Origin of the sequence: Salipiger sp. H15, from assembly GCF_040409955.1 — a bacterium.
Lineage (GTDB): Bacteria > Pseudomonadota > Alphaproteobacteria > Rhodobacterales > Rhodobacteraceae > Salipiger.
The window spans coordinates 1,807,501-2,032,636 of record NZ_CP123384.1; the positions used below are offsets into that span (position 1 = coordinate 1,807,501).

The window sequence follows — 225,136 nt, forward strand, 5'->3', positions numbered from 1 at the left end:
CAGGAATTTCCGAATGGGGCAACCCACCTGAAAGTTCGTTATAATTGCTTCGGCACTTTATAACGGGCTTAAACAGGTACTTTTAACCTGAATACATAGGGTTTTAAGAGCAAACCCGGGAACTGAAACATCTAAGTACCCGGAGGAAAGGACATCAATAGAGACTCCCTAGTAGCGGCGAGCGAACGGGGACCAGCCGAGTCCTGAGAGTGAATAGAATGGTCTGGAAAGGCCAACCATAGCGGGTGACAGTCCCGTATATGAAGCTCGATGGAACGTATCAAGTAGGGCGGGACACGTGAAATCCTGTTCGAAGATCGGAGGACCACCTCCGAAGGCTAAGTACTCCTTACTGACCGATAGCGAACCAGTACCGTGAGGGAAAGGTGAAAAGCACCCCGACGAGGGGAGTGAAACAGTACCTGAAACCGAACGCCTACAATCAGTCGGAGGGACCTCGAGTCCTGACGGCGTACCTTTTGTATAATGGGTCATCGACTTGGTCTATCTAGCAAGCTTAAGCCGTTAGGTGTAGGCGCAGCGAAAGCGAGTCTTAATAGGGCGTCGAGTTAGATGGATCAGACCCGAAACCGAGTGATCTAGGCATGACCAGGATGAAGGTTGGGTAACACCAACTGGAGGTCCGAACCCACACCTGTTGAAAAAGGTCGGGATGAGTTGTGCCTAGGGGTGAAAGGCCAATCAAACTCGGAGATAGCTGGTTCTCCGCGAAATCTATTTAGGTAGAGCGTCATCCGAATACCCCGGGGGGTAGAGCACTGGATGGGTAATGGGGCCCCACAGGCTTACTGATCCTAACCAAACTCCGAATACCCGGGAGTACTAGATGGCAGACACACTGCGGGTGCTAACGCCCGTAGTGGAGAGGGAAACAACCCTGACCTCCGGCTAAGGCCCCCAATTCATGGCTAAGTGGGAAAGCAGGTGGGACGACCAAAACAACCAGGAGGTTGGCTTAGAAGCAGCCATCCTTTAAAGATAGCGTAACAGCTCACTGGTCTAATCAAGTTGTCCTGCGGCGAAGATGTAACGGGGCTCAAGCCATGAGCCGAAGCCGAGGATGCGCATAGCGCATGGTAGCGGAGCGTAGTGTGACATAGCACCTATCCTCTTCTGCATCCTTCGGGATGCAATGGAGGACAAGGTGCTTTCTGTGAAGCCGGGCTGTAAGGCATCCGGTGGAGAGATCACTAGCGAGAATGATGACATGAGTAGCGACAAAGAGTGTGAGAGACACTCTCGCCGAAAGTCCAAGGGTTCCTGCTTAAAGCTAATCTGAGCAGGGTAAGCCGGCCCCTAAGGCGAGGCCGAAAGGCGTAGTCGATGGGAACCAGGTCAATATTCCTGGGCCATGTGGTGGTGACGGATCGCAGGGGTAGTTCTTCCTTATCGGATTGGAAGGGCTGCTGAGCGGTTCCTGGAAATAGCCCCACTTTTAGACCGTACCCTAAACCGACACAGGTGGACTGGTAGAGAATACCAAGGCGCTTGAGAGAACGATGTTGAAGGAACTCGGCAAAATACCTCCGTAAGTTCGCGAGAAGGAGGCCCAGTTTCAACGCAAGTTTTGGCTGGGGGCACAAACCAGGGGTGGCGACTGTTTACTAAAAACACAGGGCTCTGCGAAGTCGCAAGACGACGTATAGGGTGTGACGCCTGCCCGGTGCCGGAAGGTTAATTGATGGGGTTAGCGTAAGCGAAGCTCTTGATCGAAGCCCCGGTAAACGGCGGCCGTAACTATAACGGTCCTAAGGTAGCGAAATTCCTTGTCGGGTAAGTTCCGACCTGCACGAATGGCGTAACGACTTCCCCGCTGTCTCCAACATCGACTCAGCGAAATTGAATTGCCTGTCAAGATGCAGGCTTCCCGCGGTTAGACGGAAAGACCCCGTGCACCTTTACTACAGCTTCACACTGGCATCAGGCCATGCATGTGCAGGATAGGTGGTAGGCTTCGAAGCAGGAACGCCAGTTTCTGTGGAGCCTCCCTTGAGATACCACCCTTGCATTGCTTGATGTCTAACCGCGGACCGTTATCCGGTTCCGGGACCCTGTGTGGCGGGTAGTTTGACTGGGGCGGTCGCCTCCTAAAGCGTAACGGAGGCGCGCGAAGGTTGGCTCAGAGCGGTCGGAAATCGCTCGTTGAGTGCAATGGCAGAAGCCAGCCTGACTGCAAGACTGACAAGTCGAGCAGAGTCGAAAGACGGCCATAGTGATCCGGTGGTCCCAAGTGGGAGGGCCATCGCTCAACGGATAAAAGGTACGCCGGGGATAACAGGCTGATACTGCCCAAGAGTCCATATCGACGGCAGTGTTTGGCACCTCGATGTCGGCTCATCTCATCCTGGGGCTGGAGCAGGTCCCAAGGGTATGGCTGTTCGCCATTTAAAGAGGTACGTGAGCTGGGTTTAGAACGTCGTGAGACAGTTCGGTCCCTATCTGCCGTGGGTGTAGGATACTTGAGAGGAGTTGCCCCTAGTACGAGAGGACCGGGGTGAACGATCCACTGGTGGACCAGTTGTCGTGCCAACGGCAGTGCTGGGTAGCTATGATCGGACAGGATAACCGCTGAAGGCATCTAAGCGGGAAGCCCCCCTCAAAACAAGGTATCCCTGAGGGCCGTGGAAGACCACCACGTCGATAGGCCGGAGGTGTAAGTGCAGCAATGCATTCAGCTGACCGGTACTAATGGCCCGATAGGCTTGATCCGATCCAGGAACAGCAAGGCTGTTCCGATCAGACAAAAGCATACAACCCCTACATTTACTTGACTTGGAAATCGCTGCATCCAGCACGTGAGACGTGTCGGCCCGCAACCTGCTTCGCAGGTCGCTTCCGCCGACCAGACCCACTTGCTGCCTGCAGCAAGTGGGTCTTTCTCGGTTTGGTGGTCATAGCGCAAGCAAAACACCCGGCTCCATTCCGAACCCGGCCGTTAAGTGCTGCCGCGCCAATGGTACTGCGTCTCAAGACGTGGGAGAGTAGGTCACCGCCAAACCTAGCAAGACCCACAAAAACCGTATCTCTCAAAACGATCTCCCGAGCCCATGCCAAACGCGTCGCACCTCTGGTTGCGGCGCGATTTTGCATTTGTGGCGCGGCGCGACCTGCGCCGGTTTCCCCGGAACATCAGAACCTGTCGGGGAAATGCTGCATGAAGCTCTGCACGTCCTGCGCGCCGGAAAAGGCGTCGGGGCTGCGCGCCAGCATCTCCTGGATGAAGTCCCTGCGGGCGCGGTCCTCCTCGCGCGACAGGTCCGCCCGGGTGGTCCACCGGAGCCAGCCGGGGGCAGGGTGGGGCAGGCTGGAGGCGAGGCCGGTGACAAGACCTGCGATCAGCCCCGAGAAGGGAACGGGGCGCGACGGAGCGGGGAAAGCCATGGCGGTGATCCTTTCATCCTTGGTTTGGCAAGAAGGGTAGGCCCGCGCGGCTGACGCTGGTATCGGGCGCGGCGTTGTGTTGCTCTACAGAAATGAAGAGCCGATTCCGCAGCTGGACGGACGTGCGGACCTTCCTCGCGGTCATGCGGGAGGGATCGACCCTCGCCGCGTCGCGCCGGCTGGGGATGGCGCAGCCCACCGTGGCGCGGCGCATCGCGGCGCTCGAGCACGAGCTGGGTCTGGTGCTCTTCGAGCGGGACACGAGGGGCTTCCGCCCGACCGAGGCCGCGCGGTCGCTGCTGCCGCTGGCCGAGCGGCTCGAGGCCGCGGCGGCGGAGTTCGGGGCCCGGGCACATGAGCTGACCCGGCCGCGACCGATCCGGGTGACCGCCTTTTCAAAGAATTTCTCGCCCCGCGTCGCGCAGGTCTTCAGCGACTTCTCGGTGCTTCACCCGGAGGTGCGGTTCGAGTTCCTGCCCGGGGTGCGTCCGCTCGACCTGCTCGCCGGCGAGGCGGACGTCGCGCTGCGGATCACCCGCGCCGCGCCCGACCCGGCGCTCATCTGCCGCAGGATCAGCACCGCGCGCTTCACCGTCTTCGGTGCGCCGAGCTATGCCGCGCGCCACGGGTTGCCGACCTCGCCCGACGCGATGCGGGGCCATGTCTTCGTCACCTACGAGCCGGGGGACATTCCCGCGGTCTACCACGACTGGCTCGCGCCGCATGTCGCGCCCGAACAGATCGTCATGTCGGTGGGCGAGATCGGGCTGCTGGAGGCGGCGATCCTGTCGGGCCGCGCGCTCGGGGTGCTCAACCTGCGCATGGCCGAGGCGGACGAGGCCGCGGGCCGGTTGATCCGCTGCTTCCCGCCGCCCGAGGAGATGTCGGCCGACCATCTTCTGCTCGTCTCGCCCGAGGCCTGGCGGCGGCCCGAGGTGAAGGCCTTCGTCCGCTTCTTCGCCCCCCGCTACGCGGCCTTCTACCGCTAGGGCGCGTGCGTGGCGCGCCGCGGAGCCGGGACCCCGCCTGTGCTATACTGGCGCCATGGTTTCTCTGAAGGGAGGAGGAGATCATGGGCAAAGAGGTGGAGGACGCCGCCAGGGGCCAGATCACGGCCGAAGCGGCGCGGGTCTACGAGGCCTGTTTCGTGCCGGCGCTCTTTGGACAATTCGCACCCTGGCTGGTGGAGGCGGCGGGGCTGCGCGGCGGCGGGCGGATGCTGGACGTGGCGACGGGAACCGGCGTCGTCGCCCGCGAGGCGCTGCGCCACGGCGCGAGCGTGACCGCGGTCGACATCAACGAGGGGATGCTGACGGTGGCGCGGGAGCGTGCGCCCAAGGCCACGTTCCTGCAGGCCGCGGCCGAGGCGCTGCCCTTCGACGACGGCGCCTTCGACGCGGTGACCTGCCAGTTCGCGTTGATGTTCTTCGAGGACCGCGTGGGCGCCCTGCGCGAGATGGCGCGGGTGTGCCATCCCGGCGGGCGCGTGGCGGTGTCGATCTTCGCCGGGTGGGAGGCCTCGCCCGGCTATCGCGATCTCGTGCCCCTTCTGGCCGAGATCATGGGACCCGGGGCGGCGGAGGCTCTCAAGGCGCCGTTCTGCCTTGGCGGCGAGGGGGTGCTCGGGGCGCTGATGGGGGAGGCGGGGCTGGGTGATGTCCAGGTGAGCCGCCGGACCGGCCAGGTGCGCCATGCCTCGCTGGAGACCTGGCTCGACACCGAGATCGGCGGCTGGACCCTTGCCGGGACCGCGACTCCCGAGTCCATGCGCGCGTTGAAGGACGCGGCGGCGGAGCGACTGTCCCAGTACCGCAATTCCGATGGCACGGTGTCCTTCGAGGCGCCGGCGCTCTTTGCCGTCGCGCGGATCTGAACGCCGCGCGGGGACGGGGCAGGGCGGCCTCAGATCGCGGCCCAGTCGGTGAACCTCCACGGAATCGACTTCCTGGGGTCGGGCTGCGGGCGGGTCCAGCGCTGCGGTGTCTCTTCCCTGGTCATCTGTCCTGCCTTTCGGAAAGTGTTTCGCTGGGATCACTCTCGCCGATGCCGGTTTCAGCCCCATTTCGGGCGATGTTTCAATTGTTTCTCCCGAGTGCGGAGCCGGGCGCGCGGCGCCTGCCGATCAGGGTTTATCCCGGTCCCGTGAAATCAAACACTGCTGCAACAATTGCCTGACCATTTTCCGGATGAGCGGCGACGAGATTGATCGGTGCGCCGGATCAATTCCCGCATCACCCCTTCGCGGCGGATATTGGAGAGGCCATCATGCTGAATAAAATCCAATTCGACGGAGCCGGAAAGGAGATTTCGTCCCCCCGGGGCGAGGCCTTTCGATTGGGCATGCCGCACATGGGGGCCTCGGGGCTGCGCCGGTCCTGGCTCCTGCGCGAGGCCTGTCACCGCCACTGGCTGGCGATTGCGGAGCAGGCGGGGGTGAAGCCTTCGGAACTGCGCGACAGGTCCGGCGCGCGGGTGATGGCCTCGGTGGTCGCCTGCACGGTCAACGGTGACGCGCGGGCGTTCCGCGAGGACGACGAGTGCCAGCTGCTGATGACCGAGGTGCCACGCGCGCAAAACGGCTGGCGCAGCCAGTGCGACCTCAGCGCCCGCGGGAAATCGCTGCGGGTCGAGATCATGACCAGCTTTGCGCGCCGCAACGGCCGGTCCAATGCCGAACTCGGCGCCCCCGATCTCGGCGGCGCGTTCCGGGCCGAGCGCGACCATGCCGATGCGCGCAGGACCTGCCTCATCCGGACGCTCGGGCACCATGACCGCGCGCGGGCGGCGCAGGACGACGCGCCGCCGCACCTGTCCTTCGAGATCCAGGAGGACACCCATCTGAACGGCGTCGGCCTCGTGTATTTCGCGATCATCCATGACATGATCGAGCAGGCTGAACGGAATGCCGCGCCGGAATTCGTCGGCCGCTTCGGGATGCGCGACAGGCGCGCGCATTTCTTCGGCAACCTCGACGTGGGCGACCGGCTCGACATCACCGCGCGGGCCAGCGCCAAGGCGCTGTCACCGGCTGCCTGCGTGCTCGTCCGCAGCCATGCCAGGCGCGCCAGCGACGGCCGGGTCATCGCCTGCGCCGAGAGCATCTACGGAGCCTGACCGCCTCCCGCGCGTCAGGTCTTTGCCAGCCGGTAGATCGCCGGGATCACCAGCACGGTGAGCGCGGTCGAGGTCAGCAGCCCGAAGAGCAGCGAGATCGCCAGCCCCTGGAAGATCGGGTCCATCAGGATCACCGCCGCGCCGATCATCGCCGCCAGCGCGGTCAGCAGGATCGGCTTGAACCGTGTCGCCCCGGCCTCGATCAACGTCTCGACGTCGAGCGGCTTCTCGGGGCCCGCGTGGCGGATGAAGTCCACCAGCAGGATCGAGTTGCGCACGATGATGCCCGCGAGCGCGATGAAGCCGATCATCGACGGCGCCGAGAAGGGCGCGCCGAAGAGCCAGTGCCCGAACATGATGCCGAGGAAGGTGAGCGGCACCGGGGTCAGGATCACCAGCGGCAGGCGGAAGCTGCCGAACTGCGCCACGACGAGGATGTAGATCCCCAGAAGCGCCACGCCGAAGGCCGCGCCCATGTCGCGGAAGGTGACCCAGGTGACCTCCCATTCGCCATCCCACAGCAGGCTCGGGCTGCTTGTGTCCTGCGGCTGGCCGTGCATCGAGATGGTGGGTTTCTGCCCGTCGGGCCAGTCGAGACCGTCCAATATGTCAGACGTCGCCAGCATCCCGTAGAGCGGCGACTCGAACTCACCCGCCATCTCGCCCATGACCATGATCGTCTCGATGCCGTTGTGGCGGAAGATCGGGTAGGAGGTGAGCTCGTCCCTGAGCGTGACCACGTCGCCCAGTTCCACCACGCCGCGCCCGCCGGGCAGGGCGTCCGCCGGGACGGGGGTCGAGAGCGCGGTGGCGTCCATCACCCTGTCCGAGCGGTTGCGCGACAGCACGATGGGAATGGGCCGCCGCTCGCCACCGCGATGCGAGTAGCCCACCGTGCCCTCGCCATAGAGCAGCGCCAGCGTGTCGAGCGCGTCGGCCTCCTGCACCTTGTAGAAATCCAGCGCAGAGGGGTCGAGCACCACGCGGCGGCGCGGTGCCTGCACGCCGTAGCTGTCGTCGACATCGACCACGTAGGGGATCTGCACGAAGGCGGCGCGGACGCGCTCGGCGACGCTGCGCCGGGTCTCGGCGTCGGGGCCGTAGACCTCGGCCATCAGCGTCGAGATCACCGGCGGGCCGGGCGGCGGCTCGACCGTCTTCAGCACCGTGCCCTCGGGCAGGTCGAGCGCCTTGAGCTTCTCGCGCAGGTCCAGAGCGATCTCGTGGCTGGTGCGGTCGCGCGCGCCCTTGGGCGCGAGGTTGATCTGCACGTCGCCCATCTCGGGCAGCTGGCGCAGGTAGTAGTGCCGCACCAGCCCGTTGAAGTTGAAGGCCGAGGCGGTGCCCGCATGGGTCTGGGCCGAGAGTGCCTCGGGCAGCGAGAGCGCCACGCGCGCCACCTCCTGCGCCACGGCGGCGGTGGTCTCGAGCGCGCTGCCCTCGGGCAGGTCGATGACCACCGAGAGCTCGGACTTGTTGTCAAAGGGCAGCAGCTTCACGGTCACGTCGCGGGTATAGAGCGCGGCGAGCGAGCCGAAGGACAGCACCGCCACCGCCAGCAGGAAGAGCGCGGCGACCGACTTTCGGGCCAGCAGCGGCCGCGCCACGGCGGCATAGAGCCGCCCCAGCGTGCCGCCCGCCGCGCCGTGCTCGGCACCGTGGTGCAGCGGCGCGCGGCCGGCGATCTTCAGCATTAGCCACGGCGTGATGATGACCGCGACGAAGAAGGAGAAGATCATCGCCGCCGAGGCATTGGCCGGGATCGGGCTCATGTAGGGGCCCATGAGGCCCGAGACGAAGAGCATGGGCAGCAGCGCCACCACCACCGTCAGCGTCGCCACGATGGTCGGGTTGCCGACCTCGGCCACTGCCGCGACCGTGGCGCCGAAGCGGCTCTGTCCCTCGCGCTTCATCGCCCAGTGGCGCGCGATGTTCTCGATCACCACGATGGCGTCGTCGACAAGGATGCCGATCGAGAAGATCAGCGCGAAGAGCGACACACGGTTGAGCGTGTAGCCCATGATCCATGCCGCGAAGAGGGTCAGCAGGATGGTCACCGGGATGACGATCGCCACCACGAGCGCCTCGCGCCAGCCGATCGCCAGCAGCACCAGCACGACGATCGACAGCGTTGCGAGCCCGAGGTGGAACAGCAGTTCGTTGGCCTTCTCGTCGGCGGTCTCGCCATAGTCGCGGGTGACCTCGGTGGCGATGGAGGAGGGGATGATCTCGCCCTTCATCGCCTCGACCCGGTGCAGGATCTCCTCGGCCACCACCACGGCGTTCGCCCCGGCGCGTTTCGCCAGCGCCAGCGTCACGGCGGGGCGCGTCTCGATGCCGTCGGGCCCGTGGGTGACGGTGCTGACGTAGTCCGAACCGGTGTCGGTCTCGAGCGTCACCTCGGCCACGTCGCGCAGGTAGACGGTGCGCCCGTCGCGGGCGGTCAGTTCGAGGGTGCCGATCTCCTCGGCGGTGGTCAGCGTCTCGCCGACCACGAGGCCCACCTGCCGGCCGCCCTCGCGCAGGGTGCCGAGCGGCAGCGAGGTGTTGGCGCCCTCGATCTTGCCCCAGAGCTGCTGCAGGGTGATCCCGTAGAGCGCCAGCCGCGCCGGGTCGGGGTTCACCCGCAGCTGCGGCTCGGTGCCGCCGATGACATAGCTGAGGCCGACATCCTCGATCGCCGCCAGCCGCGCCTCGACCTCGCGCGCGACGCGGGTGAGGTCGGCGGGGGTGACGCCGGTCTGCCCCTCGGCGGGCGAAAAGGTGAGCGCCACGATGGCCACATCGTTGATGCCGCGACCGACGATCAGCGGCTCGGGGATGCCGACGGGGATGCGGCCCAGATTGGCAAGGATGCGGTCGCGCACGCGCAGGATCGCGGTGTCGGACGAGACGCCAACGTTGAAGCGCGCGGTGACCATCACCGCGTCGTCGCGGGTCTCGGAATAGACGTGCTCGACCTCGTCGATGCCCTTGACGATGGTCTCGAGCGGCTCGGTCACCAGCTTGACCGCGTCCCCGGCGCGCAGCCCGTTGGCCTGCACGTGGATGTCGACCAGCGGCACCGAGATCTGCGGCTCCTCCTCGCGCGGCAGGGCGGCGAGGGCGATGAGCCCCACGGCCAGCGCAGCGATCAGGAAGAGCGGGGTCAGCGGCGAGGTGAGGAAGGCGCGGGTGAGGTGCCCGGCCAGTCCGAGGGCCCCGTCGGGGGCGCTTCCACGCTCACTCATCGGACAGGATCACCGTCTCGCCGGGCGTCAGCCCGGTCAGGATCTCGCGCCATGCCGCACCGTCGCGGCGGACCTCGCGGCCCGGCACGACGATGCGCTGCACGGGGCCCGCCGGGGTCTCGACGGTCACCATGTCGAGCCCGGCGCCGCGCGTGAGCGCCGCCTCGGGCACGAGGATCGCCTCCTGCGTGCCGACGGGCAGCCGCACCGGCAGGCGCAGGCCGACGTAGCGCTCCTCGAGCCCCTCGACCTCGACATCGGCCTGCAGCCGCCCGCCCTCGATCTGCGGGTAGAGCTTGGCGATGGTGCCCTCGCCGCCGTCCATCTCGATCCGGTCGCCCTCGGCCAGCGTCCCGGCGAAACGCTCGGGCACCGACAGGCGCAGGAAGGCGCCGCCACTGCCGATCAGCGCGACCGCCTCGCCCTGTCCCACGAAGGAGCCGCGCGAGACCGGAACCGAGAGCACGATGCCCGCCTCGGGGGCGGTGACGCTGCCCTCCTCGATCTGGCGCTGGATCACCCGGCGCTGCGCCTCGGTGGCGGCGATCTGGTTCGTCAGCACGTCGACCGAGGTCTGCAGCGCGTCGAGACGCTGGGCCGAGATCGTGCCGCTGCGCTGCAGGGCCTGGCCGCGCTCGAGATCGGCCTGCGCGTTGGTCAGCTGCGCGCGCAGCGCCTCGGCCTCGGCCGCGAGCGCGTCGATCTGAACCGAGAGCTTCTCGTCCTCGATGACCGCGACCGCCTGTCCGGCCTCGACCCGGTCACCCTCGGTGACCGAAAGCTCGACCAGCGTGCCGGCGATGCGGGCGCGGGCCGGTAGCTCGTTGCGGGTCTGGACCGTGCCGTAGACCGGCTTCCAGTCGGTGATCGGCTCGGTGGCCACGATCTGTCCTCCTGCCGACGCGGCGGCGCCGATGCAGAGCAGGACCATCGTCAGGGCGGAAATTCGCATGGCAGTCCCTCGAATGCGGGTGTTACATATTCTGTAAATTGAATTTGTGAAAAGGTCCAGAAGTTCTTGCCGCACAGGATGGGGAACCCGACGGGCCGGTCAAGAGCGCGGCGCGCCCGGCGCGGGCTGGCCGATCCTTGCGCGCCCGGGCGGGGCAAAGGCGGCCAGAGGCTGCTTGGCCCGCGTCCCCGGAGATTCTGGGCTTGCAAAAATGCCGATCGTTCCGTGCAATCATCGCGGCACCCGAGGGCAGGGCGGCGGATCGCGCGGAGGAGGGACGGAAAGCCATGTCGGACGACTCCCGGACCCTGCCGGATCCCGTGCCCCTGCCGCCGGCGCTGCGGGCGCTCGCGCAGGGAGGCTGCGGCGTCTCGGTGGCAAGTTGCGGGCCCGGGGGCCTGCCGCTGCTCGGCCTCGGCGTCGGCTGCCGCATCGGGGCGGAGGGGCGGGTGCGGGTGCTGCTGCCCCAGGGGCCGAACCACGCTCTGCTCGAGGCGCTGGCCGGCGGCGCGCCGGTCGCGGTGACCTTCACGGCGACCCGCGATCACAGCTCCTTCCAGATCAAGGCACGCGGGGTGCGCCTCTCCCCGGCCTGTTCCGACGACCTGCCCGAGATGGACCGGCAGAATGCGCTCTTCGAGGACGGGCTGGTCGAGATCGGCTATTCGCGGCGTCAGGCCGCGGGCTATTGCGCGCACCAGAAGGCGGATCTCGTCGCGCTCGAGCTCAGCCCCGAGCGGGTGTTCACCCAGACCCCGGGGCCGGGCGCCGGGACGGAGCTCGGGACATGACCGCGCTCTGCCTCGACGGGCTGCGCCCGGCGCTCGAGGGGGTGATCGCCTCGGTCCTTGCGACCTGCGACGCGGCGGGCACGCCGAACGTGTCGATGATCAGCCAGGTGCATTACGCCGGGCCGGGCGAGGTCGCGCTGTCCTACCAGTTCTTCAACAAGACCCGCCGCAACATCATGGAGACCCAGCGCGCGACGGTGATGGTGACCGACCCCGAGACGCTGGCGCATTACCGGCTGCAACTGCGCTACCTCGACACCCGCACCGAGGGGCCGCTCTTCGAGAGCATGAAGGCCAAGCTCGCGGGTATCGCCTCGCACCACGGGGTTGCCGACGTCTTCCGCCTGCTCGGCTCCGACGTCTTCAAGGTCGAGGGCATCGAGATGGCCTCGGCCCCGGTTGCCGCGCCACCGAGCCGGCCGTCGCTGCTGGCCGCGACGCGGCGGGTCTGCGCGGCGCTGGCCGCCTGCGACGACCTCGAGGGGCTCTTCGATGCGCTCACCGGCGGGCTGGCCGCGGATTTCGGCATCGGCTGGTCGATGGTGCTGATCGCCGAGCCCGCCACCGGCCGGCTCTACACGGTGGCGACGTATGGCTACCCGGTGACCGGGGTCGGGGCCGAGGTCGCGCCGGGCGAGGGGGTCATCGGCGTCGCCGCCCGCGAGAACGCGCCGATCCGCATCGGCCACATGACGCGCGAATACCGTTACGGCGCGGTGATCAGCGACGGCGCGCGGCGCAGCGGGCTCTTCAGCGACGCGCCCCGGCTCATTCCCTTTCCCGGCCTTTCCGCGCCGCGCAGCCAGATCGCCCTGCCGATCGCCGAATGCGGTGAGGTGGTGGCGGTGCTCTTCGCCGAATCCGATGAGATCAACCGTTTCGGCTACGAGGAGGAAGACGCGCTCGCGCTTGTCGCGGCGCATCTCGGCGCGCGCATGTCGCTGCTGCGGCAGGAGGCCAGCGACGAGGCGTCCGGGATCCCCGCGCCAGAACCCGCCGGGCAGGACGAGGTCGCGGTGCGGTTCTTCCAGGCGGACCAGAGCGTGTTTCTCGGCGACGACTACCTGATCAAGGGCGTGGCCGGGGCCATCCTCTGGCGGCTCCTGCGCGAATACGACGCGCGCGGCCGGACAGAGTTCACCACCCGCGAGCTGCGGCTCGACGCCAGCCTGCGCCTGCCGACCGCGGCCGAGAACCTCGATGCCCGGCTGATCCTGCTGCGCAAGCGTCTCGACGAGCGCTGCGCCTGGCTGAAGATCGAGAAGGCCGGGCGCGGCAGGTTCCGCCTGCTGCCGAGCTGCCGCCTGATCCTCGAGGAGCCGGGCGCGGCCTCGCCCCCGGCTTAGTGGAGTTTTAGCATTTCTGAGCATTCGGCGAGGGATCACTTAGCATGCCGCCCTTGCCCGCGTGGGGTATCACTCTGGTCACGGACGCACCGGCCGCTCCGACGAAGGAACGCCCCGGCCGTCCGATTTGAACGTCACCGAAGCGAGCGCGGGGGACCCCGGTCCGGCGCGCTCCGAGACACCGAAAAGATTTGCAAGATGACCTATGACATTCTCAAGTCCCGCCTGCGCGGGACGATGATCACCGTGTTCGACCCCGCCCATGCCGAGGCCTGCGACGCGCTCATCTGGAACGGTCGCAAGCCCGCCCGGATGGCCAAGGTGATCGTCCGCGCGGCCGATGCCCGGGACGTGCAGGAGGCGGTCCGCTACGCCGCCGCGAACGGCATGACCGTCTCGGCCCGGGGCGGCGGGCACCAGTTCACCGGCATCGCCGCCCGCGCCGACATGGTGATCGACCTCGGCGAGCTCGACACGCTGCGCATCGACGTCGCCGGGCGCAGCGCCCTCGTCGGACCGGCGGTGACCAACACGAGGCTCGCCTCCGCGCTCGAACGGCACGACCTCGGCTTTCCCGCCGGCCATTGCGGCGACGTGACCGTCAGCGGCTACCTTCTGGGCGGCGGGCTCGGCTGGAACTCGGGCAACTGGGGCATCGCCTGCCATTCCGTCCTGTCGGTCGAGGTGGTGATGGCCGACGGAACCCTGCTGACGGCGAGCGCCGAAGAGAACCCCGATATCTTCTGGGCGGTGCGTGGCGCCGGCCCGTCCTTCTTCGGCATCGTCACCGCCTACACGCTGCGGCTGCACGAGGCGCCCCGCGCGCCGACCTCCTGCGTCCGCCTCCATTCCGCCGATCAGGCCGAGGCGGTGGCCGCATGGGCCGAGCGCGCCGTCGCCCGCGCCCCGGCGCTGCTGGAGTTCGCCGTCAAGATCGGCGCGGGTCCAGAGGGCCCGGTGATCGCCGCCGTCGCCAATGTCTTCGCGGCAAGCGAGGTGGAGGCGGCGCAGGTGCTGGAGGAGTTCTTCCGCGATGCCCCCGAGGCGACGCTCGGCATCGTCGGGCCGATGCCGACGCCGATCGTGGCGCTCTACCAGATGACCGGGGAGTCGACGCCGAAGGGCGCGCGTTACGCCGTCGATTGCCTCTGGTCGGACGGCTGCTTCGAGGAGGCGCTCCTGCGCGCGGTGGCCTCCATAGCGGCGGCGCCCTCGGCCCTCAGCTTCGTGCTCGTGGCGCTGCGCTCGAACGCGCGGCCCATCCCGGCGGACGCAGCCTTCTCCCGCGCCGGGCGGGTCCTGACCACCTTTTACGGGATCTGGACCGACGAGGAGGCGGACGCGGAGAACCGCGACTGGCTCGGGGCTTCGATGCACCAGTTCAGCGGCGTCGCGACCGGGACCTATGTCGGCGAGTCCGAGCTCGAGCGCAGCGGCCTCGCGCTGCCCACCCTGTCAGAGGCCGCCCTGCGCCGGGTCGAGGAACTGCAGCACCGCTACGATCCCGCCGGGCTCTTCCGCATCGCGGATCCCATGGCGGCGCGCTCGGTCGCCTGACCCGCTGCCATTCGACAGGCTGACGTCGGCCGGTTCGATCGAATGCGACAGGGGCCGGCTCGACAACGAGCTGGCCCCGACACTGCGTCCCGGAGGAGCCGCGCGAAAGTCAGGACGGGGAGGGGGCTCGCGGCGCGCATGACGTAAGGACCCAGACAGGCACGCGCACGACCGGACGGACTTGTCCGACGCGCAAGGCGATCGCCTAAGTCACTGTCATCACTATCTTTTGGGAAGAAGTGGTGCCCGGGGGCGGAATTGAACCACCGACACGAGGATTTTCAATCCACTGCTCTACCCCTGAGCTACCCGGGCACGGGAGAAGGCATCGCCTTCGGGTGAGGCGGGATTTAGCGGAGCGGGCAGGGAGTGTCCAGAGGCTTTTGCGGAAAAAGTTTGCATGCCCTTGCGTCGCCCGAGATCGCGCTTTCTTCGCCGTCTCGGGCGCGGTACCAAATGCGCCATGCCACGCAAGATGACACAGCTTTCCGACTTCCTCCGCCATGGGTGCGACACCGTCATCGACGTGCGCAGCCCCGCGGAATTCGCCGAGGACCACGTGCCCGGCGCGATCAACCTGCCGGTTCTCGACAACGAGGAGCGGGCGCGGGTCGGCACCATCTACAAGCAGCAGTCGCCCTTCCTGGCGCGCAAGCTCGGCGCGGCGCTGGTGTTCCGCAATGCCGCCGCCCATATCGAGGGGCCGCTGGCGCATCACGAGGGCGGCTGGAAGCCGCTGGTCTACTGCTGGCGTGGCGGCCAGCGCTCGGGATCCTTCGCCTGGATGCTGCAGCAGATCGGTTGGCGGGCCGAGGCGGTGGAGGGCGGCTATCGCACCTACCGCAGGCTGGTGACCGCGGCGCTCTATGATGCCGAGCTGCCGTTCAAGCTGATCCAGTTCGGCGGGCACACCGGCACCGCCAAGACCGCGCTGCTGCCGCGTCTCGCGGCGCGCGGGGTGCAGGTGATCGACCTCGAGGGGCTGGCGCGGCACCGCGGCTCGCTGCTCGGCGACATGCCCGGCGGCCAGCCGAGCCAGAAGTGGTTCGAGACCGCGCTGGTGCAGGCGCTCGACGCGCTCGATCCCTCGCGCCCGGTGCTGGTCGAGGCCGAGAGCAGCAAGATCGGCCAGCTGCTGATTCCGCCCGCGATCTGGGAGGCGATGAAGGTTGCGCCCTGGGTCGAGGTCACCGCACCGCTGGACGCTCGCGCGGGCTACCTGAACGCCGCCTATGACGACATCCTCTCGGACGGCCCGGCGCTGAAGGAAAAGCTCTCGCCGCTGCGCTACCACCGCGGCCACGAGCTGGTGGAGCGCTGGAACGCGCTGATCGACGCGGGCGCGCGGCTCGAGCTCTGCGCCTCGCTGGCGGCGGACCATTATGACCCGGCCTACGCCAAGTCGATGCGGGCCATGTCGCCGCAGGTGATCGAGCGTTTCGAGACCTCGGCGCTGGACGAGGCCGCGCTCGACGCGCTGGCGGACCGCATGGCCGAACGGCTTCAGACGATCTCGATCTGACCGCGCCTGTCGGTGATCTGGCCGACGGCGACCGCCGGGAAACCCGCGGCGCGCAGTTCGGCGAGGGTCCTTTCGACGTCGCCCGGGATCGCCGCAAGCAGCCCGCCCGCGGTCTGCGGGTCGAACATCAGGTCGGGCCTCGGCCCCATCGGCTGGAAGGGCAGCGCGGCGCGGTTCTTGGGGTAGAGGGTCGAGGCATGGCCCGCCGCCGAGAGCGCCTCGGCCCCGGGCAGCAGCGGCACCTTCTCGACCTCGAGCCGCGCGCCGACCCCCGAGGCGGCGCAGATGTTCAGCAGGTGCCCGGCCAGCCCGAAACCCGTGACGTCGGTCATCGCGTTTGCGTGGCGCAGGACCCGCGCGGCGCTGCCCTGCGGCGTGGTCATGTGCCGGAGCGCGGCCGCGACCCACTCGCCCTTCGCCGCGCCGGCCATCTCGGCCGCCATGATGACGCCGGTGCCGATGGGTTTCGTCAGGATCAGCGTGTCGCCCGGTTTCGCGCCGCCAAGCGTGATCGGGGCCGCGTCGCAGAGCCCGGTGATCGTCAGCCCGATGCTCAGCTCGTCGCCCATGGCGGAATGGCCGCCGACCAGCTCCGCCCCCTCGGCGCGCAGGATCCCGGTGATCGCGCCGAGGCATTCGGTGAGCGTGCGCTCGGCCAGCGGCTCGGACATACGCGGCAGGGTGAGGCTGGCGACGGCCGCCTGCGGGGCGGCGCCCATCGCCCAGATGTCGCCAAGCGCGTGGATGCAGGTGATCCGCGCCATGACCTCGGGGTCCTCGACGAAGGCGCGCAGGTGATCGACGGTCATCACCTGCCGCGCGCCGCCCGTCAGCAGCAGCGCCGCGTCGTCGCCGGGCAGGGCGGTGACGTCGGCGCGGGCCGGCGCGGGCAGGGTCGAGAGCGCCGAGGCCAGCGCGTCGCGCCCGACCTTGGCGCCGCAGCCGCCGCACATCGGCTTGGTGCCGAGCGCCTCGGCCATGCCCGCCGCGTGGTGGCGCGGCAGGGGCGGCGGGCTCATCTGCGGCAGCTCGGTGAACTTGCGCATGAAGGTGCGGTCGATGTGGTCCTTCCAGCGCCACATGAGCGGACCCGAGAGCGCCAGCCCGGCCTTGTCGGCCAGCGCCGATTTGCGGCCCAGCGAGATCAACTTGAGATAGTCGCGCTGCGGGCGGTAGGGGCGCAGATCGGTCCGCCCCTCGAGCGCAGCGCGCAGGTTGTGCAGCAGGATGGGCGCCTCGCGCACGGCGAAGACCCCGGCCTTGGGGCGCGGGCTCTCGGCAAGATGCGCGCAGTCCCCGGCGGCGAAGATGGCGGGGTCCGAGCTCTGCAGCGTCGGGGAGACCGCGATGAAGCCTTCGTGCAGCTCCAGCCCGCTGCCCTCGAGCCAGTCCTGCGCCCGGGCCCCGGCGGCGCCGGTGACGAAGGCGGCTTCGATCTCGCGGCCATCCGCAAGGCGCAGGCCCTGCGCGGTGACCTCGGTGATCTCGGCCCCTTCGATGAGGGTGACCCCCTGCGCGGCGAGCGCGGCGCGCAGCTTGGCCGCAGCACCGGGGCGGAGGGCGGTCAGCGCCGTGCCGCGCTCGACGAGGTGCACCTGCGCCGGGCGGCCCCGGTCCCTGAGCGCGTAGGCCATGGCGCAGGCCAGCTCCGCCCCCGCGACGCCGCCGCCGATCACCGCCGCCGAGGCCGGGCCCGCGCCCTCGCGGTAGCGCGCCCAGGCCGAGGCGAAGGCGCCGAGCGGCTTGGCGGGCAGGGCGTGCTCGGCAAAGCCCGGCAGGTCGGGCATGGCCGAGGTCACGCCGATGTTCACCGAGGCGACGTCGAAGCCGATCGGCGCGCGCCCCTCGACGTTCACTTGCCGCCCCGCGCGGTCGAGGCCGGTCACCGTGCCGAGGATCACCCGCGCCCCGGCAAAGCGCGCGAGCCGCACGAGGTCGATGTCGAGCTCGTCGCGCGCGTAGTGCCCGGCGACGAAGCCGGGCAGCATGCCGGAATAGGGGGCGGTGGGGCCGGGATTGATCACCGTCAGGCGCGCGCCGGGCAGCGGGTTCATGCCCCACATGCGCAGCAGCAGGGCATGGGCATGGCCGCCTCCGACGAGGACGAGGTCGCGGGTGAGGGGCAGGCTGGGCGCGCGCATGGACATCTCCGGCTGGTCGGACCGGGGTGTAGCACGGCTTGACGGGAAAGGGGGAGGGGGCGCCGCCCCCTCTTGGCCTGCGGCCAATTCACCCCCGGCGTATTTTCAAAGAGAAGAAGGGAGGGGTTGGTAAAGGGGGGCGGCGCGCGTTCAGGAGAGCGCCGCCTGGGCGCGTGCGATCTCGGCCTCCAGCGCCGCGGGGCCAGCGGGGACGATGCGGGGCGGGTTGAGGGCCTTGATGCCGTAGTAGCCCGCCTTGATATGCGCGAGGTTCACCGTGCCGGCGATGCCGCCGGTGGTCAGCATCCGCAGCATGTGGGCCTGCAGGAAGGGATGGTCCTCAAGCCGCCGGATGTTGCACTTGAAGAGCCCGTGGTAGGCGGCGTCGAAGCGGATCGAGGTGACGAAGATGCGGATGTCGGTCTCGGTCATCTTCTCGCCGAAGTAGAAGGGGCGACCGTCCGAAAGCCGGGCCTCGAGCCGCGCCATCTCGTCGAAAAGCTGGGTGACCGCCTCGTCATAGGCCTCCTGCGTCGAGGCGAAGCCCGCCTTGTAGACGCCGTTGTTGTAGAGCCGGTAGATGCGGGCGTTCTCGGAGTCGATCTCGTCCAGCATCACGGCCGGCGCGAGGCGCAGCTGCGAGGGGGCGAGGCCCTCGAAGGCGCTGTCGAGCATGCGCAGGATGTCGGCGCTTTCGTTGTTGACCATGACGCCCTGCTGCATGTCCCAGAGCACCGGCACCGTGGCGCGGCCCGAGACATGCGGATCGGCGCGGGTGTAGAGCTCGTGCAGGTGCTGCGCGCCGTAGAGCGGATCCTCGTCCGCGCCCGGGAAGCCGCCGAAGCTCCAGCCCTGGTCGTCGAGCCGCGGGTTGACCACGGTGACCGGGATGATCTTCTCGAGCCCCTTGAGCGTGCGGGCGATCAGCGTGCGCGAGGCCCAGGGGCAGATGAGCGCGACGTAGAGCCGGTAGCGCCCGGCCTCGGCCTTGAAGCCGCCGGTCCCGGTGGGGCCGGCGCTGCCGTCGGGGGTGATCCAGTTGCGGAAGCTCGAGTCCTGCCGCACGAAGCGGCCCTTCTCGTCGGCCTTCTGCACCGGGTGCCAGTTGGCGGTCCATTTCCCGTCGATCAGCATGGTCTCAGTCCTTCCGCGTCAGGGTGAAGATGGTGCCCCAGGGGTCCACCAGCGGGGTCCCGGCCGGGGCGCGGCCGCGGATCGCGGCGATCTCGTCCGCCGTGCCGCGCAGCTCGATCTCGGTGAGGCCGGTGGCCGGGCCCTTGCGCGGGCCGGCGCCGCGGCTGTTCCAGATGTTCGAGGCGAGGTGGTGGTGATAGCCGCCCGAGCCGTAGAAGGTGGCGCCCGGGTAGTGGTTCGTCACCGCCATGCCGAGCGTCTCGGCGTAGAAGGCCTCGGCCGGGTCGAGCCGGCCGACCTGCAGGTGGACGTGGCCGACGACGGTGCCCTCGGGCGCGCCCTGCCAGGCGGCGGTGGCGCTGCCTGCGACGTCCTGCAGGTCGAGGTGGTTGGTGGCCATCTCGATCTCGCCGTTTCTGTGGGTCCAGGTCTCGCGCGGGCGGTCGATGTAGATCTCGATGCCGTTGCCTTCGGGGTCGGCGAGGTAGAGCGCCTCGCTCACGAGGTGGTCCGAGGCGCCCTGAAGCGGGATGCGGGTCTCGGCGGCGTGGCGCAGCCAGGCGCCGAGATCGGCGCGCGCGGGCAGCAGGAAGGCGGTATGGAAGAGCCCGGCCTCGCGCGGGGAATGGCGCGGCGCCGCCCTGTCCTGGCGCAGCGCGATGAGGCTGCGGTCCCCGGCGCCGAAACGGGCCTCGGTGCCGTCGTCCGACAGCTTCTCGAGGCCAAGCGCGGATTGGTAGAAGTCGCCGACCTTCGCAAGGTCGTTCACGGTCAGGCTCACCTGGCCGATGTCGAGCGGGGCGTCACTGGTTGCCATGATGTCTCTCCGTCTGCGGTCCCCGCGGGGCGGGGAAAGGGGGTGGCCGCTTTCGCTGCCGTTGCGGGGAATATGCGGGCTGGTCTTTCGGAAAGAAATGGCGAGGATGTGGTAACACTATCCACGCAGCGTTCGGAATTGCCCATGGACCTCGTCGACCAGATCCGCGCCTTTGTCGCCACCGCGCAGACCGGCTCCTTCACCGCCGCCGCCGAGCGCATGGGGGTGTCGAACCGGCTGACCTCGAAATACGTGGCCGAACTCGAGGCCAAGCTCGGCACGCGGCTGCTGCAGCGCACCACGCGGCGCGTCGGGCTGACCCCGGCGGGGGAGAAGCTGCTGGCGCGGGCGCCGGCCTGGCTCGAGGAACTCGAGGACCTGCTCGGCACGGTCGAGGACGAGTCGCGCGGCTTTTCCGGCGTGCTGCGGGTGGCGGCGCCGGTGACCTTCGGCGAGATCTACGCCGCCGACCTGCTCAGCCGTTTCGCGGCGGCGCATCCGGATCTCACGGTGGAGTTGCGCCTGTCCGACGCCTACACCGACCTTGCGCTCGAGGGCATCGACCTTGCCTTCCGCATCGGGCGGCTGACCGACAACACGCTCAAGGCGCGGCGGCTCTGCCGGTTCGGGATGCGGCTGGTGGCCTCGCCGGGCTACATCGCGGCGCATGGCACGCCGGAAACGCCCGAGGCGCTGGGCGCCCATGCCTGCATCCACGACACCAACCAGCGCAGCGCGCAGCGCTGGCGCTTCGGCCCGGAGGAGGCGGTGCGCGAGGTGCAGGTGCGGGCGCGCCTGCTGGTCAACAGCGCCCGCGTCGCCCGCGACCTGGCAATGGCGGGGCAGGGCATCGCCTATTGCCCGGAATTCGTGGTGACCGGCGATCTCGAGGCCGGGCGGCTGGTCGAGGTGCTGGCCGATGTCGAGAAGCCGCAGCACGACCTCAACGCCGTCTACCTCGAGGGGGCGATGCTGCCGCGCAAGGTGCGCGCGCTGGTGGATTTCGCCGCCGAGGACGTGAAGACCCGGCTGCTGGGGCGCTGAGTCAGATCTCTTCGGACAGGGCGCCGAAGGTCAGATCGAAACTGCGGCGCAGGGCGACGTCGAGGTCGTCCATGGTGACCGGCAGGCCGAGATCGACCAGCGAGGTCACGCCGTACTCGGTGATGCCGCAGGGCACGATGCCGTCGAAATGGCCGAGCTCGGGCTCGACGTTGATCGAGATGCCGTGGAAGCTCACCCACTTGCGCAGGCGGATGCCGATGGCGGCGATCTTGTCCTCGGTCACGCGCCCGTCGGCGAGGCGCGGCTTGTCGGGGCGCTCGACCCAGACGCCGACGCGGCCGTCGCGGATGTGGCCGGTGATGTTGAACTCTGCCAGCGCCGCGATCACCCAGGCCTCGAGATCCTGCACGAAGCGGCGCACGTCGTGGCCGCGCCTGCCGACGTCCAGCATGACGTAGACCACGCGCTGTCCGGGGCCGTGGTAGGTGTACTGCCCGCCGCGCTTGGTCTCGAAGACCGGGAAGCGGTCCGGGTCGCGCAGATCCTCGACCTTGGCCGAGGTGCCGGCGGTGTAGAGCGGCGGGTGCTCGACCAGCCAGACAAGCTCGTCCGCCTCGCCGGCGGCGATCGCCGCGGCGCGGTCTTCCATGAAGGCAACCGCCTCGTCGTAGCCGGTCAGCCCGTCTGTCGTGATCCATTCAACCATGCCCGATCCGATAGGGTCTAACGCTTGACAGGTCAATACGCCGGGGCGGACACTCCGAGGCGCATTCATTTCCACGTCCTTTCCGATTGCGGCGTTTCAATTCTGAAACCCGGGAATTCGCCAATCCGAATAAATTGGAGGAAATTCAGTATGAAGCGAAATTATATTGTCAGCCTGATTTGCATGAGTCTCGCGGCGGCCCCGATTCCGGCGCTTGCGGACAATGCCTTCGTCGGGGGGCTGGTCGGCGGCTTCATCGGCAGCGCCATCGCCAACCAGCCAAGAAAACAGGTCGTCACGCGCAAATACGTGGCGCCGAGCCGGAGCACGGCGAGCCAGGGCACGGGGGTTTCCTCGGCGACGCGGGAAATGAACCGAAGCACGCAGACCGCGCTCAATTATTTCGGCTTCGACGCCGGAACGCCGGACGGGATCATGGGTGGCCGTTCGCGCTCGGCAATTTCCGCCTACCAGGCGCATATGGGATATCCGCCCACCGGGCAATTGACCGAATACGAACGCGATTTTCTCGTCAGCTCCTATCGGCGGGCGCAGGCCGGGGGACCGGCCACGGCGCAGATGATCGCGTCGAACCCGCAGGGCGTGCGCGGGCTGCTCACCTCCTTCCGCGACGGGCAGGTGACCGGCCCGGAGCAGCCGTCCGCGAGCGCGATCGCCGGGCATTACGGGCTGCCGGAGGTGGTGGCAGAGGCGGTGAACGAGATCGCCCGAAGCTCGGATCCGTCGGCGGAGCAGCTGGTGCAGCGCTCGGGCTTCATCCAGCTTTCGGACATCAATGGCGACGGGCAGACCGACTACATCCTCGACACATCGGTCACCGGCTCGGCCTTCTGGTGCAACGCGCAGAGCTGCGCGGTGCGGGTCTTCGCCTCGACCCCCGACGGCTACGAACGCAACGATTTCCAGGCCTTCAACGTGACCCCGGCGATGTTCACCTGCCAGCGCGGTGCCTGCGCCAAGACCGGCGCGCCGCAGCCGCAGATGGCCTTCGTGCCGGTCCAGCCGTCCCAGCCCCAGTCTCCCGAGCCGCAGACGCAGATGGCCTCCGTGGCGACACCCGTGCCGACGGCGCAGCCGGTCGTGCAGGGCGCGGGAGCCCCGGCCGCCCCGGCGATTCCGAACTTCTTCGGCGAGGCCCCCGCCCAGGCCTCGCTGCAGTCGCAGTGCAACACGCTCGGCCTCATGACGACCACCAACGGCGGCTACATCACCGAGTCGACGATGACCGATCCCTCGGCAGCGCTGGCCGAGCAGCTCTGCCTCGCGCGCAGCTATGCCATCGCGCAGGGCGAGGCGCTGATGGCCAAGGTGCCGGGCGCGACCCCGGCGCAGATCACCGACCAGTGCGGCGGCTTCGGATCGCTGCTGAGCGAGCAGGTGGCGGCGATCTCGGTCAAGCCGCGTGACGAGGTGCTCTCGGACGTGAACGGCTTCATCCTCGCCTCGGGGATGCAGCCGGCGCAGCTCGAGAAGACCGCGCAGATCTGCCTCGCCGCCGGGTACAAGAGCGATGACCTCGACGCCGCGCTCGGCTCGGCGCTGCTGCTCGTCGCGCTGGGGCAGGCGCCCTACGCGGAACTCGTGGGGCACCACCTGAGCCAGGGCTTCGGCGCGGCGCAGCGGGCGGATCTCTCGCTTGCCTGGTACGGGCAGGCGCTCGACGCGCTCGAGGCCGGGGCGCAGCCGGTGTTCTCGCCGGGAATGCCCGAGCGCGCGGGGCTGCTGCGCAAGGCGTCGATGCTGCTGGGCGGCGCGGCACCCGCCGCATCGGCCCCGGTGGTCACCCAGGCGGGGGCGCAGATTCCGACCTTCACCCTCAGCAAGTGAGGGGGAGCAGGGCTTTCCACGGCAGGGCCGGGGGTGTTCTTCCGGCCCTCGGCGAAGTTGCCGTAAGGTCGTGCAAACTTTTCGCAGAAAGGTTCAATTTTCCTCTTCACATCCCCCGCGGGCTTCGGTAGAGACCGCTTCACCAAGTCAAGACAGTGCGGTCGTGGCGGAATTGGTAGACGCGCAGCGTTGAGGTCGCTGTGGGGTAACTCCCGTGGAAGTTCGAGTCTTCTCGACCGCACCATTTATCTTCAAAAAGCCCCGTGATTTCACGGGGCTTTTTGATTTTTAGGCCTCGGATTTTCAGGCTTCCCGGGGACCCGGGCTTGCGCGTGGCGCGACCTTTGGGCGCCCCCTGTAGAGCAGGGCGGGACGCCCGTTCAGGACTTCAGCAGCGCCGCGTATTTCGGATCGAAGTTCCGCGCGATGGGCTCGGCGGCGGCGCCCATGGCGACGACCCAGGGGTCGGCATGGCCGACCAGCAGCGGCGCGTTGGCCTCGGCGGCGAGGCGCTCGAGCAGGCTGCGCGGGGCGGTGCCGCAGAGGATGATCGCCTGAGGGGCAAGCACGAGGCCGAGCATCCGCGCCACCCAGCCGAGCCGACCGGCGGCGGTCGCGATCCAGCGGTCGAGATCCGGGCCCCCGGCGGCAAGGACCTTCTCGATCTCGTCGCACATGCGCCCATCGTCGAGCGGCACGCCGAAGCGCTCGCAGAACCCCGCCAGCGCCACCTCGTGTTCGAGAAGCCCGTCGTCCGAGGGGGAGAGGGGGATCATGCCGATCTCGCCCGCGTCGCCGTGGCGCCCGCCGTAGAGCTCGCCCTGCAGGATCAGGCCCGCGCCAAGCCCGTAGCCGAGGTATAGGCAGACCGCGTCGCGCAGGCCGTGGGCGCGGCCGGTCAGCTTCTCGGCGATGGCGGCGGCGGCGGCGTCGTTCTGCAGCGCGACGTCGAGCCCGGTGACCGCGCCGAGATGCGCGGTGAGGTCGACATCGCGCCAATGTGCCATGGTGTAATCGTCGCGGGGGGTGGCACCGCCCGGGCCGAACGGGCCGGGCATGGCAATCCCGAGCCCGACGATGCGCTCGCGCGCGCCGGGGGTGGTCGCTGCCAGCGCCTCGGTGGTCCGCTCGAGCAGGGCCTCGAGCGCGCCGAGGCCCGCGACGGGATCGCGGCTGCTGAGCGGCGCGTCGCAGCGGAGCACCACGGCGCCCTTGAGGTTCATCACCACCGTGCGCGCGACGCTCCGGTCGATCTGCAGGCCGATCGACAGCGCCCCCATCGGCGCGAGGTCATAGGGGGTCGCGGGCTTGCCGCGCCCCTCGGGAACGGGCTGTCCGGGCACCAGCAGCCCGCCCGCCTCCAGCTCCTCGACGATGTTCGACAGGGTCTGCTTGGCGAGTCGCGTCGCGCGCGCCAGCGACGCCCGGCTGAGCGGGCCGTTGACACGGATCGCGTCGATCACCGCCCGGCGGTTGTGCGCCGCGGCGGCGCCGAGGCCCGAGCCAAGCACTGCGCGAATGGGGTTCTGGGTGTCCGTCATAGAAACATATTGACAGCTCGGAGGTGGCTCGACAATCATTTAGTCCACCAACTGGACTAAAAACAAGAACAGGTCCGGAAGGCGAGTGTCCGGTATCCGCAGCCGTGGGTGCCCCAGCAGGAGAGACTGAAATGAACACGACCCTGAAGGCGGCGCTTCTGACCGCCACCGCGCTCACCGGCACCGCCGCGTGGGCCGAGACCGAGCTCAACGCCCTGTTCATGGCCCAGGCGGCCTACAGCGAGGATGACATCCGGGCGATGACCGCCTCCTTCGAGGAGGCCAATCCCGACGTGAAGGTGAACCTCGAATTCGTCCCCTACGAGGGCCTGCACGACAAGACCGTGCTCTCGATGGGCTCGGGCGGCGGCTACGACGTCGTTCTCTTCGACGTGATCTGGCCCGCCGAATACGCGCAGAACGGCGTGCTCGTCGACGTGACCGGCAAGATCACCGACGAGATGAAGTCGGGCATCCTGCCGGGCGCCTGGACCACCGTCGACTACGAGGGCGCCTCCTATGGCATGCCGTGGATTCTCGACACGAAATACCTCTTCTTCAACAAGGAGATGCTGTCCAAGGCGGGCATCGACACGCCGCCCGCGACCTGGGCCGATCTGACCGCGGCGGCGCAGAAGATCAAGGACGCGGGCATCGTCGAGTACCCGATCGCCTGGAGCTGGGCGCAGGCCGAGGCCGCGGTCTGCGACTACACCACGCTGCTCTCTGCCTTCGGCGGCGAATTCATCAAGGACGGCGCGCCGGCCTTCCAGAGCGGCGGCGGTCTCGAGGCGCTGGACTACATGGCGGCGAGCATGGAGGCCGGGCTCACCAACCCCAACTCCAAGGAATTCCTCGAGGAGGACGTGCGCGCGGTGTTCCAGAATGGCGACGCGGCCTTCGCGCTGAACTGGACCTACATGTACAACCTCGCCAACGCCTCGGACGAAAGCTCGGTCAAGGGCAAGGTCGGTGTCGTGGCCGCGCCCGGCGTCGAGGGCGTCTCCGAGCACAGCGCCGTCAACGGCTCGATGGGGCTCGGCATCACCGCGACCTCGCAGCACCCCGACGAGGCCTGGAACTACATCGTCCACATGACCTCGCAGCCGGTGCAGAACGCCTACGCGCGGCTCAGCCTGCCGATCTGGGCGTCGTCCTACACCGACCCCGAGGTCACCGCGGGCCAGGAAGAGCTGATCAAGGCGGCGGGCGAGGGCCTTGCCGTGATGTATCCGCGCCCGATGACCGCGAAGTACCAGGAGATGTCCATGGCGCTGCAGCAGGGCATCCAGGAGGCGCTGCTCGGGATGGCCACGCCGCAGGAGGCGCTGGAAGCCGCGGCCGAGAACAGCGGGCTCTGATCCCCGGGGCGGGGCGCGCCTGCGCCCCGCCACCTTTCGACTGTCCCCAACAACCGCCGGGTCCCGATGTTCACAGACCGCCTCACCTTCCGGGCGTGGCTGCTCATGCTGCCGCTGGTGGCCGTCATGGTCGCCGTCGTCGGCTGGCCGCTGGTCGACACGCTGCGCCTGTCCTTCACCGACGCCCGCCTCGTGGGCACCGGCGGCGAGGGCGTCGGGCTCGAGAATTACGCCAGGATGCTGGGCAGCCGGAACTTCCGCAGCGCGCTCTGGGCGACGCTGACCTTCTCGGTCTGGTCGGTCGGCGCGGAACTGGTGCTGGGGGTGCTGGTCGGCCTGCTGCTGAACCAGCGCTTCTACGGGCGCACGCTGCTGCGCGCGCTGATGATCCTGCCCTGGGCGCTGCCGACGGTGGTGAACGCGACGCTTTGGCGGCTGATCTACAACCCCGAATACGGCGCGCTGAACGCCGCGCTGACGCAGCTCGGCCTGATCGACGCCTACCAGAGCTGGCTCGGCCAGCCCGGCACGGCGATGACCGCGCTGATCGTCGCCGACGTGTGGAAGAACTTCCCGCTGGTGGCGCTGATCTCGCTGGCCGCGCTGCAGGCGGTGCCGCGCGACATCCAGGCGGCGGCGGTGTCGGACGGGGCCAATGCCTGGCGGCGCTTCCGCCACGTGACGCTGCCCTACCTCGTCGGCCCGCTGATGGTGGCACTGGTGCTGCGGACCATCGAGGCCTTCAAGGTCTTCGACCTGATCTGGATCATGACCCGCGGCGGCCCGGCCAATTCCACGCGCTCGCTGTCGCTGCTGGTCTACCAGGAGGCCTTCGCCTTCCAGCGCGCGGGCTCGGGCGCGTCGCTCGCGCTGATCATCACGCTGATCATCACCGTCCTCGCGATCGGCTACCTCGCGCTGATGCGCCGCGCCGCGGGGCAGGGGAGCTGACCATGGACCACCGCTCGCCGCTCTTCACCGTCTTCATCCACGCCGCGGCGCTTCTCGTCGCGCTCGCGGTGCTGGCGCCGCTGGCCTGGCTCTTCGTCATGAGCGTCTCGTCCAACGCGGACCTCTCGGCCAAGCCGCTGCACTGGTGGCCCGAGACTTTCGATCTCTCGCGCTACCGCCAGCTGCTGAGCGTCGAGACCGGCGCGGCCTTCCTCGCCGCGCTGCGCAACAGCATCGTGGTCGCCGGCATGGCGACGCTGGCGGCGCTGAGCGTGGGGGTCCCGGCGGGCTGGATCGCCTCGCGCAAGCCGCAGCTGGGCTGGACGCTCGGCGCGGTCATCGCCACCTACATGCTGCCGCCGGTGGCGCTTTCGGTGCCGCTCTACATGATCCTCGCGCGCTTCGGCCTTCTCAACAACGTCTTCGGCCTCGCGCTGGTCTACCTGAGCATCCTCGCGCCCTTCGTCACCTGGCTGCTGAAGGCGGGCTTCGATCCGATCCCGCGCGACCTCGAGAGCGCGGCGGCGATCGACGGCGCCCGGCTCGACCAGCTCCTGCGCATCGTGATCATGCCGCTCGCCCTGCCGGTCGTCGCGACGGCGCTCATCTTCGCCTTCCTGCTCGCGTGGGACGAGTTCTTCTACGCACTGCTCTTCACGTCCAACCAGGACGCCAAGACGCTCTCGGTCGCCATCGCCGACCTCGCGGGCGGGCGGGTGTCCGACTACGGGCTGATCGCCGCCGCCGGGGTGATTGCCGCCCTGCCTCCCGTGGCCGTCGGCCTTCTCATGCAACGCGCCCTGATCTCGGGGCTGACCAATGGAGGTGTCAAGGGATGACACAGCTCGCAACGCCGCTCGAAAAGCTCCAGCCGCTCTACGACGAGATGGCGCGGCAGATGCACGACAGCCGCGCGTCCATCGCCGGCAACGCCGACCGCGCCGCCGAGATCGCCGCGGCGATCCGGACCGACGGGCAGCTGGTGCTGCTGGGCATGGGCGGCTCGCACGCGGTGGGCCGGATGCTCGAGCCCTGCTACCGCGCGCTCGGCATCGACGCCGTGGCGCTGCCGCTGTCCGAGCAGCTCGACAAGCCGCTGCGCCTGGCCGGCCGCACGGTGATCGTGACCTCGCAATCGGGCGAGAGCGCCGAGGTCCTGCGCTGGTTCCGCGACGGGCTGAACCCGGCGCACACCTTCGGCCTGACCATGGAGCCGGGCTCGTCCCTCGCCGGGCTCGCGCCCTGCCTGATCGGCGCGGGGGGCTCCGAGAAGCCCTTTGCCGCCACCCGCTCGCTCACCGTGACGTTGTCGCTGCACGCCGCCGTGCTGGCCGAGCTCGGCGCCGACCTTGCCGCGGTGCTCGAGGTGATCGACGGCGCCTCGGTCGCGGATGTCTCGGCGGCGATCGAGCATCTCTCCGGAACCCGCTGCCTCGTCACGTCGGGCCGCATGGCGCAGGGGGTGGCCGAGGCCATCGCGCTCGGGCTGACCGAGCTGTCGCGGCTGCCCTGCTTCAGCCTCGAGGGCGGCCAGCTGCGCCATGGCCCGGTGGAGATGCTGGCCGAGGACGTGGGGGTCATCATGTTCCGCGACGCGGATCCCTCGTCGCGCCTTGTCACCAGCCTTGCCGAGTTCGTGCTGACGAGCAGCCCCTCGCCGGTGGTGATCTTCGACGCCTCCGGCCTGCCGCCGGTCGAAGGCGCGCTCACCGTCCCCTGCCAGGCCGCCGCCGGGCTCGCCGGGGCCTTCTCGATGCTGCCCTCGGCGCAGCGCTTCATGGTCGATTTCGCGGCCTCGCGGATGCCCGATGCCGGCACGCCGCTGCGCTGCACGAAGGTGACGAAGGTCGAATGATGTCCCGCCCGCTCGCCACCGTCGGCAACGTCAACGTCGATCTCATCCTCGGGCCGCTCGCGCCCTGGCCGCAACCGGGGACCGAGGTGCTCTGCGCGCAGGATGAAACCCGCGTCGGCGGCGCCGCGGGAAATGCCGCGCTGGCCTGGCAGGCGCTGGGGGTGCCCTTCCAGATCGCCGCGACCACCGGTGACGACCATTACGGCGACTGGCTGCGGGCCGGGTTCGCGGACCTCTCGGCGGGCTGGCCGCGCACCGCGGGGCACACCACGATCTCGGTCGGGGTGACCCATCCTGACGGCGAGCGCACCTTCCTGACCACCGCCGGACACCTTCCCGACTTCTGCTGGGAGGATGTCGAGGCCCAGATCGACTGGCAGGCCCTCGCGGGGGGCTACCTGCTGCTCTGCGGCTGCTTCCTGTCGCCGCGCCTGTCGGCGGCCTACGACCGCCTCTTCGAGCGCGCCGAGGCGCGGGGCATCACGGTGGCGCTGGACACCGGCTGGCCGCTGCAGGGCTGGACCGAGGAGACCCGGGCGCAGACCCTGCGCTGGATCGCACGCTCGGGCGTGGTGCTGCTGAACGAGATCGAGGCGACCAGCGTCACCGGCTGCGCCGAGGTCGGGGCGGCGCTGGCCGAGCTGTCGCGGCGGATGCCCGAGGGCGGCACCGCCGTGATCAAGCGCGGCCCGCTCGGGGCGGTGGCACGCCATGCCGGGCAGGACCACGCCGCCGCCGCGCCGCAGGTCGACGTCATCGACACCATCGGCGCAGGCGACACGTTCAACGCGGCCTTCCTCGCCGCGCTCGCGGAAGGCGTGCGGCTCGGCCCGGCGCTGGCACGGGCCGTGGACTGCGCATCGCGGGCGGTGTCCACCCAGCCGCGACAGTTCACGCCGGAAGGGGTCTTTGCATGAGCACGCTCGAGATCCGCAACATCACCAAGAGCTTCGGCACGGTCCAGACGCTCAAGGGCATCGACCTGACGCTCGAGGAGGGGGAATTCCTCGTGCTGCTCGGCGCCTCGGGCTGCGGCAAGTCCACGCTGCTGAGCATGATCTCGGGGCTTTCCGAGCCGACCTCGGGCGAGGTGGTGCTGAACGGGCGGGCGCTGAACGGCGTGCATCCCAAGGACCGCGACATCGCCATGGTGTTCCAGAGCTACGCGCTTTACCCCAACCTGAGCGTGGCGCGGAACATCGGCTTCGGGCTCGAGATGCGCGGGACGGCAAAGGCCGAACGGGAGGCGGCGGTCGCCGAGGCCGCGCGGATGCTCAAGATCGACCACCTGCTCGAGCGCAAGCCCGGCGACCTCTCGGGCGGGCAGCGCCAGCGGGTCGCCATCGGCCGGGCGCTGGTGCGCAAGCCGCAGCTCTTCCTGTTCGACGAGCCTCTCTCCAACCTCGACGCGAAGCTGCGCATGGAGATGCGCAGCGAGCTGAAGCGCCTGCACCAGATGCTCGGGGTGACGGTGGTCTACGTGACCCACGACCAGATCGAGGCGATGACGCTGGCCACCCGGATCGCGGTGATGCAGGGCGGACGGATCGAGCAGCTGGGCACGCCCGAGGACATCTACAACCGCCCGGCCACCCGTTTCGTCGCCGAGTTCATGGGCGCGCCGCCGATGAATCTGCTCGCCGCCGCGCCGGTCGCGGGCGGGCTGCAGATCGAGGGCACGGGGCAGGTGCTGCCCTGCACCCCCCGCGGCGCCGCGCTGGTCGGCATCCGCCCCGAGGCGCTGAAGCTCGCGCCGATGGACGGCGCGCTGAGCCTTGCCGGCACCGTGGACCTGATCGAGCTGACCGGCCCCGAGAAGATCGTCTCGGTGGCGCTCGGCGGGCGCAGCGTCACGATGACAGTCCCCGCCGAGACGCCGATCGCGCTGGGGCAGGCGGTGACGCTCTACGCAGACATGAGCCGCCTGTCGGTCTTCGATGCGGAAAGCGGGGCGCGGATCGAGCTTCCCGGCCTCGCCGCCGCTATTCGGACAGGTTGAGTTCCTCGTTGATCGCGTCCAGCGTCGCGATGCGCTGGGTGACCGCGTCGGCATTCTGCCCGAGGTAGGAGAGGGCGAGCAGCCGCAGCATCGAGATCATCGTCGCGTGGGTCGGCACGATGCCGTAGCTCGCGGTGTGGCAGGGCAGGACGCAGTCCGAGAACCGCCCGGCTTGGGCCGCGTAGGCGTGATCGGTGATGGTGATGATCCGCATCCGCGTCGTGCGGGCGTGGTTCAGCAGCACCGGCAGCAGGCGGGGGCGGGGCTCGAAGGTCAGCAGGATCAGCGCGTCGCGCGGCCCGGTCATCGACAGTTCCGACGCCCAGTCCTGGCCCGAGCCCTCGATCTGGTGCACCCCGTGCCGCAGCCGCGTGAACATCGTGCGGCCGAGCCGCGCGATGCCGTATTCATCGCCGAACCCGAGGAACCAGACGCGCGGGGCGTTCTTGAGGATGCCCGCGATCTCGGGCAGCAGGTCGGCGCGGATCTCCTCGAAGGTGCGGGTCAGGTTGCGCTGCTCGAGATCGAGGTGCTCGGACAGCGTGCGCCCGAGCGAGCCCGTTTCGGGCATCGCGTCGAATCGCACGAAAGGCTCGCGGCTGTTGCGCTCCTCGCGGGCCTGGATGCGCACCTCCTCGAAGTCGGCATATCCCAAACTGCGGAAAAAACGGGCGGTCGTCGCTTTCGAGACCCCCGCCAGCGCGGCCAGTTCCGTCGCCTTGTGCGTTTCCACAAGTCCTTGATTCTCGATGAGAACGGTTGCGATCTTCTGCTCGCTCGACGTCAGGCGGGAGTATTTCTCCTGGATGCGGAGGATCAGTCTGGACGCCATGCCTAATGCTTTTCCCTTGACGAGTGAAACTCAGGTTTCAAAACAATGAAACACTGAAACGGTAAGGGCAGCAAGATGACTTCCTCCAGGATGATCCGCGAAAGAATATGGACGAGGCTTCATGACGTGGCGAGGCCGGATACCCGCTTTCACATGAACTTCGCCGAGGTCATCCCGGATTTCGAGGGTTCGGACATCGCCACGGACCGCCTCGTCGAGGACCCTGCCTACCAGAACAGCAGCTTTGCCTTCATCACGCCGGACAACTGCCTCGTCGACCTCCGCCGCCGGATGATCGAGGCGGGGAAACCCTTCGTCATGTCGACCTACGGCATCTACCGCGGGTTCCTCTATCTCGATCCCGCGGTCGTGCCCGAGGGGGCGGCGCTCTATGCCGCCTGGCTCGACGGGATGGAGCATTTCGGCACCCCCGTGACGCTCGAGGAGATCTCGAAGCTGGGCCGTTTCGACTACCTCGTGACCGGCGCCTCGGCGGTGTCGATGAACGGCGTGCGCTTCGGCAAGGGACACGGCTTCTTCGACCTCGAGTGGGGCATGTTCACCGACCTCGGCTTCGTCGACGAGACGACGCCGGTGCACGCGGTCGTGCATGACATCCAGCTGATCGAGGAACAGCTCCAGCCCTCCGAGACAGACATCCTCGTGGACAAGATCTTCACCCCCGGCGGCACCCATGTCGTCAAGCGCCGCGCCAAGCGTCCGAGCGGCGTGAAATGGCCCTTGCTGGCCCCCAAGCAGATTGCCGAGACCCCGCCGCTGCAGGAGCTTCGGCGCCTGCAGGGGCTTGCCTGACACCTCCAACAGAAAGGAGTTCTCATTCATGACCGCTTCTCTCAACCGTCGCGCCTTCCTCGGCACCGCCGCCGCGGGGCTCGCGACCGCGACGCTGCCGCGCCGGGCTCTTGCCGCCACCGCTCCGCTGACCATGCAGGCCGCCTGGATCAACGACGCGGAGTTCACCGGCTACTTCCTCGGGCTGGACCAGGGCTATTACGCGGAGGCCGGGCTCGAGCTCGAGTACCTGCCGGGCGGGCCCGACGTGATCCCCGAGAGCACGCTCATCGCCGGCCGCGCCGACCTGGCGCTGACCACGCCCGACACTACCATCAAGGCGATCGTCGAGCAGGGCGCGCCCTTCAGGATCATAGGCGCGCAGTACCAGAAGAACCCGATCGGCATTGTGTCCCTTGCCAAGGCGCCGATCCGCGAGCCCAAGGACCTGATCGGCAAGACGCTGGCGGTGCCGCCGGTCAACGTGATCTCGGTCGAGGCGATGCTGAAGATGAACGGGATCGAGCCCGGCCAGGTCAACATCGTGCCCTACGCCTACGATCCGACCCCGCTGGTCAAGGGCGAGATCGACGCGAGCCTCGATTTCACCACCAACGTTCCGTTCACCATCCAGCAGGCGGGCGAGGAGGCGAGCTCGTTCCTGCTCTACGATTTCGGCTACACGATCTACAACGACACCGTCGTGGTCACCGAGGCCGTGCTGAACGAGAAGCGCGACCTGCTGGTGGCCTGGCTCGCAGCCTCGCGCAAGGCCTGGGCCGAGAACCTGGCCGACCCCACCGTCTGGCCGCCGAAATTCGCGGACAGCCACTTCATGGGCACCGGGCGCTCGATCGAGAACGAGGTCTATTTCAACACCGCCCAGAAGCCGCTGATCGACTGCCCCGAGGGCTGCTTTGCGCTGACCGAGGACGGCATCGAGAAATGCCTCAGCGCGCTCGGCGAAGTTGGGATCGTCGGCAGCGCCGAGATGTTCGACACCTCGCTGCTTGCGGAGATCTGATGACGCGGCCTGACGGGATTTCATTGTCCGGTGTGAGCAAGACCTTCACCGGGCGGGGCAAGGTGGTCGAGGCGCTGCGGGAGGTCTCGCTGGCCTGTCCGCCGGGGTCTTTCACCTCGATCATCGGCCCGTCAGGCTGCGGCAAGTCCACGGTGATGCGCATCGCGCTGGGGCTCGAGAGCGCAGACGCGGGCGAGGTGCGGGTGGCGGGCAGGCCCTCGCTCGAGGCCGCGCGCGACGGGGTCACCGGGGTTGCCTTCCAGGACGCCGCGCTGCTGCCCTGGCGCACGGTGCGGCGCAATGTCGAGGTGCCGCTCGAGGTGCTGGGACGCAGGCCCGGGGCCGAGGCCGCGCAGGTGCAGGCGATGATCGACCTCGTGGGGCTGAAGGGCTACGAGAATTCCCTGCCCGGCGAGCTGTCGGGTGGGATGCGGCAGCGCGTCGCCATCGCGCGGGCGCTGGTCACCCGGCCGCAGGTCCTGTTCATGGACGAGCCCTTCGGCGCGCTCGACCAGATCCTGCGCCGCCAGATGAACGTCGAGCTGCAGCGCATCTGGTCGGAGACCGGCTCGACCGCGCTGCTGGTCACCCACGGCATCGACGAGGCGGTGTTCCTGTCGGACCGGGTGGTCGTGATGCATTCCGGGCCGGGGCGGGTGGTCGACGTTATCGACGTGCCTTTCGAGCGCCCGCGCAAACCGCCGCTCTTTTCCGATCCCGCCTTCCACCGGATCTGCGACCACGTGGCCGAGGTCCTGCATGGCTCCTGAAAGGCTCCGGCACCGCGCGGGGCTGGGCACCGCGCTGATCCTGCTGCTGGCCTGGGAAGTCGTCGGGCAACTCGGTCTGGTGGCGGGCGGCGCATTGCCGCCGCCGAGCGACATCCTCCTGCGGCTCTGGCAGGATCGCGCGGACTATCCCCGCCACATCGGCGCGACGCTCTTCGCCTCGGTCTTGGGCTTCCTGATCGGGAACGCCGTCGCCGTCGCCGGCGGCATGGCCTTTGCCCTCTCGCCGCCGCTGCTGCGGCTCTTCCGCGGCATCAACATCGCCGCCTTCGCGCTGCCGCCGATCGCAATCGCGCCGATCCTTGCGCTGACCCTGTCGGGCATGGCGCCGCGCATCACCCTCGCGGCGCTCGGCGTCTATTTCGTCACCATGACCTCGACGGTGATCGGCCTCTCGCAGGCCGACAGCCGGGCCGAGGACGTGGTGCGCGCCTATGGCGGAAGCCGCTGGACGATCCTGCGGCTGGTCCAGTTCCGCGGCGCGGTGCCGGCGATCCTTGCCGGTCTGCGCGTCGCCGCGCCCAACGCCGTTCTGGGCGCGATCCTGGCCGAGTTCGGCGGTGGCGGGCGCTGGGGGCTCGGCGCCTACCTGCTCGGCTCGCTCGGCCGGGGCGAGCCCGACCGGCTGTGGGGCATCGGCCTTGTCGCGACGCTGATCGCCGGGCTGAGCTATGCCGGCTTCGCGCTGCTGTCGCGCCGCCTGCTCGGCGCGACGCGGGCGGTGACGCTGAACACCGCCGTGCCGACGGGCAGGGCCGAGACGGGGAGCGCCGCGCGCCGCATCGCCATGGCGCTTGCGACGCTGCTCCTGCCCTTCGCGCTCTGGTGGGGACTGATCCGCCTCAGCGGCGCGCCCGCGATGATCGCCAAGACCCCGGGTGACGTACTGGCCTACCTCTTCCAGTCGCCCGGCGCCGCCGCGGCGCAGGCAAAGCTGCTGGTGGCACTGGGGCAGACCCTGCCGATCACCTTCGTCGGCATGGCGGCGGGGCCGGCCTTTGCCTTCCTGCTGGCGATCCTCTCCCGGCTCGTGCCGCGCTTCGTCGAGGGCTTCCTGCCGGTCGCGCTGGTCACCCAGACCATGCCGCTGGTGGCGCTGACGCCGCTGCTGGTGCTGATCCTCGGGCGGGGCACGTCGCTGACGCTCTGGGTGACGATCTCGGTGACCTTCTTCCCGGCCTTCGTGACGCTGGCGCAGGGCATCGCGCTGGTGCCGCGCAGCGCCGAGGAATTGCCGCGGGCCTATGGCGCCAGCCGCTGGACCGAGATGCGCCTCGTGACGATCCCCGCCTCGCTGCCCTATCTCTTCGCCGCGACACGCCTCACGGTGCCGCGCGCGCTGCTGGGGGTGATGATCGCCGAATGGCTGGCGACGGGGCGCGGGCTCGGCAACCTGCTCAACCAGTCGCGCGGCTATCTCGACTACGGCATGATCTGGTCGGTCGCCGCGGTCTCGCTGATCCTGTCGGTGACCTTCTACCAGCTGGTGGTGATCGCCGAGCGCCGCGTGCTCGGACGCCTCGGGATGAGCACGTCCGAATAGCGGTGCCTTTGCCGGAAAGCTGGGTAATTCGATAAACGTGGAAATAGCTGTTGACGCCGCGAGCCAACGGCGCGCAACTATTTCCATGGATATCGAAACAGCGTCCCGACAACTCGATGCGATCGGCAATCCGACCCGGCTGAGCATCTACCGCGCGCTGGTGCGGGCGGGCGATGCCGGCCTGCCGGTTGCCCGCGTGCAGGAGGCGATCGGCCTGCCGGCCTCGACCCTGTCGCACCACCTGAAGAAGCTGCTGGAAGTCGGGTTGATCCGGCAGGAGCGGGAGGGGACCATCCTCAACTGCCATGCCGAGTATCCCGCCATGCGCGCGCTCATCGGCTTCCTGGTCGACGAGTGCTGCGCGGATGACCGCGGCGAGACCGGGGCCGCGGCGGACCGCGCTCGATGACCCGCTCCCGGACCCGCGTGGTGTCCGCCCTCGGCATCGTCCAGATCTTCGCCTGGGGCAGCAGCTATTACCTGATCGCCCCGCTCGCCGCAGCGATCGCGGCCGACACCGGCTGGAGCCAGGCGCTGATCTCGGCCGGGGTTTCGGTCGCGCTGCTGATGTCGGGCCTTGCCGCGCCCATGGTCGGCCGCCGGATCGGGCTCACCGGGGGGCGGGGGACGCTCTGCGTCGGGATGGTGCTGATCGCGGCGGGTCTCGTCCTGCTGAGCCTTTCGCAGGCGCCCTGGGCCTACCTGCTGGCCTGGGGCGTGCTCGGCCTCGGGATGGCGGCGGGGCTCTACGATGCCGCCTTCTCCGTCCTCGGTGCCGCCTTCGGACGCGAGGCGCGCGCGGCGATCACCCAGCTGACGCTCTGGGGCGGCTTCGCGAGCACCGTCTGCTGGCCGCTCTCCGCCTGGCTGGTCGAGGCGATCGGCTGGCGCGAGACCTGCCTCGTCTACGCGGGCCTGCACCTCTTCGGCACGCTGCCGCTCTGCTGGTGGGCCCTGCCACGCAGGCCGGAGGCGACGCGGCAGGAGCCGGGGGCAGGGGGCGCGACCCGCGCCGCCCCGACCCGAGCCGCCGATGTCAGGTTTCTCTGCATCGCGGTGGCGGGGGTCACGCTGACCCTTCTCGCGACGATCTGGTCCGTCCACATGGTCACGCTGCTGGCGGCCGGAGGTTACACCTCCGCTGCCGCGATCGTACTCGGCACCCTGATAGGTCCATCGCAGGTGGGCGCCCGCGTCATCGAGATGATGGGGGGCGGCCGACATCACCCGGTCTGGACCATGCTCGCGGCGACCGCGCTGGTGTTCCTCGGCTTCATCGGCCTGACGCTCGGCCTGCCCGCCGCGGCCGCTCTCGTCGCCTATGGCGCGGGGAACGGGCTCTGGTCCATCGCGCGCGGCGCGCTTCCCCTCGCGCTCTACGGAGCGAGCGCCTATCCGGCGCTCATGGGCCGCCTGGCGCGCCCGATGCTTCTCGCCGGAGCCGCCGCCCCGACGGTGGGCGCGTTTCTCATAGAGACGCTCGGCGCGGGAGCGACGATGACGCTGCTTGCCCTGCTGGCCGCCCTGCCGCTGACGCTGGCCCTCGTTCTCCAGTCCGACCTGACACGCGAGCGCAGCGGTGTCGGGTTCAGGTAGCGGGGGCGGCGGGGAAAGAAGGTGCTGCGGGGATTGGGGCCGGTTCTCCTGGGGAAGGAGGCCCTCGGGGCGGTGTATCCCGACATGGCGGGGCGGCTTGGAAGACGCTGCGCAGCGTCCAGCGGCACGCTCTAAGTGGAGGACGAGGGTTGGAATCGTGGGGAGTGCGGCGCGCAAAGCGGGAATGAACTACAGCTTCCGACCGCGATCAAATCCACAAATGAGGGCGGTCCCGAGAGCTCCAATCTGCGCATCCGTGCCTCACCAGTTCGGGGCACCCCGTCGCTCGGTGCACGTGGCGCGGGTCGGGGAGGAGCAGCCCTCGGAGACCGTCGAAGCTGAAACAGAAGCGCCGGACGGCAGCCGGGCGCATCGAGATCGGCAAGCGGAGTGGCAGCACGACCGATCGCCGGTTCTCGCGCGTAAGCCACAGTTCTTCATCTGAGGAATGGCGGAGACGAAGGGATTCTAACTTCTGTCTCGAAATGCAGAAAATGCCTCAATTATTTGAACATTCTGCCACCATCCGGCTTCATGGATGAACCCGAATGTGTAGCAAAATGTGTAGCAGGTCGGCAAGGCCGCTCCGCCGGGACCAACCAAGAAAAGCAGGTGTCAGGAATGGCAGGACTGATCAAGCGCGGACAGACATGGCATCTGCGCATGCGGGTGCCGAAGCGATACCTCGCGGTCGCGGGGCGCAACGAAATCCACCGCAGTCTGCAGACAGACAGCGAGCGCCGGGCACGCGAGCTTCTGCCTGACATGGAAGCCAAGCTCCTCGCAGAGCTCGAGGCAATGAAGGCCATCAGGGAGCGCCCCGGCGAGGCCGATGCCTATCGAGCGGCGACGAAGATTGCCCAGGCGCGCGGTTTCACCTATCGGCCGCTTTCCGACCTCCTGGAGGCGCCGCTGGACGATATCTTGGAGCGCGTGGAGGTCGTGAAAGCGGATACGTCGCCAGAGACCGTGAGGGCGCTCCTTGGAGGACTGGAAGGCCCAGCTGTGCGTCTCTCTGCGCTCGTCGATGAGGTCGAACGCGTGGCGGCGCATGAGAACCGCTACAAGAGTGAGAACCAGTTGCGGCTGTGGCGCAACCCGCGCAAGCGCGCCGTGGCCAATCTCCAGGCGGCGCTTGGCGGGCGAGATGCGTTGGTCTCGGAAATCGACCATGCCGCGGCGCTCAAGCACAAGGCGTGGTGGCAGAAGAAGATTGCCGCCGAGAACCTTTCCATGGAAAGCGCAAACAAGGACTTCGCCAACATGGCAGGAATGTTAAGGCGCTACTACGAGAGCATTGCGCTACCGGACCCGCCGGAGCCGTATCGCCGGGTAACGCTGAAGGATCGGCATAAGGTAGAAAGCCGAAAGCTCGAAATTCCCGTGGAGTGGATCAAGGAGAAATGGTTCGCCCCGGGCGCTTTTGACGGCACCAACGACCAAGCCAGAGACATCTTGCTCATCTCGATCGAGACCGGTTGCCGACAGTCGGAAATCCACGATCTGCCTCCAGGCGCGTTCATCCTCGACGCTCCGATCCCGTATTTCGAGGTCAAACTTGAGGAGGGCAATATCAAGCGGGAGATCAAGAACACCGCTTCCAAGAGAAAGGTGCCGCTTGTGGGCGTCGCGCTTGCGGCCGCGAAGCGTCATCCTGACGGTTTCCCGCGCTATCGCGGAAAAAGCAGCTACTCTGCTGCGATGAATAAGTTTATGCGCAGCAACGGCCTTTTGCCGTCACCGAACCATACGATCGGTGGCATTCGCCACTCATGGGAAAGCCGCATGAAACGCGCCGGGATCGCTCTGGATGTCCGAGGAGTGATGATGGGCCACAGCGTCAAGGCAATCCTTGAGCGCGCGGTCTATGGTGATGAGATGCCATTACCCGAGAAACTGAAGTTGGCCATGAAGGTCGTCCTCGATGTACCGGACCACCTGAAGTAGATCCCCGGCTACCCGGACGACGCTTGCAGTTCTACTATCCCACAGCACTCGGTGCTCAATCTCTCGAAGGCTGTCTCTGCAGGGGTCACGCCGCCCGGTGAAGGGCGGCGCTGTTGACTATTTCGGCGGCTTCGAGTGTCAGGTCGCGCTCTTCTTCGAGTGTCGCGAGTTCGGCTTTGAAGCGTTTCAAGAGCGGCCGCAACCACACTTCCCCGTTGGTGATCCGCTGCGCGATCTCGAGCCGGGCTCTGACCAACCTGTCGACCTTGGCCTGCAGCTCACCCAGCGGGCTCTTGCAGTCTTGGGCGATTTCAGCTGCCGCTGCCCGTGCGGCGTGTCGTGGCGACATAGCGCTCCATACCCCACCACCGCACATACGCGGCTGGTTTCGGGGGGAGGTGGCTGCTTGCTTACATGTCGCGTCTCCGTTGTGCGGACGCCCGATATATCGAGCGCGGCCAGGTCTGGACATTTGGGATTCGGGAAACACTGCGTTCTCGTACATGTGCGGATGTCCGCCCCGCGCGCGCACTTCGCGCGGGGCTGAGGTTTCACGCATTGGCGTCAGCGGATTCTTGATTCTGCGCCTCAAGCGCGGCCGCCTCTTTCACCTCCGCCTCTTCGATCTTCCAAAGCTCGACCTGTTCCTGAACCTTCTCGACAACGCCTTCCGGTGCCTTGGCATGCTTGAAGATGCGCCGGCGGTTGGTCGCGGTCGCGAAGCAGCCGAGCTCGAAGAAGACCTCTTCGACCTGCTCGGGGGCGCTCTCCTGCAGCCAGTCGAGCCAAGCGTCGAAGGTGTCGGCGATTGCCGCGCGGGCTTCCCGCTGGACTTTGTCGTCCTTGCGGGCCTCCTTGTCGGCGAGACGACCAATCGTGGCCATGGTTTTTTCCATGCGGTCGCGCATGGCCTGCGACATCTCGAACTGGGGCTTGGCGGATTTCCGGGCGGGTTTCTTGGTCAGCGATTTCTTCATGTATTGGTGCTCCGAGATTGGATTTGCGGTGTCACCGGAGCCTCGGGATTTCGCCCGCCGTCTCCGGCTTGGGCAGGAATTGGATATCCAAAAATTTTCGCCGCAGCGGCGGAGCCAAGAAAATGTCGCGCAGGCACCTAGGGTTATGATTTTACGACAAATATTACAAAATCCGCCGTTCTCGAAATCTTTCATATGAAAAATTTCGCCGTTTTCCTTTCCTCATCGCGGCGCCTCGGAGCCTGTATCTGGACCGCGCGAACGACCCTTCTTGCGCGTATCGAGGGCCATGAGCCGCGCGGTGAGGCGACGCCGGATTCCAGCAATCCGCGCGCGCTGCTGCACGGGAAGGGACTGCGCGATCTCGACGATCAGCTCATCAGCTTTCTCGATTTCAGCGATATCTGCATCGACCAGTTTCCGCGCCTTGCGCAGTGCATAGGCCTCGGCACCCGCCCTGATCCGCTTTGCGGCCGCACGGAATGCTTTGCGTGCGGCTACGAACCCGAAGGACGTCTTGCCGCCGGGCGGGATGGAACTCGGATTGTCGCCACGACTGTCGGGATCGATGGGCCGACCGTTCTCGTCGATCTCACCCGCCGAAACGGCGTCGGCATATGCCAGAACGGCCTCTGCGTCTTCCTCTCGCGCGGCCACATCGCGTTCGCGCACCTCGAGGCGCGCGGCCTTCTCGGCGAGGCGCCTTTCCTCACGCGCTCTCCATTCGGCGGGACGCACATGGCGTCGCTTCGCGGGGGGCGTCCGACCGTCGTTCAGCGCGTCGCGGATCGCCTGTTTGCGACGCTCGCCCCGGACCAGACCAATCTCGCTGAACCAATCGCCGACGCTATCCTGCGCTGCCTCGTAGTCCTTGATGAGCGGGTGCACTGATGGCTGAAGCACGGCGCACTGCTTCCCATATTTCTGCACCGTCGCGCGTGGCATGATGACGGCATGGATGTGAAAGGCTTGTTCGTCCAGGTCGGCACGGGCATGGATCACGTCATCACCGAAGTTCTCGCGAAGCCAGGCGACGGCGAGCTCTTCGAACCGCCGCTCCCGCGCCGTACTGAACAGCTCGTCGCTGCTCTGCGTGTGTTCGAACCATTCCTTGTTGGCGGTGAGGATGAGTTCTCGCATCGGGCCATGGCGCGAGGCGCGCCACGGATCGCGCGGCCCCTCGATCCGCCGCTGGCGGATCTCCTTTCTGCGTTTGCGCCGATCGAGGTCGGTGAGCTCGGCGGCGAAACTCTCGAACTTCATCAGCTCGATTTCCGCCAGCGCCTCTTGGGCCCAAGTCTCGCTGCCGATGAGGCGTCGCGGTTTCGGCCGGTCCGGGAGAATGTGCCCGAGATCGCCGCCCTTGCGGTAGCGATGCGCTTCGTAGCCGGCGATGTCGCCCGGCATCATGCCCTCGAACCGCAGAACGACCGGGTGGTTTTTTCTGCCATAGCTGACCTCCAGAGGTTGAGGTCAGAAAATGGGTCGATCTGTTTCTGCGCCGCAGGAATTGGCCAACGCGCGCGCAAGGGACTGTGCAGGACCATTACTCACTAAACAGCCCGCACTTCTGCACCTTCGGTGCCTGCGTTCGGCCTGCCGTTCGCCGGGGGCTCCGCCCCCGGACCCCGGCGGCGCTGACGCGCCGCGCGGGAGGCGCTCCACCCTCCCGCACCCGCCCGGGGCCTTCAGCCGGACCGGAGGGTCATCGTTCCGCACTCCCCCTCCGGCCACCCCCTGCTCGCAGGGGCGTCGTTCGCCACTCCCTCTGCACCCCCTGGCAGCCTTCGGCTCGACGAGGGGGCACGCCATCCCCCTCGACCCCCAGGGCAGGGAACACTCGCCGTCTTTCCCTGCACCCTGTCCGGCGCCTCCGGCGGGTCAGCGCGATTTGCGAGAGGCCCCGCCGATGGGCCTGCCCCCACACCCCCTTTTGACGCATTCGCCGCTCAAGCCTCTGGATACCGCTTGCGCTCTCGACCGCCGACGGTCGGGGCGTGGGAGGAATGTTGGCAGGGTTGTTGTTGCTTGGGGCTGCGCGGTCCGGGTGACGCGCAGCCCCAAGCAACAACACCCTTCATGCGCGAAGGGCTGGGTGTCTCACACAAACCCATCAGGAGACACATCATGTTTCATCCAGCCTCAGCCTTCGAAGGCCTTCCCGTGTGGCAAGCCGAACTGCAGCGCGGCGATATCGTTCTGTTCCGCTTTCCCGCTGCGGAGGGCAGCCAGGCCCCGCTTTCGCCGAAGCGACGCCCTTGCCTCGTTCTCGAGGTGCACGACCGCCTCGGTCGTCGCGCCGCGACCCTCGCCTACGGCACATCGTCCAGCGGCAAAGCGAACAGCGGATACAACGTCGTCGTTTCCGGCCAGAACTCCATGGAGCACGCTGGCCTGAAGCAACCGACCCGTTTCGTTGGCGTTCGCCGGATCACCGTAAGCCTGGACCACAGCGGTTTTGAACTCGCTGACATCACGGCATCCCCGGTCATCGGGCGCCTCGATGACGCGTTGGCCGAACGGATGAATGCCGTGCGCGCTCGCATCCAGGCCGAGGCCGACATCGCGCGCGAGATCCGTCGTGAAAAGCGTGAGGAACAGCGCCGCTGGCAGCAGGAAGGCCGCGGTTTCCTTGGGCGGAACCGCAGCCTCCTTGCGGCCAGCAATGACATGAAAGTGTCTTCCCATGACTGACCTCCTCCCCATCACCTACGACAACATCGACGCACTGGCAGCCTTGGCCTTCGCGAAATCGCGCCTCGTCGCGACCGCGCTCCGCGAAGATGTCCTGCACAATCTCGAGCCCCTCGACCGGCGCGATCCGGAACGGCTTCTTGATCGCATCGCTCGGAGACGCATCTTCGACGAGGAGGCCCTGGCCGAGATCGACGGACTCAGTGACCGCATCGTCGGCCTGATCCAGGCCGGTACGACCGAGGTCGCCCACTACGAGAACGACGAGTGCAATGTCTCCCCTGCGTACTGGACGAGCCAGCGGCGCACCCGCGCCGCTGACGAACTTGGCCGAGCGCTGATGGTCCTCTTCGACCTGCAGGAGACGCTGCTCGCCGTGCATGACCTGATGCACGCTGAACGAGCCATCGTGGCATTGCGCATGGCATCATAAACGAGACACGCGGGCCAGGAACGCCCGCGTCAGGACGCGCCAGAGACTTCTGCTGCTACCCGGCTGGCGCGTCCGCATTTCTGCCTTGGAGCGCTCAGAGCAGCCAGCGCTACCGTTCCTCGCAATGCGAAGAAGACTCTGCTCCACTTCATACTGATAGGCGCGCGCGAAAGAGAGTATCCAAACTTCATAGAGATTCCGCAATGACACCAGACACTATCTAGATCGGAGGAACGTCCCAGAAATCCCTTCGCGAGGAGAAAAGATCCAGTGAGAAGATGTTATGGTGATCGTAGCTCTGCCGCTTTCTAGCCAATGCTTGAGTGGCCCGCTGTCAACGTCCGAGCGAACTGTGGCCACGGCGCCACGGCGTCAGAATCTGATGTTGATCTGTCACCCGCATAGAAATATCAAAGAATGAAACTAAGCTTAGGAAGTGAACGTGGCACGCATCCAGATCGTTGATTTTTCCTGTATATCTCACGCAGATATGGATATAACAGATATAAATGTTATTATAGGGCCGCAAGGATCCGGAAAGAGTGTTACGACAAAGCTATTCAATTTCTTCACAGAAATTCTTTCGGATTTTCAGCGATCGGCAGAAGACGGCTTGACCGTTTCAGATTACAAGAAGCAACTCCACAAAAGATTCGTTATGTGGTTCCCCCCTGCCGCATGGGGGAGTAAGAGATTCAACATTTCGTACACATCTGGAGACTTTTCCATTCGAATTCTGCGCAGGACGATTAAAAAGCAGTTATCGGATGAGGTGAGCATCACCACTTCGAAGTGGTTTGATTCCATATATGACTTTGCTTTGAAATCGCATAGAGAAATCGCGGCTAGCCGAGTGGAGCTTCAAGCATCTGATGAGTACAGCGCCGCCAACGCGCTTGAAATGAGTTGGCAGGTTCGATCGAAAGTGAATGCTAAAATATCTCGCGAAATAAAGGAAGTCTATTATCTACAACAGACTTTTATTCCCGCTGGTCGCGCATTCTTTACGAGCATTGGTCGGCTCGTCGCCGGTATCGAGCATGCGGGATCACTAGACCCCGTCACCCTAAAGTTCGCACGAGTATTTGCGAATTGGCGTGATCGATCCGAATCTCATTTTTTGCATGGATTGGCAGATGAGGCGTTTGCGACTCGACGGAATGAAATGATGATGTCATTGTTCGGTGGGCGCGTTTCAACCAAAAGAGAATCGGAATATATAGAAATGCAAGATGGGCGAAAAGTGCCCTTCTCTTCTTTGTCAAGCGGTCAGCAAGAGTTGATGCCGATATGGTACTTCTTGGAAAATATAATGCTGAACGATGCGCTCGAGAATAGACGCAAGCGCATAGGGGCATCTGCCAAAAACAAACAGCTGATATACATCGAAGAACCTGAGGCGCACCTTTTCCCTAGCGCGCAAAGTGCGCTGATGGATGCGCTAATTGGGACCATTCTGGGAGAGAAGTCGCGCCGGAGCTTAATTCTAACCACGCACAGCCCTTATATCATGACAAAGCTGAATGTTTTTCTAAAGGCAGGTCAGATATCCCGGAGAAAAAAGAAGAACTCCGACCTCAATGATATAATTGGGCGCAGCTGTTGGATTAGACGAGATCAGCTTTCCGCTTGGTGCATTAGGGATGGTGAAGTGGTGTCAATTATAGATGAAGAAGAAGGCCTGATTGACGCCCAGTACCTCGACTCCATATCCGACACGTTATCCGATGAGTTTAATGCTCTCCTGGATTTGGAGGAGACGATATGACGGGGTGCATTAATGTCAGGAAAGATCCGCTTATCCCGGTGGGCGAAAACAAAAGAACTGCGACGATTGAAAATCCGGACAGAGTCGAGCACTCAGTGGGGCAGGTTGATAATTGCCTCGTGAAGGAAGGTGTAAGATGTGATTGCTTTGTCTCGAACGACGAGCATTTCTCGCTTATGGAATTCAAAGGTTCCGATATAGATCACGCATGCGAGCAACTTTTCGCATCAGTGAAACACCCTTCTATCACGCCACATATCGGCCACAGGAAGATGTCATTTTTAATAGTGTGCTCTCGGTTCCCCAGAAATAACACGTCCGTTCAGAGGTTCCAAGCCAAGGCTAGACGTGACCATAAGGCGAAACTTAAGGTGGTCTGTAATAAGGTCAAGCTGCGCCTCGGGGACTTCTGATGGAGCATAAATCCCTGCATCTCTAAGTTTAGTGGAAGTCACTCCAATTCCTTGGTGATGGCGGGAACCTAAGCTTCCGCTCTTTGAATAATTGGATCGTGCCTCAGCGTTAAGTTCCACGCTCAATGAGCGCTTATGGTTACTGGTTTAGTGATCTTGGTCGCAATTGGGAGGGGCAACGCGATCGAAGCGCGCCGTTCAGGCAATTCAACCTAGAATCTGAGTCGGTTTGATGGGAATGCATTAGCCATCAGCGCGACGAACGACGACGTGCCATGGACACAAGCCTGAAGCCTGGTGTCCTGAGTTTCTAGTTCGTGGCGGCAAGGCGCGCCATCGGTTTCCTCGCTACTTCTCGCGCGCGAAATCTAATACAGGGATTTGAAGCCTTCATCCTGCACGGTTCTACGGGACAGCGGCTTTGCGGAATTTTGGGTGGGATGTGTAGCAAAATGTGTAGCAAATTTGACCGCTATCACATTCGCAAAACGCCGTATGACATTGAAATATTTTATATTTTTCACGCGCAAAGCGCGAAAAAATGGCGGAGACGAAGGGATTCGAACCCTCGAGACGGTTTCCCGTCTGCACCCTTAGCAGGGGTGTGCCTTCGACCACTCGGCCACGTCTCCGCCGACCCGTTTAATGAGGAGTCGGGAGGGAAACAAGGCGAAAGTGGAGGTTCCGTGGGGAAAATTCCCGGTGCGGGAATCTTCCGGCTCGGCGCATATTTGGGCGCCTTTCCGGGCGGTTCCGAGAGACTCTTCCGCACCCTCGCGGCCCAGTTCCCGCGCACGTCTTGCCCCGAAGATTCGCGCTCCTTGCGACCGGGCACCGCGGGCGCTCGCGGGTCGCAGGCCCGAGCGGCGTGGAGTCGGAAGGGCGGGACGAAGTCACCTCGACCCGGCAAGGGCTGCCCCGGCATCGCGCCGCGCAGCGCCCGCGTTTTCCCTTCGAAAACAGCTTTGAGGCCGGGCAATCCGGTGCCAGTATCCGGCTCACGCGATTTTTCTACAATCTATTCAATCCAAGGAGTTTGCGATGGGACAATCCCGAAAATACGCGGCCGAGCTCATCGGTACGTTCTGGCTGACCTTCGGCGGCTGCGGCTCGGCCGTGCTCGCGGCGGCCTTCCCCGAGGTCGGCATCGGTCTGCTCGGGGTCTCGCTCGCCTTCGGGCTCACCGTTCTGACCATGGCCTATGCCATCGGCCACGTCTCGGGCTGCCATCTCAACCCGGCGGTCACCGTGGGGCTCGCGGCGGGTGGCCGCTTCCCGGCCTCGGACATCCTGCCCTACATCGTCGCGCAGGTGGTGGGGGCGATCCTCGGCGCGGCGGTGCTCTACGTGATCGCGAGCGGGGTGCCGGAGTTCGACGTGGTCGCCTCGGGCTTCGCCGCCAACGGCTATGCCGAGCACAGCCCGGGCGGTTACTCGCTGGTCTCGGCCTTCGTTGCCGAGGTGGTGCTGACCATGATGTTTCTCTTCATCATCATGGGCACGACCCATGGACAGGCGCCGGTGGGCTTCGCGCCGCTGGCCATCGGCCTTGCGCTGACGCTCATCCACCTGATCGGCATCCCGGTCACCAACACCTCGGTCAACCCGGCGCGCAGCACCGGGCCGGCGCTCTTCGTCGGGGGCTGGGCGCTGGGGCAGCTCTGGCTCTTCTGGCTGGCGCCGCTGCTCGGAGGCGCGCTCGGCGGGCTGCTCTACAGCTGGCTGAGCCCGACTCCTACAGGCATCGTCGAGGGCGGCGTGCCGAGCAGGTAGCCGCAGCAGAAGGGCGCGGCCCCGTCCGGACCGCGCCCCTTTCATCTTTCTTCAAATACTCCCGCCGGAGGCGGCTCAGCGCGTGCCGGCGAAGCGCTGCTGCCAGTCGGCGCGCTCCTCGTCGGTGATCTTGCGGAAGGTCACCTCGGGCACCTCGAAGACATGGCCGGCGGGCAGGGTCGAGAGCGCCGCATCGAGATCGCCCGGCCAGCCGTCGTCCTCGGTCTTCAGCGCGGCCAGCAGCTGCGCCGAGGCGTCGGGGATGAAGGGCGCGGAGATCACCGCGTAGAGCCGGATCATGTTGAGCGCGAGGCGCACCTGCATCGCCGCAGCCTCGGGGTCGGTCTTGAAGGTCGACCAGGGCGCGGCCTCCTGCAGGTATTCGTTGCCGAGCACCCAGGCGGCGCGCAGCGCACCGGCGGCCTTGCGCACCTCGTGCGCCTCCATCTGCGTCTCGTACTCGCGGATCTTCTCCGCGAGGTCGGCGATCAGCCTGGTCTCGAGCGGGCCCATGGCGCCGCCCTCGGGCACCACCTCGCCGAACTTCGAGCGGCAGAACTTGGTGACGCGCGAGGCGAAGTTGCCCAGCACGTCGGCGAGATCCTTGTTCACCGAGGCCTGGAAGTTCTCCCAGGTGAACTCGGAATCCGAGCTTTCCGGCGCGTGGCTCAGCAGCCACCAGCGCCAGTAGTCGGCGGGCAGGATTTCCAGCGCCTGGTCCATGAACACGCCGCGGCCGCGCGAGGTCGAGAACTGGCCACCGTCGTAGTTGAGGTAGTTGAACGACTTGATGTAGTCGACCAGCTTCCACGGCTCGCCCGAGCCGAGGATCGTCGCCGGGAACGACAGGGTGTGGAAGGGCACGTTGTCCTTGCCCATGAACTGGGTGTAGGTCACGTCCGCCGCGCCCTTGTCGGTGCGCCACCAGCGCTCCCAGTTGTCGCCCTTGCCGGCGTCGACCCATTCCTGGCTGCAGGCAATGTACTCGATCGGCGCGTCGAACCAGACGTAGAAGACCTTGCCCTCCATGCCCGTCCACTCTTCCTCGCCCTTCTTCACCGGGATGCCCCAGTCGAGATCGCGGGTGATGCCGCGGTCCTGAAGCCCGTCGCCGTCGTTCAGCCATTTCTTGGCGATCGAGGTGGTCAGCACCGGCCAATCGGTCTTGCTGTCGATCCAGGCCTCGAGCTCGTCCTTCATCGCCGACTGGCGCAGGTAAAGGTGCTTGGTCTCGCGCATCTCGAGGTCGGTCGCGCCCGAGATCACCGAGCGCGGGTTGATCAGGTCCACCGGGTCGAGCTGCTTGGTGCAATTGTCGCACTGGTCGCCGCGGGCATCCTCGAAGCCGCAGTTGGGGCAGGTGCCCTCGATGTAGCGGTCCGGCAGGTAGCGCCCGTCGGTGGGCGAGTACATCTGCGTCTCGGACACCTCGCGGATGAGGCCGCGCTCGGCCAGCACCCCGGCGAAATGCTGGGTCAGCTTGTGGTTCTGCGGGCTCGACGAGCGGCCGAAATGGTCGAAGCTGAGGCGGAAGCCCTCGGCGATCTTCGACTGCACCTCGTGCATCTCGGCGCAATACTCGGCGACCGGCTTGCCGGCCTTGGCGGCGGCGAGCTCGGCCGGCGTGCCGTGCTCGTCGGTGGCGCAGAGGAACAGCACCTCGTTGCCGCGGGCACGCTGGTAGCGGGCATAGAGGTCGGCCGGCAGCTGGCTGCCCACGAGGTTGCCGAGATGCTTGATCCCGTTGATGTAGGGGATCGCCGAGGTGATCAGATGACGTGCCATGTTCGTCCCGCGAATGATAGTGGAGTTGTCGCGCTCTTAGCGGATGTTGCGCGGGCTTGCCAGTGCGGCGGCGAGGGGGCCGTCTGCCCCCTCGCGCTCCCCCGAGGATATTTGAGACATGCGGAAGGAGGGGTCAGTCGCGCTCTTCGCGCTGGCGCGAGAGCAGCCGTCCGATGGTGAAGCTGGTGCGCGGCGCGTAGACGTAGGGCGTGCGCCGCGCCGCCGGGCGGGCGCGCATGCGGACAAGGCCGAAGACCACCAGCACCACGTGCCCCGCGCCGATCAGGGCAAAGAGCGAGGCGGGGCCGAAGGCGGCCATGAGCAGGGCCGCGCCGTAGGGCGCGGCGATCGCCCCCACCGCGTACCAGAACATCAGCGCCGCCGAGAGCTCGATGCGTTCCGAGCTGTCGGCGAAGTCATGGGCATGGGCGGCCGAGACCGAGTAGATCGGGTAGGTGACCACGCCGAAGAGCGCTGCCATGGCCATCACTCCGGCCGGTGACAGGCCGGTCATGGTGGCGGTGGCCACCGAGACGAGGATCGAGCCGATCGAGAGCCAGATCAGCACGGTGCGCCGGTCGAAGCGGTCGGCGAGCCAGCCGACGGGGTATTGCGCCGCCGCGCCGCCGGCGATGTAGGCGGCGAGGAAAAGGCCGATCTGGTCGGGCTGCAGCCCGACGCCGGCGCCGTAGATCGGGCCGACCATGCGGAAGCTCGCGCCCGAGAGCGCCGAGACGATCACCCCGGCCACCGCCAGCGGCGAGCGCGCGCCGGCAAGCCCCGGGCGCAGGCGCGGCGCGGCGGGGGTGGCGGGCTGGGCGCGGCGGGTGAGGGTGATCGGCAGCATGGCGGCGCAGCAGAGCAGCGCGAGGAGGTTGTAGCTGACGTAATGCGCCGGCTCGAGCACGCCGATCAGCATCTGCGCCACCAGCGCCGCGCCCATGTCGGCCATGCGGTAGGCGGCCATGGCGCGGCCGCGGGTCTCGTTGGTCACCTCGGCCTGCAGCCAGGCCTCGATCACCGTGTAGGCCCCGGCCACCGAGAGCCCCGTCGCCATTCGGAAGAGCGCCCAGGCCTCGGGGGTGGTGACCAGCGGGTGGGCGATGAGCCCGATCACCCCGGCCACGGTGAAGGCGGCATAGGCGCGGCTGTGGCCCACCGTTCCCATCAGGCGCGGCGCCCACCAGCAGCCCACGAAGAAGCCGATGAAATGCGCCGAGCCGAGGAAGCCGATCTCGGCGGTGGTGAAGTGGAGCGCGAACCCCGAGAGCGCATCCAGCGGGCCGACGCCGCCGGAGGAAAGCTGCTGCAGGATGACGGAGAGGAAGAGGGCGGCGAAGGAAAGTGGCAGGCGCATGGGACGGTTAGGGACATGTGGCCCGGGCGCTGTCGCGGCGATATGCGACAGCGGCGGGTCGTTTTTGGATCAACTGTGGAATCTGTGATCACATGGCCTGCGCCAGGGTTCGCGCCCGCGGCCCGCGCCGGGACCGCCTGCCGCTTGGGCGTCCGCGGCTGCCGCCGCGGCGCCGGGGTGCTTCGGGTCTTGGCATCCCGGCTGAGACCACTAGTGTCGCGCCGAGCGCTAACAGGAGATTCCCGATGAAGAAAAACCCGCTGGGCCGGACCGGCATGCAGGTCACCGAGCTCTGCCTCGGGACCATGACCTATGGCAACCAGACGCCGCCGGAGGATGCCTTTGCGCAGATCGAGCGCGCGCTCGACGCCGGCATCAACTTCATGGACACCGCCGAGATGTACCCGGTGAACCCGGTCCGCGCCGAGACCGTCGGCCGCACCGAGGAGATCCTCGGCGACTGGTTCGCCAGGACCGGCCGCCGCGGCGAGTGGATCCTCGCCAGCAAGCACACCGGCCCGTCGAAGCTCGTGCGTGACGAGGCGCCGATCAGCTCTGCGACCATTCCCGTCGCCGTCGAATCCTCGCTGAAGCGGCTGAAGACGGACTACATCGACCTCTACCAGTTCCACTGGCCGAACCGCGGCAGCTACGCCTTCCGCCAGAACTGGACCTTCGCGCCCTGGAAGCAGGACCGCGAGGAGACCCGGCAGCACATGGCCGACGCGCTCGGCGCGCTGCAGCGCGAGGTTGACCGCGGCACGATCCGCGCCTTCGGCCTGTCGAACGACAGCGCCTGGGGCACCGCCGAATGGCTGCGCATGGCGGCGGAGGTGGGCGGCCCGCGCGTCGCCTCGGTGCAGAACGAGTACTCGCTGCTCTACCGCATGGCCGACACCGACCTTGGCGAGCTGATGGTCAACGAGGACGTGGGCCTGCTGCCCTATTCGCCGCTCGGGGCGGGGCTGCTGACCGGCAAATACCAGGACGGTGCACTGCCCGAGGGCTCGCGCATGGCGATCAACGGCGATCTCGGCGGGCGCAAGTCCGAGCGGGTCTTCCCGGCGGTCGCGGCCTACCACGCGCTTGCCGCGGAGTTCGGGCTCGACCCGATCCACATGGCGCTGGCCTGGTCGGCGCGGCGGCCCTTCGTCGCCTCGTCGATCTTCGGCGCGACCACGATCGGCCAGCTCGAGCACCTGCTCGGCGCGGCGGAGGTGACGCTTTCGGACGAGCTGCTCGAGCGGATCGACGCCACCCACAAGCAGCACCCGTTCCCGTACTGAGGCACCTGCCTCCGGCTGCCACGCGGCCGGAGCCTTGCAAAAAGGGCGCGGAAGTGATTGCTCCGCGCCCGCTTCGCCGCTAAATCGCGGCGCATGACCAGCTCGAACAAGCATCCCGACGCCCCCTGGCGCAATTTCTACGGCCGCGTGAAGGGCAAGACCCTGCGCCCGAGCCAGGAGACCTACCTCGAAGAGGACCTGGCGAAGCTTTCGCCGGGCGCGGTCGACTGGGAGGTGAACCCCGAGCGCGAGAAGCTCGACATGCAGGCCATGTTCGGCGGCAAGCCGGTCTGGCTGGAGATCGGCTTCGGCGGCGGCGAGCACCTCGTGCACCAGGCGGCGACCCATCCGCACATGGGGATCATCGGCTGCGAGCCCTTCATCAACGGCGTAGCCATGCTGCTGGGCAAGATCCGGCAGGCTGGGGTCGAGAACCTTCGAGTCTACCCCGGCGATGCGCGCAACCTCTTCGACGTGCTGCCGGACGAGAGCCTCGACAAGGCCTTCCTGAACTACCCCGATCCCTGGCCCAAGACGCGCCACCACCGCCGCCGCTTCGTGACGCAGGAGCATCTCGAGCCGCTGGCGCGGGCGTTGAAGCCGGGCGCGGAATTCCGCGTCGCGACCGACATTCCCGACTACGTGCGCCAGACGCTCGAGGAAGTGCCGAAGGCCGGGTTCGAGTGGCTGGCCGAGGGGCCGGGCGACTGGCGCGAGCCCTGGGGCGACTGGATCTCGACCCGCTACGAGCAGAAGGCGCTGCGCGAGGGCCGCACGCCGCACTACCTGACCTTCCGCAAGCTCTGATCCGGCCCGGTGCCGCGGGTCAGTCCGCGGCGCGCGCGGCCTCCAGGTCGCGGAACTGCCGGGTGACCAGCTCCTGTGCCTCGCCGATGTGGTAGCGCAGCGCCGCCTCGGCGGCGTCGGCATCGCCGCGGCGGATGGCGTCGAGGATCGGCTCGTGGGTCTCGGCGATCTTGTGGGCGTCGTCGTAGAGCCGCCCGATCACCATGATGGAAAACTCGGTCTCGGCGGCGATCTGCTCGAAGACATGCAGGAACTTGGGGTTGCCGCTGCCGGCGCAGAGCAGCCGGTGGAACTGCATGTCAGCCTCGACCTGGGTGAGCATGTCGGCGTCCTGATCGGCGACGCGGTGCAGCTCGGCGATCTGCGCGGCGAGCTTCTCCACGGTCTCCGTCAGTCCCAGCCGGATCACCCGGCGCGCCGCGGCCACCTCGATCACCATGCGCAGCTCGTAGAGGTCGTTCAGCGCCTCGGCCGAGGTCTCGCGCACGAAGAAGCCGCGGTTGGCGTGGTAGGTCACCAAACCCGAGTTCTCGAGCAGCCGTGCCGCCTCGCGCACCGGAGCGCGGCTGAGGCCGAGCTCGCGCGCCACCACGGATTCCGAGAGCCGCGCGCCGGGGGCAAGCTGGCCGGTGACGATCGCCTTGGTGAGCAGCACGGCGACGCGCTGCACCAGCCCCTCGCGGTCGAGCGGCTGGAAACCGGGCTTTTGTGGAGATTTCGCCATGCCGTCATGCGCCTGAATTTTCTCCAGGATACGGGTCATTTTGACGATTGTCGACAATTCCCTTGACCGGGGCAGGGGGGCTGCCCTTACCATGGGGCAAGACAATGCACGGTGCTTGCCCCGGCGGCGAGCCAATCCGAGGAGAGCCAAATGCCCGACGGCGCGACCGCTTCCGCAGTCCAGAACCTCCGCCGCGACCTTGCCGCCGCCTACCGGCTGATCGCCCTCGAGGGGATGGATGACGGCATCTACACCCATATCTCGGCGCGCCTGCCCGATGGCCCCGGCGGCGAGAAGCGCTTCCTGTTGAACCCCTTCGGCCTGCGCTTCGACGAAGTGACCGCCGCCAATCTCGTGACGGTGGACGAGACCGGCGCGGTGATCGACGATCCCTACGGCGCCGGGGTCAATGCCGCGGGCTTCACCATCCATTCCGCCGTGCACATGGCGCGGCACGACGCGGCCTGCGTGCTGCACACCCACACCGTCGCGGGCGTTGCCGTCTCGTCGGTGAAGGAGGGGCTGCTCAGCCTCAACCAGTGGTCGGCGCAGTTCCACGGCCGCATCGCCTACCACGCCTACGAGGGCATCGCGCTCGACCTCGCCGAGCGCGAGCGCATCGTCGCCGACCTTGGTGATCGGCAGGTCATGCTGCTGCGCAACCACGGCACGCTGCTGCTCGGCCGCTCGGTGGCCGAGGCGGTGAAGCTGGCGCTGAACCTCGAGCGGTCGTGCAAGGCGCAGGTGGCGGCGCTCGGCATGGGGCTCACCGCCGACGTGCTGCCGGACGATGTCGCAGAGCACACCGCGCGCCAGTACCAGCACGCCTACGATTCCGTCGAGCTTCGCGGCAAGCCCGACCCCGAATGGGCCGCGCAGCTGCGCCGGCTCGAGCTGCATGCCCCGGGCTACCGGGGTTGAGCGCCAGCCCGCCCCGGGCGACTGCCGGGGCCTGACTTTCGAAGAAAAGCAGAAAAGCCAACCGACAGGGACCCCCATGACCAGACTCAGAGCGACCACCTTCCTGATCGCCGCCATGCTCGCCGCGCCGCTCGCCGCGCAGCAGTCCGGCGGCCGCCTCGACATCGTCGTGCAGCCCGAGCCCCCGGGGCTGATGATGGGCCTCGTGCAGAACGGCCCGACCCAGCTCGTGGCGGGCGACATCTACGAGAGCCTGCTGCGCTACAACGCCGATCTCGAGCCGCAGCCGAGCCTCGCGAAAAGCTGGGAGATCTCCGAGGACGGGCTCACCTACACCTTCCACCTGCAGGACGGGGTGAAATGGCACGACGGCGCGCCCTTCAGCGCCGATGACGTGGTCTTTTCCGCCGATGTCTTCCTGCGCGAGACCCACGCCCGCCTGCGCGCCTCGCTGGCCTATGTCGAGAGCATCACCGCGCCCGATCCGCAGACCGTGGTCTTCAAGCTGAAGGAGCCCTTCGGCCCGTTCATCAACGCCTTCGAGGCCGGCACCATGCCGATCGTGCCCAAGCACCTCTACGAAGGCACGGACTACGCCACCAACGAGATGAACGCGACGCCGATCGGCACGGGCCCCTTCAAGTTCGAGAAGTGGGAGAAGGGCAGCTACATCCACCTCGTGAAGAACGAGGACTATTACATCGAGGGCAAGCCCTACCTCGACGAGGTCTTCTACCGGGTGATCCCCGACGCCGCCGCCCGTGCCGTGGCCTTCGAGACCGGCGAGGTCGATGTGCTGCCCGGCGGCTCGGTCGAGAACTGGGACGTGCCGCGCCTGACCGAGATGGACGGCGTCTGTTCGACCGGCAAGGGCTGGGAATTCTTCGCGCCGCTGTCGTGGATGTGGATGAACAACCGGCAGGGTCCGACCGCCGACGTGCGTTTCCGCCAGGCGGTGATGTTCGCCATGGACCGCAACTTCGTGAAGGACGTGGTGTGGAACGGCTTCGGCAAGGTGGCGACCGGGCCGGTATCCTCCTCGACCAACTTCTACAGCGCCGACGTCCCGCAGTATGACTACAACCCCGACAAGGCCAAGGAACTGCTGGCCGAGATGGGCTACGGCGGCGAGACCGTGCGCATCCTGCCGCTGCCCTATGGCGAGACCTGGCAACGCTGGGCCGAGGCGGTGCGCCAGAACCTCTCGGAGGTCGGCATCAACGCCGAGATCGACAGCACCGACGTGGCGGGCTGGAACGAGAAGACCTCGCAGTGGGACTATGACCTCGCCTTCACCTACCTCTACCAGTACGGCGACCCGGCGCTCGGCGTGTCGCGCAATTACGTGGCGAGCCAGATCAGCAAGGGCAGCCCCTGGAACAACGTCGAGGGCTACGAGAACCCCGAGCTCGACGCCAAGTGGACCGCTGCCGCGGGCATGGTGACCCCCGAGGAGCGCGCCGCCGCCTATGCCGAGATCCAGAAGGAGATCGTCGGCGACGTGCCCGTTGCATGGCTGCAGGAGCTCGAGTTCCCGACCATCTACCGCTGCGGCGTGCAGGATCTGGTGACCACGGCCATCGGCATCAACGACGGCCTGCGCGACGCCTGGGTCGAGGAGTAAGCCGAAGCCACGGGGCGGGCCGGTCATGGCCCGCCCCTCAGCCGTCCTCCGGCGGAGGGCAGGAACCAACCGGACGACCGGGGGCCAATGACCATACTCACCGCTATCCTGTCTCGGGCGTTCAAGGCGTTCCTGACACTCCTGGCCATCGCGGTCCTCAACTTCTGCCTGCTGCACGCGGCGCCGGGTGACCCGGCGGTGGTGCTGGCGGGCGAGGCGGGGGCCGCCGACGCGCAGATGATCGAGCAGTTGCGCGAACGCTTCGGCCTCGACCAGCCCTTCCACGTGCAGCTTGGCAAATACGTCGGCAGCGTGCTGACGCTGGACCTCGGCTATTCCTTCCGGCAGGGCGCGCCCGTGGCGCAGCTGATCGCCGAGCGCTTGCCCGCGACGCTGCTGCTGACGCTGACCGCCTTCGTCATCTCGCTGGTGCTGGGCATCGCCTTCGGCGTCGCCGCCTCGGCGCGGGTGGGCAAGCCATCGGACAGCTTGCTGACCACGCTGGCGCTGCTCTTCTACGCGACGCCCCTCTACTGGGCGGCGCTGATGGCGGTGCTGGTCTTCTCGGTCTGGCTCGGCTGGCTGCCCGGCTTCGGCTACGAGACGGTGGGCGCGGGCTACACCGGGCTGGCGCGCGTCCTCGACATCGCCAAGCACCTCGTGCTGCCGGCGCTGACGCTCGGGCTCTTCTTCATGGCGGTCTACATGCGGATGACCCGCGCTTCCATGCTTGAGGTCAGCCAGCTCGATTTCGTCAAGACCGCCAAGGCCAAGGGCCTCTCGGGTCCGGCCATCCGCCGCCGCCACATCCTGCGCAACGCGATCCTGCCGGTGGTGACGCTGGCGGGCCTGCAGGCGGGGCAGCTGGTCGGCGGCGCGGTGCTGACCGAGACCGTCTTCGCCTGGCCCGGCATCGGGCGGCTGATGTTCGAGAGCCTTGCCGCGCGCGACTACAACACCATCCTCGGCGTGTTCCTCGTCTCGGCGGCGATGGTGATCCTCTTCAACATCGTGACCGACATCGTCTACCGGCTGGTCGATCCGCGCATCGGGGCGAGGGCGTAACGCATGTGGAAACGCTTCTCTTCCAACATCGGGGCGATGATCGGCGTGGCGCTGCTGCTGGCGGTGATCCTCATTGCCCTCTTCGCGCCTATGCTCTTCGCGCACAGCCCGTGGCAGATGGTGCAGCGGCCGTTCCTCGCGCCCTTCACTATGGACGGGCTGCCGCTCGGCACCGACACGCTGGGCCGTGACGTCGCCTCGCAGCTGGCCTACGGCGCGCGGGTGTCGCTGCTGGTCGGCCTCGTCTCGACGCTGGTCGCGCTGCTGATCGGCGTGCCGCTCGGCGCGCTCGCGGGCTTCTACGGCAACTGGGTGGACGAAGGTGCCATGCGCTTCACCGAGTTCTTCCAGACCATCCCCAACTTCGCGCTCGCCATCGTGCTCGTTGCGATCTTCGAGCCCACTTTGGTCTCGATCACCATCGCCATCGCCATCGTCTCCTGGCCACCGGTGGCGCGGCTGGTACGGGCCGAGGTCATGTCGGTGCGCAAGCGCGAGTTCGTCGACGCCGCGCGCCTCGCGGGCCTGTCGCGCCCGCGCATCCTGCTGACGCAGGTGCTGCCCAACACCGTCTCGCCGATCATCGTCATGGCCTCGCTGATGGTGGCCACCGCGATCCTTTTGGAAAGCTCGCTGTCCTTCCTCGGGCTCGGCGATCCCAACGCGATGAGCTGGGGCTACATGATCGGGGCTGCGCGCACGGTGATCCGCAGCGCCTGGTGGCTCAGCTTCTTCCCGGGCATCGCCATCGTGATCACGGTGCTGGCGCTGAACCTCATCGGCGAGGGGCTGAACGACGCCCTCAACCCGCATCTCAGCCGGAGGGGCAAGGCATGAGCGCGCTGACGATCGACCACCTCAGCATTGCCCTGCCGAAGGGGGCCGACCGGGACTTCGCCGTCGAGGACATCTCCTTCGCCATCGAGAAGGGCGAGATCCTCTGCGTCGTGGGAGAGAGCGGCTCGGGCAAGTCGATGACCGCCAACGCACTGATGGGGCTGCTGCCGCCCGGCGTGACGGTGCAGTCCGGCCGCGCCATGTTCGAGGCGCGCGACATCCTGCGCCTGCCCGAGCCCGAGAAGCAGGCGCTGCGCGGCGCGCGCATCGCGATGATCTTCCAGGAGCCGATGACCGCGCTCAACCCGCTGATGCGCATCGGCGAGCAGATCGCCGAGGTCTTCGCCGCGCATGACCGGTTCAGCCAGCAGGAGCGGCGCGACAAGGCGCTGACCCTCGTGCGCGAGGTCGGCCTGCCGGACCCCGAGAAGATCATCCGCGCCTATCCGTTCCAGCTTTCGGGCGGGCAGCGGCAACGTGCGATGATCGCCATGGCGCTGGCGCTCGAGCCGAAGCTGCTGATCGCCGACGAGCCCACCACGGCGCTCGACGTGACGACGCAGGCGCAGATCCTCAAGCTGATCCTCGATCTGCGCGACAAGCGCGGCATGGCGGTGATGTTCATCACTCACGATTTCGGCGTGGTGGCCGAGATCGCCGACCAGGTGATCGTCATGCGCGAGGGCAGGGTGGTCGAGCGTGGCAGCGCCGCGTCGGTCCTGACCGACCCGCAGCACGACTACACCCGCCGCCTGCTGGATGCGATCCCCACCGGCAAGCTGCCGCCCGCCCGCGCCCCGCGCGAGGTGCCGGCGCTCGAGATCAAGGGGCTGCGCAAGGTCTACCGCACCGGCGGCGGCTTCTTCCGCCCGGTGCGCGAGGTGCGCGCGGTGGACGACGTCTCGCTCAGTGTCGGGCGCGGCGAGGTGCTGGGGCTGGTTGGCGAAAGCGGCTCGGGCAAGTCGACGCTCGGTCGCACCGCCGTGCGGCTGGTCACCCCGGACGGCGGGCAGGTGCTGGTCGGCGGAACCGATCTGGCGGCGCTATCCGAGGAGGAACTGAGAAAGCAGCGCCACAAGGTGCAGATGATCTTCCAGGACCCCTATGCCTCGCTCAACCCGCGCCAGCGGATCATCGGCGCGCTCACCGACGGGCCGATCACCAAGGGCGTGCCGAAGGCCGAGGCGCAGGCCCGCGCGAAGGAGCTGCTGGAGATCGTCGGCCTTGGCGCCGATGCCGCGAGCCGTTTCCCGCATGAATTCTCGGGCGGCCAGCGCCAGCGCATCGGAATCGCCCGGGCGCTCGCCATGGACCCAGAGCTGATCATCGCCGACGAGGCGGTCTCGGCGCTCGACGTGTCGATCCAGGCGCAGGTGCTGGACCTTCTGCGCGATCTGCGCGAGCGTTTCGAGCTGTCGATCCTCTTCATCACCCATGACCTGCGGGTGGCGGCGCAGCTCTGCGACAGGATCGCCGTGATGCAGAAGGGCAGGCTGGTGGAGATCGGAACCGTGCACGACATTTTCCTCAGGCCGCGCGAGGAGTACACGCGCCAGCTCTTGGCCGCCGTGCCGGGCGCCGACTGGGCGAAGGCGGGCGCCGCGTGAAGGGGGTCATCTCGACGACCGGCAGCATCGACCTCTGGTCGCTCTATCGCGATGTCTTTGCCGCGCATGCGCCGGGACTGACCGTGCTGCGGCGCGAGGACGTGGGCGACAGGGCCGAGGTGGACTTCGTCTTCACCTTCATCCCGCCGCCTGACCTCTTCGAGGGGATGACGGGCCTCAAGGCGATCTTCTCGGCGGGCGCCGGGACCGATGCGATCATGGCCTGCCCGTCGCTCCCCGCGCATGTGCCGGTCTTCCGGGTCGAGGATGCGGACCAGGCGCTGCAGATGGCGGGCTTCGCCGCCTTCCACGTGCACTGGCACCACCGCGACATGGGCCGCTACATCGCCCAGCAGGGCCGGGGCGAATGGGCGCGCACGGTGACCGGGCTCTCGCCGCTCTACCGCCGTGTCGGCGTGCTCGGCTTCGGCCACATGGGGCGGGCGATCGCCCGAGGGCTCATGGGGCTCGGCTACCCGGTTGCGGGCTATTCGCGTCGCGCGCCCGAGCCGCCCGAGCCCGGCGTGCGGCATTTCCACGGCGACGGGCTCGGGGCCTTCCTCGCCGAGACCGACATCCTGATAAACGTGCTGCCGCTGACCGAGGCCACGCGCGGGCTGATCGACGCCGCCTTCCTCGCCAAGCTGCCGCAGGGCGCGGCGCTGGTGCAGATGGGGCGCGGCGGGCAGGTGGTCGAGGACGATCTTGTCGCGATGCTGGACAGCGGGCATCTTTCAGGTGCCTCGATGGACGTCTTCGAGACCGAGCCGCTGCCCGCCGCCCACCCGCTCTGGTCGCATCCCCGCGTGCTCGTCACCCCGCACATCGCCTCGATCCCCGAGCCGCGCTTCGTCGTCGAGGCGATCCGCGACCGGCTGTCCTCTCTCTGATCCCGGACCCCGCATCATGACTGATCCCAACGATCTTTCCGCCCGCGAGCTTGCCGCCCGCGTCCGCAGCGGCGCGCTGAAGGCGGCCGGGGTGACGCGCGCGACGCTCGACCGCGTGGCGCGGCTGAACCCGGCGATCAATGCCATCGTGCAGGACACCGGCGAGGAGGCGATGCGCGACGCCGAGGCGCTCGATGCCCGCATCGCGGCGGGCGGGGACGGCGGCGCGATGGCGGGCGTGCCGGTGACGGTCAAGGTGATCGCCGATCAGAAGGGCTATGCCACCACCAACGGCACCACGCTGGCCAAGGACCTCATCGCCTCCGAGGACAGCCCCTTCCTGCGCAACATGCGCGCGCAGGGGGCCATCGTCGTCGGGAGGACCAACTGCCCCGCCTTCTCCTACCGCTGGTTCAGCTCCAACAAGCTGCACGGCACGACAAGCAACCCGCACAACCCCGCGCTGACCCCCGGCGGTTCCTCGGGCGGGGCAGGGGCGGCGACGGCGGCGGGACTTGGGCACATCGCCCATGGCACCGACATCGCCGGTTCGATCCGTTACCCGGCCTATGCCTGCGGCGTGCAGGGCCTGCGCCCGACGCCGGGCCGGGTGCCGGCCTTCAACCACTCCGGCCCCGACCGCGCGATCGGGCCGCAGCTGATGGCCGTGGCCGGGCCGCTGGCGCGACGGGTCGACGACCTGCGGCTGGGGCTCGAGGGCATGGCGGGCTATGCCCATGACGATCCCTGGAGCGCCCCGGTGCCGCTGACCGGCCCTGCCGTCCCGCGCCGCGTCGCGCTGGTGCGGCGCCCCGGTGGTATCGATACCAACCCGCGCATCCTCGCCGATCTCGACTGCGCCGCCGCGATCCTGCGCAAGGCCGGCTGGGAGGTCGAGGAGCCCGAGCAGGTGCCCGACCTCCGCGAGCCGGTGGAGCTGCAGATCGACCTCTGGCTCTCGGACGGGCACGCGGCCAAGATGGCCACGGCGCAGCTCGAGGGCGATCCCGGCGCGCTGGCGCTGCTCTCCTTCTACGAGGAGCGGGCCAAGGGCATCGACCTTGCGAGATTCAGCGACCTCTTCGTCCGCCGCGCGCGGCTGATCCGGGCATGGCGGGCTTTCCTCGTCGACTACCCGCTGGTGCTGATGCCGGTCTCGGCCGAGCTGCCCTTCGCGCAGGACGACGACCTGAACGGCCCCGAGGCGCTGGCCCGCATCTGGGAGGCGCAGGTGCCGCAGATCGGCATCCCGCTGCTGGGGCTTCCGGCGCTCTCGGTCTGTTCGGGGGTCGAGGCGGGCGTGCCCTGCGGCGTGCAACTGGTCGCGCCACCGTGGCGCGAGGACCTCTGCCTCGCGGCGGGCGAGGTGCTGGAACAGGGCTTCGGCCTGCATCCGCCGTACTGACAGGCGGGGCCACGCAGATCGTGAAGGGCGCGCCCGCCGATTTGCCGGCGCGTGAGGCTCAGGCGTCGGGCGCCTCCTTGCGGAATGCCGAAAGGCGCTGGCGAAGGCGCTGGCGAAGGAACCCGTAGGAGCCCGGCCGCAGCGGGTGCACCAACTGCCCGACGAGCCCCGGCTCCATGCGGTCCGACACGCCGAGCGGGATGTCGCAGCGGCCGGGAACCCGGAACGTGCCGAAGACCCCGTCGAAGAGCGAGAACACCGTCGCGTAATTGGTGTTGTAGGCCGCCGGATCGTTGGCGTGGTGCCAGCGGTGCATGGCGGGCGAGACGACCACCCTGCCGAGCGGACCATAGGTCCAGGGCAGGTCGGCATGGATGAACGCGCCGTAGAAGTGACGCACGAAGGAGTTCACCAGCAGCGCGTAGGGCGGCAGCCCGAAAAACAGCAGGAAGGTGAAATCGACCAGCGTCGTCGAGAGCCGGTTGATCGGGTGGAACCTGAAGATCGCGAGCCAGGTCATCTCGGTGTCGCTGTGGTGAACCGCGTGCGACGGCCAGAACAGCGGCAGGTGCTCGAGGCGGTGGCGCCAGTAGCCGATGAAATCCCCGAGGAAGACCGCGACGAACCCGACGAGCACCGGCGGCAGGCCGTCCCAGGCTCCGGGCGGAACGAGCGTCAGGTCGTACTCCCTGAAGAGGGCGCCGACGCTCAGCGCCATGGCGGTCAGGATCGGCGCGACCAGAATCGCGTCGACGACATGGATCAGCAGGTTCGTGCGGGTTTCGGGCAGCGCCCTGCGGAGGTCGGTGAAGAGCGTCCGGCGTTTCACCGCGACGCCCAGCAGGGCGAAGAACGGCAACGGCAGGAGAATGGCCCGGGCCGCGCTCTGAAGCGACGGCAGGACGTTTTCAATCAGGAACGAAATCACACCATACCTCCGCAACCGGCCACGCAGACCCCTGACATTTCAGGATGATACCGCTGCACGGGTCCGGGGCCCAAGAAAATATTCGGCTGTCCCTTCGCGTGGGTGTCATTTGCGGATGGGTGAGATGGAAGGCGCACAGGTGCCGCCGTGCCTGCGGGACGATTTCGCGCAGCGCGCTCGGGCGTCAAGGGCAAGGCTCGGAGCCGTACCTGCGCTGGCGGCAGGTTCGCAAGGCCACCGGCTGGACGGGTATCGCGTTCGTTCCGATGTGGGGGGACTTCTGGTAGCGGAGGAGGGACTTGAACCCCCGACACGCGGATTATGATTCCGCTGCTCTAACCAACTGAGCTACTCCGCCAAGAAGTGAGCGCTGAATATGGTTATGGGCGGGGAGGGTCAAGCGGAAAAATCACCTGCCGTGGCGGAAATTTCGCACCCCCTCCCGCGGCCTCATTTGACGATGGTCTCGTCACGCACGAAGAGGTTCGCCCAGGCCCGGTCGACCAGTTCGGGGGTCATCTTGTGCGGCCAGCCCTCGAAGTCGCAGATCGCCTTCATCTGGTCGATCAGGAACACCGGCTGGTAGTTCGCGTAGACGTTGCCGACGGTCGGGTACTTGCTCTTCAGCAGGTGCACGAGCGAGGCCTCGTCGAGCACCATCTGCTTCTTGCGCGCGACCATGGCGAAGATCTTCAGGAAGTCCTGCTGGTTCGGCCCGTCGATCTTGATCTTGAAGAAGATCCGGCGCAGCGCCGCCTTGTCGAAGATCTCGTTGGGGTGGAAGTTGGTCGAGAAGATCACCAGCGTGTCGAAGGGCACCTCGAACTTCTCGCCCGACTGCAGGGCGAGGATGTCCTTGTTCTCCTCGAGCGGCACGATCCAGCGGTTGACCAGCTTCTGCGGCGGCTCGGCCTGGCGGCCGAGGTCGTCGACGATGAAGAGCCCGCCGGTGGATTTCAGCTGCAGCGGCGCCTGGTAGGTGCGCGCGGTGGGGTTGTAGACCAGATCGAGCATGTCGAGCGACAGCTCGCCCCCGGTGATCACTGTGGGCCGGTCGCAGAGCACGTAGCGCGAGTCGAAGCGGGTGGTGCGGCGCAGGCGGGTGGGATCCTCGACCTCGGCCTCGGCGGCGCTGTGCACGATCGGGTCGTAGACGGTGATCACCTGCCCGGAATACTCGATGGCGCGGGGCACGTAGATCTTGTCGCCCAGGGCCTCGCGGATGCCGTTGGAGATCGACGACTTGCCGTTGCCGGGCGGTCCGTACATCAGGATCGAGCGCCCGGCGCTGACCGCAGGTCCGAGGTGCGAGAGCAGCTCGTTCGGCAGCACGAGATGGCCCATGGCCCCGGTCAGCGCCTCGCGGGTGACCTGGATGTTGCGGATCGACTGGCGCTTCACCTGCTCGCGGTAGATCGGCAGCGGCACCGGCATGGGGCCGAAATACTCGGACTGCGACAGCGCATCCAGCGCGCGCGCCTTGCCGCTGTCGGTCAGCTGGTAGCGCATCTCGCTGTTGAGCTCGTCGCTGCGCGTGCCCATGGCCTCGATCAGCCCCTGCGAGCGGGTGTAGTCGACGATCTCCTGCGTGATGCCGATCGGCAGGCAGATGGCCTGGGCAAGCTGGGTGACGCGGTTGGTGTTCTTGCGGAACAGCGTCTTGAGCACGATGTCGCGCATCATGGTGCGCGGCAGCGCCATGTCTTCCAGCCGCTTCGGGGCAGGGGGGGCGATCACCCCGGTGCTCTGCATGTTCATCAATGCTCTGCCTTTTCTCTGGCGCATCCCGGCTGCGGGCCGGGGCGCGCGGGTGGCGCCAGTCCTGCCGTCCGGGCCGGGTTGTTGCCGTGCAGGAAACTCCAGCATTGTGGCAAGAGCTTGTCTCGGCGCGGGAATTGCCATGGCGGGTTGCGCGAAAGCCGCGGGTGTCGGAGGCTGCCGGGAAAGAACGGGGAGACGCGCATGTCGACGGGGATGACGGTGGGGGTGATCGGCGGCACCGGGATGTTGGGCCGGAGCCTGGTGGCGGCGCTGCTCGACAGCGGTGTGGTGCGGCCGGAGCACCTCTGGGTCGCCAACCGCTCGGGCGCGCGCGGCGATCTGCCCGAGGCGGTGCGGGTGACGGCGCGGGCGCAGGAGCTGGCCGATGCCTGCGACGCGGTGATCCTGTCGGTGCCGCCCGCGCTCTTTGCCGCGCTCGAGCTGCGGGCGCCGGACGCGCTGGTGATCTCGGTCATGGCCGGGGTGAGCCGGGCGCGGATCGCTGGGCAGACCGGGGCGCGGCGCATCGCCCGCGCGATGTCGAGCCCGGCGGCGTCGCGGCGTCGAGCCTTCTCGCCCTGGTGCGGCGATCTGCCTGCCGAGGACCGCGCGCTGGTCGAGACCCTGCTCGGCGCCTGCGGAAGCACCGCCGAGGTCGCCGACGAGGCGCAGATCGAGGTCTTCACCGCGATGACCGGGCCGGTGCCGGGGTTCGTGGCGCAGTTTGCCGCCTGCATGGCGGATTACGCGGCACGGCGCGGCGTGGCGCCGGAGGTCGCCGAGGCGGCGGTCCGGCAGCTTTTCCTCGCGGCGGGGGAGATGCTGGCCTGGGACGGGCCCGCGCCGTGCGAGCACGTGCGCGAGATGGTCGACTATGCCGGGACCACGGCGGCGGGGCTGCTGGCCCTGCAGGAGGCGGGCTTGCAGCGGGTGATCGACGACGGGCTCGACGCGGCGGTCGCCCGCACCCGCGCGATCGGGACCTAGGGCGACAGCGGCGCGCCGTAGAGCGCGCCGAGCAGCAGGTAGAGCCCCAGCGTGCCGGCGAGCGCGAGCCCCATGGGGAAGCGGCTGCCGCTTTCCCAGCTCTTCCAGTCCGGCGCCAGCCTGCGCAGCGGAGAGGCGCGCACCAGCCGGTGCGTGACGAAGGCCGCGAGCAGCGTCGCGGCAAAGAGCGCCATGACGAAACGCAGGTCGCCAAGGTGGATGAATGGCGCGGCGGCGGCGGCGAATTTCGCGTCCCCCGCGCCGACCGCGCCGCCGGCGTTGAGCGCGATGCCCGCGACCAGCACGGCAAGCATCTGCACGTAGCGCCAGGCGTAGTCGCCGAGCGGCAGGACGAACGGGCCGAGGATCACGAAGATCGCGAAGAGGGTGACCACCGCCTTGTTCAGGATCCGCATGTACTTCATGTCGGTGAAGCAGACCCAGAAGCAGACCAGCAGGGTCGGCGGGAGGAACCAGAGCGCGGCGGATGCGGGGATCACCAGCATGGCCTCCGCCTCAATTCGTTACCGTGCCTTCCAGCGCGTCGAGGGCGCGGGCGGCGGCTTCGAAATGCTGCGGGTGCGTCTCCAGCGCGTCGCGCAGCAGCCCCTTGCCGATCTCCACGTCGCCGCGCTTGACCGCGGCCAGCCCCAGCGTCTGCAGGAGCTCGGCGCGCTCGATCTGGGTCATCTGCATGACCGGCAGCGTGTAGTTCCCCTGCGCGCCGCGGGCGAGCACGAGGTTGTTCTTGGCGGTGAAGAGCTTCGGGTCCTGCCGGATGGCGTCGGCGAAGAGCTTCTCGGCCTCGGCGTAGTCGCCGCGCGAGAGCTTCGAGTAGCCCCAGTTGTTCAGCACCGAGGCGGGCTTGCTGGTGAGCCCCGTGGCGACCTCGTAGAAGCTGTCGGCCTTCTGCCATTCCTGGTGGCTGTCGGCGATCATCGCCTCGAGCCGGTAGCGCTGGAAGGTCTCGTGGGTGGGCGGGATGCCGTCCAGCACCTGCTCGGCCCGTTCCCAGTTGTTGTTGCGGATCAGCGCGTCGGCGAGCGAGACCCGGTCCTCGTTGGTCGAGCCCTCGTGGGCGATGACCTGGGTCCAGGCGGCGGTGGCCTCGGGGTAGCGCTTGGCGCGCACGAGCGACTTGGCAAGGCCGCGCTGGAAGTCGATGCGGGCGGGGTCCTGCTCGGCGCTGCGGGTGAAATAGGCCACGGCCTCGTCGGGATCGCCGGCGCTGAGCATCACCTCGGTCAGGCCCGCCCCGTCGATCGCGTTCACGTTGGAAAACTCGCGATCCACCGCGTCCTTGTCGATGTCCTTGCCGCAGGCGGACAGGGCGAGAAGGCCCGCCGCGAAGGCGATCAAAACATTCGGGTGGCGCATTTCCTGCGTCCTTTTGCTGCTCTTGCCTCTTGCGCTGGCCCCTGCGGCACCCCTCTGCGGAGGCAATCTCAGGACGCGCGCCGGATCAGGAAACTGCCGCTGCCCCGGCGAACCAGCCTATAGTCTTGATTTTGCGCCGGATCATACCCGGTGTCGTCGAGTTTTGCGAGCGCCAAGCGCAGATTGTCGCGAATTGCGTCACTTTCGCCATTGTCGAGCCCGTAGGCCCTGCGGAAGATCTCGGCGGCTTCGCCGGTCTGGCCGCTCTCGATCAACACCACGCCGAGATTGTTCCACGCCTCGGGCCAGGTCGGTTCGACTTCGACGGCGCGGCGCAGCAGCGTCTCGGCCTGGCCCAGCCGCCCCAGCGCGAGGTTGGCCGAGCCGAGCGAGCTCAGCACCTCCGCGGTGAGCCCGTCGCGGCCGGCGGCGCGGGTGTAGGCCTCGAGCGCCAGCTCCGCCTCGCCCGCCTGCATCAGCCGGTGGCCGACGAGCAACTGGTCGACATCCTCGCCGCGCGGATCGAGCGCCGGGGCATAGGGCGTGCCGCTTTCCTGCCGCAGCGTGTCGGGGGCGCCGAAACCACCAAGGCCGCCCGAGGAACAGGCGGCCAGGCAGAGCAGTGCGGCGATGGCCCGGACCGGGCGTGAGGACATTCGGTCATTTCCCCATGGTTGCAAGCTTTCCGAGGCCGACGAGCGACGGACCGACCAGGATGATCATCAGCGGCGGCACGGTCAGCATCATAGTGGTGAGCGTCATCTTTGTCGGCAGCTTGTTCGCCTTTTCCTCGGCGCGCATGACTCTTTTGTCACGCATCTCGCCGGCGTAGACGCGCAGCGCGTCGGCGATCGAGGTGCCGAAGCTGGCCGCCTGGTTCAGCACGACGACGAAGGACGAGACGTCGTGCACACCGCAGCGCTCGCCCATGTCGAGCAGCACGGCCGATTTCTCCTTGCCCGCCTTCAGTTCGTTGCAGACGATCTCGAACTCGTCGGCCAGCGCGGCATAGGAGGCGCGCAGCTCGCGCGCGACGCGGTTGATCGACTGGTCGAGCGACTGGCCGGCTTCGACGCAGACGAGCATCATGTCGAGCGCGTCGGGGAAGCCTTCCTCGATCTGCTGGTGACGCTCGGCGATGCGGCGGGTGATCCAGTATTTCGGCGCCATGTAGCCCGCGGCGCCGGGGCCGAGGATCCACATAAGCTTCTGGTGCAGCGGCGTGTCGGGCGTGTCGAGCACCGTCAGGTAGTAGACGGTCCCGATCGCCAGCAGGCCGAGCCCCAGCACCATCTGCGCGAGGTAGTAGATCCGCACCGCATCGCGCGAGCGGTAGCCGGCCTGCAGCAGCTTCTTGCGGGCCGCGCCGAGTTCCTCCTCGGTGCTGGGCTCGAGGTACTGGGCGTACTTGTTCAGCTTCTCGTTGCGCCGGGTGTCGCGCAGCACGGCGCGCGTGTCCTTCTCCATCTTCTGGCGCGCGGTCTCGCGCAGCTTGTCCATGGGATCGGCGCGCGAGCCCAGCATCAGCGGAATGCTGGCGAGGATCATCACGAAGGCAAGTCCGGCGATCACCATCAGCGGGCCGGCCGGGCCGAGCTTCGCGATGATCAGGCTGTTGAGCGTGTCGAGCATGGCGGCGTCCTCAGACCTTGATGTTCACCAGGATGCGCATGACGATCAGGTTCAGGACCAGGAAGATCGCCACCGCGAAACAGGCGGGGATGAAGAAGGGGTGGTCGATGACCTCGTCGTAGTAGTTCGGGTCGAGCACCTGGATCGCGAGCAGCACGAAGACCGGGAACCCCGACAGGAACTTGCCGGACCATTGCGCCTCGGCGGTGATCGCCTTGACCCGCCGGAACAGGCGGAAGCGCGCGCGGATCACCTTGGCGAGGCCCTCGAGGATCTCGGCGAGGTTGCCGCCCGACTGCTGCTGGATGCTGACCGCGACGGCGAGGAAGCGCAGGTCCTGCATGTCGAGCCGCTCGGCCATCTGCTTGAGCGCCTCGCCGATGTCGCGGCCATAGGTGGCCTCGTCGGAGATCACCCCGAACTCGGTGGCGAGCGGGTCCTTGATCTCCTTCGAGACGATGCTGATCGCCGAGCTGAACGGGTAGCCCACGCGCAGGCTGCGCACCATCAGCTCGACGGCGTCCGGCAGCTGCTCCTCGATCAGGCCGAGGCGCTTCTTGGCCTTGCCGTTGACCCACATGTAGACGCCGCCGACGCCGATCCCGATCCCCATCACGATGCGCACCGGCAGCGAGGCCTGCGTGCCGAGCGACAGCGCGAAGAAGGCGAAGACGCTGACGCCGCCCATGATCATGATCAGCTGCCGGGGGGTGAAGGCGAGCGCCGCCTTCTGCGCCCGGTCGGCGAGCAGCGAGTAGAGCGGGATCCCCCGGTTGTTGCGGTGCTGGTCCATCTCCTTGCGCAGCGTCGCGAGGACGTCCTCGCGCGAGGCATTCTTGTTCAGCATCTCCAGCCGGCGGTTCACCTTGCTGTTGAGGCTGATCGACTTGCCGAAGGCCACGAGGTAGATGCCCTCGACCAGGACCAGGACCCCGATGAAGATCAGGCCGTAGATGATCGGTTCTGCGCTGAGCATGGCTTACTCCGGGCGGAAGGGTTCGTAGATCGAGGGCGGGATGTCGTAGCCCCACATGCGGAAGCGCTCCGAGAAGTGGCTGCGCACGCCGGTGGCGGTGAAATGCCCGAGGATCTTGTTGTCCGGGGTCAGGCCGACGCGCTGGTAGCGGAAGATCTCCTGCATCGAGATCACGTCGCCCTCCATGCCGGTGATCTCGGTGATCGAGGTCATCCGGCGCGAGCCGTCCTGCAGGCGGCTGGCCTGCACGAGGATGTTCACCGCCGAGGAGATCTGGCTGCGCATCGCCTTCAGCGGCATCTCGACCCCGGCCATGGCGATCATGTTCTCGAGGCGCGAGATGGCGTCGCGCGGGTTGTTGGCGTGGATCGTGGTCATCGAGCCGTCGTGGCCGGTGTTCATCGCCTGCAGCATGTCGATCACCTCCTCGCCGCGCGTCTCGCCGACGATGATGCGGTCGGGGCGCATCCGCAGCGCGTTCTTGAGGCAGTCGCGCGGGGTGACCGCGCCCTTGCCCTCGACGTTCGGCGGGCGGCTTTCCATGCGACCCACATGGGTCTGCTGGAGCTGGAGTTCGGCGGTGTCCTCGATGGTCAGGATGCGTTCGCTGTCGTCGATGAAGGACGAGAGCGCGTTGAGCGTGGTGGTCTTGCCCGAGCCGGTCCCGCCCGAGACGATGACGTTGAGGCGCGTCGCGACGGCGGCCTGAAGGTAGACGGCCATCTCCTCGGTGAAGGCGCCGAACTGCACGAGGTCGTCGATGCCGAGCTTGTCCTTCTTGAACTTCCGGATCGACACCAGCGAGCCGTCGACCGCGATCGGCGGCACCATGGCGTTGAAGCGCGAGCCGTCGGCGAGGCGGGCGTCGACATAGGGGTTGGATTCATCGACCCGGCGGCCCACGGCCGACACGATCTTGTCGATGATCCGCATCAGGTGGCGCTCGTCCTTGAAGGTCACGTCCGAGAGCTGCAGCTTGCCGCTGCGTTCGACGAAGATCTGGTGCGGCCCGTTGACGAGGATGTCCGAGACCGTTTCGTCCTTGAGCAGGGTCTCGAGCGGACCGAGGCCCTTGACCTCGTCATAGAGCTCCTGGTTGAGCGTGCCGCGTTCCTCGCGGTTGAGCACGATGCCCTTTTCCTGCAGCGATTCCGAGGCGATGGCGGCGATCTCCTCGCGCAGCTCGCTTTCGCTCGCCTGGTCGATGGCAGCCAGGTTCAGGTTGTCGAGCAGGGCGCGGTGCAGCTCGAGCTTGATCTCGCCCATGCGCTCCTTGCGCTTCTTCTCGCGGTCCTGCGGCGTCACCTCGGCGGCCCGTTTCGGGGCGGGCTTGCGCATCGACTGCGCCCGCGCGGCGGTGTCGACCGGAACCATCTGCGGCTTCGGCGCCTCGGCCGGCGCGGCGGCGGCGGTCGGGGCGGGCTGGGACGTGGGTTTCTTGTAACGCGAGAACATTGCGGGCTCCTATCACGCGGCTTCCGCAGCCGACTGGCCGATGGCGTAGAGCTCGGCGGCCAGCTTGGCGATTTCCTTGCGCAGCGGGTTCTTGCCCGCCTGCCTGGCCAGCGGCAGACCATGGTCGCCGGCCATCTGGACCTGCTTGCCGCCGTCGGGCAGGTACAGGCCGATCTCGATGCCGAGCCCCTCGGCCATGCGCTTGGCGCGGGCCTTGCCCTGGAGGTCGGTGAACTTCGGCGCGCGGTTCAGCGCGAAGCGCAGCTTGTCGAAGGGCAGGTCCTCGGATTGCAGCGCGCGCTTCAGGCGGATGGCGTTCTGCGCCGAGCGCATGTCGAGCTCGACCAGCGCGAAGTAGACCTGGGACTCGGTGAGGACCGTGTCGGTCCAGTGGGTGATCGCCTTTGGCAGGTCGACCACGACGAAATCGTAGTGCTCGCGCGCGGTGTCGAGCAGGCGCTTCACGTCCTCGGGCGAGAGCATGTCGAGCGGCAGCATGTCGGGCGGCGCGGTCAGCACGTGCAGACGGTCCTCGTAGGGGGTCAGCGCCTGGCCGAAGCTGTCGCCGTCCATCGAGGGGATGTCGCTCAGCAGCTCGAACACGGCGTCGCGGCGGGGCAGGTCGAGGTAGGTGGCGATCGCGCCGAACTGCAGGCTGAGGTCGATCAGGCACACGCGGGGGCCGCCCTGCTTGAGCACCGTGGCCAGCTCCCAGGCGAGGTTCACCGCAAAGGTCGTGGTGCCGCAGCCGCCGCAGAGGCCCTGCGCGGCGATCAGCACGCCGTCGCCGCCGCCCTTGAGCTTGACGCGCGCCTCGGCGGCGGGAACGGGGTCGAGCGCGCGGGCCGCGGCCTCGGCGCGGGCACGGAAGCGCGCGACCGCGGCGGCCAGCTCGCCCTCGGGCAGCGGGTAGGGGGCGAACTCGTCCGCGCCGCCGCGCAGCAGCTTGTGCAGCGCCGCCGGGGTCACGTCCTCGGCGATCAGCACCACCTTGATGCCACGCTCGGTGGCGCGGGCGATGATCTGGCCGAGCAGGGGAAGCGTGTCCTCGTCCTCGCTGTCGATGGCGAGGGCGATGAATTCCAGAGAGGCGGCGTCGGGCTGCCCGAGGAAGGTCAGCGCGTCGTCGAAGCCAAGGTCACCCCAGGCCTCGCCCATCAGCGCTTCCATGTCCTCGATGAGCAGGTCGAAGTTCTGCACGTCCCGGCTCACGGTGCAGGCCAGGATCGGCGCTGGGGCGGACTGCCGCTCGGGAGTTGTGGTCATTGTTCTTGTCCTTTGCCTCTCGCGGAAGGCTCAGGCCAAGGGCATGTCTCACGCGTTGCCGCCCCCTTGCCGCCCTTCGTTCACCCGACTCGGAAACCGCGCCGGGAACGATCCGCTGAAGGAGAAGGTGTCGGTCAAGTGGGGCAACATTTTGTCCGAAAAATCGTAATTGTACGGAATTGTCGGACGATCGGGGGTCGGTCTCAGCCGCCGCTACCGGCCTCGGTGATCGAACCTCCGGTCAGCACAGTCTCGGGTTGAGCGCTGCGGACGTATTCGCGGTAGATCACCTGCGCGTATTTGCCGTCGAGCAGCGCCGGGTGGCCGGCGACGAATCCCGAAACCTCGGTGATGGTCCGCCGGTTGCGCCGCTCGCGGCCCTCGGTGACGATGAGCGGCTGTGTTTCCCCGTAGGAAACGACGGCCTCGAGCCGCGAGGTGCTGATCCCGAGCGTCGAGAGGTAGCGCACCACGGCCTGCGCGCGGCGCAGGCCGAGCGACTGGTTGTAGCTGGCGCTGCCCACGAGGTCGGTGTGGCCGTAGACGCGGAAGCGGATCTCGGGGAACTGGCGGATCCAGTCGGCCTGTCGGCGCAGCACGGACTGCGCCTCGGCGTCGAGCACGCTGCTGTTGAAGGCGAAGGTGACCATGCTCGGCACCTCGGCGGCGAAGCGGGTCGAGAGGTCATGCACGTAGCCCTCCTGACCGGTCATCACCAGCGTGTTGGTCATCGTGGCATTGCCGAAGCTGCCGTCGTCGACGCCCGAGCCGCTCTCGTGGGTCGAGCAGGCTGCAAGCAGCGCGAGGCCGAGGGCCGCGGTTGCGGTGCGGACGGTCGCGGGGCCGGTCAGTCGCTGTCGTGCCTGCATCGGATCAATCCATCACATAGCCGTAGGAGCCGCTGAAGTCCTGCTTGGCGACCTCGCCCGCCGCGCCCTTGACCGGGCGGCTGCCCTCGGCGGCGGTGCGGCCGTAGAGGAAGAGGTCGCGTTCCGAGGGCGGCTTCACCCGGTCGGTGGGCAGCGCAAGCGCCTGTCCGCGGGTCGGGGTCACGAGATGCGGCGTCACGATGATCACCAGCTCGGACTGCTTGCGGCTGTACTCGGCGCTGCGGAAGAGCGCGCCCAGCACCGGCACGTCGCCGAGCCACGGCACTTGGCCGTTCACGTCGGTGAAGTCGTCCTGCAGCAGGCCGGCGATGGCAAAGCTCTCGCCGTCGCGCATCTCGACCGTGGTCGAGGTCTCGCGGCGGCGGAAGGCGTCGATGCGGATCTCGTCCTGCTGGAAGCCGTTGGTGGTGTCGATCGACGATACCGCCGCCTTCAGCTCGAGGTTGATGAGGTCGCCGTCGACGACGCGGGGGATGAAGTTGAGCTCGACGCCGAAGGGCTTGAACTCGACCGAGATCGTGCCCTCCTGCTGCGCCACGGGCACCGGGTATTCGCCGCCCGCGAGGAATTTCGCCTCCTGCCCCGACAGGGCGGTGAGGTTCGGCTCGGCCAGCGTGCGGACAACGCCCTTGGATTCCAGCGCCTCGAGCAGGATGCCCACCTCGAGCCCGCCGGCGTTGAAGCCGAAGACCGCGGCGCCCTCGGTGTCGGTGGCCACGGTCACCGGCGAGCCGAGGGTGTTCTCGCCGTCGAGCCAGCTGCCGGTCTCGGACGAAAGCCCGAGGTCGCCGCCGAGCAGGTCGCCGCCCAGCGACAGCGAGCTGCGCAGGGTCTTGGCGACCGAGCGCTGCATCTCGGCGAAGCGCACCTTCAGCATGACCTGCTGCACGCCGGCCACCGAGAGCAGGTTCGAGACCCGCTCGGGCGCGTAGCGCTCCGCGAGATCGAGCGCGCGGTCGAGCTTCTGGCTGCTCGACACGGTGCCCGAGAGCACGATGCCGTCGTTGGCGGTGCGCACCTCGATGTTCTCGCCCGGCAGGATCTGCTTCAGGCGCTCCTTGAACTCGGTGACGTCGGCGGCGACGCGCACGTCGACGTTGGTGATCAGGTGGCCCGACTCGTTGAGGATGGTCAGCGTGGTGGTGCCCGGCGTCTTGCCCAGCACGTAGATCGTCCGGTCCGACAGCGACGAGATGTCGGCGATCGCGGGGTTGGCGATGGAAAGCTCGGCAAAGGGCGTGTCGCTCTCGACCACGACGGCGCGGTTCATCGGCACGTTGAGCGTGCTCTCGGTGCCGGTGCGCACGACGCGCAGGCTCTCCGCCCGCAGCGGGGCGGGCAGGGCGGTCACGCTCAGCGCCAGCCCCAGCAGGGCCACCTTGAGGAAGCTGTCAGGTGTCATGTGACCTGCCTTTCGATCACGCCTCGGGAGCGGGTCGTGGCGCCCGCCTTTCGGGTACTCTGCGCGCAATCCCGTTTCCATGCAAGAATCAATGGGTTCGCAGCCGAGCCTGCTGTGGATCCGGGGCAACAACGGCGCCCGGACCCTAAAAAGGCAAAGGGGCGCCGTGCTGGCGCCCCTGGGTCAAGCCGTTGATTCCGGTTCAGTTCGTGCAGGGGATCGGGATCTCGGCGACTTCGCCGCCGCGGCGCACGCGGGTCTTGCAGGTCTCGGCGATCGCCTCCTTTTTCCGCTCCTCGGGCAGTTCGAGCCCGAGCATGACGCGCTGGTCGACCTCGATCACCTCGGCCACGGTGGTGTCGTTGGCGTTCATCAGCGACAGCGACAGCCGCCCGGTGCTCTGCGCCTGCGCAAGGCCGGCGATCTGCTGCGGGGTCGCCGCCACGGTCACCGAGCGGGCGATGTTCACGTCGGCATCCTCCATGTCGGCGGTCTGGTCGATGGCGATGAGCCGCACCCCGGCCTGGATCAGCTTGGTGAACTCGCCGCGGGAGCGGTCGGCGTCCTCGGTCGGCATGCGGCCGGTCCAGTAGACGTCGACCCGGTCGCCGGGGCGCAGGAAGCCCGACACGCCGGTGTGCACGTCGACCTTGATGGCAAAGGCGCGCTGGCCGGGCTGCAGTCGCGAGGTGAGGCCGGCATCGCCGCCGGGCTCGCTCACCTTGGAGGGCACCACCGCCTCGAACTTCTCGAGCGGGCGCATGGCGACGCGCGGCGCGTCCCCCTCGGCAAAGAGCGGCATGCTCTCGTCGAAGGCGTTCTCGGGGAGGATCTCGACGGGCCAGGGGGCAAGCCGGACATCCTCGGCGGTGACCATCTCGCCATGCGCGATGGCGCGGGTGGTCACGTAGATCTGCTTGGTCGGCACCGCCTTGACGGCCTTGGCGCGCTCCTGATCCAGCGCCGTCTGGTAGGCGCCGATGTAATTCTTGGCCAGGTGAACGGCGAAGCCGGCAAGGCCGAGCCCCGCGATCAGAACCAGTCCGAATACCAGTCGCATGTCTGTCCCTCTCGATAGGAGGCCGGCCCGGCCCCGCTCGCTGTTGCACGGGTTTCCCGCGCGCGTCCAATGGTCTTGTTACGCGCCGATTGTGGTGAAAGAAGGCCGGTTCTGGGCCTTCACGGCGGCGCATTCCCGGGTTTCCCGCGGATCGCGCGGTGCCGGGAAAGGGCTCCGCGGCTCCGTCTCAACCAATGAAGAAGACCGCCGCCGGGCTGCAGCCTGGCGGCGGTCCAATGTCACGTGGTGATGTCCCTGCCGTGCCGGCAGAGGCCGATCACTCGCCGGCGACTGCGGTGCCGAGGTTGGTGCCGACGGTGCCGAGCGCCGAGGTCAGGTTCTCGTCGATCAGCGAGTAGGCGCCAGCGGCCATGGCCACCACGGCGGCGGTCAGCACAACCCAGTCAACGGTGACTGCGCCGTCGTCGTTCTTGCGGAAGGTTTTGATGAATTTCAGCATTGTCTCTCTCCGTTAATCCAATTTTGCCCATTCTCAACCGCTTCGGGACTGTGTGGTGGGCCTCTCTCATTGCCCTGTCCCTTGCGGCCTGACACCAATAAAGCCCCCCGAATGAGGCGGGACTTTGGCGCAATCGGATTGTTTTTGCAGTACGGAAAGAATTTTGCAGTCCATGGGTAACATGTTGACAACAAACAGATTTGATGGGGGATTTCCCGGCATTCTGGCAAAACCGCGCCACGCTGTGGGGTTCGGGACGCATATTTCTGCGCGTATCGCGGACAATCTTGGTTGACAGCACAATCTGTGCGAGACTCGGCTTCACGTCGTCGACAAGGGCCGCAGGCGATCGGCCCTTCGGACACAACGAGTCGGCGGGCAGCGATCCGGCGAAGACCGGATGGATGAAGGCCGGCCATGAGAAGACCGGCCATGAGAAGACCGGCGACTAGAAGACCGGGCAGATGAGGCGAGCAGTGACCGCAGGCGCGATCCGACCCACCATGCTACGCGCCTCCGTCGCGGCGGCGGTGCTGGTGCTCGGCCTGCTCGCGGCGCCCGCCCCGGCCGAGACGCCCGCGCCCTTCCCGGATTTCTCGGCAAAGCGGGTGACCCCGCCGAAGCCCGGCACGAAGAAGCGCATCACCGTGCAGATCGTCGCGCCGCCGCCGAAACCCGTGCCGATCGCGCCCGCGCCCGCCCCGGACACTCCGGCACCCGGATCCGGGCCGGGCCGGGCCGAGGGCACGGGCAGCTACGACTGGTTCTGGCAGGCGGTCTCGCCGGCGCTCTCGGCCTCGGGCCCGGGCCGGCTCGAGCCGGCGCTGCTCAAGCTCGGCAATCCACCGCAGGGCGGGGGGGTGCGCACGCCGCGGCTGCAGCAGCTGCAGGACATCGCCGCGCGCCACGGCATCGAGCTGCTCAAGGCCACGGTCGGCACCCGCGTCTCGCCCGCGCTCGCGCTCGCGGTGATGGCGGTGGAATCGGGCGGGCGCAGCGATGCGGTCAGCCGGGCCGGGGCGCAGGGGCTGATGCAGCTCATGCCCGCCACCGCCGCGCGCTTCGGCGTCGCCAACGCGCTCGACCCGGTGCAGAACATCCGCGGCGGCGTCGCCTTCCTCGATTTTCTCATGGAGCGCTTCGACGGCGATCCGATCCTCGTGCTGGCGGGCTACAACGCCGGCGAGAACTCGATCCCCCAGTACCAGGGCGTGCCTCCCTATGCCGAGACCCGCGACTACGTGCCCAAGGTGCTCGCCGCCTTCACCGTCGCCAAGGGGCTCTGCCTGACCCCGCCGCAACTGATCTCCGACGGCTGCGTCTTCCGCGTCGCCGCCCGCTGAGCCCTTCTTCTTTTCGAAAATACGCCGGGGGAGGCGCGCGCAGCGCGGCGGGGGCGGAGCCCCCTTGCGGCTCATACCCCACGGCTCGCCTGACCACTCGACCTGCGCGCCGCGATCCCGCATAACCGCGCGCATGGATCACCTGCCCATCGACGCCGCCCTTCCCGAGCTTCTCTCCGCCCTGCGCGCGCGCGGCCGCGCCGTGCTGCAGGCCCCGCCCGGCGCCGGCAAGACCACCCGCGTGCCGCTGGCCATGCTCGAGGCCGGGCTGACCCCGGGACGCATCGTCATGCTCGAGCCGCGCCGGCTGGCCGCCCGCGCCGCCGCCACGCGCATGGCCGAGACACTGGGCGAGGCACCGGGCGAGACCGTGGGCTACCGCATCCGGGGCGAGAGCAAGACCTCGAAGGCGACCCGCATCGAGGTGGTGACCGAGGGCATCCTCACCCGCATGATCCAGTCCGACCCCGAGCTCGCGGGCGTCGGCGCGGTGATCTTCGACGAATTCCACGAACGCTCGCTCAACGCCGATCTCGGCCTCGCGCTCTGCCTCGAGATCGCCGGGGCGCTGCGCGACGACCTGATCCTGCTCGCCATGTCCGCGACGCTCGACGCGGGGCCGGTGGGCGAGCTGATGCAGGCCCCGGTGGTGACCTCCGAGGGCCGCAGCTTCCCGGTCGAGCCGCGCTGGCTCGAGCGCTCCGTGCCGAAGACCCAGCGCTTCGAGCAGGCGATGGCCGATCTCATCGCGCAGGCGGCGGCCGAGACCGAGGGGGGAATCCTCGCCTTCCTGCCGGGCGAGGGCGAGATTCGCTGCGCCGAGTCGCTGCTGAAGACCCGCCTGCCGAAGGACGTCACCATTCGGCCGCTCTTCGGCGCCATGGATTTCGCCGCGCAGCGCGCCGCGATCCGGCCCGAGGGGCAGGGGCGCAAGCTGGTGCTCGCCACCTCGATCGCCGAGACCTCGCTCACCATCGAGGACATCCGCGTGGTGGTCGACGGCGGCCGCGCCCGGCGCGCGCGCTTCGATCCCGGCTCGGGCATGTCGCGGCTGGTGACCGAGAAGGTCACCCGCGCCGAGGCCACCCAGCGGGCCGGCCGCGGCGGGCGCGTCGCCCCGGGAATCGCCTACAAGCTCTGGACAAGGGGCGAGGAGGGCGCGCTGCAGGCCTTCCCCCCCGCCGAGATCGAGACCGCCGACCTTGCCGGGCTGGCGCTGGAGCTGGCGCTCTGGGGCGCGACGCCCGAGGACCTGCCCTTCCTCACCCCGCCGCATCCCGGCGCCTTCGCCGAGGCACAGGCGTTGCTCGCGATGCTCGGCGCGCTGGGTGGGGACGGGCGCATCACCGCCCACGGCCGCAGGCTTGCCCGCCTGCCGCTGCACCCTCGGCTCGCGCACATGCTGAGCCTCGCCGGCCCCGAGGCCGCGCCGCTCGCCGCGCTTTTGGCCGAGCGCGATCCGCTGCGCGGCGCGCCCTCCGACCTCGGCTTCCGGCTCGAGGCGATCCGCGACCTGCGCCGCTTCACCGAGACCCGCCCCTACGAGGTCACCCGCGCCGCGCTGGAGCGCATCAAGCTCGAGGCGAAGCGCCTCGCCCGCGCCGCCGGGGAGGGGCAGGGCGAGCGGCTCTCGCCCGCCGCGCAGGCGGCGCTCGCCTATCCCGACCGCATCGGGCTGCGCCGCAAGGGCGATGCGCCGCGCTACCAGCTCTCGGGCGGCAAGGGCGCGGTGATGGACGAGGGCGATCCGTTGGCGCAGACCCGGCTCATCGTCGTCACCGACACCGACGGCAACCCGCGCGAGGCGCGCATCCGCCAGGCCATCCCCATCGCCGAATCGGAGCTGCGCGCGCTCTTCGCCGAGCAGATCGGCTGGCACGAGCTCTGCGAATGGTCGAAGCGCGACCGCCGGGTCATCGCCCGGCAGCAGGAGCGGTTCGGCGTGCTCGCCCTCGATGACCGGCAGTGGAAGGACGCGCCCGCCGAGGCGATCTCGCGCGCCATGCTGGATGGCGTGCGCGAGCTCGGCATTTCGCTCTCGGACGCCGCCCGCCGCTTCTGCGCGCGGGTCGAGATCGGCCGCGCCGCCGGGCTCGACCTGCCGGACATGGGGCCGGAGGCGCTGATGGCCGGGATCGACGACTGGCTGCTGCCCTTCCTCGGCGGGGTGAAGAGCGCCGAGGACTGGAAACGCTTCGACCTGCTGCCCGCCCTGCGCGCAAGGCTCGACTGGGGCCAGGCGCAGGCGCTCGACGCCTCGGTGCCGGGCCGGTTCACCACGCCGCTCGGGCGCGAGATCCCGATCGACTATTCCGGCCAGCACCCCGAGATCACCCTGCGCATCCAGGAGATGTTCGGCCAGCGCACCCATCCCATGGTCGGCAGGGTGCCGCTGCGGGTCACGCTGCTCTCGCCGGCGCAGCGGCCGGTGCAGACCACCATGGACCTGCCGGGCTTCTGGGCCGGCTCCTACGCCGACGTGCGCAAGGACATGAAGGCGCAGTACCCGCGCCACCCCTGGCCCGAGGACCCGCGCGAGGCCGACCCCACGCTGCGCGCCAAGCCGCGCGGCACCTGAGCCGCCGCCGCTTCTTCTCTTTCCAAATACGCCGGGGGTGAATTGGCCGAAGGCCAAGAGGGGGCAGCGCCCCTTCCTGCAATCCGCGAGACGGCCGATGACTCGAAGAGGGGGCTCCGCCTCCGCCGCGCTGCGCGCGTCTCCCCCGGGATATTTCTGACATATGGAAGACCCTCCGGGTGGACATTGCGCGCGCGGGCGGCGCAAATCGGGGCAAACATTGCGAGGTGGCATGGATATCGAGGATCTGGCGGCGCGCATCGAGGAGGGCGAGCGGCGGGCGCTGGCGCGGGCGATCACCCTCGTCGAGAGCGCGCGGGCCGATCACCGGGCGCAGGCGACGGCGCTGCTCGAGCGGTTGCGGGCCAAGGGGCGCGAGGGGCTGAGGATCGGGCTTTCGGGCACGCCCGGGGTCGGCAAGTCGACCTTTATCGAGGCCTTCGGCATGATGCTGACCGCGCAGGGGCTGAAGGTGGCGGTGCTGGCGGTGGACCCGTCCTCGGCGCGCTCGGGCGGATCGATTCTCGGCGACAAGACCCGCATGGAGCGGCTCTCGCGCGATCCCTCGGCCTTCATCCGCCCCTCGCCGTCGCAGACGCAGCTCGGCGGCGTCGCGCGGCGCACGCGCGAGGCGATCGGGCTCTGCGAGGCGGCGGGATTCGACGTGATCCTGATCGAGACCGTGGGGGTGGGCCAGTCCGAGACCATGGTGGCCGAGATGTCCGACCTCTTCCTGCTGCTGCTCGCCCCGGCCGGCGGCGACGAGCTGCAGGGGGTCAAGCGCGGCATCATGGAGAGCGCCGACATCATCCTCGTCAACAAGGCCGATGGCGAGCTGAAGTCCGCCGCGACCCGCACCTGCGCCGATTACGCCGGGGCGCTGCGGCTCCTGCGCAAGCGGCCGCAGGATCCCGAGGGCTTTCCCAAGGCGCTGACCGTCTCGGCGCTCGAGGAGGCGGGGCTTTCGAAAGCCTGGGAGGAGATGCAGGCGCTGGTCTTCTGGCGGCGCGAGAGCGGGCAGTTCGAGGCCCGCCGGGCCGAGCAGGCGCGGCACTGGTTCGAGGCGGAGGTGCGCGAGGGGCTGCTCTCGCGGCTGCGCCAGGAACCGGTCCGGGGGGCCATGGCGGCGCTGGCGATCCGGGTCGAGGAAGGCTCGCTCAGCCCCGCCCGCGCGGCGGAGGAAATCCTTCAGACCTATCTGCGCGGCTTTGCCGGGAAGGGCCCTTGACGCCGGTGGGGCTTGGGTCTAGAGAAGCCCGACCAGATTCCGGGCGCTGTGCAAGCGGCGCCCTTTGATATTGGCGGAAGGCCCGCTTTCGCCCCGAGACATGAAGGAATGGACCCAATGTCGCGCGTATGCGAACTGACCGGCAAAGGCCCGATGACGGGCCACAACGTGAGCCACGCTAACAACAAGACCAAGCGTCGCTTTCTGCCGAACCTGAATGATGTGACCCTGCAGTCCGAGACCCTCGGCCGCGGCGTCAAACTGCGCATCTCGGCTTCGGCCCTGCGTTCGGTCGACCACCGTGGTGGCCTCGACAAGTTCCTCGCCAAGGCGAAGGATGTCGAACTCAGCGCCAATGCCCTGAAAGTGAAGAAAGAAATCGCGAAGGCACAGGCCGCTCAGGCCTGATCCTGCCCACAGAGATTTCCACAGCCCCGGAGCAGCCCGCTCCGGGGCTGTTTTCTTTTGTTTTCATGACTTTACTCTTCCCAGCCCGTGCTGCGGCGCGGCAATCCCTCGGATGTTATCCCCACGGCATGCCCTTGCGGGAGGCTTGTGGATGGTCCACGAATTTCATGGCAACACCATGACTTGGGGAGGATTTCTGAGAATGAGCCTGAAGACTGTCGCGGCGCTGGCGCTGATGCTGTCCACAGCGGGATTTGCCCGCGCGGACATCCTTGTCGAGGATGCCTACGCCTGGCTCGCCATTCCCAACGCGCAAAGCGGCGCGGTCTACATGGTGCTGCGGAACGACGGGCCGGAGGAGGACCGGCTGGTCTCGGCCAGCTCCGAGGCCGCCGCGAAGACCATGCTGCACGGCAGTGCCGAGGGCGCGGGCGGGGTCATGACGATGCACGACCACGCGCAGGGGGTGGTGATTCCCGCCGGCGGCAGCCACGCCTTCGCGCGTGGCGGCGACCATGTCATGCTGATGGGGCTCTCGCGGCCGCTCGAGCAGGGTGCGACCCTCGGCCTCACCCTGACCTTCGAACATGCCGGGGAGATTCGCCTCGAGGTACCGGTCGAACTCGGGCGCTGAGCCTAGCGCGCCAGCAGCTCGTCGACCCAGAGCGGCACGATCCGGCTCGCCGGGCCGACCCGGTGCTCGGCGAAGCTGCGCGAGGTGTCGCTGTCGCTGAGGTTGAGCTCGACCGTGTGCGCGCCGGCATAGGCCGCCTCCTGCACGAATCCCGCCGCCGGGTAGACCTGTCCCGAGGTGCCGATGGCGGCGAAGAGGTCGCAGGTCTCGAGGTGCTCGGCGATCTCGTCCATGAAATAGGGCATCTCGCCGAACCAGACGATGTCTGGGCGGGTGGCGGCGCGGGCGCAATGGGGGCAGGGGTCCGCGGGCGCCATGACCAGCGGCGCCTGCCAGCGCGTGCCGCAGGCGGCGCAGAGCGCGCCTTCGAGCGCGCCGTGCATGTGGATCGCCTCGGCGCCGGCCTTCTCGTGCAGCCCGTCGACGTTCTGCGTGACGAGGATCACCTCGCCGGGATGCTCCTTCTGCAACCGGGCCAGCGCGGCATGGGCGGCGTTGGGCACGGCCTCGGCGGCCTGCGCCCGGCGCGCGTTGTAGAAATCATGCACGAGGCGCGGGTTGCGGGCGAATCCCTCGGGCGTGGCGACGTCCTCGATCCGGTGCTGCGCCCAGAGCCCGCCCTCGTCGCGGAAAGTGCCGAGCCCGCTTTCGGCGGAGATGCCCGCGCCGGTGAGAATGACGATCTTGTCCCGAGCTGCCATGCGGCCCCCTTCCTGTGCCGCGGCCTTTGTGCCCGCGGCGGCTTCGCGTTAGAACGGGCCCCGAAGGAGACCCGCATGACCTACCGTATCCTCTTCGTCTGTCTGGGCAATATCTGCCGCTCGCCCTCCGCCGAGGGGGTGCTGCGCGCGATGGCCGCGGCGCGCGGCCTGCCGCTCGAGATCGACAGCGCCGGCACCGGCGACTGGCACGTCGGCAAGCCGCCCTACGGGCCGATGCAGCAAGCTGCGCGGGCGCGGGGCTACGACCTCTCGGCCTTGCGGGCGCGGCAGGTGGCGCCGGAGGATTTCCATCACTTCGATTTGATCCTCGCCATGGACGGCGAGAACATGGCCAACCTCGAGGCGATCCGGCCCGTAGGCGGCAGGGCCGAGCTGGCGCTCTTCACCGACTATGCGCCCCGCAGCGGCGCGACCGAGGTCCCCGACCCCTATTTCACCCGCGATTTCGACGGGGCGCTCGACCTCATCGAGGCCGCGGCGGAGGGTCTGCTCGAGCGGCTTGCCCGCTGAGCGCTGTTGCGCGAGGGTGGCGCCAGCCGCGCCGGCCCGCGCTGCGGGTGGACAGGACGTCATTCCTGCGCCATGCAAGCGCCATGAAGAAGACGGCGCGGCAAGCGCCGGGGAAGACAGGAGAGCAGAATGGCCAACGGAACCTTTGCGGTGCTCATGCTGATCGGTGGTCTCACCGACATGGGCATGAACCACTGCGGCACGGCAGGCGGCTGCCTTGGTCCGACCGAGACGCCCTCGCGGGTTGCCTTTTCCATGGGGCAATGGGTCGAGCGCGACGCCGAGACCAAGGGCGAGGCCTATCTTCGCTATGACTTCGGCCGCAAGTACGGCCCCTTCGGCACGGCGATGGGCGTGTCGGTGAGCGAGGATGGCGAGGGCTGGATCGGCTACGGCGCGACCTATGCGACCAACATCGGCCAGAGCCCCTTCTACGCCGAGCTGCACGCGATGCCGGGTCTCTACTTCGACAACGGCGGCTTCGACCTCGGCGGGCCGATCGAGTTCCGCTCGGGGATCGAGCTCGGCTACGAGACCAGGATGGGCTGGCGCGTCGGCCTCAGCTTCGACCACCGCTCGAACGCCAATATCTACGGCGAGAACCCCGGCGTCGAAACGGTGCAGCTGCGCGTCAGCATCCCGACGCGCTGAGCCGCGCCGCGCTGGCTTGAAGGGGCGCCCCGGCCGGGCGCCCTTTTGCCTGTCCGGCCCGCGCGGTCAGGCGGCGGGGGCGGAGTCCCGCACCAGCAGCGCGACCAGCGTGCCGCCGCGCTCCAGCCGGTCCACCTCGCGATAGCCGAGCCGCTCCGCGAGGCGTTGCGAGGCGTCGTTGCCCTCGGCGATCAGGCAGGCGCTGCGACCGCCCACTGTCCGGTCGAAATGCCCCAGCGCCAGCGCCGCCGCCTCGCGCGCGTAGCCGCGGCCGTGGAAGGCCGCCTGCAGCGTCCAGGTGATCTCGACCGCGGTCGCCGCCTTGGGCCCCAGATCCCGCTCGAACTTCGCGAGGCCGGTCTTGCCGACATAGGCGCCGCTCGCCCGCTCGAGGATGGTGAACTGCCCGAAGCCCTCCAGCGCCCAATGGCCGCAGTCGCGCAGGAAGCGCGCCCAGGCGTCGCTGCGGGCCTGGACGCCGCCGATGTGGCGGGTGACCCCGGCATCGGCGAACATGGCCGCGAAAGCCTCGAAATCCCCGGCCAGGGGCGGCCTCAGGATCAGGCGCTCACTCTCGATCATCCATGCTCCTCCCGGCGCCCGCCGCGCCCCGTGGAAAGGGCCGGGGCGTTTCCCACCCCGGCCCTTTCATCTTTCTTCAAATACTCACTGCCGCGCCGGGGACACCGCCGCGACGCCGGGCAGGGGCGCTTACCCCAGCGCCTCGTCGCAGCGCGCGCAGGTGCCGGCGTGGGCGTGGGTGCCGACGTCGGGCAGGATCTTCCAGCAGCGCTGGCACTTCTCGCCCTCGGCCTTCTCGAAGACCACGCCCACGCCCGGCACGTCGGCCATGCGGAAGGCCTCGGCCGGGGCCGGGTCGGCGGTCAGCGACACTTCCGAGGTGATGCAGATGTCCTCGAAGGCCACCGACTTCAGCGCCGCGAGCATGTCCGCGTCCTCGACATGCACCACCGGCGAGGCCTCGAGCGAGGCGCCGATGACCTTGTCGGTGCGCTGGATTTCCAGCGCCGCGGTGACCGCGCGACGGGCGAGGCGCACCTTGCCCCATTTCTCGGCCAGCGCGGCGTCGCGCCACTCGGCCGGGGTCTCGGGGAAGTCCATCAGGTGCACCGAGCTGTCGTCGCCCGGGAAGCGGTCCAGCCAGACGTCTTCCATGGTGAAGGGCAGCACCGGGGCGAGCCAGGTGGTCAGCCGGTGGAAGAGCAGGTCCATGACCGTGCGCGCGGCCTTGCGGCGGGCGGTGTCGCCGTCGCAGTAGAGCGCGTCCTTGCGGATGTCGAAGTAGAAGGCCGACAGGTCCACGGTGCAGAAGGTGAAGACCTGCTGGAACACGTGCTGGAAGTCGAAGCTGCGGTAGCCCTCGCGCACCACTTCATCCAGCTCGGACAGGCGGTGCAGCACCCAGCGCTCGAGCTCGGGCATGTCGGCGGCCGCGACGCGGTCGCTCTCCTCGAAGTGGCCGAGCGCGCCGAGCAGGAAGCGCATGGTGTTGCGCAGGCGGCGGTAGCTGTCGGCCACGCCCTTGAGGATCTCCGGCCCGATCCGCTGGTCGGCGGTGTAATCGGTCTGGGCCACCCAGAGGCGGAGGATGTCGGCGCCGTACTGCTTGATCACCTCGTCCGGCACGATGGTGTTGCCGAGCGACTTGGACATCTTGTTGCCCTTCTCGTCCAGCGTGAAGCCATGGGTGACCACGTTGCGGTAGGGCGCGTGGCCGGTGGTGCCGACCGATTGCAGCAGCGAGCTGTGGAACCAGCCGCGGTGCTGGTCGGTGCCTTCCATGTAGACGTCGGCGATTCCGTCCCTGGTGCCGTCGGCGCGGTCGCGCAGCACGAAGGCATGGGTCGAGCCGGAATCGAACCACACGTCGAGCACGTCGTAGACCTGCTCCCATTCGTCGGCGTTGTAGCCCGCGCCGAGGAAGCGCTCCTTGGCGCCCTCGGCGTACCAGCAATCGGCGCCCTCGGCCTCGAAGGCCTCGCCGATGCGGGCGTTGACCTCCGCGTCGCGCAGCAGGAAGTCCGCGTCGGTGGGCAGGGCGCCCTTCTTGGTGAAGCAGGTCAGCGGCACGCCCCAGGCGCGCTGGCGCGACAGCACCCAGTCGGGACGCGCTTCCATCATCGAGTAGAGACGGTTGCGGCCCGACTGCGGCGTCCATTCCACCTGGTCGATGCAGGTGAGGGCGCGCTGGCGGATGGTCTTGCCGTTCTCGTCCTGCCCGTCGTTCACGTCGCGGTCGATCGAGGCGAACCACTGCGGCGTGTTGCGGAAGATCACCGGCGCCTTGGAGCGCCAGCTGTGCGGGTAGGAGTGGGTGACGCGGCCGCGGGCGATGATGCCGCGGGCCTCGACGAGCTTGTCGATGACGGCGGCGTTGGCCTTGCCTTCCTTGCCCTTGTGGTCGAACACGGTCAGCCCGGCGAAGAACGGCACATGCGGCAGGAACTCGGAGTCCTCGCCGACGTTGTGGGTCATCCGGTCGATCCAGTTGCGCTTGACGAAGCACTCGTAGTCGTCGGCACCGTGCGAGGGCGCGGTGTGCACGAAGCCCGTGCCCGCGTCATCGGTCACGTGCTCGCCGTCGATCATCGGCACCTCGTAGTCCCAGAAGCCCTCGGCGCCGTCCAGGCCGGCGAAGGGGTGGGCGAGGGTGAGGCTCGACAGTTCCTCCGCCGAAACGCCGCGCTTGCGGGTGAACATCTCGGGCGCGAGGCGGGCGGCCTTGAACACGTCGCCGGCCAGCTTGTCGGCCACGACGTAGAGATCGCCCTTCGAGACCCAGGATTCCTCGGGCGTGTCGGTGACCTCGTAGAGCCCGTAGGCGATGCCCGGGTTGAAGGCGACGGCCTTGTTCGAGGGGATGGTCCAGGGGGTGGTGGTCCAGATCACCACGCGCGCCTCGTGCAGCGCCTCGGCCAGCAGCTCGGTGTCGGCGCCGGCGTAGTCGTCATCCTCGCCCTGCGGCAGCGCGATGTGCCCGCCCGAGACGATGCGGAACGGCACCCAGATCGTGTGCGACTTGTGGTCGTGGTATTCGATCTCGGCTTCGGCCAGAGCGGTCTTCTCGACCGGCGACCACATGACCGGCTTCGAGCCCTGGTAGAGCGTGCCGGTCATCAGGAACTTCATGAATTCCTCGGCGATCACGCGCTCGGCGTGGAAGGCCATGGTGAGGTAGGGATCGTCCCAGTTGCCGGTGATGCCGAGGCGCTTGAATTCCTCGCGCTGGATGTCGACCCAGCCCTCGGCGAACTTGCGGCACTCCTGCCGGAAGTCGATGACCGGCACCTCGTCCTTGTTCTTGCCCTTGGCGCGGTACTGCTCCTCGATCTTCCACTCGATCGGCAGGCCGTGGCAGTCCCAGCCCGGCACGTAGCGCGCGTCATGGCCCATCATCTGGTGCGAGCGGACGATCATGTCCTTGATCGTCTTGTTCAGCGCGTGGCCGATGTGCAGGTGACCGTTGGCGTAGGGCGGGCCGTCGTGCAGCGTGAAGGGCGTGCGCGAGCCGTCCCTTGCCTTGTCGCGGAGGCGGTCGTAGACGCCGATCTTCGCCCAACGCTCGAGCCACTGGGGCTCGCGCTGGGGCAGGCCCGCGCGCATCGGGAAATCGGTTTGCGGAAGGTTCAGCGTGTCCTTGTAGTCAGGCGTCTGGCTGGTGGTGTCGGCGCACATGTTCTGCGGTCCCGGAATATATGTCGGATGTCTGAGAAAGGTCGGCGCGGCGGTCCATACGCCTTGTCCCGGCGGCTCTATTGATCAGAGCGCCGGGCATGTAATTCGAATGATGATCGCATGGCGTGGCATCATGCGCGCCTTATAGGCATCCGACTCGCGATGGTCCAGTGGTTGCGGCAGGCTGCCTGCCGTCCGGGCAATGGGCGGAAATCCACCTCACGCGGGCGTGAAAAGCGGCGCGCCGCCGCCTGTCGTCTCCGGCTGCGGCGGGGGTCGGCCAATGTGGCGGGACCGGCTGGCGGCGGCGCGCCGGAAAACCCGCGCCGAGCCATTTGCCCGCGACCTTTCCCGCCGGATCGGGTTGGATGCTTGAAACCTCGCGCCACTCCCGACCTTCCCGCCCGGATCCCAGCCGATCCCCGGCGCGAGCACATCGAACCCATGGAGGCTTCATGGCCTATCGTGACAGCGGGCTGCCGCAGCGCGGCCCATATGGCTCGACCCTGCGGTCCGAGCCGCCAATGTACCTGCCGGAGTCGCCCCAGGCAGCAACCGCCGGAGCGTTCACCGGCGGGCTGCTGGTGGCCGTCCTGCTGGTCCTCGGCCTTCTGGTCGGGGTTGGAACCCTGAGCGTCGGCAGGGTGGGTGAGACCCCTGCCGCGACTGGGAGCGGGGCCGTCGGCTCCGCGATCGGGAGGAGCGGTGGGACCATACCCGCTTCGCCCTCGGTGGCGCCGGGCAATTAAGCCCGGCGTTCTGTGCCCCTCGCCCAGAAAGCCGGACCTGCTACCACTCACGGATGGTCCGGGCGAGGGTTTCCTCCCCTAGAAGGCCCAGTGTTTCAGGGCAAGTCCCGGGTCAGCGCCGTGCGAAAGCGCCTTGCGCGGCGCTGGCCCCCCCTTCCGGTCCGGCGGCTTCCGCCGCTCCATAAGGGCCGCGGCGCGCGTCAGAGCGTGAACATCCGCCCCACCACGAAGGCAAGGCCGGCGGCGATGCCGCCGATGGCCATCGTCTCGAGCCCCGAGCGCCACCACGGCGTCAGCGACCAGCGGCTCTTGTAGGCGCCGATCGCGAAGAAGCTCGCCAGGGTGAGCGCCGTGGCGACCTCAAGCGCCTTCTCCAGCGACAGCACGAAGGGCAGCAGCGGCACCAGCCCCGCCGCGAGGAAGGCCGCGAATGTGGCGAGCGCCGCGCGCAGGGGCTGCGGGTCGACGTCCGACAGCCCATGCTTCCCGGCAAGCAGCTGGCGGCTCCAGTGGGCGGGATCGGCGGCGATCTGGGCCGCCGCCGCCTCGAGCACCTCGCCCGACAGACCCTGCCGCGCCAGCTGCGCGCGGAGATCTCGCCGGGCGGCCTCGGGGTCGGTCGACAGCCGCCCGCGCTCGAGCCGCTGCAGGCGGCGCAGGTCGTCGAGCTCGGCCTTGGTCCCCGCGTAGTTGCCCGCCGCCATGGAGAACCCGTCGGCAAGGACGTTGGCGAAGCCGAGCGCGAGGATGATGAAGGGCGAGAGCTCGGCCCCGGCGACCCCCGCGACGATGGCGAAGGTCGTCACCGATCCGTCGAGCGCGCCGTAGATGATGTCGCGCAGGCGACCGTGGCCGCCCGGCGCGGGAAGATCTCTGGCGCTGTCGGTCGGGCGGGTCATCGCGCGGGCTCCTGCTGGGGCCCCGAGCCTCGCGCGTTCCGGTCCCCGGCGCCTTGTCCCGGATCAAGTCGCCCCGGGGCTCAGCCCTTGCCGCTGTCCTTTATCACGAAGCCCGCGAGCGCGGTGCGGACGATGTCGCGGACCGAGGGGCGCTTGCGGCGGATGAAGGGCAGCGGGCGGCAGACCTCGATCGCCGCGACGCCGACCCGTGCGGTCAGCGCGCCGTTCACCAACCCCTCGCCGAAGCGCCTCGACAGCTTGCCGAGCAGCCCGCCGCCGAGCACCGGCTCGAGCATGTCCTCGCCCACCGCCACGGCGCCGGTGGCGACGAGGTGGGACATCACCGCCCGCGTCAGCCGCCAGCTGCCGAGCGTGCCCGAGCGCCCGCCGTAGATCTCGGCGATGCGGCGGATCATGCGGATGTTGGACGAGAGCGCCGCGATCACGTCGGCCAGCGCCAGCGGCACCAGCGCGGTGACCGTCGCCACCTGCCGCGCCGAGGCCTCGACCTCGCGCCGCGCGGCGGCGTCGAGCGGGGTCAGCAGTTCGGTCTCGGCAAGGCCGATGAGCCCGGAGGCGTCGAAGACCTCGGCGCTGCGCTCCTTCAGCCGCTGGCGGCCCCAGCGCGTGTCCTCGCGCCCGGCGTAGAGCGCCGCAAGCTCGTCGACCAGCTTGCGCGCGGCCTTCAGATCCTCGGTCGCCAGCGCCGCGTCGGCGGCGCGGTGCAGCGCGTCGACCTTGGCCAGCCGCGACATGGCGGCAAGCTCCTTGACCACGATGGCAAGGCCGACAAGCACCAGGAGCCCGATCAGCACGGTGATCGCGAGGCCGAGCAGCGGCACCGAGGCGATGAGGTCGGTGACGAAGCGCCAGGCGGCGATCGAGATCAGCGCCGACAGCAGCGTGCCCGCCAGCGCCCAGAACCAGCGCGCCAGCTTCGAGGGGCGGCGCGCGGCCAGCGCCGCGGCGGTGGTCATCGCCTGCCCCTGCGGGCCCGGAAGGTCGGGCTCGGGCACCGGTGGGGCATCCGAGGGCGTCAGGCTGGGCTGGTCCCCGTCGAGGTCGATGAGGATCGGGCCCTTGCGCGGGCCATCGTTGCGGGGCGCATCGCTCATGGGCGGGCCTCCCTGTTGCGGAAGGCGGGGGCCTCCCAGACATAGAAGAGATCGGGCAGGCCCTCGGCATTGGCCGAGCCGTCGCCGCGGCGGGAGATGGCGAAGCCCGCCCGCTCGTAGAAACGCTGCGCGCGGGCATTGGCGAGGAAGGTCCAGAGCTCCAGCCGGCGCGCGGCGCGCTTGGCATCCTCGAGCAGCGCGTGGCCGATGCCGCGGCCCTGCACCGCCTGCGCGACGAAGAGCGCGTGCACGTAGCTGCCCTCGCGCGCGAGGAAGCCGAGCAGCGTGCCGGCGCGATCCTCGGCCACCGTGACCCAGCCGCGCTCGATCATCGTGCCGGCATGGGCGATGTCCTCGGCGCCGCTGTGCAGCAGCGGCTTCCAGTCATGCGCCTCGACGGCGGCAGTGATCATCGCGCCGAGGCTGCCGGCGTCGGTGGGGCGGGCGGGGCGCAGGTGCGGGCTCACAGCCGGTCTCCGACAAGGAACTGCGCGGCGCGGTCGAGGCGGATGTGCGGCGGGCCCTCGCCGGGCTTCAGCGTCAGCGGCGCGGGGGCGAAGCGCATGATCTCGTAATCGGCGCCAAGCCAGCCGGTCGCGCCCTCGCGCGCCGGGGTCAGCAGGTGCGCCGGATCCTCGGGCAGGGCGCCGGGATAGAAGGCCGCCTGCCGCCCGCGCGTGCCGTCGGGGTTCAAGAGCGTGCCGCGCACGCAGTCGAGCTCGGTGCCCTCGTGCGGCAGCGTCTGCTCGACCGTGGCGCGCAGCGCGGCGATCGACATGGCCGCGGTCTCGGCCCCGGCAAAGCGCGCCCGGTCGCGCGCCTCGCGGGTCAGCGCCTCCATGATCGCGGTCAGGGCGTGGTGCTGCGTGTGGTGCAGGTGGTCGGCCTTGGTCGCGGCAAAGAGGATCTTCTCGACCCGCCGCCCGCGCAGCATCTGCGTCAGCCAGGCGTTGGAGCCGGGGCGGAAGGCCTTGAGGATCGCCGACATGGTGCGCCGCAGGTCGTCGAGCGCCGGCGGGCCGGCATGGATCGCGCCGAGCGCGTCGACCAGCACGATCTGCCGGTCGATGCGCGAGAAGTGGTCGCGGAAGAAGGGCTTCACGATCTGCGACTTGTAGGCCTCGAAGCGCCGCTCCATCTCGCGCCAGAGCCCGCGGCGGGAGGGGATCGCGGGTTTCGGCATCGGCGCGAAGGTCAGCGCGGGGCTGCCTGCCTTCTCGCCCGGCAGCAGGAAGCGCCCGGGGGTGCAGTCCGAGAACCCCGCCTCGCGCGCCTCGTGCAGCGCGGCGGTGAAGACCTCGGCGAGGGCCTTGGCCCGGGGCTCGCTGAAGGCTTCGTCGGGATCGGTCTCGGCGAGCAGCGCAAGGAAGGCTTCGGAGCCGGGCCGCTGCGGCAGGCGCCGGAGCGTCTCGTCCGTCCAGTCCTCGAAGCTCTGATCGAGCAGCCCGAGATCGAGCAGCCATTCGCCCGGGTAGTCGACGATGTCGAGATGCACCGTCCGCGGCCCCTGCAGCCCGGCGAGCAGCCCTGTCGGCCGCACCTTGAGCGAGAGCCGCAACTGCGAGACGGCCCGCGTGCTCTCGGGCCAGCGCGGCTCGCGCGCGGTGAGCGCGGCAAGATGCGTCTCGTAGTCGAACCGCGCCACGGTGTCGTCGGGCTGCGGCTGGAGATAGGCGGTGAGAATGCGCGATTCCGCCTCGGCGGCCAGCTGCGGCATGCGCCCGCGGTCGAGCAGGTTGGCGACCAGCGAGGTGATGAAGACGGTCTTGCCCGCGCGCGAGAGCCCGGTCACGCCAAGGCGCACGACCGGCTCGAAGAAGGTTTCCGACAGCGTGTCGGTGACGTTTCCGACCCCGCGGCTGAGCGTGTCGGCGATGGTTCCGATGACCAAGGCGGCGTCCCTCGTTCTGCGTTTCCCTAGAGATAGACGCGCCGGGCGCGGGTTGCCAGTGCCGGGGAGGGGCGGCGTGGCGTTCTCTGCGGGCCGCTGCTGCGCCGCGTGGCAGGTGGGGCAAGGGGGCGCTGCCCCCTCGGCGCTGCGCGCCTCACCCCCGGGATATTTTCACCATGTGGAAGACGGGGGCGGCGCGCGCGGGCGGCGCCGGGAGGCGTGCCGGGGGGATTGATGGGGACGCGGCGGCGCGCTAAGGGGCGGTCATGCCCAGATATGCGCTCTTGGTGGAATATGACGGCGGGCCCTTCGCGGGCTGGCAGCGTCAGGCGGATCAGCCCTCGGTGCAGGGCGCGATCGAGGCTGCGCTGGCGAAACTCGAGAAGCGCGAGCACACCATCGCCGCCGCCGGGCGCACCGATGCGGGCGTGCATGCGCGCGGGCAGGTCGCCCATTGCGACATGGAGAAGGACTGGGACCCGTTCCGCCTCGGCGAGGCGCTGAACTTCCACCTCAAGCCCGAGCCCGTGGCGATCCGCGCCTGCGCCGCCGTCGCGGATGACTGGCACGCGCGCTTCTCGGCTCTGGAGCGGCGCTATCTCTTCCGGGTGCTGGTGCGCCGCGCACCGTCGACGCTGGAAAAGGGGCAGGTCTGGCGGGTGCTGCACCCGCTCTCGCTCGCCGCGATGCGCGAGGGGGCGGCGCATCTCGTCGGGCTGCACGACTTCACCACCTTCCGATCGACCATGTGCCAGTCGGCCTCGCCGGTGAAGACGCTGGACGAGTGCCGGATCGAGGAGGTCGAGACCGGGGCGGGGACGGAATACCACTTCCACCTGCGCGCGCGCAGCTTCCTGCACAACCAGGTGCGCTCGATCGTCGGCACGCTCGAGCGGGTCGGCGCGGGCAGCTGGGCACCCTCGGAGGTGAAGGCCGCGCTCGAGGCCGCCGACCGCGCCGCCTGCGGGCCGGTGTGCCCGCCGGACGGGCTGTACCTGATGGGCGTCGGCTACCCCGAGGACCCCTTCGCGGCGTGATCCGCGCAAGGTGCTTGATTTACGCCGGGAAACCCGGCAATAGCCTGCGCATGACGCAAGCGATCCGAATCCGACGAGCCTGAGCTCTTCCTTCCGTGCCCCTTTCGGGCGCGTCCGATCGTTTGTGCGTCGCACATCCCCTTTGAAAACTTGACTTGGCCCCGGGCCCTTGGCACCAATCGGGCCTCATTGCAGAGGAAGACCCCATGATCCCCTCCGTCCTGCCGACCTATTCGCGCGCGCCGCTTCACTTCGTGAAGGGCGAAGGCTGCTGGCTGATCGAGGAGGACGGACGACGCTTTCTCGACCTCGGCAGCGGCATCGCGGTGAACGCGCTCGGCCATGCGCACCCGGCGCTGGTGGCGGCGCTGACCGAGCAGGCGCAGAACCTCTGGCACGTGTCGAACCTCTACGAGATCCCGCAGCAGCAGGCGCTCGCCGACAAGCTGGTCGGGGCCACCTTCGCCGACACGGTGTTCTTCACCAACTCCGGCACCGAGGCCTGCGAGCTCGCGGTGAAGATGGCGCGCAAGTACTGGTACGAGAAGGGCCAGCCCGAGAAGACCGACATCCTCGCCTTCACCGGCTCGTTCCACGGCCGTTCGTCGGCGGGCATCGCCGCGGCGGGTTCGGAGAAGATGGTCAAGGGCTTCAGGCCGATCCTGCCGGGCTTCAAGCACCTGCCCTTCGGCGACATGGCGGCGATCGAGGCGGCCATCGACGCGCACACCGGCGCCATCCTGATCGAGCCGATCCAGGGCGAGGGCGGCATCCGCCCGCTGCCCGACGACCAGCTGAAGGCGCTGCGCAAGCTCTGCGACGACAAGGGCATCCTGCTGATCCTCGACGAGGTGCAGTGCGGCATGGGCCGGACCGGGCGGCTGTTTGCGCATGAATACGCCGGGATCACCCCGGACATCATGATGGTCGCCAAGGGCATCGGCGGCGGCTTCCCGCTCGGCGCGGTGCTGGCGACCGAAGAGGCCGCCTCGGGCATGACCGTCGGCACCCACGGCTCGACCTACGGCGGCAACCCGCTCGGCTGCGCCGTCGGCGGCGCGGTGATGGACGTGCTGACCGGCGAGGGCTTCCTCGAGGAGGTCGGCCGCAAGGCGGGGCTGCTGCGCCAGAAGCTCGAGGGGCTGATCGCCGCGCATCCGGAGATCTTCGAGGAGGTCCGCGGCACCGGGCTGATGATCGGCCTCAAGACCAAGGTTGCCCCGGCCGATTTCGTCAAGGCCGGCTATGACAACCTGGTGATCACCGTGCCCGCGGCGGACAACGTCGTGCGCCTTCTTCCCCCGCTCACCATCACCGAGGAGGAGATCGCCGAGGCGGTCGCCCGTCTCGACGCCACCGCCACCGCGCTGGAGGTCGCAGCCCAGCTGACCGCCTGAGCCACGTCTAGGCCACTATGTCCCGGGGGAGTCCGCGCGCCGCGCGGGCGGGGGCGGCGCCCCCACCCCCCGGCCCAACAAGAAGACCCGACAGATGAACCATTTTCTCGACATTCACAAAACCGACCCGGCAGAGCTGCGGGGGATCATCGACAGCGCCAAGGCGATCAAGGAGCGCCGAAACGGCCGCCCCAAGGCCATGGCGGACGACGAGACCCCGCTCGACGGGCGCATGGTGGCGCTGATCTTCGAGAAGCCCTCGACCCGGACCCGCGTCTCCTTCGATGTCGGCGTGCGGCAGATGGGCGGGCAGACCATGGTCCTGTCGGGCAACGACATGCAGCTCGGCCACGGCGAGACCATCGCCGACACCGCCCGGGTGCTGTCGCGCTTCGTCGACATGATCATGATCCGCACCTTCGACGAGGCGGTGCTGACCGAGATGGCCGAGTTCGCGACGGTGCCGGTGATCAACGGGCTCACCGACCGCACGCACCCTTGCCAGATCATGGCGGATATCCTGACTTTTGAAGAGCATAGAGGCCCGATCAAGGGCAAGAAGGTGGTCTGGTGCGGCGACGGCAACAACGTCTGCGCCTCGTTTCTGCATGCCGCCGGGCGGTTCGGCTTCGACTTCACCTTCACCGGGCCGGTGCAGCTCGACCCCGAGATGGAATTCGTCGGGCTGGCGCGCAACGAGGGGGCGAGCATCACCATCGAGCGTGACCCCTACAAGGCCGTCGAGGGCGCCGATCTCATCGTTGCCGACACCTGGGTGTCGATGCATGACGCGCAATCCGCCAAGGAGCGTCGCCACAACATGCTGCGTCCCTACCAGGTGAACGAGCAACTGATGGAGGCCGCCGGCAAGGACGCGCTCTTCATGCACTGCCTGCCTGCGCACCGCGGCGAGGAGGTGACCTCGGAGGTCATGGACGGGCCGCAGTCGGTGATCTGGGACGAGGCCGAGAACCGCCTGCACGCGCAGAAGGCGATCATGCGCTGGTGTCTCGGCGCCTGACCCGCGTGGAGGGGGCGCTGCCCCCGCCCGCCTCGCGGCGGGCCCCCCGGAGTATTTCGGGAAAGATGAAAGGCCGGGCGGCAGCGCCCGGCCTTCGTCGTTTTCGGGGATGCACAGGGGATGCACATCCGATGCACGGCGCCTGTGCATCCGCTGCGGCGGGCGGCGGCTTGCCTTGGGGGCTGTTATCGCTACCTTCGGCGGCAGGACGCACAGGAGGCTGCCATGGCGGAACCGCGGATCGGGATTTACGGACTGGGCACGATGGGCGCGGCGCTGGCGCTCAACATGGCCGAGAGCGGCATCGACATCGCCGTGTCGAACCGCAGCGAGGGGGCCATCGCCGAGTTCATGGCGCGGGCCGAGCCCTTTGCCGATCGCGTCACCGCGCAGGCCACGCTCGAGGCGCTGATCGCGGCGCTGCCGACACCGCGCCTCTTGCTGGCGATGATCCCCTCGACCGCGCCGATGGATGGCTTCCTCGAGCAGGTGATCCCGCTGCTGGCGCCGGGCGACACGGTGATCGACGCGGGCAATGCGGATTTCCATGCCACCCGCGCCCGCAGCACGCGGCTCGCGGAGCACGGGCTGCATTTCGTCGGGCTCGGTGTCTCGGGCGGCGAGGAGGGGGCGCGGCACGGCCCGTCGATGATGTTCGGCGGCTCGGAGGAGAGCTGGGCCGGGCTGAAGCCGATCCTGTCGCGGATCGCCGCGCAGTTCGACGGCGCGCCCTGCGCCGACCGCATGGGGCCCGACGGGGCCGGGCATTTCGTCAAGACCGTGCACAACGGCATCGAATATGCCGACATGCAGATGATCGCCGAGATCTACGACCTCTTGCGCCATGGCGCTGGGCTGGCGCCCGCCGCCATCGGGCAGCAGTTCGCGCGCTGGAACGACGGCCCGCTCGAGAGCTACCTCTTCGAGATCACCGGCAAGGTGCTCTCCTACGACGACCCGCTCGGCGGCGGGCCGATGGTCGATGCCATCCTCGACCGCGCCGGGCAGAAGGGCACCGGCCGCTGGACCGCGATCGAGGCGGTGACGCTCGGCCAGTCGGCGACGATGATCGAGGGCGCGGTGGCGGCGCGGGCCTGGTCGGCGGAGAAGGCGCTGCGCGAGGTGGCGGGCGGCGCGCTGGGCTCGGAGCGGGCGGGCTTTGCGCCGGACATGGAAGAGCTGGAGGCGGCGCTGCTGGCGGCGCGCATCCTCGAATATGCGCAGGGCTTCCGCATCCTTGCCGCCGCGTCCGAGGAATACGGCTGGCAGCTCGACTTCGCCCGCATCGCCGAGATCTGGCGCGCCGGCTGCATCATCCGGGCGCGGCTGCTCGACGACATCTCCGGCGCCTTCCGCGAGAGCCCGCCCGAGGGGCAGCTCTTCCTTGCGCCGCGCTTCGCGCCGGTGCTGGCGCGCGGCATCCCGGCGCTGCGGCGGCTGGTCTCGGAGGCGATCGCGGCGGGCTACCCGCTGCCGGTGCTGGGTGCGGCGCTCGGCTTCTGGGACACGCTGCGCCAGCCGCGCGGCACGGCGGCGCTGATCCAGGCGCAGCGCGACTTCTTCGGGCGGCACGGGTTCGACCGGGTCGACGGCAGGGACGCGCATCACGGGCCCTGGTGGGACTGAAGGCGGGACTGAGGGCGGGACTGAGGGCGCCCCCGCCTGGGGGGCTTGCCTTGATCGCGGAACCCGCGCAGCATTCGCGGTGTTGGAAAGCCTGAGACAGGTGGGGCATGCCGCGATGCGGTCGATGAAATACGAGCTCCTCGGGGGACTTGGCATGCTGGGCGCGCTGGCCGTGCTGCTGGCCATGCCCGGGGGCGCGGAGGATCGCGAGATCCTCCAGTCGACCGTCGAGACCGCGCGTGAGCGTGTCTCCGCCGATTTCTTCGGGCCGCAGTGAGCGGCGAGGGGCCGGCGCTGGCGGCGGGGCCCTTCCGAAGGTGAGTGATGACGACGAAGCGAGACAGAGGCGATGATGAGTGACCCCCTTCCGATCCGCGCGGCGGCCCGCCGTGCCGGTGCCGCCCTTCTCCTGCCGCTGCTGCTGGGCGCCTGCGCCGCCGAGGTCGCGCCGGTGACCGCCGTGACCCCCGAGAGCTTTCCCGAGTCGACCGAGCTTGCGATCGCCTGCCGGCACGACGAGGCGCTGGCGGCGCTCGACCGCACCGAGGCGGCGCGCGGCGGCGCGACCAGCGCCTCGGAGCTGCACCGGGTGGTGCTGCTGCGCGATGCCGGGCGGGCGCTCGATGCCGAGCGGGTGCTGCGCGAGCGCAACTCCCGGCCCGATGTCAGCGCCGATGACGCGGTCTATTCCGGCAATGCGGTGGTCGAAGGGCTCGACAGCCTGCGGGCCGCGCGCACGGCGCGCACGGGCCGTCCCCACTGCGGCTGACGCGCGGATCCGGGCTCCGGGCAGCGCGGTTTCGCGCCGGGGCGCGGACTGTGGTATCATTGCGGCAGGGAGGATGCGGGCCGGACCGGCCTGCGTGGTGCAGAGGACGTCCCGAGGGTCCTTCCCCGGAGGATTCGATATGCCGACTTTCATCGTGACAGGGTGCTACACGGCGGCGGCCTTGAAGGGCATGATCGCCAATCCCAGCGACCGCGCCGAGGGCGCGCGCTCGGTCGTCGAGTCGGGGGGCGGCAAGATGCTGGCCTATTACGCCACGACCGGCGCGACCGACTGGATGGTCATCGCCGACGTGTCCGACGTGCATGACCTCTTGGCCAGCATGATGGCCGTCGGGGCCTCGGGCATGGTGAGCAATGTCCAGACCGTGCGGGCCTTCACCGCCGAGGAGCTTCTGGAGATGCAGAAGCGGGCCGGAAAGGCGGCGCAGGCCTACAAGGCGCCCGCCTGAGGCGGGAGGGGGGCGGCGCGCTGCCGCCCCGACACGTTTGGCGGCGGGGGCTCAGGCCCGGATCACCGCGCCGGGGTTCATGATGCCGACCGGGTCGAGCGCGGCCTTGATCGCGCGCATCGCCGCCAGCTTGGCGGGGTCGGAGTAGCGCTCGAGATCGTCCACCTTCAGCCGGCCGATGCCGTGCTCGGCGCTGACCGAGCCGCCCATCTCGTGCACGAGGTCATGCACGCAGCGCTGCACCTCGGCGCGGATCTCGACGTAGTCCTGCTTGCGGCGGCCCTTCGGCGGGAAGACATTGTAATGCAGGTTGCCGTCGCCGAGATGGCCAAAGCAGTTGACGCGGAACTCGCCGAGCCGCGCCAGCCGGTCGATCCCGGTGTCGATGAACTCGGGCAGGGCGCTCAGCGGCAGCGAGACGTCGTGGCTGGCGATCGCGCCGATGTGGCGGTTGGCCTCGGGGATCTGCTCGCGCAGCTCCCAGAACTGGTGCGCCTGCGCCTCGGACTGGGCGAGCAGCCCGTCGCTGACCAGCCCGGCCTCCATGCCGGCGGTGAAGAGCGTCTCGAGCGCCGCCTCGGGGTCCATGCCCTGCGCGAGGCCGAGCTCGACCAGCACGCACCATTCGGGCGGCTCGGCGAAGGGCTGGCGGATCACCGGCAGCGCCTCGGCGAGGAACTCGAACCCGGTGCGGCCGATCAGCTCGAAGGCGCTGACCATCTCGCCGAGCTGCTCGCGGGCGATCGCCAGCAGGCTGAGCGCGGCGGCGGGACTTTCGACGGCCAGCAGCGCGGTGGCGGTGGCGGCGGGGACGGGCGAGAGCTTCAGCGCGGCGGCGGTGATCACCCCGAGCGTGCCCTCGGCCCCCAGCAGGAGCCCGCGCAGGTCGTAGCCGGTGTTGTCCTTGCGCAGCCGTTTCAGCCCGTGCCAGACCGTGCCGTCGGGTAGCACCGCCTCGAGGCCGAGCACCTGCTCGCGGGCGTTGCCGTAGCGCAGCACGTTGACGCCGCCGGCGTTGGTCGAGAGCAGCCCGCCGATCCGCGCGGTGCCCTCGGAGGCCAGCGAGAGCGGGAAGAGCCGGCCCGCATCCCTGGCCGCCGCCTGCACGTCGGCGAGGATGGCGCCGGCCTCGGCGACCAGCACGTTCTCCTCGGGATAGACGGCGCGGATGCGCGACATGCGCTCGAGCGAGAGGATCAGCGGCGCGGGGCCCTCGGGGGCGATCTGCCCGCCGACAAGCCCGGTGCCGCCGCCGTAGGGCAGGAGGCCGACGCGCGCCGCGCTGCAGGCGCGGACGATGGCGGCGACCTCTTCCACGTCGCGCGGCAGCGCCACCCAGCCCGAGATGCCCTGCCAGCGACCGCGCGGCTCTTCGAGGTAGCGCGGCTCGGCGCGGCGCAGCGTGCCCTCGGGCAGCGCGCGGCTCAGGGTTTCGGCAAAGGCGTCATCGGCGGGATTGAGGGGCATTGCAGTCTCCGTTGTCTTTGCCCGTGATAGCGCTCCGGCCGGCGATGCCAAGTCCCGCGGCACGGGCGTGGCAGCGGCGGTAGAGCGGCGTCATCACGAGGGGGGTGAGGAACATCGGAACCTGGTAGCAGCCGATGAAGAGCAGCAGCGGGTCGGTGACCCCGGCCGGCAGCGCCACGAGGAAGAGCCCGATGTTGCGGTTTCCGGCGATCATCGCCAGCGCCTCCAGCGCCTCGGGGCGTCCGCCGCGCGACCGCAGCCAGAGCGTCAGCACCTGCGGGCCGAGGTTGGCGGCGAAGGCCAGCGCCATCCAGCCGAGCAGCTCGCCGGGGCGCTCGATCAGCGCGGGGCGGATCTCGGAGGTGAGGGCGAGCACGATCACCGTCATCAGCAGCGCCGAGGCGCCGTCGAGCTGGGCAAAGGCGGCGGGTCCGGGGCGCGGCAGGAGCAGCGGGCGCAGCGCGAAGGCAAGCCCGGTGGCGGCGAGGATCACCAGCAGCAGCTTCGCCGCGGCATCGAGGATCCCCGCCGCGCCGCCGAGCGCGGGCAGCAGCGCAAAGACCGGCAGCGTGGTCGCGGGCAGGATCACCATGCCGAGGATCAGCATGCGCAGCGCCGGGGCGGGATCGCCGCCGACCATCAGCGTCAGGTTCGGGCTGCTGGCAAGCGGCGCGGCGGCCATCAGCAGGATCAGTGCCAGCGCCGGCGGGCTGTCGAGCAGGCCGAAGGGGGCGGCGAGGGCGATCAGCGCCAGCGGGCAGATGAGCTGGAAGACCAGCAGCGCGCCGAGCGTGCCCCTCAGGTGCCCCATGGCGCCGAGCGCGGCGCGCGGGCCGATGCGCAGCGCCGCGGTGAAGAGCATCGCCGCCACCAGCTCCGACAGCCACGGCCGCACGAATTGCGTCACCTGCGGCACGGCGATGCCGAAGGCGAGGCCGATCAGCATCAGCCAGCGGGCGTGGCGGGCCAGGAAGGGCAGGAGCGTCATCGCCGCCGTCCGGTCAGGCGAAGCGGCGCGGCGAGAAGGGGGTGACGTCGATGTTCGGGCTCTGGTCCGAGATCATCTGCGCCAGCAGTCGCCCGGTCCTCGGCCCGGCGGTGAGGCCGATGTGGTCATGGCCGAAGCCGACGTAGGCACCCTTCAGCGCCGGGGCCGCGCCGATCACCGGCAGCGAGTCAGCGATCGAGGGGCGGTGGCCCATCCATTCGACCTCGCGTTCCCAGGTGAGCTCCGGCATGGCGGCGCGGATGGCGCGGCGCAAGAGCTCGAAGGGCGCGGCCGAGGGCGGCGCGTCGAGCCCGCCGAACTCGACGATCCCGGCAAGCCGCAGGCGGCCCTCCATCGGGGTGGCGACGAATTTCTGCGCGGCGAACATCACCGGCGACCGCGGCATGACCGAGGGCTCCCAGAGCTCGAGGTGATAGCCGCGCTCGCTTTCCAGCGGGATGTCGAGGCCGAGCCGCTTCGCCAGCGGGCCGGACCAGACGCCGGTGGTCAGCACGGCGGCGTCGCAGGGCAGGGTCTCGCCGCCGATCCTGAGGCCGGTCAGCCTGCCGTTCTCCTGCGCGATGTCCTGCACCTCGCCGATCACCAGCCGGGCGCCGAGGCTCTGGGCGTGGGTCGCGAGATCCTTCACGTACTGGCCCGGGTCGGTGATCCGGCCATGGTCCGGCTGGCGCACGCCGAGGCCGAAGGCCGGGCTCATCGCCGGGTCATAGGCCTGGAAGGCGCCGTGCTCGAGCAGCTCGTGGGTGAAGCCGAGGCTGCTGCGGGTCTGCCAGCCGAAAGCGTCGGCCTCGAAGGCGGCGCGGTGCGGATAGGCGAAGACATAGTCCGAGGGCACGATCCACTTCTCGGCCGGGGTGCCGCCGGCGAGCGCGAGGTGATCGGCGAGGCTGTCGCCGATCAGCGGCGCGATGGCGCGGGCGCGGGTCAGGGCAGCCTCGGCATTGGCGTGGGACATGTAGCGCATCAGCCAGGGGAGCAGCTTCGGCAGGTAGGGCCAGCGCAGGAACAGCGGCTGGTCGGGGTCGAGCAGCATCTTCGGGGCCTTCGCCCAGAGCCCCGGGCCGGTCACCGGCAGCACCGCCGCCGCGGCCAGAACGCCGCCGTTGCCATGGCTGGTGCCCGAGGCCGGGCCCCCGCGGTCGACCAGCACCACCTCGTGTCCCGCGCGGAGAAGCTCGAGCGCCGTGCTCACCCCCACGATGCCCGCACCGATCACCGCCACCGTCTTCGTCATCTGCCGTTCCCCGTCCGAATGTCGGCGCCATAAGGCGACGTCGGGGCAGCATGTGCAAGGGGGCGCGGGCGGATCAGTGCGGGAACCACGCCCGGGCGGAAGGGACGCGGCCGTATTCGAGGTAGAAGTCGTCGAGCTGCGGCGGGGCGTAACCGGCCTCCTGCAGCTGCACATGCGCCTGCCCGCGGTGGTGGACCTGGTGCTGGAAGAGGTGCAGCAGCAGCGGCTCGACCTTCTCGTGCACCGGGCCGGAGGTGCGCTGGGTGAGCCGTTCCTCGTGCATCATGGCGGGGGTGAGCGACTCGCAGAAGGCCAGCAGGCGCAGGTCGCTCTCGGCCTGCAGTTTCGCCAGCGCGGCCGGGTCGTCGATCTGCGCGCGATTGCGCAGCGACAGGCCCAGCCCGCCGCGCACCAGCGCGTCGATGTAGTAGAGATCGACCAGCAGGATGTGGTTCATCGTCAGGCTGAGCGAGGGGAAGAAGCCGGGGCGCGGGTCGGTGAACTCTTCCTCGGTGAGCGCGGCGAGCACGGTGTAGAGCGTCTCGTTCGCCCAGGCATTGTTGCGGGCCATGAGGGTGTAGGGCGTGGGCGCGTGCATGGGGGTCCTCCCGGTGGGTTGCGGGAGTGTAGCCCAAGCGGCGGGAGCGGCGAAGGGGGGCTGGGGGCGGCTTCTCCTTTGTCATGCAAACAAAAAGGGCCGGGGCTTTCGCCCCGGCCCTCTGTGCTCGATCGGAACGACTCACATCGCGGCGCGGAACAGCGCCTCGAGGTTCTCCTCGGTCAGTTCGACCGGGTTGCCGCCGCAGGACGGGTCCTTGATCGCGCCGCGGACCAGTTCGGGGATCGACTCCTCGGTGACGCCGAGCGCACGCAGCCCCTTGGGCACGCCGAGGCTGTCGTTGAACTCGTCCACGAAGGCGCAGAAGCCGTCGAAGCCGCCCTCGATGCCGAGATAGCCCGCCGCCTTGTCGAAGCGGTCGCGGATCGCGTCCGCGTTGAACTTCAGCACGGCGGGCATGCAGACGGCGTTGGTGGTGCCGTGGTGCGTGCCGAAGACCGCGCCGATGGGATGGCTCATCGAATGGATTGCGCCGAGACCCTTCTGGAAGGCGGTGGCGCCCATGGCGGCGGCGCTCATCATCTGCGCGCGCGCCTCGAGGTCGGTGCCGTCGGCATAGGCGCGGGGCAGGTACTCGATCACCAGCCGCATGCCCTCGAGGGCGATGCCCTGCGACATCGGGTGGTAGAAGGGCGAGGAGAAGGCCTCGACACAATGGGCAAAGGCGTCGAGCCCGGTGCCGGCGGTGATCGCCTTGGGCATGCCGACGGTCAGCTCGGGATCGCAGATCACCACGGCGGGAAGCATCTTGGGGTGGAAGATGATCTTCTTCTCGTGGGTCTCGGAATTGGTCAGCACGCCGGCGCGGCCGACTTCCGAGCCGGTGCCCGCGGTGGTCGGCACGGCGACGACCGGGGCGATGGCCGAGGCGTCGGCGCGGGTCCACCAGTCGCCGATGTCCTCGAAGTCCCAGATGGGCCGCGTCTGCCCGGCCATGAAGGCCACGCATTTGCCGAGGTCGAGCCCCGAGCCGCCGCCGAAGGCGATCACGCCGTCATAGCCACCCGCCTTGTAGGCTGCGACGCCCGCCGCGAGGTTGCGCTCGTTGGGGTTGGGGTCGACGTCGGCGAAGAGGCCGCATTCGAGCCCGGCCTTCTCGAGGATGGCGATGGTGCTCTCGGTGATCGGCAGGGTGGCAAGGCCGCGGTCGGTGACCAGCAGCGGCTTGCTGATGCCGGCCTGCGCGCAGGCGGCGGGAAGTTCCGCGATGCGGCCCGCGCCGAACTTGATGGCGGTGGGGTAGGACCAGTTGGCGGTGAGGCTCATTTCGTCACCTTCTTGAGATGGTAGGACTTGGGACGGGTAAGGTTGTGATAGCCGATGACCGACAGGCCGCCGCCGCGCCCGGTCTGCTTGCAGCCGGTCCAGCAGAGCCCCGGATCGAGGTAGTCGGCGCGGTTGAGGAACACGGTGCCGGTCTCGATCTGGTCGCCGACCTCCTGCGCGCGCGCGACGTCCTGCGTCCAGAGCGAGGCGGTGAGGCCGAAGGGGCTGTCGTTCATCAGCGCGATGGCCTCGGCGTCGTCCTTCACCTTCATGATGCCGACGACCGGGCCGAAGCTCTCGTCGCGCATGACGCGCATCTCGTGGGTCACGCCGGTGAGGATCTGCGGGGTCAGGTAGGCCGCGCCGTCATCCTCGGGGAATGTGTCGATGTGGGCGGTGGCGCCCATCTCCAGCGCCTCGGCGATCTGCGCGCGCACCTCGTCGGCGAAGCGGACGTTGGCCATCGGGCCGAGCGTGGTCGCCGCGTCGAGCGGGTTGCCGAGCTTGTAGGTCTTGACCAGCGCCACGGCCTTCTCGACGAAGGCGTCGTAGAGGCTTTCGTGCACGTAGATGCGCTCGATCCCGCAGCAGCACTGGCCGGAATTGAACATCGCGCCGTCGATCAGCGTGTCGACCGCGGCGTCGAGGTCGGCGTCCTCCATCACGTAGCCCGGGTCCTTGCCGCCGAGCTCGAGCCCGAGCCCGGTGAAGGTGCCCGCCGCGGCGCGCTCGATGGCCTTGCCGCCGCCGACCGAGCCGGTGAAGTTGACGAAGTTGAAGGCGCCCTCGGCGATCAGGGCCGAGGTGGTGTCATGGTCGAGGTAGAGGTTCTGGAACACCGCCTCGGGCACGCCGGCCTTGTGGAAGGCATCGGCAAGCCGCTCGCCGACGAGCAGGGTCTGGGTCGCGCCCTTCAGTACCACGGTGTTGCCCGCGATGAGCGCGGGGGCCACGGTGTTGATCGCGGTCATGTAGGGGTAGTTCCACGGCGAGACCACGAAGACCACGCCATGCGGCACGCGCCTGATGTAGCGCTTGAAGGTGGCGTCCTCGCCGACCTCGATGTCGGCGAGCGCGCCCGCGGCGATCTCGGACATGTAGGAGGCGCGCTCGTTGAAGCCGCGGAACTCGCCGCCGTAGCGCACCGGGCGGCCCATCATCTGCGCCAGCTCGGGGACGATCTGGTCATTCTGCGCGCCGATCTCGGCGACGCCCTTCATGACGAGCTCGATGCGCTCGGCCAGCGGGCGGGCGGCCCATGCGGCCTGCGCGGCGCGGGCGGAGGCGACCGCCTCGCGCGCGAGGTCGAGCGGCAGGGTCTCGCGCGAGGCGAAGGCCGAGCCGTCGATGGGGGTAATGCAGGTGAGGGTGGTCATCAGTGTCTCCTCAGGCGCGCTCGAAGCCGCGCGCCAGCTCGTAGTCGGTGACGGTGCGGTCGAAGTCGGCCTGCTCGACCCGCGCGGCATGGGTGTAATGCTCCATCACCGCGTCGCCAAGCGCCGCGCGCAGCATCTTCGACCCGGCAAAGGCCTCGATCGAGGCGCGCAGGGTGCTCGGCACGTCCGGCACGTGGTCCATGCCGTAGATGTCGCCCTTCACCGGGTCGGAAAGCTCGAGCTTCTCCTCGATCCCGGCGAGGCCCGCGGCGAGCTGCGCGGCGCAGGCGAGGTAGGGGTTCATGTCCGAACCGGGGATGCGGCACTCGATGCGCACGCCCTTGGTGTGCTCGCCGACGAGGCGGAAGCCGGCGGTGCGGTTGTCGACCGACCAGGCGGTCTTGGTCGGGGCGAAGGTGCCCGGCACGAAGCGCTTGTAGCTGTTGACGTAGGGCGCCAGCAGCAGCGTGACGTCGGGGGCGTATTTCAGCAGGCCCGCCACGTAGTGCCGCATGGTCTGCGACATGCAATGCGCGCCGTCCTTGTCGTAGAAGGCGTTCTCGGTGCCGCGGAACAGCGACTGGTGGATATGCGCGGCGCTGCCCACCTTGTCGGCCTGCCACTTGGCCATGAAGGTCGCGCCGTGGCCCTGCTGGTGGGCGATCTCCTTGATCGCGTGCTTGGAGATGACGTGGTGGTCGGCGCAGGTCAGCGCGTCGGCGTAGCGGATGTTCAGCTCTTCCTGGCCGGTCTCGGCCTCGCCCTTGGTGCATTCCACCGGCACGCCCATGGCGTAGAGGTGGTTGCGGATCGGCCGCATCACGTATTCCTCGCGGCTGGTCATCTGGATCGAGTAATCCTGATTGTAGGGCGAGAGGGTTTCGAGGTCGCGCCAGCCGCTGTGGCGGATCTCGTCGTAAGAGCGGGCGTAGAGGAAGAATTCGAGCTCGGTCGCCATCATCGGAGAGAGGCCCATGGCCTCGGCGCGGGCGATCTGCTTCTGCAGGATCTGGCGCGGCGATTCCGACACCGGGTGGCCGTGGTGGTCGAGCACGTCGCAGAGGATCATCGCGGTGCCCTCGAGCCAGGGCACGCGGCGCAGCGTCGCGAGGTCGGGCTTCATCACGTAATCGCCGTAGCCCGAGGCCCAGCTCGTCGAGGCGAAGCCCTCGGGGGTGCTCATGATGACGTCGGTGGCCAGCAGGTAGTTGCAGCAATGGGTCTCGACGACCGCATGCTCGAGGAAGTTGGAGACGTGGAAACGTTTGCCCTGCAGACGGCCCTGCATGTCCACGATGCACACGAGGACGGTGTCGATCTCGCCGGTTGCGGCGGCGGCTGTCAGGTCGTCTAGGGTCAGGGGGGCGGTCATTCCGCGTGCTCCTTGCTGGGCTTGTCCGTGTCGCCGCGCGGGGAGGCGCGGAGATTTGATCAAATTATTCTACAGGCTCGGCCCCCGCAATAGCTCTGCGGGGGCCAAATGTCGCTGCGGTGGCACGGCTCAGAAGTTGTAGGGCGGGCCGGCCTGGTTGATGACGCCGTTGTACTCCTCGAAGATCGAGACGACCTTGGCGTGGATCTCGCTTTCCTGGGCGATCTCCTTCCAGAAGGCCTTGGCGGCGTTTTCCACCTCGGCCCACTCTTCCGGCGGCACCGAGCGCAGCTGCAGCTTGTCGCCGGTGGCGCGCAGCTTGGCCTCGCCGCCCCAGTACCACTGGTTGCGGTAGGTGTCGGCGGCCTTGATCCCGGCCATCACCAGCGTCTTGAGATGCTCGGGCAGGTCGGCCCAACGCTGCTGGTTGACGAAGATCGAGCCGATCCAGGCGCCCGAGATGTTGTTGGTCAGGAAGTAGTCGGTGACGTTCGCCCAGCCCACCGTGTAGTCCTCGGTGATGCCCGACCAGGACATGCCGTCAAGCTCGCCGGTCTGAACGGCGACTTCCGCATCCTCGTAGGGGATGTTCACCGGCACCACGCCGAACTGCGCGAGGAAGCGCCCGGCGGTGGGGAAGGTGTAGAGCTTCAGCCCGTCGAGGTCGGCGAGGCTGGTGATCTCTTTCTTGGTGTTGAAGTTGCACGGGTCCTGACCGGCGGCGGAGAGCCAGGTCACGCCCACCTTCTCGTATTCCGAGCGCCAGATGTCGGCGAGCCCGTATTGCTGGAAGAGCACCGGCACGTCGAGGATGTGCTTGGTGGCAAAGGGGAAGTAGCCGCCGAAGACCCGCATCGGGGTGGGCGAGGCCATCGAGTCGTCGTCCGAGTGCACGGCGTCGATGGTGCCGCGCTGCAGCGCCTGGAAAAGCTCGCCGGTGGGGACGATCTGGTCGGCGTAGTAGAGCTCGATCTCCAGCTCGCCCTGCGCGGCGTTGTTGATGTAGTCGACGAGCGGCTTGGTCACCTGCTCGCCGAGGGCGGCACCCGCGTAGGTCTGGAAGCGCCACTTGATCGGCTCCTGCGCGCGGCCGATGGACGGCGCCGCGAGCGCAGCCGGAGCGGCCAGTGCGGCACCGCTCAGGATCTTGCGTCGTGTCAGGGTCATCTTGTCTCTCCTGTTGCGTGGTTGGGGGGTAGCGCCCCTCTTTGCGGGGGTCTCGTTGTTAGTTGTCGTAGACGAGGTTCGGCAGCCACAGGGCCAGATCGGGGAAGATCATGATGATCGCGAGCACCAGGACCATCACCGCCACGAAGGGCACGATCGAGGTGTAGATGTCGCGCAGGCCGATCTCGGGCGGGGCCATGGCGCGCATCAGGAACAGGTTGTAGCCGAAGGGCGGCGTCATGTAGGCGATCTGGCAGGTGATGGTGTAGAGCACGCCGTACCAGACGAGGTCGAAGCCGAGATGCCCGACCAGCGGCACGTAGAGCGGCGCCACGATCACCAGCATCGCCGTGTCGTCGAGGAAGGTGCCCATGACGATGAAGCTCAGCTGCATCAGCACGAGGATCATCCAGGGGCTGAGGCCCAGCTTCTCGGTGAACAGCTCCTCGATGGCGCTGACCGCGCCGAGCCCGTCGAAGACCGCGCCGAAGGCGAGGGCGGCGAGGATGATCCACATGAACATGCACGACACGCCGAGCGTCTGGCGCACCGAGGTCTCGAACACCTCGCGGGTCATCCGGCCCTTGATCACCGCGGCAAGGAAGGCGGCGACGGCGCCGATGGCCGAGCTTTCCACCAGCGAGGTCCAGCCGCGCACGAAGGGCACCATCATGACGAAGAAGATGACAAGCGGCAGCAGCCCCGCGCGCAGCAGGCGCAGCTTCTCGGACAGCGGAATGTCGCGGTCGGCCTTGGGCAGGATCGGCCCCAGCTCGGGGTTCAGCTTGCAGCGGATGATGATGTAGATGATGAAGGCCGCCGCCATGACGAGGCCCGGGATCACCCCGGCGAGCCAGAGCTGCCCGACCGGCTGGCGGGCGATCATCGCGTAGAGCACCAGCACCACCGAGGGCGGCACGAGGATGCCAAGGCTCGATCCCGCCTGGATCACCCCTGTCACCATGCGCTTGTCATAGCCGCGCTTCAGCAGCTCGGGCAGGGCGATGGTGGCACCGATGGCCATGCCGGCCACGGACAGCCCGTTCATCGCCGAGATCAGCACCATGAGCCCGATCGTGCCCACGGCGAGCCCGCCGGAAAGCCCGCCCATCCAGACGTGGAACATCTTGTAGAGATCGTCGGCGATCTTCGATTCCGACAGCACGTAGCCCATGAAGATGAACATCGGCAGCGTCAGCAGCGGGTACCACTTCATCAGCTTGATCGAGGCGGCGAAGCCCAGATCGAACCCACCCCGGTCTCCCCAGAGGCAGAGCGCGGCCACGACGGCGACGAATCCGATGGCGCCGAAGACGCGCTGCCCGGTCAGCAGAAGGCCGAGCATGCCCGAGAACATGACGATTGCGATCAGGTCCTGGGACATCAGATTTCCTCTCCGCGGATGCGGGCGATGTCGCGGAAGAACTCGGCGACGCATTGCAGGATCATCAGCGTGACGCCGAAGCACAGGATGACCTTCACCGGCCAGACATAGGGGCGCCAGGCGCTGGGGCTGCGCTCGAGATGGCCCATGTGCTCGGCCGCGGCGCCGGGTCCGCCGGTGACGAAGGCCCAGAAGAGCTCGCCGAAGAACTTGAAGGGCTCGGTGCCGAAATAGCCGAAGCTGTAGGCGGTCGAGCTGATCGCCCCCCAGAGCAGCACGCCGAGGTAGAACATAAGGAACCAGATGGTGATGACATCGACGATGGCGCGGCGGCGCGGCGACCAGTCGCCGTAGAAGAAGTCCATCCGCACGTTCGAGCCCATCTGGATCGAGTAGGGCCCGCCAAGGACGTAATAGGCGACCATGATGAACTGCGCGGTTTCCAGCGTCCACAGCGTCGGCGTGAAGAAGGTCTTCGACACCGAGGACCAGACCAGCACGCCGATCAGCGCAAAGAGCAGGTACATGGCGAAACGCCCGATGGCGCGGTTCATCCGGTCGATGATCCGCACGTAACAGATCATGGCCTCAGGCATTGTCCGTCTCCGTCAGTCCAAGGCCTGCCAGCGCCGGGCGCAGCAGGGTCAAGAGTTCGCCGGCGATCGTCTCGATCCCGGTCTCGTCGGCGAGCAGGTCGTTGCGCACCTCGATCATCACGTTGGGCAGCTCGTTCCCGATGCCGTGCAGCTTCAGCGAATGGGTCACGCCGTCCTCGGGCCCGTAGGGGTCGTTGCGGGCGATGCGGCGGCCGGGCAGGCGGGACGCCTCCTCGAGCATGTAGTCGGCAAGCCGGCTGTCAGCGTCGTGCAGGATGCCGATCTCGACCGCGCGCGGCTTGCCGAACCACGTCGGGGTGAAGCTGTGCACGGTGACGAGGGCAAAGGGCGTGCCGAGCGTCTTGCGGGTCACCACGGTGCCGGTGACCGCGGCGCAGAAGGGATCGTAGATGTCGCGGGTGCGCTGGGCGCGCGCCTCGGGCGAGAGGCCGGCGTTGCCGGGGATGGCGACGGTCTCGGTCTGCACGGGCATGGCCGAGGCGGCCTCGGGCGGGCGGTTGAGGTCGTAGACGAGGCGCGACACGGTCCCGGCCACCAGCGGCGCGTCGAGCGCCTCGGCGAGCCGCTTCGCCAGCGCCAGCGCGCCCGGGTCCCAGGCGGCGTGGCTTGCCCGGTCCTCGTCCCGCAGTCCGAGCCCGGCGTAGCGCGCGGGGATGGCGTTCGAGGCATGTTCGCAGAGGAAGAGCGCCGGGCCGCGGCCCATGGCTCTGCTCACTTCGAATGCGCTGGCGTCGTCCTGCGGCACGTCGGTCCCCCTGACTTTGGAAAAAGCTTTCCACGAGGCTTCCGATGCGTCAATATTTTTCCAGAGCGATTTCGGGCAGATGCGGGTCACCGCCAAGTGCGCCCCGAAATTGCCCATTTTTTGCACCCGTCACGAAAGGCAGCCCGTGGAGACCAGCCCGTCCGGCACCGTGCGCCAGCTCATCCGCGAGCATTACGCGCAGCTCACCAATTCCGAGCGCAAGTTCGCGCAGGCCCTGCTCGACGATTACCCCGGCGCGGGAATCGCCTCGATCACCGCGGCCGCCTCCAATGCCGGGGTCTCGACGCCGACGGTGGCGCGGATGGTGCAGAAGCTGGGGTTCAAGGGCTACCCGGCCTTCCACGCGGCGCTCTTATCGGAGCTGCAGGCCAAGGTCTCGGGCCCCGAGGCGCGGCGGGCGGTCTGGGCCTCGGAGGCGCCGGAATCGCACCTGCTGAACCGCTTCGCCGAGGCGGTGACGCAGAACCTGCGGCAGACATTCACCAACATCGACGCGGCCCAGTTCGACGCGGCGGCCAAGCGGCTCGCCTCGACCGACGGGCGGCTCTACGTGGTCGGCGGGCGGATCACCCGCTCGCTGGCGGAATATGCCTTCACCCATTTCCAGGCGATCCGGGCGCGGGTCACCTACCTGACCTCCTCCTCGGCGACCTGGCCGCATTACGTGCTGGACATGGAGGAGGGCGACACGCTGCTGATCTTCGACATCCGCCGCTACGAGGACAACCTGCAGCGGCTGGCCGAGATCGCGGCGGGGCGGGGGATGCACGTGATCCTGATCACCGACCAGTGGTCGAGCCCGATCGCCAGCCTTGCCGAGCACGCGTTCAACTGCTGGGTCGAGATCCCCTCGGCCTGGGATTCCAACATCTCGACCCTGTCGCTGGTCGAGGCGCTGATCGCCGCGGCGCAGGAGGAGCGCTGGCCCGACGCCCGCGAGCGCTTCGAGCGGCTGGACGCGCTCTTCGAGCTGACGCGGCTGTTCAGGAAGCCGTGAGGCGCAAGGGGTGCAACGGGAGCCGGGCGCGCGCCGGCCCGTGGGGTGGCGCTGCAACGATTGTGGTCAGCACTTTATGCCCGCCAAGTTCGCGTGATACTCGAACGTCGTGCGTCGTGACCAAAGCGCCAGCCCGCCGGGACGGGCCGGCGCCCGCCCGGCGGCTTCGCCTTGATTCCGGGCGGTTGAGCTCCCCAACCCAGCCAAAAAGAAGCCCCCGGCGCCATGAGGGGGCGACGGGGGCCAGTCTGGGAGCATTCTCTCCCGAGGGGATTTCGTGCGGGGCGGGGCCTAGAAGCCGACCGCGTCCGCGCCCTTGGTGTCGAGGATCTCGCGCGCCTCGTCGGGCGTGGCGAGCTCCAGCCCCAGCCCCTCGATGATCTGCCGCGCCTTGCCGACCTGCTCGGCATTGCTGCGCGCCAGCTGGCCGGGCCCGGCCCAGAGCGAGTCTTCAAGCCCGACGCGCACGTGCCCGCCCATCGCGGCGGCCATGGCGGCGATCGGCAGCTGGTTCCTGCCCGCGCCGAGCACCGACCAGCGGTACTGGTCGCCGAAGAGCCGGTCGGCGGTGCGCTTCATGTGCATGACGTCGTCGGGATGCGCGCCGATCCCGCCCATCAGGCCGAACACGGTCTGGATGAACAGCGGGCCCTTCACGAGGCCCTGATCGAGGAAATACTTGAGGTTGTAGAGATGCGCCGTGTCGTAGCACTCGAACTCGAAGCGCGTGCCGAGCGCGCCGAGCGTGGTGACGATGTGCTCGATCTGGCCGAAGCTGTTGTTGAAGATGATGTTCTTGTTGCCGACGTAGTCCCGCTCCCACTGGTGCGCGAGGTTCGGGAAGCGCTGCAGCATCGGGAAGAGGCCGAAGTTCATCGAGCCCATGTTGAGCGAGGCGATCTCGGGCCGGTGCGTCTGCGCCGGGCGGATGCGCTCCTCGATGGTCATGGTCGGCGCGCCGCCGGTGGTGATGTTGACCACCACGTTCGAGGCCTGCTTGATCACGCCGAGGAAGGGGGCGAAGGCCTCGGGCGTCTGGTCCGGCCGACCGTCCTCGGGGTTGCGGGCATGCAGGTGCACGACGGCGGCCCCGGCCTCGGCGGCACCGATCGCGGCCTCGGCGATCTCGGAGGCGCTGACCGGCAGGTACTGCGACATCGAGGGAGTGTGGATCGCGCCGGTCACGGCGCAGGTGATGATCACCTTGCGGGTCTTGGCCATGGATGCCGGGCCTCAGGTCTGCCCGGCGCGGCGCGCCGGACGGCAAGTCTTGGTGGTTTTCGGCTGCATCGCGGTCCTCCCCGGGGCTGGTGCCAGAGATCACACCAGATTCTGGTGACCCGTGTTCCCGTGGCAGCGTTTCCTCCCTTGCCGCGGGATCAGCAGTTGCGGTCTTGTCCGTTCTGGTGTGATCTGAGATCACAGTTGCAGAAGGACTCGGAAAGAGTCAACGGGGAGAAACGGGGATATGAGCGGAAATGACGAGGCGTCACGGGACGCGCGGCCGCGCACGCTGTCGGAACAGGTGCATGAAACTTTGTGCGAGATGCTGCTCTCGGGTCAACTGAAGCCGCGGGACCGCATCTCGCTGCGCGACCTCGCCGAACGGCTGGGCGTGTCGATGATGCCGGTGCGCGAGGCGGTGAGCCGGCTGGCCGCGGGCGGGGCGCTGCTGGTCGAGCCCAAGCGCGCGGTGCAGGTGCCGCTGATGAGCGCCGAGGAATTCGCCGACCTGACCGAGATGCGCGTGCTGACCGAGGCGCAGGCCGCCCGGCTGGCCGCCGAGCGGGCGACGCCCGGGGAGATCGACGAGATCCTGAAGCTGGCCGAGCGGTTCGAGACCATCCTCGATTCGGCCTATGGCAGCCCCGAGGCGGTGGCGGCCAACAAGGACCTGCATTTCGCGCTCTACCGCGCGGCGGGCTCGCGGGTGCTGATGGACGTGATCACCATGCTCTGGCTGAAGGCCGGGCCGATCATCAACTACGACATCGGGGTGAAGGCGGCCCTGCCTCTGGAGGAGGAGATCGGCCGCTCGCGCACGCACCATTCGCGTGCCCACCACCGCCAGCTCTGCGATGCCCTGCGCGCCCGCGACGGCGCGGCGGCGGCGCAGGCGGTGACCGAGGACATCCGCGTCGCCTCGGAACTGATCCGGGCCTATGGCGCGGAGGAGATGGAAGACAGCAGGAGGAGGATTCTGCCGTGAACTTGGAACTGGAAGGCGCGCGGGTGATCGTCACCGCGGGCGCGCAGGGCATCGGGCGGGCCATCGTCGAGGGTTTCCTCGCCGAGGGCGCGCGCGTCGCGACCTGCGACATCGACGAGGCGGCGCTGGCGAGCCTGCCGGCAGAGGTCTGGCGGCAGCGCTGCGACGTCGCCGACGCGGCGCAGATCGGGGCCTTCATGCAGGGGGCGATTGCCGAACTGGGCGGGCTCGACGTGCTGGTCAACAACGCCGGGATCGCCGGGCCGACCGGGCCGGTCGAGGAGATCGACCCGGCGGAGTGGGAGCGGTGCCTCGCGGTCTGCCTCAGCTCGCAGTTCCACTGCGTGCGCCACGCCGTGCCGGCGCTGCGGGACAGCAGCAATGCCTCGATCCTCAACCTCTCGTCGATGGCCGGGCGGGTGGGCTTTGCCCTGCGCACGCCCTATGCCGCGGCGAAATGGGGGGTGATCGGCTTCACCAAGTCGCTGTCGATCGAGCTTGGCCGCGACGGCATCCGCGCCAACGCGATCCTGCCGGGCATCGTCGCCGGCGACCGCCAGCGCCGGGTGCTCGAGGCCAAGGCGCAGCGGCTCGGCAAGAGCTTCGACGAGGTCGAGGCGGCGGCCTTCTCCTACACCTCGATCAAGGACTACGTGACGCCGCAGCAGATCGCCGACCAGATCCTCTTCCTTGCCAGCCCGCGCGGGCGGACGGTTTCGGGGCAGGCGGTGTCGGTCTGCGGCGACTGCCAGATGCTCGCCTGAGCGGGCCGGTCCGGCTCAGCCTTTCGGCTGGGCCGGGTCGTTGGCAGGGAAGGGCGCGGTGGCCTCGTCGGTGCGCTCGAGCACCAGCAGGGTCATCATCCCCACGGGCGGAAGGGCGCGGCGCTCGACCAGCTTCAGCCCGGGCGTGTCCAGCACCACCGAGATGTCGAAATCCGCGTGCCAGCCGATCCGGTCGGCGAAGCGGGCGGTGCGGCGCGAGATATGCGCGAGCGGCCCCTGCTTCCGGGCGAAGTGGTTCGACATGATGAGCTGACCGCCCGGTTTCAGCACCCGCACCATCTCGCGCATCACGCGCTCGGGCTCGGGCACCACCGAGATCATGTGCATCGCCACCACCACGTCGAAGCTGGCATCGTCGAAGCCGAGGCTGCGCGCGTCCATCCGCTGCAGCGATTCCACGTGCGGCAGCTCCATGCGGGACACGCGGCGCTCGGCCTGCGCCAGCATCTCGGCGCTGTAGTCGACCCCGGTGACCTTCATGTGCCGCGGCATCAGCGGCAGCGAGAGCCCGGTGCCGACCCCGACCTCGAGCACCCTTGTGCCATCCGGCCCGGTCACCCGGCGCACGGCGGCGCGGCGGGCGGCCTGGGTGATGGCCCCGAAAGTCTGGTCGTAGATCGGAGCCCAACGGGCGTAGACGGCGGTTGCTGCGCGTGGATCCAAGATGCCCTCCCTGCATCGGCGACCCGGACGGACCGGGCCTTCCGAGCCGTACCATGGACTCGGAGCCGATGCGTGAAAAGGGCTCCTTCCGGAGTTCGCGGTATTTCGCGATCAGTTGATGCCGAGGATCTTCATCGCCTCGGCCAGCACGTCGACCGATTGCTGGTGCTGGCCGGCGGCGTGGTACTTCTCGCCCTCGGCGCGGAGCTCCTTGACCTTGGCGAGCTCGGCCGCCGAGAGGTTCGGGCCGCTGGCGAGGGCGGCGTCGATCTTCGCCATGTCGGCGGGGCAGTGGAAGGCGAAGGCGGGGGCGGCGGCAAGGCTGAGTGCCGCGGCAAGGACAAAGCGTTTCATCGTGTTTCCTCCCTTGGGTGCGCCGAGTGTAGCACGAAAGGGGCGCTCACGCCGGGGTGATCCTGCAGGCGCATCCTTGCCCTTTCGGGGGCTCCGGCCCGGCGATGTTCCGCGGGCCCGGCTTGACGCGCGGCGCGCCGCCGCCCTGCGGGGGCCGTCCCGGCATGTCCCCGCTCGCGGCGCGCGGATCACCCGGTGCTGCGTTGCGGCGAGCGCGCGGCGGGCCTAGCTCTCGGGAGAAGCCGCGGGATGCTCCCGCGCATTTCCATACGGGAAGGAGACTTCTATGAAACTCAACGGCACGCTTCTCAAGTCGACCGTCATCGCCGCGCTGATCGCGGCCCCGCTCGCCCCGGTGATGGCGCAGACCGCCGCGCCCGAGGCCCCGGCGACGCCGCCCGCGGCAGAGGCCCCGGCGATCCCCTCGGTGGAGTTCAGCGAAGAGCAGCTGACCGCCTTCGTCGACGCCGCCGCGCAGGTGCAGGCGGTGCAGGAGGACTACATGGCGCAGATCGAGGCCGTCGAAGAGCCCGAGGGCAAGCAGGCCCTGGTCGAGGAGGCGCAGGTCGAGATGGCCGACGCGGTGAACGAGACCGAGGGCATGGACGTCGACACCTACAACCAGATCGGCCAGGCGGCGCAGGCCGACCCCGAGCTCAACCAGCGCATCATCGCGATGCTGCAGGAGCGCGCGCCCGCCGGCCCCGAGACGATGACCGAGTGATCCCCCTCAACAAGGTCATCGCGGAGCCGCCCCCTCGGGGGCGGCTCTTTTCATGTGGGGCTCCCGCCCGCCTCACTCCGTCGCGGGCGCGGCGGGAGCCTCGATGGCCGGGGCCGCAGGGGCAGGAGTCGGGGTGGCTGCGGGCGCGTCCGCGGCGGGTGCGGCGGGCGCTTCGGTCGCCGGGGCCATCTCGGTCGGGGTCGGCAGCTCCTGCACCGCGCCCTCGGGCAGGACTTCGGTCGGCGCGTCGGAGGGCACGAAGACCACGCGGCCGATCTTGCGGTTCGGGCCCCAGCTGCGGTGCTTCAGCATCCCGTCGACGATGTAGAGATCCTGCACGCGGTAGGTGGCGCGGGTGCCGGCCTCGTCGTGGATCTCGATGAACGGGTTCAGCGTGTCCTCCTCGAGGCGGAAGAAGCGCGGGTCCGAATGCGCCTCGAAATCGCGCATGATCATCAGCACGCTGTCGTAGTCGGTGATCCGCTCGTCGACGAAATAGGCGCAGGTGGCCTCGTAGCCCGCGCCGCCCGCGCCGAGGATCAGCGCCGGCACCCAGACCATCGGGTTGGCCATGGCGGCCGCCGCCGCCGCGCCGCCGCCCTCGAGCAGCCCCGCCGCGCCGCCCGAGGCGGCGAGCTTGCCGCCAAGCAGCGTGAGGCCGCTGGTGGCATTGACCAGCGTGTAGAACCCGCCCTGGCCCTGCTGCACGCCGGTGGCGGCGGCGACGGCCCCGGTGGCAGCCGCGGCCGCGCCGGTCACGGTGTCGCCGACCAGCCGGCTCGGCCGGTAGTCGCAGATCGCGGCGGAGAGGGAGGTTGCGGAAAGAAGCAGCGCCAGCGTGGCGGCGAGGGGCTTCAGGGGCGTCTTCGGTGCGGGCATCGGAAAGCTCCCATGCAGGATAGCGTTGAAGAGGGGGGAGGGGAGGTCACGGGGCCCGCTCGGGGCCCCCAACGTGAAAGGCCGGGACATCAATGCCCCGGCCTCCTGGTGTGGTGCTGGCCGGGATGTCCCGGATCAGTCGTCCATCTTGAGCGCGGAGATGAAGGCCTCCTGCGGGATCTCGACCTTGCCGAACTGCCGCATCTTCTTCTTGCCGGCCTTCTGCTTCTCGAGCAGCTTCTTCTTCCGGGTCGCGTCGCCGCCGTAGCACTTGGCGGTCACGTCCTTGCGCATCGCCGACAGGGTCTCGCGCGCGATCACCTTGCCGCCGATCGCGGCCTGGATCGGGATCTTGAACATGTGGCGGGGGATCAGCTCTTTCAGCTTCTCGCACATCGCCCGGCCGCGGGTCTCGGCGCGGTCGCGGTGGACCAGCATCGAGAGCGCGTCCACCGGCTCGTCGTTCACCAGGATCGACATGCGCACGAGGTTGTCCTCGCGGTAGCCGATCATCTGGTAGTCGAACGAGGCGTAGCCCTTGGTCACCGATTTCAGGCGGTCGTAGAAGTCGAACACCACCTCGTTCAGCGGCAGGTCATAGACCACCATCGCGCGGTTGCCCGCGTAGGTCAGATCGAGCTGCAACCCGCGACGGTCCTGGCAGAGCTTCAGCACGTCGCCGAGGTATTCGTCGGGCACCAGGATCGTCGCCTTGATGCGCGGCTCCTCGACGTGGTCCACCTTAGACATGTCGGGCATGTCGGCGGGGTTGTGCAGGTCGATCTTGGTGTCGTCCTTCATGTAGATATGGTAGATCACCGACGGCGCGGTGGTGATCAGCTCGATATCGTACTCGCGCTCGAGACGGTCGCGGATCACCTCGAGGTGCAGCAGCCCGAGGAAGCCGCAGCGGAAGCCGAAGCCGAGCGCCGCCGAGGTTTCCATCTCGTAGCTGAACGAGGCGTCGTTCAGCGCCAGCTTCTCGATCGCGTCGCGCAGGTCCTCGAACTCGGCGCTGTCCACCGGGAAGAGACCGCAGAACACCACCGGAACCGAGGGCTTGAAGCCCGGCAGGGGCTTCTCGGCGCCCTTCTTCTCGTGGGTGATCGTGTCGCCGACCTTGGTGTCGCGCACCTGCTTGATCTGCGCGGTGAGGAAGCCGATCTCGCCCGGGCCCAGCTCGTCGACGTTCTGCATCGCCGGGCGGAAGACGCCGATCCGGTCGACCGGATAGGTCGCGCCGGTCTGCATCATCTTGATCTTGTCGCCCTTCTTCAGGACGCCGTCCATGATCCGCACGAGCACGACCACGCCGAGGTAGGAATCGTACCAGCTGTCGACCAGCATCGCCTTCAGCGGCGCGTCGCGCTCGCCCTTGGGGGCGGGCAGGCGGTGCACGATGGCTTCCAGCGTTTCCTTGATGCCGAGGCCGGACTTGGCCGAGACCAGCAGCGCGTGCTCGGCGTCGATGCCGATCACGTCCTCGATCTGCTCCTTCACGCGCTCGGGCTCCGAGGCGGGCAGGTCGATCTTGTTCAGCACCGGCACGATCTCGTGGTCGGCGTCGATGGCCTGGTAGACGTTGGCGAGGGTCTGCGCCTCGACGCCCTGGGTGCTGTCGACGACGAGCAGCGAGCCCTCCACGGCGCGCATCGAGCGCGACACTTCATAGGCGAAGTCGACGTGGCCGGGCGTGTCGATCAGGTTGAGCACGTAATGCTCGCCATTGTCGGCGACGTACTCGATCCGGACGGTGTTCGCCTTGATGGTGATGCCGCGCTCGCGCTCGATATCCATCGCGTCGAGCAGCTGCTCCTTCATCTCGCGTTCCGAGACGGTGTTGGTGGACTGGATCAGCCGGTCGGCCAGGGTGGATTTCCCGTGGTCGATGTGGGCAACGATGGAGAAGTTACGGATATGCGCGAGATCGGTCATGATTGGCCCGATATGTAAGGGTTTTGGCCCCCGGTCAAGCCGGATCGAAGGGCAGGTGGCGCTGCTGCGCCGATGCGCCTCACCCGCCGGCAAATGCTGACGCGGGGGAGGTCCGGCAAAGCCCCGCCACGTGCCGGTTCCCGGGATCGCGGCGGCGTCTGCCCGCGGGTCCGGATATCCCGGCACGGGGTCGGCGCCGTTGCGGTCACCTAGCGTTGCGGCAAGCGCTGTCCAGCAACGATTCGGTGAATTGAAACCGCCGCGCGCTTCGGGCATCCTTGCGGAAACTCCGGTGTGACGGGCGCAAGACCCGTGGAGCGAAGGGCAGTTAAGAGAGCAGGCGGATGAAACCGATTTACCTGGTGACGATTTTGGCGCTGGTGGCAGGCTGCGGTGGCGGCTCGGGCACGGGCTACCGATATTATGCGAACGGTCCGGTCAGCAATGCGTGCATGAGCTCGGACCGCAAGGCGCGCAATGACGCGCTCTGCGGCTGCGTGCAGGCGGCGGCCAACGACGAGTTGAGCTCGGGCGACCAGCGCCGGGCGGTCCGCTTCTACCGCGACCCGCACGAGGCGCAGGAGGTCCGCCAGTCGACCCGCCGCGGCGACAAGGAATTCTGGACCCGCTACTCGGCCTTCGTGACCCGCGCCGAGCGCATGTGCACCGGGCTCTGAGCCCGGCACCCGCGGCAGACGCGATCCTCCCTCATCCCGCCGCCCGGCACTGACCGGGCGCCAGCCGCGCCTCGGCGCTGCGGGCATGGCCTTCCATGCCCTCGGCACGGCTGATCCCGGCGCTGGCCCGGGCAAGCTCGGGCAGCGCCTCGGGCGCGGCCTCCTGCCAGGTGACGCACTTGAGGAACTTGTGCACCGAAAGCCCGCCGGTATGCCGCGCGGCGCCGCCGGTGGGCAGCACGTGGTTGGGCCCGGCGGCCTTGTCGCCGAAGGCCACGGTGGTCTCTGCACCAAGAAACAGCGAGCCGTAGCTGCGCAGCCGCTCGCGCCACCACGGCAGGTCGCGCGCCATGACGTGCAGGTGTTCGGGCGCGTAGCGGTCGGCGAGCGCCGCCATCTCCTCGCGCGTGGTGCAGAGCATGACCTCGCCGAGCTGCGCCCAGGCCTCGCGCGCCGCCGAGCGGTTGGGCTCGGGCAGGGTCTCGGCTAGCTGCGGCAGCCGCGCCAGCACCGCCTCGGCGAGCGGGCGGTGATCCGTCGCCAGCCAGACCGGGGAGTTGCCGCCATGCTCCGCCTGACCCAGCAGGTCGAGCGCGACGGTCTCGGGATCGGCGCTGGCATCGGCAAGGATCATCACGTCGGTCGGCCCCGCCACCATGTCGATGCCCACGGGTCCGTAGAGCTGCCGCTTGGCCTCGGCGACGAACTGGTTGCCCGGCCCGGCGAGGATGTCGGCCCGCGGCAGGCCGAAGAGGCCGAAGGCCATGGCCGCGATCCCCTGCACCCCGCCGAGCGCCATCACCTCGTCGGCGCCCGCGACATGCAGCGCGTGCAGCAGGGCGGGCGGAATGCCGTCTCGTCCCGGCGGCGCGCAGGCGATCACCCGGGCGACCCCGGCAGCGCGGGCGGTGGTCACGGTCATCAGCGCCGAGGCGATGTGCGCGTAACGCCCGCCCGGCACGTAGCAGCCCGCGCAGCCGACCGGGATCAGCCGCTGCCCGGCGCGCAGCCCGGGGCGCAGCTCGATCTCGAACTCCTGCACCGAGGCCCGCTGTGCCTCGGCGAAGGCGCGGATATTGGCATGGGCATAGGCGATGTCCTCGACCAGCGTCACGGGCAGGGCGCGCTGCGCCTCGGCCAGCCGCGCCGCCGGCAGGACGATCTCGCCCTCCCAGCCGTCGAGCCGGGCGGCGTAGTCGAGCGCCGCCGCCTCGCCTTCGGCGCGCAGCCGGGCGAGCATGATCTGGACGATGTCTGCGGTGTCGGCGGCGGCCTGCGGCGGCAGGCCGGGCGCGGGCTTGAGATGGGTCACGGGCATGGGGGAAGGTTCCGGCCTGTCGTTGGGGAGTTTCGGAATTCGTGAATCTGTGCCACGCTCCGCCCAAAGCGGTGCGGGACGGAACCCGGCGCGTGAGAGGGATGGACGGGATGCTGATGAAGGGGATCAGCCTGCGCGGCCTCGAGGTGTTCGAGGCGCTCGCGGCCAGCGGATCCGTGGCACAGGCGGCCGAGCGCACGGGGCTCAGCCAGCCGGCGGTGAGCCAGCAACTGCGCAATCTCGAGGCGGCGCTCGGCACCGATCTCGTCGACCACGCCCGGCGGCCGATGCAGCTCACCCCGGCGGGGCGGTCGTTCCTGCTGCGCACGCAGGCGGTGCTGAGCCAGCTGCGGCTGGCGCAGAACGAGCTGACGGTGATGGACCTCACGCACCTGTCGCAGCTCAACCTCGGGGTGATCGACGATTTCGACAATGACCTCACGCCGCAGCTGGTGACGATCCTCGCCGAGAACATGACGCGCTGCCGCTTCAAGCTGGTCACCGCGCCGAGCCACGAGATCATGCAGTCGATGGTCGACAGCCACCTGCACATCGCCATCGCCGCCAGCCCCGGCACGGCCTCGCCGGGGATCATCGAGTATCCCCTTGTCCGCGATCCGTTCCTTCTGGTGGCGCCGCGCGGCAAGGCGCGCGAGGCGGGCGGCACCGAGGCGCTGATGTCGGCGCTGCCGATGCTGCGCTACGACCGCGACCAGATGATCGGCCGGCAGATCGAGACGCACCTGTCGCGGCTCAAGCTCGACTTCCCCGAACGCTTCGAGATCGGCGCGCACCTGTCGCTGATGACGCTGGTGGCGCGCGGTGTCGGCTGGGGCATCACCACGCCGCTCGGCTTCATGCGCGCCGCCCGCGTGCATGACCGGATCGAGGCGCACCCGCTGCCGATCCGCCCCTTCGCCCGCACCATCTCGCTCTTTGCCGCCGCCGACTGGGCCGACCGCGTGCCGCGCGACGTGGCGCGGACCATGCGCCAGCTGGTGTCGGATCTCGTCATCACCCCGGCGCATCGCCAGCTGCCCTGGCTCGAGGGCAAGCTGCACCTGCTCGAAGGGGACTGACCCGGAACGACCGGGGGCTGCGGCACACATGGGACGGATTTCCGGAACTTAAGAGTTTCGGAAACTAAGGGCCCGGGCCGGGCCTCGCGCAAGGGGGCGCGGGGGCGATTTCGAAAGAGGAATGCGCGGTTTCCGAAAAGCCGAATCCGCGCGCTGGGACGCCCGCCAAACGGGCGCCCGCGAAACCTGGGGGATCAGGCGGTCAGGTCGAGGAAGGCGCGGACGGCGGCCTCGAACTCGCGCGGCTTCTCGGCGTGCAGCCAGTGACCGCAGCCCGGCAGCTTGGCGAATTTCGCGCGCGGGAAGAGCGCGCGGATCCGGTCCCGGTACTCGGGACGCAGGTAGGTCGACTCGGCGCCCGACAGGAAGAGCGCGGGCCCCTCGAAGCGGCTGTCGAGCTCGGGGAAGTCGAGGATCTTCGGCATCTCCGCCTCGAGCACGTCGAGGTTCAGCTTCCAGCGCCGCTCCTTGAGGTCGAGCGACTGGGTGAAGAAGCTGCAGAGCGTCGGGTCGTCGAGCACGCGGGCGAGCTGGTCGTTGGCGTCCGAGCGTTTCTCGATCGCCGCGAGGTCGACGGTGCGCATCGCCGCGATGTTCTGGTTCTGGTCATGGCTGTATTTCACCGGCGCGATGTCGGCGAGGATCACCCGGTTGACCAGCTCGGGCCGGGTCAGCGCCAGCACCATGCTCGCCTTGCCGCCCATCGAATGGCCCAGCACGTCGGCGCGCCCGCCAAGGCTCTCGATCACCTCGGCGATGTCGCCGGCCATGTCGAGATAGCCGTGGCTGTCGCTCCACGGGCTGTCACCGTGGTTGCGCTGGTCCACCGCGATCACCTCGCGCTGGTCCGAGAGGCGCTTGGAGATCACCCCCCAGTTGCGCGCGGAGCCGAAGAGCCCGTGGACGATGACGAGCGGCGGTTGGTCGGTGGCGGAGCCGTGGCGGATCATGTTCAGCATGGCGCCTGTCTAGGACGCTGCCGCGGGACGGAAAAGCGCAAAACGCGCGGCGCCGGGGCAAATCTCTTCGAAGAAATTTGCAACCTCCTTGGAAGGAGGTTGGCGGCGCCCCGCCGTTGCGGCTTGCGCGCGGGCGGCAAATGCCCGAGGTTCGCGCCATGGATCAGGACCCCAAGATCGGCGCGCGGCTGATGCCGCTCTTCGAAAGCCGCCTCGGCCTCGGCAAGGGCGGGTTCGAGGCGCGGGCCAGGCGCGCGGCCAACCAGTTGCCGCGATGGGCGCGGCGCGACCTGCGCGCGCTGCGCGACGCGCAGGGCATGGCCGGGCATCCCAAGCTTGCCATGCGGCTCGACATGGCCGAACTCGACCGCGCCGAGGCGCGCGTCGCCCGCCATCTCGAGACGATCGACGTGAAGGCGCGGCGCAGCCACCGGCGGCTCGGCGTGCTGGCGGGGCTGATGTTCAACCTCCTGCTGCTCGCCGCGCTGCTGGCCGGGGCCTATTACCTCCTGATCCGCAGCTGACGCTTCGGGCGCGTCTCGTCGGGCGCGCCGGGGGCGCGGCCGTTGAGGCGCAGGAAGAGGCTTTCCTCGTCGTCGTTGCGGAAGAAGGGCACCGAGCTCGGGGCGCGGCGGTCGGTGACCCGCGCGGCGATCTCGGCCAGCACCACCTCGGTGATGAAGGGCAGATCGAAGCTGCGCACCTCGTCGAGCGGCACCCATTGCAGGTGCGACAGCTCGTCCGAGGCGGCGGAGAAATCGTCCGGGTCGCTCTTCAGCGCCTCGGCGTCGACGAGGAAGAAGCGCGCGTCGAAGCGGCGCGGGCGGCCCGGCGGGGTGATCGCGCGGAAGACGAACTGCAGCGCCGAGGCGTCGGGGCGGTGGCCGGTCTCGGCGAAACTTTCCCAGCCCTCGGGCGCGCCCGGCCACTTGCCGGGCCAGCCGAGCACCTGCCCGGTCTCTTCCCAGAGCTCGCGGATCGCCGCGGCGGCCAGCGCGTTGGCGCGGTCCGTGGGTGCGTCCTCGGCCAGCCGCGTCGCGCAGACCGCGGGCAGGGGGGCGGCGAGCTTCACCTCGGCGTCGGCCTCGTCGACGGCGCCGCCGGGGAAGACGAACTTGTTGGGCATGAAGGCCGCCCCCGCGCCGCGCTGGCCCATCAGGATGCTCGGCCGGCTGTCACGGTCGCGCAGCACGATCACCGTGGCTGCGTCGCGGATGGCGGTCTTGTCGGTGCTCATGCGCATTCCCCTGCGTCTTGTGATGCCTCGCGGGGAGCGTGTCCGGGTGGGCTCAGCGGCTGCGCGCGAAGCCGTGCATCTCGCGTGCCCACTGGAAGCCCACGATTGCCCCCTTCAGTCGCGGCAGAAGGTAGAGGGAAAGTCCGATGCAGCCAACAAGGAAGATGGTGACGAGGATCAGCGGCTCGGGCCGCCAGGTGGTGAACACCCAGAGCAGCGCCGGCGCCATGATGTGCCCGACGATGAGGATCGTCAGGTAGGCGGGGCCGTCGTCGGCGCGGTGGTGGTGCAGCTCCTCCCGGCAGACCGGGCAATGGTCGCGCACCTTGAGATAGGAGCGCAGGATCGGCCCGTTGCCGCAGTTGGGACAGCGGCCGCGGAAGCCGCGCCAGACGGCGGGCCAGGTTTCGCGCTCCGGCGACAGGTCGGACATGGGGTGTACCTTAGAAGTCATGCGCCCAAGGTGGCGCAAGCCCGCGCCCAATTAAAGAGGACAGAGCGGCGCAGCGGCGTGATGTCGCAAAGGCGCGTGTTGCATGCAGCTTTGCGGGCTTGGCGGGGGCTGCCGCGCGGGCCGCGGAAAAAAATATCGCGGTCCGGCGACGGAAGTTTCCGCGCCGCGCGTGGAAGCTTGTGATCGGACGGCGAGGATGCCGCCGGCAAGACCAGCGATGAATGAGGAGATCGCAGCGATGAAACGCATGACCAAACTGATGACCGGCGCCGCGCTCGTGGTTCTGGGCACGGCGAGCCTTGCCCTTGCTGCAACCGACACCGCTCCGGCGGCGCCCCGGGCCGATCGCCCGGCGCCCATGGCGCGGATGTTCGAGCAGTTCGACGCCGACGGCAACGGCTCGATCAGCCGCGAGGAATTCGAAGGGCACGGCCCCGCCGCGGGCTTTGCCGAGGCCTTTGCCAAGGCCGATGCCGACGGCAACGGGCTGCTCGAGGGCGACGAGCTGATCGCCTTCGCCGATGCCCGGCAGGCGGCGCGCGAGGCGGAGCGGCTGGCGATGCGCAAGGCGCGCATGCAGGAGCGGATGCTCGAGCGCTTCGACGCGGACAAGGACGGCAAGCTCACCCTCGAGGAGATGCAGGCGCAGGGGCCGATGGGCTTCTTCGACCGCTTCGACGCGGATGATGACGGGCAGGTGACGGCGGACGAGCTGGCCGCGGCGCGGCCGATGCGGCAGGATCGGCGCGACATGGACATGGGCCAGCGCGGCGACCGGATGATGCGCCACGACGGCGGCGACCGCCCGTGGCACGGCGACCGCGACCATGACCACGACCGCGACGGCCGGGGCTTCAAGCGCGGACCGCAGGACGGCGAAGGCCCGCGCGGCGGCGGCATGATGGACTTCTGGCAATACTGAAGGCCCGAGGGCCGGGCCGCTTCGCGCGGCCCGGTTCTTGCGCGGCCCGGCCCTTCGGGCTAGCGCAGGGGAATGGACCGGATGCCCTATGACGCGATGAGCACGGAAAGCGACGAGACGTTGCTCGCGGCCTATGCCGCGGGCGACCAGGCCGCGGCGCGGGCGCTTGTCGGGCGGCTGGGTCCGCGCGCCTTCGGCCATGCCGTGCGGATGCTCGGCGACCGGGCCGAGGCGGAGGACGTGGCGCAGGAGGCGCTGCTGCGGCTCTGGCGCGCGGCGCCGGGCTGGCGCGAGGGCGAGGCCAAGGTCTCGACATGGCTCTACCGGGTGGTGTCGAACCTCTGCATCGACCGGATGCGCCGGCGGCGCGGCGGCACGGTGGACCTTGGCGAGATCGCCGAGCCCGCCGATCCCGCCCCGGGTGCCGAGGCCGCGATGCAGGGGCGCGCCCGCGAGGGGGCGCTGCAGGAAGCACTCGACGCGCTGCCCGAGCGGCAGCGGCAGGCTGTGGTGCTGAGGCATCTCGAGGGGCTGTCCAACCCCGAGATCGCCGGGATCATGGACTTGGGCGTGCGGGCCGTGGAAAGTCTCACGGCGCGCGGACGCAAGGCGCTGGAGGCCCTGCTGTCAGGGCGGCGCGCAGAGCTGGGGTATGACGATGACTGATCAGCGCAGGACGGAAGAGGGGAGCCTTGCCTCCCTGTTCGAAGCGGAGCGGCAGGATGCGCCGCTGCCGTCGGGCGACTGGATGGCCCGGATGGAGGCGCTGGCGCTCGCCGAGCAGCCCGCCCCGCGTCGCGCGCCGCTGCCCGCACCGGCGCCGCGCCGCGCCGGATGGCGCGAGGCGCTGCGGGCCTTCGGCGGCTGGCCGGCGCTGGCCGGGCTTGCCGCGGCCTGCGCGGCCGGGGTCTGGATCGGTGTCGCCTCGCCCGAGATGATGACCACGCTGCTCTCCTCCGACGGCAGCAGCCTCTCGCTCTCGGCCGTCGATCCGGCGAGCGGCTTCGATTACGCGATGTTGGGACTTTGACCATGACGAACGACGCTTCCCAAACGCCGGACCAGGGGCCCGTGGCCCCGAAGGCGGGACGCTCGCCGCTCTGGATGCGCGGGCTGCTGCTGGCCTCGCTGGCGCTGAACCTCGGCGTGGCCGGGGTGGTGGCGGGCGGGCTGCTGCGCCACGGCGGCCCCGAGCATGGCGGCCCGCCGCGCGGGCGCGACTTCATCACCCCCTACACGCAGGCCTTCTCGCAGGACGAGCGGCGCGAGCTGGGGCGCAAGCTCTTCAGTTCCTTCGAGGGTCGGCAGGGCGAGCGGCCGCGGCCGAACCCGTTCAGCTCGTACCGCGGCACGCTGGACCTGCTCCGCGCCGAGCCCTTCGACAGCGCTGCTTTCGCGGAGGTGCTGACCGCGCAGGACGCCCGCGCCGCCGAGCGGCAGAAGGTGGGCCAGCAGGTGCTGGTCGACTACGTGTCCTCGATGACGCCCGAGGCGCGTGCCGCCTACGCCGACCGGCTCGAGCTGGAGCTCGACGAGCTGGCACGCCGCCTGCCGCGCAAGCCGCCGCGGGACTGATCCGCGGCCGCGGGCTCCGGCCCCTCGTCGCCGGACCGCGCGGCAAGCTCCGCAGCGGGCTGCGGCGGAAGCACGGCCGGGTCCGACAGGTGCGCCCGGTTGCGCCCGGCCTTCTTGGCCGCGTAGAGCGCGGCATCGGCCCGGCGCAGGGCGGTCTCGACCGTTTCCATCCCCGGGGCGATCACGGTGAGACCGATGCTGATCGTCGGGGCGGCGGTGCGCCGCCCGCCGAGACCGTCGGGCAGCCGCAGCGACTGCCGGGCCACGGCATCGCAGAGCGCATGGGCGCGGTTCCGCGCGGCCTCGGGCCCGGTGTCGGCCAGCGCGATGAGGAACTCCTCCCCGCCGAGCCGGGCGACGAGATCGCAGTCGCGCAGGCCGCGCGACAGGGTCTGCGCCGTGGTGGTCAGCACGTGGTCTCCCACCGAATGCCCCCAGAGGTCGTTGACCTGCTTGAAGTGGTCGAGATCGGCGACCAGCAGCGCCAGCGGCCGGCCGAGCCGCGCCGCCTGCTGCGCCATGCGCGCGAGCTGGGGCAGGGCGTAGCGCCGGTTGTAGAGCCCGGTGAGCGGGTCGATCACCGCCGCCCGCAGTCCGGTGCGCAACGCCGCGCGGTGGCGGTCGGCGCGCCGGGCGAGGTTGACCAGCCGCGGCAGCCGCAGCTCGAGCTCCAGCGGATCCGCGCCGTTGCGCAGCAGGTCGTCGGCGCCGAGGTCGAGGGCGCGGGCGGCGATCTCGTCCTGGCCGGGAGCGGTGACATAGACCAGCGCGGCGCGGCGCTGCGCGCGGGCCGTGCGCAGCTGGGCGAGCAGCGCGAGGCCGCTGCCCGGAGCCGCGCCGGTGTCGACCAGCACCACCACCTCGGCCGCGGGGGCGGCGTGGTGCAGCAGGCGCCCGGGCTCGGTGATCTGGACCTGCGCGCCGAGCCCGATCCGCAGCCGCGCCGCAAGGCCGCCGGGGTCGAGCGCCGGGTCCAGCGAGATCATCGCGACGCGCGCCGGGCGCTGGAATCCGCGCGGCGATTCGGACAGCCCGAGCGCGCGCTTGGTGTCGTCGCGCAGGCGCAGCTCGTCCTGGGCGTGGCTGCGGCCCATCAGGCTGCGCAGGCGGGCGAGCAGCAGGATGTCCTCGACCTGCCGGGCGATCACGTCATCCGCCCCGACGGCGAGCAGCGCGAGCCGCTCGTCCTGCCGGTCCTCCTCGCTCAGCAGCACCAGCGGCGTTTCGGCATGGTCCGGCAGCGCGCGCAGCCGGGTGCAGAAGCTGCTGCTGCACATGTCCGGAAGATCGGCGGCGGCGATCACGAGGTCGGGGCAGCGGTCGGCGATCAGCCGCAGCGCCTCGGCGCCGCTGTCCGCGGCGGCCACCCGGTAAAAGGCCGAGGTCAGCCGCGCGCGCAGCAGGATGCGCTGGCCGGCGGTGCCTTCGACGATGAGGATGCGTCCTGCCATGTGTCCTTCCGCACTGGGGCCTTCACGAGGGGCTGTTCATCAGGGATCTTTGAACAGGTGTCTTTGTTCAGGCGTCTTTGTTCAGGGGTCTTCAATCAGGGGTCTTCCACCCCGGGAGGGTCCGGGCTGGGGTGTCCGGGTCGGGGCTTCCGCAACGGGCCCGCCGCGGGGTCGCCGCGCGGGCTTGCATCCGTTTCGTCGCTCAGTCTTTATGAAAATCAGTTAAGAAAGCCTTTCTAATTGCAGGGAGTCGCAAAGATGATCGGGCGTGACGAGGCGGAGTTGATCGGGTTGCAGGCCACGGCCTGGCTGGCCGCGAACGACGAGCTGCTTCCGGTCTTCCTCGGCGCCACCGGCGCCTCGGGGGACGATTTCCGCACGGGCCTGTCGGACCCGGGCTTCCAGGGCGCGGTGCTCGATTTCCTGCTGATGGACGACGCCTGGGTGCGCGGCTTCTGCGACACGGCGGGGCTGGCCTACGACCTGCCGTTCCAGGCGCGCCAGCACCTGCCCGGCGGCGGCGAGGTGCACTGGACATGAGCCCGGTCCTGCGCGCCGACGCGGTACTGTTCGACAAGGACGGCACGCTCTTCGATTTCACCCGCACCTGGGGCGCCTGGGCGCAAGAGGTCATGCACGACCTTGCCGGCGGCGACGCGGCGCTGGTCGCGGCCATGGCGCGCGAGCTGCGCTTCGACCTCGCGACCGGGAGCTTCCTCAAGGACAGCCCGGTGATCGCCGGCACCAGCCGCGAGGCGGCGGACTGCCTGGCCCGCGGCCTCGGCAGGGCGGATTCGGCGGCGCTCGAGGGCTACCTCTCCGAGGCGGCCGCGCGCGCGCCGCTCGCCGAGGCAGTGCCGCTGGCGCCGCTGCTCGACGCGCTGCGCGGCGCGGGGCTGCGGCTCGGCGTGATGACCAACGACAACGAGGCCGTGGCGCTCGCGCACCTGCGCCAGGCGGGGGTCGGCGATCGGTTCGACTTCGTCGCGGGCTTCGACAGCGGCCATGGCGCCAAGCCCTCGCCGGCGCCGCTGCTGGCCTTCGCCGAGGCGCTCGGCCTGCCGCCGGGGCGGGTGGTCATGGTCGGCGACAGCACCCACGACCTGCAGGCCGGGCGTGCGGCGGGGATGATGACCGTCGCCGTGCTGACCGGCCTGGCCGGAGCGGAGGAGCTGCGTCCCCTCGCCGATGCGGTGCTGCCCGACATCGGCCACCTGCCGGACTGGTTGTCGGCGGTGCCGGCCTGAGCGCGGGCGCCGCTCCATTCCCTCGCCCCTTGCGGAAATCTTAACCCCCGTGCCCTAGCCTGGCACGAGGGCGCCGCGGGCTGCCCGGGAAGGAGATGCCATGCGCAGCGGGATTTCGAGGAACAGGCGTGTCGCGGCGCGGGTCGTCCCCGGGGGTGCCGCCCCGATGGCCGGCTCGGCGGCGGGACCCTGATGGGGTGCGGCGGATAGGGCGGGGCGCCCGGCGTGGAGCGGCGGATGCACGGACTGGTCGCGCGCACCCTGCAGGGCTTCGTGCTGGATACCTATGGGCGGGAGTGCTGGGACAGGATCGCCGAGGCCGCCCGGCTCGACTTGCCGGGATTCGAGGCGATGCTCGACTACGAGGCGCAGCTCATCGGCCGCGTGCTGGCGACCGCAGAGGCAGAGCTGCACAAGCCCCGCGCCGCCATGCTCGAGGACATCGGCACCTACCTGATGACCCATCCCCACAACGAACGCCTGCGGCGGCTCATGCGCTACGGCGGCGAGGATTTCATCGACTTCCTGCACTCGCTCGAGGAACTGCCCGGACGGGCGCGGCTCGCGGTCCCCGATCTCGACCTGCCGCCGCTCGAGTTGACCGAGGCTGCACCGCGCCGCTTCTCGCTGCTCTGCCGCTGCGGCGGGCCGACGCGCCGGGGTTATTCCCATGTGCTGGCGGGGGTGCTGAGGGCGATGGCGGACGATTACGGCGCGCTGATCCTGCTCGACCTCGACCTCGACCCCGACCAGGGCGACGGGCCGGCGGGAGCCGAGCTGATCCGGATCACGGTGATCGAGACGGCCTATGCCGAGGGTCGGAGCTTCGATCTCGGGGCGCATGGCGCGGGGCGGCGGAAATGACACCGCTGGTCCTGCCGCAGGCGACGCTCGACGCGCTCTGCCCGATGCACGCGCGCATCGACGCCGAGGGCAGGGTGCAGGCGCTGGGTCCGACGCTGCAGCGGGTGCTCGGCACGCGCGACGGCGGCGGGCGCCCCCTTTCCGAGGTCTTCGAGATCTTCCGGCCGCGCCTTGTCACCGACCTGCCGGACCTGCTGAACCTCGCGGGGCGGCGGCTGCAGCTGCGGCTCGCGGGGCGGGGCGGCGACACGCTGCGCGGGCTTGCCCAGCCGGACGCCTCCGGCGGCGCGGTGCTCGACCTTTCCTTCGGCATCGGCATCGTCGAGGCGGTGCGGGACCACGCGCTTACCAGCAGCGATTTCTCCCCCACCGACCTTGCCATCGACATGCTCTATCTCGTCGAGGCCAAGTCCGCCGCGATGGACGCGTCGCGCCGGCTGAACCGCCGCCTGCAGGGCGCGATGCTCGCCGCCGAGGAGCGCGCCTATACCGACCCGCTCACCGGGCTACGCAACCGCCGCGCGGTCACCCAGGCCCTCGCCGGGCTGCTCCGGCGCGACGCGGCCTTCGCGCTGATGCACGTGGACCTCGATTTCTTCAAGCAGGTCAACGACACGCTCGGCCATGGCGCCGGCGACCGTGTGCTGGAAACCGTGGCCCGGATCATGCTCGAGCTCACCCGGCGCGAGGACACGGTGGCGCGGATCGGCGGCGACGAGTTCGTGATCCTGCTCGTCGGCCTGACCGAGCGCGGGCGGCTGGCCGATCTGGCAAGGCGACTCATCGCGCGGCTCGAGGCGCCGATTCCCCTCCGCGTCGCGACGCCGGAGCCGGCCCGCGTTTCGGCGAGCATCGGCATCGCGGTGCGCGCCGCGGGAGACGCGGTCTCGGCGCGCGGGGCCGAGACGCTGCTCGAGGACTCCGACCGCGCGCTCTACGCCGCCAAGCGCGCCGGGCGCGGGCGCTACGCCTTTCACGCCCCCTCGGCGGTCGCCGGAGCCTCGGATCGCAGGCCGGGCGCGGCGGTCCGGGAGGACCCTGAAGAGGGTTCCGCAAGGTGATGGGAAAAACTCCGAGATTTTTTCCGGAAGGGGGGTTGCGCCCTCCCGAAGGCTGGCGTAAATCCCGCGGCACGGTTGGGGCGTAGCCAAGTGGTAAGGCACCGGTTTTTGGTACCGCGCACCGTAGGTTCGAATCCTACCGCCCCAGCCAATATCTCCTAACATACCGAAGTTACGAGACTTCCGGCCCGAGAGCGGTAGAAATGCCCCCGTAAGTGCCCCACCTATCGCCCCCTGTTTTGCTGACAGCTTCCCGCATGCGCTGAGCATGATGACGGGGTTATATGGCGTGCAAGCTCGGGCGGTACTTTGGTCCGTCAGGCAGGAGGATGGAGGGGGAAGATTACCTAAGGGAAATAGGTATTAGTAATGGATAACCTAGTAAGCATGAGAAGGAAGACGACCCCCTAGGAAGAAGACCCCCTAGGAGGATGATGTATCTACCTTACCTCCCCTACCTCTGGTGATAGGTAGCCTGCCGCAACGTCATGGTGATGTGGGTAAGTCAGGGTGGTAAGGCTAATAGGTATTAGTAATGGATAAAGAAAGTAGTATTCGCCTCCTGTATGTGGATAATTATTAAGTTAAAATAATTACTTAGATGGTACTTTAAGCTCTCCTCCAGGTTCCTACATAGACCCTACCTGATCCTGACGAAGAGGACCCATGCCCCAGATCGAAGACCCTCGAAATTCACGCCCCCTCGATGTTCATCGTTGGTCTGACCACCCCGAGGTGAAGGGGTTGGTGGATGACCTCTGGGAGGGAGGTTTGAAGGAGCACTTCGAAAGCAAGACGAATGGGAAGAGCAAGCCGAGAGTTTCGCCTTCCGGCGCTCTAGCATGCTCTGGGTCAGCGATTTCACCTACGTCGTTACCTGGAGAGGCTTCGTCTATGTGGCTTTCGTGATCGACGCCTACGCACGCCGGATCGTGGGCTGGTGGGCGAGCTAAACAGCCCACGCAGGGTTCGTCTTGGATGCCCTCGGTCTGTTCACGATTGACGCCCGGTCAAGGTTGCGGCGCTCGTCCACCATTCCGACCGCGGGTTCAAATACCTGTCTATTCGCTACACCGAGCGGTTGGGCGAGGCCGGCATCGAACCATCCATGGGGAGCTTCGGTGACAGCTACGACAACGCTCTCGCCGAGACTATCAACGGGCTCTTCAAGGCCGAATTCTTCCATCGCCGCGGGCCCTCGGGCAACTTCGACGCCGTTGAGTATGCCACCCTCGAATGGGTCGACCGCCTCAATGACCGCCACCTTCTCGCACCGATCGGGAGCATCCCGCCGGCGGAAGCAGAGGCAAACTCCTACGCCGCTCTGGAAACTGAAGACATGGCCGCGTAACTAGGGTCAGGATGCATTGATTTCGCTCGAACAGCATGATTCACGGCTTCGAAAACGGAGCGGTGACATGAGCGATCTCTTCTGGCTGACCGACGCGCAGATGGCACGCCTGGCCCCTTTCTTCCCCAAGCCTCATGGTAAGCCTCGGGTCGATGATAGACGGGTTTTGAGTGGGATTATCTTCATCAATCGCAATGGCTTGCGTTGGCGAGATGCGCCGATTGAGTATGGTCCGCACAAGACGCTTTACAGCCGGTGGAAGCGGTGGAGCGAGAAAGGCATCTTCGCGCGGATGATGGCAGGTCTGGCCGCTGAGCACGGCGAAGAGAAGACCGTGATGATCGACGCGACATATCTCAAGGCCCATCGAACGGCGACCAGCATGGCCGCAAAAAAGGGGGGCGCGGTCGCCTGATCGGTCGAACCAAAGGCGGCATGAACACCAAGCTGCACGCCATCTGCGACAGTCAGGGGCGACCGATCGACTTGTTCGTCACCGCCGGACAGGTCAGCGATTACATCGGCGCGCGCGCGTTGCTCAGCGGCCTACCAAACGTCAAATGGCTGATCGGGGATCGTGGCTATGACGCTGATTGGTTCAGAGAAGCGCTGCAGAACAAAGGGATACGCGCCTGTATCCCAGGCCGAAAGAAACGCAAAAAGCCGGTCAAATACGACAAACGCCGATACAAGCGGCGCAATCGCATCGAGATCATGTTCGGAAGGCTCAAGGACTGGAGGCGTGTGGCCACCCGATATGACCGGTGCCCGAAGGTCTTCCTTTCGGCCGTCGCCCTAGCCGCCCTCGTCATCTACTGGTTATGAATCCTGACCCTAGGTAATCTCCCCCCCTCCATCCTCCTGCCTGACGGACCAAAGTACCGCCCGAGCTTGCACGCCATATAACCCCGTCATCATGCTCAGCGCATGCGGGAAGCTGTCAGCAAAACAGGGGGCGGAAAGTGGGGCACTTACGGGGGCATTTCTACCGCCCTCGGGCCGGAAGTCTCGTAACTTCGGTATGTTAGGAGATATTGGCTGGGGCGGTAGGAAACCCAGCCTTCCGATACTCTTCTTCGGCTTACGTCCTGAGAGCCGCGGAGTGGGGCATTTCTGGGGGCTTTCGGTCCAGGTGGGGGCATTCCAGGAGGATGTCGACGTGGCTCTGTGCGGGCCTCTCTGGGGCTCTGGTGGGTAGGAAGTGACAGGCAAAAAAATAGGGGATGAGACCCCCGCCCGAACACCCATGAGGATGCCCGGACGGGGAGAGGTTCAGAGGGTGGTTAGCGGGGTCATGCGGCCCTGGACTGAGGGTGTCCGCCGATGGGGTTCACAGATGCCGGTCGGAAGGGGATGATCTCCGCTCCTGTTGCCTGCTGACAGAAGCCAGCCATCTCGTAAAAGATGACCTGCTTCCGGGCTCGGGTGATGGCCATTTAGAGGAGCCGCTTGTGGTCCCTGGGAGAGAGCCAAGAGGGGCGCTTCAGGACCGAGGCTGTGTCGATGTACACGGTGTCTACCGAGCGTCCTTGGCTCTTATGCACGGTGGAGAGGGCTGAGAGCTCGAAGCTGTTGATGCTGTCCAGTCAGTCGAGGATGCGGGCGGCGTCGGCGTGGGGAAGATAGTCGGTGTGGTGGAGGTGGCGGATGTGCTCCTCTAGTTCTTTCAGCTGCTGGTCGCCCTCTACGATGAAAGCTTCTCGCTCAGTCTCCCGGAATGTGAGCCTGTAGCCGGAGATGGCTAGCGTTCGGTTGTGACTGACGCAGGTCGGAACGTCGGGCAGGTAATTTTTGTCAGCCTGCACCGAACTTACCGTAAACTGCTCGCCATTGAGAAAATGCCCATCCGTTTGCTTGCTTACCACAGCATCACCGGCAGCAAGGCGACTGTGCCCGGCACTACGCAGCTTTTTCCGCATCCGTCGCAGGTAGTCGTTCTGCGAGGAGACCGCCAGAAGGCTTTCGTGGTTACGGTACCCATCAGTGAGGCGCGCTATCCACTCATTGCCTGAGGCGACCCGTACGCTCGGAAAGGAGTAGAGCATGGGCAGCTCTCCGTCAGGGTCGTACTCAATCGCATGACGCAACAGTTCGCCAAGCCGGAATATGTCGCTGTCTTCGGGAAAGCGTATGCTTCTTCTTAGCGTGATGGTCTCGAAGCCCTGATCCATGATCACTTCGCGGTCGCTAACGGGCGGCACCTGAAGGTGATCCCCGCTGTAGACGACAGGAAGGTCGAATGCATGCGCGTAGTCCTCGATGGCGCGGAACAGGAATGAGCCAACCATCGAGAACTCATCGACGATTATTATGTCCGCACGCGAGAAGGGGCAGGCATCTCTCTTCCCTCTTCGCTCAGCTCGACGCCGAGCTTCGTTTGCTGTGACCTGCTCCCCGTGGAGTCCGCGGTTATTAGTTCGCTCTGTTCAGGGTTTGGTCCTTTACTGACCGTTGGTGATACTCCCACGGGGTGAGCCCGTCGAGGCTCGTGTGGGGGCGGTGGTGATTGTAGTCGTCGCGCCAGGCCGAGATCAGCTCCCGGGCGTGGCGCAGGTTTGCGAACAGGTGCTCGTTGAGGCACTCGTCTCGCAGGCGGCCGTTGAAGCTCTCGACGAAGCCGTTCTGCATGGGCTTCCCAGGCGCGATGTAGTGCCACTCGACCTTCCGGTCTTCCTGCCAACTCAGAATGGCATTAGAGGTCAGCTCCGTGCCGTTGTCGCTGACCACCATGCATGGATAGCCGCGCACCCGAGCGATGCTGTCGAGCTCACGGCCAACGCGCAGCCCAGACAGCGAGGTGTCCACGACCGTTGCCAGGCATTCCCGGCTGTAGTCGTCGATGACGCACAGCACACGGAACCGGCGCCCATCCGACAGGCTGTCCGAGACGAAGTCCGGGGACCATCGCTGGTTCGGCCCCTGCGGGATCGCCATCGGCGCCCTCGTTCCGATCGCGCGCTTGCGACCGCCGCGCTTGCGCACTGTCAGGCCTTCTTCACGGTAGATCCGATAGAGCTTCTTCCAGTTCACCTGCCAGCCTTCTCGGCCCAGCAGGAGGTGCAGTCGCCGATAGCCGAAGCGCCGCCGTTCGCCGGACAGCTCCTTCAACCTCTCTCGCAACTTGATGTCTGCAGGCCTGGTTGATCCACGCCGATAGACACGCGGGTCGATCCCGGCCAATGCACAAGCCCGCCGCTGGTTGTAGTTCTTCTCTTTCATGGCCCAGTCCACAGCTCGCCGCCTTGCACCGGGCTTCAGAAGTTTTTTCCCAGCATCTCCTTGAGCGTGGCGACATCGAGCATCTGCTCCGCCAGCATCTTCTTCAGCTTCGCGTTCTCGGCCTCAAGCGCCTTCAGCCGTCTGGCCTCCGACACTTCCATGCCCCCATACTTCGAGCGCCACTTGTAAAATGTGCCATCGCTGACGCCGTGCTTCCGGCACAGCTCCTTGGCTCCCATGCCGGCTTGGTGCTCCTTCAGGATGCCAATGATCTGCTCTTCGCTGAAACGGCTTTTCCGCATCGTCTGTCTCCTCGTGTGGAGAACAGGCTAACCTCAAACCGCGGACTTTTCAGGGGAGCAGGCCAGCTGGCAGATATCCACTCGAGCGGTTGAGTGCTTCATCTCGGCGTGGGTACCCGCTGATCGCGCTATGGATCGTCATGACATGGTGCCTGGTGCCTGCGAGTTCACCTTCGAGGACGAAGCGCGCGGGATGGGTGGGTGTGAGGAAGAGAGCTTTCCGTCCTTCGACCGAGTGCGCGATGGCGTAGGTCTTACCGGATCCCGCTCTGCCGGAGACCACGAGCCGGTCTCCTGGCCGCATGGCCTTGATGCGTTTCGCTACTTCTTGCTGTTCGTGATTCAGTTGGTGCATGCACACTCCTTTTGGGCGCGGTACCGGTCGTGAAGGCCGTCGCGCGATATGATTTACGTTGGGGAAGGTTTGGGGGCGGAGAGCGCCAAACTTGGCCCGCTCAGAGGGGCAGAATTCGGGTGTGCTCTTCCTATTAGCGTCCCCTAACGGTAACCCATTGAAAATTATGGAGTGCAACTTTGGGTGGTAGTCGGTCGTATTTATGCACCTAAGTGCTCCGCCCGAGCGCCAAGAAGGCACCCGGACGGGGCTTGGTTTAGGAAGGTGGAACCTTCGTCAGCACGTACTCTGCGAGCCACTCCCAGTAGTGCTCAGCATCTCGGAAGCCCTGGCACCTTGCAGCGACGTCCTCCGCCTCAGAACGAGAAAGGCCGCCATCGTACTCAGCGATAGCGGCCCTCTCCTCGAAATCGTAGATGTCAGGTATGACTGTCATGGGACGCACCCCGCTGGCAGTCTGATCTGATCCACGATGTTCCGCTTCTGCTCGTCGGAGATACCTGCGGAGTAGATGCCGTAGGTGATGCCATTCTCCGATCGGGCTGACTTGTGCCCAACGATGCTGACCGTGAAGTGCTCAGGCACCCCCGTCCGCTCGCACTGGGTGATGAACCACTTCCGGGTGGAGTGGAGCACGAGCCCTGGACGTTCGAGGTCCAGCTTCTTCCGCATGACTGCGAACCGCTTGGTGATGTCGTTCACCGTCAGGGTGGGGAATAACGGGCCAGCAGAGGGAAGGTCCGTGAGCACCGGCTGAAGGGCCGGGTGCATGGGCACCATCCGCTCAGCAGACGCAGTCTTCAGGAGCCGTTGCTGGTTCGGTCGGACATGGAAGAACCAACCAAGGTTCCCCTTGGAGCGGAGGTCATCCCGTAGAAGCCCAGCGGCCTCCCCGGCACGCATCCCTGACAGCAGGCAGATCTGCAGCACCTTGTCGATGACGGGGTCTCGCCAGCCCAAGAGCTTTTGCACCTAGGCATCCGTGGGTACCGCGTAAGGCTTCGGCTGAACCTTGGCTTCGAAGCGCACAGAGGTGAAGGGGTTGCTGTCCACCTCCGCCTCGTAGACGCACCAGTCGAGCCAGTGGTTCACCTGAGACCATATCCGGCGCTGGGTGCGACCGCAGATCCTGGCACTGCCCTTTCGAGACCACGTGACCAAGGCATCCAAGGAGAGTCCGCGCGTGTGCTCTGACTTGCCGACATAGGGGCTGAGCCCCGAGATCAGCGAGAGGAATAGACGACCCTCAGCCCTGTACAGCTCGGTCAGCTTCAAGTCCCCGAACTTCGACTGGAAGAGCTCCAGGGAATACCGGACGCTCTTGAAGCCGCCGTGTCTGAGTTGACCCTGCCGCAGCATGAGGTACCGCCGAACACTGTTCTCGACAGTGGGGCTGATCCGATCCTCCTCCACGTAGCTGCTTGGCTCAACGCATAGCAGAGCGGCCCGGAGCTTCGCGAGGGCGGCCTCTGTGGGTCTTGCCCAGTCACCACTGCCCGCTTTGCTGACCGGCAGAGCTGAGGCGCCAGATATGGCCGCCTGGACCATCTCGTCGTAGCGGGCATTCACCTCGGCAGCCCGTTGGCGAGCGACCTTGACGTCCCCGGTCTTCAGGGACTGCTTGAGCGCTTGCTGCCCGAGCAGGACAGCGACTTCCTTGGGATAGTTCCGCCTGTAAAGCCAAGTCTGACCCTTGAGATAGGCATAGCGAATTCGAGCAGACATGCGTCTGTTTCTTTCGTGTAACGATGTATGGGGGGTTAGCGGATGACCCGGAGGATCATCTCGAAGTCCGGCTCGCCGTATTCGCCAGCGAGCGGTCCAGTTCGGGAGTAGCCGCCTACGCAATCCTCAAAGACTTCCTGCACTTCGAACTTGTGCTCAGGGATGTCCTCGAAGGCGCAGATCACGACCAGTGTGCCGGGCGTAAACTGCCGGGCTTGCTCTGCATCCACAGGCATCAGCCCACCCTCAGAAGAAGGATGTCAGGCAGCAGCAGTCCGAGCATGAGGCCGAGCGGAAGCGGAAATGCCAGCGGCGAAAGCCAGCCAGGAAGGAGGGCCAAAAGTAAAAGCCCGCCAGTGATGACCGGCGGGACTGATAGCGTAAGGCCGAACCTGATCTGTAGGGCTCTGCTTAGCAGCGCTCGAAGCACTGCGCCTGCTGCTACGAGCAGGATGAAGGTTGTCGACATCTATACATCTCTATGAAGGTTTCTTTGTATAGATGATTGTTAATTATCGATTTTTTCAGCTTCCACCTTAGGAAACGGACTTCAGCTTCTCGGTAACCGCTTGGAATTCCCGTTTCAGCTCGAGATTTTCAAAGGGCACCAAGGAGGGCGTCTGCAACTGCATGACTTCATCGTATAGCCCTTGCGAGTCTTTCATGAGCGAGACCAAGTCAGAAGCTACCTTCACCGTTTTCAGTGTGTTCTCTGCAAGCCTCAGAAGGTTTCTGACGATTTCTCTGGCCTGTACCGCCCTTGCTCTGTCCTCAAGCAACGCATCCTCATAAATGGAGGCAACCTCGAGAGTGAATTCTTGCGACTGAAGATTATGCTCATAGGATCTCAGATGATCTATGGGCATGTTCTTCATGAGAACTTGCGTCTCAGCAATTAGTTGCTCAGCTGTTCTCTTGATCTCGGAAATCCCCGGAAGGTACGATTTGTCCATCCGACCGATGTATTCCGACTGCACGAGCTCCTGCAGTTCAAGAAGGCCGATGTACATCGCATAGTATTTTTGGGCCGTGGACGTATTTTCGCCGCTGGCTTGTTTCGCCTCGGCAAACTGCGCTGTCAGCTGAGCAACAATGGCGAAGACGGAAGTCATTCGCGTTACGTCACCCGAGTCAATTCTCGACAGAAGGACCTCAGCCTGATCGGTGCTGATATTCGCGTTGTAGACTGAGAAACTTTGAACGAAATCAACAAGAAGTTCTTTTCGCCGTCTCTTCAGTTGCTGAAGGAGGGCCCGCGCGCGTTCAAGCTTCTTTTCGACCTTGTTCCTGTCGCTCTCGCCGACCAGAGCAGAACGTGCGATCAGATCAGAGATGGCCCCCTCCGCCTCCTTGATCGCCGTGAGGCACTTGAGGTACTCCCCCCTCAGTTTCTCCAGATTGTCGTCGTCAAACTCAAGCTGCAGCCTTCTGAGGATCGAGTTCATCCGTCGATCGGCAAGTGAGAAGCTGGACTTCTTGGCCAAAGAATTCCCCGCATCCACCTTTCCTCTGATCGAGGTGGAGAGCTTTTCCAAATCACCGCTCTTGCGGCGCCAGACCTCGGCGACACGGCTCTCTAGAGCAGGGACCTCTTTGGCTTCCTTCCCGCGCGAACCGAAGAGTGCTAGGAAATCATGGATGTCGATTTTGCCGTCGCCATCAACATCTAGCACGCTCAGATAGGATGAGCTCGCCTTCGGTTCTTCCATTCACATTTTCCTGTACCGACAACTTCCTAAGTTTACGATAGGCGAGGACTTTCTGGCTTGCTAGCGTTCTCAGGCTACTAGCCGACAGATACAGATACTTCTCGGTTGCTACCGTGGCTGCACAGCATCAACCACGCCGACGCCGCCCGCATCCTAGACTGGCTGGACAGCATCAACAGCTTCGAGCTCTCAGCCCTCTCCACCGTGCATAAGAGCCAAGGCCGCTCGGTAGACACCGTGTACATCGACACAGCCTCGGTCCTGAAGCGCCCCTCCTGGCTCTCTTCTAGGGACCACAAGCGGCTCCTCTAAATGGCCATCACCCGAGCCAGGAAGCAGGTCATCTTTTACGAGATGGCTGGCTACTGTGAGCAGGCACCAGGGGCGGAGATCATCCCCTTCCGACCGGCACCGGCGAACCCCTCCAGCGGAAAGCCTCAGTCCAGGGCCGCATGACCCCTCTGACCACCATCTGAACCTCTCCCCGTCCGGGCATCCTCATGGGTGTTCGGGCGGGGGTCTCGTCCAATATTTTTTTGCCTGTCACACCCTATCCACCTGTTGCCCACCAGAGCCCCAGAGAGGCCCGCACAGAGCCACGTCAACGCCTGCGTGGACTGCCCCCATCTGGACCGAAAGCCCCCAGAAATGCCCCACTCTGTGGACCTCTGGACGTAAACTGAAGAAGAGTATCGGAGGGCTGGGTTTCCTACCGCCCCAGCCAATATCTCCTAACATACCGAAGTTACGCGAGAATTGGCCCCGGGCGGGTGGATTTCCGCCGTTGGCGCCAGGGCGTCTTTCCCCAGTCTTCCCTGCAGGTTTCCCGCAGTCGTCCGGGCAGGTCTCCAGACCGCTTGAGCGCCCTGCCGTCGTGCGATGCGGTCTTCGCCGCGAGCGGCTAGACTACGATCTTCCAGTAGGAATCCTTGCGGATCACCTTGCCCTCCCGGAACGTGTAGAAGTCGCAGCCGCGGACGCGGACCTTCTCTCCGGCCGGCGTTGTGCCGGTGAGCAGCCATTTCGAGATTCCCGTCTCGCCGCAGACGAAATTCTCGATCTCGCCGTAGTGCACGTCGGGGGTGGTCTCGAACCGGGTCATCAGCCCGCGCCGCACGTCGTCGCGCCCGGTGAACCGGCTGCCGTGCGGCTCGGGTCCGCGGGGAAGGTCGAGGCTGCTGTCCTCCGCGAAGAAGGCCATGATCGCGTCGATGTCATGGGCGTTGAAACCCGCGGCCAGGGCATCGAGCCTGGCGAGTATCGCTGCTTCGTCATCCATCGGCGTGCCTCCACATGCTGGCGATCGAGTGCCCGACAGGCTTGAGCATAGCAGAGAGACGCCGTGGCGGATCGCGCGAAGTCGTGAAGGCCCCGGTCCCGCCACGCGGCAGTTTCGAGGTCCCGTAAATGCAGCAAGGCCGGCGCCCCGGGGGAGCGCCGGCCTTGCCGGGGAGCGCGGACCTCAGTCCGCGAGGATGGCCACCGGGCGGCACCAGCCGGCCGAGCCGCGGGCGACCTTGACGGGAAAGCAGATGACCTCGAAGCCGGTGTCCGGCAGCTGATCGAGGTTGGCGAGCTTTTCCATGTGGCAATAGATGGTCTCGGCCCCGGCCTTGTGGCCTTCCCAGAAGAGCTCCCATTGACCGGTCGCCCTGGCCTTTTCCGCCACCGCTCTCAGCGGCGCGTCCCAGCTCCAGGCGTCGGTGCCGCAGACCTTCATGCCGCGCTCGGCCAGCCAGAGCGTCGCTTCGCGGCCGATGCCGCAACCCGCGGCGACATAGCCGGGCTGGCCGTAGAGCGCGCCGGCCCGCGTGTTGACCAGCACGATGTCGCCGGGCCGCAGCGCGTGGCCGATCCGGGCGAACTCCGCCTCCATCTCGGCGGCGCTGACCACATGGCCGTCGGGCAGGTGGCGGAAGTCGAGCTTCACGCCCGGCCCCATGCACCACTCGAGCGGCACCTCGTCGATGGTGATCGCCCGCTCGCCCTTGTTCATCGTCGGGTGGTAGTGCCAGGGCGCGTCGAGATGCGTGCCGTTGTGGGTGGTCAGCGTCAGCCGCTCCACCGCCGCGCCGGCGGCGTCCAGCTGGTGCTCGACCGGGATGCCGAACATCTGCGCGTACTCGCGCGCGCCGCCCGAATGCTCCATGTACTCGATCTTGGGCCCCATGCCCGGCGGGTCGGCGGGCACTTGGTCGGTCAGCGTGACCGAAAGGTCGATGATCCTGCGGCTCATGTGCGGCCTCCCCTGATGACCTGCTGGTCGATGGCGCCGAAGAGCGGCGCGTGATCGCGGCCGCGGCATTCCATGAACACCCGGTCGCCGAAGCCCATGTAGGGCGTGCGCGGCGCGCCTTCGTCGAGCAGCTCGATCGCCCGGCGCTCGGCAAGGCAGGACGAGCCCACCTCGCGGTAGTTGTCATTGGACACGGTGCCGGAACCCAGCACGGTGCCCGCCACCAGGTCGCGCGAGCGCGCGGCATGGGCGAGCAGCTGATCGAAACCGTAGCTCATCGGGTAGCCCTCGGCGTTGCCGAAGGGCTCGGCATTGAGCTCGACCCGCAGCGGCAGGTCGATGCGGGCATCGCGCCAGGCGTCGCCCAGCTCGTCCGGGGTCAACGCGACCGGGGCGACGGCGCAGGCGGGCTTGGCCTGCACCCAGCCGAAGCCGGTCTTCATCTCGACCGGCGCGATGGCGCGCAGCGACCAGTCGTTGATCTGCACCACCAGCCGGATGCGCGACGCGGCCTCGGCGGGGGTGCTGCCCATCGGGACGTGATCGCAGATCACGCCGAACTCGCCCTCGAAGTCGATGCCGTCCTCTTCAGACGGCAGCGGGACGTCCTGCGTGGCGCCAAGGAAGCGGTCGGACATGCCCTGGTACATCAGCGGCCGGCCCGGCGGGTTGGGATCGAGGCCGAAGACCTTCTGCATGAGCGCGCCGTGGCTGTCATAGGCCGAGCCGTCGAGCCATTGCCAGGCACGGGGCAGGGGGGCGAGGGCGCGCTCGGGATCGAAGGGCGCGCCGCCGCCCGCGTTCAGCGCGGCATATTGCGCCTCGAGTGCCGGGGCGAAGGTCTCCCAGTCCTCCATCAGGAGGCGCAGGCTCTGCACTCCCTCGGCAGGCGAGCAGCGCGCGTTGTCGCGGGAGAGGAGGTGCAGCCGCCCGTCGGGGCTGCCGTTCGGAAGCGTGGCGAAGCGCATCTCAGCCCTCCGACTTCAGCCGGCCGCCAAGCGTCTCGGCGAACCAGTCGGCGATGAAGTTCCGCCCGTAGGTCATGTTGTCGGCGCCGACGTGCTCGACCCCGCCTTCGCGGTCGGTGAAGATCTTCAGCTCGCGGCGCGGGGAATTCACCAGCTGGTCGTAGGACTGATGCGCGTAATCCAGCGCGATCTGCCGGTCGTTCGCGCCATGGGTGACGAGGAAGGGCACCCTGATCTTCTCCATCTGCCCGTCGAGGCAGAAGCCCGCGGCCTTGGCGAGGAAGTCATCCATGTCCTTCGCGCCGAACACCCACATGACGTGGTTCCAGTAATGCGGCACCGGGTTCTCGCCCTCGCGCTTGAGGCGCTTCTGCTGCACCTCGGCCCAGTTGTGGTTGGCGCCCCAGACCGCGCCCGAGGCGTAGCGCGGCTCGTTGGCGCAGACCCGCGGCGCGTAGTAGCCGCCGAGCGAGATGCCGGTGATGCCGATGCGGGCGGCGTCCACGTCTTCGCGTGCGGCGAGCCATTCGTAGACCGGGGTGCCCCATGCCTCGCTGTCGAAATGCGCGGGCATGTCCTGCAGGCGCAGGCTCTCGCCGGTGCCGGGCTGGTCGACGCAGAGCGTGGCGATGCCGCGCTTGGCCAGCTCGTGCGGCAGGAAGGACCAGTAGAGCAGCTCCTTGCAGCTATCGAGACCGTTCAGGTAGACCACCGCCGGCGCGGGACCGGAGGCGCCCTGCGCCGGGGTGTAGAGCACCGGGATCACCTTGTCGCCATAGGGGATCTCGAAGCGCCGCACGCTTTCGCCGGAATACTCGGTGCCCTTGAGGAAGTTCGCGAGGCCCTTGCGGTAGGTCACCATCCGCTCGGGATCGCCCTGGCCCTGCATCCGCTCGGCAAGGATGTAGTAGAGCGCCGCGCGCTTTAGCTTGTCCCCGGCCGAGAAGAGCCTGCCCTCGGCCTCTTCCTCGGTGGCGATCGCGGTCAGCTTGTCGGCGACGCGCACCCATTCGACCATGAAGTCGCGGGTGCCCGCGTCCTCGCCGTTCTTGGCCTTCTCGAGCAGCGGCTGGCACATGTCCATGATCTCGCCGATCTCGGCCCCCGAGGCGAGCGCGATGGAGACCGTCAGGTTCCAGACGTAGTTGGGGAAATAGTTGAACATCGCCATGGACAGGCTCCTTGGATCGTCGGGGGATTGCCGGGGCGCGGGGCCCTCGGGCGGAGAGGTAATGGGCGCGGACCCATTCGGAAAATTGAAAGGCATGATCCCGGGCATTCACGCTCTGAATGCCCGGGGAGGCAGGCGTCAGTAGTCCTGCAGATCCTCGGCGATGGCGACCTCGCCGCCGTAGATGGCCGAGATCTGCTGCGCCCAGCTTTCGGTCATCTCGGGGGTGACGCGCGCGCCCGCGGCGATATGCGTCGCCACGACCTTGCCCACGTCCGCCGCGACGGCCATGCGGCCGATCTCCTCGGGGGTGACGTGATGCGCCGAGAGGTGCTGCTCGATCTCGCCGACGAGGTGCTCGGGCGCGGTCTTGCGCACGGTGTCCATGATCGACGGCAGGTCGATGAGTTCCGAGACCAGCAGGTCGGCGCCCTGCGCCAGTTCGATCACCGCGTCGGACCAGCCGGTGTCGCCGGTGTAGACGATGCTGCGGTCGGGGGTCTCGAAGCGGAACGAGAGGGACTCGTACTTCGCATCGAGGTCGCTGCCATGGGCAAAGCTGTAGTGGGTGTTTTTGGCGGTGGTCACGGTGACATCGCCAAGGGTGAAGGTCTCGCCGCCGCGGATCTCCTGCACCTGCACCAGCTCGTCCGCGGTCATGATCGTCGCATCGGCCATGCCGTAGGCGGCCTCCATCGCCGGGCCCATGCCCGTGATCATGCCGTCCACCAGCGCCTTGGTGCCCGGCGGGCCGTAGATCATCACCGGCTTCTCGGGGTTGGTCTGGAAGCGCTGGCCGAGCACGGCGAGCAGCCCGCCGACGTGGTCGAAATGCAGGTGGCTCAGCACGACGTCATCGACATCGCCCATGCGCAGGCGCTTGGCCGCGAGGCGGATCGACAACCCGTCGCCGGCGTCGATGACGATGTTGCGGCCGTTGACCTGCAAGAGGTTCGCGGGCTGCGAGCGGGCGGCGCGGGCGATCGGCCCGCCGCCGCTGCCGAGCACGGTGAACGTGGTCTCGGCCATGGCCGGAAGCGCGGTGGCGGCCAGCAGCGCCAGCGCGGTTGCGTGGGTCTTGAACATGTGGGTCTCCTCCTCGGTCCCGGGCCCGCCGCGGGGCGGACCCATCTCTCAATTCAGCGTTCGGCGCGGGTGCCGCGGGCGAAGCAGGTCACCGACAGGGCGGCGATGCCCATGGCCATGACCCCGAGCGCCCCGATCCCGAGGCTCTCCATCAGCATCCCGCCGACGATCGGGCCGAGCGCCGAGCCGGTCATCAGCATCGCCGGGGTGGCGGCGGCGGCGCGACCGGACCTGTCCATGCGCGCCAGCAGCCCGAAGGCGAAGGTGTGGGTGAAGATCTGCACCCCCACGAAGACCGCCGCGACCGGGGCCCAGACCACGAAGGCGGTGGCGAAGGTCAGCGCCAGCGCAAGGGCGGCCTGCACGATTGGCCCGGCCATCACCACGCGGCGCGCGGGCAGGCGTTTCTCCAGCAGCGCGGCGAGCGGGGCGGGGCCGGCGAAGTTTACGATCCCCAAGGCGATCAGCGTGCCGACGATGGCCTGCGGCGCGAAGCCCCGGGCGGTGCCGATCACCTCGACGAAGGAGAAGACCATCGCCTGGTTGAAGGTCATGAGGCTCACCCCCGCGACCACGGCCAGCACGCCGGGCGCCAGCGGTCCGCGCGCGGCGGGGGCGTCGCTGCGGCCCCCGGCATCGGGGAAGGCGAGCAGCGTCGCCAGCGTCGCCACCGCCATGATCGCGCCGAAGGCGAGGAAGAGCGCCGCGCCGCCCTGCTGGACCAGCAGCGGCGGCACCGCGCCCATGTAGATCACCCCGAAGAGGCCGAGCCCGACGCCCGCGATGGCAAAGAGCCGGTGCGGGTTGCCCGAGCGGCCCATGGTGCCGTGCACGAGGCTCAGCGCCACGCCGTTCGCCATGCCGCCCAAGAGGTGCAGCGCGGCGAGCGGCAGGAAGGCGCTCTGCCGCGAGGCCAGCAGGAAGGCCAGCGCCGCCAGCGCGAAGCCCGCCACCGCCAGCGCCTTGCGCGGAAGGCGGGCGAAATTGCGCGCGGTCAGCACGCTCGCCACCACCGCCCCGATCAGGAACAGCGTGACCAGCGCCCCGGCCTCGCGCGGGCCGAAGCCGAAGCGGGCGATCAGCGCGCCCACCCAGACCGGCAGCGCGACAAGGTCGACGAGACCCGCGCAATGGCCGACCACGAGCGCGGCGGCCCCGGTCTTGGCTATGCCCGGCGCAGCGCTCATCGCTGCCGGAGATGTCCCGGTATCAGTCATCTGGTGTTCTCCTCCCTGTGGGCCGGCTCCCCCGCCGGCCCTTGATTGTCCTGTCCCCGCGGGGACAGGTCTTTTCCGCGCTCAGACCGGCTCGGTCAGCGCCATCATCGAGCGGCCCATGATCGCGTTGTGCTCGCCCTGGTCGCCGCCGGTGACCTCGATCTCCGAGAGGCGCGCCGAGTTGGTGACGACCATGCTGCAGCGCTCCCAGCGCCGCGCCTCGTGCGCGGCAAAGGCTTCGGCCACGGTCCCGGCGCGCAGCAGTTCCTCGGCGAGGACCAGACCGTCTTCCATGCCGATGCAGGCCCCGGCGCCGAGATGCGGCGTGGTCGCGTGCACCGCGTCGCCGATCAGCATGATGCGGCCCACGTGCCATGGCTGCGGCAGCAGCATCTTCTCGAGCGGGCGGTAGATCAGCTTGCTGTCCTCGCTCAGCGCGTCCTTCACCTTGGTGAGGATCGGCGAGGGGAACTGGTCCAGCATCGCCTTCATGCGCGGCAGCAGCTCGGCGTCGCCGACCCAGTCGTTGCTCGGGCGGTCCTCGGTGACGAACATGTAGCTGCGCCCCTCGGAGACCGGGTTGATCCCGACCTTCAGCCCCTTGCCGAGCCACATGTTGAGCGTCTCGACCCCCTCCGGCGTCGGCAGCTCGGCGCGCCAGACGGCCTGCCCGACATAGGCGGGCCTCGGCGCATCCGGCATCAGCGTGGCGCGGGTCCTGGAGAAGAGCCCGTCGGCGCCGATCACCGCGTCGTAGCGGCCGGTGCTGCCATCGGTGAAGCTGACGGTGACGCCGCTTTCGTCCTCGTCCAGCGTCTCGAAGCTGCAGCCGAGCCTGACCGACACACCCGCCGCGCGGGTCGCCTCGGCGAGGATCGCCGCCAGCGCCGGGCGCATGATCGCGGCATTGCCCGGAAGGCCGGTGCCGGGCATCGGCGGGGTGGGGATGGTGACGATGACCTGGTCATTGTGCGGCATGCGCACCACCAGCCCGTCGGTTGCGGCGCCGGTCTGCTTGAAGGCATCAAGGATGCCGAGCTGGGCGAAGACCCGCAGCGTCGCGCCGTGCAGGCTGATCCCCGCGCCGTAGCTGCGCCAGCCGGCGTCGATCTCGACGAGGTGGGTCTCGACGCCGCCGCGCGCCAGCATGATCGCCGCGGACATGCCCGAAAAGCCGCCGCCGATGACCAGAACCTTCTGTACCGCTGCCATGATCAGCCCTCCCGTGCTGCGCGTCCGGCGACCTGTGCCGGGACGCTGATGGACCCGTCCTCTGCCTCGGTCAGAGGCACGCGGGTCAGGTTTCTTCCCAGGCAGGGGCCCGACACGCAGGCCCCCGTCTCGATGTCAAAAAGTGCGCCGTGGGCGTGGCAGGCGATATGCGTGCCGTCGCCGTTCAGGTAGGCGTCCCTGCGCCAGGCCATCGGCGTGCCGCCGCGGTAGTGCGGGCAGGCGTCCATGTAGCCATGCAGCTGCCCGCCGCGCTTCACCACGATGACGTTGCGCGGGGCGCCTGGCAGGGGTAGGAAGCCGCGGGCCGCGCCCTCGGGAACGTCGTCCCGGTGGCACAGCCTCAGCTGGCCCGCGCTCATGGTTTTCCGGAACCGCCCTCGGGGCCGCCGCCGGGGGCCCATTTCTCGCGCCACTGCAGCAGGAACATCTGACTCGCCTCGGGGCCGTTCGGCGCCTCGCGCGCGACCCATGTGTCGTCGTGCTTGTCCATGTCGGCGTCGTATTCGAAATGCACGCCGAGCGGGCTGTTGAAGTACCAGAACCAGTTAGAGCCGAACTTGTGGCGACCCGGACCCCAGAAGCTCTGGTAGCCCTTCCGCACGAAGCGGTCGCCCGCCACCATCAGCTCGGTCGGCCCGCCCATGTGGAAGGCGAGGTGCTCGCAGCCCATCATGTAGGCGGGGGTGCGGATGAAGAAGAGCGTGTGGTGATCGTCGTTCGCCGCCGGGCGCAGGAAAGGGCCCGCGCCGGTCAGCACGTCGGTGATGACGAAGCCGAGGCGGTCGCAGAAGAAGCGGACCATCTTGTCCATGTCGGGCACGAAAAGCACCACGTGGCTCAGCGAGCGCGGCAGGGCGGCCATGTCGTCGGTGACGCCGAGCTCGTTCGGCGCGCGCTGCGCCGGGGCGCCGGGGGCGTTGATCTTCTCGGCGGGCATCGAGAGCGGGCGGCGGATGCTCACCTGGAAGCGCAGCTCGAAGCCGAGGTCGTCCCGGAACTCGATCGCGCCATCGGCGAGCCGCGTTACCCGGCGGTCCCTGGACATCTCGGCCTCGATCGCGTCGAGCGCGGCCGCGTCCTCGACGCCGTAGACCTGCTGGCGCAGCATGTTCTTGGTCTCGAGCGGGGCGGGCAGCTTGGGGTCGCCCTTGGGGCGGATGATGACGCCGGTGCCGTCGAGGGTCTCGAAGAGCCAGCCGGTCGCGTCGAGCTGCACCGGCTTCAGGCCGAAATCGGCAAGGTAGGTCTTCGATCCCTCCAGATCGTCCACCCCGAACACCAGGTAGTCGGGTCCGATGATGCGCATGGTCAGGCTCCTCCGTCTGCCAGCACCCGGGCGGAACCGGGTGCGAATCCTGCTTGCCAATCCTGTAGCTTTGGCAGAGGTATTTAGAAAATTGCTTCGATGAATGGCTGACATTGATGCGGTGAATTGGATCGGAGGAGGGGCCCATGCGTTTCAACAAGCTCGACATGAACCTGCTGGCGGCGCTCGACATTCTGCTGAAGACCCGCAGCGTGACGCGGGCGGCGGAGGAGATGTTCATCACCCAGTCGGCCATGTCGAACGCGCTGGGGCGGCTGCGGACCTTCTTCGACGACCCCTTGCTGGTGCAGGTGGGGCGGGGGATGGAACTCTCGCCGCTGGCCGAGACGCTGCAGGAGCCGGTGCGCGAGATCATGATGCGGGTGGAGAGCGCCACGCGCATCCGTCCGGTCTTCGATCCGCTCACCGACGCGCGGACCTTCAACATCGTCATCTCGGACTATTCGCTGGCCGTGCTCGGCGCGCAGCTGTCGCGCCGGGTGGCCGAGGAGGCGCCGAACATCCGGCTCAACCTGCGCCCGCAGCACGCCGACCCGGCCAAGCTGCTCGACCGCGGCGAGGCGGACATGCTGATCGTGCCCGACTACCTCGGTGCCAGCGAGCAGGAGCACGAGATCCTCTTCGAGGACGAGCTGGTCGTGCTCATCGACGGCAGCGGCCCGCATGCCGGGGCCGAGATGACGCTCGAACGCTTCGCCGCCGCGCCGCAGGTGCTGATGGAGCCGCTGACCGGGCAGGAGAGCTATTCCGCCGTGGCGATCCGCAACGCCGGGATCGTGCCGCGCAAGGTGCTGTCCTCCTACCTCTTCTCGTCGATCCCCGAGCTGATCCGCGGCACCGACCGGATCGGCCTCATCCAGCGGCGCCTCGCGCAGATCGCCGTCGCCCGTGGCGGGATGGAGGTGCACCCTGCGCCCTTCGCGGTGGCGCCGCTGCGGCAGAGCCTGCGCTGGCACGCGCACCGCACGCGCGATCCGGGGCTGATCTGGATGCGCGGCCTGCTCAAGGCCTGCGTGGCGGATGCGGAACGGGAGGGATGAGCGGGCGGTGCTGCTCTCTCATTCATGCCATGAATACATGAGCGCTGAATAATCAATTTTTCATTTGCGCCCTCCTCTCGCTAGGGTCGCGGAACAGAGGAGGAGTGCGGTCGCCGGGGGACGTTGCGGCCGCGCGGAGGAGGACAGATGACATTGCAAGAGAACCGCGGTCGCGGCGCCTGACGGCGCGGCGGCACCCGGTCCGGCTGTCCCGCGGCGCATCCGCGGGAACGCGCCCGGCTGAACGTCAGCGGGGCGCGCGGGGCCGGATCTTGCCCGAATGACGGCGCCGCGCCTGTGCGCCGTGTGACGAGAAGGGGCGGAGGAGCCCCACAACACCTGACATCAGTGGAGGAGCGAGATGCTCAAACTCATAGCGACCTGCGCTCTGGGCGCGGTAACCCTGTGCCCGGGAACGGCAGCCAAGGCGGACGCGCCGCAAGCCATGGGAGCCGGCGGCCCGCCGCCCCTGTCGATCCGGGTCCTCGCCAACATGGGGCGGACCGGGCTTCTGGGGATCATGTCCTCGAACGAGCGCTACGGCGCGGTGCAGTCCCGCGTCGCCTTCGGCCGCAGCATGTCGGCGCTGGCGGACATTCCCGGCAACCCCGAGGACGGCTATTCCGACGGTGTGAGCGAGTTGCTGACCCCGCTCAGCGCCATCATCCAGCTGAACAAGGGCCCGAGTGACAGCGCCTCGTTCCTGCGCTTCTCGTCCGACAACCGCTGGTCGGACGCCTGGCGGACCGAGAACGCCGGCACCGACATGGAGGCCGACAGCGAGGCGCATGGCTTCGGCGCGCAGTATTTCTACGCCCCGAACGCCGACCTGATGCTGGGCCTCGGGGTCGAGGTGAACCGCAACGAGGTCGAGATGCGCCACAACGACGGCAGCAGCGACATCGAGTTCTGGGCGCTGCGGGCCGACGTGCTGAAGGTGGTGAATGAAAACTGGGGCATCGCCCTGCGCGCCGGCTGGTTCGACGAGACCGCCGAGACCAGCATCCCGCTGCCCTTCGCCACCATGGAGTCCGATCAGGACGCGCAACGGCTCTACCTGCAGGCGGACGCGGTGGGCACCTTCACGAGGGCCGACATCGCGGCGCTGCCCGAGAGCTGGATCCTGCGCCCCAACATCGGCGCGGCCTGGCAGAAGACCTGGTTCGACGAGACCACCAACTCGCTCGGGGCGAGGGTGAAGGGCCCGCGCGGCGAAAGCACCGAGGACTACGGCTCGGTCTATGCCAAGGCGGCGCTGCAGCACGTCGGGCCGGGGGCGATCCAGCCCTATGTCGGGCTGGGCGTCGACGTCGAGTTCGCCAATTCCTACGAGGATTTCGTCGACGAGACGGGCTATTTCAACAGCTTCGCCGGGGCGTCGATCTCGCTCTCGCGTTCGGCGATGATCAACGTGAGTTACGGCCGCTACGACGGGTTCAACGGCAACCGCACCAAGGAGTCGCTGGTCGTCGCTCTGGGCGTGACCTTCTGACCGGGTGCAGCTTCCCCGGGCCGGATCGCGGCCCGGGACTGGCTTGGCGGGCAATGGGAGACCATTGCCCGTTCTTCGTTGCGGGAATGCCCCCGGGGCGCTGCCGTCAGGCCAGCACGCCCTTGAGGTCGCGGTAATAGCCTGACAGCCCCGGGGCCAGCGGGAAGAGGCAGGCCTGCAGCGCGTGGTAGATGTCGGGCTTGCCGGTGAACATGCGCGCGACCGGCTGGCCGGCCTCGTCCACCTCGGGGAACCAGCCGCCGCGCGCCGCGTCGATGAAGAGCGCGTCCGAGACCTGCCAGAGCCGTGCGTACCAGTCGAGGTCCGAGGCCTGCCCGCCCTGCTTTGCCAGCGCGGCAAAGGCGCCGATGCCCTCGGTCACCGGCCACCAGTAGCGATCGGTCACCAGCGGCGTGCCGTCGAAATCGAGCGTGTAGGCAAAGCCGCCCGCCTCGCGCCAGGCGCCCTCGGCGGCGGTCTCGATCAGCTTGCGCGCGCGCTCCGGCAGCGCCGCGTCGGCGCGCCCGGTCAGGTCCCAGTATTGCAGCAGCAGCCGGCCCAGTTCCAGCGAGTGGCCGGGCGTGGTGCCGGCGGGGCGGAACATCGGGTTGCCCTCGTAGCCCGCGTCGACGGACCAGTCGGTGCGGTAGTGCTCGGGCAGGCGCCAGTCATGCTCGGGCGCGACGCGGCCGGTGAAGAAATCGAGGATCCGCCCGGCGCGGGTCAGCCACACGGCATCGCCCGTGGCCTCATAGGCGGCGAGGAAGGCCTCGACCCCGTGCATGTTGGCGTTCATCCCGCGGTAGTCCGAGAAGACCTGCCAGTCGCGGCGGAACTCGTCCTGCAGGCGGCCGGTCTCCTCGTCCCAGAACCGCGCCTCGATCACCGCGGCGGCCTCGGCCAGCAGGCGGTCGGCATCGGGATGGCCGACGGATTTCGCAGAGGCGGCGGCGAGCAGGACGAAGACATGGCCGTAGGCCTGCTTGTCGGTCGAGGGGGCGGGCGCGCCGTCGCGCGGGATCGGCAGGTAGCCGCCGTGCTCGGCGTCGCGGTGCCCGGCGGGCCAGTCGGTGGCGAGCGCCGCCATGCCCGCGTCGACGATGCGCAGGCAGTCCGGCGCGCCGGCGATATGGGCGATCGCATAGGAATGGATCAGCCGCGCGGTGGTCATCAGGTCCTGCGGCTGGCCGGGGACCGGGCTGCCATCGACCTCGAGCGTGTCGAAGCCGCCGTCCTCGCGCAGGCTGGCGCGGAAGAAGTCCAGTTGCGCCAGCGCGTTGCCCTTCATCGCCGCGACGCGGGCGGTGTCGGAGAGCAGGGAGGGCGTGTCGGTGGGGGCCATGGTCATGTCCTTGCGGAAAAGGGTGGGGCCCCCTGCGCTTGGCACGGGGCCCCGGTCTCGTCAATCGCGCCGCGTTCAGTCCGCGAGCGAGATGGTGATGTGCTCGACCTCGGCCTGCGAGGCGCCACGGTAGGCGGTCACCTCGATCTCGACCTTGAAGTCCGGCGCGCCGAGCGGCGAGCAGGTGACGGTGCGCTGCGGGTCGATCCCCTTGAGGCGCGTGCCGACGTATTCCATCACCGCCTTGGCATCCTCGACATAGGGGATGAAGATCCTCGACTGCACGACGTCCTCGAGGCAGGAGCCCACGGATTTCAGCGCGCCCTCGATGTTCTTGAAGCACTGCTCGGCCTGCTCGACCGGGTCGGTCGACATCTCGCGGGTCTTGTAGTTGCGGCCGGCGGTGTTCGACACGAAGATCCAGTTGTCGACGGCGACGATGCGCGAATAGCTCTCCTTCTCCTCGAAGATGGAGCCGGATTTGACTTTGGTGATCTTGACCATCGGGTGTTCCTTGTCTTGGTCTGGGGTAAGTTCGGGGTGATCAAGGCCGACCCGCACGCCGGAGCGTGCGGGGGCTGGCCCGGAAAGAGGCGTTCCGTGAGTGGGTTAGACGCTCATTCCAAAGGTGGTGCGGGCGGCCTCGGCGCTGATGCGCCCCTCGGCGAGATCGCGGGCGACCGCCTCGCGCGGGCGCCGGGCGGGATCGCCGTAGCCGCCGCCGCCGGGCGTGGTGATCGAGACGATCTGGCCGGGTTTGAGGTCGACCATGCCCGAGAACTCGGTGCGCCCGTCGCCGAAGTCGAGATGCGTGCAGTCGGCGCTGCCGCCACCGTCGAGCCCCCATGGGAAGGAGCCGACGCGCGAGCCCTCGACGGTGAAGCGGCAGGGTTTCTCGGCGCGGTAGACGCGGCGGATGCCCATGCCGCCGCGGAACTCGCCGAGCCCGGCGCTGTCATCCACCAGCTCGTAGCGCAGCAGGGTCAGCGGGTATTCCAGCTCCAGCGCCTCGACCGGCAGGTTCGAGGTGTTGGTGAGCCCCACGTGGATCCCCGAGAGCCCGTCCGCGCCGGGACGCGCGCCGCCGCCGCCGCCGATGGTCTCGAGATAGACCCAGATGTTGCCCGCGTCGTCCGTGCCGTTGAAGATCGCGCCGGTGCAGCAGCCGTTGCCGGCGGCCATGACCTTGCCGGGCAGCGCCTTGGCGAGCGCGCCGTAGACGAGGTCGGTCACCCGCTGCGCGGCGGCGATGCGCCCGTCGACGGCGGCCGGGTGCTCGCAGTTGAGGATCGTGCCCTTGGGCGCGGTCACCGTCAGCGGCCGGGCAAGGCCGGCGTTCGGCAGCACGGTCGGGTCGAGCACCGACTTCACGGTGAAGTAGGAGGCCGCGAGCAGCGAGGTGTAGATCAGGTTGAGCCCGCCGCGCACCTGCGGCGGCCCGTCGAAGGCGAGCGTCATCTCGTCGCCCTTCACCGTGATCTCGACCGAGAAGGTCATCGCCCCGGCGCGCTGGTTGCTGTCGAACTGATCCTCGAAGGCATAGGTGCCGTCGGGGATCGCCGCGATGGCGGCGCGCATCTTGCGCTCGGCGTAGTCCTGCAGCGCGTCGCCCGCGGCGAGCACCATCTGCATGCCGTACTTGGCGCAGAGGTCGGTCATCCGCTGCACGCAGAGCCGGTTCGCCGACATCTGCGCCCGGAGGTCCGAGATGCGCTCGCGCGGGACCTGGCAGTTGAGCAGGAACATCTCCTGCAGGTCCTTGTTGAGCAAGCCCTCGCGGTAGAGCCGGACGGGCGGGATGCGCAGCCCCTCCTGGTAGATGTGGTCATGGCCGCGGTCGGCAAAGTCCGAGTGGTGCGCGGTGTTGACCGCCCAGGCGACCAGCGTGCCGTCGACGAAGATCGGCTCGGCCAGCACGATGTCGGGCAGGTGGGTGGCGCCGCCCGCGTAGGCGTCGTTGGCCATGAACACGTCGCCGGGGCGGATGTCCTGCATCTCGAACCGCGCGAGGATCGCCGGGATCACCCCGAGAAACGAGCCGAGGTGCATCGGGATGTGCTCGGCCTGGCAGAGCGTGTTGCCGCGGTGGTCGAACAGCGCGGTCGAGCAGTCCCGCCGCTCCTTGATGTTGGTCGAGTAGGAGGCGCGCACCAGCGCCTCGCCCATCTCCTCGACGATGCTCTGCAGGGCGGAGCCGATGACCTCGACGGTGATCGGGTCGATCTGGGTCCTTGCGTGCGCGTTCATGCCGTCACCTCCAGGATCAGGTTGAGATAGGGGTCCACGGTGCCGGTCATGTCGGGCAGGATCACCGTGGTGGTGTCCATCTGCTCGACGATGGCGGGGCCCTGGATCACGTTGCCGGGGCGCAGCCTGTCGCGCGCGTAGACCGGGCAGGAGATGAAGTCGCCGGCCTCGGCCATCCACACGTCGCGGCTGGCGATCTGCGCGCCCGAGGCGTCGGGCCCGGCGGGCTCCTGCGACTTGAACTGCGCCTTGTTGACGATGCCGGCGGCCTCGAGCCGGAGCGTCACCAGCTGGATCGGCTCGCCCTCGGCGACGAAGCCGAAGCGCTGGCGGTGGGCCGCCTCGAAGCCCTCCTCGAGCGCGGTGAAGGTCGCGGCGGTGATCGGCCCGGCGGGGACGGCGACCGACAGCTCGTAGTTCTGGCCCATGTAGCGCATGTCGGCGGTGCGCGTCATGATGCGGCGGTCCTCGGCGATCTCCTCGGTGTCGAACCAGTCGCCCGCCTGCGCCATCAGCTCGGCAAAGCCTGCCTCGACCGGGGCCAGCGCGTCGCGGCCGAGCGGCATCAGCCGCGAGATCGCGAAGTCGGCGCGCAGGTCGGTCAGCAGCAGGCCAAGCGCGCAGAGCGTCCCGGGGGTCAGCGGCACGATCACCTTGCCCATGTCGAGCTCGCGCGCGAGCCGCGCCGCGTGCAGCGGGCCGGCGCCTCCGAAGGCCATCAGCGCGTAGTCGCGCGGGTCATGGCCGCGCTGCACCGAGATGACGCGGATCGCCTTGGCCATGTTGGCGGTGACCACCGAGATGATGCCCTGCGCGGTCTCCATCACGCCGAGCCCCAGCCGGTCGGCCAACCGCTGCACCGAGGCGACGGCGAGGTCGCGGCGCACCTTCATGCGGCCGCCGAGGATCTCGACCGGGTTCAGCGTCTGCAGCACGATGTTGGCGTCGGTCACCGTGGGTTCGGTCGCGCCGAGCCCGTAGCAGACCGGCCCGGGATGGGCGCCGGCAGAGCGCGGGCCGACCTTCAGCAGCCCGCCGGTGTCGACATGGGCGATCGAGCCGCCGCCGGCGCCGACGGTGTGGATGTCGAGCATCGGCGCCTTGATCGGGTAGCCGTGCACGTCCGCCTCGCCGGTCAGCTGGCAGATGCCGTTCTGCAGCAGCGCCACGTCGGACGAGGTGCCGCCGACGTCGAAGGTGATGATGTTCTCGAAGCCCGACATCCTGCCGATCGCCTGCGCCGCCACCACGCCGGTCGAGGGGCCCGAGAGCACCGTGCGCACCGGCAGGTTGGCCGCGGTGTCGAAGCCGATGACGCCGCCGTTCGACTGGGTGAGCTGCGGCGCGATCTCGAGCCCGATGCCCTCGAGGTTCTCCTTCAGGCGGCGGATGTAGCGCTTCATCACCGGCCCGAGATAGGCGTTGACCACGGTGGTCGAGAGCCGCTCGAATTCGCGGAACTCCGGCGCCACGTCATGCGAGGCCGAGACGAACACATCCGGCAACTCCTCGGCGATCACGCGCTTGGCGAGAGCCTCGTGCTCGGTGTTGAGGAAGCCGTAGAGGAAGCAGACCGCCAGCGACTTGATGTCCTGACCGGCGAGCGCGCGCAGCTCGGTGCGCAGCGCCTCCTCGTCGAGCGCCACGTCGACCGTGCCGTCGTATTTCATCCGCTCGGGCACCTCGCGGCGCAGGTCGCGCGTGACCAGCTGCTCGGGCTTCTCGGCCATCATGTCGTAGAGGTTCGGGCGCTTCTGCCGTCCGATCTCGAGCAGGTCGCGGAACCCGTCCGAGACGATCAGCCCGGTCTTCACCCCGCGCAGCTCGATCAGCGCGTTGGTGGCGACGGTGGTGCCATGGCCGAGGAAGGAAAGGTCCTTCGCGGTCTTGCCGACCTGGTCCAGCCCCTCGACCACCCCCGTGGTGATCCCGCGCGAGGGATCGTCGGGTGTCGACGAGACCTTCCAGATCTCGACCTTGCCGCTGTCTTCGTCAAACAGGCACACGTCGGTGAACGTGCCGCCCGAGTCTACGCCAATTCTCCAGGCCATTGTCTTATCCCTGTTGTGGTCTTCAGGCCGCGCGTGCCGCGGCTTCGGAATGGGTGTTGCGGAACCGCGAAAGGCGGAAAGGGGCAGGATCGACCCGCGGCGTCACGCCGCGAACCATCTGGGCCATCAGCTCGCCCGCCCCGGGGCCAGAGCCGAAACCGTGCCCCGAGAACCCTGCGGAGAGGAAGAGCCCGGGCAGGCGCTCCACCTCCGAGATCGCGGGGATCGCGTCGGGGGTGGCGTCGATCATCCCGGCCCAGCTGTGCGTCTGGCGCGCATCGGCAAATCCGGCGAAGACCTTGGGCAGGTTGCGCAGGGTGATGCGGTTGAACGGCTCGTGGGGCAGGGGTTCCAGCGTGCGGATGCGCTCGAAGGGGCTGGTCTCGTCGAGCGACCAGCGCCGCGGCATGGTCAGCTCGGACACGAACTGCCCGCCGACCCGCAGCTTCAGCTCGCGCCAGCTGGTGACCAGCGTGGGGAAGAAATCGCGGAAGAGCCGGAAGCTGTCGGGCACGATGGGCGCGACGTTGGCATTGCGCAGCGCCACGGTATAGCCGCCGTCGAGCCGCTTGCGGAAGGCGAAGTCGCCGCCGCCGACGGGCATCGGCGGCACCTTGGCAGAGCTCTCGATGCGCGCCGCGGTGCCGAGGATCTTCAGCTGCGGGAAGTTCACCCCGAGGTTGCCGAGGAAGAGCCGCGACCAGGCGCCGCCGGCCAGCACGGCGCGGTCGGTGCGGATCGTGCCCTTCTCGGTGACCACGGCGCTGAGCCGCCCGGCGCTCTGCTCGAGCCCGCGCACGGCGCAGTTCTCGAGGATCACCGCGCCGAGCCGCCGGGCCGCCATGGCCATCTGCGGCACCGCGCGCCAGGGTTCGGCGCGGCCGTCGTTGCGGGTGTAGAGCCCCATGGAATAGGTCTCCGAGATGCCCGGCAGCACGTCCTGCAGGCCCTTGCGGTCCAGCTTGCGCGATTCCATCCCCGCGCGCTCGGCATAAACCGACCAGTCCGTGAATTCCTTCACCTCGGCGCGGGTGCGGCAGACATAGGTGATGCCGGTCTCGCGGAAGCCGGTGTCGATGCCGAAGCGCCGGTCGATCTCGCGCCAGAGCTCGAGCGAACGGATGGTCAGCGGCAGCTCGACCGGATCGCGGCCCATCTGCCGCACCCAGCCCCAGTTGCGCGAGCTCTGCTCGCCGGCGATGCGGCCCTTCTCGCAGAGCACGACCTTCACGCCCGCCTCGGCGAGGTAGAGCGCGGTGGTCACGCCCGCGATGCCGCCGCCGATGATGACGACCTCGGCCTCGGCCGGGAGCGTCGCGTCGGTTTGCAGTGTTTCGAGGTTGTCGAGGATCATCGGCGCCTCACAGCGTGTCTTCGAGACGGCAGTTCACCAGCATCTCGGCCATGGCCGCGGTGTTGGGCAGCTCGATCGCGGTGCGCACCAGACCGGCAAGATCCCCGGGCTGGATCATCTCCTCGGGGGTGACCTTCTTGGTGTAGGCGCTCATCTCGGTGCGCACGAAGGAGGGGCAGATGGCGGTGGCGCGCACGCCCTTCTCCCAGCCGACGAAGCGGGTGGTGTGGTGCAGGCCCATCATGGCGAACTTGGTCATGTTGTAGCCCACCAGCGGGTTGCGCACGCGCTTGCCCGAGAGTGACACGATGTTGATGATCCGGCCGCGGCCGGTCTGCTCGAGATGCGGCATGCACAGGCGCGTCAGCCGCAGCGGCGCCTTGACGTTGACCGCCCAGAGCCGGTCGAGCGCCTCCTCGTTCTCGTCCATGAGGTGGACATGCTCGCCGTTGCCGGCATTGTTGACCAACCCGTCGATACGGCCGAACTTCTGCACGGTCGCGTCGATCCAGTCTTCGGCGGTTTTTGGCTCATATGCGTCAAACTGCGCATAAAACGTCATGTCATCCGCCGGACCATGCGCTTCTTCGAGCGAGGCGATGTCGCGGGCGCCGAGCGAGAGGCGATAGCCATGCGCCTTCAACTCGCGCACGATCGCGGCGCCGATGCCGCGATTCGCTCCGGAAATGACTATGACGGGCGCGGTGTCGGTCTGCTCATCCATGCGAAGACGGTCCTGTTCTTACGTGGCTGCGGTGGCCTGGTGATTCCACCGCCTTCCCTGATCACTTGCGCACTTCTGCGCGTTTGTGAATGAAAATCCGAGCGACCGTGACGTTTTTCCAGAATCCGCATAAGAATTGCGCAGATTTTCGGCCTATCAGCGCGCGATTTCGGGAATTAGCGGAATTATGTGGGAGATAGTGAAGGTTTCTTGACAGAAAATGCCAAGATGTGCGTGCATGTGTGCATGATCCTGCTCGACTCGATCATCAATAAACCGACGTCAGACCTGTTCACCCGGCACGGGCGGCATGCGCACCAGGCAGGATGAACGAAGCACAGGGAGCTTCATCATGACCTTCACCCGTCGCACCTTCATGCAGGCGGCCACCGCGACCGGGGCGCTTTCCGCCTTCGCGCGTCCCGCCCTTGCCAACATCCGCTGGGACATGGCGGACGAATACGGCGCGCAGGCGCTCTCCGGGAAGGCCTCGACCTTCTTCCTCTCCGAGCTGGAGAAGAAGGTGGGCGATGCGCTGACCATCACCTACCAGGGCGGCGGCGCGCTCGGCTACAAGTCCGTCGACCATTTCGACGCGGTGCAGGACGGGGCGGTGCAGGCTGCGGTCACGCTGGTCACGCAGCTCGGCGGGATCGACCCGTTCTTCAACCTCTCGTCGCTGCCCTTCATCGCCTCGACCCCGGAAGAGGCTTTCCTGCTCTGGCAGGCGGCGCGCGAGGAATACGCCAAAATCTTCGAGGACAACGGCATGGTGCTGCTCTGGGCGATGCCGAACCCGCCGTCGGGGATCAACGCGCCGCGCCCGATCACCTCGGTCGACGCGCTCAAGGACCTGCGCATCCGCACCTATGACGTGAACGGCACCGAGACCATGATGAACGCCGGCGCGGCGCCGCTGCAGGTCGCATGGTCGGACCTCATCCCGCAGCTCTCCACCGGCGGCATCGACGCGGTGCTGACCTCGGCGGATGGCGCGATGCAGCTGTCGCTGTGGGATTACGTGAGCGATTTCACAGAGATGAACTATGCCATGGGCCTGTTCATGTGCCACGTGAACAAGGACGAGTTCGACGCGCTGCCCGAAGAGGTGCAGGCCGCGATGCTGGAGATCGTCCCGGCCTGCGATGCCTACAACTGGGAGATCATGCGCGACTCGATCGACGCGGCCTATGCCAAGATGTCCGAGAACGGCATGAAGATCACCCTCGACGACGACGTCCCCGCCGAGGTCTTCGACTTCCTCAAGGCCGCCGGGGCCAAGGTCAAGGAGGGCTGGCTGGCCGAGACCGGCGACCGCGGCGCCGCGGTGCTGGCGAAGTTCGAGGAGCTGAAGGCGACCGCGGGCTGATCCCCGGCGGCACCTGATGTTGCCGGGCCTTCGCGCGAAGGCCCGGCGCGGCCCCCGCGGCAGAAAGGACATGGCTCAGATGACCGCAAAGACCCTCGAAGAGATTGCCGAGCTGGCAGCGCCCCCGCACCCGGCCCGGACCGACGATCCGGCATGGCTGCACGTGGTGGCGCGATGCTCCGCGCTGCTGAACCGCTGCGCGGCGGTGATCTCGGCCACGCTGCTCGTGCTGATGACCTCACTCATCCTGCTCGAGATCTGCCTGCGCTTCTTCTCGCGGTCCACCTACATGGCGGATGTGCTGGTGGGCTACGGCGTGGCGGCGATCACCTTCCTCGCGGCGCCCTGGGCGCTGCAGGAGGGGGCGATGATCCGCGTCACGGTGCTGACCGACCGGCTGAAGGGGCGGGCGCGCTGGCTGGCCGAGGCCTTCACCCTGCTTTCGGCGGGCGCCATCATGGGCTTCCTGCTGAACTACCAGTGGAAGACCGTCTCGAAACTCTTCTCGCGCGGCTCCACCAGCGAGCATTTCATCCCGATCCCGCTCTGGATCCCCGAGAGCTTCTTCCTGATCGGGCTGGCCCTCCTTCTTCTTCAGCTCGTCGTGCGGGCGCTGCGGTTGGTTGCCGTCGGCCATGCCGAAGAGCGCGCGCTGAACCTCTGAGCCGGGAGAGAGATCATGTCCGTCACATTTTCCGCCGCCATCGTCCTCGGCCTGCTCGGGCTCTTCCTCGGGGCAGGGGTCTGGATCTTCTCCGGCCTGATGCTGGTCGGCGCCTCGGCGATGTACCTCGTGCTCGACTTCAACGCCGCACGCATCGGCGCCATCGCCACCAAGGTCATCTCCTCCTCCGCCATTTCCTGGGAGCTGGCGGCGATCCCGATCTTCATGTGGATGGGCGACATCATCTTCCGCACCGACATCTCGCAGCGGCTGTTCCGCGGGCTCGCCCCGATGGTGGCGCGCATCCCCGGCGGGCTTTTGCACACCAACGTGCTCGGCTGCACGGTCTTCGCGGCGATCTCGGGCTCGTCGACGGCGACCACCGCCACCGTCGGCAAGATCACCATCCCCGAGCTGCAGGCGCGCGGCTACGACTTGCGGCTGGCCTCGGGCTCGCTGGCCGGGGCGGGATCCTTCGGCCTGCTGATCCCGCCCTCGATCGCGATGATCGTCTACGGCGTGCTGGCCGAGGTCTCGATCGCCAAGCTCTTCGCGGCGGGGGTCATCCCGGGACTGATGATGGCGGGGCTCTACGTCGGTTACATCGCGATCATGTCGATCCTCGACCCGTCGCGCGCCCCGAAATACGAGGGCGAGGTGAGCGCGGGCGCGCTGCTGCGCGGCGCGCTGGAGCTCGTGCCGATCATGCTGCTGATGGTCGTGGTGCTGGGCTCGATCTACTCGGGCATCGCCACCCCCTCCGAGGCGGCGGCGGTCGGCGTCTTCGGCGCCATCGTGATCACCGTGGTCACCGGGCAGTTCTCGCTGCAACTCATGCGCGACAGCCTCATGGCGACGATCCGCGTCTCGGCGATGATCCTCATGCTGATCGCGGCCTCGGCCTTCCTGTCGGCGGCCATCGCCTACATGCACCTGCCGACCAAGATCACCCAGGGCATCTCGGCGATGCAGCTCTCGCCCTACGGCGTGCTGCTGATCCTCGCCGCGCTCTACATCGTGCTCGGCATGTTCCTCGACGGCACCTCGATGACGGTGATGACCGTGCCGATCGCCGTGCCGCTGATCGTGCAGGCCGGGTTCGACCCGATCTGGTTCGGCATCTACCTCGTGATCATGATCGAGATGAGCGCGCTGACGCCGCCGGTGGGGCTCAACCTCTTCGTGCTGCAGGGGCTGACGCGACGTTCCATGGGAGAGACCGTGCGCGCCGCGGCACCATTTTTCCTGCTGCTGTGCCTCGGAACGGTGATTCTGGCGGTGTTTCCCCAGATCGTTCTTTGGTTGCCAAGCCGGTTGTGATGTGAAGAGAGAGGTCAACCATCCGTGATGATGAAGAATAGCGAGCAGGGAGAGCCCCTTGACTGACTTCGAGGACGCGTTGAGCGACGAGATGCTGCCCGCCGAACGGCGCCAGCACCTGATCGAATGGTTCCGGCAGAACCAGGCCGGCTCGGGGCAGGACCTTGCGCGCATGTTCGGCATCTCGGTCTCGACCATCCGCCGCGATCTCGACCTGCTCGCCAGCGAGGGGCTGGTCCGGCGCACCCATGGCGGCGCCGTGGCGATCCGCTCGCGGGCGACCTACGAGCCCTCGACCGACCTGTCGCAGCGCACCGCGGTCGAGGAAAAGCAGGCCATAGCGCGCGAGGCGCTGACCCTGATCGAGCCGCACCAGTCGCTGCTCATCGACACCGGCGCGGTGATCTGCCACCGGCTCGCCGACGAGATCGCGCAGCTCGAGATCCCGCTCACCGTGATCACCAACGACGTCTACGTCGCCAAGCAGCTGACCTACCGCGAGAACATCACGCTGATCGTGCCGGGGGGCGCCTGCCGCTACGGCTCGTTCAGCCTGCTCGGTGAGCCGGGGCTCAGCTTCCTGCGCAACATCCATTGCGACATCTTCTTCATGTCGGCGGCGGCCATCGACGAGACCGGCGTGTCGGAGACCCATCTCGAGCTGGGGCATTTGAAGCGCGCGATGATCGCCGCGGCAAGCGAGGTGGTGCTGCTGGCCGACAGCAGCCGCTTCATGTCCCGCGCGCTGCACCGGACCGTCCCGATCGAGGAGATCGACCGGATCATCACGGATTCCGGCCTGCTTGAGGAAGACCGCGCGAAGTTCCCGCCGCAGAAGCCGAAGTTCACCGTCCTCGAGGTCTGAGCGCGGCCACCCGCCGCGCGGGCGCGCCCGGAGCATTCGGCCCGGACACGCGGGCTTGCGTCACGCCGCGATGGCGTCGTCGATGGTCGAGAAGAACTCGCCGCGGGTGAAGGGCATGGTCAGGATGCCGCTCGCGCCGAGCCCCTTTGCCAGCAGCGTCGTCGCCACCCGCGCGTAGCGGTTCAGCACGACGATCGGCTGGCGCTTGTTCACCGCGCGCAGGTCGCGCAGGAAGACGAACCCGTCCTGGTCGGGCAGCTCTGGGTCGAGCATCACCAGGTCGTACAGGCCGCTTTCGATCAGCGGGCGGGCATCGTCCGCGGTCGCGGTCTGAAAGGCATCGTGGCCGCCCTCGGCAAGGATGCGGTCCAGAGCGCTGCGCTGGTCCTGGTCTGGAAGGATCAGAAGGATCCGGGCCATGAGGTCTCCTTTCGGGGCTTGTGTGCGAAGGTCCCCAAGGATGTCGGCGGAGCGGTTTTCGCTCAACCGAGTCATCCAGAGGTTTACGTAGCGTCCACGTGGATAAGCCGGGGGGAATGTGCGGGGTTACCGAAACACCCTCCGCGTTGCGCCTCGGCGAAGGTGGCAGGCAGCGGCGGCACGCCGGGCGGGCAGGGGGGCGATTCTGCCCATCCCCGGTCTCCCTCCGGCGCGGCGCGATGCAGGCCTGCCCCGCAGGCGGGAAATTCGGCGGCGCGGCGCAGAAAGCAGAGGCAGCCGCCGCGCCGCGCATGCTAGCGCTGGGGTCCACAGACAGGCACGAACGGAGCAAGCCATGGACCCCCGCCAACTCGAGATGACCGTGCTGATGACGCCCGACATGGCGAATTTCAGCGGCAAGGTGCACGGCGGTGCGCTGCTCAACCTGCTCGACCGCGTCGCCTTTTCCTGCGCCTCGCGGTTTTCCGGGCGCTACGCGGTGACGCTCTCGGTGGACCAGGTGACCTTCAAGCAGCCGATCAACGTGGGCGAGCTGGTGACCTTCCGCGCCAGCGTCAACCACGCCGGGCGCACCTCGATGGAGATCGGCATCCGCGTCGAGGCCGAGGACATCCGCAAGGGCACGCGGCGCCACACCAACTCGTGCTATTTCACCATGGTCGCGGTGGATGACGCGGGCCGCCCGGCAGAGGTGCCCGAGCTGGAGGTGACCTCCGAACTCGAGCGCAAGCGCCACCGCGCCGCGGCGATCCGCAAGAAGCTGCGCGTGCAGTTCGAGGAAGAGATGCGCAGGGCGGCCGAGGGCTGATCCGCCCGCGTCCCTGCGGGGACATGCCTCCCGAGCACCCCCCCAGAAAGCGCCCCGGACATCCCGGGGCGTTTCGCGTTTTCCGCCCGGCTTTCACGGGGTTGCGCCGCGCCGGGTGCGGCATCGTTTCCCCTGCGTTAGATCACAGTTGACGCAGGTTTGGTATACCATATACCGTTTTCCGGAGTGGAGGAGACAAGACCGTGGACGCACCAACCCTGCGCGAGCCCGCGCCGAAACTGTCCGACCGTGCCCGTGACGCGATCCGTGAACAGATCATCTCGGGCGATCTGCCCATGGGATCGGTGCTGCGCGAATCCGAACTGGCCGCGACCCTGGGCATGTCGAAGATCCCCGTGCGCGAGGCGCTGGTGCAGCTGGAATGCGAGGGCATGATCACCACCAGCCCGAACCGCAGCCCCAAGGTCTTCGAGATGTCCTCCGAGGACATCCGCAGCCTCGGCGAGCTGCGCGAGATGCTCGAGATCGAGGCGCTGCGCCTTGCCATCGCGCGCAGTGCCCTGCCGCTCGCGGCGCGGCTGCGCGAGATCACCGCGCAGATGGCCGCGGCGCTCTCGGGCCGCGATGCAGGCGACTACAAGCTGCTCGACAACAGCTTCCACCACGCGATCTTTGCCGAATGCGGCAACGTCTACCTGGAAAAGACGCACCACATGCTGTCCTTCCGCATCCAGGCGCTGCGCAACAAGCTGAGCCGCGAGCCGCAGCTCAACGAGCGTTCGCTGGCCGAGCACCAGCAGCTTTCCGAGCTGATCGCCGCCGGGGACGTGGCCGGGGCCGAGGCGCTGATGCGCAGCCATATCCGCGACACGACGCAGAACTACCTCGCGCAGGAAGGCACCGCCCCCGCCGCGCCGCGCCCGCCCGCGCGGGTGATGCAGGCCGCCATGGAACGCTTTGCCGAGGCGGCGATGACCGCGGCGGGCTGCGACGCGCCGACCCGCGCCGCGGTGATCCGCGCGCTCAGCCATGCCTCGTCGCTGGGGGTGGACACCCACGGCTACCGGCTGCTGCCGCATTACCTCGAGGGCTTCCAGAAGGGCCGGCTCAACCCGGCGCCGGAGCTGCGCTTCGTCACCGAAAGCACCGGGGCGGCGCTGCTCGACGGCAACGACGCCCATGGCGCCCGCGCCACCTATGCCGCCGTCGACAAGGCGATCGCCATGGCCCGCTCCGGTGGCTCGGGTGCCGTGGCGATCCGCGCCAGCTCGCATTTCGGCGCCGCCGGGGCCTATGCCAGGGCGATCGCAGACGAGGGGCTGCTGGGCTTCTGCTTCTGCAACTCCGACAGTTTCGTGCGCCTGCACGGCGGCGCCGCGAAGTTCCACGGCACCAACCCGATCTCGATGGCCGGTCCCGCGGGGCAGGGGCAGGAGCCCTGGCTCTTCGACATGGCGACGAGCGCGATCCCGTTCAACAAGGTGCAGCTCTCGCGCGCACTAGGGATCGAGCTGCCCGCCGACACCGCCTCGAATGGGCAGGGCGAGAACGTCACCGACCCGGCGCTGGCCGAGATGCTCGCCCCGCTCGGCGGCGAGTTCGGCTACAAGGGCGCGGGGCTCGCGGGGATCTCCGAGATCCTCAGCAGCGCGCTGCCCGGCGCCCCGCTCAGCTTCGAGCTGCCCGGCATGGTCACCGGCGACATGACCACCCCGCGCGGGCTCGGCGCCTTTGTCATGGCCTTCGATCCCGCCGCCTTTGCCGGGTTCGAGGTATTCACCGGCACGCTGCGCCGCTACCGTGACGCGATCCGCGCCTCGCGCGCCGCGCAGGGGGCCGAGGTCATGGCGGCAGGCGACCGCGAATGGGCGGAAGGCAAGCGCCGCGCGCTGCAGGGCATGACGCTCGACCAGACGGCCGTCGAGGCGCTGGCGCGCTTCGCGGAAGACAACGGCATCCCGCCATTGGAGGTGGTGGGAGGCTGAAACGATCCAGGAACTGGGACTTTAGGGAGGAGAACCAAATGACCCGCATCACCAAGACACTGGCATTCCTGACCACCGCATCGGTGGCGCTCGGGGCCGCGCTGCCCGCCTCGGCCGCGGCCGAGCGCGTGCTGAAGTTCGCGCATGTCTACGAGACCGCCGAGCCCTACCACACCTGCGCGGTGGCGGCGAATGACGCGCTCGTCGCGGCGACCGACAACCGCCTCGGCATCGAGGTCTTCCCGGCCTCGACGCTGGGCAAGGAGTCGGACATCAACGAGGGCCTGAGCCTCGGCACCGTCGACATCATCTACACCGGCCAGCTCTTTGCCGGGCGCTACTACGGCCCGCTCGCCATCGGCGGCGCGCCGTTCATGTTCCGCGACTTCGCGCACTGGGACGCCTACCGCACGTCCGATCTCTTCAACGAGCTGGCGCAGGGCTACGCGGATGCCACCGGCAACCACATCACCTCGCTCACCTACTACGGTCAGCGCCACGTGACCTCGAACAAGCCGATCCTCACCCCAGCCGACATGGACGGGCTGAAGATCCGCGTGCCGAACGCGCCGCTCTACATGATGTTCCCGAAAGCCACCGGCGCCAACCCGACGCCGATCGCCTTCGCCGAGGTCTACCTTGCGCTGCAGCAGGGCACCGTGGACGCGCAGGAGAACCCGCTGCCGACGATCCAGGCCAAGAAGTTCTACGAGGTGCAGTCCAACATCAACCTCACCGGCCACATCACCGACGCGCTGCTGACCATCGTCGGCGGCCCGACCTGGACCAGCCTCTCGGAAGAGGACCAGGCCGCGCTCGAGCAGGTGCTGGATGACACCGCAACCTGCGCCACCGCGCAGGTGATCGAGGCCGAAAACAACCTCAAGCAGTGGTTCATCGACGAGGGTGTCACGGTCAACGAGGTCGATCGCGGCCCGTTCATCGAGGCGGTGAAGGCGATGCACAACGGCGACATGGCGACCTGGGACCAGGCCACCTACGACCGCCTGCAGGCCCTCGGCCAGTAAGACCGTTCCCCGCGCCGGCGGGCGGCCCGTGCCGCCCCCGGCCCACCGACGCTCCTGCGAGGCGCTCCCATGTACGACGACAGCAAGACGGGACCGGCGGGCCCCAATTCCGCCCCAGAGGACTTTACCCTCGACATCTCCGACGAGGATTCGCAGGAGATCGACCTTTCCGATATCCGCCTGCAGGACGTGCTGGTGCTGGCCCTGTTCTGGGTGCTGGCCTTCGTGGTCTTCCTGCAGTTCTTCACCCGCTATGTGCTCAACGACTCCTTCGGCTGGACCGAGGAGATCGCCCGCTACCTGCTGATCGGCGTGACCTTCGCCGGCTCGGTCATGGCGGCGCGCAAGCACAGCCACATCGCGGTGGAGTTCCTCTACCGCTGGGTGCCGCGCCCGCTGCGCCGCGTCATGCAGACGGTGATCGACGTCATCACCACCGGCTTCTTCGCCACGCTCGCCTGGCTCTCGGGCCAGCTGGCCATGCGCACCGGCGGCATGATGGTCTCGATCGACGTGCCCAAGTCCTATGTCTACTGGTTCGTCGCCGTCTGCTTCGCCGGCATGGCGATCCACGCCGCGATCAACGCCGTGAAGCACCTGTCGAGCGGCACCAGCCGGCTCATCGACCCCGAAGCCCACGCGGATGAAACCCACGCCATCGACTAGGACCCGGACATGACCATCACGCTTCTCTTCGTCCTGCTCTTCGTGCTCATCCTCGTGGGCGTGCCGGTGGCCATCGCGCTGGCGGGGGCCTCGCTCGCCTTCATCCTGACGGGCACCGTGCCGCCGATGGTGGTGGCGCACCGCATGGTGAACGGGGTCGACAGCTTCCCGCTGCTCGCCGTGCCCTTCTTCATCCTTGCCGGCAACCTGATGAACACCGCCGGGATCACCGAGCGCATCTTCAACTTCGCGCTGGCCCTCGTCGGCTGGATGCGCGGCGGGCTCGGCCACGTGAACGTCGGCGCCTCGGTGATCTTCGCGGGCATGTCCGGCGCGGCCGTGGCCGACGCGGGCGGGCTCGGCGCCATCGAGATCAAGGCGATGCGCGACGCCGGCTACAAGACCGACTTCGCCGTCGGCATCACCGCGGCATCGTCGACCATCGGCCCGATCATCCCGCCCTCGCTGCCGATGGTGATCTACGGCGTGGTCGCCAGCGCCTCGATCGGCCAGCTCTTCGCCGCGGGCTTCATCCCCGGGCTCGTCATGGCCGTGGCGCTGATGCTGATGGTGGCCTATTTCGCCCGCCGCGACGGGTTCAAGCGCGACCAGCCCTTCGTGCTGAAGGTGCTCGGCATCAGCTTCAAGCGCGCCTTCCTGTCGCTGCTGACCCCGGTGATCATCGTCGGCGGCATCCTCACCGGCGCCTTCACCCCGACCGAGGCCGCGGTGGCCGCCTGCGCCTACGCGATCTTCCTCGGGGCGGTGGTCTACCGCACGCTCACCCTGCGCCGCCTGATCCGCGTCAGCTACGACACGATCGAGACCACGGCCGTGGTGCTGCTGGTGGTGGGTGCGGCGTCGATCTTCGCCTGGATCCTCACCTCGAACCGGGTGCCCGAGATGGCGGCGAACCTGCTGCTCGGCGCGTCGGACAACCCGGTGGTGATCCTGCTGCTGATCAACCTCATCCTGCTCATCGTCGGCTGCTTCATGGAGACGGTGGCGGCGATCACCATCCTCGTGCCGGTGCTGCTGCCGGTGGCGGTGCAGCTGGGCGTCGACCCGGTGCACTTCGGGGTGATCGTGGTGCTGAACCTGATGATCGGCCTGCTGACGCCGCCGGTGGGGATGGTGCTCTACGTGCTGAGCCGCGTCGCCAACATCCCCTTCGAGCGCGCGCTCGCGGGCACGGCGCCCTTCCTGATCCCGCTGGCGCTGGTGCTGCTGCTGGTGACCTTCGTGCCGGGTATCACCATGTGGCTGCCGACGCTGATCTACCGCTGAAACCGCGCGGCGCGCCGCCCTCGGGCCGGCGCGCCGCCTCCCTCCCGCGTTGACAGGCAGACGGGCTGACGTTTAGATATGAATGAAACATCCGGATATGAATATTGCCTGCGCCGCAGGATCCGGACCGCGCCACAGCCCGCAATGCCGAGGACCTGACATGAGTGCCCAACGCCACGGCCAGATCATCGCCGTCGATGCCGAAGGGATCGCCGAGTACAAGCGCCTGCACGCCGCCGTCTGGCCGCAGGTGCTCGAGATGATTTCCGCCTGCAACATCCGCAATTACTCGATCTTCCTGAAGGAGCCCGAGAACCTGCTCTTTGCCTATTTCGAGTATGTCGGAAATGACTTCGCGGCGGACATGGCGAAGATGGCGGCCGACCCGGTGACGCAGGAGTGGTGGTCGCATAACATGCCGCTGCAGCGCCCGCTCGAGACCCGGGCCGAGGGCGAATGGTGGGCCGAGGCCGAGGAGGTCTTCCATCATGACTGAGCCCGCCCCGAAGACCCGCAGCGCCATGATCGGCCCCTTCCTGCTGCTGAGCCCGCAGGACAACGTGCTCGTCGCCCGCGCCAACGCGCCCGAGGGCACCGGGGTGCCGCTCGAAGGCGGGGCGGTGACGCTCTCCCGCCTGATCCCGCTGGCCCACAAGATCGCCCGGCACGACATTGCCGCGGGCGACCGCATCCTGAAATACGGCATGCCCATCGGCATCGCGACCGAGCCGATCCCGGCAGGCGCGCATGTGCACGTTCACAACATCCGCTCGGCCTACACGCCCACCCACATGCTGCAGGACGCCGACGGCCTGTCGGCGGCGGTGGCGCAATGAAGGGCTGGCTGCGGCAGGACGGGCGAAAGGGCATTCGCAACACGGTGGTCGTCGCCTACCTCGTGGAATGCGCGCATTTCGTCGCCTCGAAGATCGTTTCCGGGTTTCCCGAAGAAGACGTGCAGCTGATCGGCTTCCCCGGCTGCTACCCCAATGACTACGCCGCGCGGATGATGGACCGGCTCTGCACCCATCCCAACGTCGGCGCGGTGCTCTTCGTCAGCCTCGGCTGCGAGAGCTTCGACAAGGTGCGCGCCTCCGAGGCCGTCTCGGCCTCGGGCCGGCCGGTGAAGACGCTGGTGATCCAGAAGGCGGGGGGAACCGCCTCGACCGTGCAGCTCGGCCGCGACTGGGTGCGCGGCGCGCTGGCCGAGGTCGCCTCGGTCCCGCGCGTTGCCATGGGCGTGGACGAGCTGGTCATCGGCACGGTCTGCGGCGGCTCCGACGGCACCTCGGGCATCTCCGGCAACCCGGCGGCGGGCAAGGCCTTCGACCTGCTGGTGGGGGAGGGGGCCGCCTGCATCTTCGAGGAGACCGGCGAGCTCATCGGCTGCGAGGAGATCATGGCCGAGCGCGCCGTGACCCCCGAGCTTGGCGACCTGCTGCGCCAGAGCGTTCAGAAGGCCGAGCGCTACTACGCGACGCTCGGCTACGGCAGCTTTGCCGCGGGCAACGCCGCGGGCGGGCTCTCGACCATCGAGGAAAAAAGCCTTGGCGCCTATGTCAAATCCGGCGACAGCCCGATCTCGGGCCTGATCAAGCCCGGCGACGTGCCGCCGCGCGGCGGGCTCTACCTGATGGACGTGGTGCCCGACGGCGACGTGCGCTTCGGCTTCCCGAACATTTCGGACAATGCCGAAATCGTCGAGATGATCGCCAGCGGCGCGCATCTGTCGCTCTTTGTCACCGGGCGCGGCTCGGTGGTCGGATCCGCCATTTCTCCGGTCATCAAGATCTGCGCCAACCCCGATACCTACCGGAATCTGTCCGAGGACATGGACGTGAACGCCGGGGACATCATAGAAGGGACGCGCAGCATCGAGGAGGTCGGCCGCGAGATCCGCGATCTCGTGGTCGCTGTGGCGGGCGGCGCGCAAACCAAGTCCGAAGCCCTGGGGCACCGGGAGTTCATCCTGACCTACAAGAGCTTCGAGCCCATTGGCCCGGCCTGTCTGCCGGCCGCATGATGCAGGATGCACAAGGAGGAAGAATGAACCTTCAACAAAGACTTGCCGGGAAGAGGGCGGTCATCACCGCCGCCGGGCAGGGGATCGGCCGCGCTACGGCCGAACGTTTCGCCGCCGAGGGCGCCGAGGTCATCGCCACCGACATCAACGAGGCGGCGCTGGCCGAGCTTGACGGGATCGCGGGCATCACCGCGAAGAAGCTCGACGTGCTCGATGGCGAGGCGATCAAGGCCTTCGCCGCCGAGACCGGCACCATCGACGTGCTCTTCAACTGCGCGGGCGTCGTGCACGCGGGCACGCTTCTCGACGCGACCGAGGAGCAGTGGGACTTCGCCTTCAACCTCAACGCCAAGGCGCAGTTCCGCATGATCCGCGCCTTCCTTCCGGCCATGCTCGAGAACGGCGGCGGCTCGATCATCAACATGTCCTCGGTCGCGGGCCCGATCACCGGCCCGGTCAACCGGCTGGTCTACTCGGCCTCGAAGGCCGCCGTGGTGGGGCTCACCAAGGGCGTCGCCGCCGATTACGTGACCCAGGGCATCCGCTGCAACGCCATCTGCCCGGGCACGGTCGACAGCCCCTCGCTGCACCAGCGCCTGCGCGACACCGGCGATTACGAGGGCGCGCTCAAGGCCTTCATCGGCCGCCAGCCGATGGGCCGGGTCGGCGACCCGAACGAGGTGGCCGCGCTGGTCGCCTACCTCGCCTCCGACGAATCCGGTTTCACCACCGGTCAGGCCCATGTCATCGACGGCGGCTGGACCACCTAGGACTTCAAGAAGGAACTCCCCATGAAACTCGCACGTTACGGCGCACGCGGCGCCGAGAAACCCGCAATGATTGACGCCGATGGCAAGCTGCGCGACCTGTCGGGCCACGTGGCCGACATCGCCGGCGACATGCTCGCGGACCTCGACAGGCTGAAGTCGATCGACCCGGCCTCGCTGCCGCTGGTCGAGGGCGAGCAGCGCTACGGCGCCTGCGTCGGCGGCACCCGCAAGTTCATCTGCATCGGCCTCAACTACGCCGACCACGCCGCCGAGAGCGGCATGGCCGTGCCGCCCGAGCCGGTGATCTTCGCCAAGTTCACCTCGGCGATCTGCGGCCCGAACGATCCGATCATCATCCCCCGCAACTCGGTCAAGACCGACTGGGAGGTCGAGCTCGGCTTCGTCATCGGCAAGACCGCGAAATACGTCAAGGAAGAGGACGCGATGGATCACGTCGCGGGCTTCTGCCTGATCAACGACGTCTCCGAGCGGGAATTCCAGGCCGAGCGCGCCGGCCAGTGGGTGAAGGGCAAGTCCTCGGACAACTTCGGCCCGACCGGCCCCTGGCTGGTGACCCCGGACGAGGTCGGCGATTTCGACAACCTCGGCATGTGGCTCGAGGTGAACGGCGAGCGCGTGCAGAACGGCTCGACCGCCACCATGGTCTACCGCGTGCCCTTCCTCGTCTCCTACCTGTCGCAGTTCTTCACCCTCGAGCCCGGCGACATCATCTCGACCGGCACGCCTCCGGGCGTCGGCCTCGGCTTCAAGCCGCCGCGCTATCTCAAGGCGGGCGACAAGGTCGAGCTCGGCATCGACGGGCTCGGCACCCAGAGCCAGGTCTGCGTCGCCGACGACTGACCGGCGCTCAGGGGCGCGGCGCCTGCGGCGCGCCCTTCACCGGCATCCCGATCAGGCAAAAACAAAGCAGCGCGGCCAGAAGGTCCGCGCTGTTCGTCATTTCGGGATTTCGGAATTTCGGGAAGAGCCGAAACAGGGCTCAGCGCAGCCGGGTCGGGTAGATGAAGCCGTTCACCGGGTAGGTGCTGCCGAAGGTGCCGGGGTTGCTCTCGACGCGCACCTCGGACCAGTCGTTGGAGGCGGAGACATCGACCACCGCCATCTTCAGCGAGATCTCGTTGCGGCGCCAGTTGGCGTGATCGACCAGCACCTCGCGCGGCGAGACCACGTCCGAGACCACCGCCACGTGGCCCATCGGCATCGCGCGCGTCTTGCTGAAGGCCATGACCGAGCCGATCTCCGGCTCCTTGCCGCGGGCGTAGAGGTCCTTGGCCTGGCCCCACCAGGTCTCGGCATTGCCGCGGATGTCGATGCCGCTGAGATTGCGGGCGAAAGGCACGCACCAGACGCGCTGGCCGCGGGACTGCAGCGCTTCGGCTTCGCGCAGCGCCAGCTCCTGGCGGCCCTCGTCGAGGCCGAGATCGGACAGGGTCTGCATCTCCGGGACGGGACGCGAGCAGGCGGCGGTCATCAGCAGGATTGCACAAATAATCGGCAATCCGCACTTCCGTGCGGCGTCGCGGTTCACGCTCATCTTGTCCCTCGGTGTTGTCACTGCTCTTTGCCGCTTTTCTCGCGGCTGGTCGGCATCACAATGCAAAGATGAGTAAAAACCTCAAAGCGAAGAAAATTCGACATTTCGGGAACCGGCGAAAATCCGCCGAAAATCGCGCGCCAAATTTAACGAAATTACGATGTTCTCTGGATGTTCTGCCCAGATTTTGTGCATGAGATGAGGGGTGCCCCGCAACCCCTTGTTCAGATGCCCGAATCCTCGATCTCGGAAAGGTCCACGGCGACCAGCCCCAGCGCCTTCGCCGTCTCGAGCGAGAGCTGGCCGCTGTCGAGCCCGCGCGCCGACTGGTAGCGGCGGATCGCGGCGCGCGTCGGCGCGTCCATCTCGCCGCTCGCCGCGCCGGCGAACTCGCCGCGCGCCGCCAATGCCCGCTGAACCGAGGCGATGAACTCCGGCGTCATCTGCGCCGGGCAGGGCGCCTCGAAGCGCAGCTCGCCGCGCGGGCGGACGAGCTTCGGCACCTGCGTGCGGCGGTAGATCGGTGCGCGCAGCACCGTGCCGTCCTCGGCGATCTCGGCCTGCACCACCAGCACCTCGCCCGCCACCTGCTCGTAGATCGCCGGCACGTGCTCGCGCGCCCAGCAGCTGCCGTCCGCCGCCCTCTCGGTGGGCAGCGGCGCCTCCTCGTCGGCGGTCTGCGGCGCGGTGCAGGCGGCCAACAGCGCCAGCAGCACCGGCAGGCAAACCGCACGTCGGCGGGGCAGGGTGGGGGACATGTCTCGGGCCTCGTGCGGTCTTTTGCGGCGGAGCCTAGCAACAGCCGCCGCGGCGCGAAAGGCGGCGGCGGGCGCCCGCCCGGCAAGCGCGGCACGGATCACACGCATTTCGGCGCGGCAGCCCTGCGCTGACCTCTGGACCCGCCCCCATGACGAAGGCTACAACGCGCCCTGACGAATGATGGAGACAAGGCCGATGGCGAAGATCACCTATATCGAGTTTGGCGGCACCGAGCATGTCGTGGAGGTTCCGAACGGCCTGACCGTGATGGAAGGCGCGCGCGACAACAACATCCCCGGCATCGAGGCCGATTGCGGCGGCGCCTGCGCCTGCTCGACCTGCCATGTCTACGTGCACCCCGACTGGATCGAGAAGCTGCCGCCGAAGGACGACATGGAAGAGGACATGCTCGACTTCGCCTTCCAGCCCGATCCCGACCGCTCGCGCCTGACCTGCCAGCTCAAGGTGACCGACGCGCTCGACGGCCTCGTCGTGCAGATGCCGGAAAAGCAGATCTGAGGCGCACGCCTGCCTCCCGGCGCGGCCCCGACCGCGCCCCGCGCGCGGCGCTGGCCCTCGGGCTGGCGCTGAGCCTTCTCCCCGGCGCGCCGCGCGCCGAGGAGCCCTCCGCCCGCTACGCCGAGCCCACGACGCGCTACGATCACGGCGTGCTCGGTGACGCGGTGGAATGGGGTGCGCTGCGGATCGAGGGACCCGGAGGCGGCGCCCTGATCCGGCTTCCCGAGACCCGCGTCTTCGAGGACATCGCGCCGCGCCTGCTCGCGCTCCCCGGCGGCGGCTTCGCCGCGCTGGTGGTCGAGAGCGACCTCGCGCAAGGTGCCCGGCTGGCGCTCTACACCCAAAAGGGCCTTCTGGCCGCGACCCCGTTCATCGGCCAGCCGAACCGCTGGCTGGCGCCGCTCGGCGGCGCCGACCTCGACGGTGACGGCGCGCTGGAGCTGGCCTATGTCGACCGCCCGCACCTCGCCAAGACCCTGCGCGTCGTGCGCTACCGCCAGGGCGATCCGCTGCTGCGCGAGGTCGCGGCGCAGCCCGGCCTCACCAATCACCGCATCGGCTGGGACTTCATCGCGGGCGGGCTCCGGGACTGCGGCGCGGGGCCGGAGATGGTGCTGGCCGACGGCGATTTCTCCCGCCTCGTCGCGGCGCGGCTCGACGGCACGCGCCTCGCGCTGCGCGATCTCGGCCCCTGGTCGCAGCCGCGCTCCGAGGCGGCGCTGCGCTGCCGGTAGCGGCAGGGACCGCCGTCCGCCCCTTCTTCTCTTTCCAAATACGCCCGGCGGAGCCGTGCCGCCCGCGCAACTTGCGGCAAGCGAAAGGGGCTTTGCTTTCCCGCTCGTGGCGCGTACCCATGCTCACATGAGAACACTCTTTCTTGGGGACGTGATGGGCCGCGCCGGGCGGGCCGCCATCGCCGAGACCCTTCCCCGCCTGCGCGAAGACTGGAAACTCGATTTCGTCGTGGTCAACGGCGAGAACGCCTCGAGCGGCACCGGGCTCACCGGCGCCCACGCGAAGCTGATTCTCGAGGCCGGGGCCGACGTTGTGACGCTGGGCGACCATGCCTTCGACCAGAAGGAGATGCTCACCTACATCGAGAGCGAGCCGCGCATCATCCGCCCGCTGAACTATGCCAAGCAGGCGCCGGGGCGCGGCGCCGCGCTCTACACCGACCGGCGCGGCCGCAAGGTGCTGGTGCTGCAGGTGCTGGGGCAGGTCTTCATGAAACGCGCCTTCGCCGATCCCTTCTCGGCGGTGGACGAGGTGCTGCGGCGCCACCCGCTCGGCGGGCAGGCGCAGATGATCCTCGTCGACGTGCATTGCGAGGCGACCTCGGAAAAGATGGGCATGGGCCACTTCTGCGACGGGCGCGCCAGCCTCGTCGTCGGCACCCATACCCACGTGCCGACCGGCGACGCGCAGATCCTGCCGGGCGGCACCGGCTACCTGACCGACGCGGGCATGTGCGGCGACTACAACTCGGTGATCGGCATGGACAAGGCCGAGCCGATGCGCCGCTTCGTCACCGGCATGGGCAAGACCCGGTTCCAGCCGGCGCTCGGCGAGGCGACGCTGTCGGGCGTGCTGGTCGAGACCGATGACCGCACCGGCAAGGCCGTCTCGGTGCGCATGGTGCGTCAGGGCGGGCGGCTGGAGCAGGCCGGGCCCTGATGATGCGCCGGGCCTGGCCCTTTCTTGCGCTGATCGGTGTCGGGGCGCTCTGGGGGGCGGGACAGCCCCTGGCCAAGATCGCCGTTTCCGAGGGCTATCGCCACGTCGGCATCCTGTTCTGGCAACTCGCGCTCGGCGCGCTGCTGCTCGGCACGGTGACGCTGCTGCGCGGGCGCAGCCTGCGCTTTGCCCGGGCTGACCTGCCGCTGCTGCTCTTCGTGGCGCTGGCGGGAACGGTGCTGCCCGGCATCTCCTCCTACACCGCCGCCGTGCACCTGCCCTCGGGGCTGATCTCGATCCTGCTCTCCGCGGTGCCGATGTTCACCTTCCCGCTGGCGCTGGCGCTCGGCAACGACCGCTTCTCGTGGCGCCGGGTCGCGGGGCTCTCGCTGGGGCTCGGGGCGGTGGCGCTGCTGGTGCTGCCCGAGACGAGCCTGCCCGAGCCCGGCATGGCGCGCTGGATCCCTGTGGCGCTGATCTCCTCGGTCTTCTACGCGCTCGAGGGCAACGTGGTCGGGCGCTGGGGCACGCGCGGGCTCGACCCGGTGAAACTGCTGGCCGGGGCCTCGGCGCTGGGGGCGATGATCGCCCTGCCGGCGGCGCTGCTCACCGGCCAGTTCATCGACCCGCGCCTGCCCTGGAGCGCGCCGGACTTCGCGATCATGGCGGGCTCGGCGATCCACGCGCTGGCCTACTCGGGCTACGTGGCGGTGGTCGCGGCCTCGGGCGCGGTCTTCGCGGTGCAGGTCAGTTATCTGGTAACGCTTTTCGGGCTTCTCTGGGCGATGCTCGTGCTCGGCGAGAGCTATACGGGGGCGATCTGGGGGGCGCTGCTCATGATGTTGGCAGGTATGGCGCTGGTGCAGCCGCGCCCGCGCCGGTTTCTTGTAAGCGCCGATCCTTGCGTTATGAATGGGTCCGGGCGCGACGTGACAGGCAAAGTGACGTGACAGGCAAAGTGAAGGCATGAATTTTCTCGATCTGAGCCAGACCGCGCAGGCCTGGGTAACGATTGCCACGGTGCTGGCGATGTTTGTCCTCTTCATCCGCGAGACCTATCCGACCGAGGTCGTGGCCATAGGCGGCACCGCCGTCCTGCTGGCGCTCGGCGTTCTGCCCTACCAGGACGCGCTCGCGGTGCTGTCGAACCCGGCGCCCTGGACCATCGCGGCGATGTTCGTGGTGATGGGGGCGCTGGTGCGCACCGGCGCGCTCGACACCTTCGCCACCTATGCGCAGGCGCAGGTCCAGCGGCGGCCGAAGAAGGCGATGGCGGTCATCATGGGCGTGGTGATCCTCGCCTCGGCCTTCATGAACAACACGCCGGTGGTGGTTCTGATGCTGCCGGTCTTCGTGCAGATCTCGAAATCGCTCGGGGTGCAGCCCTCCAAGCTGCTGATCCCGCTGAGCTACGCGGCGATCCTCGGCGGCACCACCACGCTCATCGGCACCTCGACCAACCTGCTGGTGGACGGCGTGGCGCGGGCGCAGGGGCTCGAGGCCTTCACCATCTTCGAGGTGACGCCGCTGGCGGTCATCCTCGTGGCCTGGGGGATGCTCTACCTGACGCTGGTGGGGCGCTTCCTGCTGCCCGACCGGCATTCCATGGCGGGGATGCTCTCGGACCGCTCGCGCATGAAGTTCTTCACCGAGGCGGTGATCCCGCCGGATTCGGACCTCATCGGCCGCGAGGTGCTGGGCGTGCAGCTGTTCAAGCGCGAGGGCGTGCGGCTGGTCGACGTGGTGCGCGGCGATGAATCGCTGCGCCGCAACCTCGAGGGCGTGACGCTGCAGGTCGGCGACCGCGTGGTCCTGCGCACCCAGATGACTGAACTGCTGTCGCTCCAGCGCAACAAGTCGCTGAAGCGCGTCGACCAGGTCTCGGCCAAGGAGACCACCACGGTCGAGGTGCTGATCTCGCCCGGCTGCAAGATGGTCGGCCGCAGCCTCGGCGGGCTGCGCCTGCGCCGCCGCTTCGGGGTCTACCCGCTGGCGGTGCACCGCCGGAACCAGAACATCGGCCGCAAGATCGACGAGCTCGTCGTGCGCGTCGGTGACACGCTGCTGCTGGAAGGCGCGCCCGAGGACATCAAGCGCCTTGCCGAGGAAATGGCGCTGGTCGACGTCTCGCGCCCCTCGGCCCGGGCCTTCCGCCGTGGCCACGCGCCGGTGGCGATCGGCGCCATGGCCGGGATCGTGCTGCTGGCCGCGCTCGGCGTCGCGCCGATCCTCGCGCTCGCGGTGATCGCCGTGGCGGTGGTGCTCTTCACCCGCTGCATCGACAGCGAGGAGGCCTTCTCCTTCGTCGAGGGCCAGCTGCTGGCGCTGATCTTCGCCATGCTCGCCATCGGCGCGGCGCTGGAAAGCTCGGGGGCGGTGCAGCTCATCGTCAGCGCCGTCGCGCCGCTGCTGGAATCGCTGCCGGGGCCGCTGCTGGTCTGGGCGGTGTTCCTGATGACCTCGATCCTGACCGAGGCGGTGAGCAACAACGCCGTCGCCGTCGTGGTCACCCCGATCGCCATCGGGCTTGCGCATCACCTCGGCATCGACGCGCGCCCGCTGGTGGTCGCGGTGATGGTGGCGGCCTCCTGCAGCTTCGCCACGCCGATCGGCTACCAGACCAACACGCTGGTCTACGGGCCGGGCGGCTACCGCTTCTCCGACTTCCTGAAGATCGGGGTGCCGCTCAACCTGTCGATGGGCATTCTCGCCGCGGCGCTGATCCCGCTCTTCTTCCCGCTCTGACCCGCGCGCCCGGATCCCTTGGAATCAGGGGCTCCGGGCTTGCGGGGGCGGGGGGCTGTGCGGTATGAGACCGCGATAATCCACATTCACTACTCAGACGAGGCAAGAGGTCCCCCATGGCCGGCCATTCCAAATGGGCAAACATCCAGCACCGCAAGGGCCGTCAGGACGCGGTGCGCGCCAAGCTCTTCTCGAAGTTCTCGAAGGAGATCACCGTCGCCGCCAAGATGGGCGACCCCGATCCCGACAAGAACCCGCGCCTGCGCCTTGCGATCAAGGAAGCCAAGTCGCAGTCCATGCCCAAGGACAACATCGAGCGCGCCATCAAGAAGGCGACCGGTGGCGAGGGCGATGATTACGAGGAAATCCGCTACGAGGGCTACGGCCCGAACGGCGTGGCGGTGATCGTCGAGGCGATGACCGACAACCGCAACCGCACCGCGTCGAACGTGCGCTCGACCTTCACCAAGAACGGCGGCAACCTCGGCGAGACCGGTTCGGTCGGCTTCATGTTCGACCGCATGGGCGAGATCGTCTACCCCGCCTCGGTCGGCGATGCCGACACGGTGATGATGGCGGCGATCGAAGCCGGTGCCGATGACGTGGAAAGCTCGCCCGAGAGCCACGTGATCTACTGCGCCGACACCGACCTGAACGACGTCGCCACCGCGCTCGAAGCCGAGCTGGGCGAGTCGGACTCGACCAAGCTCGTCTGGAAGCCGCAGACCACCACCGAGCTCGACCTCGAGGGCATGCAGTCCCTGATGAAGCTCGTGGATGCGCTGGAAGACGACGACGACGTGCAGCGCGTCACCACCAACTTCGAGGCGTCCGACGAGGTCATGGCGCAGCTCTGAGCCGCGTCACTCACCGGACTGCCGAAAGGGGCGGGAGGCAACTCCCGCCCCTTTTCCGTGCCGCGCCGGACTAGCGCGGGGTGTAGTGGCGCATCTCCTCGATCATCCCGAGGTAGGGCCGGATGTGGCCGAAGAACTCGCGGAACTCTTCGCTGCCCCGGAACTTCTCCATGTGATCCTCGGCCGAGGTCCAGAGGATGCGCAGGATGAACTGCGCCGGGTCCTCGTCGCACTGGCAGATCTCGAACTCGAGCGCGTAGGGCGAGCGCAGCAGCGGCGCGCGGGCGGCGGCATAGTCGCGCAGGAAGGCCTCCTGCTGGTCCGCCGGGACGCTGTAGCGGATGTACTCGACGGTCATGGCCGCACCTGCCTGCGCGCTGGGAAAGGGGGCGTCAGACGCGGGTGATCGCCAGCTCGACGATCCCCGGCACCGTGCCGGAATAGGTCGCGGTCAGCGCAAGGTCGAGATCGCCCAGCGTGATGTGCTGGTGCTGCGCCCGGCGCGAGCCACCGCGGTCCTCGAGCTTCTCGCCGATCCGCAGCACGAACTCGTCGCCGTCATGGGCCATGCCGTCGAGCGCCGCCTTGGGCATCACCCCCGAATAGAGCTCGACCCGGTCCGAGGTCGCCTTGGGGCTGGCGCCGAAGACGATGAAAAAGGCGCTGAGCATCCCGGCGGTCTCGTCGCGGAAGTCATGGCGGAACCCGAGCGAGGCCCCGACGCCGCCCTTCGGATTCTCGACCGTGGCGCCCACGGCCTGGAACCGGGCGATCCCCTCGGGCGGCAGCGCGTCCTCGAGCCAGGCCCCGGCATGCAGCGCGTTGCCCATCAGATGCCAGTCCAGTTCGGTGTCGTTGGCGATGACGAACTCGACCTGCAGAGCCGGTGCCGGATGCTGCCGCGCGCCGAGATCGACCCGCATCGCCTCGAAGGCGCCGAGGATGTCATGGGCTGCAATAGGGGTCGTGTGCGGCGGAGTCGCCGCCGGGGTGGCAGTACCTGCCATGACTATGTCTCCTGAAAAATGGACTTGTAAAAAAGGTAAGGACAGTGTGACGCAAACCGGCCCGGCGTCCAACATCTTTGTGGCAGCGTGGCGGGGCGGGTGGCGACACTCCGCCCGCCGGCAGGGCCCGCGCCGCCCCCCTTGCCTCGCGCCGGGCAAGGCGTCAGGTTGGCGCCGACACCCGCCCCCGAATGCGCAAGGACCGATGACCCAGTACCTCGACATGCCCGATTACCGCCTCGCCTATGTCCACACGCCGGGGGAGGGGCCGACCGTGGTCTTCCTGTCGGGCTACAAGTCGGACATGGAGGGCACCAAGGCCGTGCATCTCGAAGCCTGGGCCAAGGCGCGCGGCCGCGCCTTCCTGCGGCTCGACTACTCGGGCCACGGCCAGTCCGGCGGCGCCTTCGAGGAAGGCTGCATCGGCGACTGGGCGGCGGACGCTCAGGCGGTGATCGAGCATGTCACCTCCGGCCCGCTGATCCTCGTCGGCTCCTCGATGGGCGGCTGGATCGCCAGCCTGTTGACCCGGCGGCTGAAAGATGTGCGCGGCTTCGTCGGCATCGCCGCCGCGCCCGATTTCTCCGAGGACAGCTTCTGGGAGGGCTTCTCCGAGGCCGAGCGCGCCGAGGTGATGGAGAAGGGCGTCGTCTACCTGCCCTCGGCCTACGGCGATCCCTATGCCGTCACCCGCAAGCTGATCGAGGACGGGCGCCGGAACCTCGTGCTGCGCGCGCCCCTGCCGATGCCCTTCCCGGTGCGGCTGGTGCAGGGCACCGAGGACGAGGCGGTGAGCCGCGAGACGGCGCTGCGCCTGCTCGACCACATCGACAGCCCCGACCTGCGCCTGACGCTGGTGAAGGGTGCCGACCACCGCTTTTCCGAACCCGAGAACCTGCATCACATCGAGACCGCCATCCTCGAGGTCGGCGGCTGAGGAGGAAAGATGGACCACCGCATCAGCCTGATCACGCTCGCCGCCCGCGACCCCGAGGCGCTGGCGGGCTTCTACGAGGCTCTGGGTTGGCAGCGCGCCGACGCCATGGAGGGGATGGTGGTCTTCGACCTGCTCGGCCAGTCGATCGGTATCTATTCCCGTGATGCGCTGGCCGCGGACATGGGCGTCGAGCCAGAGGCGCTCGGTCATGGCGCGATGACGCTGGCGCATAACGTCGGCTCGGCCGAAGAGGTCGATGCGCTGATGGCGAGCGCCGAGGCGGCGGGGGCGAAGATCCTGCGCCCCGGCGGCGCGGTGCACTGGGGCGGGCACATCGGCTATTTCGCCGACCCCGAGGGCCATGTCTGGGAGATCGCCCACAACCCGTTCTCGCCCCTGCGCAGCGAGGACGGCGCCTTCCGCTGGCGCGGCTACTGAGGCTCCCGCGCCCGGCAAGCCTTTCTTAACCGCGTCCCTGCATCCTGCCGCCCCAGCGAGGGAGGCGGCAGTGCAGGGCTTCGATGCGGAATTTCGCGACTACCCGGATTACCTGCGCAAGCTGGCGCAGCTTGTCTGGTCGCGGCGCGGGCTCGGCGGTTCGCAGCCGCCCGAGCGGTTCTGGCACCCCCATGCCATCCTGCGCCGGCCCGGCGGCATCAGCTTCGGCCCCGCCGCCCTCCGCGCCGAGGTGTTCGAGCTCGTCTCCGCCCTGCCGGATCTCGAGGCCGCGACCGAGGAGGTGATCTGCACCGGCACGCCCCGGCGCGGGCTCCTCGGGGCGCAGCGGCTGGTCTTCAGTGCCACCCATTCCGGCGAGGGGGCCTTCGGCGGGCCCGGCGGGCGGCGGCTGCGCTTCCGGGTGCTGGCCGAGCTGCACGCCAAGGACAACCGCGTGGCCGAGCTCTGGGCGGTGCGCGACACCGGCGCGATCCTGCGCCAGATCGGCCTGCCGGTGGCCGACTGGGCGCGCGGGCGCCTCGCCTTCCATGACCCCGAGACGCAGCCCTTCCGCCCCGAGGTCGACGTGGCGGGCCCCTACACCGGGCAGGGCGACGACAGCCATTGGGGGATGGGCTTCGCCGCGCTGGTCGAGGAGATGATGGCGGGCGGCTTCTCGGTCGCCCCCGCGCGCTACGATCCGGCCGCCTGGCTCTGCCTGCCCGGGGCCGAGCAGCGGCGCGGCCCCGAGGGGGCGGAACGCTTCTGGCTCGGGCTGCGCGCGGCCTTCCCCTCGGCGCGGTTCACCGTGCACCACCGCATGGGCGAGGAGGCCGCGCGCCGCCCGCCCCGCGCCGCGCTGCGCTGGTCGCTCACCGGGCGGCACGAGGGTTGGGGCCGCTTCGGACCGCCCACCGGCGCCGAGGTCCACGTGATGGGTTTCAGCCAGGCCGAGTTCGGCCCCGCCGGGCTGCGCCGGGAATGGTCGCTCTACGACGAGGCGGCGGTCTGGATGCAGATCCACCTCGCCACCGGGATGGCCGCGGCGCGGCCTGTGCCCATCGCCGCACCAAGCCGGGCGTGACCCCGGCGCGGCAAGCCGACGGCGATTGGCCGCCGGTCGCGGGACGTGCGGCTTTCGCTGGGAATCGCCGACGGTTAGTCTAAATCGCACCGCAGGGACCGGCGCCGGACGCGCCGCGAAAAGTCCCGTGGCTTTACGACAGGGCAGACTGGAATTGGTGCTTCACCCAAGGCGAACGATGCGCGCGGCCTGTGCCGTGCGAGGCGCGGAACTGATCGGATTGCGGGGCGCACATGGCTGAGCCCCTCGTCCTGCTGCCCGAATCCATGTGCGACGCGCGGCTCTACTGGCCGCAGATCGCCGAGCTGTCGCACGAGATGGCGGTGATGGTCGCGCCGGTGCATCTCGGCGACCGCATCGAGGAGATCGCCTCGAACCTGCTCGACGTGCTGCCCCGCCGCTTCGCGCTGGCGGGCTGCGGATTCGGCGGCATGGTGGCGATCGAGCTGCAACGCCGCGCGCCCGACCGGGTGGCGCGGTTCATGCTGATCGGCAGCTCGCCCCTTGCCGACACGCCGCAGCAGGCCGCCGACCGCGAGCGGCTGGTGATCAAGGCCCGCGCCGGCAAGTTCGACGAGGCCATCGAGGGGCTGCTCCCGCGCGAGAGCTTTGCCGCCGGCCCCTTCCGCGCCGAGATCATGGCGCTGGTCCGCGAGATGGCCGAGGGATTCGGGCCCGACATCCTCGTGCGGCAGGCGCGCGCCCTGCAGAAGCGGCGCGACCAGCAGGCGGTCATGGTCAAGCTGCGCGTGCCGACGATGATCGTCGCCGGCACGCAGGACACGCTCTATCCCGAGAAGCGCCAGAGCGTGCTCGCAGAGCTGGTTCCCGGCGCGGTGCTGCGGATGATTCCCGGCACCGGCCACCTGCCGATGCTCGAGGATCCCGCCGCCCTCTGCGCCGCGATCCGCGACTGGATGCGCCTGCCCGCGGCGCGCTGAGTCGCCGCGGCGCTTGACCGCCTCCGCGCCGCCGCCTATGGGAGCCGGGCGTGGAGGGCCGGGCGGCCGCTGCGGCGGGCAACCGCCGGAGAGGAAAGTCCGGACTCGCTGAAGCATCGGTGCCGGGTAATGCCCGGGCAGGGCAACCTGACGGAAAGCGCCACAGAGAAGAGACCGCCGTCCCTCGGGGCGGTAAGGGTGAAACGGTGGGGTAAGAGCCCACCGGGGGGCTGGCAACAGGCCCCGCATGGCAAGCCCCACCGGGAGCAATGCCAAATAGGGACCCCGCGCGGGCATGATCCCTCTGGGATATCACCGCAGGGCCGCTTCAGCCCGAGGGGTCCGGGTTGGCAGCTTGAGCCGTGCGGCAACGTACGGCCTAGAGGAATGGTCGCACAGGGGCGGGGCAACCCGTCCTGGACAAAATCCGGCTTACAGGCCCTCCACGCATGACATCCCGTCGCGCCCGCCCGGGCGCGCTGGGGACGAAATTGGGGAAAATCCGTCTTCCTCGCGATTCCCGGGCCAAGGGCTGTTGACTCCGGGCCGCGGCTGGGTAAAAGGCGGGCTTCAAGAGATTTCACGGGCGGCGCTCGCCCCCGTTGCAGGAGAAGAAGAATGGCGAAGCCGACCACCATCAAGATCCGCCTGAACTCGACCGCCGGGACGGGCCATTTCTACGTGACCAAGAAAAACGCGCGTACCATGACCGAGAAGATGACCGTGCGGAAGTACGACCCGGTCGTGCGCAAGCACGTCGAATACAAAGAAGGCAAGATCAAGTAAGCCTTCTTGATTTCGGATCACACGGGCCGCACGGGAAACCGCGCGGCTCTTGTCTTTCCGGCCTTCGGGTTGCAGCGCTCCCCCCGCCCGGGGTGGGGCGCTTTTTCCTGTCTGCGCGGGCGCGAACGGGATTTTTGCTGACCTGCAGGGGACTTGCCCGGTTCGGTGTGCCGTCGTAGCCCGTCGCATACATCTAAGGCCTTGATTTCACTGCATGACGGGCATTCCGACACGTGGGTTTCGCCGTTCGCCTGTTCGTGAGATTCTGCAATGCAGAAATTCGGCCGCCCGAGTCGCGGTCCTCCCTCCCAGCGCGTTTCGCGCAGACCCGAAAGAGCCCGATATGACCAAATCCTCCCTCCTGGCCTCGCTGGCCATCGTCCTTCCCATGTCGCTTCCGCTGGCTGCCTCGGCGGCCTCGCTGACCCTCTCCGAGCCGCTCGCCGGCGGCACGCTGCACGAGGGCACGGTCGACATGTCGATCTACACCCAGCCGGTCGACGAGACCGGTGTCGAGGTGGTTGCCTTCTACACCGAGCGCGCCGGCGCCGAGCCGCTGCGCGTCGCCATGCGCCTCGAAGAGGGCGACAGCGCCACCTTCGGCCTGCCGGGCATCTCGGGCGTCACCTACCGCTTCGAGCGCAGCGCCGAGGCGGTCACCGTGACGAGCGCCCCGGCCCGCACCGAGCTGGCGATGAACTGACCGCGGGACATCCCGCTGCACGATCGAAGGGCCGTCCCGGCAGGGGCGGCCCTTCTGCTGCGGATTGGCCCCTCGCGCCCGGGCGGGCGACCTGCTAGGGGTCGCGCCGGGATTTGGCGATCGGGTGCGGTCATGGACGAGACGCGGATCATTCTTGAGGCGGGGCCGGGCGGGACGCCGGCACTCTTCGAGACCCCGCGCGAGCTGGTCACCGCCACCACCCCCGCCGGGGCGCTCGTCGCGCTGGCGCGGCTCGAACAGGCCCGCGCCGCCGGGCACTGGGTCGCGGGCTATGCCGCCTACGAGCTCGGCTTCGCGCTCGAGCCCGCGCTGGCACACCTCTGGGAACCCGGCGCGCCGCTGCTGCATTTCGGCATCTTCGACGCACCGCGGGACGCCTCGGCGGCGCTGGCGCGGATGCAGGGCACGCCCGCCCGCGTCACCGCCGTGACGCCGCTCTGGAGCCGCGCGCGCTATGCCGGGGCCTTCCACGAGATCAAGGAGATGCTGGCGGCAGGCGACCTCTACCAGGTGAACCTGACCATGCCGGTCGAGGCGCGCTTCGAGGGCACGCCCGAGGCGCTCTGGTCGGCGCTGCGCGCCTTCCAGCCGGTCGGCCACGGCGCCTTTGCCCGGCTCGGCGGCGAGGTGATCCTGTCGCGCTCTCCCGAGCTCTTCTTCCGGCTTGATGCCTCGGGGGCGATCGAGGTCGCGCCGATGAAGGGCACCGCCCCGCGCGGCGTCACCCCGGCCGAGGACGACGCGCTGATGCGCGCGCTGGCGGCGGACGCGAAGAACCGGGCCGAGAACGTGATGATCGTCGATCTGATGCGCAACGACCTCTCGCGCCTGTCGCGGCCGGGCAGCGTGAAGGTGCCGGACCTGCTGAAGGTCGAACGCTACGCCACGGTGCACCAGATGGTCTCGCGCGTGGTGGCCGAGCTCGAGGGGCGCCCGTCGATCACCGACCTGCTGCGCGCGATCTTCCCTTGCGGCTCGATCACCGGCGCGCCGAAAATCGCGGCGATGAAGGCGATTCATCACCTCGAGCGCTGGCGGCGCGGGGTCTATTGCGGCGGGCTCGGCTGGATGGCGCCGGACGGCTCGGCCGAGTTCAACGTGGCGATCCGCACGCTGACGGTGACCGGCGAGGGCCGCGCCCTGCTGGGCGTGGGCGGCGGCATCGTGCAGGACAGCACCTGCGAGGCGGAATACGAGGAGGCGCTGTGGAAAGCCCGTTTCCTGACCGGAGTGATGCAGCAGGGCTGAGCCCCGACCTGCGCCTGATCGAGACCCTGCGCTGGGAGCCCGGCAGCGGGGCGCTGCGCGGCGCGCGGCACGTGGCGCGCTGCCTTGCCAGCTGCGCGGCGCTCGGCATCCCGCTGGAACGCGCGGCGCTGGAGGCGGCGCTGGACGGGTTCGACGCGGAGGGGCCGCAGCGGCTGAGGCTGACCGTGGGGCTGGCGGGGGACATCGAGATCACCTCGACCCCCTTCGATCCCGCCTCTGTCCCCGCGGGGACGCGGGTGATGCTCTGCGCGGCGCGGCTGGAGCCGGAGACCCCGCTGCTGCGCCACAAGACCACCTCCCGCGCGCTCTACGATGCCGCGCTGACGGCCCGGCCCGCAGGGGTGGACGAGCTGCTGTTCCTCAACACCCGCGGCGAGCTCTGCGAGGGGGCCTACACGAATGTCTTTCTCGAGCGTGAAGACGGCGCGCGGGTGACCCCGGCGCTCTCCTCGGGGCTGCTGCCGGGGGTGCTGCGCGCGGCGCTGCTGGAGGAGGGGGCCTTTGCCGAGGCGGTGGTGCGGCTTGGTGACCTGCAGCGGGCGAGGCGGCTCTGGATAGGCAATTCGCTGCGCGGGCTGATGCCCGCCGAGTTGCTGCCGGGCGAGCTGCCGTCGCCGCTCTGAGGCTGCGCAAAGGGCAAAGAAAAACCCCGCCAGACCGGGGTCTGGCGGGGCCGTGAAGCCGGGGCTTCGGCTGCGATCAGTCGCGGTTGCCGAGCAGCTGCAGCAGGAACATGAACATGTTGATGAAGTCCATGTAGAGGTTCAGCGCGCCGACGATGGCCGATTTCGCGAGCCATTCGCTGTCGCCGTGGGCGGCGTGCTGGATGTAGGTGTTCTTGATGTTCTGCGTGTCATAGGCGGTCAGGCCGGCGAAGATCAGCACACCCAGGATCGAGATGGCGAAGTAGATCGCCGGCGAGCCGAGGAAGATGTTGATGATCGAGGCCACGAGGATGCCGATCACGCCCATGATGAGGAACGATCCCCAGCCGGAGATGTCCTTCTTCGTGGTGTAGCCCCAGAGCGACAGGCCGGCGAAGGCGATCGCGGTCACCAGGAAGACCTGCGCGATCGAGAAGCCGGTGAAGGCCACGAAGATCCAGCTCAGCGACAGGCCCATCACCGCCGCGAAGGCGTAGAAGAACAGCTGCGCGCCGGCGGCGGACAGGCGGTTGAGGGCCGCGCCGAAGGCGAAGACCATGATCAGCGGGGCGAACATGGCGATCCAGCCGAGGATGTTCGGCTTGAGCGTCATCGGGTCGCGGAAGACGGCCAGCAGTTCCGGGGTCGAGCCCACGGCCCAGGCGACTGCGAAGGTCAGCAGCATGCCCACGGACATGGTCGCGTAGACCTTGTTCATGTGCGCGCGGAGCCCCGCGTCAATCTGGGCCGCGCGTGCGCCGGCCGCGCCGTGGGTCCGGATTGTGTTGAAGTCTGCCATCGGGTCGTGTCCTCCGAGTTGAAATGTGCAGCCTGAAGATAACTGTTCCGATCCGATATTGGCAGCAGTGCCGCTCATTTCAAGAAGGACGCGAGTCAAAAGGGACTGTTCTAGAACAAAAAATGCCCTCTCCGGTTGCGCGGCACGGGGCAGGCGCGGGAGAGGGCAGTGCGGGCCCGGGGGGAGCGGCCCGAAAAGCGAAGCGGCGAGAGGGGCTTGGCCGGACGTCTCACGCTGCGCGCTCAGAGCCGCCAGTGGCTCGGCGCATCCCAGAAGGCGCGGCGCGCCTCGTCGATCGCCTCGCCGCGGGTGAGGCCGAGGTCGCGCAGCAGGTGCGGGTCGAGCTCGGCCAGCCTGCGGCGCTGGCGGGAGACGGCGAAGAGGTCTGCCACCAGCTTCAGGAGCGGGGTGCGGCGGCGCGTGATGCGGGCGCGGGGGAGGGCGACTTCACGGGGCATGAGCTTGTCCTTCACATATGTTGATGCAAGACTGTGTTTCCATGTTGCTGTGTGATGAGTTATGCTTCCCCTCGGTCAATCTGTAAAACGAATGTTCCTGAAGCGATTCATCACGGAGCTTGATGCATGCGAAACCTCGACCTGACGACCCTGCGCTCCTTCGTGGCGGTGGCCGACGCCGGCGGGGTGACCCGCGCCGCGGGCTTCCTGAACCTGACGCAATCGGCGGTCTCGATGCAGCTCAAGCGGCTGGAAGAGATGTTGGGCCTCGCGCTGCTCGATCGCTCGGGCCGCGGCGTCGCGCTGACCCCGGCGGGCGAGCAGCTGCTGAAATACGCGCGCCGCATGGTCGAGATGAACGACGAGATCTACGCGCGGCTGACCCGGCAGGACTGGGAGGGCGAGATCGTGCTCGGCGTGCCGCATGACATCGTCTACCCGGTGATCCCGCGCATCATGAAGCGCATGCAGCGCGACTACCCGCGGGTGCGGGTGCAGCTGATCAGCTCGTATACCTCGGACCTCAAGGAGCAGTTCGCGCGCGGCGCGATCGACGTGATCCTGACCACCGAGGGCGAGCCGGTCGAGGGCGGCGAGGCGCTGCTCGAGGTGCCGCTGCGCTGGTTCGGCGCGCCGGGCGGCACCGCCTGGAAGAGCAAGCCGCTGCGCATCGCCTTCTCGCGCCGCTGCGGCTTCCGCCCGGTCGCCATCGCGCTGATGGAGCGCGAGGGGCTCGACTGGGAGCTGGCGGTGGATTCCGAGATGGACCGCACGATCGAGGTCTCGGTCTCGGCCGACCTCGCGGTGACGCCGATCCTCGAGGGCCACGCGCCGCAGCATTTCGAGATGATCCCGCAGGGCGTGCTGCCCGATCTCGGGATGCAGAAGATCTGCCTCTACGGCTCGGGCGCAAAGCCGCAGATCATCGCGCCGATGCTCGAGATGCTGCGCAGCGAGTTCTGCACGCTGCGGCGGCGGCCCGAGCTGGCGGCGGAATAGGGCTCAGCCGGGGATCTCGATCACCACCTTGCCGGTGGAGGCGCGGCTGCGCAGCAGCTCGAGCCCCTCGGCGACGCGGGCGAGCGGCAGCACGTGGCTGACATGCGGGTGCAGCTTGCCCGCGGCGTGCCAGGCGAAGAGCTGCGCCAGCGATCCGGTCAGCGCCTCGGGCCGGAAGGTCAGGTAGCCGCCCCAGTAGAGCCCCATGACGGTGAGGTTCTTGACCAGCAGGTGGTTGGCCTTGATCTGCGGCACGGTGCCGCTGGCGAAGCCGATGCTGAGGATCCGCGCCTCGGGGTTGCAGGCGCGGAAGGCGGCGTCGAACTGCTCGCCGCCTACGGCATCATAGACCACGTCGGCGCCGCCGAGCGCGCGGACCTCGGCGCGGATGTCGGCGCTGGCCGCGTCGATCAGGTGATCGGCCCCGGCACGGCGCGCCACCTCGAGCTTCTCGGGACCGCGGGCGCAGGCGATCACCCGCGCGCCCATGAGCTTGCCGATCTCGACCGCGGTCAGGCCGACGCCCCCCGCCGCGCCGAGGACGAGCAGCGTCTCGCCGGGCTGCAGCCGGGCGCGGTGATCCAGCGCGAGGTGGCTGGTGCCATAAGCAATCTGAAATCCGGCGGCGATGGTGCTGCTCATGCTGGCGGGCAGGGGCACGGCGCGCGCGGCGTCGAAAATCCCGTATTCCGCGAGCCCGCCCTGGCCGCCGAAGAGCGCCACGCGTTGCCCGATCTCGAGCGTTTCGACGCCCGGACCAAGCGCATCGACGACCCCGGCGACCTCCATTCCGAGGGTGAACGGCGGCTCGGGCGTATCCTGGTACCGCCCTTCGATCATCAGGAGATCGGCGAAATTGAGGCCGCAAGCCTCGATCCGGAGGCGAATCTGCCCGCTGCCGGGCTCGGGGAATCGAATCGTGGCGAGATTCGGGATGCCGCCAGAAGAGTCAATCCGATAGGCTAGCATGGCGTATCCGTCCGTATAGGTTTCGCGGGGGCGTGCCCAAATAAAATGCTGCTCCCCGCAGAACTTGGCAAAAATATGAAACCACGGGAAGCGACGTTAAGTCATTGTTTGGATTTACAACCGTTGAGTGCAACCCGGTCTCCCTGCTCAGCGGTCGGGGTGCAACTCCCTTGATCTGTCGCGGAGAAGCAAGGTAGCTTTTGTTCACGTTAAAAGTGTGGCTCCGGCCGCTGCTGTGAGCGGTCGGTTTTTTGTTAGTGCTCTGTTTTTATGCACAGGGCGAGTGAAAAGGAAAATACGATGACGCATCCCGTGGACGTTCATGTGGGTAAACGCATTCGTCACCGTCGCTGGCTCGTTGGTATGACGCAGCAGCAGCTCGCAGAACATGTGGGCATCAAGTTTCAGCAGATCCAAAAGTACGAGACCGGTGCGAACCGCGTCAGCGCCTCCCGCCTCTGGGACATCGCCGACGCGCTCGAAGTGCCGGTGAGCTTCTTCTTCGAGGGCATCGAGAGCGAGCAGCAGGCCACCGAGACGGCCGAGGCGCCCGCGGTCCCCGCGATGCCGACCGACATCCTCGGCGACAAGGAAGCGCTCGATCTCGTGCGGTCCTACTACGCGATCCCGGAAAACCAGCGCCGCCGCCTGTTCGAACTGGCGCGCGTCCTGTCCGACGTCGCTTGAGCCTGAGCGCCCCCTGCGATAGCTGATTTCCCGAGGCAAGGGATCGTGCAGCAGGGGGCAGTCATGGCCGAGATTTCCGAAGAACTGGCACAGGAGCTCTGGCGCACCGCCGGAGTGATGGCGGAAGCCGCACGCGCGGCGATCCTGCCGCATTTCCGTGCCGAGGGGCTGGGGGCGGACAACAAGCTGTCCGAAGGCTTCGACCCGGTGACCGTCGCCGACCGCGCCGCCGAGAAGGCGATGCGCGAGGTGCTGGCCGAGCTGCGCCCGATGGACGCGATCCTCGGCGAGGAATACGGCCGGGCGGCGGGCGAAAGCGGGCTGACCTGGGTGCTCGACCCGATCGACGGCACGCGCGGCTTCCTGTCGGGCACGCCGACCTGGGGCGTGCTGATCGCCCTCTCGGACGAGGCCGGCCCGGTGCTCGGGGTGATCGACCAGCCCTACACGCTCGAGCGTTTCGAAGGCGGGCTCGGCCGGGCGCAATGGTCCGGCCCGCTCGGCACGAGGCCGCTCGGCGCGCGCACCGCGCGGCCGCTCTCGGAGGCGATCCTCTTCACCACCTTCCCCGAGGTCGGGACGGCGGCCGAGGGCGCGGCCTTCCGGCGGGTCTCGGCGCAGGCGCGGCTGACCCGCTACGGCATGGATTGCTATGCCTATGCGCTGCTGGCCGCCGGGCAGATCGACCTGGTGATCGAGGCCGGGCTGCAGGCCTATGACGTGCAGGCGCCGATCGCGGTGATCGAGGCCGCGGGCGGCGTGGTCACCGACTGGCAGGGCGGCAAGGCGCACGAGGGCGGGCAGGTGCTGGCCGCGGCGAACGCGCAGATCCATGCCGAGGCCATGGCGCTGCTCAACGGCTGAGGCGGGGCAGGGGCCGGCGAACACGGCCCTTCCATTCTTCCCGAAATCACGAAACAGCCTCACGCCGCGCCAATCTTTCCTTCCCTGTCCCGCGGGGGCAGGGTGGCGCCACACCTGCGAGGAGCCCCGAGATGAGCGAATTCCTGATCCGCAACGCGCGCACCGTCCTGACCATGGACGATGACGGGACCGAGCTTGCGGATGCCGACATCCTGCTGCGTGACGGGGTCATCGCGGAAATCGGCGCGCGGCTCGAGACCACCGGCGAGATCGTCGATGCGCGGCATTGCGTTGTCACCCCGGGGCTGGTGAACACCCATCACCATCTCTACCAGGGGCTCACCAAGGCGGTGCCGGGCGGGCAGGACGCGCTGCTCTTCGGCTGGCTGCAGACGCTCTACCCGATCTGGGAACGCTTCGGGCCCGAGGAGTTCTACATCTCGGCGCAGGTCGGGCTGGCGGAACTCGCGCTCTCGGGTTGCACGATGAGCTCGGACCACCTCTATCTCTACCCCAATGGCGCGCGGCTCGATGACAGCATCGCCGCGGCGCAGGACATCGGCCTGCGGTTCCACGCCACCCGCGGCAGCATGAGCATCGGGGTCAGCAAGGGCGGGCTGCCGCCGGACTCGCTGGTGGAGGACGAGGGCGCCATCCTCGAGGACTGCATCCGGGTGATCGACGCCTTCCACGACCCGTCCGAGGGCGCGATGGTGCGTGTCGGCGTGGCGCCCTGCTCGCCCTTCTCGGTGAGCCGCGAGCTGATGCGCGACAGCGCCATCCTCGCCCGCGACAAGGGGGTGATGATGCACACCCACCTCGCCGAGAACGACGAGGACGTGGCCTATTCGCTCGAGAAGTTCGGCTGCCGCCCGGGGCAATACGCCGAGGATCTCGGCTGGACCGGCCCCGATGTCTGGCACGCCCATTGCGTGAAGCTCGACGGGCAGGAGATCGACCTCTTCGCCGCGACGCGCACCGGGGTCGCGCATTGCCCCTGTTCGAACTGCCGCCTCGGCTCGGGCATCGCGCCGGTGCGGGCGATGCTGGACGCGGGGGTCAACGTCGGGCTCGGCGTCGACGGCTCGGCGAGCAACGACATGGCCAGCCTCATCGGCGAGGCGCGGCAGGCGATGCTGCTGCAGCGGGTGGAGAACGGCGCCGACGCGATGAGCGCCCGCGCTGCGCTGCGCGTGGCGACGCGGGGCGGCGCCGAGGTGCTGGGCCGCTTCGACTGCGGGCAGGTCGCCGTGGGGATGCGCGCCGATCTGGCGCTCTGGGACGTCGGCGGCATCGAGAGCGCCGGCAGCTGGGATCCCGCGGCGCTGCTGCTCGCCGGGCCGCAGAAGGTGCGCCACCTCTTCGTCGACGGGCGACAGGTTGTGCGGGACTGGCGCATCGCTACCATCGACATCGAGGCCGCGTTGACGCGTCACAAGGAAATGGCGCGTACGCTGGCAGGACTGAGCTGAGCCACCAGACCCGACACCGGAGGACCCGATGCGACGACTTCTGACCGCCTGCTTGCTTCCCGTGATGCTGCTTTCCGCCTGCGTGGTGGTGCCGCTGCCGCAATCCGGCACCGGCGGCGAGCCGGTGCAATTCCTCGAGGACCCGTCGGGGGCGCAGCTCAACGCGTTACGCCAGCAGCAGGGCCTTGCCGCGCTGAGCTACTCGCCGGTGCTCGAGAAGGTCGCGCAGGGCCATGCGAGCGACATGGCGCGCATGGACAAGCTGACCCACACCGGCAGCGACGGCAGCCAGATCGGCGACCGGGTCAAGCGCAGCGGCTACAACATGCGGCGCGCGGCCGAGAACGTCGCGCTGAACGGCGGCGGGCTCGACGGGGCGATGCAGGGCTGGATCAACTCGCCGCCGCACCTTGCCAACATGCTCAAGCCGGACGTGTCGGAATACGGCATCGCCCGCTCCGGCAATTACTGGGTCATGGTGCTGGCGCGCACCAAGTGATCCGCGCCACGCGGCGGATGAGCGCGTGGCGGCGATTGCCTGCGGCCGCGAAACCGTGCTTTGAAGGGGGCGCAACCTCCCCGGGCACGCCATGACCTTCCTTTCCCGCGCGGGCGATCCGTCCGCCCCGACCCGACCCGCCATCCCCGCCACCGTCTGGATGCTGGGCATCGTCAGCCTGCTGATGGATGTCTCGTCGGAGATGGTGAACGCGCTGCTGCCGCTCTACCTCGCCGGCGGGCTCGGCGCCTCGGTCCTCGCGATCGGGGTGATCGAGGGGCTGTCGGTGGCGATAGCGACGCTGACCAAGTTCCTGTCGGGCGTGCTGGCCGATGCCAGCGGACGGGCCAAACCGCTGGCGGTGCTTGGCTACGGGCTCGGCGCGCTGTCGCGGCTGATCTTCCCGCTGGCGGCGAGCCTCGATCTCATCGTGCTGGCCAAGGCGATGGACCGGGTCGGCAAGGGCATCCGCGGCACCCCGCGCGACGCGCTCATCGCCGCGGTGACCCCGCCCGAGATCCGCGGCGCCAGCTTCGGGTTGCGCAAGTCGCTCGACACGGTCGGCGGCTTCGTCGGCCCGCTGGTCGCGGTGGCGGCGATGCTGCTGCTGGGCGGCAACATCCTGGCGGTGTTCTGGATCGCCGCCTTTCCCGCCGCGCTGGCGGTGCTGGTGCTGGTGCTGGCGGTGCGCGAGCCCGAGGCGCCGCGCGCGGCGAAGCGCGGCGGCTTCCGCCTGTCGGACAGCCTGAGGCTCAACCGCGCGGTCTGGGGGGTGATCGCGCTGGCCTCGCTGATCATGCTCGCCCGGTTCAGCGAGGCCTTCGTGCTGCTGAAATCGCTCGAGGCAGGGTTCTCGCCGACATGGGTGCCGCTGTCGCTGGTGGTCATGCACGCGGCCTACGGGCTGACCGCCTACCCGGTGGGGCGGCTCTCGGACCGGATCGGCAACACGGGCCTGTTGCTCTGCAGCCTCGGCTTCCTCGTCGCCGCGCATCTCGTGCTGGCGCTGGCGGGCTCGGTCTGGGTCTACGTGCTCGGCACGGTGCTCTGGGGGCTGCACATGGGCTTCTCGCAGGGGCTGCTCGGGGCGATGATCGCCGGGGCCACGCCCGAGGCGCTGAAGGGCAGCGCCTTCGGCACGTTCAACCTCGTGACCGGCGCGGTGGTGCTGGCGGGGAACACACTGGCGGGCTGGCTCTGGCAGAGCGCGGGCTCGCAGGTGCCGTTCCTCGTCGGGGCGGCGATCTCGCTGGTGGCCATGCTGCTCATCGCGGCGGGCCGGCACCGGCAGCGGCGCGCGGCCGGGCGCGCATAACGGGGCATCCGCTTGCCGGGGCGGGGGGACTGCGCCATCTATCAGCCAAGCTGAGATTTTTCCCGGAGACCGCCCATGAAACGCCCGCTGCGCGCCGCCCAGTTCGGACTGGTCCTTGCAACCCTGTCGCTCGCCGCCTGCATCGACGTGCGCGAGGGGCCCGGCGCCGGAGGGAAGGTGGCCGGGCCGCTGGTGGTGCAGGCGCCGCGCGCGACGGTCGGCACGGTCCCGGCCGCAAACCAGCCCTCGGCCCGCGGCCAGGTCGAGGGCGCGAGCATCGTCGAGCTGCGCCGCGCCCCGGCGCAGGTCGTGGTCAGCTCGCAGGCCGAGGCGGCGGCGGCCTTCAATGGCTGGCGGCGGGCGCAGGGGCTGGCGCCGCTCACCCGCTCGGCGCAGCTGCAGCGCGCCGCGCAGGACCATTCCGACGACATGGCGCGGATGAACAAGATGAGCCACGTGGGCAGCGACGGCAGCCGGGTCGGCGCGCGGGCGCAGGCGGCGGGCTACCCCTACCGCCACGTGTCGGAGAACGTCGCGATGACCCCGCTCGGCATCCAGAGCGCGATGGAGCTCTGGGAGAAATCCCCCTCGCACCGGACCGCCATGCTGCGCACCGACGTGCGCGAGTTCGGCCTCGCGCAGAACGGGCGCTACTGGACGCTGGTCATGGGGGTGCGCAAGTAGCGCCTCCGGCTCAGACCGCGCGCCGCCCTGCCACGTAGGTGGCGCGGATCGCGCGGTCGTCGCCCATCATGATCGTCGGGAAGAGCGCCTCCCATATGTCGCCGGCGCTTGTCACGCGCTGCGCGATGGCGGGGGTGGAGGCAAGGTCGAGCACGGTGAAATCCGCCTCGAGCCCCGGCGCGAGGTTGCCGATCCGGTCGCCCGCCATGAGCGCCTCGGCCGAGCCCTGTGTCGCCAGCCACAAGAGTTCCGCCGGGTGCAGCGGGCGGTGGCGCAACTGCGCCACCTCGTAGGCCGCCGCCATGGTGCGCAGCATCGAGAAGGACGAGCCGCCCCCGGTGTCGGTGGCGAGCCCGACGCGCAGCCCGGCCCGGGTCAGCCCGTCCATGTCGAAGAGCCCCGAGCCGATGAAGGTGTTCGAGGTCGGGCAGTGCACCAGCGCCGCGTTCACCTCCTTCAGCCGGGCATGTTCGCGCGGCTCGAGGTGGATGGCATGGCCGTAGAGGCCGCGCTCGCCCAAGAGCCCGTAGGCCTCGTAGGTGTCGAGGTAGTCGCGCGCCTGCGGGTAGAGCGATTTCACCCAGGCGATCTCGTCGGTCTGTTCCGAAAGGTGGGTCTGCATCAGCACCTCGGGATGCTCGGCCCAGAGCGCGCCGAGCGCGCTCAGCTGCTCGGGCGTCGAGGTCGGCGAGAAGCGCGGCGTGATCACGTATTCCGCCCGTCCGCGCCCATGCCAGCGCTCGAGCAGCGCCTTGCTGTCGTCGTAGGCCGACTGCGCGCTGTCGCGCAGGAAGTCGGGGGCGGTGTCGCGGTCCATGCAGGTCTTTCCGGCAAAGACCCGCATCCCCCGCGCCTCGGCGGCGGCGAACAGCGCCTCGACGGATGCGGGGTGGATCGTGCAGTAGGAGCAGACCGAGGTGGTGCCATGCGCGAGCAGCAGGTCGAGGTAGCGCCCGGCGATCTCGTCCGCGAAGGCGCGGTCGGCAAAGCGCGCCTCGGTGGGGAAGGTGTAGTGATTGAGCCAGTCGATCAGCCGCTTGCCCCAGCTCGCGATCATCCCGGTCTGCGGGTAATGCGCGTGCGCATCGACGAAGCCCGGCACGATCAGCGCATCGCCATGGTCCACCACCTCGGCCTGCGGATGCGCCGCGCGCAGCGCCTCGGCGGAGCCGAGATCGCGAATCACGCCGCCCTCGACCAGCAGCGCCCCGGCGCTCTCGTGTCGCGCCGCGCCCGGCCCCTCGGCGAAGGGCGAGGCGGCGAAGCTCAGCGTCTGGCCGAGGTGAAGGGTCTGCGGAAGGGTCTGGGCCATGTCGGTCCTCGTGTCGGCGGCCGGCCTAGGATGCGGTCGGCGCGGGTCAAGCGCAATGCGCCTCTGTTGCTTGTTCCCGCAATCCCCTAAGGTCTCGGCGAACGGCATTCAACGGGGCAGGCATGACCGAAGAGACCGGAAACCCGGCGGCGGAAGAGACTCACGAGGACGAGACCAACCCGCTTGAACGCAAGGTGGTCAGCGCGATCCTCTACGCGGTCGACGTGGGCGACCGCGAGCAGCTCGTCGCGCTCATGGAGCCGCTGCACGCCGCCGACATCGCCGACCTTCTCGAGCAGATCAACGCCTTCGACCGGATGCGGCTGATCAAGCTCTACGACAAGGAGTTCGACGGCGAGATCCTTTCCGAACTCGACGAGTCGATCCGCGAGGAGGTGATCCGCGCGCTGACCCCCGAGGTCCTCGCCGAGGCCGTGCGCGAGCTCGATTCCGACGACGTGGTCGACCTGCTGGAAGACCTCGATCAGGAACAGCAGGACGCGATCCTCGAGGTGCTCGAGGACAGCGACCGGGTCGCGGTCGAGAAATCGCTGACCTACCCGGAATATTCCGCCGGCCGCCTGATGCAGCGCGAGGTGGTGATGGCCCCCGAGCACTGGAACGTCGGCGAGGCGATCGACTTCCTGCGCAGCTCGGACGATTTGCCCGAGCAGTTCTACCACATCATCCTCGTCGATCCGAAGCTGCGCCCGGTGGGCAACGTGACGCTCGGCAAGCTGATGGCCTCGCGCCGCGAGGTGCTGCTGAAGTCGCTGGTCGAGGAGACCTTCCACGTGATCCCGGTCACCCGGCCGGAATCCGACGTCGCCTATGCCTTCAACCAGTACCACCTGATCTCTGCCCCGGTGGTGGACGAGAACGACCGGCTGGTCGGCGTGATCACCATCGACGACGCCATGGCCGTGCTCGACGAGGAGCACGAGGAGGACATCCTGCGCCTCGCCGGCGTCGGCGAGGAGAGCCACATCTCGGACAGCCTCTTCGCCACGGTGCGCCAGCGCACGCCCTGGCTGGCGGTCAACCTCTGCACCGCGCTGCTCTCGAGCTTCGTCATCGCGCAGTTCGAGGACGTGATCGCCGAGATCGTCGCGCTGGCGGTGCTGATGCCCATCGTCGCCTCGATGGGCGGCAATGCCGGCACGCAGGTGCTGACGGTGACGGTGCGGGCGCTGGCCACCAAGGACCTCACCGGCTCGAACTTCTGGCGCGTGGTCGGGCGCGAGATCGGCGTGGGCTTCGTCAACGGCGGGGTCTTCGCGCTGGCCATCGCCGTGCTCGAATACCTCTGGTTCGGCTCGCCGATGCTGGGCGCGGTCATTGCCTCGGCCATGGTGATCACCCTGCTGACCGCCGCCTTCGCCGGGATCATGGTGCCGGTGACGCTCGACCGGATGAAGATCGACCCGGCGCTGGCCTCGGGCACATTCGTGACCACCACGACCGACGTGGTGGGCTTCCTGTCCTTCCTCGGCCTCGCGGCCCTCTTCCTCTTGTGAGGCGGCGATGACCGGGGCCATCGACCTTGCCGAGCTCAAGCGCGCCGCCCGCGCCGAGGCGGGGCTGCGCCGCGCCGAGGCCCATGCCGCCGACATCGGCGCCGGGGCGGGGATGCTGAGCTCGGTGCTCGCGGGCTTCCGCGGCGTGCCGCTCTCGGGCTACATGCCGATCCGCTCCGAGATCGATCCGCTGCCCGCCATGGCCGAGGCGGCGGCGCATGGCCCGGTGGCGATCCCGGTAATCGGCGCCATGGGCACGCCGCTGCGCTTCGCCCGCTGGGAGCCGGACATGGCGCTGGTGCCGGGGCCCTACGGTGCGATGGTGCCCGAGGCGCCCGAGTACCTCACCCCCGAGATCCTCATCGTGCCGCTGCTCGCCTTCACCCGCGCCGGCCACCGGCTGGGCTATGGCGGCGGCTTCTACGACCGCACGCTCGCCGCGCTGCGCGCCGCGCGCCCGGCCTATGCCATCGGCTTTGCCTATGCCGGGCAGGAGGCGGAGGACATCCCGCTCGAGCCGACCGACGCGCCGCTCGACCTCATCGTCACCGAGCGCGAGATCATCACCCCCGCCCGCCGCTGACCCGCGCCGCGCCCGGGCAGGACACCGGGCAGGAAAAAGGGCGGCCCGCCCGCGCGGCCCGCCCCCTTCTTCTCTTTCCAAATACGCCGGGGGTGAATGCGGCGCAGCCGCAGATGGGGCAGCGCCCCCTTGCCGACCTGCGCGCCCGCGCCGGCCTCAGGAGTTCAGAGCGCCCGCCAGCCGATGTCGCGGCGGCAGAAGCCCTCGGGCCAGTCCACCGCGTCGACCAGCGCGTAGGCGCGGGCCTGCGCCTCGGCCAGCGTCGCGCCGCGGGCGGTGGCGCTGAGCACGCGGCCGCCGGTGGCGACGATCGCGCCGTCCTTCTCGGCGGTGCCGGCGTGGAACATCTGGGTGAAGCTGTCCTCGGGCAGCGCCTCCAGCCCGCCGATCACCGTGCCCTTCCTGTAGGTCCCCGGGTAGCCCTCGGCCGCCATCACCACGGTCATCGCGTGATCGTCGGCCCAGGTCACCCTGGCCTCGGCCAGCCGCCCTTCGGCGCAGGCGTGGATGAGGTCGAGCGCCTGCCCGCCGAGGCGCATCATCAGCACCTGGCACTCGGGATCGCCGAAGCGGACGTTGTATTCCACCAGCCGCGGCTGACCGTTCTCGATCATCAGGCCGACGTAGAGCACGCCCTGGTAGGGGGTGCCGCGGCGCGCCATCTCGGCCATGGTGGGCTTGACGATCTCGTCGAGCGCCTTCTGCGCCACCTCGTCCGAGAGCACCGGGGCGGGGGAATAGGCACCCATGCCGCCGGTGTTGGGGCCGGTGTCGCCGTCGCCGACGCGCTTGTGGTCCTGCGCGGTGCCGATCGGCAGCACGTCGGTGCCGTCCACGAGCACGAAATACGACGCTTCCTCGCCGGTCATGAACTCCTCGATCACCACCTCGGCGCCCGCACCGCCGAAGGCGCCGCCGAACATGTCGTCGATGGCCGCCTCGGCCTCGGCCACGGTCTCGGCGATGATCACGCCCTTGCCGGCGGCGAGCCCGTCGGCCTTGACCACGATCGGCGCGACCTGCGCCCGCACGTAGGCCTTGGCGGCCTCGGCGTCGGTGAAGTGGCCGTAGCCCGCGGTCGGCGCCTTGGCGGCGTCGCAGATTTCCTTGGTGAAGCTCTTCGAGGCTTCGAGCCGCGCGGCGGCCTGCGACGGGCCGAAGACCAGCACGCCCGCCTCGCGCAGCCGGTCGGCGACGCCCGCGGCCAGCGGCGCCTCGGGGCCGACGATGACGAGGTCGATGGCGTTCTCCCCGGCGAACTCGGCCACCGCTCCGCCGTCCTCGACGTCGAGCGCGGCGCATTCGGCGATCTGCGCGATGCCGGCGTTGCCCGGCGCGACGATCAGCTTGTCGCACTTGGGGTTCTGCATGACCGCCCACGCGAGCGCATGTTCGCGACCGCCGCCGCCGAGGATGAGGATGTTCATGGGGCCCGCTCTCTCAAGGTAAGGATCGCGGGCTTCCTAGCCGGGGCGGGGGGATCTGGCAAGAAGGCAGGGCGCGTCCACCTTTCCCTCGCCGCCACCTGCCGCTAGTCTGGCGGCAACGCGGGCGATGCAGCCCGGAACGGCACTCACGGCAAGACGGGCACCATGGATCTCTTCGAAGACGACGCGCCAGAGGGCGCAGGCGACGGCAACATGCCGGAATTCACCGTCTCCGAGCTTTCGGGCGCGGTGAAACGGGTGATCGAGGGCGAGTTCGGCTTCGTGCGGGTGCGCGGCGAGCTCGGGCGCATCTCGCGGCCGCGCTCGGGGCATCTCTATCTCGATCTCAAGGACGACAGCTCGGTGATCTCGGGCATCGTCTGGCGCGGCGTCGCCTCGAAGCTCGAGATGCAGCCCGAGGAGGGGATGGAGGTGATCTGCACCGGGCGGCTGACCACCTATCCCGGCCAGTCGCGCTACCAGATCATCATCGAGGACATGCGGCCCGCGGGCCTCGGTGCGCTCATGGCGATGCTCGAGAAGCGCAAGGCCATGCTGCAGGCCGAGGGGCTCTTTGACCCCGCGCGCAAGAAGCCGCTGCCTTTCCTGCCCGAGATCATCGGCGTGGTGACCTCGCCCTCGGGCGCGGTGATCCGCGACATCCTGCACCGGCTGCGCGAGCGGTTCCCGCGCAAGGTGCTGATCTGGCCGGTGGCGGTGCAGGGCAAGACCTCGGCCGCCGAGGTGGCGCGGGCGATTGAAGGCTTCAACAAGTTCACCCCGGGCGGCGCGCTGCCGCGGCCGGACCTGCTGATCGTTGCCCGCGGCGGCGGCTCGGTCGAGGATCTCTGGGGCTTCAACGAGGAGATCGTGGCCCGCGCCGCCGCCGCCTCGCGCATCCCGCTCATCTCCGCAGTCGGCCACGAAACCGACACGACGCTGATCGATTTCGTCTCGGACCGCCGCGCGCCGACGCCCACCGCCGCCGCCGAGATGGCGGTGCCGGTGCGCATGGAGCTGCTGGCGCGGACCGGCGAGGCGCAGCTGCGCCTCACCCGCGCGCTGACCCACCGGCTCGAGGTGCGCGGCCAGCGCCTGCGCGACCTTGCCCGCGCCCTGCCGCGCGCCGAGACACTGCTCGACCAGCCGCGGCAAAGGCTCGACCTGCTGTCGGACCGGCTGCCGCAGGCGCTGATCCGCGGCGTCGACCGGCGGCGTCTGGCGCTGTCGCAGCCCGCCGGCGCGCTGCGCCCGGCGCTGCTGGCCCGGATGCTCGCCACCCGCGCCGAGGCGCTGGGACGCCGCGCCGACCGGCTCTCGATCCGCCCCATCGAGCGCGAGATCGCGCTCGGGCGCGACCGGCTGCAGGCGCTCGGCAAGCGGCTCGGGGACGCGGGGGCGCGCCGGGTCGAGGCGCCGCGCGACCGGCTCGACGGGCTCGACCGGCTGCTGCAGACACTGAGCTACAAGGGCACGCTGGCGCGCGGCTACGCGGTGGTGCGCGGCGAGGGCGGACAGGTGCTGACCTCCGCCGCCGCTGCAAAGGAAGCCTCGGGGCTGGAGATCGAGTTCGCCGATGGGGCGGTCAGGATCGGCGGCAGCGCCGCGCCCGGCAAGGCAAAGGTCGGGGGCAAGGCGCCGGAGCAGGGCAGCCTGTTCTGAGCCAGCGTGGGGCGGGGGCGCTGCCCCCGTCTGCCTGAAAGAAACCCTGCAAGAAGGGACGTGCGCTCAGACCCCGGTGTCGGGGCCGTAGCAGAGCATCGGCTTGTCTTCCTGCCGGGCCTCGTAGAGCACGGTGTTCGCCGGATCGTTCTGGAACACCGCGCGCAGCCCGCCGCCCTCCTCGAAGAAGCTCCAGCACTGCGGGATGTTCATGTCCTCGTAGACGAAGCAGATCATCTGCGCCTCGGCGTACCAGCGCCCGTCCTTGCACTCGCCGTCGAGGAAGGACCAGCGCACGCGGCGGTCGGGCAGGTATTCCTCGACCCCGTAGGCCGCACCGCCGCTGCCGAAGTAGAGCGTCTTGCCGGTGACATAGGATTCGAACTCCTCGGCGCTCATCGGCTGGGCGGCGGCGAGGGGGCTGGCAAGCAGGCAGAGCAGGATGAGCAGTCGGGTCATGGCCGCAGCCTGCCAGAGGCGCGACCATTGGGGAAGGGGCAAGGCGTCGCGGGGCGAAGAGGCGCCGGCGCGGGGCTCCAAGCGGCTCGTCGTGGCGAGATGTTCGAAACGTGCAATCATCCTGTCTGGATCAGGGCTCAGGCGAGCCGAGTTGATCGCTTATGTGCAAGTGCGTCGGCGCTCAGGAGTTCCTGTAGACCGCGCAGATGCAGCCCGATTGCCTGAGTTTCGAGCAGAGCTGTCGGGCATCGCCCTGTCCGTCGCGCCCGAGCCGGGCCATCCAGTAGCCGCCGCGCGGGCTGGCGCGGCTCTTCTGCCAGACAAGCTCGGGCTCCTCGCCGCCGACGGTGCCGCTGCAGGCCTGGGCGCGGCGGCGGAACTGCGCCAGCGCGCGGTCCTGCGTGGTGCCGAAGGCCATCTGCACGCCCCAGGGATGCAGCGGCGGCCGCGCCTCGGGGTAGGCGGTCAGCGTGCGGTTGCGCGCAAGCTCGTGGCAGGCCTGCTGGAAGGGCTTGTCGCCCTGCAGGCGGAAGTCATGCGTCTCGGGCGGGGTGTCGCGCCAGGTTTCGGCGGCAAGGCCGGTGATGATCGCGACGTAGTTGATCGTCTCGAGCGCGAGCCCGCCGCTGTGCGCCATCAGCCCGTCGGCCCGCGCCTCGCCGCCGTTGTAGGCCACCGCCGCGAGCCCCTGGTTGCCGTAGCGCCGGGTCAGCTCGCCAAGGTACTGCGCCGAGTATTCCAGCGCCTCGGCGGGGTTGTAGGGATCGCCGAGCCCGCGCAGCTTCGCGGTCGAGGGGATGAACTGGGCGATGCCCTGGGCGTTTGCCGGGCTGAGCGCGTTGGGGTTGAAGCGGCTCTCCTGCCAGATCAGCCGGGCGAAGAAGCCGGGGTCGAGCGCGTTGCGCCGCGCGAAATGCTCGAGCGCCTGGCAGGTGTCGTGGACGAAATGCGAGGGCCGGATGCATTGCACCGGACCGAAGGTGCCGGGAGAGCAGAGCGTGCCGGGCTCGGGCTGGCCGGGTTCGGTGAGTGCGGGTTCGGGTTGATCGCCCCCGGCCCGCAGCGGCGCCGCGGCGAGGCAGAGAAGCAGCAGGAGGACGGGGTAAAACACAGTCCGCAACATGGCTCCATCAAGGCCGTGGCGCAGCGAAAGGTCAACTCACACTTTTCACGGGGCGCGGCGCGTATTAGGTGAAGGCAAAGGCAGCGAGAGGTCCAGCCATGTCCTTCTTCGGCAAGCTCAAGAACAAGCTTTTCAAATCCTCCTCGAAGCTCGAGGAGGGGCTGGACGCGATCGTCCAGGAGGGTGGCACGGAAGACGCGCCCGAAACGGTGCCCGAACCTTCGGCGCCGCCTTCGCCCGCGCCCGCGGTGCCCGGCCCGGACGTCCCGCCGCCGGTCCCCGAGACCCCGCCCGCTCCCGCGCCGGAAACCCCGCCCGCCCCCGAGGAGGTGCCGCCGTCACCGCCGGGCGAGACGCCGCCCGCGCCCGAGCCCGAGGCGCCGCCGCTGCCCGAGCCCGCGCCGCAACCCGAACCCGAGACGCCGCAGGCGCCGCCGCCCGCCGATCCCGAGCCGACCCCGCTCGAGGCGCCGGTGATGCCGCCGCTCGACCCGATGCCCGCGCCGGCCCCGCTCGAGATCCCCGCGCCGCTGCAGGATCCCGAGATCCCGCAACAGCAGCAGCGCGGCGGCGGGCTCATCGGCCGGCTCTTCGGCAAGACCCAGCCCGCCGCGCCGGTGGTGCGCCGGGCGCTCGACGACGAGATGCTGGAAAGCCTCGAGGAGCTGCTCATCGCCTCGGACATGGGCGTCGACACGGCGCTGCGGGTGACCGCCAACATCGCCGAGGGACGCTATGGCAAGCGTGTCTCGACGCAGGAGGTCAAGGAACTGCTCTCGTCCGAGGTGGCGCGGATCATGGAGCCGGTGGCGCGGCCGCTGCCGCTCTATCCCAGGAAACCGCAGGTGGTGCTTGTGGTGGGCGTCAACGGCTCGGGCAAGACCACGACCATCGGCAAGCTCGCCAGCCAGTTCCGCGCCGCGGGCAAGAAGGTGGTGATCGCCGCGGGCGACACCTTCCGCGCCGCCGCCGTCGAGCAGCTGCAGATCTGGGGCGACCGTGCCGGCGTGCCGGTGCTGACCGCGCCCGAGGGCTCGGATCCCGCCAGCCTTGCCTTCGACGCCATGACCAAGGCGCAGGCCGAGGGGGCGGACCTGCTGATGATCGACACCGCCGGGCGGCTGCAGAACCGTTCGGACCTCATGGAGGAGCTGGCGAAGATCGTCCGCGTGATCCGCAAGAAGGACCCCGACGCGCCGCACAACACGCTCCTGGTGCTCGACGCCACCACCGGGCAGAACGCGCTGCGGCAGGTCGAGATCTTCCAGCAGGTGGCGGATGTCTCGGGCCTCGTGATGACCAAGCTCGACGGCACGGCGCGCGGCGGCGTGCTGGTGGCGCTGGCCGACAGGTTCGGCCTGCCGATCCATGCCATCGGCGTGGGCGAGCAGATCGACGACCTGCAACCCTTCGACCCCGAGGAATTCGCCGCGGCGCTCACAGGGCTCGAGCGGGGCTGATCCCGCGCCGGACCGCGGCGCGCGGGCATCACGTTTGCGGCCTTCGCGCGTGATCCTCGGGCCGCGCGGCAGTTCCGGCATTGAGAAGGGCGGGGACGGAGGCTATCTCTGATCCCGCACAAGGAGACCCGCATGGCCACCAGACAGATCAACCCCTTCCTCAAGTCGGCGCTCGAGTTCGGGCCGGTGCTGGCCTTCTTCGCGGCCTACCTGCTGCTGAAGGACCACACCTACCTGATTGGCGGGCGCGAGTACCAGGGCTTCGTCGTGGTCACCGCCGGGTTCATCCCGCTGATGCTGCTCTGCACCGGGCTGCTGTGGAAGCTGACCGGGCACCTTTCCGCCATGCAGGTGGTCACCGCGGTGCTGATCGTGGTCTTCGGCGGGCTCTCGGTCTGGCTCAACGACGAGCGCTTCTTCAAGATGAAGCCGACGCTGATCTACCTGCTCTTCGGCTTTGCCCTGCTGGCCGGGATCCTGCGGGGCGAGAGCTACCTGCGCAAGGTGATGGAAGGGCTGATGCCGCTGCAGGACGAGGGCTGGATGATCCTCACCAAGCGCATCTGCGCCTTCTTCTTCGGCCTCGCACTGCTCAACGAGATCATCTGGCGCACGATGAGCACCGAGAGCTGGGTCTACTTCAAGACCTTCGGCCTGACCGCGGCGGTCTTCGTCTTCTTCATGACGCAGGGCGGGCTCTTCAAGCGCTACGCGCTGGAGAGCGACAAGGACTGAGTCGCGCCTTTCCGCACCGCGACGGGGCAGGGCCCGGGACCGCTGGTCCCGGGCTTTTTCACGTCCGGCACAAAGGCTCCGCCGCACCCGCCGCGGAAGCCCCTGACAGTCCGCGGATTTTCCGCCTCGCCCCCGCGGGACGGCGGATTCCCCAGCGGCAGCCATGCATCCAGTGCATAGCGGACCTGATGAAATCCGTCGGGCATATGGGTTACGTCCGACGACTGATTGCGTTAACCGGGCCCATCCCGGAACAAAACTGTTCCAGACGCAATGAAAGACGAAATAAAATGTCCCTCTCAGACGCAGCCTACGAGACGCCGCGCGCCGGGGCCACGCCGGCGCTCAACTCACCGGCCAAGGTCCTGACCGCGAGCCTCGTCGGCACCACCATCGAATTCTTCGACTTCTACGTCTACGCCACCGCCGCCGTGCTGGTCTTCCCGGCGCTGTTCTTCCCGAGCAGCGACCCGATGACCGCGCTGCTGGCCAGCTTCGCCACCTTCTCGATCGCCTTCTTCGCGCGCCCCTTCGGCGCGCTGGTCTTCGGCCATTTCGGCGACCGCATCGGCCGCAAGGCGACGCTGGTCGCGGCGCTGCTGACCATGGGCGTCTCGACCGTGGTGATCGGCTTCCTGCCGAGCTACGAAAGCATTGGCGTGATGGCGCCGCTGCTGCTGGCGCTCTGCCGCTTCGGCCAGGGCTTCGGGCTTGGCGGTGAATGGGGCGGCGCGGTGCTGATGGCGACCGAGAACGCGCCCGAGGGCAAGAAGAACTGGTACGGCATGTTCCCGCAGCTCGGCGCGCCGGTCGGCCTGTTCCTGTCGTCGGGCCTCTTCTGGATCCTCCTGCAGTTCATGCCGCAGGAAGCGCTGCTGAGCTGGGGCTGGCGGATTCCGTTCGTCTCGTCGCTGCTGCTGATCGCGGTCGGCCTCTGGGTGCGCCTGTCGATCACCGAGACGCCGGACTTCCAGAAGGCGATCGACAACGAGGAACGCGTCGCCGTTCCCGCGCTCGAGCTCTTCCGGAACCACAAGGTCTCGATCGTACTCGGCACCTTCGTGGCGCTGGCGACCTTCGTGCTCTTCTACATCTGCACCGCCTACCTGCTCAGCTACAACGTCAAGGTCGTGAAGATTCCCTTCACCGACGCGCTGGCGATCCAGATCTGGGGCTCGGTCGTCTTCGGCCTGTTCATCCCGATCGCGGGCCTGCTGGCCGAGCGCTTCGGCCGCCGCCAGATCCTCGTCGCGACAACCGTGCTGATCGGCGCGTTCAGCTTCCTCGTGCCGGTGCTGATGGTCGAGAACGAGGCGCGCATCCTCGGCTTCGTGACGCTGGGCATGGCGCTGATGGGCCTGACCTACGGCCTCATCGGCACCGCGCTGGCGGCACCCTTCCCGACCCGGGTGCGCTACACCGGCTCGTCGATCACCTTCAATTTTGCCGGCATCTTCGGCGCCTCGCTCGCGCCCTACATCGCGACCTGGCTGCAGGGCAACTACGGCCTCGCCTACGTGGGCTACTACGTGCTGGCGGCGGCGGCGATCACGCTGCTCTGCATCTTCGCCAGCGGCAAGGGCAAGGTCTGAGGCCAGCCGGCCTTCGCAACAGCAGAAGGGCGCCGGGAAACCGGCGCCCTTTTTCATGCGTTCGGGCAAAAGGAAAGGGGCGCAGCCAGACCGGCCGCGCCCCTTTCATCTTTCTTCAAATACTCAATTCCGCGCTCAGTCCTCGCGCGGCGCCTCCGCGTCCGGATCAGCCTTGCCGACGCCCTTGAAGACGAACTTGAAGGGCAGCATCCAGAGGAATCCGAGGACCACGTAGACCGCGAATTCCACCCAGATCGGCGGGCGGTTGAGCGCGTTCACCACGCTCACCGCCGCGACGATGTAGAGCGGCAGGCCCACCAGCAGGATCACCAGAGACCAGCGGCGTCGGGACTTGTAGCTGAGGGCCATGCCGGGATCAGTCCGCGAAGGGGTCGGTGACGAGGATGGTGTCGTCGCGCTCGGGCGAGGTCGAGAGCAGCGCCACCGGGCAGCCGATCAGTTCCTCGATGCGGCGCACGTATTTCACCGCCGCGCCGGGCAGGTCGTTCCAGCTGCGCGCGCCCTCGGTCGACTCGGACCAGCCTTCCATCTCCTCGTAGACCGGCACGCAGCGCTGCTGCTCCTCGGTCGCGATGGGCAGGTGGTCGAGCATCTGGCCGTCGAGCTCGTAGCCGGTGCAGATCCTGATGGTCTCGAACCCGTCCAGCACGTCGAGCTTGGTCAGCGAGATGCCGTTGACGCCCGAGGTCACGCAGGTCTGGCGCACCAGCACCGCGTCGAACCAGCCGCAGCGGCGCTTGCGCCCGGTCACGGTGCCGAACTCGCGGCCGCGCTCGCCGAGGCGCTGGCCGTCCGCGTCGAGCAGCTCGGTCGGGAAGGGACCTTCGCCGACGCGGGTGGTGTAGGCCTTGACGATGCCGAGCACGAAGTCGATCGCGCCCGGGCCCATGCCGGTGCCGGTGGCCGCCTGGCCGGCGATCACGTTCGACGAGGTCACGAAGGGATAGGTGCCGAAGTCGATGTCGAGCAGCGCGCCCTGGGCACCCTCGAAGAGGATGCGCTTGCCGGCGCGGCGCTTCTCGTTCAGCACCTTCCAGACCGGTCCGGCGTATTCGAGGATCTTCGGCGCGATCTCGGTCAGCGCGGCGAGCAGCGCCTCGCGGTCGACCGGCTCGAGGCCGAGGCCGCGGCGCAGCGCGTCATGGTGCAGCAGCGCGCGGTCGACGCGGGTCGCGAGGGTCGCCGGATCGGCGAGGTCGGCGACGCGCACCGAGCGGCGGCCGACCTTGTCCTCGTAGGCCGGGCCGATGCCGCGGCCGGTGGTGCCGATCTTGGTGCCGGCGCTGGCCGCTTCCTCGCGGGCGCGGTCGAGCTCGCCGTGGATCGGCAGGATCAGCGGGGTGTTCTCGGCGATCATCAGCGTCTCGGGGGTAATCTCGACACCCTGCGAGCGGATCGCGTCGATCTCCTTCACCAGGTGCCACGGGTCGAGCACGACGCCGTTGCCGATCACCGACAGCTTGCCGCCACGCACGACGCCGGAAGGCAGGGCGTTCAGCTTGAACACCTTGCCGTCGATGACGAGCGTATGGCCTGCATTGTGGCCCCCTTGGAAGCGCGCGACCACGTCAGCCCGCTCCGAGAGCCAGTCCACGATCTTGCCCTTGCCTTCGTCGCCCCACTGGGCGCCCACGACGACCACGTTTGCCATTTCTCACCTGTCCTTTTCCGGCGGATCAAACGGGCACCGTATAGATCCCCCCGCGCGCGGTTGAAACCATCAAATTCGCGCGGGGCGGCGGGAGGCGGCAAGAATCCGGGCGGAAGGCGCTCGTGGCCGGGGTGGAGGAGGGGGCGCTGCCCCCTCTTGGCCTGCGGCCAATTCACCCCCGACGTATTTGGAAAGAGAAGAAGGGGCGGCGGAGCGGCTTCTTCCGGCTCAGGGCAGGACGTGCAGCCATGCCCAGGTGGTGAGGATGCACATGCCCGTGGCCAGCAGCACCGAGGAGGCGGCGACGCGCTTGGCGCGGCCGTAGAGGTTGGCGAAGACATAGGCGTTCACCCCCGGCGCCACCGAGGCGGTGATCACCGCCGAGCGGAAGGCGTCGGTGGGCAGGGCGAAGGCATTGGCGAGCCCGTAGGTGATCAGCGGGTGCAGCCCCAGCGAGAGCGCGCAGACGAAGAGGATGGTGCGCAGGTCGCCCTCGGGCCGGTAGCGGAAGAGCACGCCGCCGAGCGCGAAGAGCGCCGCCGGCAGCGCGGTGCGGGTGATCAGCCCCAGCGCCTCGGTCACCGGGCCCGGCAGTTCCACCGAGAGGAAGTTGAAGAGGATGCCGATGCTGATGCCGATGACCATCGGCGTGCGGAAGAGCGAGCGCAGGATGGTCAGCGGCAGGCGGCGCAGCTCGGTGCCGCGGGCGCGGGCGATCTCCATCGCGGTGATGCCGATGGCGTAGCAGAGCGGCGAGTGCATCGCGATGATCGCGTAGTTGCCGTTCAGCGCGTCGGCGCCATAGGCCTGCTCGGTGATCGGCAGGCCGATCAGCAGCGAGTTGGAGAAGAGGCCGCAGAAGCCGATGACCACGCTGTCCTCCCAGTCGCGACCGAAGATCCAGCGCGCGCCGAGCAGGCCGACGACGAAGCCCGCGATCGCCCCGGCGTAGAAGGAGAAGAGCAGGTCGAAGCGGAAATACTCGCCGAGGTCGAGCTTCCACATCGCCTGGAACAGCAGGCAGGGCACGGCCACCGCCTGGGTGAAGCCCATGAGCCCGTCGATCGCGTTGTCGGTGAGCAGCTTGCGCCAGCCCGCGAGATAGCCCGCGCCGATGACGATGAAGACGGGGAGGATGACGTCGAGGAGGGCCTGCATGGGGAAGCTTTCAGCGCGCGCGCCGGGGCGCGCGGCGCCTTTGGCGGGCAGGTCGGGGGAGGAGGGAGGCCGGGACGTGCCCGGGGAGTGGATCCGTGCTGCGCCTCTCCTCAGAGCGCATAGCGCAGGACCATCCCGTCATAGGCCGGCTCGATGTGATCCGCGGTCTCGGCCCGCAGCGTCTCGTAGTCGAGGTCGATGTGCATGTTGGTCAGCACCGCGTGGCGCGGCGCGGCCCGCCCGATCCATTCGAGCGCGAGCGCGAGATGCGCGTGGGTCGGGTGCGGGGTGCGGCGCAGCGCGTCGACGATGAAGCAGTCGAGGCCCTGCAACTGCGCCCAGGCCTCCTCGGGGATGCGCACCACGTCGGGCATGTAGACCAGATCCGCGACGCGGAAGCCGAGCGCGTCGATGCTGCCGTGATCCACCTTGATCGGGGTGAACTCGATCGGCCCGCCCGCGCCCTCGATGGTGAAGGGGTCGCGGCCGATGCCGTGCAGGTCGAAGATCGGCGGGTAGGGACTGCCCTCGGGCTGCACGAAGGCGTAGCCGAAGCGCGAGATAAGGTCGTTCTGCGTGTCGCCATCGGCCCAGACCGGCAGGCGCGAGCCGCGGTTGAAGACGACCTGGCGCAGGTCGTCGAGCCCGTTGGTGTGATCGGCGTGGGAATGGGTCCAGATCGCCGCGTCGAGCGTGCCGATGCCGGCGTCCAGCAGCTGGGCGCGCATGTCGGGCGAGGTGTCGATCAGCACCCGGGTGATCCCGTCGCCGGTCTCGCGCTCGACCAGCACCGAGCAGCGGCGGCGGGTGTTCTTCGGGTTGGCCGGGTCGCAGTCTCCCCAGTGCCCGCCGAGCCGCGGCACGCCGCCGGAAGAGCCGCAGCCGAGGATGGTGAAGCGCAGCTCGCCGCTCATTCGGCGGGGCTCCGGACGGCGGAGGGGGTCCATGCGGCGGCCTTGGCGAAGAGCCGCTCGAAGTTGGCCTCCGTCGCGGCGGCGAACGCCTCGAGGCTCAGCCCGAAGGTCTCGGCGCCGACCTTGGCGGTGTGCACCGTGTAGCCCGGCTCGTTGCGCTTGCCGCGGTAGGGCGGCGGCGCGAGGTAGGGGCTGTCGGTCTCGAGCAGGATGCGCTCGAGCGGGGTGGCGGCGAAGATGTCGCGCAGCTCCTGCGACTTGGGGAAGGCGGCGATGCCGGACATCGACAGGTAGAAGCCGCAATCGAGCGCCGCGCGCGCCAGCTCGGCCGAGGAGCTGAAGCAATGCATGACGCAATTGTAGGGCCGGCGCCTGTAGCCCTCGGTCAGGATGCGGGCCATGTCCTCGTCGGCGGCGCGCGCATGGATGATCAGCGGCAGGCCGGTCTCCTGCGCCGCCTCGATGTGGATGCCGAGCGAGGCCTTCTGCACTTCGGCGCTTTCCGCCGTGTAGTGGTAGTCGAGCCCGGTCTCGCCGATGCCGACGAACTTGGGGTGCTGCGACAGCGCGACGAGCTGGTCGACCGAGGTCGCGGGCTCCTCGGCGGCGCTCATCGGGTGCACGCCGAAGGTGTAGAAGACCGGATCGTTGGCCTCGGCGATGGCGCGGACCTTGGGCTCGTTGGCGATGCGCGTGCAGATGGTGACCATGCGGTGCACCCCGGCCTCGAGCGCGCGGGCGATGACCTCGGGGCGCTCGTCGTCGAAATCGGGGAAGTCGAGGTGGCAGTGGCTGTCGGTGATCAGGGGCGTGGTCATGCGTAAGTCCTTTGCGCGCAGGTATCAGACATGCGCGGGGCAGGGTCAAGGCGGGGCCGCGCGCGGCGGGCGCGATCGGCGCGGTTGCCGGATGGATGGGCAGATGGGAGGCAGGGGCGGGGCGTACGGCGGATGGCCGCGGTTCCGGCCGGCGGCTGTGCTGCGCCTCTTCTGGAGTTGCCGAAAGGCGCCGGGGGCTTTCGCTGCAGGGCGCCGCGCCCGGCGTTGCTGGCCGATTTCTGCCGCCGGTGCGGAGAGCGGGGGCGTGCCCGGCGGCGATCCGGATGTGGAGCGTTGTGAGAGCCCTTGTTGCCGCCTTGTCCAGCCCTGAGTGTCTGCGGCGGGATATGCGCAGGGCTGGGGGGCATTGAAGTTGTTTCGGAGAGCGGGTCAGGGAATGACCCTGCGCAATCCAATAGAGCCCGCCCGGCCGGCAAATGAATGGCTGTGTGGAAGTCTCGTGAACCCGGACGGCCCACCGAACACTGGAATTTCCTCGGGCGGTTCCAAATATATTCGCGCTGCCGGATTTATATTACCCGTTTCGGGGATATTAGGGAATGGATAGCGATCCCGAGTTGGAAATCGGTAGCTGCTCCTGAATGCACAGCGTATTCCGGAGGGCTTCTAGGGCTCCGGATCAATTCCGCGCGGGAGAAAAATCACAAGAGGGGGCCGGGTTGAGTGAGTCCCGGCCCCGCTCCCCGGCCGGATATCGGCGCGTGGACCTTCCAGCGTGAAATGGTTCTTGCGCTTGAAGGTGTCGACATATTCCCCGAGGTCGTCTTTTGCGTAAGGCATTCCCTTCCAATTATCCGACTGAACCCGCGGGGTGCCCGATATCGCGCCGTTGCCTCCGGAACCTATGGGGCGGGGGCATCGCAAATCTCACCTCGTTCCGCTCCCCGGTTGGGAAGGGGCCGCCGTGACGATGCCATGGAGCCACCCCGAGCAGACCGTCAGCGGATCACGCGTGCTGACCCGCCCTCCGGAGCCGGTTCGTCCTGTCTTCGCTGCGCCTCCGCCGTCTCGCTCGTCCCGCCCGACGGGAAGCAGTCCCGCGGCTCGGGCGTCACCTCGAAGACCAGGACCTCGGCGGCGACCAGCGCATCTGGCGCTGGCTGCCGGCCTCCTGCGAGTGGCAGAGCCGGGCGAGCGTGCCGATTCGCCCGCCGGCTGCGAGGGCGACCGGGACCGAGCTGACACCGGCCAGTATTTCCAGGGTTGCGAGAATGGCATTGTTCGCTTCGAGCGCGGCGAAGAAGCAGACTGCGGGGAGTGAAAATCCGATTAGGGCAATGCAGCTGTAAAAGCGCTGCCACAGCTTCAGTGCTGCGAGGGATTGATCGTAAAACATGGGTATCCCCAAGAATGCCGATTTGGGAGATTTTGGCGTAACAAAAATCAAAAAATGGTGGCGTCCAGATTGTGGAGCGATCCGCCGAACTTGGAAAAATAACTTCTGCATGTCTTGCAAGGAGTGAATACCATGAATTAACCCTTCTCACAAGTCGGCTTGTTTGTTGACTAAAATCTACCGCTTCGGGTTTTTCCGTATTTGCAGGAAGCATCACTTGGGTGAGCGGGGATCGGCGCCAAGAACTGACAGGCAGTCGCGGAAACGGACGCCAAGGCGGTTGCATCGGTGCGCGGCCATGTTTCTGCGTATCAGGGGCGCCCGCAATGGCGCGGCAAGGCAGCAAGTGAGCGACTGCGTTTCAGTCGACCAGTCTTCTTTTCGCCACCTCGCGGGGTGGGTTCGATCTCTCGCGAAAGCGAGTTTCTGGTCGCGGCGCGCTTGTCGGGCAGCTCCCTGCCTCGGTCCTGGGCACGTTGCTGCGGCGCAACGGCGCGGTTGGGTCTGAAACAGTGATATGAATTGGCAGCTGACCTTACGTGAGGTATGATCGGTCCTGTTGAAACAAGGAGGTTTTCAATCATGTCAGACAAAGGACTTCCCGAGGATTCGGTTGAATCTCCGGGGCGGAGGGAACTTCTTGGCAAGGCGGGAAAATACGCAGCGGTTACCCCCCTCGCCGTGACGGTCCTCCTGTCGACTTCCATGAAGGCTGATGCAGGCGGCATCTTCTGCTCGGGCGGTAGGAAGCACGGGCACAAGTACAAGGCGTTCCGCAAGCACTGATTACACAGTCTTTGCCACGTCTCCGCAGAAGTCTGGCTGAGTTTTTGTATTTGTTTGATAATTTGTTCTCAAATTTGCGGAGAGTCGGACGGGACGCTGACCCGGCAGGCTTTTCCACCATCCTCCGATGACACTGTCGGGTGAGTTCGCTTTCAGAGCACACATGGGCTGACGCGATATTGCGCGTCATCCCGGGCAAGAGAGGTGCCGCGGCGCAGGTCGCGGCACCATCTTTTTGCGAGCGCCTCCGAAACATCCGCCCTGGGCCCGGCTCGGCGGGCAACCTCTTTCCTGCACGGCCTGCCGAGGCGCGGCGATGCCTGGTTCCACCAGGCCAATCGGGGAAGTAACGTCATCCGAAAGCCCCATCGATCGGCCCGAGCTCGATCCCGCCCGCCCGCCGGGCCGGCCGCGCGCGCCAGCTGCCCGAACGGAATAGCGGGCCTCAAGCGCGCCGCCCGCCGCCTCCTTCCCGAAATGCTTCCGCTCAGTTCGCTCGTAATCCCCTGTAAACTCGGCTGTCCCTCTCCAGCAGTGCAGGCCCGGGGCCGGCATGGGACTGGATGGGATGGGACTTCATGGGCGCCATGGGAAACCATGGGACGAGCTTGGCTCGCCGCGATGTGGCCGCCTGGGCGCAGCGCGCCGGGGCTGGCGAAACCGGGCGGATTCAAGGCTTGATGCGACCCGCCGGGCGTGAGACATGCTCACGAACCCGCGATTCCGCCCCCTTGTCGAAAATTTTTTTGGGATTTCGTGGAATTTTTTCCGTCACGGCAGCGTTACCACATCTTGTGACAGATGGGTTCCCGCTTACCACATCTTCGTGATTTCACGTGTGATGAGCCTCAAGATGTTGTTCCACAGGGGTCTGGGGCGCAACATGCAGGGGGATTCTCCCTCAAATTTCTATTGCTTCCCATGAAATCCCATGACATACCGTTAATCACGACGAAGGGACGGGATACGGGGCAACAAACGACCCCATCAGAACATCCCAGAAAATAAAACGAGCAGGTTCATACAGGCACCCGCCCTTCGTCTGAAATGAAGAATCCAGCGCGTGGGCGAGCAGACATCCCCCCAGGTGGCACGCGCAGCTGGACCAGCCCGCAAAGCGGGTCAAGGCGGCGGGTTGATCGGTGGCAGCAGATCAACCCGCCGTATTTCGTTTCGGGGGTGAGAGTAGGGACAGTGGGCCGCAGGCTGAGGTTCAGAGGCGAGAGCCGCAACAAGGTGGATGGCAAGGGACGGGTCTCGATCCCGGCCTCGTTCCGCCGCGTGCTCGAAGCCGGCGACCCGGACTGGACCGACGGGCTGAACCCGAACTTCGTGATCGTCTACGGCGATCACCGCCGCCAGTATCTCGAATGCTACACGATCGAGGAGATGGAGGCCGTCGAGGATCGCATCTCGGCGATGAAGCGCGGCTCGCAGAAGCGCCGCCTTCTGGAGCGTCTCTTCTCGACCCAATCCGTCACCACCAGCGTTGATGAAACCGGGCGCATCGTGCTTCCGGCCAAGCTGCGTGATAAGATCGGCCTCGAGGACTGGGCCTATTTCGCCTCCAACGTCGACACCTTCCAGATCTGGAAGCCCGAGACCTTCGAAGAGGTGGAACTGGCCGGGACCGAGGAATTCCTCGACGAGATGCCGGAGGACTTCGATCCTCTGCAGCTGCTCGACGAGGACGACGAAACCGAGGAGGCCTGAGCCATGGCGGCGCAAAAAGACCCCAACGCCGCACCGCACGTTCCCGTCCTGCTGCGGCCCCTGCTGGAGGCCGTGGCCCCGGTTTGCGGCACCTGGATCGACGGCACCTTCGGGGCAGGGGGCTATTCGCGCGGCCTGCTCGAGGCCGGCGCGGACAAGGTCATCGGCATCGACCGCGACCCGCTGGCGCACCAGATGGCCGCCGGCTGGATCGGCGACTACGCGGGACGACTCGAACTGGTCGAGGACAATTTCGCCAACATGGATGCCCATGCGCAGGACGTCGACGGCGTCGTCCTCGACCTTGGCGTGTCGTCCATGCAGCTCGACCGTGCCGAGCGCGGCTTTTCCTTCCAGAAGGACGGCCCGCTCGACATGCGCATGGAGCAGCAGGGCGAGACCGCCGCGGATCTCGTGAAGCGGCTCGACGAGACGACGCTGGCCGACGTGCTCTACACCTTCGGCGAGGAGCGCGCCTCGCGCCGGATCGCCAAGGCCATCGTCAAGGCCCGCGCGCAGGAGCCGATCGAGACCACCGCGCGGCTCTCGTCGATCGTCGAGGCCTGCCTGCCGCGCCCGAAGCCGGGCCAGTCGCACCCCGCGACCCGCTCCTTCCAGGCGCTGCGCATCGCGGTCAACGACGAGTACGGCGCGCTCTGGCGCGGTCTGATGGCGGCCGAGCGGGCGCTGAAGCCGGGCGGGCTGCTGGCGGTCGTGACCTTCCATTCGGTCGAGGACCGCATGGTCAAGCGCTTCCTGCAGGCGCGCTCGGGCCGGCTCTCCTCGGTCAGCCGCTACGAGCCGGAGGCCGAGACCGAACTGCCGCGCTTCGAGCTGGTCACCCGCAAGGCGGTGGGCCCCGATGACGAGGAACTGGCGCAGAACCCGCGGTCGCGCTCGGCCCGGTTGCGTGTCGGGCGGCGCACCGCTGCCGAGGCGGGTGATGTCGAGGCCGGGGTGCTTTCGATGCCGCAGCTGAGAGGAAAGAGCTGATGCGAACGCTTCTCTATGTGACAACCTTCATGTCGGTGATCGGGCTCGCCTTCTGGGCCTATCACGAGAACTACAAGACCCAGGCCTCGCTCGACCACGTGCGCGCCCTGCAGCGCGACATCGGCGACGCGCGGGCACGGCTGTCGATCCTGCGCGCCGAATGGGCCTATCTCAACCGCCCCGACCGGCTGCGCGACCTCGCCGAGCTGAACTTCGAGCGGCTCGGCCTGCTGCCGATGCGCCCCGAGCAGTTCGGCCGCATCGACCAGGTGAACTACCCCGACAACCGCGCGCTGGTGTTCAGCGACGTGGTGGACGTGACCAGCGCAGGCGCCCAGACCGGGGCGCTGAGATGAACGGCCGTATCCCGCTTCGTCCCCTGGCGCGGGTGCTCGAGGCGCGCCAGCGCGGCGAAAACCCCGATGCGATCGAACGCGAGAACCTGCGCATCCGCCACGAGCAGATGCGCGACAAGGCCCGCGTCCGCGCCGAGGGCCGCCTGCTGGTGCTAGGCCTCGTCTTCTTCTGCGCCTTCATCGTCATCGGCCTGCGCATGGGGATGCTGGCGCAATCCGAGGCCGAGGAACCCCGGGCCCAGGCCTCGGGCGCGTCGATCATCGCCTCGCGCGCCGACATCGTGGACCGCCAGGGTCGCATCCTCGCGACCAACATGGAGACCCACTCGCTCTACGCCCACCCGCACCAGATGATCGAGCCGCGGCGCGCCGCGGACGAGCTGGTGAAGATCTTCCCCGATCTCGACCACGAGCGGCTGGTGAAGGATTTCACCAACCCCGGTCGCAAGTTCATGTGGGTGAAGAAGAAGATCAGCCCCGAGCAGATGCAGGCGGTGCATGACATCGGCGAGCCCGGCCTGCTCTTCGGCCCGCGCGAGATGCGGCTCTACCCCAATGGCCGGCTGGCCTCGCACATCCTTGGCGGCGCGAGCTTCGGCCGCGAGGGCGTGGCCTCGGCCGAGGTGATCGGCACCGCGGGGGTCGAGCGCTACTACGACGAGGAACTGCGCGATCCGGCCCGCGGCGGTGCGCCGCTCGAGCTGTCGATCGACCTGTCGGTGCAGGCCGCGAGCGAGCGCGTGCTCTATTCGGGCATGAAGCTGATGAACGCCAAGGGCGCGGCCTCGGTGCTGCTCGACGTGCACACGGGCGAGATCCTCTCGATGGTCTCGCTGCCCGATTTCGATCCCAACGACCGCCCGAACCCGCCGGTCTCGGGCCGCCCCTCGGACAGCCCGCTCTTCAACCACGCCGTGCAGGGCGTCTACGAGCTGGGCTCGACCTTCAAGATTTTCGCCGCGGCGCAGGCGATGGAGCTTGGGCTGGTGAAGCCCGACACGGTGATCGACACCTCGCCGCCCTTCACCGTCGCGGGCTTCCGCATCGGCGAATTCGAGGGCCACAACTACGGCAAGCAGACCGTCGAGGGGATCATCGCCAACAGCTCCAACCGCGGCACCGGCAAGATCGCGCTGGCGATCGGCCCCGAGCGCCAGCAGGAGTTCCTGAAATCGCTCGGCTTCTTCGATCCCACGGGCATCGAGATCTCCGAGGCGCAGACCGGCAAGCCGCTGCTGCCGAAGCGCTGGACCGAGCTCAGCACGGTGACCATCTCCTACGGTCACGGCCTCTCGGCCTCGCCGCTGCACCTTGCCGCGGGCTATGCCGCCATCGCCAACGGCGGGCACAAGATCACCCCGACGCTGATCAAGCAGGACGGCCCGCATTACGGCCCGACGGTGCTCTCCGAGCAGAACGCCGCCAATGCCCGCAAGATGCTGCGCTCGGTGGTGACCGAGGGCACCGCCAGCTTCGGCGACGTGCCGGGCTACCATGTCGCCGGCAAGACCGGCACCGCCGACAAGCCCAAGGAGAACGGCGGCGGCTACTACAAGGACAAGACGATCACCACCTTCGCGACCATGTTCCCGGCCGACGCGCCGCGCTACGTGCTGATCGTGACGCTCGACGAGCCGGTCGAAACCTCGGGCAGCCGGCCGCGTCGCACGGCGGGCTGGACCTCGGTGCCGGTGGGGGCCGAGATGATCGGCAGGATCGCGCCGCTTCTGGGCTTGCGTCCGGAATACGATGTGCCAGAAGAGGAGGAGGTCACGCTGGTTCGCAACTGATCCGGCGGTGACCTCCGGCCCGTTTTTCGGGGCCGTGCAGATCCGAAGAACAAGATTGAAAGGGCCGTCATGGGTGCCGTCATTGGAGAGGGCAAGAGCCTCAGCGAGCTGGGACTCACCGCGCGTGGTGGCCGCGAGGCACGGGTGACGGGGCTGTCGGTGGACAGCCGCGAGGTGACCTCGGGACATCTCTTCGCCGCGCTTCCGGGCACCAAGGTGCATGGCGCGAACTTCATCCCCACCGCGCTCAAGCAGGGCGCCGCGGCGATCCTGACCGACGCCGAGGGCGCGCAGCTCGCCGCCGAGGCGCTGGCGGGCAGCCAGGCCGCGCTGGTGATCGCCGCCGACCCGCGGCAGGCGCTGGCCTATGCCGCCGCGCTCTGGTCCGGCGGGCAGCCCGAGGTCACCGTGGCGGTGACCGGCACCAACGGCAAGACCTCGGTCGCGACCTTCCTGCGCCACATCTGGCAGGACATGGGCTTCCGCGCCATCAACCTCGGCACCACCGGGGTCGAGGGCGACTGGCAGGCGCCGCTCAAGCACACCACGCCCGAGCCGATCACCCTGCACCGCGCGCTGGCTGCTGCCGCCGAGGCGGGGGTCGATCACTGCGCCATGGAGGCCTCGAGCCACGGGCTCGACCAGCGCCGCCTCGACGGGGTGCAGCTGAAGGCCGCGGGCTTCACCAACTTCACCCAGGATCACCTCGATTATCACGCTGATTTCGAAGAGTATTTCGCGGCAAAGGCCGGTCTTTTCGCGCGCGTGCTGCCCGATGACGGCATCGCGGTGATCAACATCGACGACCCGCGCGGCATCGACATGATGGCCATCGCCCGCGCCCGCGGCCAGGAGGTGATCTCGGTCGGCGAGGCGACGGGTTGCGACCTGCGCATTCTCGGCCAGCGCTTCCACGCCACCGGGCAGGACCTGCGGCTCGACTGGCGCGGCGCGGTGCAGCAGCTGCGGCTCGGCCTCATCGGCGGCTTCCAGGGGCAGAACGCGGCGCTGGCCGCGGGCCTCGCGCTGGCCTGCGGCGGCACGGCCGACCAGGTGTTCCCGGCGCTGGAGCGGCTGGAAACCGTGCGCGGCCGCATGCAACTGGCCGCGACCCGCGACAACGGCGCGGCGGTCTACGTCGATTTCGCCCATACGCCCGACGCCGTCTCGACCGCGCTGCAGGCGCTGCGCCCGCACGTCATGGGCCGGCTCATCGCCATCGTCGGCGCCGGCGGCGACCGCGACCCGGGCAAGCGCCCGCTGATGGGGGCGGCCGCCATCGAACATGCCGACATGGTCATCGTGTCGGACGACAACCCGCGCTCGGAGGACCCCGCGTCGATCCGCGCGCAGGTGCTCGAGGGCGCGCCCGGCGCGATGGAGGTCGGCGACCGCGCCGAGGCGATCCTGCGCGGCGTCGACATGCTGCAGCCGGGGGACGCGCTGATGATCCTCGGCAAGGGGCACGAGACCGGGCAGATCGTGGGCGACACGGTCTACCCCTTCGACGACGTGGAACAGGCGAGCGTCGCCGTGGCAGCACTGGACGGGAGAGGGCTGTGACGCTCTGGACATCTGAAGACGCGGCGCGCGCCACCGGCGGGCGCGCCATCGGCAGCTGGAACGTCACCGGCGTTTCGATCGACACCCGCACCATCGAGAAGGGCGACCTCTTCGTCGCGCTGACCGCGGCGCGCGACGGGCACGAGTTCGTCGCGCAGGCGCTGAAGAACGGCGCCGCCGCCGCGCTGGTGAGCCGCATCCCCGAGGGGCTGCCCGAGGACGCGCCGCTGCTGCTGGTGGACGACGTGCTGCCCGGGCTCGAGGCGCTGGGACGCGCCGCCCGCGCCCGCACCCGCGCGCAGGTGGTGGCGGTGACCGGCTCGGTCGGCAAGACCTCGACCAAGGAGATGCTGCGCACCGTGCTCGGCGCGCAGGGCACGGTTCACGCCGCCGAGAAGAGCTACAACAACCACTGGGGCGTGCCGCTGACGCTGGCCCGGATGCCCGCCGACGTGGATTTCGCCGTCATCGAGATCGGCATGAACCACCCCGGCGAGATCGCGCCGCTGTCGCGCATGGCGCGCCCGCACGTGGCGATGATCACCATCGTGGCGCCGGCGCACCTTGCGGCCTTCGAGAGCCTCGAGGGCATCGCGCGCGAGAAGGCGGCGATCTTCGAGGGGCTCGAGCCCGGCGGCACCGCCGTGGTGAACGGCGATCTCGAGGTCTCGCCGCTGCTCATCGAACTGGCCGAGGCGAAGGCCGCGCACGTGGTCACCTTCGGCGAGGCGGCGGGAAACCACCACCGCGTCGAGCAGGTCACCGTCTGCGACGCGGCCACCGTGGCGCAGGGCCGGGCGTGGCGCACGCATGTGCTCTACAAGGTGGCGGTGCCGGGGCGGCATTTCGCGGTCAACGCCATGGGCGTGCTGGCCGTGGTGCACGCGCTGGGGCTCGACCGGGCGATGGCGATCACCGCGCTGGGTCAGTGGGAGGCCGGGGCGGGCAGGGGCCTGCGCGAGGTCATCATCCTCGATCCGGTCGAGACGCACCTGACGCTCGAGCTCATCGACGACGCCTACAACGCCAACCCCGCCTCGCTCGGCGCCTCGCTCGAGGTGCTGGCCGGGGCGCGGCCCAAGGACGGCATCGGCCGCGTCGACCACGGCCGCCGCATCGCCTATCTCGGCGACATGAAGGAGCTTGGCGCGCAGGAGCACGCGCTGCACGCGGCGCTGGCCGACCTGCCGGCGATGGCCAAGATCGACCTCGTGCACTGCGTCGGCCCGCTCATGCGCGATCTCTGGGAGGCGCTGCCCGAGCACAAGCGCGGGCACTGGGCCGAGACCAGCGCGGCCATGGCCGAGCGGGTGCGCCACGACCTCGACGCCGGCGACGTGGTGCTGGTCAAGGGATCGCTC

The 225,136-nt window shown here is 68.4% G+C and carries 212 protein-coding genes, 5 tRNA genes, 2 rRNA genes, 1 other RNA gene and 1 pseudogene (2 of these 221 running past the window's edge); 122 read left to right on the top strand and 99 right to left on the bottom strand.

The genetic code is table 11. The annotated features are described in order from the left end of the window. Positions 1-2,731, top strand: a 23S ribosomal RNA gene (locus PVT71_RS08875) (it extends 105 nt beyond the left edge of the window). 173 nt (positions 2,732-2,904) lie between these two features. Further along, positions 2,905-3,019, top strand: a 5S ribosomal RNA gene (rrf, locus tag PVT71_RS08880). A 131-nt stretch (positions 3,020-3,150) separates the two neighbouring features. On the opposite strand, the gene PVT71_RS08885 is transcribed toward rrf, so the two are convergent. Next, positions 3,151-3,402, bottom strand: coding sequence for a hypothetical protein (locus PVT71_RS08885; RefSeq protein ID WP_353471430.1), 252 nt, complete (start codon positions 3,400-3,402; stop codon positions 3,151-3,153). A gap of 92 nt (positions 3,403-3,494) precedes the next feature. On the opposite strand from PVT71_RS08885, the gene PVT71_RS08890 reads away from it, so the two are divergent. From PVT71_RS08890 to PVT71_RS08900, 3 genes are all read left to right on the top strand, one after another. Beyond that, positions 3,495-4,391, top strand: coding sequence for a LysR family transcriptional regulator (locus tag PVT71_RS08890; protein WP_353471431.1), 897 nt, complete (start codon positions 3,495-3,497; stop codon positions 4,389-4,391). A gap of 83 nt (positions 4,392-4,474) precedes the next feature. After that, entirely contained in the window at positions 4,475-5,275 is an 801-nt protein-coding gene (locus PVT71_RS08895; protein WP_353471432.1) for a methyltransferase domain-containing protein, read from the top strand. Positions 5,276-5,742: 467 nt separating this feature from the next. Further along, positions 5,743-6,516: an LnmK family bifunctional acyltransferase/decarboxylase gene (locus tag PVT71_RS08900; protein WP_353471433.1), complete on the top strand. Its 774-nt coding sequence runs from the start codon at positions 5,743-5,745 to the stop codon at positions 6,514-6,516. A gap of 14 nt (positions 6,517-6,530) precedes the next feature. Here PVT71_RS08900 and PVT71_RS08905 read toward each other — a convergent pair whose 3' ends face one another. Together PVT71_RS08905 and PVT71_RS08910 are read right to left on the bottom strand one after the other, a co-directional pair. Then, the gene (locus tag PVT71_RS08905) at positions 6,531-9,746 is read right to left on the bottom strand and encodes an efflux RND transporter permease subunit (RefSeq protein ID WP_353471434.1); all 3,216 of its coding nucleotides are present in this window, start codon (positions 9,744-9,746) and stop codon (positions 6,531-6,533) included. Further along, positions 9,739-10,698, bottom strand: coding sequence for an efflux RND transporter periplasmic adaptor subunit (locus PVT71_RS08910; protein WP_353471435.1), 960 nt, complete (start codon positions 10,696-10,698; stop codon positions 9,739-9,741). Before PVT71_RS08910 ends, PVT71_RS08905 begins: the two co-directional genes overlap by 8 nt. A 287-nt stretch (positions 10,699-10,985) precedes the next feature. On the opposite strand from PVT71_RS08910, the gene PVT71_RS08915 reads away from it, so the two are divergent. The 3 genes from PVT71_RS08915 (at position 10,986) to PVT71_RS08925 (ending at position 14,392) form a co-directional block, all read left to right on the top strand. After that, the gene (locus PVT71_RS08915; RefSeq protein WP_353471436.1) at positions 10,986-11,489 is read left to right on the top strand and encodes a hypothetical protein; all 504 of its coding nucleotides are present in this window, start codon (positions 10,986-10,988) and stop codon (positions 11,487-11,489) included. Then, positions 11,486-12,835: a GAF domain-containing protein gene (locus PVT71_RS08920; protein ID WP_353471437.1), complete on the top strand. Its 1,350-nt coding sequence runs from the start codon at positions 11,486-11,488 to the stop codon at positions 12,833-12,835. Before PVT71_RS08915 ends, PVT71_RS08920 begins: the two co-directional genes overlap by 4 nt. Before the next feature lie 198 nt (positions 12,836-13,033). Beyond that, on the top strand, positions 13,034-14,392 hold the full coding sequence (locus PVT71_RS08925; RefSeq protein ID WP_353471438.1) for an FAD-binding oxidoreductase: 1,359 nt from the start codon (positions 13,034-13,036) through the stop codon (positions 14,390-14,392). 240 nt (positions 14,393-14,632) lie between these two features. Here the strand turns inward: PVT71_RS08925 and PVT71_RS08930 are convergent. Further along, positions 14,633-14,707, bottom strand: a tRNA-Phe gene (locus PVT71_RS08930). Between the two features lie 160 nt (positions 14,708-14,867). Here PVT71_RS08930 and mnmH point away from each other — a divergent pair. Next, positions 14,868-15,914, top strand: coding sequence for a tRNA 2-selenouridine(34) synthase MnmH (mnmH, locus tag PVT71_RS08935; protein ID WP_353471439.1), 1,047 nt, complete (start codon positions 14,868-14,870; stop codon positions 15,912-15,914). Here the strand turns inward: mnmH and selD are convergent. From selD to PVT71_RS08950, 3 genes are all read right to left on the bottom strand, one after another. Then, entirely contained in the window at positions 15,896-18,055 is a 2,160-nt protein-coding gene (gene selD, locus PVT71_RS08940) for a selenide, water dikinase SelD (RefSeq protein WP_353471440.1), read from the bottom strand. The two genes, mnmH and selD, sit on opposite strands and share 19 nt — an antisense overlap. 150 nt (positions 18,056-18,205) lie before the next feature. Beyond that, positions 18,206-19,189, bottom strand: coding sequence for a glutathione S-transferase C-terminal domain-containing protein (locus PVT71_RS08945; protein WP_353471441.1), 984 nt, complete (start codon positions 19,187-19,189; stop codon positions 18,206-18,208). A gap of 4 nt (positions 19,190-19,193) precedes the next feature. After that, positions 19,194-20,006, bottom strand: a complete 813-nt coding sequence (locus PVT71_RS08950) for a VOC family protein (RefSeq protein ID WP_353471442.1) — start codon at positions 20,004-20,006, stop codon at positions 19,194-19,196. 144 nt (positions 20,007-20,150) lie between these two features. Between PVT71_RS08950 and PVT71_RS08955 the strand changes: the two genes are divergently transcribed. Then, complete coding sequence (locus PVT71_RS08955; protein WP_353471443.1) at positions 20,151-21,050, top strand: LysR family transcriptional regulator; 900 nt, start codon at positions 20,151-20,153, stop codon at positions 21,048-21,050. 1 nt (position 21,051) lies between these two features. Here the strand turns inward: PVT71_RS08955 and lipB are convergent, their stop codons facing one another. Beyond that, a complete protein-coding gene (gene lipB, locus PVT71_RS08960; RefSeq protein WP_353471444.1) occupies positions 21,052-21,717 on the bottom strand; it encodes a lipoyl(octanoyl) transferase LipB in 666 nt (221 codons plus the stop codon). Positions 21,718-21,900: 183 nt separating this feature from the next. Between lipB and PVT71_RS08965 the strand changes: the two genes are divergently transcribed. Next, on the top strand, positions 21,901-23,565 hold the full coding sequence (locus PVT71_RS08965) for a peptidoglycan-binding domain-containing protein (protein ID WP_353471445.1): 1,665 nt from the start codon (positions 21,901-21,903) through the stop codon (positions 23,563-23,565). Between the two features lie 157 nt (positions 23,566-23,722). After that, a tRNA-Leu gene (locus PVT71_RS08970) sits at positions 23,723-23,809 on the top strand. 136 nt (positions 23,810-23,945) lie between these two features. Here PVT71_RS08970 and PVT71_RS08975 read toward each other — a convergent pair. Then, on the bottom strand, positions 23,946-25,106 hold the full coding sequence (locus tag PVT71_RS08975) for an ROK family transcriptional regulator (RefSeq protein ID WP_353471446.1): 1,161 nt from the start codon (positions 25,104-25,106) through the stop codon (positions 23,946-23,948). A gap of 131 nt (positions 25,107-25,237) precedes the next feature. Here PVT71_RS08975 and PVT71_RS08980 point away from each other — a divergent pair, with 131 nt between their 5' ends. The 6 genes from PVT71_RS08980 (at position 25,238) to PVT71_RS09005 (ending at position 31,272) form a co-directional block, all read left to right on the top strand. Beyond that, positions 25,238-26,467 carry an extracellular solute-binding protein gene (locus tag PVT71_RS08980; protein ID WP_353471447.1) on the top strand — a complete coding sequence of 410 codons (1,230 nt, stop codon included), beginning with the start codon at positions 25,238-25,240 and terminating at the stop codon, positions 26,465-26,467. 66 nt (positions 26,468-26,533) lie between these two features. Beyond that, positions 26,534-27,418 (top strand): sugar ABC transporter permease, encoded by an 885-nt coding sequence (locus PVT71_RS08985; RefSeq protein WP_353471448.1) that lies wholly within the window; start codon positions 26,534-26,536, stop codon positions 27,416-27,418. Between the two features lie 2 nt (positions 27,419-27,420). Beyond that, positions 27,421-28,257 (top strand): carbohydrate ABC transporter permease, encoded by an 837-nt coding sequence (locus tag PVT71_RS08990; RefSeq protein WP_353471449.1) that lies wholly within the window; start codon positions 27,421-27,423, stop codon positions 28,255-28,257. Further along, a complete protein-coding gene (locus PVT71_RS08995) occupies positions 28,254-29,273 on the top strand; it encodes an aminotransferase (protein ID WP_353471450.1) in 1,020 nt (339 codons plus the stop codon). Before PVT71_RS08990 ends, PVT71_RS08995 begins: the two co-directional genes overlap by 4 nt. Further along, a complete protein-coding gene (locus tag PVT71_RS09000) occupies positions 29,273-30,190 on the top strand; it encodes a carbohydrate kinase family protein (protein WP_353471451.1) in 918 nt (305 codons plus the stop codon). The genes PVT71_RS08995 and PVT71_RS09000 overlap by 1 nt, the downstream gene beginning before the upstream one ends. Next, positions 30,187-31,272: an ABC transporter ATP-binding protein gene (locus PVT71_RS09005; protein WP_353471452.1), complete on the top strand. Its 1,086-nt coding sequence runs from the start codon at positions 30,187-30,189 to the stop codon at positions 31,270-31,272. Before PVT71_RS09000 ends, PVT71_RS09005 begins: the two co-directional genes overlap by 4 nt. Here the strand turns inward: PVT71_RS09005 and PVT71_RS09010 are convergent. Further along, a complete protein-coding gene (locus PVT71_RS09010) occupies positions 31,256-32,104 on the bottom strand; it encodes a MurR/RpiR family transcriptional regulator (RefSeq protein ID WP_353471453.1) in 849 nt (282 codons plus the stop codon). The two genes, PVT71_RS09005 and PVT71_RS09010, sit on opposite strands and share 17 nt — an antisense overlap. A 153-nt stretch (positions 32,105-32,257) precedes the next feature. Between PVT71_RS09010 and PVT71_RS09015 the strand changes: the two genes are divergently transcribed. From PVT71_RS09015 to PVT71_RS09045, 7 genes are all read left to right on the top strand, one after another. Further along, the gene (locus PVT71_RS09015) at positions 32,258-32,917 is read left to right on the top strand and encodes a 5-formyltetrahydrofolate cyclo-ligase (RefSeq protein ID WP_353471454.1); all 660 of its coding nucleotides are present in this window, start codon (positions 32,258-32,260) and stop codon (positions 32,915-32,917) included. 28 nt (positions 32,918-32,945) lie between these two features. Further along, positions 32,946-33,920, top strand: coding sequence for an ABC transporter substrate-binding protein (locus tag PVT71_RS09020; protein ID WP_353471455.1), 975 nt, complete (start codon positions 32,946-32,948; stop codon positions 33,918-33,920). Next, positions 33,920-34,690 carry an ABC transporter ATP-binding protein gene (locus PVT71_RS09025; RefSeq protein WP_353471456.1) on the top strand — a complete coding sequence of 257 codons (771 nt, stop codon included), beginning with the start codon at positions 33,920-33,922 and terminating at the stop codon, positions 34,688-34,690. The genes PVT71_RS09020 and PVT71_RS09025 overlap by 1 nt, the downstream gene beginning before the upstream one ends. After that, entirely contained in the window at positions 34,680-36,251 is a 1,572-nt protein-coding gene (locus tag PVT71_RS09030; RefSeq protein ID WP_353471457.1) for an ABC transporter permease subunit, read from the top strand. The genes PVT71_RS09025 and PVT71_RS09030 overlap by 11 nt, the downstream gene beginning before the upstream one ends. Before the next feature lie 85 nt (positions 36,252-36,336). Next, positions 36,337-36,660, top strand: a complete 324-nt coding sequence (locus tag PVT71_RS09035; protein WP_353471458.1) for a metalloregulator ArsR/SmtB family transcription factor — start codon at positions 36,337-36,339, stop codon at positions 36,658-36,660. Then, entirely contained in the window at positions 36,657-37,847 is a 1,191-nt protein-coding gene (locus tag PVT71_RS09040) for an MFS transporter (protein ID WP_353471459.1), read from the top strand. Before PVT71_RS09035 ends, PVT71_RS09040 begins: the two co-directional genes overlap by 4 nt. Before the next feature lie 621 nt (positions 37,848-38,468). After that, the gene (locus tag PVT71_RS09045) at positions 38,469-39,794 is read left to right on the top strand and encodes a DUF6538 domain-containing protein (RefSeq protein WP_353471460.1); all 1,326 of its coding nucleotides are present in this window, start codon (positions 38,469-38,471) and stop codon (positions 39,792-39,794) included. A gap of 85 nt (positions 39,795-39,879) precedes the next feature. Here PVT71_RS09045 and PVT71_RS09050 read toward each other — a convergent pair whose 3' ends face one another. From PVT71_RS09050 to PVT71_RS09060, 3 genes are all read right to left on the bottom strand, one after another. After that, positions 39,880-40,143: a hypothetical protein gene (locus PVT71_RS09050; protein ID WP_353471461.1), complete on the bottom strand. Its 264-nt coding sequence runs from the start codon at positions 40,141-40,143 to the stop codon at positions 39,880-39,882. Between the two features lie 202 nt (positions 40,144-40,345). Continuing rightward, a complete protein-coding gene (locus PVT71_RS09055) occupies positions 40,346-40,771 on the bottom strand; it encodes a hypothetical protein (protein WP_353471462.1) in 426 nt (141 codons plus the stop codon). A gap of 222 nt (positions 40,772-40,993) precedes the next feature. Beyond that, positions 40,994-42,178 (bottom strand): plasmid recombination protein, encoded by a 1,185-nt coding sequence (locus tag PVT71_RS09060; RefSeq protein WP_353471463.1) that lies wholly within the window; start codon positions 42,176-42,178, stop codon positions 40,994-40,996. A gap of 720 nt (positions 42,179-42,898) precedes the next feature. Here PVT71_RS09060 and PVT71_RS09065 point away from each other — a divergent pair. The 3 genes from PVT71_RS09065 to PVT71_RS09075 all read left to right on the top strand — a co-directional run bounded on the left by PVT71_RS09065 (position 42,899) and on the right by PVT71_RS09075 (position 45,666). Continuing rightward, the gene (locus PVT71_RS09065; RefSeq protein ID WP_353471464.1) at positions 42,899-43,465 is read left to right on the top strand and encodes a type II toxin-antitoxin system PemK/MazF family toxin; all 567 of its coding nucleotides are present in this window, start codon (positions 42,899-42,901) and stop codon (positions 43,463-43,465) included. After that, the gene (locus PVT71_RS09070; RefSeq protein WP_353471465.1) at positions 43,458-43,898 is read left to right on the top strand and encodes a hypothetical protein; all 441 of its coding nucleotides are present in this window, start codon (positions 43,458-43,460) and stop codon (positions 43,896-43,898) included. Before PVT71_RS09065 ends, PVT71_RS09070 begins: the two co-directional genes overlap by 8 nt. 442 nt (positions 43,899-44,340) lie before the next feature. After that, the gene (locus tag PVT71_RS09075) at positions 44,341-45,666 is read left to right on the top strand and encodes an AAA family ATPase (protein WP_353471466.1); all 1,326 of its coding nucleotides are present in this window, start codon (positions 44,341-44,343) and stop codon (positions 45,664-45,666) included. Between the two features lie 955 nt (positions 45,667-46,621). Here PVT71_RS09075 and PVT71_RS09080 read toward each other — a convergent pair. Next, a tRNA-Ser gene (locus tag PVT71_RS09080) sits at positions 46,622-46,711 on the bottom strand. A gap of 409 nt (positions 46,712-47,120) precedes the next feature. On the opposite strand from PVT71_RS09080, the gene aqpZ reads away from it, so the two are divergent. Beyond that, positions 47,121-47,852: an aquaporin Z gene (aqpZ, locus tag PVT71_RS09085; RefSeq protein WP_353471467.1), complete on the top strand. Its 732-nt coding sequence runs from the start codon at positions 47,121-47,123 to the stop codon at positions 47,850-47,852. Positions 47,853-47,927: 75 nt separating this feature from the next. Here aqpZ and metG read toward each other — a convergent pair whose 3' ends face one another. Together metG and PVT71_RS09095 are read right to left on the bottom strand one after the other, a co-directional pair. Beyond that, positions 47,928-49,637, bottom strand: coding sequence for a methionine--tRNA ligase (gene metG, locus PVT71_RS09090; protein WP_353471468.1), 1,710 nt, complete (start codon positions 49,635-49,637; stop codon positions 47,928-47,930). Between the two features lie 133 nt (positions 49,638-49,770). Continuing rightward, positions 49,771-50,994 carry an MFS transporter gene (locus tag PVT71_RS09095; RefSeq protein WP_353471469.1) on the bottom strand — a complete coding sequence of 408 codons (1,224 nt, stop codon included), beginning with the start codon at positions 50,992-50,994 and terminating at the stop codon, positions 49,771-49,773. 245 nt (positions 50,995-51,239) lie between these two features. On the opposite strand from PVT71_RS09095, the gene PVT71_RS09100 reads away from it, so the two are divergent. Together PVT71_RS09100 and trmB are read left to right on the top strand one after the other, a co-directional pair. Further along, positions 51,240-52,280 (top strand): aldo/keto reductase, encoded by a 1,041-nt coding sequence (locus PVT71_RS09100; protein ID WP_353471470.1) that lies wholly within the window; start codon positions 51,240-51,242, stop codon positions 52,278-52,280. Between the two features lie 93 nt (positions 52,281-52,373). After that, entirely contained in the window at positions 52,374-53,087 is a 714-nt protein-coding gene (trmB, locus tag PVT71_RS09105; protein WP_353471471.1) for a tRNA (guanosine(46)-N7)-methyltransferase TrmB, read from the top strand. A 19-nt stretch (positions 53,088-53,106) separates the two neighbouring features. Here trmB and PVT71_RS09110 read toward each other — a convergent pair whose 3' ends face one another. After that, on the bottom strand, positions 53,107-53,850 hold the full coding sequence (locus tag PVT71_RS09110) for a GntR family transcriptional regulator (protein ID WP_353471472.1): 744 nt from the start codon (positions 53,848-53,850) through the stop codon (positions 53,107-53,109). A gap of 111 nt (positions 53,851-53,961) precedes the next feature. On the opposite strand from PVT71_RS09110, the gene PVT71_RS09115 reads away from it, so the two are divergent. The 7 genes from PVT71_RS09115 (at position 53,962) to PVT71_RS09145 (ending at position 62,160) form a co-directional block, all read left to right on the top strand. Beyond that, a complete protein-coding gene (locus PVT71_RS09115) occupies positions 53,962-54,732 on the top strand; it encodes a class II aldolase/adducin family protein (RefSeq protein WP_353471473.1) in 771 nt (256 codons plus the stop codon). Between the two features lie 76 nt (positions 54,733-54,808). Next, a complete protein-coding gene (locus PVT71_RS09120) occupies positions 54,809-56,356 on the top strand; it encodes an ABC transporter substrate-binding protein (RefSeq protein WP_353471474.1) in 1,548 nt (515 codons plus the stop codon). Between the two features lie 87 nt (positions 56,357-56,443). Next, positions 56,444-57,421 (top strand): ABC transporter permease, encoded by a 978-nt coding sequence (locus PVT71_RS09125; protein ID WP_353471475.1) that lies wholly within the window; start codon positions 56,444-56,446, stop codon positions 57,419-57,421. A gap of 36 nt (positions 57,422-57,457) precedes the next feature. Next, positions 57,458-58,258 carry an ABC transporter permease gene (locus PVT71_RS09130; RefSeq protein WP_353473859.1) on the top strand — a complete coding sequence of 267 codons (801 nt, stop codon included), beginning with the start codon at positions 57,458-57,460 and terminating at the stop codon, positions 58,256-58,258. Further along, positions 58,255-59,865, top strand: a complete 1,611-nt coding sequence (locus tag PVT71_RS09135) for an ABC transporter ATP-binding protein (RefSeq protein ID WP_353471476.1) — start codon at positions 58,255-58,257, stop codon at positions 59,863-59,865. The genes PVT71_RS09130 and PVT71_RS09135 overlap by 4 nt, the downstream gene beginning before the upstream one ends. Next, positions 59,862-60,755: a glyoxylate/hydroxypyruvate reductase A gene (locus PVT71_RS09140; RefSeq protein ID WP_353471477.1), complete on the top strand. Its 894-nt coding sequence runs from the start codon at positions 59,862-59,864 to the stop codon at positions 60,753-60,755. Before PVT71_RS09135 ends, PVT71_RS09140 begins: the two co-directional genes overlap by 4 nt. A gap of 16 nt (positions 60,756-60,771) precedes the next feature. Then, a complete protein-coding gene (locus PVT71_RS09145) occupies positions 60,772-62,160 on the top strand; it encodes an amidase family protein (RefSeq protein WP_353471478.1) in 1,389 nt (462 codons plus the stop codon). A gap of 58 nt (positions 62,161-62,218) precedes the next feature. On the opposite strand, the gene PVT71_RS09150 is transcribed toward PVT71_RS09145, so the two are convergent. The 3 genes from PVT71_RS09150 to PVT71_RS09160 form a co-directional block, all read right to left on the bottom strand. After that, complete coding sequence (locus tag PVT71_RS09150; RefSeq protein WP_353471479.1) at positions 62,219-63,088, bottom strand: sterol desaturase family protein; 870 nt, start codon at positions 63,086-63,088, stop codon at positions 62,219-62,221. Between the two features lie 281 nt (positions 63,089-63,369). Continuing rightward, positions 63,370-63,446, bottom strand: a tRNA-Met gene (locus tag PVT71_RS09155). 92 nt (positions 63,447-63,538) lie between these two features. Next, positions 63,539-64,846 (bottom strand): ATPase, encoded by a 1,308-nt coding sequence (locus PVT71_RS09160; RefSeq protein WP_353471480.1) that lies wholly within the window; start codon positions 64,844-64,846, stop codon positions 63,539-63,541. 204 nt (positions 64,847-65,050) lie between these two features. Between PVT71_RS09160 and PVT71_RS09165 the strand changes: the two genes are divergently transcribed. Beyond that, positions 65,051-65,836 carry a pyrroline-5-carboxylate reductase dimerization domain-containing protein gene (locus tag PVT71_RS09165; protein WP_353471481.1) on the top strand — a complete coding sequence of 262 codons (786 nt, stop codon included), beginning with the start codon at positions 65,051-65,053 and terminating at the stop codon, positions 65,834-65,836. Here the strand turns inward: PVT71_RS09165 and PVT71_RS09170 are convergent. The 11 genes from PVT71_RS09170 to PVT71_RS09220 all read right to left on the bottom strand — a co-directional run bounded on the left by PVT71_RS09170 (position 65,833) and on the right by PVT71_RS09220 (position 76,354). Continuing rightward, the gene (locus tag PVT71_RS09170) at positions 65,833-66,342 is read right to left on the bottom strand and encodes a prepilin peptidase (protein ID WP_353471482.1); all 510 of its coding nucleotides are present in this window, start codon (positions 66,340-66,342) and stop codon (positions 65,833-65,835) included. The genes PVT71_RS09165 and PVT71_RS09170 overlap by 4 nt on opposite strands. A gap of 10 nt (positions 66,343-66,352) precedes the next feature. Beyond that, positions 66,353-67,213 (bottom strand): tetratricopeptide repeat protein, encoded by an 861-nt coding sequence (locus PVT71_RS09175; RefSeq protein ID WP_353471483.1) that lies wholly within the window; start codon positions 67,211-67,213, stop codon positions 66,353-66,355. Between the two features lie 68 nt (positions 67,214-67,281). Further along, positions 67,282-67,869, bottom strand: a complete 588-nt coding sequence (locus PVT71_RS09180) for a tetratricopeptide repeat protein (RefSeq protein WP_353471484.1) — start codon at positions 67,867-67,869, stop codon at positions 67,282-67,284. A gap of 4 nt (positions 67,870-67,873) precedes the next feature. Beyond that, positions 67,874-68,845, bottom strand: a complete 972-nt coding sequence (locus tag PVT71_RS09185) for a type II secretion system F family protein (protein WP_353471485.1) — start codon at positions 68,843-68,845, stop codon at positions 67,874-67,876. 10 nt (positions 68,846-68,855) lie between these two features. Beyond that, positions 68,856-69,821: a type II secretion system F family protein gene (locus PVT71_RS09190; protein WP_353471486.1), complete on the bottom strand. Its 966-nt coding sequence runs from the start codon at positions 69,819-69,821 to the stop codon at positions 68,856-68,858. A gap of 3 nt (positions 69,822-69,824) precedes the next feature. Continuing rightward, positions 69,825-71,276, bottom strand: a complete 1,452-nt coding sequence (locus tag PVT71_RS09195; protein ID WP_353471487.1) for a CpaF family protein — start codon at positions 71,274-71,276, stop codon at positions 69,825-69,827. Between the two features lie 12 nt (positions 71,277-71,288). After that, positions 71,289-72,542 (bottom strand): AAA family ATPase, encoded by a 1,254-nt coding sequence (locus PVT71_RS09200; RefSeq protein ID WP_353471488.1) that lies wholly within the window; start codon positions 72,540-72,542, stop codon positions 71,289-71,291. A 203-nt stretch (positions 72,543-72,745) separates the two neighbouring features. Next, positions 72,746-73,411, bottom strand: coding sequence for an OmpA family protein (locus tag PVT71_RS09205; RefSeq protein WP_353471489.1), 666 nt, complete (start codon positions 73,409-73,411; stop codon positions 72,746-72,748). A gap of 4 nt (positions 73,412-73,415) precedes the next feature. Continuing rightward, entirely contained in the window at positions 73,416-74,834 is a 1,419-nt protein-coding gene (locus PVT71_RS09210; protein WP_353471490.1) for a type II and III secretion system protein family protein, read from the bottom strand. A 202-nt stretch (positions 74,835-75,036) separates the two neighbouring features. Continuing rightward, positions 75,037-75,894, bottom strand: a complete 858-nt coding sequence (cpaB, locus tag PVT71_RS09215) for a Flp pilus assembly protein CpaB (RefSeq protein ID WP_353471491.1) — start codon at positions 75,892-75,894, stop codon at positions 75,037-75,039. Positions 75,895-76,171: 277 nt separating this feature from the next. Beyond that, on the bottom strand, positions 76,172-76,354 hold the full coding sequence (locus PVT71_RS09220) for a hypothetical protein (RefSeq protein WP_353471492.1): 183 nt from the start codon (positions 76,352-76,354) through the stop codon (positions 76,172-76,174). Between the two features lie 503 nt (positions 76,355-76,857). Here PVT71_RS09220 and PVT71_RS09225 point away from each other — a divergent pair. From PVT71_RS09225 to PVT71_RS09245, 5 genes are all read left to right on the top strand, one after another. Further along, positions 76,858-77,697: a lytic transglycosylase domain-containing protein gene (locus PVT71_RS09225; RefSeq protein ID WP_353473860.1), complete on the top strand. Its 840-nt coding sequence runs from the start codon at positions 76,858-76,860 to the stop codon at positions 77,695-77,697. Positions 77,698-77,830: 133 nt separating this feature from the next. Next, a complete protein-coding gene (hrpB, locus tag PVT71_RS09230; RefSeq protein ID WP_353471493.1) occupies positions 77,831-80,275 on the top strand; it encodes an ATP-dependent helicase HrpB in 2,445 nt (814 codons plus the stop codon). 232 nt (positions 80,276-80,507) lie between these two features. After that, positions 80,508-81,503: a methylmalonyl Co-A mutase-associated GTPase MeaB gene (gene meaB / locus PVT71_RS09235; RefSeq protein WP_353471494.1), complete on the top strand. Its 996-nt coding sequence runs from the start codon at positions 80,508-80,510 to the stop codon at positions 81,501-81,503. A 117-nt stretch (positions 81,504-81,620) separates the two neighbouring features. Then, positions 81,621-81,911: a 50S ribosomal protein L28 gene (rpmB, locus tag PVT71_RS09240; RefSeq protein WP_092429714.1), complete on the top strand. Its 291-nt coding sequence runs from the start codon at positions 81,621-81,623 to the stop codon at positions 81,909-81,911. Positions 81,912-82,113: 202 nt separating this feature from the next. Next, positions 82,114-82,545, top strand: a complete 432-nt coding sequence (locus tag PVT71_RS09245) for a copper chaperone PCu(A)C (protein ID WP_353471495.1) — start codon at positions 82,114-82,116, stop codon at positions 82,543-82,545. A gap of 2 nt (positions 82,546-82,547) precedes the next feature. Here PVT71_RS09245 and PVT71_RS09250 read toward each other — a convergent pair whose 3' ends face one another. Then, positions 82,548-83,246, bottom strand: coding sequence for an NAD-dependent deacylase (locus PVT71_RS09250; RefSeq protein WP_353471496.1), 699 nt, complete (start codon positions 83,244-83,246; stop codon positions 82,548-82,550). Between the two features lie 75 nt (positions 83,247-83,321). Between PVT71_RS09250 and PVT71_RS09255 the strand changes: the two genes are divergently transcribed. Together PVT71_RS09255 and PVT71_RS09260 are read left to right on the top strand one after the other, a co-directional pair. Further along, complete coding sequence (locus tag PVT71_RS09255; RefSeq protein WP_353471497.1) at positions 83,322-83,777, top strand: low molecular weight protein-tyrosine-phosphatase; 456 nt, start codon at positions 83,322-83,324, stop codon at positions 83,775-83,777. Between the two features lie 129 nt (positions 83,778-83,906). Next, positions 83,907-84,428, top strand: a complete 522-nt coding sequence (locus tag PVT71_RS09260) for an acyloxyacyl hydrolase (protein ID WP_353471498.1) — start codon at positions 83,907-83,909, stop codon at positions 84,426-84,428. A gap of 66 nt (positions 84,429-84,494) precedes the next feature. Here PVT71_RS09260 and PVT71_RS09265 read toward each other — a convergent pair whose 3' ends face one another. From PVT71_RS09265 to PVT71_RS09290, 6 genes are all read right to left on the bottom strand, one after another. After that, entirely contained in the window at positions 84,495-85,010 is a 516-nt protein-coding gene (locus PVT71_RS09265) for a GNAT family N-acetyltransferase (RefSeq protein ID WP_353471499.1), read from the bottom strand. A 129-nt stretch (positions 85,011-85,139) separates the two neighbouring features. Continuing rightward, the gene (ileS, locus tag PVT71_RS09270; protein WP_353471500.1) at positions 85,140-88,124 is read right to left on the bottom strand and encodes an isoleucine--tRNA ligase; all 2,985 of its coding nucleotides are present in this window, start codon (positions 88,122-88,124) and stop codon (positions 85,140-85,142) included. 949 nt (positions 88,125-89,073) lie between these two features. After that, the gene (locus PVT71_RS09275; RefSeq protein ID WP_353471501.1) at positions 89,074-89,772 is read right to left on the bottom strand and encodes a VIT1/CCC1 transporter family protein; all 699 of its coding nucleotides are present in this window, start codon (positions 89,770-89,772) and stop codon (positions 89,074-89,076) included. Between the two features lie 80 nt (positions 89,773-89,852). Next, entirely contained in the window at positions 89,853-90,887 is a 1,035-nt protein-coding gene (locus tag PVT71_RS09280) for a TIGR01620 family protein (protein WP_353471502.1), read from the bottom strand. Next, complete coding sequence (locus tag PVT71_RS09285; RefSeq protein ID WP_353471503.1) at positions 90,884-91,354, bottom strand: GNAT family N-acetyltransferase; 471 nt, start codon at positions 91,352-91,354, stop codon at positions 90,884-90,886. The genes PVT71_RS09280 and PVT71_RS09285 overlap by 4 nt, the downstream gene beginning before the upstream one ends. Next, positions 91,351-92,778, bottom strand: coding sequence for a YcjX family protein (locus PVT71_RS09290; RefSeq protein ID WP_353471504.1), 1,428 nt, complete (start codon positions 92,776-92,778; stop codon positions 91,351-91,353). The genes PVT71_RS09285 and PVT71_RS09290 overlap by 4 nt, the downstream gene beginning before the upstream one ends. A gap of 266 nt (positions 92,779-93,044) precedes the next feature. On the opposite strand from PVT71_RS09290, the gene truA reads away from it, so the two are divergent. The 7 genes from truA to PVT71_RS09325 all read left to right on the top strand — a co-directional run bounded on the left by truA (position 93,045) and on the right by PVT71_RS09325 (position 99,097). Beyond that, entirely contained in the window at positions 93,045-93,815 is a 771-nt protein-coding gene (gene truA / locus PVT71_RS09295) for a tRNA pseudouridine(38-40) synthase TruA (protein WP_353471505.1), read from the top strand. Positions 93,816-94,021: 206 nt separating this feature from the next. Continuing rightward, positions 94,022-95,212, top strand: coding sequence for an aspartate aminotransferase family protein (locus PVT71_RS09300; RefSeq protein ID WP_353471506.1), 1,191 nt, complete (start codon positions 94,022-94,024; stop codon positions 95,210-95,212). 94 nt (positions 95,213-95,306) lie between these two features. Then, positions 95,307-96,233, top strand: a complete 927-nt coding sequence (argF, locus tag PVT71_RS09305; RefSeq protein ID WP_353471507.1) for an ornithine carbamoyltransferase — start codon at positions 95,307-95,309, stop codon at positions 96,231-96,233. Between the two features lie 225 nt (positions 96,234-96,458). Then, a complete protein-coding gene (gene gndA / locus PVT71_RS09310; RefSeq protein ID WP_353471508.1) occupies positions 96,459-97,859 on the top strand; it encodes an NADP-dependent phosphogluconate dehydrogenase in 1,401 nt (466 codons plus the stop codon). 124 nt (positions 97,860-97,983) lie between these two features. Beyond that, complete coding sequence (locus PVT71_RS09315; RefSeq protein WP_353471509.1) at positions 97,984-98,136, top strand: hypothetical protein; 153 nt, start codon at positions 97,984-97,986, stop codon at positions 98,134-98,136. A gap of 75 nt (positions 98,137-98,211) precedes the next feature. Further along, positions 98,212-98,628 (top strand): hypothetical protein, encoded by a 417-nt coding sequence (locus PVT71_RS09320; RefSeq protein ID WP_353471510.1) that lies wholly within the window; start codon positions 98,212-98,214, stop codon positions 98,626-98,628. Between the two features lie 139 nt (positions 98,629-98,767). Then, positions 98,768-99,097 (top strand): GYD domain-containing protein, encoded by a 330-nt coding sequence (locus tag PVT71_RS09325; protein ID WP_353471511.1) that lies wholly within the window; start codon positions 98,768-98,770, stop codon positions 99,095-99,097. Positions 99,098-99,148: 51 nt separating this feature from the next. Here the strand turns inward: PVT71_RS09325 and PVT71_RS09330 are convergent, their stop codons facing one another. From PVT71_RS09330 to PVT71_RS09380, 11 genes are all read right to left on the bottom strand, one after another. Beyond that, positions 99,149-100,564: an FAD-binding oxidoreductase gene (locus PVT71_RS09330; RefSeq protein ID WP_353471512.1), complete on the bottom strand. Its 1,416-nt coding sequence runs from the start codon at positions 100,562-100,564 to the stop codon at positions 99,149-99,151. Then, positions 100,542-101,552: a hypothetical protein gene (locus PVT71_RS09335; protein ID WP_353471513.1), complete on the bottom strand. Its 1,011-nt coding sequence runs from the start codon at positions 101,550-101,552 to the stop codon at positions 100,542-100,544. The genes PVT71_RS09330 and PVT71_RS09335 overlap by 23 nt, the downstream gene beginning before the upstream one ends. Before the next feature lie 13 nt (positions 101,553-101,565). Beyond that, a complete protein-coding gene (locus PVT71_RS09340; protein ID WP_353471514.1) occupies positions 101,566-102,807 on the bottom strand; it encodes an FAD-dependent oxidoreductase in 1,242 nt (413 codons plus the stop codon). A 73-nt stretch (positions 102,808-102,880) separates the two neighbouring features. Further along, a complete protein-coding gene (locus tag PVT71_RS09345) occupies positions 102,881-103,405 on the bottom strand; it encodes a DinB family protein (protein ID WP_353471515.1) in 525 nt (174 codons plus the stop codon). A gap of 141 nt (positions 103,406-103,546) precedes the next feature. Then, positions 103,547-104,692, bottom strand: coding sequence for an iron-containing alcohol dehydrogenase (locus tag PVT71_RS09350; protein WP_353471516.1), 1,146 nt, complete (start codon positions 104,690-104,692; stop codon positions 103,547-103,549). Then, on the bottom strand, positions 104,689-106,071 hold the full coding sequence (locus tag PVT71_RS09355) for an aldehyde dehydrogenase family protein (protein WP_353473861.1): 1,383 nt from the start codon (positions 106,069-106,071) through the stop codon (positions 104,689-104,691). The genes PVT71_RS09350 and PVT71_RS09355 overlap by 4 nt, the downstream gene beginning before the upstream one ends. Positions 106,072-106,078: 7 nt before the next feature. Beyond that, on the bottom strand, positions 106,079-107,440 hold the full coding sequence (locus PVT71_RS09360) for a glutamine synthetase family protein (RefSeq protein ID WP_353471517.1): 1,362 nt from the start codon (positions 107,438-107,440) through the stop codon (positions 106,079-106,081). A 129-nt stretch (positions 107,441-107,569) separates the two neighbouring features. Then, positions 107,570-108,607 carry a TRAP transporter substrate-binding protein gene (locus PVT71_RS09365; RefSeq protein WP_353471518.1) on the bottom strand — a complete coding sequence of 346 codons (1,038 nt, stop codon included), beginning with the start codon at positions 108,605-108,607 and terminating at the stop codon, positions 107,570-107,572. A gap of 58 nt (positions 108,608-108,665) precedes the next feature. Next, positions 108,666-109,991, bottom strand: a complete 1,326-nt coding sequence (locus PVT71_RS09370; protein ID WP_353471519.1) for a TRAP transporter large permease subunit — start codon at positions 109,989-109,991, stop codon at positions 108,666-108,668. After that, positions 109,991-110,587, bottom strand: coding sequence for a TRAP transporter small permease subunit (locus PVT71_RS09375; protein ID WP_353471520.1), 597 nt, complete (start codon positions 110,585-110,587; stop codon positions 109,991-109,993). The genes PVT71_RS09370 and PVT71_RS09375 overlap by 1 nt, the downstream gene beginning before the upstream one ends. Next, positions 110,580-111,311: an N-formylglutamate amidohydrolase gene (locus PVT71_RS09380; RefSeq protein WP_353473862.1), complete on the bottom strand. Its 732-nt coding sequence runs from the start codon at positions 111,309-111,311 to the stop codon at positions 110,580-110,582. The genes PVT71_RS09375 and PVT71_RS09380 overlap by 8 nt, the downstream gene beginning before the upstream one ends. Before the next feature lie 187 nt (positions 111,312-111,498). On the opposite strand from PVT71_RS09380, the gene PVT71_RS09385 reads away from it, so the two are divergent. Further along, on the top strand, positions 111,499-112,371 hold the full coding sequence (locus tag PVT71_RS09385; RefSeq protein WP_353471521.1) for a MurR/RpiR family transcriptional regulator: 873 nt from the start codon (positions 111,499-111,501) through the stop codon (positions 112,369-112,371). A gap of 291 nt (positions 112,372-112,662) precedes the next feature. Here PVT71_RS09385 and PVT71_RS09390 read toward each other — a convergent pair whose 3' ends face one another. Further along, a complete protein-coding gene (locus tag PVT71_RS09390) occupies positions 112,663-113,592 on the bottom strand; it encodes a 3-keto-5-aminohexanoate cleavage protein (RefSeq protein ID WP_353471522.1) in 930 nt (309 codons plus the stop codon). A 247-nt stretch (positions 113,593-113,839) separates the two neighbouring features. On the opposite strand from PVT71_RS09390, the gene PVT71_RS09395 reads away from it, so the two are divergent. Continuing rightward, the gene (locus PVT71_RS09395; RefSeq protein WP_353471523.1) at positions 113,840-114,580 is read left to right on the top strand and encodes a GntR family transcriptional regulator; all 741 of its coding nucleotides are present in this window, start codon (positions 113,840-113,842) and stop codon (positions 114,578-114,580) included. Continuing rightward, positions 114,577-115,344, top strand: a complete 768-nt coding sequence (locus PVT71_RS09400; protein ID WP_353471524.1) for an SDR family oxidoreductase — start codon at positions 114,577-114,579, stop codon at positions 115,342-115,344. The genes PVT71_RS09395 and PVT71_RS09400 overlap by 4 nt, the downstream gene beginning before the upstream one ends. A gap of 15 nt (positions 115,345-115,359) precedes the next feature. Here the strand turns inward: PVT71_RS09400 and PVT71_RS09405 are convergent, their stop codons facing one another. Both PVT71_RS09405 and PVT71_RS09410 read right to left on the bottom strand, forming a co-directional pair. Then, positions 115,360-116,028: a class I SAM-dependent methyltransferase gene (locus PVT71_RS09405; RefSeq protein WP_353471525.1), complete on the bottom strand. Its 669-nt coding sequence runs from the start codon at positions 116,026-116,028 to the stop codon at positions 115,360-115,362. Positions 116,029-116,139: 111 nt separating this feature from the next. Further along, positions 116,140-116,382, bottom strand: a complete 243-nt coding sequence (locus PVT71_RS09410) for a hypothetical protein (RefSeq protein WP_353471526.1) — start codon at positions 116,380-116,382, stop codon at positions 116,140-116,142. 286 nt (positions 116,383-116,668) lie between these two features. On the opposite strand from PVT71_RS09410, the gene PVT71_RS09415 reads away from it, so the two are divergent. Continuing rightward, positions 116,669-117,106, top strand: a complete 438-nt coding sequence (locus PVT71_RS09415) for a DUF4168 domain-containing protein (protein WP_353471527.1) — start codon at positions 116,669-116,671, stop codon at positions 117,104-117,106. A gap of 72 nt (positions 117,107-117,178) precedes the next feature. On the opposite strand, the gene PVT71_RS09420 is transcribed toward PVT71_RS09415, so the two are convergent. Both PVT71_RS09420 and lepA read right to left on the bottom strand, forming a co-directional pair. Continuing rightward, on the bottom strand, positions 117,179-117,985 hold the full coding sequence (locus tag PVT71_RS09420; RefSeq protein ID WP_353471528.1) for a hypothetical protein: 807 nt from the start codon (positions 117,983-117,985) through the stop codon (positions 117,179-117,181). A gap of 135 nt (positions 117,986-118,120) precedes the next feature. Next, a complete protein-coding gene (gene lepA, locus PVT71_RS09425; protein WP_353471529.1) occupies positions 118,121-119,920 on the bottom strand; it encodes a translation elongation factor 4 in 1,800 nt (599 codons plus the stop codon). A gap of 344 nt (positions 119,921-120,264) precedes the next feature. On the opposite strand from lepA, the gene PVT71_RS09430 reads away from it, so the two are divergent. Further along, the gene (locus tag PVT71_RS09430) at positions 120,265-120,597 is read left to right on the top strand and encodes a hypothetical protein (protein WP_353471530.1); all 333 of its coding nucleotides are present in this window, start codon (positions 120,265-120,267) and stop codon (positions 120,595-120,597) included. Positions 120,598-120,628: 31 nt separating this feature from the next. Here the strand turns inward: PVT71_RS09430 and hisD are convergent, their stop codons facing one another. Further along, a complete protein-coding gene (hisD, locus tag PVT71_RS09435) occupies positions 120,629-121,915 on the bottom strand; it encodes a histidinol dehydrogenase (protein ID WP_353471531.1) in 1,287 nt (428 codons plus the stop codon). A 110-nt stretch (positions 121,916-122,025) separates the two neighbouring features. Here hisD and PVT71_RS09440 point away from each other — a divergent pair, with 110 nt between their 5' ends. Then, positions 122,026-122,994 carry a LysR family transcriptional regulator gene (locus PVT71_RS09440; protein WP_353473863.1) on the top strand — a complete coding sequence of 323 codons (969 nt, stop codon included), beginning with the start codon at positions 122,026-122,028 and terminating at the stop codon, positions 122,992-122,994. 194 nt (positions 122,995-123,188) lie between these two features. Here the strand turns inward: PVT71_RS09440 and PVT71_RS09445 are convergent, their stop codons facing one another. Beyond that, positions 123,189-123,953, bottom strand: a complete 765-nt coding sequence (locus tag PVT71_RS09445; protein WP_353471532.1) for an alpha/beta fold hydrolase — start codon at positions 123,951-123,953, stop codon at positions 123,189-123,191. A gap of 158 nt (positions 123,954-124,111) precedes the next feature. On the opposite strand from PVT71_RS09445, the gene PVT71_RS09450 reads away from it, so the two are divergent. Beyond that, positions 124,112-124,477 carry a hypothetical protein gene (locus PVT71_RS09450; protein ID WP_353471533.1) on the top strand — a complete coding sequence of 122 codons (366 nt, stop codon included), beginning with the start codon at positions 124,112-124,114 and terminating at the stop codon, positions 124,475-124,477. Here PVT71_RS09450 and PVT71_RS09455 read toward each other — a convergent pair. Both PVT71_RS09455 and PVT71_RS09460 read right to left on the bottom strand, forming a co-directional pair. Further along, positions 124,456-125,190 carry an NUDIX hydrolase gene (locus tag PVT71_RS09455; RefSeq protein WP_353471534.1) on the bottom strand — a complete coding sequence of 245 codons (735 nt, stop codon included), beginning with the start codon at positions 125,188-125,190 and terminating at the stop codon, positions 124,456-124,458. The genes PVT71_RS09450 and PVT71_RS09455 overlap by 22 nt on opposite strands. A 52-nt stretch (positions 125,191-125,242) precedes the next feature. Beyond that, positions 125,243-125,623: a DUF983 domain-containing protein gene (locus tag PVT71_RS09460; RefSeq protein WP_353471535.1), complete on the bottom strand. Its 381-nt coding sequence runs from the start codon at positions 125,621-125,623 to the stop codon at positions 125,243-125,245. Positions 125,624-125,882: 259 nt separating this feature from the next. Between PVT71_RS09460 and PVT71_RS09465 the strand changes: the two genes are divergently transcribed. From PVT71_RS09465 to PVT71_RS09480, 4 genes are all read left to right on the top strand, one after another. After that, positions 125,883-126,566 (top strand): EF-hand domain-containing protein, encoded by a 684-nt coding sequence (locus PVT71_RS09465; protein WP_353471536.1) that lies wholly within the window; start codon positions 125,883-125,885, stop codon positions 126,564-126,566. A gap of 81 nt (positions 126,567-126,647) precedes the next feature. Further along, positions 126,648-127,232 (top strand): RNA polymerase sigma factor, encoded by a 585-nt coding sequence (locus tag PVT71_RS09470; RefSeq protein ID WP_353471537.1) that lies wholly within the window; start codon positions 126,648-126,650, stop codon positions 127,230-127,232. After that, entirely contained in the window at positions 127,219-127,596 is a 378-nt protein-coding gene (locus PVT71_RS09475; RefSeq protein ID WP_353471538.1) for a hypothetical protein, read from the top strand. The genes PVT71_RS09470 and PVT71_RS09475 overlap by 14 nt, the downstream gene beginning before the upstream one ends. A 2-nt stretch (positions 127,597-127,598) precedes the next feature. Continuing rightward, positions 127,599-128,141 (top strand): periplasmic heavy metal sensor, encoded by a 543-nt coding sequence (locus PVT71_RS09480; protein ID WP_353471539.1) that lies wholly within the window; start codon positions 127,599-127,601, stop codon positions 128,139-128,141. On the opposite strand, the gene PVT71_RS09485 is transcribed toward PVT71_RS09480, so the two are convergent. Beyond that, positions 128,069-129,592, bottom strand: coding sequence for a diguanylate cyclase (locus PVT71_RS09485; protein WP_353471540.1), 1,524 nt, complete (start codon positions 129,590-129,592; stop codon positions 128,069-128,071). The genes PVT71_RS09480 and PVT71_RS09485 overlap by 73 nt on opposite strands. Before the next feature lie 258 nt (positions 129,593-129,850). Between PVT71_RS09485 and PVT71_RS09490 the strand changes: the two genes are divergently transcribed. From PVT71_RS09490 to PVT71_RS09520, 7 genes and pseudogenes are all read left to right on the top strand, one after another. Beyond that, positions 129,851-130,132, top strand: coding sequence for a DUF3572 domain-containing protein (locus tag PVT71_RS09490; protein ID WP_353471541.1), 282 nt, complete (start codon positions 129,851-129,853; stop codon positions 130,130-130,132). Next, complete coding sequence (locus PVT71_RS09495) at positions 130,129-130,839, top strand: HAD family hydrolase (protein WP_353471542.1); 711 nt, start codon at positions 130,129-130,131, stop codon at positions 130,837-130,839. Before PVT71_RS09490 ends, PVT71_RS09495 begins: the two co-directional genes overlap by 4 nt. Positions 130,840-131,076: 237 nt before the next feature. Further along, positions 131,077-131,703 (top strand): heme NO-binding domain-containing protein, encoded by a 627-nt coding sequence (locus PVT71_RS09500; protein WP_353471543.1) that lies wholly within the window; start codon positions 131,077-131,079, stop codon positions 131,701-131,703. Further along, positions 131,700-132,764, top strand: coding sequence for a GGDEF domain-containing protein (locus tag PVT71_RS09505; protein WP_353471544.1), 1,065 nt, complete (start codon positions 131,700-131,702; stop codon positions 132,762-132,764). The genes PVT71_RS09500 and PVT71_RS09505 overlap by 4 nt, the downstream gene beginning before the upstream one ends. 76 nt (positions 132,765-132,840) lie before the next feature. Further along, a tRNA-Gln gene (locus PVT71_RS09510) sits at positions 132,841-132,915 on the top strand. 682 nt (positions 132,916-133,597) lie between these two features. Then, positions 133,598-134,115: pseudogene (locus PVT71_RS09515) on the top strand (DDE-type integrase/transposase/recombinase); the annotation flags it as partial. A gap of 67 nt (positions 134,116-134,182) precedes the next feature. After that, a protein-coding gene (locus PVT71_RS09520; protein WP_353471545.1) for an IS5 family transposase occupies positions 134,183-134,940 on the top strand; the annotation gives its coding sequence in 2 pieces (ribosomal slippage) (positions 134,183-134,504 and positions 134,504-134,940; 759 coding nt in all). Positions 134,941-135,701: 761 nt separating this feature from the next. Here PVT71_RS09520 and PVT71_RS09525 read toward each other — a convergent pair. The 16 genes from PVT71_RS09525 to PVT71_RS09600 all read right to left on the bottom strand — a co-directional run bounded on the left by PVT71_RS09525 (position 135,702) and on the right by PVT71_RS09600 (position 150,642). Beyond that, a complete protein-coding gene (locus PVT71_RS09525) occupies positions 135,702-136,403 on the bottom strand; it encodes a hypothetical protein (RefSeq protein ID WP_353471546.1) in 702 nt (233 codons plus the stop codon). Between the two features lie 124 nt (positions 136,404-136,527). Beyond that, a protein-coding gene (locus PVT71_RS09530; RefSeq protein ID WP_353471547.1) for an IS3 family transposase occupies positions 136,528-137,636 on the bottom strand; the annotation gives its coding sequence in 2 pieces (ribosomal slippage) (positions 136,528-137,387 and positions 137,387-137,636; 1,110 coding nt in all). A 49-nt stretch (positions 137,637-137,685) separates the two neighbouring features. Continuing rightward, positions 137,686-137,991: a hypothetical protein gene (locus tag PVT71_RS09535; protein WP_353471548.1), complete on the bottom strand. Its 306-nt coding sequence runs from the start codon at positions 137,989-137,991 to the stop codon at positions 137,686-137,688. A gap of 432 nt (positions 137,992-138,423) precedes the next feature. Next, positions 138,424-138,963, bottom strand: a complete 540-nt coding sequence (locus tag PVT71_RS09540) for a tyrosine-type recombinase/integrase (RefSeq protein WP_353471549.1) — start codon at positions 138,961-138,963, stop codon at positions 138,424-138,426. Next, entirely contained in the window at positions 138,964-139,716 is a 753-nt protein-coding gene (locus PVT71_RS09545; protein WP_353471550.1) for a DUF6538 domain-containing protein, read from the bottom strand. A gap of 35 nt (positions 139,717-139,751) precedes the next feature. Then, on the bottom strand, positions 139,752-139,952 hold the full coding sequence (locus PVT71_RS09550) for a hypothetical protein (protein WP_353471551.1): 201 nt from the start codon (positions 139,950-139,952) through the stop codon (positions 139,752-139,754). A gap of 300 nt (positions 139,953-140,252) precedes the next feature. Then, positions 140,253-141,425: a hypothetical protein gene (locus PVT71_RS09555; RefSeq protein WP_353471552.1), complete on the bottom strand. Its 1,173-nt coding sequence runs from the start codon at positions 141,423-141,425 to the stop codon at positions 140,253-140,255. 901 nt (positions 141,426-142,326) lie between these two features. Continuing rightward, a complete protein-coding gene (locus PVT71_RS09560) occupies positions 142,327-142,704 on the bottom strand; it encodes a nuclear transport factor 2 family protein (RefSeq protein ID WP_353471553.1) in 378 nt (125 codons plus the stop codon). A 183-nt stretch (positions 142,705-142,887) separates the two neighbouring features. Continuing rightward, positions 142,888-143,661, bottom strand: coding sequence for a cyclase family protein (locus PVT71_RS09565; protein ID WP_353471554.1), 774 nt, complete (start codon positions 143,659-143,661; stop codon positions 142,888-142,890). After that, entirely contained in the window at positions 143,658-144,629 is a 972-nt protein-coding gene (locus tag PVT71_RS09570; RefSeq protein WP_353471555.1) for a fumarylacetoacetate hydrolase family protein, read from the bottom strand. The genes PVT71_RS09565 and PVT71_RS09570 overlap by 4 nt, the downstream gene beginning before the upstream one ends. Position 144,630: 1 nt before the next feature. Further along, positions 144,631-145,800, bottom strand: coding sequence for an alpha/beta fold hydrolase (locus tag PVT71_RS09575; RefSeq protein WP_353471556.1), 1,170 nt, complete (start codon positions 145,798-145,800; stop codon positions 144,631-144,633). Between the two features lie 138 nt (positions 145,801-145,938). Then, entirely contained in the window at positions 145,939-146,886 is a 948-nt protein-coding gene (locus PVT71_RS09580; protein WP_353471557.1) for an MBL fold metallo-hydrolase, read from the bottom strand. A 53-nt stretch (positions 146,887-146,939) separates the two neighbouring features. Further along, positions 146,940-148,103, bottom strand: coding sequence for an MFS transporter (locus tag PVT71_RS09585; RefSeq protein WP_353471558.1), 1,164 nt, complete (start codon positions 148,101-148,103; stop codon positions 146,940-146,942). Positions 148,104-148,184: 81 nt separating this feature from the next. Further along, the gene (locus PVT71_RS09590; RefSeq protein ID WP_353471559.1) at positions 148,185-149,315 is read right to left on the bottom strand and encodes an FAD-dependent oxidoreductase; all 1,131 of its coding nucleotides are present in this window, start codon (positions 149,313-149,315) and stop codon (positions 148,185-148,187) included. A gap of 2 nt (positions 149,316-149,317) precedes the next feature. Further along, entirely contained in the window at positions 149,318-149,695 is a 378-nt protein-coding gene (locus PVT71_RS09595; protein WP_353471560.1) for a Rieske (2Fe-2S) protein, read from the bottom strand. Further along, on the bottom strand, positions 149,692-150,642 hold the full coding sequence (locus PVT71_RS09600; RefSeq protein ID WP_353471561.1) for a VOC family protein: 951 nt from the start codon (positions 150,640-150,642) through the stop codon (positions 149,692-149,694). Before PVT71_RS09600 ends, PVT71_RS09595 begins: the two co-directional genes overlap by 4 nt. Before the next feature lie 146 nt (positions 150,643-150,788). Here PVT71_RS09600 and PVT71_RS09605 point away from each other — a divergent pair, with 146 nt between their 5' ends. Together PVT71_RS09605 and PVT71_RS09610 are read left to right on the top strand one after the other, a co-directional pair. Continuing rightward, a complete protein-coding gene (locus PVT71_RS09605; protein WP_353471562.1) occupies positions 150,789-151,703 on the top strand; it encodes a LysR substrate-binding domain-containing protein in 915 nt (304 codons plus the stop codon). Between the two features lie 361 nt (positions 151,704-152,064). After that, positions 152,065-153,195, top strand: a complete 1,131-nt coding sequence (locus PVT71_RS09610; RefSeq protein ID WP_353471563.1) for an autotransporter outer membrane beta-barrel domain-containing protein — start codon at positions 152,065-152,067, stop codon at positions 153,193-153,195. Positions 153,196-153,301: 106 nt separating this feature from the next. Here PVT71_RS09610 and PVT71_RS09615 read toward each other — a convergent pair whose 3' ends face one another. From PVT71_RS09615 to PVT71_RS09640, 6 genes are all read right to left on the bottom strand, one after another. Next, complete coding sequence (locus PVT71_RS09615; RefSeq protein WP_353471564.1) at positions 153,302-154,537, bottom strand: AGE family epimerase/isomerase; 1,236 nt, start codon at positions 154,535-154,537, stop codon at positions 153,302-153,304. A gap of 75 nt (positions 154,538-154,612) precedes the next feature. Next, positions 154,613-155,041, bottom strand: a complete 429-nt coding sequence (locus tag PVT71_RS09620; protein WP_353471565.1) for a RidA family protein — start codon at positions 155,039-155,041, stop codon at positions 154,613-154,615. 105 nt (positions 155,042-155,146) lie between these two features. Further along, positions 155,147-156,784: a hydantoinase B/oxoprolinase family protein gene (locus PVT71_RS09625; protein ID WP_353471566.1), complete on the bottom strand. Its 1,638-nt coding sequence runs from the start codon at positions 156,782-156,784 to the stop codon at positions 155,147-155,149. Further along, positions 156,781-158,835 (bottom strand): hydantoinase/oxoprolinase family protein, encoded by a 2,055-nt coding sequence (locus tag PVT71_RS09630; protein ID WP_353471567.1) that lies wholly within the window; start codon positions 158,833-158,835, stop codon positions 156,781-156,783. The genes PVT71_RS09625 and PVT71_RS09630 overlap by 4 nt, the downstream gene beginning before the upstream one ends. A gap of 22 nt (positions 158,836-158,857) precedes the next feature. Then, on the bottom strand, positions 158,858-160,189 hold the full coding sequence (locus PVT71_RS09635) for an FAD-binding oxidoreductase (protein WP_353471568.1): 1,332 nt from the start codon (positions 160,187-160,189) through the stop codon (positions 158,858-158,860). 7 nt (positions 160,190-160,196) lie between these two features. After that, entirely contained in the window at positions 160,197-160,913 is a 717-nt protein-coding gene (locus PVT71_RS09640; protein ID WP_353471569.1) for an SDR family NAD(P)-dependent oxidoreductase, read from the bottom strand. Positions 160,914-161,265: 352 nt separating this feature from the next. On the opposite strand from PVT71_RS09640, the gene PVT71_RS09645 reads away from it, so the two are divergent. The 4 genes from PVT71_RS09645 (at position 161,266) to PVT71_RS09660 (ending at position 165,131) form a co-directional block, all read left to right on the top strand. Beyond that, on the top strand, positions 161,266-162,282 hold the full coding sequence (locus PVT71_RS09645; protein ID WP_353471570.1) for a TRAP transporter substrate-binding protein: 1,017 nt from the start codon (positions 161,266-161,268) through the stop codon (positions 162,280-162,282). Between the two features lie 79 nt (positions 162,283-162,361). Continuing rightward, positions 162,362-162,946, top strand: a complete 585-nt coding sequence (locus tag PVT71_RS09650; RefSeq protein ID WP_353471571.1) for a TRAP transporter small permease — start codon at positions 162,362-162,364, stop codon at positions 162,944-162,946. Positions 162,947-162,961: 15 nt separating this feature from the next. Continuing rightward, a complete protein-coding gene (locus tag PVT71_RS09655; protein ID WP_353471572.1) occupies positions 162,962-164,266 on the top strand; it encodes a TRAP transporter large permease subunit in 1,305 nt (434 codons plus the stop codon). 58 nt (positions 164,267-164,324) lie between these two features. Next, entirely contained in the window at positions 164,325-165,131 is an 807-nt protein-coding gene (locus PVT71_RS09660) for a DeoR/GlpR family DNA-binding transcription regulator (RefSeq protein ID WP_353471573.1), read from the top strand. Between the two features lie 60 nt (positions 165,132-165,191). On the opposite strand, the gene PVT71_RS09665 is transcribed toward PVT71_RS09660, so the two are convergent. Continuing rightward, the gene (locus tag PVT71_RS09665) at positions 165,192-165,551 is read right to left on the bottom strand and encodes a response regulator (protein WP_353471574.1); all 360 of its coding nucleotides are present in this window, start codon (positions 165,549-165,551) and stop codon (positions 165,192-165,194) included. A gap of 355 nt (positions 165,552-165,906) precedes the next feature. Between PVT71_RS09665 and PVT71_RS09670 the strand changes: the two genes are divergently transcribed. The 10 genes from PVT71_RS09670 (at position 165,907) to PVT71_RS09715 (ending at position 174,961) form a co-directional block, all read left to right on the top strand. After that, positions 165,907-166,380, top strand: a complete 474-nt coding sequence (locus PVT71_RS09670) for an acyl-CoA thioesterase (RefSeq protein ID WP_353471575.1) — start codon at positions 165,907-165,909, stop codon at positions 166,378-166,380. Positions 166,381-166,583: 203 nt separating this feature from the next. Continuing rightward, positions 166,584-168,326, top strand: a complete 1,743-nt coding sequence (locus tag PVT71_RS09675; protein ID WP_353471576.1) for an Ldh family oxidoreductase — start codon at positions 166,584-166,586, stop codon at positions 168,324-168,326. A 38-nt stretch (positions 168,327-168,364) separates the two neighbouring features. Then, on the top strand, positions 168,365-169,354 hold the full coding sequence (locus tag PVT71_RS09680; protein ID WP_353471577.1) for a sialic acid TRAP transporter substrate-binding protein SiaP: 990 nt from the start codon (positions 168,365-168,367) through the stop codon (positions 169,352-169,354). A 69-nt stretch (positions 169,355-169,423) separates the two neighbouring features. Then, complete coding sequence (locus tag PVT71_RS09685; RefSeq protein ID WP_353471578.1) at positions 169,424-170,020, top strand: TRAP transporter small permease; 597 nt, start codon at positions 169,424-169,426, stop codon at positions 170,018-170,020. A 9-nt stretch (positions 170,021-170,029) separates the two neighbouring features. After that, complete coding sequence (locus PVT71_RS09690) at positions 170,030-171,307, top strand: TRAP transporter large permease (RefSeq protein WP_353471580.1); 1,278 nt, start codon at positions 170,030-170,032, stop codon at positions 171,305-171,307. Positions 171,308-171,467: 160 nt separating this feature from the next. Beyond that, positions 171,468-171,803: an L-rhamnose mutarotase gene (locus PVT71_RS09695; RefSeq protein ID WP_353471581.1), complete on the top strand. Its 336-nt coding sequence runs from the start codon at positions 171,468-171,470 to the stop codon at positions 171,801-171,803. Then, entirely contained in the window at positions 171,796-172,143 is a 348-nt protein-coding gene (locus PVT71_RS09700) for a UxaA family hydrolase (protein WP_353471582.1), read from the top strand. Before PVT71_RS09695 ends, PVT71_RS09700 begins: the two co-directional genes overlap by 8 nt. Then, complete coding sequence (locus PVT71_RS09705) at positions 172,140-173,330, top strand: UxaA family hydrolase (protein WP_353471583.1); 1,191 nt, start codon at positions 172,140-172,142, stop codon at positions 173,328-173,330. Before PVT71_RS09700 ends, PVT71_RS09705 begins: the two co-directional genes overlap by 4 nt. A gap of 23 nt (positions 173,331-173,353) precedes the next feature. Next, positions 173,354-174,100: an SDR family oxidoreductase gene (locus PVT71_RS09710; protein ID WP_353471584.1), complete on the top strand. Its 747-nt coding sequence runs from the start codon at positions 173,354-173,356 to the stop codon at positions 174,098-174,100. Positions 174,101-174,121: 21 nt separating this feature from the next. Continuing rightward, entirely contained in the window at positions 174,122-174,961 is an 840-nt protein-coding gene (locus tag PVT71_RS09715) for a fumarylacetoacetate hydrolase family protein (RefSeq protein WP_353471585.1), read from the top strand. Between the two features lie 139 nt (positions 174,962-175,100). Here the strand turns inward: PVT71_RS09715 and PVT71_RS09720 are convergent, their stop codons facing one another. Beyond that, entirely contained in the window at positions 175,101-175,592 is a 492-nt protein-coding gene (locus PVT71_RS09720; RefSeq protein ID WP_353473864.1) for a CHAP domain-containing protein, read from the bottom strand. Between the two features lie 287 nt (positions 175,593-175,879). Further along, positions 175,880-176,413, bottom strand: coding sequence for a peptidoglycan-binding domain-containing protein (locus PVT71_RS09725; protein WP_353471586.1), 534 nt, complete (start codon positions 176,411-176,413; stop codon positions 175,880-175,882). A 196-nt stretch (positions 176,414-176,609) separates the two neighbouring features. Here PVT71_RS09725 and PVT71_RS09730 point away from each other — a divergent pair, with 196 nt between their 5' ends. The 6 genes from PVT71_RS09730 (at position 176,610) to PVT71_RS09755 (ending at position 182,209) form a co-directional block, all read left to right on the top strand. Then, a complete protein-coding gene (locus PVT71_RS09730; RefSeq protein WP_353471587.1) occupies positions 176,610-176,933 on the top strand; it encodes a 2Fe-2S iron-sulfur cluster-binding protein in 324 nt (107 codons plus the stop codon). A 149-nt stretch (positions 176,934-177,082) separates the two neighbouring features. Then, positions 177,083-177,667, top strand: coding sequence for a VCBS repeat-containing protein (locus PVT71_RS09735; RefSeq protein WP_353471588.1), 585 nt, complete (start codon positions 177,083-177,085; stop codon positions 177,665-177,667). Between the two features lie 127 nt (positions 177,668-177,794). After that, a complete protein-coding gene (locus tag PVT71_RS09740; protein WP_353471589.1) occupies positions 177,795-178,607 on the top strand; it encodes a TIGR00282 family metallophosphoesterase in 813 nt (270 codons plus the stop codon). Further along, positions 178,607-179,557 carry a DMT family transporter gene (locus PVT71_RS09745; protein WP_353471590.1) on the top strand — a complete coding sequence of 317 codons (951 nt, stop codon included), beginning with the start codon at positions 178,607-178,609 and terminating at the stop codon, positions 179,555-179,557. The genes PVT71_RS09740 and PVT71_RS09745 overlap by 1 nt, the downstream gene beginning before the upstream one ends. A 16-nt stretch (positions 179,558-179,573) precedes the next feature. Beyond that, positions 179,574-181,352, top strand: a complete 1,779-nt coding sequence (locus PVT71_RS09750; protein WP_353471591.1) for an SLC13 family permease — start codon at positions 179,574-179,576, stop codon at positions 181,350-181,352. A 116-nt stretch (positions 181,353-181,468) separates the two neighbouring features. Next, the gene (locus PVT71_RS09755; protein ID WP_353471592.1) at positions 181,469-182,209 is read left to right on the top strand and encodes a YebC/PmpR family DNA-binding transcriptional regulator; all 741 of its coding nucleotides are present in this window, start codon (positions 181,469-181,471) and stop codon (positions 182,207-182,209) included. Between the two features lie 70 nt (positions 182,210-182,279). Here PVT71_RS09755 and PVT71_RS09760 read toward each other — a convergent pair whose 3' ends face one another. Further along, entirely contained in the window at positions 182,280-182,567 is a 288-nt protein-coding gene (locus PVT71_RS09760; RefSeq protein ID WP_353471593.1) for an antibiotic biosynthesis monooxygenase family protein, read from the bottom strand. Positions 182,568-182,601: 34 nt separating this feature from the next. Further along, on the bottom strand, positions 182,602-183,216 hold the full coding sequence (locus PVT71_RS09765) for a hypothetical protein (RefSeq protein WP_353471594.1): 615 nt from the start codon (positions 183,214-183,216) through the stop codon (positions 182,602-182,604). Between the two features lie 205 nt (positions 183,217-183,421). Between PVT71_RS09765 and PVT71_RS09770 the strand changes: the two genes are divergently transcribed. The 9 genes from PVT71_RS09770 to PVT71_RS09810 all read left to right on the top strand — a co-directional run bounded on the left by PVT71_RS09770 (position 183,422) and on the right by PVT71_RS09810 (position 190,018). Beyond that, positions 183,422-184,153 (top strand): alpha/beta hydrolase, encoded by a 732-nt coding sequence (locus PVT71_RS09770; RefSeq protein WP_353471595.1) that lies wholly within the window; start codon positions 183,422-183,424, stop codon positions 184,151-184,153. 9 nt (positions 184,154-184,162) lie between these two features. Then, complete coding sequence (locus tag PVT71_RS09775; RefSeq protein ID WP_353471596.1) at positions 184,163-184,591, top strand: VOC family protein; 429 nt, start codon at positions 184,163-184,165, stop codon at positions 184,589-184,591. A gap of 70 nt (positions 184,592-184,661) precedes the next feature. Continuing rightward, positions 184,662-185,675, top strand: coding sequence for an ester cyclase (locus tag PVT71_RS09780; protein ID WP_353471597.1), 1,014 nt, complete (start codon positions 184,662-184,664; stop codon positions 185,673-185,675). A gap of 233 nt (positions 185,676-185,908) precedes the next feature. After that, positions 185,909-186,616, top strand: coding sequence for an alpha/beta fold hydrolase (locus PVT71_RS09785; RefSeq protein WP_353471598.1), 708 nt, complete (start codon positions 185,909-185,911; stop codon positions 186,614-186,616). 50 nt (positions 186,617-186,666) lie between these two features. Then, positions 186,667-187,067: RNase P RNA component class A (gene rnpB, locus PVT71_RS09790), an RNA gene on the top strand. A gap of 167 nt (positions 187,068-187,234) precedes the next feature. Continuing rightward, a complete protein-coding gene (gene rpmG / locus PVT71_RS09795; protein ID WP_007799108.1) occupies positions 187,235-187,402 on the top strand; it encodes a 50S ribosomal protein L33 in 168 nt (55 codons plus the stop codon). Positions 187,403-187,745: 343 nt separating this feature from the next. Then, positions 187,746-188,105: a hypothetical protein gene (locus PVT71_RS09800; protein ID WP_353471599.1), complete on the top strand. Its 360-nt coding sequence runs from the start codon at positions 187,746-187,748 to the stop codon at positions 188,103-188,105. A 132-nt stretch (positions 188,106-188,237) separates the two neighbouring features. Continuing rightward, on the top strand, positions 188,238-189,374 hold the full coding sequence (locus PVT71_RS09805; RefSeq protein ID WP_353471600.1) for an aminodeoxychorismate synthase component I: 1,137 nt from the start codon (positions 188,238-188,240) through the stop codon (positions 189,372-189,374). Next, positions 189,332-190,018: an aminotransferase class IV family protein gene (locus tag PVT71_RS09810; protein ID WP_353471601.1), complete on the top strand. Its 687-nt coding sequence runs from the start codon at positions 189,332-189,334 to the stop codon at positions 190,016-190,018. The genes PVT71_RS09805 and PVT71_RS09810 overlap by 43 nt, the downstream gene beginning before the upstream one ends. 76 nt (positions 190,019-190,094) lie before the next feature. Here the strand turns inward: PVT71_RS09810 and PVT71_RS09815 are convergent, their stop codons facing one another. Beyond that, positions 190,095-190,838 carry a Bax inhibitor-1/YccA family protein gene (locus PVT71_RS09815; RefSeq protein ID WP_353471602.1) on the bottom strand — a complete coding sequence of 248 codons (744 nt, stop codon included), beginning with the start codon at positions 190,836-190,838 and terminating at the stop codon, positions 190,095-190,097. Between the two features lie 242 nt (positions 190,839-191,080). Beyond that, positions 191,081-191,296, bottom strand: a complete 216-nt coding sequence (locus PVT71_RS09820) for a DUF1127 domain-containing protein (protein ID WP_353471603.1) — start codon at positions 191,294-191,296, stop codon at positions 191,081-191,083. 126 nt (positions 191,297-191,422) lie between these two features. Between PVT71_RS09820 and PVT71_RS09825 the strand changes: the two genes are divergently transcribed. After that, positions 191,423-192,295 carry a LysR family transcriptional regulator gene (locus PVT71_RS09825; RefSeq protein WP_353471604.1) on the top strand — a complete coding sequence of 291 codons (873 nt, stop codon included), beginning with the start codon at positions 191,423-191,425 and terminating at the stop codon, positions 192,293-192,295. 3 nt (positions 192,296-192,298) lie between these two features. Here PVT71_RS09825 and PVT71_RS09830 read toward each other — a convergent pair whose 3' ends face one another. Continuing rightward, positions 192,299-193,264, bottom strand: a complete 966-nt coding sequence (locus PVT71_RS09830; RefSeq protein WP_353471605.1) for an NADPH:quinone oxidoreductase family protein — start codon at positions 193,262-193,264, stop codon at positions 192,299-192,301. A 300-nt stretch (positions 193,265-193,564) separates the two neighbouring features. Between PVT71_RS09830 and PVT71_RS09835 the strand changes: the two genes are divergently transcribed. From PVT71_RS09835 to PVT71_RS09860, 6 genes are all read left to right on the top strand, one after another. Further along, positions 193,565-193,951, top strand: coding sequence for a helix-turn-helix transcriptional regulator (locus tag PVT71_RS09835; protein WP_353471606.1), 387 nt, complete (start codon positions 193,565-193,567; stop codon positions 193,949-193,951). A 63-nt stretch (positions 193,952-194,014) separates the two neighbouring features. Beyond that, positions 194,015-194,815 (top strand): histidinol-phosphatase, encoded by an 801-nt coding sequence (hisN, locus tag PVT71_RS09840; protein WP_353471607.1) that lies wholly within the window; start codon positions 194,015-194,017, stop codon positions 194,813-194,815. Positions 194,816-194,946: 131 nt separating this feature from the next. Continuing rightward, positions 194,947-196,287: an 8-oxoguanine deaminase gene (locus PVT71_RS09845; RefSeq protein WP_353471608.1), complete on the top strand. Its 1,341-nt coding sequence runs from the start codon at positions 194,947-194,949 to the stop codon at positions 196,285-196,287. Between the two features lie 28 nt (positions 196,288-196,315). Then, a complete protein-coding gene (locus tag PVT71_RS09850; RefSeq protein ID WP_353471609.1) occupies positions 196,316-196,786 on the top strand; it encodes a CAP domain-containing protein in 471 nt (156 codons plus the stop codon). Between the two features lie 91 nt (positions 196,787-196,877). Further along, positions 196,878-198,101 (top strand): MFS transporter, encoded by a 1,224-nt coding sequence (locus PVT71_RS09855; protein WP_353471610.1) that lies wholly within the window; start codon positions 196,878-196,880, stop codon positions 198,099-198,101. 75 nt (positions 198,102-198,176) lie between these two features. Beyond that, the gene (locus PVT71_RS09860; protein ID WP_353471611.1) at positions 198,177-198,785 is read left to right on the top strand and encodes a CAP domain-containing protein; all 609 of its coding nucleotides are present in this window, start codon (positions 198,177-198,179) and stop codon (positions 198,783-198,785) included. Positions 198,786-198,795: 10 nt separating this feature from the next. Here PVT71_RS09860 and guaD read toward each other — a convergent pair whose 3' ends face one another. After that, positions 198,796-200,097 (bottom strand): guanine deaminase, encoded by a 1,302-nt coding sequence (guaD, locus tag PVT71_RS09865; RefSeq protein WP_353471612.1) that lies wholly within the window; start codon positions 200,095-200,097, stop codon positions 198,796-198,798. A 122-nt stretch (positions 200,098-200,219) separates the two neighbouring features. Here guaD and mgtE point away from each other — a divergent pair, with 122 nt between their 5' ends. Beyond that, positions 200,220-201,614, top strand: a complete 1,395-nt coding sequence (mgtE, locus tag PVT71_RS09870; RefSeq protein WP_353471613.1) for a magnesium transporter — start codon at positions 200,220-200,222, stop codon at positions 201,612-201,614. Positions 201,615-201,621: 7 nt separating this feature from the next. After that, a complete protein-coding gene (locus PVT71_RS09875; RefSeq protein ID WP_353471614.1) occupies positions 201,622-202,197 on the top strand; it encodes a 5-formyltetrahydrofolate cyclo-ligase in 576 nt (191 codons plus the stop codon). 164 nt (positions 202,198-202,361) lie between these two features. Here PVT71_RS09875 and purD read toward each other — a convergent pair whose 3' ends face one another. After that, positions 202,362-203,624: a phosphoribosylamine--glycine ligase gene (gene purD / locus PVT71_RS09880; protein ID WP_353471615.1), complete on the bottom strand. Its 1,263-nt coding sequence runs from the start codon at positions 203,622-203,624 to the stop codon at positions 202,362-202,364. 165 nt (positions 203,625-203,789) lie between these two features. Between purD and xseA the strand changes: the two genes are divergently transcribed. Beyond that, positions 203,790-205,286: an exodeoxyribonuclease VII large subunit gene (gene xseA, locus PVT71_RS09885; RefSeq protein ID WP_353471616.1), complete on the top strand. Its 1,497-nt coding sequence runs from the start codon at positions 203,790-203,792 to the stop codon at positions 205,284-205,286. 66 nt (positions 205,287-205,352) lie between these two features. Here the strand turns inward: xseA and PVT71_RS09890 are convergent, their stop codons facing one another. After that, complete coding sequence (locus tag PVT71_RS09890; protein ID WP_353471617.1) at positions 205,353-205,745, bottom strand: hypothetical protein; 393 nt, start codon at positions 205,743-205,745, stop codon at positions 205,353-205,355. A gap of 181 nt (positions 205,746-205,926) precedes the next feature. Continuing rightward, positions 205,927-206,856 (bottom strand): lytic transglycosylase domain-containing protein, encoded by a 930-nt coding sequence (locus PVT71_RS09895; RefSeq protein WP_353471618.1) that lies wholly within the window; start codon positions 206,854-206,856, stop codon positions 205,927-205,929. 110 nt (positions 206,857-206,966) lie between these two features. Here PVT71_RS09895 and ftsY point away from each other — a divergent pair, with 110 nt between their 5' ends. From ftsY to PVT71_RS09910, 3 genes are all read left to right on the top strand, one after another. After that, complete coding sequence (gene ftsY / locus PVT71_RS09900; protein WP_353471619.1) at positions 206,967-208,328, top strand: signal recognition particle-docking protein FtsY; 1,362 nt, start codon at positions 206,967-206,969, stop codon at positions 208,326-208,328. Between the two features lie 132 nt (positions 208,329-208,460). After that, positions 208,461-209,063: an inner membrane-spanning protein YciB gene (locus PVT71_RS09905; protein ID WP_353471620.1), complete on the top strand. Its 603-nt coding sequence runs from the start codon at positions 208,461-208,463 to the stop codon at positions 209,061-209,063. A gap of 290 nt (positions 209,064-209,353) precedes the next feature. Continuing rightward, a complete protein-coding gene (locus PVT71_RS09910) occupies positions 209,354-210,655 on the top strand; it encodes an MFS transporter (protein ID WP_353471621.1) in 1,302 nt (433 codons plus the stop codon). Between the two features lie 135 nt (positions 210,656-210,790). Here the strand turns inward: PVT71_RS09910 and PVT71_RS09915 are convergent, their stop codons facing one another. The 6 genes from PVT71_RS09915 to PVT71_RS09940 all read right to left on the bottom strand — a co-directional run bounded on the left by PVT71_RS09915 (position 210,791) and on the right by PVT71_RS09940 (position 216,574). Further along, positions 210,791-211,024 carry a DUF2842 domain-containing protein gene (locus PVT71_RS09915; RefSeq protein ID WP_353471622.1) on the bottom strand — a complete coding sequence of 78 codons (234 nt, stop codon included), beginning with the start codon at positions 211,022-211,024 and terminating at the stop codon, positions 210,791-210,793. A 7-nt stretch (positions 211,025-211,031) separates the two neighbouring features. Beyond that, positions 211,032-212,327 (bottom strand): adenylosuccinate synthase, encoded by a 1,296-nt coding sequence (locus PVT71_RS09920; protein WP_353471623.1) that lies wholly within the window; start codon positions 212,325-212,327, stop codon positions 211,032-211,034. Positions 212,328-212,555: 228 nt separating this feature from the next. Continuing rightward, positions 212,556-213,485 carry an AEC family transporter gene (locus tag PVT71_RS09925; protein ID WP_353471624.1) on the bottom strand — a complete coding sequence of 310 codons (930 nt, stop codon included), beginning with the start codon at positions 213,483-213,485 and terminating at the stop codon, positions 212,556-212,558. A 110-nt stretch (positions 213,486-213,595) separates the two neighbouring features. Then, complete coding sequence (locus PVT71_RS09930; protein WP_353471625.1) at positions 213,596-214,399, bottom strand: MBL fold metallo-hydrolase; 804 nt, start codon at positions 214,397-214,399, stop codon at positions 213,596-213,598. Beyond that, positions 214,396-215,217 carry a TatD family hydrolase gene (locus PVT71_RS09935; RefSeq protein WP_353471626.1) on the bottom strand — a complete coding sequence of 274 codons (822 nt, stop codon included), beginning with the start codon at positions 215,215-215,217 and terminating at the stop codon, positions 214,396-214,398. The genes PVT71_RS09930 and PVT71_RS09935 overlap by 4 nt, the downstream gene beginning before the upstream one ends. Positions 215,218-216,289: 1,072 nt before the next feature. Then, positions 216,290-216,574, bottom strand: a complete 285-nt coding sequence (locus PVT71_RS09940; RefSeq protein WP_353471627.1) for a hypothetical protein — start codon at positions 216,572-216,574, stop codon at positions 216,290-216,292. A 582-nt stretch (positions 216,575-217,156) separates the two neighbouring features. On the opposite strand from PVT71_RS09940, the gene PVT71_RS09945 reads away from it, so the two are divergent. The 7 genes from PVT71_RS09945 to murF all read left to right on the top strand — a co-directional run. Beyond that, a complete protein-coding gene (locus PVT71_RS09945) occupies positions 217,157-217,360 on the top strand; it encodes a hypothetical protein (protein WP_353471628.1) in 204 nt (67 codons plus the stop codon). Positions 217,361-218,554: 1,194 nt separating this feature from the next. Continuing rightward, positions 218,555-219,073: a division/cell wall cluster transcriptional repressor MraZ gene (gene mraZ / locus PVT71_RS09950; RefSeq protein WP_353471629.1), complete on the top strand. Its 519-nt coding sequence runs from the start codon at positions 218,555-218,557 to the stop codon at positions 219,071-219,073. Positions 219,074-219,076: 3 nt separating this feature from the next. Further along, complete coding sequence (gene rsmH, locus PVT71_RS09955) at positions 219,077-220,066, top strand: 16S rRNA (cytosine(1402)-N(4))-methyltransferase RsmH (RefSeq protein ID WP_353471630.1); 990 nt, start codon at positions 219,077-219,079, stop codon at positions 220,064-220,066. Further along, positions 220,066-220,422 carry a cell division protein FtsL gene (locus PVT71_RS09960; RefSeq protein ID WP_353471631.1) on the top strand — a complete coding sequence of 119 codons (357 nt, stop codon included), beginning with the start codon at positions 220,066-220,068 and terminating at the stop codon, positions 220,420-220,422. Before rsmH ends, PVT71_RS09960 begins: the two co-directional genes overlap by 1 nt. Continuing rightward, complete coding sequence (locus tag PVT71_RS09965; RefSeq protein ID WP_353471632.1) at positions 220,419-222,212, top strand: penicillin-binding protein 2; 1,794 nt, start codon at positions 220,419-220,421, stop codon at positions 222,210-222,212. The genes PVT71_RS09960 and PVT71_RS09965 overlap by 4 nt, the downstream gene beginning before the upstream one ends. A 69-nt stretch (positions 222,213-222,281) precedes the next feature. Continuing rightward, positions 222,282-223,775, top strand: coding sequence for a UDP-N-acetylmuramoyl-L-alanyl-D-glutamate--2,6-diaminopimelate ligase (locus PVT71_RS09970; protein ID WP_353471633.1), 1,494 nt, complete (start codon positions 222,282-222,284; stop codon positions 223,773-223,775). After that, positions 223,772-225,136 carry the 5' portion of a UDP-N-acetylmuramoyl-tripeptide--D-alanyl-D-alanine ligase gene (murF, locus tag PVT71_RS09975; protein WP_353471634.1) on the top strand. It continues 66 nt past the right edge of the window, so the window shows 1,365 of its 1,431 coding nt (coding positions 1-1,365); it begins with the start codon at positions 223,772-223,774; the stop codon falls past the right edge of the window. The genes PVT71_RS09970 and murF overlap by 4 nt, the downstream gene beginning before the upstream one ends.

Coding starts and splice junctions, on each gene's coding strand:
- PVT71_RS08885 (WP_353471430.1), bottom strand. CDS start 3,402: ATGGCTTTCCCCGCTCCGTCGCGCCCCGTTCCCTTCTCGGGGCTGATC.
- PVT71_RS08890 (WP_353471431.1), top strand. CDS start 3,495: ATGAAGAGCCGATTCCGCAGCTGGACGGACGTGCGGACCTTCCTCGCG.
- PVT71_RS08895 (WP_353471432.1), top strand. CDS start 4,475: ATGGGCAAAGAGGTGGAGGACGCCGCCAGGGGCCAGATCACGGCCGAA.
- PVT71_RS08900 (WP_353471433.1), top strand. CDS start 5,743: ATGCCGCACATGGGGGCCTCGGGGCTGCGCCGGTCCTGGCTCCTGCGC.
- PVT71_RS08905 (WP_353471434.1), bottom strand. CDS start 9,746: ATGAGTGAGCGTGGAAGCGCCCCCGACGGGGCCCTCGGACTGGCCGGG.
- PVT71_RS08910 (WP_353471435.1), bottom strand. CDS start 10,698: ATGCGAATTTCCGCCCTGACGATGGTCCTGCTCTGCATCGGCGCCGCC.
- PVT71_RS08915 (WP_353471436.1), top strand. CDS start 10,986: ATGTCGGACGACTCCCGGACCCTGCCGGATCCCGTGCCCCTGCCGCCG.
- PVT71_RS08920 (WP_353471437.1), top strand. CDS start 11,486: ATGACCGCGCTCTGCCTCGACGGGCTGCGCCCGGCGCTCGAGGGGGTG.
- PVT71_RS08925 (WP_353471438.1), top strand. CDS start 13,034: ATGACCTATGACATTCTCAAGTCCCGCCTGCGCGGGACGATGATCACC.
- mnmH (WP_353471439.1), top strand. CDS start 14,868: ATGACACAGCTTTCCGACTTCCTCCGCCATGGGTGCGACACCGTCATC.
- selD (WP_353471440.1), bottom strand. CDS start 18,055: ATGCGCGCGCCCAGCCTGCCCCTCACCCGCGACCTCGTCCTCGTCGGA.
- PVT71_RS08945 (WP_353471441.1), bottom strand. CDS start 19,189: ATGCTGATCGACGGGAAATGGACCGCCAACTGGCACCCGGTGCAGAAG.
- PVT71_RS08950 (WP_353471442.1), bottom strand. CDS start 20,006: ATGGCAACCAGTGACGCCCCGCTCGACATCGGCCAGGTGAGCCTGACC.
- PVT71_RS08955 (WP_353471443.1), top strand. CDS start 20,151: ATGGACCTCGTCGACCAGATCCGCGCCTTTGTCGCCACCGCGCAGACC.
- lipB (WP_353471444.1), bottom strand. CDS start 21,717: ATGGTTGAATGGATCACGACAGACGGGCTGACCGGCTACGACGAGGCG.
- PVT71_RS08965 (WP_353471445.1), top strand. CDS start 21,901: ATGAGTCTCGCGGCGGCCCCGATTCCGGCGCTTGCGGACAATGCCTTC.
- PVT71_RS08975 (WP_353471446.1), bottom strand. CDS start 25,106: ATGACGGACACCCAGAACCCCATTCGCGCAGTGCTTGGCTCGGGCCTC.
- PVT71_RS08980 (WP_353471447.1), top strand. CDS start 25,238: ATGAACACGACCCTGAAGGCGGCGCTTCTGACCGCCACCGCGCTCACC.
- PVT71_RS08985 (WP_353471448.1), top strand. CDS start 26,534: ATGTTCACAGACCGCCTCACCTTCCGGGCGTGGCTGCTCATGCTGCCG.
- PVT71_RS08990 (WP_353471449.1), top strand. CDS start 27,421: ATGGACCACCGCTCGCCGCTCTTCACCGTCTTCATCCACGCCGCGGCG.
- PVT71_RS08995 (WP_353471450.1), top strand. CDS start 28,254: ATGACACAGCTCGCAACGCCGCTCGAAAAGCTCCAGCCGCTCTACGAC.
- PVT71_RS09000 (WP_353471451.1), top strand. CDS start 29,273: ATGTCCCGCCCGCTCGCCACCGTCGGCAACGTCAACGTCGATCTCATC.
- PVT71_RS09005 (WP_353471452.1), top strand. CDS start 30,187: ATGAGCACGCTCGAGATCCGCAACATCACCAAGAGCTTCGGCACGGTC.
- PVT71_RS09010 (WP_353471453.1), bottom strand. CDS start 32,104: ATGGCGTCCAGACTGATCCTCCGCATCCAGGAGAAATACTCCCGCCTG.
- PVT71_RS09015 (WP_353471454.1), top strand. CDS start 32,258: ATGAACTTCGCCGAGGTCATCCCGGATTTCGAGGGTTCGGACATCGCC.
- PVT71_RS09020 (WP_353471455.1), top strand. CDS start 32,946: ATGACCGCTTCTCTCAACCGTCGCGCCTTCCTCGGCACCGCCGCCGCG.
- PVT71_RS09025 (WP_353471456.1), top strand. CDS start 33,920: ATGACGCGGCCTGACGGGATTTCATTGTCCGGTGTGAGCAAGACCTTC.
- PVT71_RS09030 (WP_353471457.1), top strand. CDS start 34,680: ATGGCTCCTGAAAGGCTCCGGCACCGCGCGGGGCTGGGCACCGCGCTG.
- PVT71_RS09035 (WP_353471458.1), top strand. CDS start 36,337: ATGGATATCGAAACAGCGTCCCGACAACTCGATGCGATCGGCAATCCG.
- PVT71_RS09040 (WP_353471459.1), top strand. CDS start 36,657: ATGACCCGCTCCCGGACCCGCGTGGTGTCCGCCCTCGGCATCGTCCAG.
- PVT71_RS09045 (WP_353471460.1), top strand. CDS start 38,469: ATGGCAGGACTGATCAAGCGCGGACAGACATGGCATCTGCGCATGCGG.
- PVT71_RS09050 (WP_353471461.1), bottom strand. CDS start 40,143: ATGTCGCCACGACACGCCGCACGGGCAGCGGCAGCTGAAATCGCCCAA.
- PVT71_RS09055 (WP_353471462.1), bottom strand. CDS start 40,771: ATGAAGAAATCGCTGACCAAGAAACCCGCCCGGAAATCCGCCAAGCCC.
- PVT71_RS09060 (WP_353471463.1), bottom strand. CDS start 42,178: ATGCCGGGCGACATCGCCGGCTACGAAGCGCATCGCTACCGCAAGGGC.
- PVT71_RS09065 (WP_353471464.1), top strand. CDS start 42,899: ATGTTTCATCCAGCCTCAGCCTTCGAAGGCCTTCCCGTGTGGCAAGCC.
- PVT71_RS09070 (WP_353471465.1), top strand. CDS start 43,458: ATGACTGACCTCCTCCCCATCACCTACGACAACATCGACGCACTGGCA.
- aqpZ (WP_353471467.1), top strand. CDS start 47,121: ATGGGACAATCCCGAAAATACGCGGCCGAGCTCATCGGTACGTTCTGG.
- metG (WP_353471468.1), bottom strand. CDS start 49,637: ATGGCACGTCATCTGATCACCTCGGCGATCCCCTACATCAACGGGATC.
- PVT71_RS09095 (WP_353471469.1), bottom strand. CDS start 50,994: ATGCGCCTGCCACTTTCCTTCGCCGCCCTCTTCCTCTCCGTCATCCTG.
- PVT71_RS09100 (WP_353471470.1), top strand. CDS start 51,240: ATGAAGAAAAACCCGCTGGGCCGGACCGGCATGCAGGTCACCGAGCTC.
- trmB (WP_353471471.1), top strand. CDS start 52,374: ATGACCAGCTCGAACAAGCATCCCGACGCCCCCTGGCGCAATTTCTAC.
- PVT71_RS09110 (WP_353471472.1), bottom strand. CDS start 53,850: ATGACCCGTATCCTGGAGAAAATTCAGGCGCATGACGGCATGGCGAAA.
- PVT71_RS09115 (WP_353471473.1), top strand. CDS start 53,962: ATGCCCGACGGCGCGACCGCTTCCGCAGTCCAGAACCTCCGCCGCGAC.
- PVT71_RS09120 (WP_353471474.1), top strand. CDS start 54,809: ATGACCAGACTCAGAGCGACCACCTTCCTGATCGCCGCCATGCTCGCC.
- PVT71_RS09125 (WP_353471475.1), top strand. CDS start 56,444: ATGACCATACTCACCGCTATCCTGTCTCGGGCGTTCAAGGCGTTCCTG.
- PVT71_RS09130 (WP_353473859.1), top strand. CDS start 57,458: ATGATCGGCGTGGCGCTGCTGCTGGCGGTGATCCTCATTGCCCTCTTC.
- PVT71_RS09135 (WP_353471476.1), top strand. CDS start 58,255: ATGAGCGCGCTGACGATCGACCACCTCAGCATTGCCCTGCCGAAGGGG.
- PVT71_RS09145 (WP_353471478.1), top strand. CDS start 60,772: ATGACTGATCCCAACGATCTTTCCGCCCGCGAGCTTGCCGCCCGCGTC.
- PVT71_RS09160 (WP_353471480.1), bottom strand. CDS start 64,846: ATGAACATGCAGAGCACCGGGGTGATCGCCCCCCCTGCCCCGAAGCGG.
- PVT71_RS09165 (WP_353471481.1), top strand. CDS start 65,051: ATGTCGACGGGGATGACGGTGGGGGTGATCGGCGGCACCGGGATGTTG.
- PVT71_RS09170 (WP_353471482.1), bottom strand. CDS start 66,342: ATGCTGGTGATCCCCGCATCCGCCGCGCTCTGGTTCCTCCCGCCGACC.
- PVT71_RS09175 (WP_353471483.1), bottom strand. CDS start 67,213: ATGCGCCACCCGAATGTTTTGATCGCCTTCGCGGCGGGCCTTCTCGCC.
- PVT71_RS09180 (WP_353471484.1), bottom strand. CDS start 67,869: ATGTCCTCACGCCCGGTCCGGGCCATCGCCGCACTGCTCTGCCTGGCC.
- PVT71_RS09185 (WP_353471485.1), bottom strand. CDS start 68,845: ATGCTCGACACGCTCAACAGCCTGATCATCGCGAAGCTCGGCCCGGCC.
- PVT71_RS09190 (WP_353471486.1), bottom strand. CDS start 69,821: ATGCTCAGCGCAGAACCGATCATCTACGGCCTGATCTTCATCGGGGTC.
- PVT71_RS09195 (WP_353471487.1), bottom strand. CDS start 71,276: ATGTTCTCGCGTTACAAGAAACCCACGTCCCAGCCCGCCCCGACCGCC.
- PVT71_RS09200 (WP_353471488.1), bottom strand. CDS start 72,542: ATGACCACAACTCCCGAGCGGCAGTCCGCCCCAGCGCCGATCCTGGCC.
- PVT71_RS09205 (WP_353471489.1), bottom strand. CDS start 73,411: ATGCAGGCACGACAGCGACTGACCGGCCCCGCGACCGTCCGCACCGCA.
- PVT71_RS09210 (WP_353471490.1), bottom strand. CDS start 74,834: ATGACACCTGACAGCTTCCTCAAGGTGGCCCTGCTGGGGCTGGCGCTG.
- cpaB (WP_353471491.1), bottom strand. CDS start 75,894: ATGCGACTGGTATTCGGACTGGTTCTGATCGCGGGGCTCGGCCTTGCC.
- PVT71_RS09220 (WP_353471492.1), bottom strand. CDS start 76,354: ATGCTGAAATTCATCAAAACCTTCCGCAAGAACGACGACGGCGCAGTC.
- PVT71_RS09225 (WP_353473860.1), top strand. CDS start 76,858: ATGCTACGCGCCTCCGTCGCGGCGGCGGTGCTGGTGCTCGGCCTGCTC.
- hrpB (WP_353471493.1), top strand. CDS start 77,831: ATGGATCACCTGCCCATCGACGCCGCCCTTCCCGAGCTTCTCTCCGCC.
- meaB (WP_353471494.1), top strand. CDS start 80,508: ATGGATATCGAGGATCTGGCGGCGCGCATCGAGGAGGGCGAGCGGCGG.
- rpmB (WP_092429714.1), top strand. CDS start 81,621: ATGTCGCGCGTATGCGAACTGACCGGCAAAGGCCCGATGACGGGCCAC.
- PVT71_RS09245 (WP_353471495.1), top strand. CDS start 82,114: ATGAGCCTGAAGACTGTCGCGGCGCTGGCGCTGATGCTGTCCACAGCG.
- PVT71_RS09250 (WP_353471496.1), bottom strand. CDS start 83,246: ATGGCAGCTCGGGACAAGATCGTCATTCTCACCGGCGCGGGCATCTCC.
- PVT71_RS09255 (WP_353471497.1), top strand. CDS start 83,322: ATGACCTACCGTATCCTCTTCGTCTGTCTGGGCAATATCTGCCGCTCG.
- PVT71_RS09260 (WP_353471498.1), top strand. CDS start 83,907: ATGGCCAACGGAACCTTTGCGGTGCTCATGCTGATCGGTGGTCTCACC.
- PVT71_RS09265 (WP_353471499.1), bottom strand. CDS start 85,010: ATGATCGAGAGTGAGCGCCTGATCCTGAGGCCGCCCCTGGCCGGGGAT.
- ileS (WP_353471500.1), bottom strand. CDS start 88,124: ATGTGCGCCGACACCACCAGCCAGACGCCTGACTACAAGGACACGCTG.
- PVT71_RS09275 (WP_353471501.1), bottom strand. CDS start 89,772: ATGACCCGCCCGACCGACAGCGCCAGAGATCTTCCCGCGCCGGGCGGC.
- PVT71_RS09280 (WP_353471502.1), bottom strand. CDS start 90,887: ATGAGCGATGCGCCCCGCAACGATGGCCCGCGCAAGGGCCCGATCCTC.
- truA (WP_353471505.1), top strand. CDS start 93,045: ATGCCCAGATATGCGCTCTTGGTGGAATATGACGGCGGGCCCTTCGCG.
- PVT71_RS09300 (WP_353471506.1), top strand. CDS start 94,022: ATGATCCCCTCCGTCCTGCCGACCTATTCGCGCGCGCCGCTTCACTTC.
- argF (WP_353471507.1), top strand. CDS start 95,307: ATGAACCATTTTCTCGACATTCACAAAACCGACCCGGCAGAGCTGCGG.
- gndA (WP_353471508.1), top strand. CDS start 96,459: ATGGCGGAACCGCGGATCGGGATTTACGGACTGGGCACGATGGGCGCG.
- PVT71_RS09315 (WP_353471509.1), top strand. CDS start 97,984: ATGAAATACGAGCTCCTCGGGGGACTTGGCATGCTGGGCGCGCTGGCC.
- PVT71_RS09320 (WP_353471510.1), top strand. CDS start 98,212: ATGAGTGACCCCCTTCCGATCCGCGCGGCGGCCCGCCGTGCCGGTGCC.
- PVT71_RS09325 (WP_353471511.1), top strand. CDS start 98,768: ATGCCGACTTTCATCGTGACAGGGTGCTACACGGCGGCGGCCTTGAAG.
- PVT71_RS09330 (WP_353471512.1), bottom strand. CDS start 100,564: ATGCCCCTCAATCCCGCCGATGACGCCTTTGCCGAAACCCTGAGCCGC.
- PVT71_RS09335 (WP_353471513.1), bottom strand. CDS start 101,552: ATGACGCTCCTGCCCTTCCTGGCCCGCCACGCCCGCTGGCTGATGCTG.
- PVT71_RS09340 (WP_353471514.1), bottom strand. CDS start 102,807: ATGACGAAGACGGTGGCGGTGATCGGTGCGGGCATCGTGGGGGTGAGC.
- PVT71_RS09345 (WP_353471515.1), bottom strand. CDS start 103,405: ATGCACGCGCCCACGCCCTACACCCTCATGGCCCGCAACAATGCCTGG.
- PVT71_RS09350 (WP_353471516.1), bottom strand. CDS start 104,692: ATGAGCCTCACCGCCAACTGGTCCTACCCCACCGCCATCAAGTTCGGC.
- PVT71_RS09360 (WP_353471517.1), bottom strand. CDS start 107,440: ATGACCGCCCCCCTGACCCTAGACGACCTGACAGCCGCCGCCGCAACC.
- PVT71_RS09365 (WP_353471518.1), bottom strand. CDS start 108,607: ATGACCCTGACACGACGCAAGATCCTGAGCGGTGCCGCACTGGCCGCT.
- PVT71_RS09370 (WP_353471519.1), bottom strand. CDS start 109,991: ATGTCCCAGGACCTGATCGCAATCGTCATGTTCTCGGGCATGCTCGGC.
- PVT71_RS09375 (WP_353471520.1), bottom strand. CDS start 110,587: ATGCCTGAGGCCATGATCTGTTACGTGCGGATCATCGACCGGATGAAC.
- PVT71_RS09380 (WP_353473862.1), bottom strand. CDS start 111,311: ATGGGCCGCGGCCCGGCGCTCTTCCTCTGCGAACATGCCTCGAACGCC.
- PVT71_RS09390 (WP_353471522.1), bottom strand. CDS start 113,592: ATGGCCAAGACCCGCAAGGTGATCATCACCTGCGCCGTGACCGGCGCG.
- PVT71_RS09395 (WP_353471523.1), top strand. CDS start 113,840: ATGAGCGGAAATGACGAGGCGTCACGGGACGCGCGGCCGCGCACGCTG.
- PVT71_RS09410 (WP_353471526.1), bottom strand. CDS start 116,382: ATGAAACGCTTTGTCCTTGCCGCGGCACTCAGCCTTGCCGCCGCCCCC.
- PVT71_RS09415 (WP_353471527.1), top strand. CDS start 116,669: ATGAAACTCAACGGCACGCTTCTCAAGTCGACCGTCATCGCCGCGCTG.
- PVT71_RS09420 (WP_353471528.1), bottom strand. CDS start 117,985: ATGCCCGCACCGAAGACGCCCCTGAAGCCCCTCGCCGCCACGCTGGCG.
- lepA (WP_353471529.1), bottom strand. CDS start 119,920: ATGACCGATCTCGCGCATATCCGTAACTTCTCCATCGTTGCCCACATC.
- PVT71_RS09430 (WP_353471530.1), top strand. CDS start 120,265: ATGAAACCGATTTACCTGGTGACGATTTTGGCGCTGGTGGCAGGCTGC.
- hisD (WP_353471531.1), bottom strand. CDS start 121,915: ATGCCCGTGACCCATCTCAAGCCCGCGCCCGGCCTGCCGCCGCAGGCC.
- PVT71_RS09440 (WP_353473863.1), top strand. CDS start 122,026: ATGCTGATGAAGGGGATCAGCCTGCGCGGCCTCGAGGTGTTCGAGGCG.
- PVT71_RS09445 (WP_353471532.1), bottom strand. CDS start 123,953: ATGCTGAACATGATCCGCCACGGCTCCGCCACCGACCAACCGCCGCTC.
- PVT71_RS09450 (WP_353471533.1), top strand. CDS start 124,112: ATGGATCAGGACCCCAAGATCGGCGCGCGGCTGATGCCGCTCTTCGAA.
- PVT71_RS09455 (WP_353471534.1), bottom strand. CDS start 125,190: ATGAGCACCGACAAGACCGCCATCCGCGACGCAGCCACGGTGATCGTG.
- PVT71_RS09460 (WP_353471535.1), bottom strand. CDS start 125,623: ATGTCCGACCTGTCGCCGGAGCGCGAAACCTGGCCCGCCGTCTGGCGC.
- PVT71_RS09465 (WP_353471536.1), top strand. CDS start 125,883: ATGAAACGCATGACCAAACTGATGACCGGCGCCGCGCTCGTGGTTCTG.
- PVT71_RS09470 (WP_353471537.1), top strand. CDS start 126,648: ATGCCCTATGACGCGATGAGCACGGAAAGCGACGAGACGTTGCTCGCG.
- PVT71_RS09475 (WP_353471538.1), top strand. CDS start 127,219: ATGACGATGACTGATCAGCGCAGGACGGAAGAGGGGAGCCTTGCCTCC.
- PVT71_RS09480 (WP_353471539.1), top strand. CDS start 127,599: ATGACGAACGACGCTTCCCAAACGCCGGACCAGGGGCCCGTGGCCCCG.
- PVT71_RS09485 (WP_353471540.1), bottom strand. CDS start 129,592: ATGGCAGGACGCATCCTCATCGTCGAAGGCACCGCCGGCCAGCGCATC.
- PVT71_RS09490 (WP_353471541.1), top strand. CDS start 129,851: ATGATCGGGCGTGACGAGGCGGAGTTGATCGGGTTGCAGGCCACGGCC.
- PVT71_RS09495 (WP_353471542.1), top strand. CDS start 130,129: ATGAGCCCGGTCCTGCGCGCCGACGCGGTACTGTTCGACAAGGACGGC.
- PVT71_RS09500 (WP_353471543.1), top strand. CDS start 131,077: ATGCACGGACTGGTCGCGCGCACCCTGCAGGGCTTCGTGCTGGATACC.
- PVT71_RS09505 (WP_353471544.1), top strand. CDS start 131,700: ATGACACCGCTGGTCCTGCCGCAGGCGACGCTCGACGCGCTCTGCCCG.
- PVT71_RS09525 (WP_353471546.1), bottom strand. CDS start 136,403: ATGGTTGGCTCATTCCTGTTCCGCGCCATCGAGGACTACGCGCATGCA.
- PVT71_RS09535 (WP_353471548.1), bottom strand. CDS start 137,991: ATGCACCAACTGAATCACGAACAGCAAGAAGTAGCGAAACGCATCAAG.
- PVT71_RS09545 (WP_353471550.1), bottom strand. CDS start 139,716: ATGTCTGCTCGAATTCGCTATGCCTATCTCAAGGGTCAGACTTGGCTT.
- PVT71_RS09550 (WP_353471551.1), bottom strand. CDS start 139,952: ATGCCTGTGGATGCAGAGCAAGCCCGGCAGTTTACGCCCGGCACACTG.
- PVT71_RS09555 (WP_353471552.1), bottom strand. CDS start 141,425: ATGGAAGAACCGAAGGCGAGCTCATCCTATCTGAGCGTGCTAGATGTT.
- PVT71_RS09560 (WP_353471553.1), bottom strand. CDS start 142,704: ATGGATGACGAAGCAGCGATACTCGCCAGGCTCGATGCCCTGGCCGCG.
- PVT71_RS09565 (WP_353471554.1), bottom strand. CDS start 143,661: ATGAGCCGCAGGATCATCGACCTTTCGGTCACGCTGACCGACCAAGTG.
- PVT71_RS09570 (WP_353471555.1), bottom strand. CDS start 144,629: ATGCGCTTCGCCACGCTTCCGAACGGCAGCCCCGACGGGCGGCTGCAC.
- PVT71_RS09575 (WP_353471556.1), bottom strand. CDS start 145,800: ATGGCGATGTTCAACTATTTCCCCAACTACGTCTGGAACCTGACGGTC.
- PVT71_RS09580 (WP_353471557.1), bottom strand. CDS start 146,886: ATGTTCAAGACCCACGCAACCGCGCTGGCGCTGCTGGCCGCCACCGCG.
- PVT71_RS09585 (WP_353471558.1), bottom strand. CDS start 148,103: ATGACTGATACCGGGACATCTCCGGCAGCGATGAGCGCTGCGCCGGGC.
- PVT71_RS09590 (WP_353471559.1), bottom strand. CDS start 149,315: ATGGCAGCGGTACAGAAGGTTCTGGTCATCGGCGGCGGCTTTTCGGGC.
- PVT71_RS09595 (WP_353471560.1), bottom strand. CDS start 149,695: ATGAGCGCGGGCCAGCTGAGGCTGTGCCACCGGGACGACGTTCCCGAG.
- PVT71_RS09600 (WP_353471561.1), bottom strand. CDS start 150,642: ATGCGCATCATCGGACCCGACTACCTGGTGTTCGGGGTGGACGATCTG.
- PVT71_RS09605 (WP_353471562.1), top strand. CDS start 150,789: ATGCGTTTCAACAAGCTCGACATGAACCTGCTGGCGGCGCTCGACATT.
- PVT71_RS09610 (WP_353471563.1), top strand. CDS start 152,065: ATGCTCAAACTCATAGCGACCTGCGCTCTGGGCGCGGTAACCCTGTGC.
- PVT71_RS09615 (WP_353471564.1), bottom strand. CDS start 154,537: ATGGCCCCCACCGACACGCCCTCCCTGCTCTCCGACACCGCCCGCGTC.
- PVT71_RS09620 (WP_353471565.1), bottom strand. CDS start 155,041: ATGGTCAAGATCACCAAAGTCAAATCCGGCTCCATCTTCGAGGAGAAG.
- PVT71_RS09625 (WP_353471566.1), bottom strand. CDS start 156,784: ATGAACGCGCACGCAAGGACCCAGATCGACCCGATCACCGTCGAGGTC.
- PVT71_RS09630 (WP_353471567.1), bottom strand. CDS start 158,835: ATGGCCTGGAGAATTGGCGTAGACTCGGGCGGCACGTTCACCGACGTG.
- PVT71_RS09635 (WP_353471568.1), bottom strand. CDS start 160,189: ATGATCCTCGACAACCTCGAAACACTGCAAACCGACGCGACGCTCCCG.
- PVT71_RS09640 (WP_353471569.1), bottom strand. CDS start 160,913: ATGGATGAGCAGACCGACACCGCGCCCGTCATAGTCATTTCCGGAGCG.
- PVT71_RS09645 (WP_353471570.1), top strand. CDS start 161,266: ATGACCTTCACCCGTCGCACCTTCATGCAGGCGGCCACCGCGACCGGG.
- PVT71_RS09650 (WP_353471571.1), top strand. CDS start 162,362: ATGACCGCAAAGACCCTCGAAGAGATTGCCGAGCTGGCAGCGCCCCCG.
- PVT71_RS09655 (WP_353471572.1), top strand. CDS start 162,962: ATGTCCGTCACATTTTCCGCCGCCATCGTCCTCGGCCTGCTCGGGCTC.
- PVT71_RS09665 (WP_353471574.1), bottom strand. CDS start 165,551: ATGGCCCGGATCCTTCTGATCCTTCCAGACCAGGACCAGCGCAGCGCT.
- PVT71_RS09670 (WP_353471575.1), top strand. CDS start 165,907: ATGGACCCCCGCCAACTCGAGATGACCGTGCTGATGACGCCCGACATG.
- PVT71_RS09680 (WP_353471577.1), top strand. CDS start 168,365: ATGACCCGCATCACCAAGACACTGGCATTCCTGACCACCGCATCGGTG.
- PVT71_RS09685 (WP_353471578.1), top strand. CDS start 169,424: ATGTACGACGACAGCAAGACGGGACCGGCGGGCCCCAATTCCGCCCCA.
- PVT71_RS09690 (WP_353471580.1), top strand. CDS start 170,030: ATGACCATCACGCTTCTCTTCGTCCTGCTCTTCGTGCTCATCCTCGTG.
- PVT71_RS09695 (WP_353471581.1), top strand. CDS start 171,468: ATGAGTGCCCAACGCCACGGCCAGATCATCGCCGTCGATGCCGAAGGG.
- PVT71_RS09700 (WP_353471582.1), top strand. CDS start 171,796: ATGACTGAGCCCGCCCCGAAGACCCGCAGCGCCATGATCGGCCCCTTC.
- PVT71_RS09705 (WP_353471583.1), top strand. CDS start 172,140: ATGAAGGGCTGGCTGCGGCAGGACGGGCGAAAGGGCATTCGCAACACG.
- PVT71_RS09710 (WP_353471584.1), top strand. CDS start 173,354: ATGAACCTTCAACAAAGACTTGCCGGGAAGAGGGCGGTCATCACCGCC.
- PVT71_RS09715 (WP_353471585.1), top strand. CDS start 174,122: ATGAAACTCGCACGTTACGGCGCACGCGGCGCCGAGAAACCCGCAATG.
- PVT71_RS09720 (WP_353473864.1), bottom strand. CDS start 175,592: ATGACCGCCGCCTGCTCGCGTCCCGTCCCGGAGATGCAGACCCTGTCC.
- PVT71_RS09725 (WP_353471586.1), bottom strand. CDS start 176,413: ATGTCCCCCACCCTGCCCCGCCGACGTGCGGTTTGCCTGCCGGTGCTG.
- PVT71_RS09730 (WP_353471587.1), top strand. CDS start 176,610: ATGGCGAAGATCACCTATATCGAGTTTGGCGGCACCGAGCATGTCGTG.
- PVT71_RS09740 (WP_353471589.1), top strand. CDS start 177,795: ATGAGAACACTCTTTCTTGGGGACGTGATGGGCCGCGCCGGGCGGGCC.
- PVT71_RS09745 (WP_353471590.1), top strand. CDS start 178,607: ATGATGCGCCGGGCCTGGCCCTTTCTTGCGCTGATCGGTGTCGGGGCG.
- PVT71_RS09750 (WP_353471591.1), top strand. CDS start 179,574: ATGAATTTTCTCGATCTGAGCCAGACCGCGCAGGCCTGGGTAACGATT.
- PVT71_RS09755 (WP_353471592.1), top strand. CDS start 181,469: ATGGCCGGCCATTCCAAATGGGCAAACATCCAGCACCGCAAGGGCCGT.
- PVT71_RS09760 (WP_353471593.1), bottom strand. CDS start 182,567: ATGACCGTCGAGTACATCCGCTACAGCGTCCCGGCGGACCAGCAGGAG.
- PVT71_RS09765 (WP_353471594.1), bottom strand. CDS start 183,216: ATGGCAGGTACTGCCACCCCGGCGGCGACTCCGCCGCACACGACCCCT.
- PVT71_RS09770 (WP_353471595.1), top strand. CDS start 183,422: ATGACCCAGTACCTCGACATGCCCGATTACCGCCTCGCCTATGTCCAC.
- PVT71_RS09775 (WP_353471596.1), top strand. CDS start 184,163: ATGGACCACCGCATCAGCCTGATCACGCTCGCCGCCCGCGACCCCGAG.
- PVT71_RS09785 (WP_353471598.1), top strand. CDS start 185,909: ATGGCTGAGCCCCTCGTCCTGCTGCCCGAATCCATGTGCGACGCGCGG.
- rpmG (WP_007799108.1), top strand. CDS start 187,235: ATGGCGAAGCCGACCACCATCAAGATCCGCCTGAACTCGACCGCCGGG.
- PVT71_RS09800 (WP_353471599.1), top strand. CDS start 187,746: ATGACCAAATCCTCCCTCCTGGCCTCGCTGGCCATCGTCCTTCCCATG.
- PVT71_RS09805 (WP_353471600.1), top strand. CDS start 188,238: ATGGACGAGACGCGGATCATTCTTGAGGCGGGGCCGGGCGGGACGCCG.
- PVT71_RS09815 (WP_353471602.1), bottom strand. CDS start 190,838: ATGGCAGACTTCAACACAATCCGGACCCACGGCGCGGCCGGCGCACGC.
- PVT71_RS09820 (WP_353471603.1), bottom strand. CDS start 191,296: ATGCCCCGTGAAGTCGCCCTCCCCCGCGCCCGCATCACGCGCCGCCGC.
- PVT71_RS09825 (WP_353471604.1), top strand. CDS start 191,423: ATGCGAAACCTCGACCTGACGACCCTGCGCTCCTTCGTGGCGGTGGCC.
- PVT71_RS09830 (WP_353471605.1), bottom strand. CDS start 193,264: ATGCTAGCCTATCGGATTGACTCTTCTGGCGGCATCCCGAATCTCGCC.
- PVT71_RS09835 (WP_353471606.1), top strand. CDS start 193,565: ATGACGCATCCCGTGGACGTTCATGTGGGTAAACGCATTCGTCACCGT.
- hisN (WP_353471607.1), top strand. CDS start 194,015: ATGGCCGAGATTTCCGAAGAACTGGCACAGGAGCTCTGGCGCACCGCC.
- PVT71_RS09845 (WP_353471608.1), top strand. CDS start 194,947: ATGAGCGAATTCCTGATCCGCAACGCGCGCACCGTCCTGACCATGGAC.
- PVT71_RS09850 (WP_353471609.1), top strand. CDS start 196,316: ATGCGACGACTTCTGACCGCCTGCTTGCTTCCCGTGATGCTGCTTTCC.
- PVT71_RS09855 (WP_353471610.1), top strand. CDS start 196,878: ATGACCTTCCTTTCCCGCGCGGGCGATCCGTCCGCCCCGACCCGACCC.
- PVT71_RS09860 (WP_353471611.1), top strand. CDS start 198,177: ATGAAACGCCCGCTGCGCGCCGCCCAGTTCGGACTGGTCCTTGCAACC.
- guaD (WP_353471612.1), bottom strand. CDS start 200,097: ATGGCCCAGACCCTTCCGCAGACCCTTCACCTCGGCCAGACGCTGAGC.
- mgtE (WP_353471613.1), top strand. CDS start 200,220: ATGACCGAAGAGACCGGAAACCCGGCGGCGGAAGAGACTCACGAGGAC.
- PVT71_RS09875 (WP_353471614.1), top strand. CDS start 201,622: ATGACCGGGGCCATCGACCTTGCCGAGCTCAAGCGCGCCGCCCGCGCC.
- purD (WP_353471615.1), bottom strand. CDS start 203,624: ATGAACATCCTCATCCTCGGCGGCGGCGGTCGCGAACATGCGCTCGCG.
- xseA (WP_353471616.1), top strand. CDS start 203,790: ATGGATCTCTTCGAAGACGACGCGCCAGAGGGCGCAGGCGACGGCAAC.
- PVT71_RS09890 (WP_353471617.1), bottom strand. CDS start 205,745: ATGACCCGACTGCTCATCCTGCTCTGCCTGCTTGCCAGCCCCCTCGCC.
- ftsY (WP_353471619.1), top strand. CDS start 206,967: ATGTCCTTCTTCGGCAAGCTCAAGAACAAGCTTTTCAAATCCTCCTCG.
- PVT71_RS09905 (WP_353471620.1), top strand. CDS start 208,461: ATGGCCACCAGACAGATCAACCCCTTCCTCAAGTCGGCGCTCGAGTTC.
- PVT71_RS09910 (WP_353471621.1), top strand. CDS start 209,354: ATGTCCCTCTCAGACGCAGCCTACGAGACGCCGCGCGCCGGGGCCACG.
- PVT71_RS09915 (WP_353471622.1), bottom strand. CDS start 211,024: ATGGCCCTCAGCTACAAGTCCCGACGCCGCTGGTCTCTGGTGATCCTG.
- PVT71_RS09920 (WP_353471623.1), bottom strand. CDS start 212,327: ATGGCAAACGTGGTCGTCGTGGGCGCCCAGTGGGGCGACGAAGGCAAG.
- PVT71_RS09925 (WP_353471624.1), bottom strand. CDS start 213,485: ATGCAGGCCCTCCTCGACGTCATCCTCCCCGTCTTCATCGTCATCGGC.
- PVT71_RS09930 (WP_353471625.1), bottom strand. CDS start 214,399: ATGAGCGGCGAGCTGCGCTTCACCATCCTCGGCTGCGGCTCTTCCGGC.
- PVT71_RS09935 (WP_353471626.1), bottom strand. CDS start 215,217: ATGACCACGCCCCTGATCACCGACAGCCACTGCCACCTCGACTTCCCC.
- PVT71_RS09940 (WP_353471627.1), bottom strand. CDS start 216,574: ATGTTTTACGATCAATCCCTCGCAGCACTGAAGCTGTGGCAGCGCTTT.
- PVT71_RS09945 (WP_353471628.1), top strand. CDS start 217,157: ATGTCAGACAAAGGACTTCCCGAGGATTCGGTTGAATCTCCGGGGCGG.
- rsmH (WP_353471630.1), top strand. CDS start 219,077: ATGGCGGCGCAAAAAGACCCCAACGCCGCACCGCACGTTCCCGTCCTG.
- PVT71_RS09960 (WP_353471631.1), top strand. CDS start 220,066: ATGCGAACGCTTCTCTATGTGACAACCTTCATGTCGGTGATCGGGCTC.
- PVT71_RS09965 (WP_353471632.1), top strand. CDS start 220,419: ATGAACGGCCGTATCCCGCTTCGTCCCCTGGCGCGGGTGCTCGAGGCG.
- PVT71_RS09970 (WP_353471633.1), top strand. CDS start 222,282: ATGGGTGCCGTCATTGGAGAGGGCAAGAGCCTCAGCGAGCTGGGACTC.